Consider the following 228,188-nt stretch of genomic DNA (forward strand, 5'->3'; position numbering starts at 1 on the left):
CACTGGGGTTTTGCGGTAACCGCCTGTGAGCGCCGTCAGATCGGGCTTGGGCATGACCATCGGGATGAACACGCTCTTCCAGGCCAGTTGCTTGTGACCCAGAATCAGCCGGATTTTTTCGGCAAAGGGCGAAACCGGGTAGTGGTGCAGGATCAGGTCGGACATGGCTGGGGCCTCAGATCAGTTTGACCAGCTGCTTGCCGAAGTTCTTGCCTTTGAGCAGACCGAGGAAAGCCTCGGGTGCAGCCGCCAGGCCTTGGGCCACCGATTCGCGGGGGCGCAGTTTGCCCGTGCCGACCAGGGCGCCGAGTTCCTGCAGGGCTTCGGGCCAGACTTCCATGTGCTCGCTGACGATGAAGCCTTCGATCTTCATGCGGTTGACCAAAATCAGCGCGGGGTTGGCCATGGGCAGGGGCGCACCGTCGTAGCCGGCGATCATGCCGCACACCGCGATGCGGGCAAACGCGTTGGTGCGCAGCATCACGGCGTCGAGCACCATGCCGCCCACGTTTTCAAAGTGGCCGTCGATGCCGTTGGGGCAGGCTTCGCGCAGGGCTTTGGACAAGCTCAGGTAGTCCTTGTGTTCCTTGTAGTCGATGCAGGCGTCAAAGCCCAGTTCCTTGACCACGTAGTCGCACTTGTCTTTGCCGCCTGCGATGCCCACCACGCGGCAGCCCCGGGCCTTGGCCAAAGCGCCGTAGGCGCTGCCCACCGCGCCGCTGGCCGCGCTCACCGTGACGGTCTCGCCAGCTTTGGGGGCGATGATTTTCACCAGGCCATACCAGGCGGTCACGCCAGGCATGCCCACCGCGCCCAGGTAATGCGACAGCGGCACATGGGTGGTGTCGACCTTGCGCAGTGCGCCGACCACGTTGGCGTCGACCACGCTGTATTCCTGCCAGCCGCCCATGCCGACCACCTGGTCACCGGCTTTGAATTTGGGGTGGCGGCTGTCCACCACCTCACCCACCGTGCCTCCGATCATGACTTCACCCAGCGGCTGCGGTTGGGCGTAGCTTTTGCTCTCGTTCATGCGGCCACGCATGTAGGGGTCCAGGCTCAGGTAATGGTGGCAAACCAGCACCTGGCCGTCTTGCAGTTCGGGCAAAGGCAGCTCGATCATTTTGAAATTGTTGACAGTGGCCTCGCCTTGCGGGCGGTTGTCCAGAACGATGCGGTGGTTGATGGGCATGAAGGTCTCCAGTGCGTTGGAATGGGTGAATGAATCGGAATCAGTCGGTCGAGGGTGATGGGGAATCGCGACGACTCACATATTTGAAAGTGCCCGTCGCGTGGGCGCACAACTGGCCTTGGGCATCGAACACGCTGCCCTCGGTGAACGCCATGCTGCGTGTGCGGTGCTGCAGGTGCCCCTTGCCGACCAGCGCTTGACCCGCAGGCACTTTGGCGGGGCGCATGAAGGTGGTTTTCATCTCGATGGTGACCACGCCCATCTCGGGGTCCACGCTGCGCGCGGCCGTGGCCATGATCACATCCAGAAAGGTCATGACCGCGCCGCCGTGCGTGACGTCGAAGGAGTTGAAGTGTTCGGGTCGTGGGGCAAACAACAGCTCGGACTGGCCGCCTTCGAACTTCTCCAGCGTGAAGCCCAAATGGTCAACGAACGGAATCCGGGCACCAAATGGAATGCTCATATCTTCAGGTCCGCCAAAGTTTCAACCACCGATGATGGCGCTCACGCCACCGTCGACGGCCATCCACTGGCCGGTGATGTGCTTGCCCGCGTCGGATGCATAGAGCACGACCAAGCCCTTCAGGTCTTCGTCATCACCCAAGCGGCGCAGGGGTGCGCCTTGGGCCATCTTGTCGGCGCCGAGCTTTTCCAGCAGACCATGGGTCATCTTGCTGGGGAAAAACCCCGGGCAAATCGCGTTGACGGTGATGCCGTGCTCGCCCCACTCTCCCGCCAGGGCGCGGGTGAAGTTGATGACCGCGCCCTTGGAGGTGTTGTAGGCAATCGTCTTCATCTCCGAAGGGTTGCCCGCCAAACCGGCAATCGAGGCCACGTTCAGGATGCGGCCTTTGCCGCGCGGGATGAAGCTTTGCTTGGCCACCTCTTGAGACAGGATGAAATAACCGCGCACGTTCAGGTTCATGACCTTGTCCCAGGCTTCGACCGGATGGTCTTCTGCGGGCGCTCCCCAGGTCGCGCCCGCGTTGTTGACCAGGATGTCGATCGGGCCCATGCGCTCCATGGTCTCGGCCGCCAGGCGGCGGATGTCTTCTTCCTTGCCGCAGTCGGCCGCGATCCAGCGGGCATCGATGCCTGCGGCCTGCAGCTCGGCAGCGGCTTCTTCCAGGTCGGCCGCCTTGCGCGAGCTGAGCATGATCTTGGCCCCGGCCTCGCCCAGGGCGTGGGCCATTTGCAGGCCCAGGCCGCGCGAGCCTCCGGTGACGAGGGCGACTTGCCCCGTCAGGTCAAAAAGTTGTTGAATGGTGCGTGCCATCTTGTACTCCTGTTATTCAACGATGTAATCCATGCAGCGGCGCTCTTTCACAACCGCCTTCATGAAGGGCTTGATGGCCACATGATCGGGGTGATTCTGGTAAGCCGCTAGCACCTGCGCGTCATCGAGCAACATGTGCAACACCAGGTCGTTGGTGCAGTCCATGCCGGGGGTGGCGGTGGCCACTTCAAAGGTGCGGATGCCGGGCACCACCTGGGCGCAAGACAGCAGCAGGGCTTTGGCCTTGGCCAGGTTGGTGGCCTTGTCGGCACCTTCGGCCTGCTCGTGCAGGTTCCACATCACGATGTGACGGATCATCAGAACGCCTCCTCGGGCAGGTCGGCACAGGTCGGGTCACGGCTTTTGACCACGTTCAGCCAGGCGCCGATCTTGGGCAGTTCGTAGCGGAAGAAATAGCGGCAAGCGGCGCGACGACCCTGCGCGGCTGGGCTGTGGTCACTGACTGCACTGCAGGCCACGTCGAGCCAGATCCAGGCGATCACGGTGTGGCCAAAAGCCTGCAGATACGGCACGGCATTGGCCAGGGCCTGCGCGGGTTCGGCACCCGCCCAGGCTTGTTGCGTGGCCTCGCCCACTTGCTTCAAGGCATCGCGCAAGGCGGCCGCTTCAGGGCCCCAAGCAGTTTCGGCTTTGGCGGCGGTGGCCAGCATGCGTTCGGCCAGCAATTGCAGGCCCCGGCCTTTTTCCATCAGCACCTTTCGGCCGAGCAAGTCCATGGCCTGGATGCCGTGCGTGCCCTCGTGGATCATGTTCAGGCGGTTGTCTCGCCAGTACTGCTCCACCGGAAAATCGCGCGTGTAACCATAGCCGCCGTGGATCTGGATGGCCAGGCTGTTGGCTTCCAGACACCATTCGCTGGGGAAACTCTTGACGATGGGGGTGAGCACTTCGAGCAGCAGCCGCGCCACATCGGCGTCTTGGGCGGTGCCGGTGTGTTGCTCGTCCACCAGTCGGGCGCAGTACAAGGCGAGCGCCAGCGCCCCTTCGCTGTAGGCTTTTTGCGCCAGCAGCATGCGTTTGATGTCGGCGTGCTCGATGATGCGCACCTGGGGTTGGCTCGCATCCTTGCCCCCTGCCCCGGTGGGCCTGCCTTGTGGGCGGTTTTTGGCGTAGTCGAGGCTGGCGTAATAACCGGCCATGCCCAGCATGGTGGCGGCCATGCCCACACCGATGCGGGCCTCGTTCATCATGTGGAACATGCAGCGCAGGCCTTCGCCGGGCTTGCCGACCAAATACCCAATGGCACCGGTATCACCTCTGACGGGGTACTTGCCCTCGCCAAAGTTCAGCAGCGTGTTGGTCGTGCCGCGCCAGCCACATTTGTGGTTCAGGCCCGCCAGCGCCACATCGTTGCGCTCGCCCGTCAATTGCCCGTTTGTGTCCACCAGCTTCTTGGGCACGATGAACAGCGAGATGCCTTTGACGCCGGGCACCAGTTGCCCGTTCGCATCGGGAATCTTGGCCAGCACCAGGTGAATGATGTTCTCGGAGAGTTCGTGTTCACCCGAGGAGATCCACATCTTGTTGCCTTTGAGGCGGTAGCGTGGGCCCAAGGCATCGGCCTCAAAACCCTCGCCATCGGGCGTGGCGCGGGTCATCACGTCGCTCAGCGACGAGCCCGCTTGCGGCTCACTCAGGCACATGGTGCCGGAAAAGCGCCCTGAAAATTCGTTGGCGGCAAACACCTTTTTTTGCACATCGGTGCCGTGCACCATGAGCAAATTGGCGTTGCCACTGGTCAGCATGCCCGAGCCAATGCTGACCGAGGCCATGGCAAAAAAGGCGTTGGCTGCCGCTTCCACCGTGTAGGGCAGCTGCATGCCGCCGATCTCGTAGTCTTGCGCGGCGCTCAGCATGCCCGACTCGGCATAGGCCTTGTACGCGTCGTGTGTGGCCTGCGGCAGGATGACTTTTTCGCCGTCAAAGTGCGGCTCTTGCGTGTCCACCAGGCGGTTGAACGGGGCGTATTTTTCACGCGCAATGCGCTCGCAGGTGTCGAGCACCGCGTCAAAGGTTTCCCGGCTGTGGTCGGCGAAGCGTTCGCGGGACTGCAGGCTTTCGACGTTCAGCCAGTCGTGCAGCAAAAAATCAACAGTGGGGCGCAGGCTCATCGGATCGTTCTTTCATGGCAATGCCCTGTGGGAGCGAGTCCCTGCTCGCGAAGCATTCGGCCGCAGGGGCAGCCTCCCACAGAAAAAAGGGGCAGAGAGCATGATGCCCTCTGCCCCCGTGTGGATCAGCCATCCACGCGACAGTTCATCAGAGCACTTCGAAGATGCCGCAAGCGCCCATGCCGCCGCCAATGCACATGGTCACCGCCACGCGCTTGGCGCCACGGCGCTTGCCTTCGATCAGGGCGTGGCCAGTCAGGCGCTGGCCCGATACACCGTAGGGGTGACCCACGGCGATCGCACCGCCATTGACGTTCAGGCGGTCGGCTGGAATGCCCAGCTTGTCGCGGCAATACAGCACCTGCACGGCAAAGGCTTCGTTCAGTTCCCACAGGTCGATGTCGTTGACCGTCAGGCCCAGACGTGCCAAGGCTTTGGGCACGGCATACACCGGGCCAATGCCCATTTCGTCGGGCTCGCAACCGGCCACCGCAAAACCAAGGAATCGGCCCAGCGGCTTCATGCCGCGTTGCTCGGCCAGTTTTTCGTCCATCAGCACGCAAGCGCCTGCACCGTCCGAGAACTGGCTGGCATTGCCCGCCGACACCAGGCCGCCAGGCAAAGCCGAGCGCAGGCCGCTGATGGCTTCCACCGTGGTGCCTTCGCGCAGACCTTCGTCCTTGCTCACCGTGACTTGCTTGGTGGTCATGCCCATGACCTTGTCGATCACGCCCTGTGTGACGGTGATGGGGGCGATTTCGGCGTCGAACAGGCCAGCGGCTTGTGCGGCGCAAGCTTTTTGCTGGCTGGCAGCGCCGTATTCGTCCATGCGGTCACGGCCGATCTTGTAGCGCTTGGCCACTTGCTCGGCGGTTTGCAGCATGTTCCAGTAGATCTCGGGCTTTTGTTTGGCCAGCGACAGGTCTTGCAGCATGTGGGTGTTCATCTCTTGCTGCACGCAGGAGATGCTCTCTACGCCACCGGCCACATACACCTGGCCTTCACCCGCGATGATGCGTTGTGCGGCCAGGGCGATGGTTTGCAGGCCCGAGGAGCAAAAACGGTTGACGGTCATGCCCGAGACCGAAATGGGCAAACCGGCCTTGAGCGCGATCTGGCGGGCGATGTTGGCGCCCGTGGCCCCTTCGGGCGTGGCGCAGCCCATGATCACGTCTTCGACCTCGGCGGCGTCAATGCCAGCGCGGGCCACGGCGTGCTGAACCGCATGGCCACCCAAGGTGGCGCCGTGGGTCATGTTGAAAGCGCCCTTCCAGCTCTTGGCCAGAGGGGTGCGGGCGGTGGATACGATGACAGCATTCGTCATGATGGTCCTTTCATGTGGGGGACAGAGCTAAAGATCTGTCCCGCCAAAAATTTAAAAAATCAGTTGAATGTCTTGCCTTCGGCCACCAAACGGGCCAACAGGGGCGCGGGTTGCCAGAACTGGGCGTCGTCGTGCGGGTTCTTGGCGAAGCGTTTCATGGCTTCGGCCACGTTGAACAAGCCGATGGTGTCGGCGTAGATCATGGGGCCGCCGCGCCACAGCGGGAAGCCGTAGCCGGTCAGGTACACCATGTCGATGTCGCTGGCCTTGCTGGCGATGCCTTCTTCCAGAATGTGGGCAGCTTCGTTGACCAGCGAGAACACCAGGCGCTGCACAATTTCTTCGTCGGAAATCTTGCGTGGCGTGATGCCCAAAGCGGCGCGGTGCTTTTCGATCATCTCGACCACCACAGGGCTGGGAATCGCATCGCGCTTGCCGGCCTGGTAGTCGTACCAGCCTGCGCCGGTCTTTTGGCCATAGCGGCCCATCTCGCACAGCAGGTCAGCGGTTTTGCTGTACTTGAGGTGCGGCTTTTCCACATAACGGCGCTTGCGGATCGCCCAGCCGATGTCGTTGCCCGCCAAGTCACCCATGCGGAACGGACCCATGGCAAAGCCGAATTTCTCGATGGCCTTGTCGACTTGCGCCGGGGTGCAGCCTTCTTCGATCAGGAAACCCGCCTGACGGCTGTACTGCTCGATCATGCGGTTGCCGATGAAACCATCACACACGCCCGAGACCACCGAGGTTTTCTTGATCTTCTTGCCAATCGCCATCACGGTGGCCAGCACGTCCTTGCCGGTTTTTTCGCCACGCACCACTTCGAGCAGTTTCATGACGTTGGCGGGGCTGAAGAAGTGCATGCCGACCACGTCTTGCGGACGCTTGGTGAAGCTGGCGATCTTGTTCACATCGAGTGTGGAGGTGTTGGACGCCAGGATCGCGCCGGGCTTCATCACTTCGTCGAGTTTCTTGAAGACGGCTTCTTTCACGCCCATTTCTTCGAACACGGCCTCGATCACCAAGTCAGCCTGACCGATGTCGTCGTAGCTCAACGTGGTGCTCAAAAGCGCCATGCGCTCATCGTATTTTTCTTGCTTGAGCTTGCCTTTTTTAACCTGGGCTTCGTAGTTCTTGCGGATGGTGGCAATGCCGCGGTCCAGCGCGTCCTGCTTCATCTCCAGGATCTTGACCGGGATGCCCGCGTTCAGGAAGTTCATCGAGATGCCGCCGCCCATGGTGCCAGCACCAATGACGGCCACGCTCTTGATCTCGCGCTTGGGCGTGTCTTCGGGCACGTCGGGGATCTTGCTGGCGGCGCGGTCTGCCATGAAGATGTGGCGCAGTGCGCGGCACTCGGGCGTCATCATCAGGTTCATGAAGATTTCGCGCTCAAAGACCATGCCGTCTTCAAACTTCTTCTTGGTGGCCGCTTCGACCGCGTCCACGCACTTGGCGGGTGCAGGCAGGTTTTTGGCCATGCCCTTGACCATGTTGCGGGCAAACTGGAAGTAAGCATCGCCTTGCGGGTGCTTGCAAGGCAGGTTTTTCACCAGTGGCAGCGGCGAGCCGTCGGCATGCGCTGCGGCCACTTTGCGGGCCAGCGCCAGAGCCTCTTCGGGCAGGCTTTCGGCCGACTTCGCCATGGCATCGAACAGCTTTTGGCCAGGCAGCATGGCCAGCATCTCGCTCTTGATGGCTTCGCCGCTGACGATCATGTTGAGCGCAGGCTCCACACCGATCACGCGGGGCAGGCGCTGCGTGCCACCGGCACCGGGGATCAGGCCCAGCTTGACTTCGGGCAGCGCAATGCTGGCGCCGGGCGCGGCAATGCGGTAGTGGCAGCCGAGTGCCAGTTCCAGACCGCCGCCCATGGCGACCGAGTGGATGGCCGCCACCACGGGCTTGGCCGAATTTTCGCAAGCGCGGATGACGCTCAGCAAATTGGGTTCCTGGATCGCCTTGGGCGAGCCAAATTCACGGATGTCTGCACCGCCCGAAAAGGCTTTGCCCGCGCCTGTGATGACGATGGCCTTGACCGATGCGTCGTTGTTGGCTTTTTCCAGACCATCGGTGATGCCGATGCGGGTGGACAGGCCCAAACCGTTGACGGGCGGGTTCATCAACGTGATGACCGCGACATCACCGTGGACTTTGTATTCAGCTGTCATGCTGGACTTCCTTTGCGTGAAAAGTTAAAAAAGAACGACCGTTCGTTTTTTGCATTGTAGACATAAAAAACGGCCCGATTACAAAAATTTTGTCGCCACAGAGACGTGGGCCAAACCCATCAAACCTCCAGCCACTCCTTGCGAATGTAGCTGTTGGCGCGCAGCTCATCGGGTGTGCCCTGGAACACGATGGCACCGTGGCCCATGACCAAGGCCCGGTCCGAAATGCTCATGGCAATGGTCAGCTTTTGTTCGATCAGCAAGACCGAGACACCCCTTGATTTCAGGCTTTGCAGGTATTGCCCCACCAATTCCACGATTTTGGGGGCCAGGCCCTCGGTCGGCTCGTCGATGATGATGAGGTCCGGATCGCCCATCAAGGTACGGCACAGCGTGAGCATTTGCTGTTCGCCACCGGACAGGACCCCGGCCTCGGTGTGCTCGCGCTCTTTGAGGCGCGGGAACATGGCGTACATGTCGTCAAACGACCAGCGACCGTTGTGGCCGCTGCGCTTTTGGCCCAGTTGCAGGTTCTGGTGCACCGTCAACTTGGGGAAGATGTCGCGGTTTTCAGGCACATAACCGATCCCCAGGTGAGCGATCTCATAGGCTTTTTTGCCCTGGATCGACTGGCCTTTCCAGTCAATGCGGCCCTGGCACTCGACCAAGCCCATGATGGCCTTGGCCGTGGTGGAGCGGCCCGAGCCGTTGCGCCCGAGCAGCGCCACAATTTCGCCCTGCCCGACCTCGAAGCCCACACCATGCAGCACATGGCTCTTGCCGTAATAGGCGTGAAGGTTGTCTATCTGCAGCATCAATGGCCTCCTGCCTGACTGTCCGCCACCGGAGAGCCCAAATAGGCTTCCTGCACCTTGGCATTGGCCCGCACCGCGTCGGGGGTGTCGAAGGCGATGACTTCGCCGTACACCACCACCGCGATTTTGTCGGCCAGCCCGAACACCACGCCCATGTCGTGCTCCACCGTGAGCAGGGTTTTGCCCACCGTGACCTCCTTGATGAGCTGGATGAAACGCGAGGTTTCGCTTTTGCTCATGCCGGCTGTGGGTTCGTCCAGCAAAATGACATCGGAGCCGCCCGCAATGGTCACGCCAATTTCCAGCGCGCGCTGCTCGGCATAGGTCAGGTTGACGGCCAGCACATCGCGCTTTTTGTCCAGGTGGATCATCTCGAGCAATTCGTTCGTGCGGTCGTTCGCATCTTTCAGCCCCGAAAGGAACTTGAAGAAGGTGTACTTGTAGCCCAGGCTCCAGAGCACGGCGCAGCGCAAATTTTCAAACACGCTCAGCTTGGGGAAGATGTTGGTGATCTGGAAGCTGCGCGACAGCCCCATCCGGTTGATCTCGTAAGGCGTTTTGTGCTGAATGGCTTGGCCGTTCAGCAAAATATCGCCGCTGGTCGGGCCAAAGCGGCCGCTGATCAGGTTGAACAGCGTGGACTTGCCCGCGCCGTTGGGGCCGATCACCGCCACCCGTTCACCGGCCTGCACCGCCAGGTTCACACCCCGGATGATTTCGGTCTTGCCGAAGTTCTTTCGGACGTCTTTGAGTTCAAGAGCGTAGGCACTCATACTGCGGTCTCCCGGCGCTTGATTTCTTTTTCAATGTCGGTCTGGATCTCGCCCCAGTCGCGGGCAAACTGCCGACGCGCGAGCTCGAACAAACCCAGGCCCGTGAGCATGACAAAAGCCGAGCCGAACCAGCTGTCCAGGCTCTTGGCGTTCAGCGTGGCCCCCATGAACTTGACGGTGTCACCCAAAGCCGAATTGAGCTGCAGGTGGTAGACCATCTCGATCATCGCCCCGGCCCCCGCGAGCATGACGATGGCGGTGAGGCCCAGGCCCAGGTAGCTGGTCCAGATCTGGCGCAGCTTGCCGAATTTGGCCACCCGCAGGTTCATCATGATCAGGCTGGCGATGCCACCCGGGGCATACATGACCATGAACAGGAAAACCAGTCCCAGGTACAGCAACCAGGCCTTGGTCAGCTCCGACAGCAGCACAAAGGCGATGATCATCAAAATCGCGCCAATGATGGGGCCAAAAAAGAAGGTGGCACCCCCCAAGAAGGTGAACAGCAAATAAGCGCCCGAGCGCCCTGCCCCCACCACTTCGGCCGTGACGATCTCGAAGTTGAGGGCGCCCAAACCGCCCGCGATGCCTGCAAAAAAGCCCGCGATGATGAAAGCGATGTAGCGCACGCGCTGGGTGTTGTAGCCGATGAACTCGACCCGTTCGGGGTTGTCACGCACCGCATTCAGGATGCGGCCCAGCGGCGTTTGCGTGAAGGCGTACATGAGCGCCACACACACAAAGGTGTAGACCGCGATCAGGTAATACACCTGAATTTGCGGACCGTAGGTGATGCCAAAGAAGGCTTCACCCGCCACACGGTTGCCCGACACGCCCGCCTCGCCCCCGAAAAACTCCGAGAACATGAGCGACATGGCAAACACCAGCTCGGCCACGCCCAGGGTGATCATGGCAAATGGCGTGCCCGACTTGCGGGTGGTGACCCAGCCGAGCAAAATGGCAAAGCCCATGCCCGCCACACCGCCCACAATGGGCAGCAGGCTGACGGGGATGTTGAGCTTGCCGCCACTGACCGCGTTCAGCGCGTGAATGGCCATGTAGGAGCCCAGCCCGGTGTAGACCGCATGGCCAAAACTCAGCATGCCGCCCTGCCCCAACAGGATGTTGTAGGACAGGCAGGCAATGATGGCGATGCCCATTTGCGCCAACATGGTCACCGACAGGTTGCTGGTGAACACCAAGGGGGCCAGGACCAGCACCAAGGCAAACAGGCTCCAGATGACCCAGCGGCCGACGTTGTAGGGTTTGAATTTGTAAACAGCAGCCATGTCTTAACCCTCGCGTGTGCCCAAAAGACCCTTGGGCCGGAAGATCAGGATCAGCACCAAAAACAGGTAAGGCAAGATGGGCGCGACCTGTGACAGCGTGAGCTTGGCAAAAGAGTTGTCCTGCGTGGCGGCCGACAAGGCCCAGCCCATGTCTTTGGCCAAGGTCAGGAAGGAGTAATCAATGGCCACGGCAAAGGTCTGGATCACGCCAATCAGCAAGGAAGCCAGGAAGGCCCCCGACAGCGAGCCCATGCCACCCACCACCACGACCACGAAGATGACCGAGCCCACGGTCGCTGCCATGGCGGGCTCCGTCACGAAAGTGCTGCCGCCGATCACGCCTGCCAAACCGGCCAGACCTGTGCCCGCACCAAACACCAGCATGAACACACGCGGCACGTTGTGGCCCAAAGACTCCACCATTTCGGGGTGGGTCAAGGCCGCCTGAATCACCAGACCAATGCGGGTGCGGGTGAGCAACAACCACAAGGACACCAGCATCAGCAAGGCCACCAGCATCATGAAACCCCGGGTTGCAGGAAATGGCGAGCAAACCACACGCACTGCGGCGTCTGCGGCGCTGCACATCTCGGCAGGCGCGGCCCCCCAGACCAGGCTCAGGCCATTGACCGAATGGTTGATCAGGGTGAAGGCCGAGCTGCGCAAGATTTCGGGCGGCGGAAACTCCACCGCCGTGCGGCCCCAGACCAGCTGCACCAGCTCCAGCACCACATAAGACAGGCCAAACGTGACCAGCAATTCGGGCACATGGCCAAAGGGGTGAACCTTGCGCAAGGTGACGCGCTCAAACACCGCACCGCAGGCACCCACCAACAGTGGGGCCACGATCAGGGCGGGCCAGAAACCGATCCAGCCCGACAGGGTGTAACCGAAATAGGCCCCGATCATGTAAAAGCTGGCGTGCGCGAAATTGAGCACGCCCATCATGCTGAAAATCAGCGTCAGCCCAGAGCTGAGCATGAAGAGCAACAGCCCGTAACTGAGGCCATTGAGCATGGAGATGATGAAAAACTCCATAAGAAACTTTCCAGGCCTTTTTTGGCCTAACTGCGTTACCGAAAGTGGTTTTAAAAACTCAAAACCGAGCCACCAAGGGCCTGAAGCCCATAAAAAAGCCCGACAAACCTGACGTTGATCGGGCCTGAACCCTATCGGCTCGCGCAGTTCAGGCCCAAAGGCCTGCGCTGCGCAAGACTGACCGACAAACGGCGCCCATTAACCGGGGCGCTTCATCTGGCAACTGGTGGGTGTGCTAGACACGTACGAAGGGAACTCCTTGACGGGGGCCAGCGTCATGCCCGTGTTCTCGGGGCTGTAGGGGTACTTTTTGTCGGCTTTTTGCCAGACGGTCATCCACAGCGGCTGCTGCAGTTGGTGGTCGGCCTTGCGGATTTCAACATCGCCGTGGTAGCTCTTGAACTTCAGGCCCGACAGGGCCGCTGCCACTTTGACCGGATCGGTCGACTTGGCTTTAGCCATGGCTTCTCCCAAGGCGCTGTAGATCGAAACCACCGAGCCCGTGTAGAAGTCGTCGTTGAATTTGGTCTTGAACTCCGCCATCCACTTGCCCATGTCGCCACCCATGTTGTAGTGGTTGTAGGCGATTTGGTAGACGCGGCCAGCACCGGTTTGGCCCAAGGCCGTGGGCGTGCCCGTGACGCCGGTGTAGTAGGTGTAGAACTTGCCATTGAAGCCGCCCTCGTTGGCCGCCTTGATCAGCAAGGCGAGGTCAGAGCCCCAGTTGCCGGTGATGACGGTGTCGGCACCCGAGGCCTTGATCTTGGCGATGTAAGGCGCAAAATCGCGCACCTGCGCCAAGGGGTGCAAGTCTTCACCCACGATCTTCACGCCCGGCATCTTGCGTGCGATGTTTTCCTTGGCAAAACGCACCACCTGGTGGCCATGCGAATAGTTCTGGTTGAGCAGATAGACGTTCTTGATGTCTTTCTGGTCCTTCATGAACGTGGTCATGGCCTCGATCTTCATCGAGGTGTCGGCGTCAAAGCGGAAGTGCCAGTAGCTGCACTTGCTGTTGGTGAAGTCGGGGTCCACGGCCGAGTGGTTCAGGAAGATGATTTCCTTGCCGGGGTTGCGCTCGTTGTGCTTGTTCACGGCTTCGATCAGGGCACCCGCCACCGACGAACCGTTGCCTTGGGTGATGTAGCGCACGCCCTGGTCCATCGCGGCTTTGAGCGCGTTCAGGCTTTCGGCGGGGCTCAACTTGTTGTCAATGCCAATCACCTCGAACTTGACACCCGCCGGGTTGGTCTTGCTGAACTTTTCAGCAAAGAACTGGAAGCTCTTGAGCTGGTTGCTGCCCACAGGGGCCATCAAACCGGACAAGGGATCGATCCAGGCAATTTTGACGGTTTCGCCCTTTTGCGCATAAGCGCCAAGGGAGCAAGCGGCCAAAGCGGCAGCGGCGATCAAACGGGTGGTGGTTTTCATTCAAGGTCTCCTGCGTTGTGAATCAGAACAAGTTCAGCGTAACCGCTGTGTGGCTGAAAAGGCTCGGGGTTTGCCCCTAAGGCATATCACCCGCGCGACTTGAACGCGCGCGGGCTTGATGCGCATCAAAGGCCAGGCAGCTTGTAGTCGGCCAGTTGCTCGCGCAAACGGGTCTTGAGCATCTTGCCAGTGCCGCCCAAAGGAATGGCATCGACAAAGACCACATCGTCCGGGATCTGCCACTTGGCGGTCTTGCCTTCATAGAAAGCAATCAACTCTTCGCGGCTGACTTCGGCGCCGGGCTTTTTGACCACGCACACAATCGGGCGCTCGTCCCACTTGGGGTGGCGCATGCCGATGCAAGCGGCCATGGCCACGGCCGGGTGCGCCATGGCGATGTTTTCCACATCGATCGAGCTGATCCATTCGCCACCAGACTTGATCACGTCCTTGCTGCGGTCGGTGATCTGCATGAAGCCGTCGGCATCAATGGTGGCCACATCGCCCGTGGGGAACCAGCCGTCCACCAGCGGGTTGCCGCCTTCCTGCTTGAAGTACGAAGCGATCACCCAAGGGCCTTTGACCAGCAGGTCACCTGCGGCCTTGCCGTCGTGCGGCAAAGCACGGCCTTCGGCGTCCACGATCTTCATGTCGATGCCGAAGATGCAGCGGCCTTGCTTCATGCGCAGCTTCATCTGCTGCTCGGCAGACAGGCGCAGGTGCTTGTTTTTCAGAGTGCACACGGTGCCCAGCGGGCTGAGCTCGGTCATGCCCCAGGCGTGCAGCACGTCCACGTTGTAGTCTTGGCGGAAGGCATCGATCATGGCGGGCGGGCAGGCCGAGCCGCCGATCACGGTGCGGTTCAAGGTGCTGAATTTCAGGCCTGCAGGCTTCATGTGGCCCAGCAGCATTTGCCACACGGTGGGCACGCCCGCGGCAAAGGTCACGCCTTCGGCTTCGATCAGCTCGTACACCGATTTGCCGTCCAAGGCCGGGCCGGGGAACACCAGTTTGGCACCCGCCATGGCCGCGCTGTAGGGGATGCCCCAGGCGTTGACGTGGAACATGGGCACCACGGGCAGGATCGCGTCACGCGCCGAGATGCACATCGAGTCGGGCAAGGCGGCGGCGTAGGCGTGCAGCACGGTGGAGCGGTGGCTGTACAGAGCACCCTTGGGGTTGCCGGTGGTGCCGCTGGTGTAGCAGAGGCTGCAGGCGGTGTTTTCATCGAGCTGGGGCCAGCTGTAGGTGCTGGGCTGCTGGCCCATCCAGGCCTCGTAGCTCACCAAATTGGGGATACCGGTGCCCTCGGGCAGTTTGTCGGCGTCGCACAGCGCCACGTACTGGGTCATGGTCTTGCAGTGCGCGTGCAGGGCCTGCACCAAAGGCAAAAACGTCATGTCAAAGCACAGGACCTGGTCTTCGGCATGGTTGGCGATCCAGGCCATCTGTTCGGGGTGCAGGCGCGGGTTGATGGTGTGCAGCACACGGCCCGAGCCGCTCACGCCGAAGTACAGCTCCAGGTGGCGGTAACCGTTCCAGGCCAGCGTGGCGATGCGGGCGCCTTGTGGCACTTTTTGTGCGTCCAGCGCGTTGGCCACCTGGCGCGAGCGGCGGGCCACGTCGGCCCAGGCGTAGCGGTGGATGTCGCCCTCCACGCGACGCGAGACGATCTCGCTGTCGCCATGGTGTTTCTCGGCAAAGTCGATCAGTGAAGAAATCAGCAATGATTGCTGTTGCATCAGTCCCAGCATGGGGTCTCCTGTCAGAGGGGTTGTTCTTGAACGAATCATTGTGCACCCGAGTGGGACACCGTCCGGCCATAAAACCCGCCATAAAACCCGCAATTACCCGGGTGCTTGTCAAGGGCGTGACAATCTGTTCATGTCATCTGCCCCTTTGGAAACCCATGCCTGCCCTCACCACGCCAATCCACCCCACGATTTGCCCGTGCTGGACTGGACCCACCGCCTGACCCAACTGGGGCCCCGTTTTTTCACACCGCTGCAGCCCACGCCCGTGGCCGCGCCGCGCTGGGCCGCCCGCAACGAGGCCTTGCGCACCGAACTGGGCTGGCCCGCCGAGCTGTTTGACGACGACCACCTGCAAGCCTTTGCGGGCAACGCACTCATGGTCGGCTCCCAGCCGCTGGCCACGGTCTACAGCGGGCACCAATTCGGGCAATGGGCCGGGCAGCTGGGCGACGGGCGGGCCATCTGGCTGGGCGAAGCCGCGTCTCAACTGGGTCCGCAGGAAATCCAGCTCAAAGGTGCAGGCCGCACGCCCTACTCGCGCGGCGGCGATGGCCGGGCCGTGCTGCGATCGAGCATCCGCGAGTATTTGTGCAGCGAGGCCATGCACGGCCTGGGCATACCCACCACCCGGGCGCTGTGCCTGGTGGCATCGCCCGAGCAGGTGCGGCGCGAAACCTTAGAGAGCGCCGCCGTTGTGGCGCGGGTGGCCCCGAGCTTTTTACGCTTTGGGCACTTCGAACATTTTTCGGCTCAGGGCGACACCGACAGCCTGCGCACCCTGGCCGACCATGCCATCGCCCACCACATGCCCGAGTGCAAGGAGCGGGCCGAGCGGTGGCAGGGCAATGTTTACGCGGCTTTGCTCGACGAAGTGCAGGAGCGCACCGCCAAATTGTTGGCGCATTGGCAGGCTGTGGGCTTTTGTCACGGCGTGATGAACACCGACAACATGAGCCTCTTGGGACTGACCATCGACTACGGCCCCTTCCAGTTCATGGACGGCTTTGACCCCGGCCACATCTGCAACCACTCGGACCCCCAGGGGCGTTATGCCTATGGACGCCAGCCGAACGTGGCGTACTGGAATTTGTACTGCCTGGCGCAGGCGCTGGCCCCTTTGATCGATGACCACGAGATGACGCTGCAGGTGCTCGAGGGCTACAAGACTTTGTTCCCCCGCTACCTGGGCGACGCCATGCGGGCCAAACTGGGCCTGACGGGGACACTGGCGCCCGAATCCGAGCGCGAAGCCGACTGGACGCTGGTCGAAGACGTGATGCAGCTCATGGCGGCCGAAAAAGTGGACTTCACCCTGTTTTGGCGGCAACTGAGCCAGGCGTTGGTGCAGCAGTCGCAAGCCCCCACGCTGACCGATGCGGGCTGGAGCGCGGTGACCGACCTGGTGCTGGATCGCCCTCGCCTGCTGGACTGGCTCGAACGCTACACCGCCCGCGCTGGCCACGCCCACTTTGCGGCCATGGGCCAGAACATGCTGCGCACCAACCCCAAGTTTGTGCTGCGCAACCACCTGGCCGAGATCGCCATTCGTCAAGCGCAAGCAGGTGACTTCTCGGAAATCAACACCCTGCACACCTTGTTAAAGTCGCCTTTCGACGAGCACCCGGGCTTTGAGGCCTATGCCGACTTGCCGCCCGACTGGGCGGGTCAACTGGAAATCAGCTGTTCATCATGAGCCAAATCACCAAAACCGAACAAGAGTGGCGCGAGCTGCTGGCCGCCAAAGGCGCCGAGCCTGTGGCCTATGCCGTCACCCGCCAAGCGGCCACCGAGCGGCCCTTCACCGGCAAATACGAGGGCCACTGGTCCAGCGGCATTTACCGCTGCATCTGCTGCGACGCCGAGCTGTTCAAGTCGGACACCAAGTTTGACGCAGGCTGCGGCTGGCCGAGCTTTTACCAGGCAGCTTCCGAAGGGGCCATCGAAGAGCGCGTGGACTTGAGCCACGGCATGCGCCGGGTGGAGACGGTGTGCGCCCAGTGCGGCGCGCACCTGGGCCATGTGTTCGAAGACGGCCCGGCCCCCACGGGCCTGCGCTACTGCATGAACTCGGCTTCGTTAGACTTCGAGCCTTCCTGACCGACCCCAGCGGCGTACGCTGTGCGCCGCCAACGCCCCCATTTCATGAAATTCATCCTTGACTTTTTCCCCATCCTGCTGTTTTTTGGCGCGTACAAGATGGCCGACATCTACACCGCCACAGCGGTGCTGATGGGCGCGACCGTGCTGCAAACCGCCATCATTTACAAGATGGACGGCAAGCTGCAGACCATGCACAAGATCACGCTGGTCCTGGTGTTGGGCTTTGGTGCCCTCACCTTGAGCCTGCACGACGAGCGCTTCATCAAGTGGAAACCCACCTTGCTGTACTCGGGCCTGGCGATGGCCCTGGCCGTGGCGCACTGGTTTTTGAAAAAGAACTTTCTGCACATGCTGCTGGGCACGCAACTGCAGCTGCCGCACGCCGTGTGGAACCGGCTGAACCTGTCGTGGATGCTGTATTGCCTGTTCATGGCGGGCATCAATGCCTACGTGGCGCATTACTTCAGCACCGAAGACTGGGTGAACTTCAAGCTCTGGGGCTATGTGTTCCCGGTGGTGTTCATTCTGGGCCAGGGCCTGTACATCTCGCGCTATTTGCCCAAGGACGAAGGAGGCCAGAAATGAGCACCGCCACCCTGCCCCTGAGCGCGCAAATCCATGCCCGGCTGACCGAACGCCTGCAACCCACCGAGTTGCGCGTCATCGACGAGAGCGCAGCGCACGCGGGGCATGTGGGTGCCAACGACAGCGGCGAAGGCACGCACATGCGGGTGTGCATTGCTTCACCTTTGTTTACAGGCATCAGCCGCGTTCAGCGCCATCGCCTTGTGTATGATGCGCTGCAAGATTTCATTGACCAAGGCTTGCATGCCTTGGCCATCGAGCTGATCTGAACCGGGCCGTCACCCATTGGTGGCAGCCCCTTTTTTTGAACCCTTCTATTCATATTTGACACCGAGTCATTGAGGAAAACACGATGAAAAAGCAAATGCTCAGCGCCGCCCTGGTGGCCCTGCTAGCGGTTCCCGCCCTGGCGCAAAACCTGGCCGTGGTCAACGGCAAACCCGTGCCGTCTTCCCGCGTCAAAGCCTTGCAGCAACAAATCGAAGCCTCGGGTCGCCCTGTGACACCCGAAGTGCTGGCCCAGATCAAGGAAGAGCTGATCGCCCGCGAAATCTTCATGCAAGAGGCCAAAAAGCGCGGCCTGGACGCCACCGACGAGTACAAAAACCAGATCGAACTGGCACGCCAGACCATCCTGATCCGTCAGCTGTTTGCCGATCACCAGAAGAAGAACCCCGTGACCGACGCCGAGATCCAGGCCGAGTACGACAAATTCGTGGCGGCCAACGGTGGCAAGGAATACCGCGCGCGCCACATCCTGGTGGAAAAGGAAGACGAGGCCAAGGCCTTGATCGCCGACATCAAGAAAGGCGCCAAGTTTGAAGACCTGGCCAAGAAGGCATCCAAAGACCCAGGCTCCGGTGCCAACGGTGGCGACCTGGACTGGGCCGCCGCAGGCAGCTATGTGCCCGAGTTTTCCGGTGCCATGGTCAAACTGGACAAAGGCCAGATGACCGATACCCCTGTCAAGAGCCAGTTCGGCTACCACATCATCCGCGTGGACGATGTGCGTGAAGCCCAGCTGCCCAAGCTGGAAGAAGTCAAACCTCAGATCTCGCAGCAACTGCAACAGCAAAAACTCAGCACCTACCAGGAAGGTCTGCGCAGCAAAGCCAAGATCCAGTGATCTGCGCTTTACACCTTTGAAAAACGCGACTTCGGTCGCGTTTTTTAATGGCTCGCCTGTGCATACAACGCTCTGGGGCTGCGGGCACTGGCCGGGGCTCAGAAGCGCTTCGCTTTGCCACATCGCCCCAACCAGCACCCACAGCCCCAGAGCTGGCGGCCTGCCGAGTTGCTTGCTTCGCAAGCTGGGATAATCCCAGCCCATGCAGCCCCACCAACTCGAACTCCTGGCCCCCGCCCGCAACCTGGACATTGGCATTGAAGCCGTGAACCACGGCGCGGACGCGGTCTACATTGGCGGCCCCTCCTTTGGGGCACGGTCGACGGCCGACAACTCGGTGCAAGACATCGCCAAGCTGGTGCAGCATGCGCACCGCTTTCACAGCCGCATCTTTGTCACGCTCAACACCATCTTGCGCGATGACGAGCTCGAAGGTGCCCGAAAACTGGCCTGGCAGCTGTATGACGCAGGCGTCGACGCACTGATCATCCAGGACATGGGCCTGCTCGAAATCGACATGCCGCCCATTCAGCTGCATGCCAGCACCCAGACTGACATCCGCACGCCCGAAAAAGCCCGATTTTTGCAAGATGCCGGATTGAGCCAAATCGTGCTGGCCCGCGAGTTGACGCTGCCGCAAATCGCCGCCATCCGCGACGCGGTGGACACCGATCGCACCGTGATCGAGTTTTTTGTGCATGGCGCTCTGTGCGTGGCCTACAGCGGCCAATGCTTCATCAGCCACGCCCACACCGGGCGCAGCGCCAATCGAGGCGACTGCTCGCAAGCCTGCCGTCTGCCCTATGAGGTCAAAGACGCGCAAGGCCGCATCGTGGCACACGACAAGCATGTGCTGAGCATGAAGGACAACAACCAGAGCGAGAACCTGCGCGCACTGGTGGACGCGGGCGTGCGCAGCTTCAAGATCGAAGGCCGCTACAAGGACATGGCCTATGTGAAGAACATCACAGCGCATTACCGCAAGCTGTTCGACGAGGTGCTGAGCGAGCGCCCCGAACTGGCGGCCGCTTCGCATGGCCGCACCACCTTCAGCTTCGAGCCCGACCCGAACCAGAACTTCAACCGCGAGTTCACCGACTACTTTGTGCAGGGCCGCAAAGAAGACATCGGCGCGTTTGACACGCCCAAAAATCCCGGTCAGCCGATTGGCTGGGTCAGCAAGGTCACGGCCGAACACATCGAGATCACCACCGACGACCCGGCCACCGAGCTGCACAACGGCGATGGCCTGTGCTACTACGACCTGCAAAAAGAACTGGTCGGCCTGCAGATCAACCGCGCCGAAGCCGCCAAAGCCAAAGGCGTTTGGAGGCTATATCCCAAAGATCCGATGGACGGCTTCAAGGACCTGCGCCAAGGCGTGCAGGTCAACCGCAACCGCGACATGAGCTGGGTGCGCACGCTGGACAAAAAATCGGCCGAGCGCCGCATGGGCGTGTGGATGCAACTGGCCGAAACCCCAAATGGCCAGGGTGATGGCCTGCAACTGACGCTGACCGACGAAGCGGGCCACAGCGGCTCGGCGGTCTTGGCCATCGGCTGGCAAGCGCCCAAAGACCCAACCCAGGCAGAGGACAAACTCAAAGCCGCCTTGGGCAAGCTGGGCGACACCGTGTTCGAGCCGCTGGACGTGCAACTCGCCCTGCCCCGGCCCTGGTTTGTGCCACCTTCACAGCTGAACCAACTCCGCCGCGACGCAGTCGCTGCGCTGGAGACCGCTCGTGCACAGGGCCTGCACCGACTGCCGCGTGCCGTGCCCGTGGAGCCGCCTGCGCCCTACCCCGAAGACACCCTAACCTACCTGGCCAATGTGTTCAACCAGAAAGCCCGCGACTTCTATGCCAAACACGGCGTGAAGGTGATCGCCGCCGCTTATGAGGCGCAAGAAGAGCTGGGCGAAGTCAGCCTGATGATCACCAAACACTGCGTGCGTTTCAGCCTCAGTCTGTGCCCCAAACAGGCCAAAGGCGTGACCGGCGTACAAGGCACGGTGAAAGCCGAGCCGATGCAACTGATCAACGGCAAGGAAAAACTCACCCTGCGCTTCGACTGCAAACCCTGCGAAATGCATGTGGTCGGCAAGATCAAGAAATCGGTGCTGAATGCGGTGCCGGAAAGCCCAGTGCAGTTCTACAAGACACGGCCTGTGGTGGGCTTGCACTGAAACAATGTCAGTGACGCATTTTGCGCACCCACTGCAGCACGCCCACCATCACCGCCCCCGCCACAAAGCCAGCCACGCCACCGCCCAAGTTGCCCACCAGCGCACCGCCAAATGCCAAGTTGTCAGCCCAGTGCGAGACCGCATGGCCGATGGCCGGCACGCCATGCAGCAAGATGCCCCCGCCCACCAAAAACATGGCGGCGGTGCCCAGCACCGAAAGCGCTTTCATGAGCCAGGGTGCAAATGCCAATAGAGCACGGCCCAAGGCTTGCATCGCGGCTTGCGGTTTTTGGATCAGGTAAATCCCCGCATCGTCCAGCTTGACAATGCCGCCCACCAAGCCATAGACCCCCACCGTCATGACCACGGAGATGCCCACCAGCACCGCCACTTGCTGCGCAAAGCTGGCGGTGGCCACCGTGCCCAGGGTGATGACGATGATTTCAGCCGACAAGATGAAGTCGGTGCGCACCGCGCCTTTGATCTTTTCTTTCTCAAAAGCCAGCAAGTCCACCTGTGGATCGGCCACGGCTCGCACCAATTCGGCACGGTGGGTCTCGGCTTCTTCACGGCTGTGCAACCAGGCATGCAACAGTTTTTCGGCCCCTTCAAAGCACAAAAACAAACCACCCAGCATCAGCAAGGGGGTGATCAGCCAAGGCGCCATGGCGCTGATCGCCAAGGCGGTGGGCACCAAGATGGCTTTGTTGACCAGCGAGCCTTTGGCCACAGCCCAGACCACGGGCAACTCGCGGTCGGCATTCACCCCGGTCACTTGTTGCGCGTTGAGGGCCAAGTCGTCACCCAGCACGCCAGCGGTCTTTTTCGCTGCCATGTGCGTCATGGCGGCCACGTCGTCAGCCGCTGCCGCGCTTTGGCGGGCGGCCACTTTGGTCATGGTGGCGACATCGTCGAGCAAGGTGGCGATGTCGTCGATCAGGGTCAGCAAACTGGAGGCGGCCATAGGCGTGTCTTTCCCGAGTGTGCAGGCGCGCTTCAGCGCAAAAGGTTGTGCAAGGGGTGACCCTTGGCGTCGCGGTAAATGTCAAAGTCCTGGTCAATGGACACCACATGCCGAATGGCCAGACGTTCGGCAGCCTCGGCGATGGAGGCATCGGCCAAGTCCAGCGGCAAACTGGCAAAGCGCTGACAAATGGCCAGCACGCTGGTGAGGCTCCAGTCAGCTGGGCTGTCCAGCTGCACTGCGCCGCGCTGAACCCACTGCAAAAAGTCGAGTGCGGCCTCGTTGTGGATGCGCCGCGCCAGCAAGGCGCAGACCTCGGTCAGCACCGGCCACGTGCTGTGCAAACGCACCTGTGGATTCGCTTGCAGCCACGTGCGTGTGGGCATGTGCCATTTGTCGCTGCGGTTGAACAGCGCGAGGAGCGGGCCGCTGTCGATGAGCGCGTCTTGCACAGGCAACTGCCGCAGAAACTGAGCGTGCGGTTCTTGGGCCGAAACTGATTGAGGCTGCCCAACGCCCGTATTCACCGCCGCTGTTACCCAGTGGTTTTGAGCGCTCATGCGCGGTGCTCGTGCTTGTCTTGCCAAACATCGGACAGCTGGCTTTTGCGGTTTTCGGCCATATCCACCGGACCACTGAATCGGCCAAACACCCCCTCGCCCAATGCAAAGGGCGAAGCAGTGATTGCGGGCTGCGCCAGGTAGGCGGTGAGTGCATCGCGCATGACTTCGCTGATGCTGCGGCCCTCTTGGGCGCAGCGCTGGCGCAAGGATTTCTCCAGCGGATCGGGCAGTTTCACGGTGGTGGTCATGGTTTGGCCCTCTGGTAATACGTTCATTATTACACCGGGAGTCAAGCTTGTCAATCTCAGCCCAGGGGCTTGAACAACTCGTTCAGATCGGACTCGCCAAACAAGGGCTCTTGGCGCTTCACCGCCCCCGCATACATGTCTTGCGCGAGCTGGGCTTTGCGCTCTTGCAGGGCCAGCATGCGCTCTTCGATGGTGCCTTGCGCCACGAGTTTGAGCACCCAGACACTTTGCGTCTGGCCAATGCGATGCGCGCGGTCGGTGGCCTGGTTTTCCACAGCGGGGTTCCACCAAGGGTCGTAATGGATCACCGTGTCGGCCTGCGGCAGGTTCAGGCCCACGCCCCCGGCTTTGAGGCTGATGAGGAACAAAGGCACCTGCCCACTGGTGAACCGATCGATGATCGTGTCGCGGTTCTTGCTTTGGCCCGTGAGCTTGACCCAAGGAATGCCCAAACGCGGCAGCTCTTGCTCGATCAGGCTGAGCATTTGGGTGAATTGCGAGAACAACAAAATTTTGCGCCCTTCGGCCACCATCTCGGGCAGCATGTCGAGCAGCTGCTCCAGCTTGGCCGATTGCTGCACCTGGCTGGCCGAGCCGAGTTTGAGCAAACGCGGGTCGCAGCACACCTGGCGCAGCTTGAGCAACGCATCCAAAATGGTGATCTGCGATTTGGCCAAACCCTGGGCGTTCAGCGCGTCACGCACGGTTTTTTCCATGCCCAAACGGATGGTTTCGTACAGGTCCGCCTGCTTGCCCTGCAGGGGCACGGGCATGAGGGTTTCGACTTTGGGTGGCAACTCGCTGGCGACCACGTCCTTGGTGCGGCGCAGCATGAAGGGCGTGATGCGCTTGCGCAGCTGGTCCATTTTGTCGCTGTTGCCCTGGCGCTCAATGGGGTGGCGAAACAACTCACTGAAGCGCTTTTGGCTGCCCAGAAAACCGGGCATCAAGAAGTGAAACAGGCTCCACAGCTCGCCCAGGTGGTTTTCCATGGGCGTGCCCGACAAGCACAGGCGGTGTGCGACCGGGATGTTGCCCACAGTTTGCGCGGCATGCGTGTTGGCGTTCTTGATGTTCTGTGCTTCGTCCAACACCAGCAGATGCCAGTCGGTACCCAGCCACAGCTCGCGGTCACGGTGCAGCAAAGAGTACGGCGTGAGGACAATGTCAAAACCGCTCAGGTCTTGGGCGGATTCATGGCGTGACAGGCCATGGTGGATGTGCGTGCGCAGGCTCGGGCAAAAACGGGTGGCTTCGCGCTGCCAGTTGCCCAGCAAGCTCACCGGGGCCACGATCAAGGCCGGGTGGTTCAGGCGACCCGCTTCCTTTTCGGTCAGGATGTGCGCCAGGGTCTGCAGGGTTTTGCCCAGGCCCATGTCGTCGGCCAGGATGCCCGCCAGCTGGTGCGTGCGCAAAAACTGCAACCAATTCAAGCCTTGTTGCTGGTAGGGCCGTAACGTGGCTTGCAAGCTCGCGGGTGCGCTCACCGCGGGCAGGCTGGCGAAGCCTCGCATTTGCTGGACCAGCTTCATCAGGCTTTGGGCACCTGCCCAAGTCACCCCCTCCCCCAAAGAGGCAGCGGTGCGCAGGGCTTCCAGTCGCGACAAGCGCAGTTCGTCCCCACCCCAGTCGCGACCGCGCTCGGAGACCAGCTCCATCAAGGTGTTCAACCAAGGTTCGATCTTGGCAGTGGGCAGCTTCACAAAGCCTTCGCCTTGCAGATCAGGCAGGTACAAAAACGACGGCAGGCTGGCGGTCTCGCCTTCGGCTGTGTTGACATGGAGACGGGCCAAAGCGGTGAGGATGGTGGGCACCCAGGGCAGGATGTTCACGCGTTGACCGTCGATGTCCATGCCCAAGGACAAATCAAACCAAGGCGAGGTTTCGGGCGCATCGGCATCACCCGACAGGTCGATGTGCACGTCATCGGCCTCGCGCAACCATCGGGTCTGACCCGCGTCAAAACGGACCTCGAAACCAGCCTCGCGCAAACTCGCAAAATCGGTTTCCAGCCACTCCAGCCAGCGCTGTTGGGGCTGAGGCGGCGCCAAGCCCAGCAAGTTCGGGGCACGGACCGACAAGCCCAGAGCGTCCAACGTTTGCCAAACCTTCAACTCGCCGGGCAAGTCACGCACCAGCAAGCGGGCTTGCGGTCCGTGGCCCACCATCACACGAACTTGGGGGCCAGCCCAAAAGCCGCGCTGACCCGCGTAATCAAAACTCAACTCGGCCTGAAACAAGCCCTGTGCATCGCGGTCCTTGGGGTGCACGGGTCGGATGTCGAGCACGGGCCGCGGCTGAACGTCCCGGATTTCCGGCATGTGTGCGATCACAGGAGGCAGGGGCACAGGCCCCAGACGTGCCAACAACTGGTTCTGAAACTTGAACACCACGCTTTCGGGCAACACGGGCGCGTTCGACATCAGCTGCAACTCGTTGGCGCTCAGGCCCTGTGTGTCCAGCGGGCCGCAATGGCCTTGCAGGGTGTCCATGTAAAAAGGCGGTTCGTTCAAGCCGTAAAACACGCCTGCACGCTGGGGTTGCAGGCTCAGTTGCCAACCGCCGGGCAGTTTGTCTTGCGCCGCGACTTCGTGCCAGGTGCCAATCAGTTTTTCAGGCGCATCCACCCAACGCAAGGGCACCAGGCCCTCTTCTGCCACCAGACGCCCTGTCTGGCTGCACAGCTGCAACAACAAATGCCCGGGCATGCCGTGCAGCTTGACCGTGCCTTGAAATCCGTAAGAGCTGAAACTGCTGGCTGCCGGGCAAGCTTTCATGAGGTCGAAGATGTCGCGGTCCAGCGGGGTGCTGGCTTGCCAGATCGGGTCATATGGCGAGGGCTCGCTGCTCAGCTTTTTGGGCTTGCCCCATTCGCCATCGCGCTTTTGCGCTGCGCGTTTGACACTGAGGTGAAACACCGATTTGTGGCCAGCTTGCACCAAGGCCAGTGTGTACACCAACCGATCTTGCGTGCCACCGGGCAAGGTGTAGGCCGCAGGGCCGTTGGCGTTTTCCAGCCGAGACAGCCATTCGCGGGCCTGGTATTCGGCGTGGCTCAGGGCCCGCTCTTTTTCCATCTGGCCACGGCGCGCCAGCACCTCAGGCGAAGGCCCATCAGCGCCCCACTCATCGAGCAAGGCCAGGCCTTGCATGGACGCCAAAATGCCCAAGGCCGCGCCGTGTTTGCAATACCGACCCACAGGGCAGGTGCAGCCGCTGCGCCACTCGCTCAGATTGCCACCCGGGCTGACACGCAGCTCGGCATTGACCGAGTAAGGGCGGGCCTCGCTGCCTTGCACCTGGCCTTGCAGACGCCAGCCGTCGCCGTCGGGGGTGAGCTGCGACGAGACCACCTTGTTTTGCAGGTAGAGCGTGGTCCCCCGAGACCACGCCCCCTGGTCAAAGTAAAAAGCCAGTTGCGAGGGGGGAAACCACTGCTGTGGCGCGTTGGACTTCATGCCCTGGGCGCGTCAACCGACCCACTTGCGGGCGTTTTGCCACACGCGCAGCCAAGGGCTGGTGGAGGAGATGTCGCCGCTGGTCCAGCTCATCTGCACATTGCGGAACACGCGCTCGGGGTGCGGCATCATGGCCGTGAAGCGGCCATCCAACGTGGTCACGGCTGTGAGCCCCCCCGCGCTGCCGTTGGGGTTGAAGGGGTACTGCTCGGTCGCCTGGCCATGGTTGTCCACAAAGCGCATCGCGGCAATGGCCTGTGCGGCGTTGCCCCGGTGCTTGAAGTTGGCAAAGCCTTCCCCGTGCGCCACGGCAATCGGCAGGCGGCTGCCTGCCATGCCTTGCAGGAACAGGCTGGGCGATTCCAGCACCTCGACCATGGACAGGCGGGCTTCAAAACGCTCGCTCTGGTTGGTGGTGAAGCGCGGCCAAGCCTCAGCGCCCGGAATGATGTCGGCGAGTTCCGCAAACATCTGACAGCCATTGCACACGCCCAGACCGAAGGTGTCGGCGCGGCCAAAAAAGCCCTTGAACTGCTCAGCCAAGGTCGGGTTGAAAGTGATGCTGCGGGCCCAGCCAATGCCAGCGCCCAGCGTGTCGCCGTAGCTGAAACCGCCGCAAGCGACCAAGCCCTGGAAGTCGGCCAAGTTGGCGCGGCCCGATTGCAAATCGGTCATGTGCACGTCGTGCGACTCGAAGCCCGCTTTGTGAAAGGCGTAGGCCATTTCCACATGCGAGTTGACGCCCTGCTCGCGCAAGATCGCCACTTTGGGGCGCGACAGGTTCAAAAACGGCGCGGCCACATTCTCAGCCGGGTCAAAGCTCAGCGCCACATGCATGCCGGGGTCGTCAGCGCGGCCAGCAGCGGCATGTTCGGCATCGGCGCAGGCGGGGTTGTCGCGCTGCTGGCAAATCTTCCAGCTCACGCTGTCCCAGACCTGGTGCAGGTCTTCCAGCTTGGCGGCAAACACCTCTTTGGTGTCGCGCCAGATGCTCAGTTCGCCCACGCCTTTCTGGATGGTCGATTGCACCGGACGGGTCTTGCCAATGACGTGCGTGTGCTTGGACAGGCCGTGCTCGCGCAGGGTTTGCAGCACCGCATTGCGCTCGGCCGTGCGGACCTGCAGCACCACGCCCAGCTCTTCGTTGAAGAGGGCCTTGAGGGTGAGTTCTTCGCGGCGGGCGCTGACCTGGCCTGCCCAGTTTTTGGCGTCGCCATGGTCGGCACGGCTGTCGGTGATGCCGTCACCCTCGGTGACCAGCATGTCCACGTTCAGGGCCACGCCCACATGACCGGCAAAGGCCATTTCGGCCACAGCGGCGAGCAAGCCGCCATCGCTGCGGTCGTGGTAGGCCAGGATCTGGCCTTGGGCGCGCAAGGTGTTGATGGCCTTGACCAGATTGACCAGCGCCTGCGGGTCTTCCAGATCGGGTACGCTGTCGCCAAACTGGCCCAGCACCTGGCCCAGCACGCTGCCGCCCATGCGGTTGCGGCCTTGGCCCAGGTCGATCAACAGCAAGCTGGTGTCAGTTTCTTGGGCGTCCAGCTGCGGCGTGAGCGTGCCGCGCACGTCAGGCAGGCTGGCAAAGGCGGTGATGATCAGGCTCACGGGCGAAGTTACCTTGCGGGTCTCACCCTTGTCGTTCCATTGCGTGCGCATTGACAGGCTGTCTTTGCCAACGGGGATCGAGATGTCCAGCGCAGGGCACAGCTCCATGCCCACGGCCTTGACGGTTTCGTACAAAGCGGCGTCTTCGCCCGGCTCGCCGCAAGCGGCCATCCAGTTGGCGGACATCTTGACGCGGGGCAGCTCGATGGGCGCGGCCAGCAAATTGGTGATGGCTTCGGCCACCGCCATGCGGCCGGACGCCGCGGCATTGAGCGAAGCCAGCGGGGTGCGCTCGCCCATGCTCATGGCTTCACCTGCAAAGCCTTGGTAGTCGGCCAGTGTCACGGCCACGTCGGCCACGGGCACTTGCCACGGGCCGACCATCTGGTCACGGTGCGTGAGGCCCCCAACGGCGCGGTCGCCGATGGTGATGAGAAAGCGCTTGGACGCCACGGTGGGGTGGCTCAGCACATCGATCACGGCTTGTTGCAGACTGACGCCAGTGAGGTCCATCGCAGGCGACTGACGCACCACCGTCTTCACATCGCGGTGCATCTTGGGCGGCTTGCCCAGAAGCACGTCCATGGGCATGTCCACGGGCGATTCCTGGCCTTTGTCTTCCAGCACCAGCTGGCGTTCTTCGGTCGCCACGCCCACCACCGCAAACGGGCAGCGCTCGCGCTCGCAAAAGGCTTTGAACTGTTCCAAAGACTCGGGTGCGATGGCCATCACATAGCGTTCCTGGCTTTCGTTGGACCAGATTTCCTTGGGGGCCAAACCCGACTCTTCGAGCGGCACGGCGCGCAAATCAAAGCGCGCACCACGACCCGCATCGTTGGTCAGCTCGGGGAAGGCGTTGGACAAACCGCCCGCGCCCACGTCGTGGATGGCCAGGATCGGGTTATTGGCGCCCTGCGCCCAGCAGTGGTTAATCACCTCTTGCGCGCGGCGCTCGATCTCGGGGTTACCGCGCTGCACCGAGTCGAAGTCGAGCTCGGCCGCGTTGGTGCCCGTGGCCATGGAGCTGGCTGCACCGCCGCCCATGCCGATGCGCATGCCCGGTCCGCCCAGCTGGATCAGCAGCGTGCCCGCCGGGAATTCGATCTTTTTCGTCTGAATCGCGTCGATCTGGCCCAGACCGCCCGCGATCATGATGGGCTTGTGGTAGCCGCGCACCACGCCGTCCACGGTTTGTTCGTACTCGCGGAAATACCCTGTCAGGCTGGGGCGGCCAAACTCGTTATTGAAGGCTGCGCCCCCCAAAGGGCCTTCGGTCATGATCTGCAAGGGGCTGGCAATGTGCTCGGGCTTGCCGCCCGGCTGGTCGCTCAGGCCGCCCCAGAGTTTGGACACGGTGAAACCACTCAAGCCCGCCTTGGGCTTGGAGCCGCGACCCGTGGCGCCTTCGTCGCGGATTTCGCCGCCCGCACCGGTGGATGCGCCGGGAAACGGCGAAATCGCGGTCGGGTGGTTGTGGGTCTCGACCTTCATCAGCACATGGTGCAAAGCCTGTTCGGCTTCGTAAGCCGCGCCCTGCCCCGAAGTTCTGGCCACAAAGCGTTCAATCTGGTGGCCTTCCATCACCGAGGCGTTGTCGGAATACGCCACCACGGTGTGCTGGGGGCTCAGCTGGTGCGTGTTGCGGATCATGCCGAACAGGCTCTTGGGCTGGGCCACGCCGTCGATGGTGAACTCGGCGTTGAAAATCTTGTGGCGGCAGTGCTCGCTGTTGGCCTGCGCGAACATCATCAACTCCACGTCGGTGGGGTTGCGCTTGAGCCCGTTGAAGGCGTTGACCAAATACTCGATCTCGTCTTCGGCCAGGGCTAGGCCCCAGGCCTTGTTGGCCGCTTCCAGCGCAGCGCGACCGCCACCCAGCACGTCCACATGTTCCATGGGCGCAGGGTCCAGCGCGGTGAACAAGGCCGCTGCCTCGTCCCGGCTGGGCATGGCCGACTCTGTCATGCGGTCGTGCAGCAGGGCAGCGACCTGACCCAACTGATCGGCCGTCAACTTGGCGGTGCCGAGCAGGCCGGATTTCAGGGTCAAGCGGTATTCGGTCAGGCGCTCGATGCGGCGCACGTCAAAACCGCAGTTGTGGGCAATGTCGGTGGCCTTGGACGCCCAAGGCGAGACGGTGCCGATGCGCGGGCTGACCACGATCACCGGGCCATCGGTGGGTCCGGCATAGGGCTCGCCGTAGGTCAGCAGGGCTGAAAGCGTTTTTTTCTGGGCATCCTGCAAGGGCGTCGTGGTGGCCACCAGGTGGACAAAACGGGCAGAAATGCCTTGAATTTGAGGTGAAACGGTGGCCAGGCGGGACAAAAGCTGGGCCATGCGGAAGTCGCTGAGGGCGCTGGCGCCTTCGAAAGTCGTGATGTGCAGGGACACGGGGTGGCCTTGTAAAGAGACGGAAAACCGTAGCGCCGAGGCCGCTGACTGGGGCTGGTCGGCAAAGGCAGTATTTTAGCCGGGGAAACCCTGATTGGACGGGCAGATAGACAGATCAGAGATCAGTCTTTTTCAGCAGAGAAAAAAGCGTCGGTTTGGTGCTGCGCAGTGGCCTGTCGACCTCCCAAAACAGCGATGCCGCGCCACCCAAGCAGCACGGCATACCAAATAAAACGGGTGGGAGTACTCAACCCAGCACCGAAGTCGCCTCCATCTCGCGCCGGATTTGGTAGGCGTGGGTGCTGGTGTCCATGGCCACGTCGTCCCAAGTCAGGCTTTGCCCTTTGGCCACCGGGCGAATGACTTTGACGCCGTGTGCCAGGCCCAGCGGCACGCCACCCATGCGCTTGGAGGTGGCGGCGGGCAGCAACTTGCCCCAGACGGTGTAGCCACCCTCCCCGTCCAGCATGTCGCCGGGTTTCAGGTCGCGTTTGGCGGTGGCCACCACGTCGGCGTTCCAGCCGATGGCCACGCCCGTGGGTTCGTTGCGCAGGGCGACGCTGGCCACACTCACGCCCACTTCCAGACCGATCAGGTGCCAGCGCTTGTAGAGCGTGAAGTAACGGCCAGACGGATCGGTGTGGGCGTTGTACTCTTCAAAACAGTTCTTGATGTAGTCGGTCTCGGCCTCGACCGTGACCCACACGCCCATGCGGATGTCGTAAGGGATCTGGCGGCCGTCTTTTTCCAGGCTGGAGATCACCTCCACCATGCCCTTGCGCTCCAACACACCGCCTTCCGAGATCGGGCGGGTGACGTAGGGGATGTCTTCGACGCTGGCGGGCGGGTAGAGCAAGCCGTTGCTGGGCACGCCCAGGCCCGTAGCGTTGGACACCGCGGTGCTCTCGATCGAGGGCTTGGAGCCGTCGAGGAAACTGTTGAACATTTTGGGGTTGAGGCCGCCGCGCTCGGCCTGCTCGGGCGTGAGGCCGTAATAGCCCCAGACGGTTTCGGGTGTCGATTCAGAAAAATGCGGCAACCACTTGTGGCCACGGCCTGCCGCCACCACCGGAAAACCGCAGGTGCGGGCCCAGTCCACCAGATCGCAAATGAGCGCAGGCTGGTCACCAAAGGCCAGCGAATACACCACGCCCGCCGTCTGCGCGCGGGTGGCAAGCAAGGGGCCGCAAAAGGCGTCGGCCTCTACCGTCACGTTGACCACATGCTTTCGGTTCGCAAAGGCTTCCAGAATGTGGTCCACCGCATGCAGGGGTGAGCCGGTGCATTCCACGACCACGTCCACCGCCGGGTGGCGCACCAGGGTTTGCCAATCGTCGCCCACATGGGTGGTGCCGTGTTTGACGGCATCGTCCAGACTTTTGGCGGTCAGGCGCTCGGGGTCCCAGCCCACGCGGGCCAGATTGACGCGGGCGTTGGCGGGCGACAAATCGGCAATGCCCACCAGGTGAACGCCGGGGGTGCGCGGAATTTGCGCCAGGTACATGGAGCCGAATTTGCCCGCGCCGATCAGACCGATGCGAATGGGGCGGTTTTCAGCTGCGCGTTGCAGGAGTTTGGCGTGCAGGTTCATGCGGAGGCTTTCGGTTCATCCAATCACAGTGCAGCTCAGCAAGCGATCTCGGCTTGCCAAATATTTGATCCACTTTACCCTTTCTCTGCGTGCCATGGTCGACGCTCGGCCCTCAAAAAAGTCTCGCGCGCGACCCGCCGACCCAAACGATTGATGGCCTCCATCCAAGCACTCCGAATCACTCAATGGGATAATTCGACCCCATGACGATCACCATCAAAACCGCCGAAGACATCGAAGGCATGCGCGTGGCTTGCCGCTTGGCCTCGGAAGTCCTCGACTACATCGAGCCATTCATCAAACCGGGCATCACCACCAACGAGATTGACAAGCTCTGCCATGACTACATGGTCAATGTGCAAGGCTGCATTCCGGCCCCGCTGAATTACGCACCCGGCGGCTACAAGCCCTACCCCAAATCGATCTGCACCTCGATCAACCATCAGGTGTGCCACGGCATCCCGAACGACAAGCCGCTCAAAAAAGGCGATTCGCTCAACATCGACATCACCACCATCAAGGATGGCTGGCACGGTGACACCAGCCGCATGTTCCATGTGGGCGAAGCTTCGATTGCGGCCAAACGACTCGCCAGCCTGACGTATGAAGCCATGTGGAAAGGCATTGAGCAGGTTAAACCCGGCGCCCACCTGGGCGACATTGGCCACGCTATTCAGAAATTTGCCGAAGGTCACGGCTTTTCGGTGGTGCGCGAGTTTTGCGGCCACGGCATTGGGCGCGGATTCCACGAAGAGCCGCAGGTGTTGCACTACGGCAAACCTGGCACCCTGACCGAATTGGTCCCTGGCATGGTCTTCACCATCGAGCCGATGATCAATGCGGGCAAACGTGACATCAAGGAAATGGGCGATGGCTGGACCATCGTCACCAAAGATCACTCCTTGTCCGCCCAATGGGAGCACACGGTGGCGGTCACCGAAACCGGCTACGAGGTGTTGACCTTGTCGGCGGGTAGCCCGCCCATCCCGGCTTTCATCACCCAAAAAGCCATCGCCTGACATGGACGGCCCGGTCCCCACGGCCGATCTGGCTGCTCTGCGCGACAGCTACAAGCAAGACAAAGCGACTGTTTTGCACACACTGGCCCACAGCGGTGCGGTCACGCGGGGCCTGAAACAAACCTTGCGTCAACTGTCCATCCTGGCCGATGGTTTGCTGATTGAGCTGTGGCACAACGCTGGCTTTTCGCCCGAGCTGTGTCTGGTGGCCGTGGGCGGCTTCGGCCGGGCCGAGCTGTTTCCTTATTCCGATGTGGATGTGCTGGTGCTTTTGCCGGACGGCCAATCACCAGAAAACAACCCCGAGTTGCAAGGCCAGCTCGAGCGCTTCATCGGCAGCTGCTGGGACACGGGCCTCGAAATTGGCGCGAGCGTGCGCACCTTGAGCGAGTGCCTGGCCGAGTCGGCCAAAGACATCACGGTGCAAACCTCGCTGCTGGAGTCCCGCCGTGTGACCGGCAACACCCGTTTGTTTGCCGAGTTTCAAAAAAAGTTCCTCGCGGCCATGGACCCGCAGGCCTTCCTGGTGGCCAAAACCCTGGAAATGCGGCAGCGTCATACCAAATTCGAAGACACGCCTTATGCCCTGGAGCCCAACTGCAAAGAGTCTCCCGGTGGCTTGCGCGATCTGCAGGTGATTTTGTGGGTGGCCCGTGCCGCAGGCCTGGGCCAAAGCTGGGACGAGCTGGCCCGCAAAGGCCTGGCCACAGCGCTGGAAGCGCGGCAAATCAAACGCAACGAAGCCTTGCTGGGTCTGATCCGTGCCCGCTTGCATTTGCAAGCGAAGCGGCGCGAAGACCGTTTGGTGTTTGATCTGCAAACCAATGTGGCCGAGTCGTTTGGCTATGCGTCCGACGTGACGCCGGAAGGCCGACTGGCTTTGCGTGCCAGCGAAAAGCTGATGCGCCAATACTACTGGGCCGCCAAGGCAGTTACGCAGCTCAACCAGATCCTGTTGCTCAACATCGAAGACCGGCTCAAAGCCGATCGGGGTGAATCCGTCAACGATTTCCGGCCCCTGAACGAGCGCTTCTTTGAAAAAGCGGGCCTGATCGAGGTGGCCAGCGACGACCTCTACCAAAAGCACCCCCACGCGATCCTCGAGACCTTTTTGCTGTACCAGGCCACGCCGGGTGTGAAAGGCTTTTCGGCCCGAACCCTGCGTGCGCTATACAACGTACGGGCCATCATGAATGGGCGTTTCCGCGCCGACCCGGTCAACCGCCAGACGTTTTTGCAGATCCTTCAACAGCCCCAGGGCATCACGCACGCTATGCGCCTGATGAACGAGACCTCGGTGCTGGGGCGTTATCTGTGGGTCTTCCGGCGCATCGTGGGCCAGATGCAGCACGACCTGTTTCACGCCTACACGGTGGACCAGCACATCCTGATGGTGCTGCGCAATGTGCGGCGCTTTTTCATGCCCGAGCATGCGCACGAGTACCCCTTTTGCTCGCAGCTGGCGGGGGGCTGGGACAAGCCCTGGATTTTGTACACGGCCGCGCTGTTTCACGACATCGCCAAAGGCCGCGGCGGTGACCACTCCAAACTGGGGTGCACCGAAGTGCGCACCTTTTGCCGTCAACACCAAATCGACAAGGCGGATGCGCAACTGATCGAATTTCTGGTGGGTGAACACCTGACGATGAGCCATGTGGCCCAGAAAGAAGACCTGAGCGACCCGGAAGTCATCGGCCGCTTTGCCCAGCGCGTCGGCAATGAGCGTCGGCTCACGGCCCTGTATTTGCTCACGGTGGCCGACATCCGGGGCACCAGCCCCAAAGTGTGGAACGCCTGGAAAGGCAAGCTACTGGAAGACCTCTACAAATCCACCCTGCGTGTGCTCGGTGGCCGCGCCCCCGACGCCAATGCCGAGGTGGAAGCCCGCAAGCGGGAGGCGCTCATCGAACTGGCCCGACAGGCCCAACCGCATGAAGGCCACAAGGCCCTGTGGGACACCCTGGACGTGAGCTACTTCATGCGCCACGATGCGTCCGACATCGCCTGGCATGCACGGCAGCTCTCACGGCACGTGGCCAGGCCTGCGCCGGAACAATCGCGGACCATTGTGCGGGCCCGCCCCTCCCCCGTCGGAGAAGGTTTGCAAGTGCTGGTGTTCACACCTGACCAAGCAGACCTGTTTGCCCGCATCTGCGGGCATTTTGACCAATCAGGCTTCAGCGTGCTGGACGCCAAGATCCACACCACCCGCAGCGGTTGGGCGCTGGACACTTTCCAGATCGTCACCACCATGCTGCCTGAGCATTACCGGGAGCTGATGACCATGGTCGAATCGGGCCTGACACAGACGCTGGAGCACCAAGGCCCCCTGCCCACGCCCACCAAAGGCCGGGTGTCACGCCGGGTGAAAAGCTTCCCGATCACCCCACGGGTCACCCTCAAACCCGACGAAAAAGCGCAAAACTGGCTGCTCAGCATCTCGGCCAGCGACCGCAATGGCCTGCTCTACAGCATCGCCCGCGTTCTGGCCAAGCACGGCATTGACCTGCAACTTGCCAAGATCAGCACTTTGGGCGAACGCGTCGAAGACACCTTCCTGATCAGCGGCGCTGAGTTGCAGCAAAACAAGGCGCAGATCGAGATCGAGACGGAGCTGCTGGCAGCGCTGCAGGCTGGGTGAGGCCAGTCAACTGGCCTCTTGGTCATGCTTTTCGGCGTGGTGGCAGACCGGTGTGCTGCGTGAGCATCTGGCCTTTTTTCGGCTGACCCGACCGCTTGGCCGCGGTCGACAAAGCCACCGATGACTTCCCCCCAGCGCCCGTGCTGTTCTTGCGTCGGGCGCTCTTGTAGCCCTCTTCGGCCAGCGGCTGCCAGTTCGGGATCAAATGGTGTTTCCCGTTACCAATCAGGTCTGAGCGACCCATGGCTTTCAAGGCTTCGCGCAGCAGCGGCCAGTTGTTGGCATCGTGGTAGCGCAAAAACGCTTTGTGCAGGCGGCGGCGTTTATCGCCTTTGACGATGTCCACCTTTTCGCTGTCGCGGGTAATTTTGCGCAGCGGGTTGCGGGTGGAGTGGTACATGGCCGTGGCCGTGGCCATGGGGCTGGGGTAGAAGGTTTGCACCTGGTCGGCGCGAAAACCGTTCTTTTTGAGCCAGATGGCCAGGTTCATCATGTCTTCGTCGCTGGTGCCCGGGTGGGCGGCGATGAAGTACGGGATGAGGAACTGTTTCTTACCGGCCTCTTCGCTGTACTTGTCGAACATCGACTTGAAGCGGTCGTAGGTGCCGATGCCCGGCTTCATCATCTTGGACAGCGGGCCGCCCTCGGTGTGCTCGGGCGCAATCTTCAGGTAACCGCCCACATGGTGCTGCACCAGTTCTTTCACGTACTCGGGCGACTGCACGGCCAGGTCGTAACGCAGGCCCGAGCCGATCAAGATTTTCTTGATGCCCTTCAGGTTGCGGGCCCGGCGGTACATGTTGATCAGCGGGCCGTGGTCGGTGGTCAGGTTCTGGCAGATGCCGGGGAACACGCAGCTGGGTTTGCGGCAGGCCGATTCGATCTCGGGGCTGCGGCAGCCCAGGCGGTACATGTTGGCCGTGGGGCCGCCCAGGTCAGAGATGACGCCGGTGAAGCCTTTGACTTTGTCGCGGATGTCTTCGACCTCGCGGATGACCGATTCTTCGGAGCGGCTCTGGATGATGCGGCCTTCGTGCTCGGTGATGGAGCAAAAGGTGCAGCCGCCAAAACAGCCGCGCATGATGTTGACCGAAAAACGGATCATCTCCCACGCCGGGATCTTGGTCGCGTGGTCGTGGCTGCCGTTTTCGTCGGCATAGCGCGGGTGCGGGCTGCGGGCATACGGCAGATCGAACACATGGTCCATCTCGGCGGTGGTCAGCGGGATGGGCGGCGGTGTGATCCACACGTCACGGGCGGTGGAGCCCTCCCCGTGCGCTTGCACCAGGCAGCGGGCGTTGCCGGGGTTGGTTTCCAGGTGCAGCACGCGGTTGGCGTGGGCATAGAGCACCGGGTCGGATTTGACCTGCTCGTAGCTGGGCAGGCGGATCACGCTTTTGTCGCGGGGCGGGACTTTGTGGGTGCCTTTGCCACGCAAAGCGGGGTTGGGCACAAAAGTGAGCGGCTGTATGGCTGCATGCACGGTGCGGGCCTGGGCCACGGCGGTGGACAAATCGGCTTCGATGTTTTGCGCGTTGTGGGCATCGGCCACTTCCTTGGCTTCTTCCTCACGGGCGCAGGTGGCGCCCTGCTCCCGCGCCTGGTCCGAGATCATCAAATACGGGTTGATGTGGGCCTCCACATGCCCGGGTGTGTCCACACTGGTGGAATCGATCTCAAACCAGCCCTCGGGCGTTTCGCGGCGCACAAAGGCGGTGCCGCGCACGTCGGTGATCTGCTGCACCGGCTCGCGGGCAGCCAGGCGGTGGGCGATCTCGACAATCGCCCGCTCGGCGTTGCCGTACAGCAGCAGGTCGCACTTGCTGTCCACCACGATGGAGCGGCGCACTTTGTCCGACCAGTAGTCGTAATGCGCGATACGGCGCAGGCTGCCTTCGATGCCGCCGAGCACGATGGGCACTTCCGGGAAAGCCTCGCGGCAGCGCTGGCTGTAGACGATGGCGGCGCGGTCGGGCCGCTTGCCGCCCACATCGCCCGGGGTGTAGGCGTCGTCGCTGCGGATTTTGCGGTCCGCCGTGTAGCGGTTGATCATGGAATCCATGTTGCCGCTGGTCACCCCCCAAAACAGGTTGGGTTTGCCCAGGGCCTTGAAGGGCTCGGCACTGGTCCAGTCGGGCTGGGCGATGATGCCGACCCGAAAACCCTGATTTTCCAGCATGCGGCCAATGACAGACATGCCAAAGCTGGGGTGGTCGACATAGGCGTCACCGGTGACAATGATGATGTCGCAGCTGTCCCAGCCCAGTTGGGTCATTTCCTCGCGGCTCATCGGCAAAAATGGGGCCGTGCCAAAGCGCTGTGCCCAGTACTTGCGGTAACTGGTCAGCGGCTTGGCGTCGCGCGGGAAGAAAGAGACGTCGGTGAAGGCGTTCATGGGCTCGGTATCGGGATAACCCGCTAGTGTAGGGGTTCGGGGGTGGGCTTGAGAAAGCAGCGGGTATTCAGCCAAAAAGAGGCAAATCCGCATGACCGGGTGGTTTGAATCCGGCCATCGCCGCATCCAGGACAATCGAGCCATGCCGTTCTCGCTCGCCCGTCCCGCTCACCACGAGTTGATCATCAAAAAAAGCCGTTTCATCGCCTGCGTCGAAACGGTCTCTGGGCGTGACGAAGCGCTCAACCGTGTGGCGCAACTCAAGGCCCGGCACCCGGACGCCGCCCATGTCTGCTGGGCTCTGCTCGCGGGTGGGCAGTCGGCCGCCAACGACGACGGTGAACCGGGCGGCACCGCCGGTCGCCCCATGCTGGAGGTACTACGGCACCAGGACCTTGACGGCGTGATGGCCTCGGTGGTGCGTTATTTTGGCGGCGTGAAGCTGGGTGCAGGCGGTCTGGTGCGGGCTTACACCGACGCGGTGGCGCAAGCCTTATTGACAGCAGACAAGGTGGCACGGATCAAGACACAGCATCTGGCCTGCAGCGTGCCCTATGCACTGGAAGGCCTCGTTCGCAGGGAGCTGGAGGGAGTACAAGCCGTGTTGAACAGCGTCACACACGCCAGCATGGTGAGCCTGCAATTTGAATTGCCAGAAACCCAAGCCGTGGCCTTGGTGATGCGCCTGAACGAGAGTGGGCGCGGCCAGTTGATTTGGCTGGACACCGAACAAGGGGCTTGAAGTCCCCCGGATAATGGCGGCATGTCAGAACTTGTCCTCTTGAACAGCCCGCGCTCCAAAACCGATCTTTTTGTGTCTTTCACCCTGCTGGCACTGCAGGGTTTTGGTGGCGTTTTGGCTGTGGTTCAGCGCGAACTGGTCGAGAAAAAGCGCTGGATGACCCGCGAGCAATTTGTCGAAGACTGGGCCGTCGCCCAGGTCATGCCCGGCCCCAATGTGGTCAATCTCTCACTGATGATCGGCGGTCGTTACTTTGGCCTGCCGGGTGCTTTGGCAGGCGTGGCGGGCATGCTGGCCGCCCCCTTGGTGGTGGTTTTGCTGTTGGCTGTGGCTTTTGGCGGCGTGTCGCAAGAGCCGTGGGCACAAGGCGCCTTGCGTGGCATGGGCGCGGTCTCGGCGGGTCTGATTGCGGCGGTGGGCCTCAAACTGATCACGGCCCTGCGCCACAACCCGATGGGCAAACCGGTCTGCATCGCTTTGGCTGTAGCCACTTTCGCTGGGGTTGGGGTATTGCGATGGCCCTTGTTTGTGGTGCTGCTGGGCACGGGCTTGATGGCCTGTGCTTGGGCCTATCTGCAACTGGCACGACAAGCCAGCCAGACCCGGGGTTGGCCATGAACCCGGTGCTTCAACTGTCGGTCCAGGATTGGCTGAGCCTGTTCAGCCACTTTGCCTCTTTGTCGCTGCTGGCCGTAGGTGGCGCGATCACCACCTCGCCGGACATGCACCGCTACCTGGTGGATGAAACACATTGGCTGAGCGAGTCGCAATTCACCTCGTCGATTGCGTTGGCGCAGTCTGCACCAGGGCCCAATATTTTGTTTGTGGCGCTGATGGGCTTCAACGTGGGCTTGAACGCCGCTGCTGGTCTGGGCGGCGGCTGGTTCAGTGCTGCCCTGGCCAGTTTGGGTGTGTTGCTGGCCATGTTGGGCATCATGCTGCCCTCTTCCATCCTGACCTACACGGCCACGCGCTGGGCGCACCAACACCGCGACAAGCTGGGCATCCGAGCCTTCAAATCGGGCATGGCTCCCATCGTGATTGCGCTTTTGCTGAGCACGGCCTGGCTGCTCACCATCAGCCACAACCAGCCTGCACGCGACTGGCCTTTGTACGTGTTGACCGCCGTCACCACCCTGGTGGTCTGGCGCACCCGGGTCCACATGCTGTGGTTGATCGGCCTGGGTGCCCTGCTCGGTGGGCTGGGCTGGGTTTGAGCCCGATCAACGCGGGTTCTCGAAGAACACCGTGTTCGAGTAATCACTGACCTCGAAATACACCTTCTTTTCATCGGGATCGGCCACCATGTTCAGGTTCTCATCGAGCACGCCATAGCCGTAGCGGTAGGCGCGTGGCGCTTTGTCATCGGTACCCAAGGCGGTGCTGATCTTGTCCACCTTCAAAAAACGGCGCACCAGTTTGTCTCCGGCATACACCTCCAACACGCCATTGGTGCCCGTCCAGTTCTGGATGTCTCGGCTGATCTTGTTTTGCTGCTCTTGGGTGCAAGCGGCCAGCAGGCTGGCGGTGACGAGCAAGGCGGTCAGTGCGATGCGCTGTGTTTTCTTGGACATTCAAAACCCCTTTTCAGCTCAACTGCGTTGACGCAGCGCCTCGTACAGGCACACACCACTGGCCACCGAGACGTTCAGGCTCTCGACCGCGCCGCGCATGGGAATGCTCACCAGCTTGTCACAATTCTTGCGGGTCAACTGGCGCATGCCGGTGCCCTCGGCGCCCAGCACCAGGGCGGTGGGTACCTTCAGGTCGGTTTGGTAAATCGTGCGGGGCGCATCGTCGCTCGTGCCGATCACCCAGATGCTGCGCTCCTTGAGCTCGCCCAAGGTCCGCGCCAGATTGGTCACCATGAAGTACGGCATGGTTTCGGCCGCACCGCTGGCGACTTTGGCCACGGTGGCGTTGATGCCGGCGGCGTGGTCTTTGGGGGCGATGACCGCGTGCGCACCCGCACCGTCGGCCACGCGCAGGCAAGCGCCCAGATTGTGCGGGTCGGTCACGCCGTCCAGCACCAAGAGCAAAGGTGGACCTTCGACGGTGTCAAGCAGATCGTCAAGGGAATGGTTTTGTGGGATGGGCGTGACCAGGGCGACCACGCCCTGGTGGCCATGGCCCCCGGCCAGCTTGGCCAGGCGTTCGTTGTCCGACTCGATCAGGCGCATGCCCGAATCACGGGCCTTGTCGATGAACTGCCGCATGCGGGCGTCGCGGCGCGTGACCTCGTAATGGATTTCAACAACGGATTGGGGGGCGATCTTGAGGCGAACGCCCACGGCATGGAAGCCGAACAGCACTTTGTGGGATGACATCCGGTGATTATCGTTGCTCCGCCGAAGCGCCAGACGCCTCAGACAAGCGCCCCGCCTGAATCACCAGGCTGCGTTCGCAACGCGCGGCCAATTGCCGGTCGTGCGTGACCAAGACCAAGGTGGTGCCTTGTTCGCGGTTGAGCGCAAACATCAAGTCCATGATGGCCTCGCCCGTGGCGTGGTCCAGGCTGCCCGTAGGCTCATCGGCCAGCAGCAAATCGGGCTGCACCACAAAAGCGCGGGCCAGGGCCACGCGCTGCTGCTCGCCGCCGCTGAGCACTTTGGGCAGGTGCTTGAGGCGCTCACCCAAACCCACCCGCTGCAGCATGGCGGTGGCGGTGCTGCGGGCATCCGGCCGATCGGCCAGCTCCAGCGGCAGCATCACGTTCTCGAGGGCCGTGAGGTTGGGCATGAGCTGAAAGCTCTGGAACACAAAACCCACATGCTGGGCGCGCACAGCGGCGCGTTCGTCTTCGGACAAATCAAACAGCGATTGCCCGGCCAACAGCACCTGCCCGGCACTGGGTGTATCGAGGCCCGCCAGGATGGCCAACAGCGTGCTTTTGCCCGAACCGGAAGCACCGACAATCGCAGCGGTTTCCCCGGCGTTCAATGAGAAATCGATATCGCGCAAAATGTCCAGCTGCCCGCTGGCATCTTGCACACTTTTCGAGACGCCACGCACGGCAATGATAGATTCAGGCATGCACACACCTTTGTTGAGACGACGCCACTTTAACTGGACCCTGCTGGCCCTTGCCGGCTGGGGCTTTGCCCTGCCTGTGCCAGCGGCTGCTGCGCAGCGCATTTTGGTGCTGGGCGACTCGCTGAGTGCCGAATATGGCCTTGCCCGCGGCACAGGTTGGGTGGCTTTGCTGCAAAAACAATTGGACAAAGAAAAGCCCGGTGTGCAAGTCATCAACGCCAGCATCAGCGGCGACACCACTTCGGGCGGGCGCTCTCGCCTGCCCGCCTTGCTCAAACGACACCAGCCCAGCCATGTGGTCATCGAGCTGGGCGGCAACGACGCGCTGCGTGGGCTGCCCATGGCGATGACGCAGAGCAACCTGCTGGACATGACCCAACAAGCCCAAGCCGCCGGGGCGCAGGTGCTGCTGCTGGGCATGCAAATGCCGCCCAATTACGGCCCCGACATGGCCCGCCAGTTTGAAGCGGCTTACACCCAAGTGGCCAAAAGCCAAAAGGCGGCGCTGGTGCCCTTCTTTTTGAAAGGCATTGGCGACGACCCCGAACCGCTCAAATGGTTCCAGGCCGACCGCATCCACCCCAACGAAGCCGCGCAGCCGCGCATGCTGGCCAACGTCTGGCCCACTTTGAAGAAACAACTGAAATGAGCGTTCACCTGATCTCGGCCTCGGATGCCATGGCCCAACTGGACCAGTTTGATGCCATCCTGGACGCCCGCTCCGAAGGCGAACACGCCGAAGACCACCTGCCCGGCGCCCTGAGCTGGCCGTCGCTCAACAACGAAGAGCGCATCAAGGTGGGCACGCTGTACAAGCAGGTCAACCCTTTTGAGGCGCAAAAAGTGGGCGCCGCGCTGGTGGCCAAAAACATCGCCCGCCACATCGAAACCCATGTCATGGACAAGCCCAAGAACTGGCAGCCGCTGGTGTATTGCTGGCGCGGGGGCAAGCGCAGCAACTCGCTGGCGCTGATTCTGGGGCAGATCGGCTTCAAGGTGCACCTGATCGAGGGCGGCTACAAGGCCTTTCGCAAAGCCGTGATGGAGGACACGCCCCGCCAGGCGCAGCGCCTGCAGTTTCAGGTCTTGTGCGGACCCACCGGCTCGGGCAAGACCCGCTTGCTGCAAGCCTTGGCGCAAGAAGGTGCCCAGGTGCTGGACCTGGAAGCCATTGCCTGCCACCGCAGCTCGGTGCTGGGCCTGATTCCCGGCACGCCGCAGCCCACCCAAAAGGCATTTGACACGCAGGTGTGGGACGCCTTGCGCGGCTTCAGTGCAGACCGCCCGGTGTTTGTGGAAGCTGAAAGCAAAAAAGTGGGCAATCTGGCGGTACCCGATGCGCTGATGGTCGCCATGCGGGCCAGCCCCTGCCTGCGGGTGGACCTGTCGCTGGAAAACCGGGTGAATTTGCTGCTGGAAGACTATGCGTTTTTCACGCAAGACCGCGCCCTGTTTGCCGACCGCCTGGAGCGACTGACGGCCCTGCGCGGCAAGGCCGTGGTGCAAGGCTGGCAAGAGCGCATCGAGCGGGGGGAAATGCACGAGGTGGTGACCGAATTGCTCTCAGGGCACTACGACCCGGGCTACGAAACCTCCACGGGCCACAACTTTGTGCATTACGCCCAAGCCCCGCTGGTCACCCCAGCGAGCCACAGCATGGCGGACATGCTGGTTTTGGCGCGTGAGCTGGTTCAAGCCCCTTAATCGATCAAACAGGTGCGTCAGGCCGCTGGCGCAGATGAATCGGCCGCACCGGGCGCTGCCGTGTCGGCATCGCCCTCTTGGCCCTCGATTTCAGAGCCGTCTTCTGCCAACAGGCCCGACTTGCGTTCGGACTTGGCCTTGAGCTTGTCTTCTTTTTTGCGTTTCTTGGCCAATTCTTTCTGGCGTTTTTCGAATCCGTAGTTGGGTGTGGCCAAGATGGCTCCTTTAATTTGAGCTGCCCAATGTAACAGCTTCTTGGGGCCCTTCTTCCCATTCAACGCTGCCCCGGTAAGCGTGCCAGCTGGCATGACCCAGCCATGGCCCGACCAAGATGATGCCCAAGGCCCAAGGCCACAGGGCCGCCAACACCAAGACACTGAGCAGCAAGCCCCACAGCAGCATCACCCCGGGGTGCGAAAAAACCACCCGCATGCTCGTCAACACCGCAGAAATGGCGTCGGTGTCGCGGTCCAGAATCATGGGAATCGACACCACCGACAGGCCATAGACCAGGGCAGCAAACACGCCTCCCACGGCCAGATAAACCAGGATGAATTCGAGGTTTTGTGGGTTGAACACGGCCTCGATCACCCCCGTGGTCGAGGGCATGCCCGTGTTGAAGAAAACCGCAAACACCACCAGCGATGCCCTGCCCCACAGCAGCTCCAGCACCATCAGGACCAACACCAACATGGCCATGCTGCGGATGTGCTGGTCCCAACACATGAGCGAGGTGGCCATGTCGGGCAACTCGCCCCGCTCGCGCTTGCGGCTGACCTCGTACAGGCCCATGGCCAAAAAAGGCCCGACCAGCAAGCAGCCCGAAACCAGCGACAAGGTGTACTCGGGCTTGTGTTTGAACACCAAGGCCAGCACCTGTGCCATGCCCCAAAAACACAAGCCATAAAACAGCGCGATGCCCGGGTGCTGTCGCAGGTCCAGAAGGCCCCTTGCCAACCAGCGAAAAGGGTCTGCCCAGCCCAGAGGCCGCATGTGCGAGCGTGGCCCTTCGGGCGGTGGTGGCACATAGGGCGCCGCCATCGTGGGCAGCTCTGCATCAGGGTCGTGGGACTGTTTGGCAGCGGTCATGGCAAAGAAACGGATTCAAGCATGGAAAGCCCTCAGGTTACTGCCACTGCCAAGCTTTGAACAGTCAGGAAAGCCCCCAACGAAGTGGGTGCGCGGCGCAAAAATGCGCCTCCGTGTCACCTGCGCGATCAGGCCGTGGGCAAATGCGTCTGTACAGCTTGATGCAAGTCAAGGATCAGGTCCTGCGCGGACTCCAGACCCGTGGAAAAACGCACCAGTGTTCCGGCCTGCAGGTGTGCGGGCCAAGCCTGGCGCATGGCTGCGATGTCGTAGGGCACGACCAGGCTCACGGGGCCGCCCCAGCTGTAACCGATCTTGAAAAGTTTCAGGCCATCGCAAAACGCGTCGACCTGGGCTTGGCTGTAACGGGCGTCGATCATCACGCTGAACAAGCCCGCTGCCAGTCCCGTGCCAGGCACACGGTCACACAGGGCTTGCCAATGCGCATGGCCAGGCGCCCCTTCAAAAGCCGGGTGCAACAGTTGCGCACATTGTGGCTGGCTTTGCCACCAAGCGGCCAGCGCTCGGGCAGTCTGGTCGTGGGCTCTGTACCGCAGGTCAATGCTGGGCAATGAGCGCAGCACGGTCTCGGCATCGTTGGCGGCCACACCCAGACCCAGGCGCATGTGACAAAGCTTGATTTTCAGGTGCAAGGCCGCATCGCGGGTGATCACGCTACCCATGAGCACATCGCCGCCACCGCTGGGGTATTTGGTGAGCGCATGGGCGCTGATGTCCACCAACAGACTGCCCTGCGCGCCTGCACCGTCGCCCAGCAAATCAAAGGGCTTGAAGGCCAGGCCCGCACCCCAGGTGTTGTCGAGGGCACACAACACGCCGCGTGCGCGGCACTGGCGCACCATCTCGGGCAAATCGGGAAACTCCATGCTCACCGAACCCGGGGCTTCAAGCCAAACCAGCCGGGTGCGGTCCGTGATCTGCCTGGCGAGATCCTGCGGGTCCATCGGGTCGTAAAAGCGGTGTGTGATGCCGAAATGGCGCAACTCGCCATCGGCCAGCGCCTTGTTGGGGCCATAAGCGTTGTCCGGGATCAACACTTCGTCGCCGGTTTTCAGCACCGCCAGGGCCACCAGGGCCAGAGCCGCCAGGCCGCTGGGCACCAACACGCACTGCTGTCCCCCTTCCAAACTGCACAGACGTTCTTCAAGCAAGTAGGTGGTGGGCGTGCCGTGCAGCCCGTAGGTGTAGGCGGACTTGTCTTTCCACTCACGCTGGCGCATGTCGGCCACGGTCGGGAAGTACACCGTTGAAGCCTTGAAGACGCCCGGCTGGGGGGCCTCAAAACCGGGGGGCGGCGTGTAGGGGTGGTGGATCAGGCCAGTGGCCATGTGGGCGAAAGAGGCGTTTGGGGATTCTGCTTGCATTCGCGCATCCTAATGCAAACAGCCTCCCGAAGGAGGCTGTTGAAAGACGATACAGGGTATGTCCGAGTGTGCTCAGACGCTCCACTTTTCCAGGAGTTTTTCCGGGCGCATGTTGTCATACGGCTCGAAGGGCTGGTGAATCCAGGGGTTGGTGGGCAAATCTTCGACCGAGTAATCGGGCTTGAAGGTGGACACGCCTTTGGTCCAGATCACGGCGGTGCGCAATTCGGTGACCGGCTTGTAGTTGTTTTTCAACTGGTCCACCACGGCACGCAAGGTGTGGCCCGTATCGGCCAGGTCGTCGACCAGCAGCACTTTGCCAGCGATCTCGCCCTTGGGGGTGGTGATGTAGCGGGCGATGTCCAAGTGGCCCTGGACCGCGCCGGCTTCAGCGCGGTAAGAGCTGGTGGACATGATGGCCAAGGGTTTGTCAAACACGCGCGACAAGATGTCGCCAGGGCGCATGCCGCCACGGGCCAAGCACAGGATGTTGTCAAATTGCCAGCCAGATTGGTGGATCTTGATGGCGAGTTTTTCGATGAGGTTGTGGTACTCGTCGTAACTCACGTACAGGTGCTTGCCGTCTTCGGTCAACATGGGGTGAACTCCAGTGAAAAATCAGTGTGGGTGAAAAAGTCGTCGAAGGAAATCAGGCTGCAAACGGGTTGTGCAGCAAGATCGTGTGGTCACGGTCCGGGCTGGTGGACACCACGTGCACGGGCACACCCGTGACTTGGGCGATGCGGTCCAGGTAATGACGGGCGGTGGCGGGCAACTTGTCCATCTCGGTCACGCCCACGGTGGTTTCGGTCCAGCCGGGAATCACTTCATAAATCGGTTTGCAGCGGGCGATCTCATCCGCGCCCATGGGCAGGATGTCGATGACTTCGCCATCCAGCTCGTAGCCGGTGCACAGCAGCAGCTCTTTCAAGCCGTCCAGCACGTCGAGCTTGGTGATGCACAGGCCACTCAAACCGTTGACCTGGGCGCTGCGCTTGAGCAAGGCCGCATCGAACCAGCCGCAGCGGCGCGAACGACCGGTGGTCACGCCTTTTTCAGCCCCCACGGTGGACATGTGGTAACCGGGTGTGCCGGGGGTTTCCCAGTCGAGCTCGGTGGGGAATGGGCCACCGCCCACGCGGGTGCAGTACGCCTTGGTGATGCCCAGGATGTAATGCAGCATGCCCGGGCCGACGCCCGAACCGGCTGCAGCATTGCCCGCCACGCAGTTGCTCGAGGTCACAAACGGGTAAGTGCCGTGGTCCACGTCGAGCAAGGTGCCTTGTGCACCTTCGAACAGCAAATTGGCACCCGCCTTGTGGGCGTCGTTCAGTTCGCGCGACACGTCGGCCACCATGGGCAACAGCGCTTTGGCATATGCCATGGCTTCGTTGTACGTGGCGTCAAAATCAACAGGCGCCGCACCCAGCACATTGACCAACACTTCATTGTGCAAAGCCAGGTTTTCGCGCAGCTTGGTGGCAAAACGCTCGGGGTATTTCAGGTCTTGCACCCTCAGGGCACGGCGCGCCACCTTGTCTTCGTAAGCGGGGCCAATGCCACGGCCTGTGGTGCCGATCTTGGCGGTTCCGGCTTTTTCCTTGGCGGCTTCACGACCCACATCCAGTGCCACGTGGTAAGGCAAGATGAGCGGGCAGGCCTCGCTCACGCGCAGGCGTGAACGCACCTCGACCCCGGCTTTTTCAAGGCCTGCAATTTCTTCGAGCAGTTTGGGCACCGACAGCACCACACCGTTGCCGATGTAGCACTTGACGCCAGCGCGCATGATGCCGCTGGGGATCAGGTGCAAGGCGGTTTTCACGCCATTGATCACCAAGGTATGGCCTGCGTTGTGGCCGCCTTGAAAACGGACCACGCCCTGGGCGCTTTCGGTCAGCCAGTCGACCAGTTTGCCTTTGCCCTCGTCGCCCCATTGGGTGCCCACGACGACCACATTACGGCCTTGCAACTTGTTCATGCTTGAAATGTTCTTTCTCAAAGAGCCTGTACCACCCACTGCCCGGCCGCTTCTGTCAGCTCTCGGTCGCAATGGAATTCGTCAACTTCGCTTTCGTGCCCGGGCAGGACGCACACCACGGTTTCACCCTGGCTGCGCAAAGCGGCAATGGCCGTGCGCAAACTGGCCGAATGGCCCCACGGCGCACGGATGGCTGCCCGCAAAGCCAAGGGCTGGACAGCGGCCACCAATTCTTTCAAATCCAGGCTAAAGCCCACGGCGGGCCGGTCACGGTCAATGCGGTGACCGAATACAGCGCCCACGCCGTCGTAACGACCGCCGCGGGCCAGCGCATCCGATGCGCCCTTGGCATAAATGGCAAAACGCATGCCGCTGTAGTAGGCGTAACCCCGCGAGTCACCCAGATCGAAACTGACGGCCACGCCCGGAATTTGCTCGGCCAGCCAGCGCAGCTGGCTCAAGGCCTGGGTGATGGCCGGGGTTGCGGGCAGGCGGCGGGCAGCCTCGTCCAGCACACGGACGTCGCCATACAAATCCACCAGCGCCAACAAACCGTTGCGCGAGGTTTCAGACAAGCCGCTGGTCAGACGGGCAATGGCGCTGGCGTCCTTGATCGCCAAGGCCGCATGGATGTCGTGCCGCAGCGCGTCCGACAGGGTCTCGGACTGCAACAGGCTGTTGACAATGCGGGCGTCGGCCAGGTCCACCTGCAAATCACCCAAACGGGCGGCACGCAGGCAGTCCAGCGCCAATTGCAGAATTTCCAGATCGGCCTCGGGCCCGCCGTGGCCATAGATTTCGGCCCCCAGCTGCAGAGGTTCGCGGGTGGCATGGGGGCGTGCGGGACGGGTGTGCAAAACGGGGCCGCAGTAGCAAAGACGGGTCAAGCCGGCACGGCCGAGCAAATGCGCATCAATGCGGGCCACCTGGGGGGTGGTATCGGCACGCAAACCCAGCGTCCTGCCCGACAGCTGGTCGACCAGCTTGAAGGTCTGCAAATCCAGCGCCTCACCCGTGCCGGTGAGCAGGGACTCCAAATGCTCCAGCAGCGGCGGCATGACCAACTCGTAGCCATAGCCACGGGCGGTATCGAGCAGTTCGCGGCGGAGTTCTTCGATGTGGCGAGCCTCGGAGGGCAAGACATCGGCAATGTGATCCGGGAGGACCCAAGCAGACATGGGAATGGAGGGGGACGATTAAAAACGAGATTTTACCGGCTTGAAAGCCCGTTTCCGGGTTTGCGTTCAGGAAACAAACCAGAACAGCAACAAGCCAGCGATGACCATGGCCATCCCAAAGAAGCGGATTTGCCCGTCTTCGAGCTGCAGCAGCTGCTCAAACAGGCGTCGCCACTTCCATGGCGACACCATGGGCATCAAGCCCTCCAGGATGAGCATCAGGCCCAATGCCAGCAGGAAGGCGTCAAGCAAGATTTACTTCCGGGCAGGCGTGTTGCCCGGTGTGCCGCGCATGCCTTTGAAGAACTCGGAGCTGCCCGGGTCGAGCACCATCACGTCGCTCTTGCTGGCGAAGCTGGATTTGTAAGCCTCCAGACTGCGGTAAAACTGCGCAAACTGGGGGTCACGGCCAAAGGATTCGGCGTACAGCCGCGCTGCCTGCGCATCGCCCTGCCCTTTGATCTTCTGCGCATCGCGGTAAGCGTTGGCAATGGTCACTTCGCGTTGGCGGTCGGCATCGGCGCGGATTTTTTCACCCTCGGCCGCACCCGTCGAGCGCAGTTCGTTGGCCACGCGCTTGCGCTCGGCCTCCATGCGTCGGTAGACCGACTCGGTGATGGTGTCCACATAGTCTGCGCGGGTGATCCGCACATCCACCACATCGACGCCCCAGGGCTTGGCGCCCTTGACCACCAGCAGCACGGCAGCTTTCACATCGTCCATCAGCTCTTCCCGCTTGAGGGACAGCAACTCCTTGACCGTGCGCTTGTTGATTTCTTCCTGGAAAGCGTTGCGCACCACGCGGTTGAGCTGATTGGTGCCGGCCTTCTCGTCCAGGCCCACGTTGCGAATGTAGGCCTGCGGGTCGGTGATGCGCCAACGCACATACCAATCGATCACCACACGCTGCTTTTCAGCCGTGAGCATGGGCTCGTTGTCGGGGCTGTCCAGCGTGAGCAAGCGTTTGTCGATGTAATTGACGTTTTGCAGCGGCGGCGGCAACTTGAAGTGCAAGCCGGGCTCGGTGATGACTTCCTTGATCTGACCCAAGGCATACACCACGCCGAACTGGCGCTGATCGACCACAAACACGGTAGAGCTGAACAGCACAAAGGCCACCAGCAGCGTCGAAATCCACAATCCAATGCGATTCATTTTCTTTGTCCTTATCGTGGATCGCGGTCACGCGAACGCTGCAGATCACGTGAACGTGTGTCCACAGTCCCGTTGTTGGCCGCATTGCCATTGCCATTCACTGGCCCAGCGGCGGGAGCGTCCACAGCGGGAGGCGCCGTTGCGGCCACTTGCTGCATGATTTTGTCGAGCGGCAGGTACAAGAGGTTCGAGCCCTGTTTGCTGTCCACCAGCACCTTGGTCACGTTGCTGTAGATCTGTTGCATGGCGTCGGTGTACATGCGGTCACGCATGACTTGGGGCGCTTTCTGGTATTCGGGCAAGATGGTCTTGAAGCGCTGGGCATCACCTTCGGCTTGCGCCACGATGCGTTCACGGTAAGCGTCAGCCTCTTCCTTCAGGCGCGAAGCGGCACCCACAGCCCGGGGCACCACATCGTTGGCATAGGCCTGGGCTTCGTTCTTGGCGCGTTCGCGTTCCTGACCTGCTTTGAGCACATCGTCAAATGCCGCCTGAACCTGCTCGGGAGGACGCACCCCGCCTTGCTGCAAGTTGATGCCCACCACCTCGATGCCCACCTTGTAGCGGTCCAAAATGGTCTGCATTTTTTCACGGACGCGGGGGGCGATCTGGTCGCGCTCTTCGGCCAGTGCCGAGTCCATTTTCATTTTGCCCACCACCTCGCGCACCGCCGTTTCGGCAGACTGCACCACGGCCTCGGTCGGGTTGCGGCTCTCAAACAGGTAAGCACGGGCGTCGTTCAAACGGTACTGAACGGCAAACTTGATCTCGACGATGTTCTCGTCCTCGGTCAGCATGGCCGACTCGCGCAGACCCGTGGCCTTGATGATGCTGTCGCGGCCGATGTCCACAGAGCGGATTTGGGTCACGAACACCAGCTCATGACGCTGGATGGGGTAAGGCATGCGCCAGTTGAAACCGGCACCCACCGTCGAGTGGTACTTGCCAAATTGGGTGATCACGGCTTGCTGGCCTTCTTGCACAATGAAGAAGCCTGTACCCAGCCAGACCAGCAATGCGGCCCCCAGAATTACACCCAAGCCCAGGTTTTTGAAGAAAACCGGGATACCGGGGCCGCCAGAGCCACCGCCCGAGCCGCCGGGGCCTTGCGGTCTTTGCGGGCCGCCCTTGCCACCAAACAACTGACCGAGCTTGCGGTTGAAATCACGCCACAGCTCGTCCAGATCGGGTGGACCATTGGGTTGTTGCTGCGGGCCACGACCGGGTGGCTGCTGCCAGGCGTCGGGTTTGGGGCCGGTTGGCGGCACATCGCCCGCAGGCTTGTTACCGGCATCGGGGCTGGATTTGTCGTCGTCCCGACCCCAGCGTGGGTCATTCAGGTTGAACATGCCTCGGATCTTTGCCGGGAGCAAGGACCATCGCAGGGCTGGCAGGTGAAAATTCATGGTGAAGTGTCTTTGTCAGAATGACGAATCCGCATTGTGCCGAATTCGGAGGGGCTTCAAGGCAGATCACCCGGATATTCCCGGGACAAGTCACGGGGATCTGCGGGCTCAGGAACGGATGCGGGCAAGGCAGCCTTGACGATCTCCGACAGGGCCGACCGGAGCACATCCAACCCCTGACCCGATCGGGCGCTCAGGAAAACACGGGGCACAGAGACGCCGTCCAGCTCGTACTGGTCCTGCATCTGCAAAGGGTAACGCTCAGGGGTCAATGCATCGAGCTTGTTGAACACCAGCAATTGCGGCACGTTGTCAGCGCCGATTTCGGCCAGCACTTTTTGAACCTCGGCCATCTGCTCCGGGAAATCCGGGTTGGCCGCGTCCACCACATGCAACAGCAAATCGGCCTCGGTCGCCTCTTGCAGTGTGGCCTGGAAAGCCTCGACCAGACCGTGCGGCAAATCACGGATGAACCCTACTGTGTCAGACAAGGACACCGAGCGCCCCGCTTCGCCCAGATACAGCTGGCGCGTGGTGGTGTCCAGGGTGGCAAACAACTGGTCGGCCGCGTAAGCACGGGCCTTGACCAGGGCATTGAACAGCGTCGACTTGCCCGCGTTGGTGTAGCCCACCAGCGAGATGTTGAAGGTGTCCCGCCGCTCGCGCTGCCTGCGCTGGGTATTGCGCTGCTTTTTGACCTTGACCAGACGCTCTTTGATGCGCTTGATCGAGTCGTTGATCATGCGGCGATCCAGCTCGATCTGGGTCTCGCCCGGGCCGCCGCGCATACCGATGCCGCCGCTTTGGCGCTCCAGGTGTGACCAGCGGCGCACCAGGCGGGTGCTCAGGTACTGCTGGCGGGCCAGCTCGACTTGCAGCTTGCCTTCGTGGCTGCGGGCACGTTGGCCAAAGATTTCAAGGATCAGCAAGGTGCGGTCGTTCACGGGCAAGCCGATGTGACGCTCCAGATTGCGCTGCTGCGCTGGGCTCAGGGCCTGGTCGAACAAGACCTCAAGCGCCCCGTGCATCAGGGCCAGTTCCTTGATCTCGTCTGCTTTGCCACTACCCACAAACAGCGCCGGGTCCGGTGCCTTGCGCTTGCAGGTCAAGCGGGCAACGGGTTTGAGCCCGCCGGATTCGGCCAGAAGGCCCAACTCTTGCAGCTCGCCATCGAAATGCGGCAGCCCAAAGTCAACGCCGACCAATAAGGTCGGCGCGGGCTGGCGGGAAGATGTTTCAGACAATGTCAGCAACCTGCAGCGGTGGCTTCAAACCGCTGCCGCACAAAAAAGCATCAAGCGGTGATTTCACCCGTTTCGGGTGTGCTGAAAGTCACAGAACGACCGGGAACGATGGTCGAGATGGCATGTTTGTAGACCATCTGGGTCACGGTGTTGCGCAAGAGCACCACATACTGATCGAAAGATTCGATCTGGCCTTGCAGCTTGATGCCGTTGACGAGGTAAATCGAGACCGGCACATGCTCGCGGCGCAGGGCATTGAGGAAGGGGTCTTGCAGAAGTTGACCTTTGTTGCTCACGATATTCTCCGTGTTCAGAAGTTTTGAAGCTGCCACCTTACCACAGGGCAAAGGGCCGACATTCAGGAAAAATGGATTTCCTCAAATATCAACTGGATTCTTTGTCCGCATAGGGATTGGTGGATGTTTTCATTTCAATCCGCAGCGGTGTTCCCGACAAATTGAAGGCTTTGCGAAAACGCCCTTCCAAAAAGCGCTTGTAGGTGTCGGTGACGTGCTCCAGCGAATTACCGTGGATCACGATCACGGGCGGGTTCATGCCGCCTTGGTGGGCATAACGCATTTTGGGGCGGAACATGCCGCCACGCTGCGGGCTTTGGAATTGCACCGCCTCCAGCAGCAAGCGCGTGAGGATCGGGGTGCTCATCTTGCACATGGCCGATTTGTGGGCTTGCACAATCGAGTTCCAGACCGGCCCCAAGCCCTGGCGCTTCTTGGCCGAGATGAAGTGCATGTTGGCAAAGCTCAAAAAAGGCAAACGGTTTTCAATCGAGCGCTGCACCAACTGGCGCTGGTAGTCGTCGACCGCGTCCCATTTGTTCACCGCCAGCACCATGGCGCGGCCGCTTTCCAGCGCATAACCGGCGATGTGGGCGTCCTGGTCGGTCACGCCCTGCTCCGCGTCAAGCAAAAGCAGGACCACGTTGGCCGACTCGATCGCTTGCAGGGTTTTGACCACCGAAAACTTCTCGATGGCTTCAAACACCTTGCCCTTGCGGCGCAAACCAGCGGTGTCGATCAGCTCGAATTTCTGGCCCTGGCGCTCAAACGGCACACTGATCGCGTCGCGCGTGGTGCCCGGCATGTCAAAAGCCACCAGGCGTTCCTCACCCAGCCAGGTGTTGATCAGGGTGGACTTGCCCACATTGGGGCGACCGGCCACGGCCAGTTTGATGACCGAGGGGTCTTCTTCGGTCTCTTCGGGCTCGTCGGGTAAATGCAGTAAATCGAAGGCCAACTCCACCAGGCCACGTGTGCCCTGCCCGTGCGCGGCCGAAATGGGGATTACTTCGCCCAAACCCAGTTCGTAGAACTCGGTCAGCTGGATGCCTTCAAGCATGCCTTCGGCCTTGTTGGCCACCAGCAGGCAAGGTTTGCCAATCTTGCGCAGGTATTTGGCAATGTCGTGGTCTTGCGCCGACAGGCCGCCCCGGGCGTCGACCACAAAAATGACCACATCCGCTTCGGCCACCGCCTGTTGGGTCTGCTTGGCCATCTCTTTGTAGATGCCGCTGCTCGCATCGGGCTCGAAACCGCCCGTGTCGATGACGATGAACTCCTGACGGCCTTGTTTGCCATTGCCGTAATGGCGGTCGCGGGTCAGGCCCGCAAAATCGGCCACGATGGCATCCCGGCTCTTGGTGAGGCGGTTGAACAGCGTGGATTTGCCCACATTGGGGCGGCCAACGAGGGCCAGTACAGGTTTCACTTAAAAATTTTCCGATCCATCATTCAGGGCGAAATCCGAAGACGCCCCCGGCGCGTGTCACCACCACCAAAGTTTGGCCAGCAGCGACGGGCTTGCCGGTGATGGCGCTGCCATCCGTGCTCAAACGCTGCAAAGCCTGTCCGTCCTGGCGCGACAGGAAGTGCACTAAGCCGTTGTCATCACCCATCACCACCGAGCGCCCCAGCACCAAGGGCGCACTCAGACCACGAAAACGCAAGGCATCCTGCGTCCAGGCGGGCTGTCCGCCTTGACGCTGCCAGGCCAGCACCTTGCTGTCCGACTCGACACCAAACACCAGCTTGTCGTCCCCGTCCAGGCCTTCATGGCCCTGTGCCGGGCGCGTCCACAACGTGGCGCCCCGGCTGCCATCGACGCAGGCTACCGACGACTGGAATGCCCGCACGCACACGGTTTGACCCTGCCGACTGGCCCCAGCGACCAGGTCCACCAGGCGTTCCACCTCGTTGGTGCCACGCGACGAGCCCACCAGCGTTTCCCACAGGACACCGCCGGTATTGGGATTCAGGGCGGCCAAACGTCCGCCCCAACCGGCCAGCAAGGTGTCGCCCAAAGGCATCAACAAGCCGGCTTGTTGCAAGACCAAGGGGTCGCCTGTGCGCTGCTGGCTCCAGAGTTTCTGGCCCGAGGCGCCGTCGAGCGCAGTGACCGCACGGTCCGCGGTCAAGACAAACACGCGAGCGCCTGCCACGACGGGCGCGGTGTAAGACAAAGCGGGCAAGCGGTAACGCCAAACGACCTTACCCGCCTCCATGGCGACCACCTCGTTGTTTCGGGTGATCACGGCAAAACGCTGACCGTCACCGCTGACGCCCGCCTGGATGGGGCTGTCGAGCTGGAGCCGCCAAACGTCCTTGCCACTGGCGGCATCGATCAAGGCCACCTGCCCTTGGGTGGAAGCCACCGCCACCTGATCGCCATGCACAGAGGCGAACAAGGGCGTCGTCACAGGCCCCACGGTGTTGGACCAGGCTTTTTGCACGGCCAGTTGGCCGCTGACGGTGGGCAGCGCAGCGGGCTTGGGTTTGTCGGGCGCGCTGGAGCAAGCAGCGATCGAGAGGGCCAAGGCCCCCAGCAGGGTCCAACGGGTGCAGGTGTGGGAGAAAACAGTCATCACTTGGAGGTCTCCGAAACAGCGGCCGCATCGGGATCGATGCCCAGGGCATTGAGTTTGGCCTGGACCAAACGGCGGTAATCAGGGGTGTCGGCCAATTTTTGCCAGGCTTGCTGGTAAGCCGCAATGGCTTCGGCATTCTGACCTTTGGCTTGCAGCACATCGCCGCGCAAGTCGGCCGCCAAGCCGGACATCTCGGGCGTGAACTCCAAAGTCAGCTGCTTCAAGGCCTCGTCGTAGGCCTTGGCATCGAGCTGCAGCGCCGCCAGACGCAAACGGGCAATGTCGCGGTAGGCTTTGTCAGAGGCCCCGTTGGCCACCCAACTCAAAGCATCTCGCGCGGCTTCCGTCTTGCCTTGGGCATACAAGGCTTTGGCTGCGAGCAAAGCCGATTGCTGGGCAAACTGGGTGCTGCCGAACTTGTCTTTCATGTCCGCCAAGCTGCGCTCGACCCGGCCGATGTCCGCTGCAGCCACAGCGCGCTCCACCTCGTCATACAACGCAGCCGCCTTGGTGGCCTGAGTCCGCTGCCAGTACTGGTAACCGTTCCAGGCGGCGTAACTGCCCAAAACCGCGATCAGCACCCAGGAAATCAGATTGCCCCAGGTGCGCCAGAAATGCTTGATCTGGTCAAGTTGTTCTTGTTCTTCAAGGTCGAGTGCTTTGGCCATGGTGTGTTTACTGCTGTTTGCGCATCAAAGCGAAGATTGTAGGGTGTGGGCCCAGTGGGCCACGTCGCTCAGAGGCTCGGTGCGCTGGGCACCCGCACCGTCGCGCAGCGATTTGACCGCCACCAGCCCTTGAGCCAGCTCTTCGGCCCCAAAAACCAAGGCAAAACGCGCACCCGAGGCGTCGGCTTTTTTGAACTGGGACTTCATGCTGCCCATGCCTTCGCCACTGCCCGCATGCATTTGCGCCGACACGCCGCAGGCGCGCAGCGTCTGCAGCACCTGCATGGCCACGGGCAAGGCGGCGGTTTCGGGGATGATGGCGTAGACATCGGGGGCCAGATCGGGCAAGGCCTCGCCCTGCTCTTTGATCAGTTCAAGCACCCGCTCGACGCCCAAAGCCCAGCCGACCGCAGGCGCAGGCTTGCCGCCGACCTGCTCGATCAGGTAGTCGTATCGGCCACCACCGCAGATGGTGCCTTGCGAGCCCAGGCTGGTGGTGATGAACTCGAACACGGTGAGGTTGTAGTAGTCCATGCCGCGCACCAGGCGCGGGTTGATGCTGTAGGCGATGCCGTTGGCGTCCAAAATCGCTCTGACCGCGTTGAAATGCGCCAAAGAGGCCTCACCCAAAAAGTCGAGCAAACGGGGCGCCGCCTCGACCACGCTTTGCATGGCCGGGTTTTTGGTGTCCAGAATGCGCAGCGGGTTGCTGTGCAGGCGGCGCTTGGCTTCTTCGTCCAGCACATCGCTGTGCTTTTCGAGGTGGGCGATCAGCGCGGCGCGGTGGGCCTGGCGCTCGGCGGGTTGGCCCAGGCTGTTGAGTTCCAGACGCACGTCTTTCAGACCCAGCACCTTCCACAGGTCATGGGCCAGCAAGATCAGCTCGGCATCGACCTCAGGACCGCCAAAACCCAGCACCTCGGCACCGATCTGGTGGAACTGGCGGTAACGGCCGCGCTGTGGGCGCTCGTGGCGGAACATGGGGCCCATGTAATACAGGCGCTTGCCGCCTTCGTACAGCAAGTTGTGCTCGACCACCGAGCGCACCAGACCGGCCGTGCCCTCGGGACGCAGGGTCAGCTGCTCACCATTCAGGCGGTCTTCAAAGGAGTACATCTCCTTTTCAACAATGTCGGTCACCTCGCCCAGGCCGCGCACAAACAGCGCAGTGGGTTCGACGATGGGCAAGCGCACATTGCGGTAGGCGTAACGCGCCATCAAAGCGCGCACCTGGCCCTCCAGCCACTCCCAGCGGGCCGAGTCGGGCGGCAGGATGTCGTTCATGCCTTTGACGCCCACCAGCTTCTGGGCTTTGGCCGTTTTTTCGACTTTGGGGGTGTTTTCTTTCAGCGCTTCGCTCATTTTTATTCTGCAGATCCGGAACCAAAACGGTTCTCAATGTAGTTTTCAACCAGCACCTGGAACTCTTGCGCGATGCCTTCGCCGCGCAAGGTCAGGCGCTTTTCGCCGTCGATGAAGACGGGGGCCGCAGGCGCTTCGCCCGTGCCCGGCAAGCTGATGCCGATGTCGGCGTGCTTGCTCTCGCCGGGGCCGTTCACGATGCAGCCCATCACCGCCACCTTGAGGTTTTCCACCCCGGGGTAGCGCACGCGCCATACGGGCATTTGGGCGCGCAAGAAGTCGTCAATCTGTTTGGCCAGTTCCTGGAAGGTGCTGCTGGTGGTGCGGCCACAGCCGGGGCAGGCCGTGACGCTGGGCACAAAAATGCGCAAGCCCAGCGACTGCAAAATCTCGGAGGCGATCACCACCTCTTGCGTGCGGGCTTCGCCCGGCTGCGGCGTGAGCGAGACACGGATGGTGTCGCCAATGCCTTCTTGCAGCAGCACCGACAAAGCCGCGGCTGAGGCCACGGTGCCCTTGGTGCCCATGCCCGCTTCGGTCAGGCCCAGGTGAAGCGCATAGTCGGTGCGGCGACCGAGCTCGCGGTAGACCGAGATCAAATCCTGCACGCCCGAGACCTTGCACGACAAGGCGATTTGGTCCCCATTGAGGCCCATGGCTTCGGCACGCTGGGCTGACGAGATGGCCGACGAAATCAGCGCCTCGTACATGACCTGTCGCGCTTCCCACGGCTCGGCGCGCTGGCTGTTGGCATCCATCAATTCGGCCAACAACTCCTGATCCAGGCTGCCCCAGTTCACACCAATCCGGATGGCTTTGTTCCAGCGCATGGCCGCTTCGATCATCTGGCCGAACTGCACATCGCGCTTGTCGCCCTTGCCCACGTTGCCGGGGTTGATGCGGTATTTAGACAACGCCTCGGCACACGCCGGATGATCGGTCAGCAAGCGGTGACCGTTGTAATGGAAGTCGCCAATCAGCGGCACATCGATGCCCATCTTGTCGAGCTGGTCGCGGATGTGCGGCACGGCCTCGGCGGCTTCGGGCGTGTTGACGGTGATGCGCACCATCTCGGAGCCTGCCAAAGCCAGTTCCTTGACCTGGATGGCGGTGCCGATCACGTCCACCGTGTCGGTGTTGGTCATGGACTGCACACGCACCGGGGCGCCACCGCCCACGGTGACGACGCGCGAACCCCAGACCACTTTGGACTGGCGACTTTTGCGCTGGGCGGGCACAGCGATGGCGATGGGAGATGGAGCGCTCATGGTTTCACCTCAAAACGGGCGACATTGACTTTGGTGTGGGGCTTCATGTCCACCGCTTGGCCCTTGAAGCTGACCTGGATGGCATCGGCCCGGCCGACCACCACCGAGACCGCCTGGGGCGTTTGCAGGCGTTTGGCCTCGCCCGCGTTCAGCACGCCGTTCCACAGCAGCTGGTTCTGGCTGTCGCGCGCTTCGATCCAGCTGGTGTTGAGGGCGGTGAAGACCAATTCAGGCGCTGGCATCGCAGCCGCTGGCGTGACCGCCTTGGCAGGTTCGGGGGCAACAGCCGGGCCAACGGACACTGCGGCTACTACGGGCATGCCAGGCGTTGCGGGCGTCACGCTTGGCAAAGGAGATGGGCTGCCCTGCCCCGCCGCTTGCGACGGATCGGTCACGGTCTGCGCGTTGGGCGTCATGACCTCGGTGACCGTGGTCGGGGCAGGTGCCTGCGTCTCGGGCGCAGGCTCGGGCGAAGCCACTGCAGCACTCACTGCCGCAAGCCAGGCCCATTGCGAAGGGTGCGGGACCCAAATCAGGGCGGCGATCAGCACCAACATGCCAGCCGCGGCCCACCAGGCCTTGGCGGGCACATCCGCCGAAGATCGGCGCACCCGGCCCAAATCAGCAGGCGCAGAGTACGCATGGCGCACGGCACCATGCGGCTCCAGATAATTGGCAGCCATGGGCATCAACGCCAAAATCGGAGCAGGGTCGATGCGCAACTGGCGGCACACGCTGGCGGCCAGCGCTCGGGCAAACACAGGGCTTTGGTCCGCCGGGTGCTGGTCGGCCTCCAAAGCCTCCAGCTGACGCACCGGCACTTTCAGGTTCACCGACAAAACCGCCAGATGCACCCCGGCCTGCTGGCGTGCGGCTTTCAACAAGCCACCCGCCGTCGAGGGGGCGCTGGCCGGGGTCTCAGGGGTCGACAAACTGCCGTCCGAATTCGTGTGGTCAGGCATCACCAGGCTCCTGGGCTTGAACAGTGGAAGCGGGCACCAGCCGAATGGTGCGCTGCTGTGCCATGCGATTTTGCACCTGGGTGCGGTCTTTCACGTCCCCGGCCAACTGACCGCAGGCCGCGTCGATGTCGTCCCCCCGGGTTTTGCGCACGGTGGTGACCAAACCCGCGTCTTGCAGCTGCTTGGCAAAGGCTTGCACCCGCGCCTGGGGCGAGCGCAGCAGGCCCGAAGCCGGGAAAGGGTTGAAGGGAATCAGGTTGAACTTGCAACGCAGGCCCTGGCGGGCGTGTTTTTGCACCAGGTCAATCAGGCCGCTGGCGTGCTCGGGCTGGTCATTGACACCATCGAGCATGCAGTATTCAAAGGTGATGAAGTCACGCGGCGCATGGGCCAAATAGCCGATGCAGGCCTGCATGAGTTCGTCGAGCGGGTATTTGCGGTTGAGCGGCACCAGGTTGTCGCGCAGCGCATCAAAAGGTGCGTGCAGCGACACGGCCAATGCCACCGGGCAGTCCCCCGACAAGCGCTCGATCATGGGCACCACACCCGAGGTGGACACCGTGACACGGCGGCGCGAGAGGCCATAACCGTGGTCGTCGAGCATGGCGCGCAGCGCGGGCACGAGCGCCGAATAGTTCTGCAGCGGCTCGCCCATGCCCATCATCACCACGTTGGAGATAACGCGCTCGTCGGTCTTCAAGTGTTTGCGCAAAAAGTGCTCGGCGAACCACAGCTGGGCCAGGATCTCACCCGTGGTGAGGTTGCGGCTGAAGCCTTGGTGGCCGGTGGAGCAAAAACGGCAGCCCACGGCACAACCGGCCTGGGATGAAACGCACAAGGTGCCCCGGTCGTCTTCGGGAATGAACACCGATTCGATGGCGTTGCCATCGCCCACATCGAACAGCCACTTGATGGTGCCGTCGGCAGAAATGTGCTGGCTGATCACGGGCAATGACGTGACGTGCGCGCGAGATTGGAGCTTTTGGCGCAAGGACTTGGCCAGATCGCTCATCTGATCAAAATCCGCAGCGCCCCGCTGGTGGATCCAGCGGAACAACTGGGTGGCCCGAAAACGCTTTTCGCCCAGACCCTCGCAAAAAACGGCCAGACCTTCCAGGTCGAATTCGAGAAGGTTGGCCGTCATGGGGGCAAGGTCGCGCTGGAGCCGCGACGCGATCAGCGTGTGTAAACGTTCATGCCGGGGAAGAAGAAAGCAACTTCGGCGGCAGCAGTTTCAGGGGCGTCAGAACCGTGCACGGCGTTGGCATCGATGCTGTCTGCGAAGTCAGCGCGGATGGTGCCGGGAGCGGCTTTCTTGGGGTCGGTGGCGCCCATCAGGTCGCGGTTCTTGGCGATGGCGTTTTCGCCTTCCAGGGCCTGGATCATCACAGGGCCGGAGACCATGAAGTCCACCAGGTCCTTGAAGAAAGGACGTGCCTTGTGCACAGCGTAGAAAGCTTCGGCTTCACCGCGCGACAGGTGGGCCATCTTGGCGGCGACCACTTTCAGGCCGGCAGCTTCGAATCGGGCGTAGATTTGACCGATGACGTTCTTGGCGACTGCGTCGGGCTTGATGATGGAGAGGGTGCGTTCGATGGCCATGGTGTTTCCTGTAACGAAAAGGTTTTGAAAAGCATTTTTGCCCTGCGGCAAAGCCCGCTATTCTAACCTGAGCAAACCCGCCAAACGGCGCGTTTGGGGCACATGGCCCCACGGCAAAAGCCGGAATCAGCGGCTTCGGCCACCGCCGCCTCGCCCTCCACGGCCTGGGCCACCCGGGGTTTTTTTCAAACGGTTGAAGCTCTCGGCACCAATGTATTTGGCTTCGCTTTTCGGGCCATCCGACTTGGCATGCAAGCCCGATCCACCGGGTGCCTGATTGGGTTTGGCTGCGGGTTTGGCCCGCGGCACGGCGGTGCCCGCCCTGCCCTGTCCGCCTGTGCGAGGACGACGATCGTTGCGGTCGGTGCGTGAGACCGGGCGTGGCGCTGGGGTCCGAGCCCGGTCGAGCGTGCCCGCAGCACGCATGAGCGCACGGATATCGGACTCGTCCAGTTCCAGCCAGGCACCCCGGCGCAAGCCATGGGGAAGCACCATGGCCCCGTAACGGATGCGGATCAGCCGGCTGACCGCGTGGCCCACGGCTTCCATCATGCGGCGGACCTCACGGTTGCGGCCCTCGGAAATGGTGACGCGGTACCAGCAGTTGGAGCCTTCGCCACCGCCATCTTCAATGGAGCCAAATTGCGCAGGGCCGTCGTCGAGCATCACGCCGTCGAGCAGTTTTTGCTTTTCTTCCTTGCTCAAAGCACCCAGGACACGCACGGCGTATTCGCGCTCCAGACCAAAACGGGGGTGCATGAGCTGGTTGGCCAACTCGCCCGAGCTGGTGAACAACAAGAGGCCTTCGGTGTTCAGGTCCAGGCGACCCACCGACTGCCATTTGCCGTTTTGCAGGCGCGGCAGCTTGCGAAACACCGAGGGGCGATTTTGCGGATCGTCATGGCTGACGATCTCGCCCGCGGGCTTGTGGTAAGCGATGACGCGGGCGGGCGGCGGGTCGATCCGGATGTGGATGGGCTTGCCATTGACCTTGATCTGGTCCCCGTATTGCACGCGCTGGCCTACGTGGGCAGGCTCGTTGTTGACCATGATGCGGCCTTCAGCGATGAGCTTTTCCATCTCGAGGCGTGAACCCATGCCCGCTTGCGCGAGCACTTTGTGCAGTTTGGGCGAATCGGTCTGGGGCGCCAGGACCCGCTTGCCCAGGTCGATGGCGACGGCTTCGGCCGCTTCTTCGTCGTCAAACTGGCCCGAAACCACATCGGCCAGCGCGATCGGCTTGTAAACCGACTCGGCAGGCGCAGCCGTCTTGGGTCGGCGGGCCGGGGCGTCAGCGGGTGACGAGCGCTTGTCGTCTTGAGAGTCTGGGTTCATGTGTTGGAGGACGCTTCGCCATGCAGCGGATGGTCAGGGTGGTTATCTGATTGCGCAGACAGGCTAGGATCATCGCTGTGATCGGAAGTGACGCTTGGGGCGTCCAGAGGTTCATTCAGCTTGGCCGTTTCGGCAGGACTTGGGGCAGCGTCCGAATCCGCGACGATGGGCATCTCGAAAGGCAAGGCATTGATCGCGTCTTCGAGCGACAAGGAGGGCTGGACCGGCAACTCGTCCACCAGACCCGACAAAGCCGAGGTCTGACCGTCGACTTGCGACAGCATGGGCAACTGGTCGAGAGCCGCCAAACCCAAATCGTCCAGAAACTGGCGCGTCGTGGCATACAAACCTGGACGGCCAACGGTTTCGCGGTGCCCGATGACTTCGACCCAGCCCCGGTCTTCAAGCTGTTTGAGAATTTGCGAGTTGATGGTGACACCCCGGATGTCTTCCATGTCACCCCGCGTGACCGGCTGGCGGTAGGCGATGATGGCCAGGGTTTCCAGCACAGCGCGGGTGTACTTGGGCGGCTTTTCGGGGTGCAGGCGATCGAGGTATGTGCGCAACTCGGGCCGGCTCTGAAAGCGCCAGCCACTGGCCACGCGGACCAGCTCCAGACCTTTTTGGGCCCATTCGTTTTGCAGGTCTTGCAGCATTTGCCGCAGGGTGTCGGCCCCGAGCGCATCGTCAAACAGCACGCGCATGTCGCGCAATGACAAAGGCTGACCTGCGGTGAGCAAGGCCGTTTCCAGGACACGCTTGGCTTGCGCCGTATTCATGTGTCGATCTTTCGGGAAAAAAACGCCTCACGGCGTCAAAGGTGCAGAGGTCATGGCCGCTTCTGCAAAGAAACAACCCCGTTCTGGAGGACCTTGGCCGCTGGCCAGGCCCTGGATGCGCTCAAACCAGGTAATCCGGCTCAAGCTCCCTGATTGGCTGCATTGTAGCTGAGGCCCCAATCTGACAGGGCCCGCGCCATGTCCTCGGGCAAAGGCGAACGGATGTCAATGGACTGACCGGTGATGGGATGCACAAAGGCCAAATGCCAGGCATGCAAGGCCTGGCGCGCCATGCCCGCGGCTTGGGCCCCGCCATAAACCGCATCGGCCAACAAGGGGTGGCCGATGTGCGCCATGTGCACCCGGATCTGGTGGGTTCGTCCGGTGTGCAGGGTGCACTCGACCAGACAACCGAGCGCCTGGCTGTCCAGCACTTCGATGGTGGTGGCCGCCGTTTTGCCCGACTGGTGCGTCAGATCGACCACCGCCATGCGTAAGCGGTTCGCGGGGTCACGGCCAATCGCCGCTTCCACGGTGGTGGGTGAAGGCCCTGTCCAGGGCTTGTGTCCGATGGCCAGATACTGGCGACGCACATCCCGCGCGGCAATTTGCTGGACCAACGCGTCCATGGCCTGGCGGGTGCGGGCCACCACCATCAGACCACTGGTGTCTTTGTCAAGGCGATGCACAATGCCCGCCCGGGGCACCTCGCTGGCCTGCGGGTCCAGCGCCAACAGGCCATTGAGCAGTGTGCCGCGCCAGTTGCCGGGTGCCGGGTGAACCACCAGCCCCGCAGGCTTGTTGATCACACGCAGGTGGGCGTCTTCGTACACCACGTCAATGGGCATGGCTTCCGGCACAAAAGCCTGCGACTGCGGCGTGGCCCGCAAGGTGACCACGAGCTGGTGCCCCAACCGGACTTTGGTCGACACCTTGGTCACCACACGCCCGTCGATCAGGGCATCACCCTGCTCGATCAGTTGCTGCAAATAACTGCGTGAAAACTCGGGCACCATTTGGGCCAAGGCACGGTCCAGACGTTGGCCGTGCAGCGCCACAGGCACCTGGCTGCTGCGCACTTCCTCGTCCGATGCCTCCAGCACGCGCTCGCCATCATCCAGCAAGGCGGAAGGCTCATCCATTTCGGGGTCGGTCGATATAATCAAGGCGTTCAACAGTACAAGGGTGTCACAGATGCGAAGCTTCAGATTATCGATGGTTCCAGCTGGCCTGGTTTTGGCAGCGGGACTGTTCCTGTCGGGCTGCGCCAACACCACCAAGGACGTCACCGCTGGCTGGACCCCCGAAAAAATCTATGCCGAAGCACGCGATGAGGCCAACGCCGGGGCTTGGGACAAGGCCATCGGCTATTACGAAAAACTCGAAGGCCGCGCGGCCGGGACCGTGCTGGCACAACAAGCCCAGATCGACAAGGCCTACGCCCAATACAAAACGGGCGACAAGATCCAGGCCATCGCCACCTTGGACCGCTTCATCCGCCTGCACCCGGCCAGCCCTGCACTGGACTACGCCATCTACCTCAAGGGTCTGGTGAACTTCAATGACAACCTGGGTCTGTTCTCGTTCATCACCAAGCAAGACCTGTCTGAACGCGATCAGAAAGCCGCCAAGGATTCCTACGAGTCCTTCAAGGAACTGACCACGCGCCTTCCGGAATCCAAATACAGCCCCGAAGCACGTCAGCGCATGCTGCACATCGTGAACTCGTTGGCCGCTTACGAAGTGCATGTGGCCCGCTACTACGCCAGCCGAGGCGCCCATGTGGCCGCGGTCAACCGTGCTCAACAGGCGATTGCCGACTACCAAGGCGTGCCGGCGGTCGAAGAAGCACTGGCCATTCTGGTCAGCTCCTACGACGCCATGGGCATGAACGCCCTGCGCGACGATGCCAAGCGCGTGCTGGAAAAGAACTTCCCCCAGTCCGACTACCTGAAGGCCGGTGGGGTCAAGAAGTCGTCGAGTTGGTGGCGTCTGTGGTGAACTGACGCAAGGTCGCCAAAAACTCGGCATGCCCGCTCAGGCGGCGCATCTGCGGCAGTCCCCGAACCAGCCTGCGGCCATACGACATGGTGGCCAGGCGCGTATCGCACACCACCAAAACCCCCCGGTCCGTTTCACTGCGGATCAGGCGCCCAGCCCCCTGCTTGAGGGCCACAGCGGCTTCGGGCAGTGCATGGTCGGCAAAAGCGCTGCGCCCTTCACGGGTGATGCGCTGACTCCTCGCCTCGAACAAGGGGTCCCCGGGCGGCGGAAACGGCAGCTTGTCGATCACCACCAACTGCAAGGCCTCACCGGGCACATCGAAGCCCTCCCAAAATGAGGCCGAGGCTACCAGCACACAACCCGCACGCCCATCGCCCCCACCTTCGCGAAAGCGTTCCATCAAGCGTCGCTTGGGGCTTTGTCCCTGCACCAGCACTTCCACGTTCGCGGCCGGGTCCAGACGGGTCTGTAAATACTCTCCAATCGAACGCATGGCGTTCAAGGTGGTGGTCAGCACCAGCGTCCGGCCGCCCAGCAATTGCACCGCCTCGACCACCAGCTGCGCCACATGACCGGCGTGACCGGGGTCAGCGGGCTTGGGCAAATGCTCGGGCACATACAAAGCGGCTTGCTGTGCATAGTCGAAAGGGCTGCTGACCTGCATGACCTGTGCCGAAGTCAAACCACAAGGCTCGGTGAACCAGCGCAGGCTCGGCTCGTCCCCCAGCGTGGCCGAGGTGAAAACCCAGGCCCGCTGCCCCACCCCCACAGGAGTCGCTGCTGGCTCGCCTGAGGCGTGACGCGGATCACCCGCCATCAAGGCTTCCAGTGAATCGGGGTCGGCGGCGGCCTCGGCTCCCCCAGACGGTGCGGCCTGCACGGGGCGGGTCAAGGCAGAAAAAGCCTGCGCGATGTCCAAGGGCGACTCGATCAGGCGCAGCTGCGCACTGACTTCAGCCCAACGCACGCCCTCCGGGTCTGGCGGATCGGAGAACAAGGCCGCTTTTTGCGCCAACTCACGGCTGCGCTCAAGCAGGCGCTGAAAATCCGGTGCCAGCTCGGCCACCATCTCCAGCCCCGCCTGCATCAGCGCCAGGGCTTCTTGCAGTTTGTGCAACGCCTGGACCCAGTCTGCCGCCTCCACGCCTTCGGGGCAGCGCTCAGTCCAGCGCAAACGCACCGACCCACGGTGCAGGCCTGCAGCCAGCCGCAAATCGCGGGCCGATTTTTCAAGGCCCTCGGTCAGGCCATGCCAGTCCACCAGGCCCCGGGCCAACTGCAGACCTGTGGCCAGCGCATCGCGTGACAACTCCAGCAGCTGCACCGTGGACAGTTGCTTGCCCAAAAAATTGACGCCGATCTCGTTGAGCTGGTGGGCCTCGTCAAACACCGTGACACGCACGGTGGGCAGCAACTCGGCCACACCCGACTCGCGCACCGCCATGTCGGCAAAAAACAAATGGTGGTTGATGACCACCACATCCGAGGCCATCGCCTCCTTGCGGGCCAAGTTCACATGGCAGGCGCGGTAACTGGGGCAACTCGACCCCAGACAGTTGTCCCGCGTGGACGTGACCAGCGGCCACAAGGCAGAGCGCTCGTCCAGGCCCGTCAGCTCGGCCATGTCTCCCGTGCGTGTGGTTTGCGCCCAGGTTTCGATCTTGGCCAGGGCCCGCTGCGCACCCGGCTGGGCCGACTCGGCGCTGTGCCGGGCTTGCGCCATGCGGTGCAAGCACAGGTAGTTGGCACGGCCTTTGAGCAAGGCCACGCGGATGGGCAAGCCCAGCACCTCGACCAGACGCGGGATGTCGCGCGAAAACAATTGGTCTTGCAGGGCCTTGGTCGCCGTGGACACCAAGGCCCGTTGACCGCTGAGCAAGACCGGCACCAGATAGGCATAGGTTTTGCCTACGCCTGTGCCCGCCTCCACCACCAGCTGGCCGCCCTGCTCCAGGGTTTGCGTGACGGCCATTGCCATGTCGGTTTGCCCTTCACGTGGCTGAAAACCCGGCACTGAACAGGCCAAGGCCCCGTGGCTGGACAGGGTTTCAGAGACCCTTTGCTGCAACAAACTCAAGCAGGCTCCTTGGGGTCCAGCATCCACTGCAGCCTGGCCATTTGGTCACGCAAAGCCAAACGCCGTTTTTTCAGCCGTCGCAGCAACAACTCGTCCAGGGGCTGCGGGGCCAGCGCCGCCTGGTCAATCAAGGCGTCCAGATCGGCATGCGCCATCTGGCACTCGATCAACTGCCGCTGGGGCGAGCGCAGGTCTTCGGCAGAGGTGTCCATCATGGCGGATTGGGCTGACCGGTTTGCTTGCCCTGCAAGCGCAGATCTCGCTGCTCGGTTCGCCACTGGCGCTCCTGGGCATTCAGCAGCAAGTCTTGTTGACGCAAGGGCTCCAGCGCGGCACGGCGGATTTTGCGGGCGTCGCTCAGGCAGGCGTTGACCGCAAATTTTTGCCAGCAGGCTTTGGCTTCCTCCTGGTAAACCGCCATGACCTCGGCACGTTGGCTGGCCACAGCTTCGCGTTGCACCCGGATGAATTCCGGCTCGCCCACCAACGATTGTGCGCACAGCCAGGTCGACGACAGCGCGGTCAAAGCCGCCAATGCACAGCGTTTCATGTGAGGTGTGTGTCCACGGTACGGTGCTCCAGTGCCAGGAACTCGCTCGACTGCATCTCATGCAGACGCGAGACGGTGCGCGGAAACTCATGCGACATGGGGCCCGAGGTGTACAGCCCTTCGGGGGGCACAGCGGCCGACATGATGAGTTTGACCCGGCGGTCGTACAGCACGTCGATCAGCCAGGTGAAGCGCCGCGCCTCGGAAGCCATGCTGACGGGCATGTGCGGCACGTTGCTCAGCAGCACGGTGTGGTACTGCGTGGCGATTTCGAGGTAGTCGTTTTGCGAACGCGGGCCGCCGCAAATGGCTTTGAAGTCAAACCAGACCACATCGCCCGCGCGGCGTTTGGCGGTGATTTCGCGCGCTTCGATGTGCAGCACCGGGTCTTCGTCCGGCCCGGTGGCCAAGCGGCTGAAGGCGTCGTTCATCTCGGCATCGGCCTGTTCGCCCAGAGGTGAGTGGTAGAGCTTGACCATCTCCAGCGTGCGGCGGCGGTAATCGGTGCCGTTGTCCACATTGAGCACCTGCATGCGCGCATTCAGCAAAGCAATCGCGGGCAGGATGCGGTCGCGGTGCAGGCCGTCGGGGTACAGGCCATCGGGCTCGAAGTTGGAGGTGGTGACAAAACCCACGCCGTTGTCGAACAGCGCCACCAGCAGGCGGTGCAGGATCATGGCGTCGGTGATGTCGGCCACGTGGAACTCGTCAAAACAGATCAGCTGGTAACGCTTGGCCATGCGTTTGCCCAGCTCGTCGAGCGGGTTCACCGTCCCCTGGATGGCAGCCAGTTCACGGTGCACCTCTCGCATGAATTCGTGGAAATGCAGGCGGGTTTTGCGCTCAACCGGCACCGCCGCAAAAAAGCAGTCCATCAGGAAGCTCTTGCCACGCCCCACCCCGCCAAACATGTAGACCCCCTTGGGGATCTCGGGGCGGCTGAGGAATTTGCCCAGCAAGCTTGAACGCTTGTTTTGGTAAGCCGCCCACTCCTTGGCGCAGCGCTCCAGCGCCTCGATGGCTCGCAGCTGGGCAGGGTCGCTTTGGTAGCCCCGTTTTTGGAGTTCTACTTCGTAAACGGCACGAACGGACATGGGTGGCTTGCTCTTCGATTCAAAACAAAACCCGGGACCAAGCCCGGGTTTTCAGGGATGCAGAACTTTAACCCAACTCACCCGGCGCTGCAGTGCCGGATGCATCAAGGGCTCAGAAGTTCAGCGTGCGTTTGTCCACCGCCAAAGCGGCTTCCTTGGTGGCTTCGCTCAAGGACGGGTGCGCGTGGCAGATGCGGGCAATGTCTTCCGCGCTGGCACGGAATTCCATGGCCACCACCGCCTCGGCGATCAGCTCGGACACCTGGGGGCCCACCATGTGCACGCCCAGAATTTCGTCGGTTGTGGCATCGGCCAGGAACTTCACCATGCCGGTGGTGTCACCCAAAGCGCGGGCACGGCCGTTGGCCAGGAACGGGAAGGTGCCGGCCTTGTACGCCACGCCGTCGGCTTTGAGCTGCTGCTCGGTGCGGCCAACCCAGGCGATTTCAGGGCTGGTGTAGATGACCCAAGGAATGGTGTTGAAGTTGACATGGCCGTGCTGACCGGCAATGCGCTCGGCCACGGCAACGCCCTCTTCTTCGGCTTTGTGCGCCAACATCGGGCCACGCACCACGTCGCCCACCGCCCAGACGCCGGGCAAGTTGGTTTTGCAATCGGCGTCCACCACCACTGCACCGCGCTCGTCGAGCTGCAGGCCCACCGCTTCGGTGTTCAAGCCGATGGTGTTGGGCACACGGCCGATCGAGATGATCAGTTTGTCGGCGTCCAGCACCACAGCCTCGCCCTTGGCGTTGGTGTAGTTGACGGTCACGCCCTTCTTGCCGTTGACGATCTCGCCAACTTTCACGCCCAGCTCGATCTTCAAACCTTGTTTGTCAAACGCCTTCTTGGCTTCTTTGGCGATTTGCTCGTCCACCGCGCCCAAGAATGTGGGCAGGCCTTCGAGGATGGTGACTTCTGCCCCCAGACGACGCCAGACCGAGCCCATTTCCAGACCGATGACGCCGGAGCCAATCAAGGCCAGCTTCTTGGGCACAGCGCCCACGCGCAAAGCGCCGTCGTTGGACAACACATTGACTTCGTCAAACGGTGTGCCGGGCAAGGCACGGGCGTTCGAGCCTGTGGCGATGATGACTTGCTTGGCCGTGATGTCCTCTTCGGTCTTGCCCGCCACGTGGATGGTGTAACCGCCTTCAGCCTTACCGACAAAGCTGCCGCGACCGTGGAAAAACGTGACCTTGTTTTTCTTGAACAGGTACAAGATGCCATCGTTGTTTTGCTTGACCACGCTGTCCTTGCGGGCAATCATCTTGGCCACATCCATCTTCACGTCCTTGGCGGTGATGCCATGGTCTGCGAAGTGGTGGTTGGCGTGCTCAAAGTGCTCGCTGGACTGCAGCAGCGCCTTGGAGGGGATGCAACCCACGTTGGTGCAGGTGCCGCCAGGCGCTGGGCCACCGGCTGCATTTTTCCACTCGTCGATACAGGCGACCTGGAAACCGAGTTGTGCAGCGCGGATGGCTGCAATGTAGCCACCGGGGCCACCGCCGATGACAACGACGTCGAATTGTTTGCTCATGGTATTTGTCTTCTCAATGGACAACGCCCCCGTGAGGGGGGCATTGCAGATTCAGGGATATCAGATGTCGAACAGCAAGCGGGCTGGGTCTTCCAGCGCTTCCTTCATGGCGACCAAGCCCAAGACAGCTTCGCGGCCGTCGATGATGCGGTGGTCGTACGACATGGCAAAGTAGTTCATGGGGCGAACCACCACCTGGCCGTTTTCCACCATGGCGCGGTCTTTGGTCGCGTGCACACCCAAAATGGCCGACTGGGGTGGGTTGATGATGGGGGTGGACATCATCGAGCCGAAGGTGCCACCGTTGGAGATGGAGAACGTACCGCCGGTCATCTCTTCGATGCCCAGCTTGCCGTCACGGGCCTTCACGCCAAACTCGGCGATCTTTTTCTCGATGTCGGCAAAGCTCATCTGGTCGGCGTTGCGCAGGATGGGCACCACCAAACCGCGAGGTGAGCCCACCGCGATACCGATGTCGAAGTAGCCGTGGTACACGATGTCGTTGCCGTCCACCGAGGCGTTGAGCACCGGGAATTTCTTCAGGGCGTGCACCGCGGCCTTGACGAAGAAGCTCATGAAGCCAAGCTTGACGCCGTGTTCCTTCTCGAAGCGTTCTTGCATGCGCTTGCGCATCTCCATGACCGGGGCCATGTTGATTTCGTTGAAGGTGGTCAGGATGGCGTTGGTCGACTGCGATTGCAGCAAACGCTCGGCCACGCGGGCGCGCAGACGCGTCATGGGCACGCGCTGCTCTGGGCGGTCGCCCAGGTTGACGGCAGGCGCCGACACCTGAGGCAGCGCCTTGGTGGGCACGCCTGTGGGGATCACGGCGGCCGTGGACTTGACACCACCGGCCACAGCGGAGAGCACATCGCCCTTGGTCACGCGGCCATCTTTGCCGGAACCGGCCACCGAGCCAGCGGCCAGGCTGTTGTCGGCCATCAGCTTGGCAGCGGCAGGCATGGCCACGCCAGCCATGCTGCCACCGGTCGCTGCAGCAGCTGCGGCCACGGGGGCAGCGGCAGGCGCTGCAACAGCCGCAGCGGCTGGGGCCGCCGCAGCAGCACCGGCCTTGCCTTCGGTGTCGATGCGGGCAATCAGCTGCTCGGCAGTGACGGTGCCACCATCGGCCACGAGGATTTCCGAAATCACGCCAGCGGAAGGCGCTGGTACTTCCAGCACGACCTTGTCGGTCTCGATTTCGATCAGGATTTCATCGGCCGCAACGGCTTCGCCGACTTTCTTTTTCCACTGCAGCATGGTGGCTTCGGCCACGGACTCGGAGAGTTGGGGAACTTTGACTTCTACGATCGCCATGTTGAATTCTCTTTAAAGGTTAAACGCCGGTTTGTTTGGATCACTTGGTCAGCACGAAGCCCTTGAGCTTCGCGAAAGCCGCCTCGATGAGGGCTTTTTGCTGGTCCTGGTGCAGGTGTGAATAACCCACCGCAGGCGAAGCCGACGCAGCGCGACCGGCATAACCGAGCTTCTGACCATCTTGCATGTTCTCGTGGATGTTGTGCTGGATGAAGAACCAGGCACCCTGGTTCTGTGGCTCGTCCTGGCACCACACGATGTCGGTGGCGTTGGGGTACTTTTTGATCTCTGCAGCGAAAGCCTTGTGCGGGAAGGGGTAGAGCTGCTCGAGACGGATGATGGCCACGTCGTCGATGCCCTTGGCCTCGCGGTGCTTGACCAGGTCGTAATAGACCTTGCCCGAGCAAGCGATCACGCGCTTGACCTTGTCGGCCTTGATGTCCCGGGTTTCGCCGATGACGGTCTGGAAACTGCCTTTGGTGAATTCGGACACCGGGCTGGTGGCGTCCTTGTTGCGCAGCAGCGATTTTGGCGTGAAGATGACCAAAGGCTTGCGCAAGTCACGCACCATCTGGCGACGCAGCACATGGAAGATCTGGCTGGCCGTGGTGGGCTGGACCAGTTGCATATTGGTGTCAGCCGCGAGCTGCATGAAGCGCTCAACACGGGCCGAGCTGTGCTCGGGGCCCTGGCCTTCATAGCCGTGCGGCAGCATCAGGGTGATGCCGTTGACACGGCCCCACTTGACTTCGCCCGAAGCAATGAACTGGTCAATCACCACCTGCGCACCGTTGGCGAAGTCGCCGAACTGGGCTTCCCAGATCACCAGGGTGTTGGGGTCGTTGGAGGCATAGCCGTATTCATAGGCCAGCACGGCCTCTTCCGACAGGATCGAGTCAATGACGACGAACGGGGCCTGCTTGTCCGAGACGTTTTGCAGGGCGACATACGTGCCGGTGTCCCACTTCTCACGCTTTTGATCGTGAATGACCGCGTGGCGGTGTGTGAACGTGCCGCGGCCGCAGTCTTCGCCAGACAGACGCACGGGGTAGCCACTGGCAACCAGGGAGGCAAACGCCATGTGCTCGCCCATGCCCCAGTCCACGGGAATCTCGCCACGGCCCATGGCTGCGCGGTCGTCATAGACCTTCTTGACCAGCTGGTGCGGTGTGACCGATTCGGGGATGGTCGAAATTTTCTCGGCCAGACGCTTCCAGTCGGCCAAAGGAATGGAAGTGTCGCCTGCGTCGGTCCACTTCTTGCCCATGAAGGGCGCCCAGTTCACGGTGAATTGGGTCTTGATGTTGGTCAACACCGGCTCGGTCGTGTTCTTGCCAGCGTCCAGTGCAGCGCGGTAGGCCTTGGCCATGTCGTCGCCCAGGGTCTCACCCAGGCCTTGTGTGGCCAGCTTGTCGGCAAACAGCTTGCGCGTGCCGGGGTGAGTCGCGATCTTTTTGTACATCAGCGGCTGGGTCAGCGCAGGGGTGTCCTGCTCGTTGTGGCCCAGTTTGCGGAAGCACACCACGTCCAGCACCACGTCCTTGCGGAACGTCATGCGGTACTCCAGGGCCAGCTGGGTCGCCAGCACCACGGTTTCCGGATCGTCACCGTTGACGTGCAGCACAGGCGCTTCGACCATCTTGACGATGTCGGTGCAAAACACGCTCGAGCGCATGTCGCGGGGGTCGGAGGTGGTGAAACCGATCTGGTTGTTGATGATGATGTGCACCGTGCCGCCTGTGGAGTAACCACGGGTTTGCGCGAGCGCAAAAGTTTCCTGGTTCACGCCCTGGCCACCGAAAGCAGCGTCGCCGTGCACCAGCACGGGCAGCACTTGCTTGCCCAGCGGGTCGTTGCGGCGGTCCATGCGGGCACGCACCGAGCCTTCGACCACGGGGTTCACGATTTCCAGGTGCGAGGGGTTGAACGCCAGCGACAGGTGGACCGGGCCACCGGGGGTGTTCACGTCCGAGCTGAAACCCTGGTGGTATTTCACGTCACCGGCAGGCAGGTCTTCGGGGGCGGTGTGGTCGAATTCGGCAAACAGGTCCGCAGGCAACTTGCCCATGGTGTTGACCAGCACGTTCAAGCGGCCGCGGTGGGCCATGCCGATCACGACTTCCTGCACGCCTTGCGCGCCGGCTTGCTGGATCAGTTCGTCCATCGCCGCGATGAAGCTTTCGCCGCCTTCGAGCGAGAAACGCTTTTGGCCCACGTATTTGGTGTGCAGGTAGCGCTCCAGACCTTCGGCAGCCGTCAGGCGGTCGAGGATCTGCTTTTTCTTTTCAGCGCCGAAATTCGGTTTGCTGCGGATGCTTTCGAGCTTTTGCTGCCACCAGCGCTTTTCAGCCTGCTCGGTGGTGTACATGTACTCGGCCCCCAGGGTGCCGCAATAGGTCTCGCGCAGCGCATTGAGCAGCTCGCGCAGGGGCATGTTGTTCTTGCCAAAGAAGGTGTTGCTGGTGTCGAACACGGTTTCCTGGTCGGCATCGGTGAAGCCGTAGAAAGCGGGGTCGAGGTCAGGGATGTTGGGGCGTTCGGTGCGCTTCAGAGGGTCCAGGTCGGCCCAGCGTTGGCCGACGTTGCGGTAGGCGGCGATCAGCTGCTGAACGGCGGTGCGCTTGCGACCCATTTCAACGTTTTCGCTGGCCATGACCACTTTGGTGCCACCGGCTTTGGCGCGTTCGGCAAAAGCGTTGATGACAGGCAGGTGGGGCACGTCTTTGGCGTTGGAGCCGTCGACTGCGGGAACGTGCTGGAGGGCGTCGAAGTATTCGCGCCAGGAGTCGGGCACGCTGCCGGGGTTGGCCAGGTAGTTCTCGTACATCTCTTCGACGTACGGGCCGTTACCTCCGAAAAGGTGGGTGTTGCCTGAATAGGCAGCGTAGACGGAATTAGTCTCGCTCATGTTTCGCTGACCTCCGTTCCCCTCTGGGAAACATTAGTTGGTTGAGAATTACCTTCCGCGACACGGCTGAACCGGTTGGCGGATGCGACTGTGGCAGGGGAAGGGCCTGAGTACAGCGCGCATTGTGCCACGGCTTGTCCGATACCAAACTTACAGCGGCACGGAACCCGACGGGTGGAAGGCGATTGGGATAAAAAAGACCCCGCCAAAGCGGGGTCAGGGTACATCAGCCTTTGACCAGATCCACGATCTGCTGCAATGCGGCCGGATCGTCCATGGTGGTCAGGTCGCCCGGGTCGCGCCCTTCGGCCACGGCCTGAATGGCCCGGCGCAGCAACTTGCCGCTGCGGGTCTTGGGCAAAGCCGAGACGAAGAACACGCGCGAGGGTCGGGCCACCGCACCCAGCTGCGAATCCACCACCTTCATGACTTCGCCTTCGAGCTTCAGGCGCGCTGCCGCGTCCGTCAGGCCCGAGGTGTCCTTGGCAATCGCAAAGGCCATGGCCACCTGCCCCTTGAGCTGGTCGGCCACACCCACCACCGCCACCTCGGCCACGTTGGGGTGGCTGGAGATGCTTTCCTCGATCTCGCGGGTGCCCAGGCGGTGACCGGCCACGTTGATCACATCGTCCGTGCGGCCCAAGATGAAGTAATAACCGTCTTCGTCACGCACCGCCCAGTCGAAGGTGCTGTAGACCAACTTGTTGGGCACGGTTTTCCAGTAGGTTTTGACAAAGCGCTCGTCGTCGCCCCAGATGGTCTGCAGGTTGCCGGGGGGCAAGGGGCCCTCAATGGTCAGCACGCCCTTTTGGTTGGCACCCGTGAGTTCTTCACCGGTCTGGTCATCGACCAGTTTGACGTTGTAGCCGTAAATCGCCTTCCCGGGGGAGCCAAACTTGCTGGGCGCTTTTTCGACGCCGTTGCAGATGCTCAGGATCGGCCAGCCGGTTTCGGTCTGCCAGTAGTTGTCGATGATGGGCTTGCCGTTCAGACCTTCGGAAATCCACTTGGCGGTGGGTTCGTCCAGCGGCTCACCCGCCAGGAACAGCGCCTGCAGGCTGGACAGGTCGTACTTGGTGAGCAAGGCCGGGTCCTGCTTTTTGAGCACCCGGATGGCCGTGGGAGCGCTGAACATGACCTGGACTTTGTACTTTTCGACCAGGCTCCACCAGATGCCGCCATCCGGACGGATGGGCAGGCCTTCATAAAGGATGGTGGCCATGCCACCGATCAGCGGGCCATAGATGATGTAACTGTGCCCAACCACCCAGCCGATGTCGCTGGTGCAGAAGAAGGTGCCGCCCGGCTTGCCCTCAAAGATGTTGGGGATGCTGGCGGCCAGGGCCACGGTGTAGCCCCCGGTGTCGCGCTGCACGCCCTTGGGTTTGCCGGTGGTGCCCGAGGTGTAGAGCGTGTAGCTGGGGTGCGTGGAGTCGACCCACACGCACGGCACCACCGCATCCATGTGCTTGGCGCGCTCGCTGGCGTAGTCCACATCGCGGCCGGGCACGGGGGTGAACGGTGCCAGATGGCGGTCCACCATGACCACCTTGGTCGGCTTGTGGGTGGACAGCTTGATCGCTTCGTCGAGCAGCGGCTTGTAGGGCACGCCCTTGCCGCCGCGCGAACCCGCATCGGCGCTGATGATCACCTTGGGCGAAGCGTCTTCGATGCGGGTGGCCAGCGAGTGCGAGGCAAAACCGCCAAACACCACCGAATGGATGGCCCCCAGGCGCACGCAAGCGAGCATGGCAAAGGCGGCCTCGGCGATCATGGGCATGTAAATCAGCACGCGGTCGCCCTTGACCACGCCCAGGTCTTGCAAGATGGCGGCCATGCGCTGCACTTCGGCGTGCAGTTCGCGGAAGGTGTAGGTTTTTTCCTGATCGGTTTCGGTCGAAACAAAAATCAGCGCAGGCTGGTCAGCCCGCTCGGCCAGGTGGCGGTCCACCGCGTTGTGGCACAAATTGGTCTGGCCGCCCACGAACCACTTGGCAAATGGCGGGTTGCTGTAATCACAGATTTGCTGCGGTGGAACTTTCCAGTCCACCAGTTTGGCCTGCTCGGCCCAAAAAGCGTCGCGGTCGTTGATCGAGCGTGCGTGAAAGTCAGCAAAGCTGCCCATGAAAGTCTCCTGAATGCCGGCCAAATGAATTCCTGGAGGGTGCGCCAGCCCCGTGACGGACACCCTTCTGAATTCATAATTATGGGCAAGGGACTTGCAACAAGCTGACTTCAAGCCCCGCAAGGTTCAGCGCACAGCAGGCGCCTGACGGGGTGCCCACCCATGCGCCTGAAGGTTCACTTGAACAGCGTTTGCAGCAGCTTGAAATCCGGGTGTTCGGCGGTGCGAACCCACTCGAACGCCACCATCTCGGCGGTCACCAACTCGGCCCCTGCCCCGGCCAAACGGTCATACGCGGCGTCGCGGTTTCGCTCGGTGCGCGAGCTGCAGGCATCGGTCACCACCCACACCTCGAACTCGTCTTCCAGCAGATCGAGCGCGGTCTGCAGCAGGCAAATGTGCGCCTCGCACCCGGCCAGCACGATGGTCTTGCGCGGCTCGGCCCCCGGCTGGGGTTTTTGCAGGTGGCGCGGCAAGCTGCGGGCGTTGCCGCGCGGGGCCTGCACCGGCTCGGGCTGCAGCCATTCGCCCAAGCCTTCCTCCACCGCGCTGAACTGCATCTTGGCCAGCACCTGGCGGCAGTGGCTGCGAATTTCAGGGGGCATCTCGCCCAAACGCGAGGGGTTTTGCTCGGTACCCCAGGTGGGCACATCCAGCGCCTGCGCCAAGGTGGCCAAGCGTGCCGCGTTGGCCCAGACGGCATCGGCGTCCAGCATCGCGGGCTTCAGGCGGGCCTGAAAATCCACCAACACCAATTGGCTTTCATCTGCATCGATCAACATAAAGACTCCCAAAACGTCAGCCGCGATTGTCGCAGGCGCGGGCAGGCATCCGTTATGCTCAGCGGCAAGCTCTGTTCTTGAAAAAATGAAAACACAAATTGACCACCTGGTGGTGATGGCCTCGACTTTGGACGCAGGCGTGCAATGGTGCGAGGAGACTCTGGGCATCACCCCCGGCCCAGGCGGCGAACACGAAAAATACGGCACGCACAACCGGCTGTTCAAGATTGCATCGCCCAAATTTCCTCTGGCTTACTTTGAAATCATCGCGATCAACCCCGGTGCAGTCATCCCCAAACGCTCACAGGTGCCCCGCTGGTTCGACATGGACGACAAGGCCTTGCAAAAAGCCGTGGCCGAGCAACCCCGGCTGATCCACTTCGTGACCAGCACCGATGACATCAAAGCCGCCCGGCATGTGCTGCGCACCCAAGGCATTGAACGCGGCCAAGTGGTGCACGCCAGCCGCAAGTCGGGCAAAGGCACCCTGAACTGGCAAATCACCGTGCGCGAAGACGGCGAGCGCCTGTTCAACGGCACCTTGCCCACCTTGATCCAATGGGGCAAGCCCGATGCCACCGACCCGCTGCGTCTGCACCCGCGCAACAGCCTGCCCCGCTCGGGCGTCTCGTTGCAGAGCCTGTCGGTCAGCCACCCCAGCGGGGCCAAGCTGCAGACCGCCTACGAAGCCATCGGTCTGCAAGGCGTGCAGATTGAAACCGGCCCGGCCAACCTCGTTGCCACCTTGCAAACCCCCAAAGGTCTGGTGCAGTTGCAAAGCCTGGGGGTCTGATCAGCCCTCGTCGGGCAAGCTGGCGAGCAAGGCCATGCCAGCCAGCATGACCGCCGCCGTCAACCACAGCGCACCCTTGAAACTGCCCGTGGCCTGCGCCATGGCTCCGGCCACCACGGGGGCCAGCATTTGCGCAGCGCCATAACTCAAGGTCAAGCGGGCCATGGCTTTGCCCGGATTGTGTGGGGCACGTCGCCCCACCAAGGCCAAGGTCAGGCTGACGATGCCGATGAAGGTGGCGCCATAACCCACCGCCCCGGCCAGTGCCGCGGCCAATGAACCCGAGAGGGCTGGCAAGACGATGGACACCGTCTGCAAGCCGAAGGCCAACAACAAAGCACGGATATCGCCCAGGCGTCGGGCCACGCGGTCCCACATGAACACGGCAGGCATGGCCGCCAGGCCCACCAAAGCCCAGGCCAAAGCGCCCTGCCCGGCCAAGGCCGGTTCACGCTCGACAATGGTCACGGTGAACGTGGCACTGATGACAAAGCCCCACCCCGCCGCAAAATAGCTCAGCGCCATGGTCCACATCCAGCGGCGTGACACCTGCGGCAAGGCCTGAACACCGGCGCCGGGTACCAGCGCAGGCGGCACGGGCGGCCGCCAGCGCCAGGCGGGCACCCCAAAAACCAAACCCAGCGCAGCCAATGCCAGCCACTGGTCTGACCAACGCGTCCAGATGCCGGACAGCCCCCAGGCGCCCAGAGCCGACACCACAATGCCCAGGCCCAAGCCCATGAAAAACACCCCCAACTCGGGCCTGCGGCCTTGCCGCATCAGCCAGCCCAGCACCAGTCCCGAGCCGAGCAACATGCCTGTGGCGCCGCACAACCCCCCGATGAAGCGCCACAAGACCCAGGCCGGCATCCAGCTCGACAGCGCCATCGCGGCCGTGGTCAGCAAGGCCATCCACAAACCCATGCTGTAAAAACGGTGACGCCAGCGCACATCGTCCATCCAGGCCGTGACCAGCGCACCGGTGATGTAGCCGGCATAGTTCACGGCCGCCAAAGCACCGGCGGCGGCATCGCTCAGGCCGGTTTGGGCCTGCAGACCCGGCAGCAGCGGCGTGTAGGCAAAACGCGCCAGACCAATCGTCAGCACCAAGCCGCAAATGCCCCCGGCCATGACTTGCCAGGGCTTGAGAACTTGAACAGGGGGTGACGCGGTGTTTTGCATGGCCGTGTGCAAGTATCGCTGCAATGTGCCGCTGGACGAGTGCCTTGCGGTGGGCTCATTGACACCTTGGCTACAGCAGGTGCTGCGTCGCGGACACGACAGGCCAGCCCGCTCAACAAAGGGTTTTCACCATCCCGGCAAACCGGGCTGGCCCCTAAAGTGAAACGACAAGGAGACCCCCATGACCCCACGTTTCACCCCTTCTTCTCCCCTTCTTCTCCCCTTCGCCGCAGCCTGAGCCTCGCGCTGTTGGCCATGGGCGCTTTGGGCGCCACATCGGCATCGGCCCAGACATTTCCCAGCAAACCCTTGCGCCTGGTGGTGACCTTCCCCTCCGGTGGGGCACCCGACATCCTGGCGCGGCTGTTCAGCGAAAAAGCGCAACTCGGCTTTCCCGTGGTGGTGGACAACCGGCCTGGTGCGGGCGGCAACATCGGCGCCGACAACGTGGCCAAATCACCGGGCGACGGCCACACCCTGGTGATGGGCACCGTGGGCACGCACTCCATCAACGGGGCGCTCTACGAAAAAATGCCCTATGACATGGTCAAAGATTTCACGCCGGTGTCGCTGGTCGCATCTGCCCCCAACCTGCTGGTGGTCAACAACGCGCTGCCGGTCAAAAACGTGCCCGAGTTGATCGCCTACATGAAGGCGAACCCCAACAAGCTGTCGTTCGGCTCGCCCGGCATCGGCACCTCGGTGCACGTCTCGGGCGAACTCTTCAAATCGCTCACCGGCACCAACATGACCCATGTGCCCTACAAAGGGCGGCAATACGCGATTCCGGACCTGATCGGCGGCAGCATCCAGCTCATGTTCGACAACATGCCCTCGGCTTTGCCCATGGCCAAGGAAGGCAAGATCCGGGCTTTGGCGCAAACCACCGCGACCCGCTCACCAGCCGCGCCCGATGTGCCTACTGTGGCTGAATCGGTGCCCGGCTTTGAAGCCACCACCTGGTTTGCCATGTTTGCCCCGGCCAATGTGCCGCGGCCCGTGATCGACCGACTCAACGCCGAGGTGGTGCGCGTGTTCAAGCTGCCCGAGGTGCAAGAGCGCCTGAAAACCCTGGGCCTGGACCCGGTGCTGTCCAGCCCGGACGAGCTGGCCCGCTACCAGGCCAGCGAAATCACCAAATGGGCCAAAGTGGTCAAGGAGTCGGGCGCCAAAGCGCAGTGATGCGCCCTTCTGTCACCCGCTGACAGCGCTCAGACCAACTCGGAGATCTCGATCAGGTTCAGGTCGGGGTCTCTGAGGTAGATGGAGCGGATTTTCTGGGTCGCCCCCGTGCGCATGACCGGGCCTTCCACGATGGGCCAATCGGCTTTGGTCACTCGGGCCATGACCTCGTCCAGCGGCACGCTGGCGATGAAGCACAGGTCCAGCGCACCGGGCACAGGCAAATGGGCCTTGGGCTCGAATTCACGGCCGCGCACATGCAGGTTGATTTTCTGCTGGCCGAACTTGAAGGCCCGGCGCTGCACCGGCGGGGTGCCACCCACAAAGCTTTCAAGCTGCATGCCCAGCACGCGGGTGTAAAAGTCGATGCAAGCGGCCTCGTCGCAGGTGGTCAGCACCAGGTGGTCCAAATGGTCAATCATGTGAAAAATCCAAGTTGAAGTCGGCCAAGTGTGAGCTCAGGCCACAATGCCCTGCTCTCGCAAAGCCTGAATTTGCGCCGCGGAGAGGCCCATGCCCGACAACACGGCATCGCTGTCCTGACCAATGCCGGGTGCATTGCGCCGGTGCCCGCCAGGGGTGCGCGAGAGTTTGGGCACGATGCCGGGCACCATCAAATCGCTCCCATCGTCCATGCGCACGGTTTGCAGCATGTCGCGGGCCCGGTAGTGCGGGTCGTGCGCAATGTCGGCCACGGTGTAGATGCGCCCGGCCGGCACACTGGCGCGGTCGAGCGCGGCCAGCACCTCGTCCACCGTGTGCTGCGCGGTCCACTGGCCGATCACCCCGTCGATTTCGGCCACGCGGGCCACGCGTCCCGTGTTGTCTTTCAGGCCGGGGTCCCGGGCAAGGTCCTCGCGCCCGATCTCGGCCATCAAGCGCTTGAAGATGCTGTCGCCGTTGCCCGCAATCAGGGCATAGCCGCCGTCCTTGCACAGGTAGGCGTTGCTCGGCGCAATGCCCGGCAAGGCGCTGCCCGCCGGTCCACGCACCGCACCAAAGGCGCTGTACTCGGGCAGCAGGCTTTCCATGCAGTTGAACATGGCCTCGTACAAAGCCACGTCAATCACCTGCCCCCGGCCCGAAGTTTGCCGCTCGTGCAAGGCCAGCAAGATGCCGATCACGCCGTGTAAGGCCGCCAGCGTGTCGCCCAGGCTGATGCCCACACGCACCGGCACCCGGCCCGGCTCGGCCGTGAGGTGCCGAATGCCGCCCATGGCCTCGCCCACCACGCCAAAACCCGGGCGATCGCGGTAAGGGCCGGTTTGGCCGTAGCCGCTCACGCGCAGCATGATCAGGCGGGGATTGAGGGCCAGCAAATCGTCAGGCCCCAGGCCCCAGCCCTCCATCGCGCCGGGGCGGAAGTTTTCAATCAGCACATCGCTCTCGGCGGCCAGCTGGCGCACGATGTCCTGCGCGGCAGGCTGCTTGAGGTCCAGCGCCAAAGACTGTTTGTTGCGCGACTGCACCTGCCACCAGACCGAGGTGCCATCTTTCATCAAGCGCCACTGGCGCAGCGGGTCACCCGCGCCGGGCGGCTCGATCTTGACCACATCGGCCCCAAAATCGGCAAGCGTTTTGGCTGCAAAAGGGCCGGCAATCAACTGGCCCAGTTCCAGGACCTTGAGTCCGGCCAGGGGGCCGGTGGAGGGTGAAAAAGCTTTGTCTGCGTTCATGGCCTCAAGTGTAGGCAATCAGGCACCCGGCATGTCGGGTGTCGTTGTGCAGGCTCAATCCCGGTAAATCGCGATCTGCGGCGGGCCATCGCCTTGCACCACGCCCCGGTACATGCCTTCGGTGTTGAAGGCCAACTGGTAGTGGCCGTGTCGGTCGAGCGCGATCACGCCACCGCGCCCGCCTGTGGCGTCGAGCTTGTCACGCATCGTCGCTTGGGTGGCTTGTGCCAACGTCAAACCGCCATAGGCCATGCGGGCGGCGATGTCGTGTGCCACCACCCCGCGCATGAAAAATTCGCCTGCGCCCGTGGCCGACACCGCCGCCGTGGCGTCGCAAGCGTAGGTGCCCGCGCCAATCAGGGGCGAATCGCCCACGCGGCCGAACATCTTGTTGGTCATGCCGCCCGTCGAGGTGGCAGCGGCCAGGTGGCCGTGTGCATCCAGCGCCACCGCCCCCACGGTGCCGAACTTGCGGTCGATGGGTTCGGGCTGAGCCTGCGCATGCTGTCCATCGTGGTCCAGCATCACCTGGTTTTGGGCCAAGGCGGCTTGCAGCTGTTGCCAGCGGTGCGCGGTGTGAAAATACTCGGGCCGCTCCAGGGCCAGGCCCTGAGCACGGGCAAAGGCCTCGGCGCCCTGCCCCATCAAAAACACATGCCCGCTGCGCTGCATGACCGCCTGCGCCGCCAAAACCGGGTTGCGCACCGACACCAGCCCGGCCACCGCGCCGGCTTGGCCTGTGGCACCGTCCATCACGGCCGCGTCCATTTCGTTGCGGCCCTCGTGGGTGAACACCGAGCCCTTGCCCGCATTGAACAAGGGGCAGTCCTCCATCACGCAAACCGCCGCCACCACCGCCTCCAGGGCCGAGCCGCCTTGCAGCAGCAAAGTCTGCCCGGCCAGCAAGGCCTGTTGCAGGGCCTCGCGGTAGTCGCGCTCTTGGTCTGCGCTGAGGTCTGCACGCGTCAAGGTGCCCGCACCGCCATGCACCAACAAAGTGACCGGGGCCTGCATCTGCATGGTCTCAGTCGTTCAGGTGGCACGCGGCCTGGTGCTGCAGCCCCACGGCCTTGAGTACGGGCTCTTCCACCTTGCAGCGCTCGGTGGCCTTGGGACAACGCGGGTGAAAGTGGCAGCCCGTGGGCCGATTGACGGGGTTGGGCACATCGCCCGTCAACACAATGCGCTGCTTCTTGGCCTTGGGGTCGGGAATGGGCACGGCCGAGAGCAAGGCCTCGGTGTAGGGGTGTTTGGGGCGGGTGTACAAATCGCGCGAAGGCGCGATCTCGACCACGCGGCCCAGGTACATCACCGCTACCCGGTTGCTGATGTGCTCAACCACCGACAAATCGTGCGCAATGAAGAGATACGTCAGGCCCATCTTGGCCTGCAGGTCTTCCAGCAGGTTGATGACCTGCGCCTGGATGGACACATCGAGCGCTGACACCGGCTCGTCACACACGATCAGTTTGGGCGAGACCGCCAAGGCGCGCGCAATGCCGATGCGCTGGCGCTGGCCACCCGAAAACTCGTGCGGAAAGCGCCGCATGTGGTCGGCGTTCAGGCCCACGGTTTCCAGCAGTTCGACCACCCGTGCCTGGTATTCAGAGGGCAACTTGGTCAGCTTGTGGATGGTCAGGGCTTCGCCAATGATGGCTTCGACCGTCATGCGCGGGTTGAGCGAGGCAAACGGGTCCTGAAAAATGATCTGCATGTCGCGGCGCACCTCGCGCAGCGCCTGGGCATCCATGGCGGTGACATCCTGGCCATTGAAGCGGACCTCGCCGCTGCTGGGCTCGATCAGGCGCAGGATGCAGCGCCCGGTGGTGGACTTGCCGCAACCGGACTCGCCCACCATGCCCAGGGTTTCACCGGCGGCGATGCTGAGCGTGACGCCGTCCACTGCGTGCACACGGCCCACCTCGGTGCTGAAGATGCCGCCCTTGATCGGGAAGTATTTGGTCAGGCCCTTGACCTGCAAGAGGTCGGGCGCAGGCTTGACCGCGTCGGACGCGACCGTGGCATGGGGCTTGGTGACAGTGTCTGTGGTCATATCGCAAAGTGGCAAGCCACCCGGTGACCCGATGCCAGCTCACGCAACTCGGGCATCTCGGACGTGCAACGGGCGTTGGCGTGCGGACACCGGGGCGCAAAGCGGCAACCGGGAGGTGGAAGGATCAACTTGGGCACCGAGCCGGGAATGGCATGCAGGCGCTGTTTGTGCGCACTGTCCAGGTCCAGGCGCGGAATGGAACGGATCAGGCCTTGCGTGTAAGGGTGTGCGGGCGAGCCGAACAGGTCCTCGACCGTGGCCTCTTCGACCACGCGGCCCGCATACATCACCACCACCCGCTGGCAGGTTTCGGCCACCACGCCCATGGCGTGGGTGATCAGCAGGATGGACATGCCCATCTGCGCCTTGAGCCGGTCCAGCAGGTCCAGAATCTGCGCCTGAATGGTCACATCCAGCGCGGTGGTGGGCTCGTCGGCAATCAGCAGTTTGGGGTTGCAAGACAGCGCCATCGCGATCATCACGCGCTGGCGCATACCGCCTGAAAACTGGTGTGGGTAGTCGTCCACCCGGCTTTCGGGTTTGGGGATGTTCACCAGGCCCAGCATCTCGATGGCACGGGCCCTGGCCTGCTTGACACTCAAGCCCTCGTGCAGGCGCAAAGACTCGCCGATTTGCTCGCCCACGCTCAGCACCGGGTTGAGCGAGGTCATGGGTTCCTGGAACACCATGGCAATCTCGCGGGCACGAATTTTTTGCATGGCTTTGGCATCGGCCTGCACCAGGTCCTGGCCTTCGAACCAGATCTGGCCATGCGCGATGCGCCCGGGGGGCATGGCCAGCAGTTTCATGATGGTCATGGCCGTGACGCTTTTGCCGCAGCCGGACTCGCCCACCACACCCAGCGTCTCGCTGCGGTCGATGTGGAAACTCACCCCGTCCACCGCATGCAACACACCGTCGTCGGTGTCAAAGTGCACCTGCAGGTCCTGGACTTTCAACAACGCTTGGGACATCCGTCAACCTCTTTAAAGCACACGGCGCGGATCGTAGGCATCGCGCAGACCGTCACCGATGTAGTTGATGGTCAACACGGTGATGAAAATCAACAAGCCAGGGAACAAGGCCCAGTGCGGCGCAATGTCCATGTGGTCCTTGGCATCGAACAAAATGCGGCCCCAGGTGGGGATGTCAGGCGGGAAACCCAAGCCGAGAAAAGACAGGGTCGACTCGGCGATGATGGCCGCCGCCACATCGATGGTGGCCGCCACGATCACCGGCCCCATGGCATTGGGCAGGATGTGCACCGTGACTTGGCGCCATTTGCTGGCCCCCAAGGCGCGGGCCGCTTCCACAAATTCCTTCTCGCGCAGCGACAGGAATTGCGCGCGCACGAGCCGGGCCACCGGCATCCAGCGCAAGCCGCCGATGACCGCGACCACCAAAATGAACACGCCCATCTCGGTGCCCACCCATTTCTTCAGGCTGTCGTTGAACAGGTAAAAAATGAGCAGCAGCAAGGGCAACTGAGGCAGCGACAAAAACAAATCGGTCAGCCACATCAGGAACACATCGACCGGGCCTTTGGACATGCCTGCCACCGCACCGATCACCACCCCCACGCTGATGGCAATCAGCATGGCGGCCAGACCGACGGCCAAGGAAATGCGCCCGCCGTACAACATGCGGGCCAGCAGGTCTTGCCCCAGGTCATCGGTGCCCAGCGGGTGTGCCCAGGTGGGCGGCTGCATGCGGGCAGAAAAATCGATGTCGCTGATGGGCACACGCCACAGCCATGGGCCCAGCAACACCGCCAGCACGATGAACGCCAGGATGACGGTACAGATCACGGCCAGACGGTGGCGTTTGAAACGCCGCCAGGCCTCGCGGCCCGGCGAGACCGGGGCTCGGGGTTTGGGCGCCGTCTCAGGCAAAGGAGATGCGGGGGTCAAGCCAGCCATACACGATATCTGCCAATAGGTTGCACGCAATCACCAGCGCGGAAAAAACGAAAGTCACCGCCATGATCACCGGGGTGTCATTGGCCAGCATGGAGCTGATGATCAGCGAGCCGATGCCCGGCACCCTGAAAATCTGCTCCGTCACGATGGCGCCGCCAAAAATGGCCGGCATCTGCAGGGCCACCAGGGTCACCACCGGAATCAGCGCATTGCGCAGCACATGTTTGGTGATGACCACCTTTTCGGCCAGGCCCTTGGAGCGGGCCGTGGTCACGTAGTCCAGGCGAATCACATCGAGCACGGCCGAGCGCACATAGCGCGTCCATGAGCCGGCCTGGAACAGGCCCAGCACCGTGACCGGCATGATCATCTGCTTGAGGTGCTCCCAGTAAAAACGCCAGCCGGTCTCAGCGATGTCGGCGCGGTACACAAACGGCAGCCAGTCCAGGTGGATGCTGAAAAACAGGATCAGCAAGATGCCCGTGAAAAACGTGGGCAAGGAAAAGCCGATGAAGGCAAGCGTGCTGGCCACCTGGTCAAACAGCGAATAAGGCCTGGACGCGGCGTACACCCCGACCGGAATGGCAATGCACAACGCCAAAATCTGCGAAGAGCCAATCACCAGCAAGGTGATCGGCAACCTCTGCATGATCAGCGTTTCCACATCGACACGGCTGATGAAGGAAAAGCCCCAGTCGCCCTGCACCATGGCCGACAGCCAGTTCCAGTAGCGCACCATGAGTGGATCGTCCAGACCGAACTTGGCACGCAAGGAAGCCGCCACCTCGGCCGGGATGTTGGGGTTGTTGACCAACTCGCCAAAAGGATCACCGGGGGCCAGAGCCAGCACCGAGAACAACACAAAACTGATGCCCAGCAAGCTGGGTACGGCGATCAGGATTCGCCGCAGGATGTAACTGAACATGGCGCGCGATCAGGTGTTGCGGTACCAGTCCTTGAGCAACCACAGGTCGTTGTCCCAGCCGCTGAGCGGTGCCACCAGACTGTTCACCGCGCCCGATGTGCGTGGACGGTACACCACCGGGATGATGCAGACGCCCGCAATGGCCAGCTCGTTCATCTTGATGAACATGGCCGCGCGTTTGATCGGGTCCATCTCGCTTTGTGCGGCAGTGTAGGTGGCGTCGTACTCGGGGCTGGACCAGCGCGTGCTGTTGCGGCCCTGCCACTTGTTGGCCTTGGTGGCGAACTCCCACGAGCAGTACTGGTCCATGAATTTTTCAGGGTCCGGCTGCGGCATGGTGGTGGTGTACATCTGCACATCGCAGAAGAACTTGGTGTAGGTGTCGGGGTTGGCCGGGTCGGACGAAAAATACACCGAACCGGTCACGGATTTGAGCTCCATGTCGATACCGGCTTTTTGCGCAGCCTGCTTGATGATCTGCTGCGTCTTCTGGCGCGGTCCGTTGATCGAGGTCTGGAAAACCAGCTTCAAACGCTTGCCGTCTTTGACGCGGATGCCGTCCGAGCCTTTTTTCCAGCCCGCACCTTCGAGCAAGGCACTGGCCTTGTCAACGTTGAATTCGTAGCGCGTGTTTTTGGAGACAAAGCGCTGCGGGTTGTTCAGGAAGTTGGCGGTGGCAATGCCGGTGCGGCCATAAATGAACTTTTGCACGCCATCGCGGTCCACCAGCATGTTCAGCGCCTGGCGCACAGTGATGTCGCTCAGGATCGGGTGCTTGGTCTTGCTGTTGGCACGCTCGCCGTCCACTTCGGTCCAGGGGTCGGTCATGTTGAGCTGGATGAACTCGATGTTGCCGCCGGGTGTGATGGCAGTGCGGCCCTTGCCGCCTTGCTCCAGCCGCAGCAGCAACTCGTCTTCCACCTGCAGGTTCCAGGCGTAGTCGAACTCACCGGTTTGCAGCACAGCACGCGCGGCCGACACCGCATCGCCGCCGCCTTTCATCTCAATGCTGTCAAAGAAAGGGCGGTTGGCTTCGTGGTAATCGGTGTTGATGACGCCGCGCACCATGTCACCCGGCTTGAAATCGACAAACTTGTACGGGCCGGTGCCCACGGGCTTGAGGTTGTTGGGCGCTTCACGCGACTTGGCACCCTTGTAGGCTTCAAACAAATGCTTGGGCAAAATCATGCCCAGATTGCCCACCAGAGGATCGGCCCAATACGGCGTGGGTTTGGCAAATTCCACCTTGACGGTGTAGTTGTCGATCTTGGTGACCTTGATGTCCTTGTAGGAGCCGATCGTCACGGCCGAGGTGGCGGGGTCGGCGGCATAAGCGGCCGTGAACACCACGTCGTCGGCGGTGAATGGCTTGCCGTCGTGCCACAGCACGTTGCGCTTGAGTTTCCAGGTCACCGATTTGCCATCGCGCGACAAACCGCCGTTGCTGGTGCTGGGGATTTCAGCCGCGAGGAAGGGCACCAGGTTGCCCTCGTGGTCCCAACCGGCCAGGGGTTCGTAAAAAATGCGTGAGCCTTCCTGGTCCTTGGTGCCCACAGCAAAGTGCGGGTTGAGCAAGGTGGGGCCTTGCCACCACAGCATCTTCAGAGGGCCTCCACCGCCGCGCTTGGTCGGCTTGTAGCTGGATGCGGTTTGCGCCTGGGCAATGCCCGAGGACATCAGCAACTGCGAGGCCATGGGCACGGTCAAGCCGTAGCCGATCATTTTTCGAATGAAGTCCTTGCGACTGATGTCCTTGACCCGAACCTGTTCGATCAATCCGCGCAATCCGTTTTCATCCATGGTCGTCTCCTGATTGGAATGTTGAAGCAAGCTTTTCAGCCTGAACCACACGTTACCCCTAAATCGCCTCAGCAACATTAGGGTTATGCTTTAGAAACAGGCTCAACAATCAAACAGGAGACAGCATGGCCATCAAAAAAAGTTCCATCACACTGCCCAGCATGACGCCCGGCAGCCAGCGCAGCATTTCGGTTTTGCGCTTTGGAAAAGTCGGCGCACGGCCCAAGGTCTACATGCAGGCGGCCATCCACGCCAACGAAATGCCCGGCACCATGGCCATGCACCACCTCATGCCCATGCTGGCCGAAGCCGACAAAAAAGGGCTGATTCAGGGCGAGATCATTTTGGTGCCCACGGTCAATCCGATTGGTCAGGCGCAGCTGGTGGGCAATTCGCACGCAGGCCGCTACAACCTGCTGAGCTACGAAAACTTCAACCGCAACTGGATCGACCTGAGCGACGCCGTGGCCGAGCGCGTGGGCAGCAAGCTGGGAACGGACGCCGACGCCAATGTGCGCACCATCCGCAAGGCGGCAGTTGAATGCCTGAACGAGCTGCGTCCGCTCAACGAGTTGGGCACGTTGCGCGTGGAAGTTCAAAAGCTCAGTTGCGACGCGGACTTTGTGCTCGATCTGCATTGCGACATTTATGCCGCGCTGCATTTGTTTGGTGCCAAAAACGATGTGGCCACCGGCACCCTGACATCGTTGGCCGCTGACCTGGGCGTTGAAGCCACGATGTACAACGACCCCTACCCCAAGGCCCTGACGTTTTCAGGTGTGAACAGCGTGCTGTGGGCGCGGCTGGCCGAACAATTCCCCCAAGCCAACATCCCGCAAGCCTGCATGGCCGTGACGGTGGAGATGCGCAGCCAGCACGATGTGAGCGACGCCTTGGGTAAATCGGATGCACAAAACCTGTACCGCTGGCTGGTGCGCCAGGGCGTGGTCGGCGGCAAGGCCGCGCCGCTGAAAAAGGTGAAAACCGCGCCCGCGCCCATGAGCGGCATGGACGTCGGCTACAGCACCTGCACCGGCTTTTTGGTGTTCCACGTCAAGCCCGGTGCCAAGGTCAAAAAAGGGCAGCCGATTTGCGATGTGATCGACCCGGCCAACCCCCAAGGCCCCAAAGGCCGAACCACCTTCAAGAGCCAAACCAACGGCGTGCTGTTTTCAAGGCGTCTGGATGGCTACCTGTCCTGGCCCGGCCAGGTGATGTACCGCATCAGCGGCCCCAAGCCCCTGCCCCACCGCATCGGTGCCACCGGTCTGGACGACTGAGGGCGAAACTCCACCGCTCGGCAGACCGTCGCATCGCCAGCAGGTCTGGCTCCCACAAAAAACGGGTATCGCATCGGTTGTTTGCCAACGAAAAAAACTGGTTATGGCATCGGTTGTTTGTTCCCTTGTGGGAGCTTGCCCTGCAAGCGATGAAGGTTCGCAGACCACCAGCGTGCTCATCGCCAGCAGGGCTGGCTCCTACAAAGTACAAGGGGTCGACCTGCGGGGCCATGCTTGTTTTGATGGCCCGGCCACCCGACACCTCAAGCTGGCTCGTTCAAAAAACGCTCCACCAGCCGCGTCCAGTACGCTGCGCCCACCGACAAATTCGCATCGTTGAAGTCATAACGGGCGTTGTGCAGCATCACGCTGTCCAGGCCATTGCCCAGGCGCAAAAAGCTGCCGGGCTTGTGCTGCAGGTAATACGCAAAATCTTCGCTGCCCGTGACTGGGCCGAAGGGATACACCACCTGCTCGGGCCCGACCAGTTCTTCGGCCACCTGGCGTGCGAAATCGGTTTCGGCATCGCTGTTGATGACCACCGGGTAACCGCGCTCGTACTCGATCTCGACCTCACCGCCGTACGAGCTCACCTGATCGCGCACCAGCTGGGTGATGCGCTCTTGCAGGCGGTTGCGCACCTCGGGGCTGAAGGAGCGGATGCTCAGACCCAAAGTGGCGAATTCGGGGATCACGTTCGAAGCCTGCCCCGCGTGCACCGAACCGATGGTGACCACCGCCGTTTGCGTGGGGTCGATGTTGCGCGAGACCACGGTCTGCAAGGCCATGATCAAACTGCCCGCGATCACCACCGGGTCCACCGCCTGGTGGGGACGTGCGGCATGGCCACCACGGCCAATCACCTTGATGCGGCAGGTGTCCGAGGCCGACATGAAAGCGCCCTTGCCAAACATGAAGGTGCCTTGCGCCGCGCCCGGGTGGTTGTGCATGCCAAAAATCGCGTCACAGGGAAAGCGCTCGAACAGGCCATCGGCAATCATCTGCTGCGCACCGCTGTTTTTGCCCGCCTCTTCGGCCGGCTGAAACACCAGGTGCACCGTGCCCTGGAATTGCCGCGTTTTGGCCAGTTGCTGGGCGGCCCCCATCAACATGGCCGTGTGTCCATCGTGACCACAGGCGTGCATGGTGCCCGCATGGGCGCTGGCATAGGGCTTGCCGGTTTCTTCGTGGATCGGCAAGGCGTCCATGTCGGCACGCAAGGCAATGCCCCGGCCCTCTCCGTTGCTCAGCGTGGCCACCAGGCCATGCCCGCCCACGTTGCGGGTGACGCGGTAACCCCAGCCTTCGAGCCGGTCCCCCACCCACTGCGCGGTGGACTTTTCCTGGAACGACAATTCAGGAAATTTGTGCAAGTGTTGCCGAGCTTCGCGCAGCGAGGGCTCGGCCTCCAGCAGGTCCGAGATTTGGCAAAAACAGGTGTAGCGTGCGTTCATTTCAGACTTTCAACGTGACAGCGCAGGCACAGCGCCCGAGCCCAGATCCCAATACAAACCGGTCATGACGCTCAGCGCCTCGCGCAGCAGCTCGGCAGGCAAATGCTCATTGGGTGCGTGCTGCGAGCAACCCGGGTAGGAGTGCGGCACCCAAATGGTTTTCAGGCCCAGCACATCGGTGAAGATGTCGTTGGGCAAAGAGCCGCCCAGGTTGGGCAGCACCGCCGGTTTTTTGCCCGTGCTGCGGCTCAGCGAATCCACCGCCCAGCGCACCCAATCGTCGTCGGGGTCGATGCGGGTGGCCTTGAACAACTCGTCCCGTGCGGCCTTGACCTTCACCATCCCGAAGCCATGCCGGTCCAGGTGCCTGCGCAAGGCGGGCAGGATGTCGTCCGGGTCAATGCCCACCACAAACCGCAGCTGGCCGCAGGCCCAGGCACGGGCCGGAATGGCGTTGACGGGCGTGTCGGGGTTGCCAGTCTTGAAAGCCAGCACTTCAAAGGACGACCAGCCAAACACACGCTCGGCAGGGCTCAGGCCGGGCTGGCCCCAGCCAGGCTCGATCTCGGGTCCGTCGGCGCCGCCATCGACTTCGCAATCGGCCAACACGCGGCGCACCGATGCGGGCAAGGCCGCAGGCTTCCACTCGGGCACCAGAATTTCGCCATTGGCCGACACCAGGCTGGCCAGCGCATGCGCCATCTGAATGCCGGGGTTGGAGATCAGACCACCCCAGTTGCCCGAGTGGTGCGCACCCGCACGGGCCTCGATGCTCAGTTCAAAATTGATACAACCGCGCGAGCCCAGAAAAATCGTGGGCCGGTCTGCCCGCAGGCGGGGGCCGTCCGAGGCGATCAGCAAATCGGCTTGCATCAAATCGCGGTGATCGGCGCACACATCGCGCAAACCGGGCGAGCCGGTTTCCTCGCCCATCTCGATCAGGTATTTGGCGTTGAAGCCCAGTCGTCCGCGCTCGGCCAGCACACAGGCCATGGCCTGCAGGTTGACGCTGTGCTGGCCCTTGTTGTCGGCAATGCCCCGGCCATACCAGCGCCCGGCTTGCTCGGTCAGCGACCAGGGCGACAAGCCCTCGCGCCACTCTTTGTCCAGACCCCGGATCACATCGCCGTGGCCGTAACCCAAGGCCGTGGGCAAGGCCGGGTCTTCGATGCGCTCGGCCCACAAAAAAGGCGCTTTGGCCTTGGGGTGTTGCAGCAGGCGACAGGCAAAGCCCATGGCTTCAAAGGCCGGCTGCATCTCTTGTGTGAGGTAAGCCTGCAGCTGCTCGGCACGCTCGGGATTTTGGCTTTCAGTCGGCGCGGCCACACGGCGAGCCAGGGTTTTCTGAAAATGGCCCTCGTCAAAATGGCGCTGGGCCCGGTCGATCGCTGCTTGTCGGCTCATGAGGTCTTTCCAAAGCCATGACGTGTCATGGCGTGTTCACGGGAGTAAAACCGTCAAGTTGCCAGCACTGCGCAAACAAGTCAAGCACCCATGTACAGCCATCGCTTGCAGGCAAGCGCCCACAAAGCCCCAGGCTGCACCCTTGTGGCAGCCAGCCTGCTGGCGATGCAGCCGTTTTAAAGCACAGGACAACGCTTGCAGACGAGTTCATAAGAAACCGACCACTGTTCAGCGCCGCCCACTGCCCGGCTTGGCAAAGTCGGCGTCCACCCAGGCCTGGGCTGTTTGCCGGTTCAGTTTGAAATCAGCATCCACCTTGACTTCGGCCAGCGCATCGCCGCCCTCGTCCTGCGCACTCAGCACCGCGTAGGGGTTGTCCTCGTCGGGCACGATGCGCAGCAGCACCGTGACGCGGCTGTCTTGGCCATTGACGGTCACACTTTGGTTGAGCTGCGCGTGCAGCTGTTGCTCGCTGCGGCGGACAAACTCGCTGGCGGTTTTGACCAAGGTGATGAAGGCCGCGCCGTCCAGCGGCTTGGGGTTCTTTTTGTCGCGGCCCATGGTCCAGGGGCCGACCAGCGCAGGTTCAGACCCGCCCACTTTGTACATCGCCACCGCCCAACCATCGTCGTCCTCGTTTTTGATGACCTGGGCCGTCCAGTGTTCGTCTTGCCAAAGGCGGGGTTCTTGAACCAGGGGCGTGTCGTGTGTGTCGTCGGTCATGGTGAAATTGCCAAAAATTGGTGCCGATCATGCACCAAGGCATTTGGCAGGTCGCAGCTTCAGCTCCAACAGGTGTGAGCTTGGCGCACACCGCATGTCGGGGCTAAAGCCCGCGACCTGCAAGACCTGCTCAGTTTCAAGGCCGCAGGTGCAAGGCCAGCAAGAGCACCTGGCTCGCCCCGTGCTCACGCAACAGCGCCGCCGCCACCGTGGCCGTCCAACGGGTGCGCACATCGGTGGCCACCAGCAGCACCGGCCCGGCGGGCAGTGCGGCATCGGGTGCCAGGCGAATGGCCGACTCCAGGTGCGCGACCACCGGGGTGGACGCCGCGTCATCCGGCGCGGGGCCGCCGCGCCAGCTGAACACGTCGTTCAAGGGCAAGCGGCCTTTTTGAGCGATGTGCGCCGCCAATTGCCGGTTGGCGGCCATGTTCGGCGCGGGCAGCGGCACCACACACACGGGCCGCGCAGGCCAGGTTTTGGCCCAGCGGCCCAGTGTGGCCACGGCCCCGGCCAGCAGCTCAGGCGGCACCTCGCCCGAGCCTGCGCCCTGCCCGCCTGTGGCCAAGCGCAGCGCCTGCAGCTCGGCCACCCAGCCCGGATCATCGGCAAAGGCCACCGCACGCCCCACGTCAAAGCCGCGAATACTCCCTTTGCGCCCCACCCCACCCGGCCAGCGTTTGCGCGGCTCGATGTCCACGTCCATGCCGCGCAAAAAGTTGCGGGCGGCGATCAGCTTGTCTTGTGAGGGCGACAGGCCTGGAAAGGGCAAATGCCCGGTGCACACCGAGCAGCGCCCGCAGGGCGCGGGCGAAGGGTCGTCCAGCGCGGTCTGCAAATACGCCATCAGGCAGCCCGCACCGTGTGCGTACTGGCGCATGATGCCCGCCTCTTGCTGGCGCACCTGGGCCAGCGCGGTCCATTTGGCACTGTCGTGTTCATAGGGCACGCCCGTGGCGCGCCAAGTGGGGCCGTCCTTGTCCACCACACCTTCAACGGCCAATATTTTGAGCAGCGCTTCCAGCCGCCCCCGGCGCACGCCCGTGTCGGCTTCGATCTCCAGCAAGCTGCGCCCGTCGTTGCCCAAACTCCTCAACACCTTGGCGGCCGTGGCCGCGTCCGGAATCGACGCGGTGGCGAAGTAATCCCAAATGCGTTCGTCGGCATCGGACGGCAGCAACACCCCTTCGGCATGCGCCACTGCCCTGCCCGCCCGCCCCACCTGCTGGTAATAGGCCACCGGGGTCGAGGGTGAGCCCACATGCACACAAAAGCCCAGGTCCGGCTTGTCGTAACCCATGCCCAGCGCCGAGGTGGCCACCACCGCCTTGACCTGGTTGTGGCGCAAACGCTCTTCCACCTTCAGGCGCGTGTCGGCATCGGTCTGACCGCTGTAGGCTTCGACCGCATGGCCGCAACTGCACAAAAACGCCGTGAGCCGCTCGGCCTCGGCCACCGTCAGCACATACACAATGCCCGAGCCGGGCAATTGCTCCAGCGCATCAGCGATCCAGGCGTAGCGCTGCAAGGGCGACAAACCGGGCACCACCGACAGCGTGAGCGATGTGCGGGCCAGCGTGCCGCGAAAAGTCACCGTGCCCGCGCCCAACTGCTTGCCAATGTCCAGCGTGACCCGCTCGTTGGCCGTGGCCGTGGTGGCGAGCACGCTGGCGGTGGGCGTCGAGAGCAGCGCCCGCGCCAGCCGCTGGTAGTCGGGCCGAAAGTCAAAACCCCAGTCGCTGATGCAATGCGCCTCGTCGATCACGATCAGACCCACCCGGGCCAGCAAAGCGCCCAGCCGCGCCGCAAAACGCGGGTTGCCCAGCCGCTCGGGCGAAACCAGCAACACGTCGATGGCGTCGGCGTCCAGCCGCTGGAACACCTCGTCCCAGTCATCGAAGTTGGTGGAGTTCACGGTGGCCGCTTTCAGGCCCGCCCGCTCGGCGGCGCTGACCTGGTCGCGCATCAGCGCCAGCAAGGGCGACACCACCAGCGTGGGGCCCGCGCCCGTGCTGCGCATCGCGTGCGTGGCCGCCCAATACACCGCCGACTTGCCCCAGCCCGTGGCCTGCACCACCAGCACGCGCGAGGCCGGTTGCAGCACGGCGTGCACCGCGTCTACCTGGTCGGCCCGGGGCACCGCGCCCGGCCCAGCCAGACGGGCCAGGATGGTGTGCATGTGCTGCTCGGCGAAGTCGCGGGTGAGCGACGTTTGCACTGGCGATTGGCTGGGTGTGTTCATGGGCTCCCCTGTCCGCCTGGTCCGGCGTTCTTTTGATGATGGGGCATTGTGCAACGCCGATGGACGGGGTGAACACCCGGTGCATCGTTGTAGGTCGGACCTTCCCGCCCGACATGCATCACCGCGCAGCGACACACTCAAACAGCGTGGTTCTGCCAAGTCCGTCGGACCTGAAGGTCCGACCTACGAAGACTACGCAGAACGATTGCCCTTGACCAAATGTGCCTCCAGCCCCCGGCGCGGCGCAGGCCCGATGGCCGGGGCGTGGCCCAGGCGCGTCCACATTTGCACCGTGTGCCCCCGCTCGGCAGCGCCCAGCAACTGGTGCACCGCCTGGTAGTGCGGCTTTTGCTCGGGGTATTCCTGCAAGGCCTGCGACAAGGGGTGCATGGACAGGCCCTGCGCCGTGGCGGCCAATTGCGCCCGCACATAGGCGCGGCCGGTCAGCAGTTGGGTGATGCGGTCGTTGCGCTCGGTGCTCAGCCAAAAATAAGCCGGGGTGCTGGCAATGGCGGCATTGAAGCGCTCCAGCTGGCCCTTGATTTCCGAGCTGTCTGGGGCCGAGGCCTTGGTGCGGTCAAACAAACCCAGGGCGTTGAGCGCCCGCACCATGGGTGAGTTCAGCGAGATACCGTCGCGGTGCTGGGCAATTTCCTTCGGGCCGATGCGCAGCACATGGTAGGACTCCAGCAGCGTGCGCGGGGTAACCAGCTCGGTGCGCCAGGCGTCCATGGCGATTTGCGCGTGGCGGGCCATGGCGGCCTCTTCGCCCCGGGTCACCAGGCCCAATGTCACGGGCAAACCTTTCACACTGTCACGCACGGCCTGCAAGGCAACGGCGTCGGGCGTGCGGGTCTCGTAAACACCCTTGTGCGTGTGACGAAGGAACACCTGCGCAAACAAGGGGTCGGGCTGCACCTGCGCGTCGCGCACCAGCCGGATGCGGGCCGTGGGCCGCGTGTCGGGGGCTTGGGCGCTGTACTCGCCTTCAGGGAACATCGCCACCTCGGTGCGGTAGCCGCGCTGGCGGGCTGCCAAGTCCAGCACTTCGATGAAGGTGCCCTGGCTGATCACCAGCTGGCGCGAGAGCGGATCGGTCTCGGGCAGCAGGCGCGTCATGTCCATGCGCAGCACGATGGTGTCGGGGGTGTCCAAGTCCACCAGCCACGACTGCAGGTTGTGCGCGTGGGGTGCCAGCAAGGCGTGCGACAGCACCCAACGGCGGATCTCCAGGCTGTCGGCCGGGAGGTTCCACGCAGCAATCGCTTCGGGCGGCAGACTGCTGTCGCAGCCGGTCAAGCTGGTCACGGTGGCGGCGGCGATGAATCCGCCGCCTGCGATGCGCAACATTTGTCTTCTGTTCATGGTGGGGCTCCTGGTTAAAAAGTGTTCAAAAGGGTATGAGGTGGATTGTCTGGACCCTGGAGCCATTGCACAATTGCATAAAACCAACCACCAGCCATTCATTCATGAATACCTCGAACTTCAACTGGGCGCTCATCCCCTCTTTTTTGGCGGCCCTGGAACACGGCAGCCTGATGGGCGCAGCCCGCGCCACCGGGGTGAGCCAGCCCACGCTGGGGCGGCACATCGCCGAGCTGGAAGAGCAACTCAAACTCGTCCTGTTCGAGCGCACCGGGCGCGGCCTGCAGGCCACCGCACAAGCGCTGGAACTGGCCGAGGCGGCCCACGCCATGCAAGACGGTGCGGCGCGGTTTTCTCGGATGGCTTCGGGCTCAGGGCAAACGGTGCAAGGCCGGGTGCGGCTGTCGGCCAGCCAGCCCGTGGCCTGCTTTTTGTTGCCGCCCATCCTGGCCCGCATGCGCCAGGCCCTGCCCGATGTGGTGATGGATTTGCTGGTCAGCAACTCGGTGAGCAACCTGCTCATGCGCGAGGCCGACATGGCGCTGCGCATGGTGCGGCCCGAGCAAAGCAGCCTGGTGGCCAAACAGATTGGCCAGTTGGCTCTACGTGCGTGCGCCAACCAAAGCTATTTGCAGCGCAGAGGCACGCCGCAGCAACCGGGGGACCTGCTGGCGCACGATCTGATCACGGGCGACCGCCACACCGAGATCGAAGACGGCTTTGTGGCGCTGGGTTTTCCGGCCAGCAGGCTGCGCCACGGTCTGCGCACCGACGACCTGAACGCCCAATGGGCTGCGGTGCAAGCCGGGCTGGGCGTGGGCTTCATGAGCGAGCACCTGATCGGCTCAGACCCCACGGTCACCGCCATCCTGCCCATGATCGAGCTGCCCGTGTTGCCCATCTGGCTCACGGTGCACCGCGAGCTGCGCACCAGTGCCCTGATGCGGGCGGTGTTTGATTTTTTGGCCGATGAGGTGCCGCTGGCACTGGCCGGGCCTGCAAAGCCTTGACCCTCCTTCGTGCAGGGGAAGCCCTTACCCAAGCGCGCAACACGGTTGCGTTCGTAAAATTGAAACCAAATCCTTGGAGAGCCGTGGCAGCTCTCCCGCAGGCCCTGTCACATCCTTGCTTCACCTGCACAACCGTTCCCTGATCTATGAAAAATTTCCTGACACGCCCTGTGCTGGCCTGGCTGTTGTGCGCTTTGCCAGCCCTGGCCTGGGCCCACGGCATTTCCGACGAAGACCGCCAGCGCATGCTCGACGGCGGCTACCTCCAATACGTGGGCCTGGGTGCGAGCCACATGCTCACGGGTTATGACCACCTGCTCTTTCTATTGGGCGTGGTCTTCTTTTTGACCACTTTCAAGGACATCGCCAAATTTGTCACCGTCTTCACGCTGGGCCATTGCATCACGCTGATCTTCGCGACCTATTTCAAGATCACCTGGAACTTCTATCTGGTCGACGCCATCATCGCCCTGAGCGTGATCTACAAGGGCTTTGACAACAACGGGGGCTTTCAAAAACACCTGAACATACCCTCGCCCAACCTGCTCAAGGCGGTGTTTGTTTTTGGCCTGCTGCACGGCTTTGGCCTGTCCACCCGCTTGCAGCAGCTGCCCTTGGGCGACGACCCGGTGGCCATGCTCTGGCGCATCCTGAGCTTCAATGTGGGTGTGGAATTCGGCCAGATCGCCGCCTTGAGCGTGATGGTGGCGGTGCTGGCCCTGTGGCGACAGCGCCCCTCGTTCCAGCGATTCAGCCACCTGGCCAACCTGGGCCTGATTTACGCCGGCATTTACCTCTTGTTCACGCAGTTGCACGGCTACCAGCACGACATCCACCCCGACAGCTTCCGCTTCCCCGCAGCCGAACACCAGCATGCGCACGAGGACATGGATATTCAGAACACCACCGACGACAGCCGCAACACCTTGAAATGATCGCCTGATTCCAACACCGACTGGACACCCCATGACCAAAATCACCCTCGCCGCCTTGACCCTGTGCACCGCCTTTTGGGCCCCCGGCGCTTTGGCCGATCCGGGCAACAGCTGCCACTTTCACGGCAAAAAACCTGCGGCTGAAGCCACCGTGAGCGGCTGTGCGCTGCAACGCAAAGACGCGCTGATCAAAAGCGGCAAACTCGACGCCAGCTGGCGCACGGTCAAGCCCGCCAGCATCGAGGCTGTCGATGGCCCAAAGGGCCAGGAATGGAAAGTGACGTTCAAGGACGCGACGGCCAAGGACAAATCCAAGGAGACCCTCTACATGTTCTTCACCCTGCCCGGCAACTTCATCGCGGCCAATTTCACCGGTCAATAAAGGGTGAGCCTCGCATCCCCCCATCCCGCCCTTCGCGGTGGCCTGCTGGCTTTGCTCTCGGCCGCGCTGTTCGGGCTGAGCACGCCCCTGGTGCAAAACATGGGCCAAGGGCTGGGGCCGTTCACGACGGCGGGCTTGCTTTATGCCGGTGCCGCTGGGGTGGCTTGGGTTTCAAGGCGACCGGCCACCCAAGAGGCGCGCCTGAAAAAAAGCGACGCGCCCAGACTGCTGGCCATGGGGGTCACAGGTGCCGTGATCGCCCCGGTGGCTTTGGCTTGGGGTTTGCAGCACACCAGCGGTGCCAGCGCCTCGCTGATGCTCACGCTGGAGGCCGTGTTCACGGCGCTCCTGGCCTGGCGTTGGTACGGCGAAACCTTGGACAAAAGGGTATTCCTGGCGGTGGCCTTGCTGCTGGCGGGCGGCATGGTCCTGGTCATGGAACAAGGCAGCTTGGGGCAAGTTCAGCTGTGGGGTTTGCTGGCCGTGATGCTGGCCACCTTGGCCTGGGGGGTGGACAACACCCTGTCGCGCGGTGTCGCCGATCGCGATCCGGGCCAGGTGGTTCTGGTCAAAGCCTCGCTGGGCGCGGTGTGCACAGGCGTTTTGGCCGGGCTGCTGGCCGAGCCCATGCCGCAGGCTCTGAGAGCTTTGGGGCTGGTGGCGGTAGGCGCCACAGGCTACGGCTTGAGCTTGCGGTTTTATTTGCTCGCGCAGCGCAGTTTTGGTGCAGCCCGCACCGGCTCGGTTTTCGCCTTTGCGCCGTTCATCGGCGCTTTGGGCGCCTGGGCCTTGGGCGACCGCTCCGGCACGGGGCCGATGGTCGTGGCCGGGCTGTTGATGCTGGCGGGTGTGCTGCTGCACCTGATGGAATCCCACGCCCACTTGCACACCCACGAAGTGCTTGAGCACGAACACGCGCACCGCCATGACGACGGACACCACAACCATTTACACGACCCGATGCCCAGCGGCGTACACAGCCATCGGCATCGGCATGAAGCCATCACCCACGCCCACGCCCATGTGCCCGATGCCCACCATCAGCACCCTCACTGACGGGCAGTGACCCGGTCAGACCTGGGCGTCTTCCGGCAAGGTGGCCAGCAAGGCCATGCCCAGCAGCATGACCCCGGCGGTCAGCCAGAGTGCCCCCTTGAAGGTGCCTGTGGCCTGCGCCATGGCCCCAGCCACCACCGGGGCGACCATTTGCGCGGCTCCATAACTCAAGGTCAAACGGGCCATGGCTTTGCCGGGGTTTTGCGGGGCCCTGCGCCCCACCAGGGCCAAAGTCAAGCTGACGATGCCAATGAAAGTCGCGCCATAACCGATGGCCCCTAGCAGTGCGGCAGCCAATGAGCCCGACACGGCAGGCAACACCACCGCCACGGTCTGCAAGGCAAAAGCCAGCAGCAAAGCCCGGGTATCACCCAAGCGGCGGGCCACTTTGTCCCACACGAACACCGCGGGCATGGCCGCCAAACCGACCAGCGCCCAAGCCATTGCGCCCTGTCCTGCCAAGGCCGGTTCGCGCTCGACAATGGCCACGGTGAAGGTGGCACTGATGACAAAACCCCAACCTGCCGCAAAGTAACTGCCCGCCATGGTCAGCATCCAGCGGCGCGACACGGACGGCCCCGAGCCGCTGGCCGCCGACGGGGCCACAACAGGCGGCACAGGCGGCCGCCACAGCCAGGCGGGCACAAAAAACACCAAACCGATCGCTGCAAATGCCAACCACTGCGATGACCAATCGGGCCATAAAAACGACAAGCCCCAGGCCCCCAAAGCCGACACCACCACGCCCAATCCGATGCCGATGAAGTACAGCCCCAACTCCGGGCGACGGCCCTGCCGCATCAGCCAACCCAGCACCAAACCCGAGCCCAAGAGCATGCCGCCGGCACCACACAGCCCTCCCAGATAACGCGACAGACCCCAAGCGGGCATCCAGGTGGTGAGCGCCATGGCCGCCGTGGTCAGCAAGGCCATCCACAAGCCCCAGCCGTACAAACGGTGACGCCAGCGCACGTCATCGATCCAGGCCACAGCCAAGGCACCCGAGATGTAGCCTGCGTAATTGACGGCGGCCAAGCCCCCGGCTGCGGCATCGCTCAAACCGGTCTGCAATTGCATCAGGGGCAGCAAGGGGGTGAAGGCAAAACGGGCCAAACCGATGGTCAAGACCAGGCCGCAAATGCCGCCTGTGATGACTTGCCAAGGCTGCAAGTTGGATGTGGGGTGTGAAGACATGTCACCCGCATGTTAACGGCGGGCACCCCGACAAAACGGCCAACCATGAGCGCTCACACCTGAATGCACTCTTGAGCTTCGTCAATTTTGTTAATTATTTGCATATTTTCAATAAATTCACTCAAAACCTCCCCAATTGGGGATGTTCCTGGGAATTGTTTTTCTTGAAAATTCAAACCGCCGTGATGAATGATTTTGATGCTTAAAAACCATCTTCGCCATGACCCAACGTCAAGCAACTCAAAAAATCAAAAAAACACCAAGGCGTGCCGCCAGCCTGCCACATACGAGAGAGCCTTCACACATGTTGATCGATACCGAAACACGAGAACCCGAAAACGCCGAGTTTCTGACCAGCTCGCAAGCTGCCAAGCGTTTGGGCTTGTCCATGGCCACGATTCAAAAGCTGGTCGACAACAACATCCTGCAGGCCTGGAAAACCTTTGGCGGGCACCGCCGCATTTCTCTGGCCTCGGTGTTGAACTACCAAAGCGCCAACAATTTTGCCGAGCCGCCTCGTGTGCCCAGCGACCGCCGTGCCAAAGTCATGATGGTGATCGAGTCCCCTGAATTGACCCTGCGCCTGAAAAAAGAGGTCACCCAGTGGAACATGCCGCTCCAGGTCTCGTTTCTGGAGTCTTTGACCGAGGCCTTGCTGGAGCTGCTGAACGAAAAGCACGATCTGCTGGTCATTCAGATGACCGAGCCACGCAAGCAGCAAGAAAAGGCCTTGGAGATTCTGCAGAAATTCGTTGGCTCACGGCATACCGTGGCCCACACGCTGATCCTGAGCCCGGAAGAGGATTTGTTGCCTGCGGCCAAAACGGGTAGCCCGACGGTCAGCATTCAAGTGCTCAACAAGGACCTGTCCCCTGTTTGGCTGTCGGCTTATCTCTCCGGCTTTGTCGCACAGCGACGCGCCTGAACTCGACACGGCCCACGCCAGGGCCGTTCAGGGCCTCAGCGTCATGTGGTGCAACACGGCGGTGGGCTGTTGTTGCAAAGCCCTGTAGCCCCCTTGCGCCCACTGCCGCGCCATGTCGCGGCTGCGCGGATCAAAGGCATGGCCAGACTGACCCGTCTGGTAGATGAAAACCGACTGACCCGTTTCACTCAGGTCGTACACCGCCCGCATGGAGGCCGCATGCCGGTTGGCAAAGGGGGCTTGCTTGTCATTGGCCCAGTACTGGCCCACATTCACCGTGAACAAATCTCCGGCACTTTCCACCCGCACATCAAACAAGGCATTCAGATAAGGCACCTTGCCAAAGGGTTTGTGGCTGCTGATGGCCGGGTGCCAGGCCCCCCAACGCCAGGCCGCCACATCCCGCCCCTGACTGGCCGCGATGCGGTCGAGCGCTCGATCCAGCGCCGAACTCACTTGCGTGGGGCAACCGGCCGGGCCACACCAAAACGCGTCGGCGCGGTCCAGCATGCCCTCCACCGCAGCCCGGAAGTGGCGCTTGCCATACAGCGCCTGAAAGCGCTCCGCCCCCAGATGCGGCACCAACAAGCCCCGCGTCAACTCATCGGCCCAGACGTTCAGCACCAAAGCCGCAGCACTCTCGGTACGCATCTGGCCGTCAAACCCGGCCAACAGCTTCAAAGCTGCCGGGGCCAAGGGATGCTGTGAACTGACTTGACCCAGCTTGGCCTGCAAGGTTTTGGCCCCCAGGGACAGCACATCGTTCTGGATCGCCTGCATGCTTTGCAGGCTGTGGCGAGGCGTGGCCGCCAGCAACTGCTCGATCCGATCAAAGCGCTCGGGCGTGGTCCAGTCACCGCCCACAAAATGGGCATAACCGGGCGGCAGGATGTTCTGGTTCGCGGTGGCGTGCCAGCCCTTCTTTTCGATCTGGGCGGCATCCACCGCCGGGTTTTGCGCATAGGGCAACCAGCCCGTCCAGTCGTATTGGGCCAGCCAGCCCGGGGATGGCGCCACACCACGGATGTCGTTGGAGGCCGAACGCGTGGGCACTTTGCCCACGGCTTTGTAGGCCACGTGGCCCAAGGTGTCGGCCATCACCACGCTTTGCATGGGCGCATGGTGCTCGGCAAAAGCGTCTTGCAGTTGGGGCACGGTTTGCGCCCAGTTGGCTTGCATCCCGGCTTCGATGGTTTTGTTGTCGGGCGTGAGCGCCGACCAGCGCAGGCTGACGGCATAGCGGCTCGCATCGATCAGGCCTTGGTATTGCGGCTGCACATCGCTGATGACCGGACCATGGCGGGTGCTGCGCACCTTGAGCGCGACATCGGCCTGTCCTTTGACGCGGATGGTTTCGCTGCGTTCGGCGAAAGCGGCCCAGCCTTCAGGCGTTCGGTATTGGCCGGGTTTGGCCGCGTCAAGTTGCTCCAGGTACAAGTCCTGCACATCGGGGCCAGTGTTGGTGAAACCCCAGGCCACCCCTTGGGTACGGCCCAGCACCACAAAGGGCAAACCAGGCAAGGTGGCACCGATCACGTCGAGCGCGGGGTGTTTGTGGCCGCCGGGCAATTCACCCGCAGGCGCTTGGAGATGGGCGTAGTACCAGATGGCCGGAGAACTCAGGGCCAGGTGCGGGTCGTTGGCCAGCAGGGGCTTGCCCGACACGGTGCGGCTGCCCGGCACCACCCAGTTGTTGCTGCCTTTGCCCTCCAGGATGCCCATGTCGCGCACCCAGTCGGCCGACCATTGGGCCAAGGGACTGGCGGCAGCAGGCATTTGTGCCGCTTTGGCTGCAGCGGCTGCATAGACACCCAGACGGGCATACAAACCCGGCAAATCCACCGCCGTGGCCGGTTTCTCTCCGGGGTAAGCGGGCAAGAGCTGCCACAGTTGTTCGTTGCTCAGGACCTGGCCCGCCGACAAGCGGGCAAACTCCTGGCCCCAGTTGCCGCCCAAGTCCAGGGCCATCATCAGGGCCCAGCCCACACTGTCTTCGGGCGTCCAGGCTTGGCCATCGGCACCGCTTGCCTGGGTGCCCAGCAATTTGAATTCGGGCGAAGGACGCACTGCGCCACTTTGCCAAGCGGTCTGAATGCCCTCGCTGTAAGCCTGCAAGGCGGCCTGGGTGGCTGGCGACAGGCCTTTCAACTGCTGCTGGGCCATGCCGATGATGCCCAGCGTGCGCATCAGCTTGTCGGTGTCCAGCGTGGCCTTGCCCAAAATTTCAGACAACTCGCCGCGCATGACACGCCGGTTGAACGCCATTTGCCAGCCGCGCTCCTGGGCATGCACAAAGCCGATGGCACGCCAGGCGTCCAAGGCGTTGCTGGCGTTGATGTGGGTCACATCCGAAGCGTCACGGGTGATCTGAACCGGGCCGGACAAGCCCTTGAGCGAAATTTCACCATCGAGTTGGGGCATGCCGCGCAGCAAATGGACACTGAGGGCCCCTCCTGCCGCCAATAGGGCGACCACGGCCACCAACAGGATTCTTGCGATCCATTTCATGCTTGTCTCCATCATTTTGAAAGCGTCGGTGCCGCCACCGACTTCAGCGTCCTCGGGCCAGAAAACAGCTGGACCTGGCAACGCCTTTTAAATATGGCCCCAAACCATCAGCGCGTCACGCCCTTCGGTGACAAGGTCCACCTTGGCGCCTACAGGCAGCAACACCTTGGTCTCGACATGGCCAAAGGGCAGCCCCGTGAGCACAGGTGCCTTGATCTGGCTGCGCAACCAGTCGAACACGGTGGCCAGCTTGAAGCCTTTGTCGTGCGCGGGAACCAGCTTGTAGTTGGTGAATTGGCCGAACAGCACCGCTTTTTGTTGAGCCAGCACGCCCGCCTGCAAGAGCTGCGTGAGCATGCGCTCAACGCGGTAGGGGTGCTCGCCCACGTCTTCGAGAAAGAGCACGCCACCTTTGACCTGCGGGAAATACGGTGTGCCCAGCAGCGAAGTCAGCACCGTCAGGTTGCCACCCCAAAGGGGCGCGTCTTTCACCAGAACACGGCGCTCGGCTTCGGCTTTGGGGAGTTGCCAGCCCGTGCCCTCCCCCTGCTCCAACAGCAGATCGTCAAAGCAGGCCTGCATGATGTCATCGGGTTCTTGTTCAGGGCCAAAGTCCTCGCCCAGCGCCGGGCCTTGCCAGCTGATTCGGCCAGTCTTGGCGTACACCGCTTGGTTGAAGGCCGTGAAATCGCTCAAGCCCACAAACTGCATGCCGCCATCGATCGCTTTGGCGATCTGTTTGTAGGGCAAGGCAGGCAGGATGCGGGTGAGGCCGTAGCCGCCACGCGAAATCATCGCCACGTTGGCACCGCTGGCCGCAGCGCGGCTGATGGCCGCAATGCGCGTGGCATCGTCGCCTGCAAAACGCATGTGGCTGGCCAGCGCGGCCTCGTCCAGCTCCACCTCGTGACCTTGGGCTTGCAAGCGCTTGAGGCCCCGGCGGAAAGCCGCTTTGTCGCGCACCGCGCTGGAGGGGGAAAAAATGTAAATGTGGGCCATGCCGAACTTCCTGTAACAACACGCAAGTGTCGCACGCCAAACGCGCTGTTTTGGCTGCACCAGCCATTCGGCCGCAAGGGCGGCCTCCCACCAACACCCTGCACGACCCGGCAGACAAGTGCACTTATCCCTGTGGGAGCGAGCCCCCGCTCGCGAATGCCTGAATCACCACCTACACCTGTTCATCAGCACCGCCACCAGCGCCCCAACGTGACAACGCCCGTGCCCCCGCTCGGTAGCCCTTGTCTGGATAAGGCGCATCACGCAAGCCCTTTGGCAAAACTGCAGGGTCTTGGGCAGGCAGCAAGGCGTAACGCGAAGGCTGCAAAGCCAGCAACGCCATCAACAAGGGCTGAATGCACTTTGGCCCCACCAGTTGAACTTGCTTCAACCCCAGGCGGTCACACAAGGCATGCAAGGCATGTGCGTGCGTTTGAATCTGGTGAAAACTCTCTTTTTTGGGCTTGTCACTGCGGCCAAACCCGAACAAGTCGGGCACGATGTGCCGCAACTCCTGCTGGCCCAATGTAGCACTCGCCGCACTTGCCGCCAGCACCGCATCCCGCCAGGCCAATGACCAACTGTCCGGGCCGTGCAAGCACAGCACCGCGTCGGTGGCTTCGGGCGGCCCCACATCTGCACAGTGCAGACGCAAACCAGCCACGCCGGGCAAATCGGTCAAACACCAGGTGCGCCCCGGCCATGCGGGCGTGCCCTCGAAAGCCGCATCGGGTGTGCGCAAAGCGTCTTCGCGCACCGGGTCGGCATTCACGCGACGGGGTTTGAAAAAGTCTTTCAGCAACTGGCCACATTCCTGCTCAAGTACGCCACCCGTGACCTGCGTCTGGTGGTTCAGTTGCGGGTGACCAAACAGGTTCAGCACCGAGCCCGCCACGCCCGTGCGCGGGTCGGCTGCGCCAAAAACCACGCGGTCCACTCGGGCGTGCAGCATGGCCCCGCTGCACATGGCGCAGGGCTCCAGCGTCACGTACAGCGTACAGCCGTCGAGCCGGTAATTGCCCAGCACTCGGGCCGCTTCGCGCAGGGCCACCACCTCGGCATGCGCCGTCGGGTCGTGGCTGGCAATCGGGGCGTTGCGGCCTGTGGCGATGACTTGGCCGTCCTTGACGACCACCGCGCCCACGGGCACCTCGCCCGCTGCCGCGGCCAATTGAGCTTGCGCCAGTGCCAGGCGCATGCCTTGCTCGTCGCTCAGAGAAAGATCTTGCTTTCGGTCATCTCCGCCCTGGCTCATGGCACGAGCCCCAGATCTTGCATCCAACGGGCCAGTGCTTGGGTTTGCTCTGTGCCTTGCGCATAAGCGGCGTGCATGGCGGCATGGGCTTCGGGCCGGTGCTGGTTGAGCTTCACCGCGCATTGCAAATCGGTGATCTGCATTTCAAAAGCCACAATGCCGTTCAGCATCGCCCCGGTGTAGGTCTCGGGCAAGTCGCGCCACTGCTGCGCATAAGACGGCTCATGCTCGGCAATCAGGCATTTGAGCAAACGGTCGCGGTCTTCGTGCGGATCGATGATGCGCGTGCGCACCTTGGCCTGCACCGCCAGATAAGTCCAGGTGGGCACGCGTTGCTTTTCAGAATAAACACTGGGCGACATGTAGGCCTGTGGCCCCATGAAACTCACCAAAGCTTGCGGCTGCGAGGCCAGCAACTGCGCCTGTGGGTTGGCGCGGGCGCAATGCCCCAGCAAAACGCCGTGTTCAGACTGCAGGCCATCGGTCCAAAGCGAAGCCGCTTGCCAGTGCACCGGGATGTGGCTGAGCACCGGGAACCCATCGGCCCCCACCGACACGATGGACGCCAAGGGGTGCTCGCGCATGATGCGCTGCGCAATGGCAGGATCGGTGTGGTGGAATTGTTGGGGGAGGTACATGGTGCGCTGAGGTTACCAAATTGCCAGGCACAGGCCAGGCACTCAGGGCTTGACCGGCTCCAGCCGCATCAAGGCCCCGTCGGGGCCGTCGCTCAGCAGATAAACCAGACCATCCGGCCCCATGCGCACATCGCGGATGCGGCCCACGCGGCCTTGCAGCAAACGCTCTTCGCGCAGCACTTTCTCGCCGTCAAGCACCAGTCGCACCAGCATTTGGCCGCGCAAGGCCCCCACCAGCAAATCGCCCTGCCATTGAGGAAACTGCGATCCGCTCACAAAGGCCATGCCCGAAGGCGCAATCGACGGCACCCACACATGCAAAGGCTGCACCATGCCGGGTTTGCTCTGACCCTCGCCAATGCGCGTGCCCAGACCGTAGTTGACCCCATAGGTGATCACGGGCCAGCCGTAATTGAGGCCCGAGCGCATCACGTTGACCTCATCACCGCCTTGCGGCCCGTGCTCGTGTGTCCAGAGCTCACCGGTTTGGGGGTGCAGGGCCGCGCCTTGCATGTTGCGGTTGCCCAAAGTCCATTTTTCGGGCAAGGCCCCGGCCCGTTGGGTGAAGGGGTTGTCGGCAGGCACGCGGCCATCGTCGTGCAATCGGATGACCGAGCCGGCATGGTCATCCAGCTTTTGGGCTCGGTCCTTGTCGCCCCGGTCACCCAAGGTCAGGTAAAGCATCCCGGCTTTGTCGAACACAATGCGCCCACCGAAATGCTGGCTGGAACGGGTTTTGGGCTGCATGCTGAACAGCACCTGAACCTCGGTCATGCGCTGGCCTTGCAATTTGCCCCGGGCCAAGGCCGTGCCCCAACCGCCAGGGCCGGGCGCGTTGTAAGCCCAATAAATCCAGCCGTTTTGCGCATATTGCGGGTGCAGCACCACATCAAACAAACCGCCCTGTCCGCGCTCGAGAATCTCCGGCAGGCCCTCAATGGGTTGAGGGGCCAAACGGAAATCTGACCCTACCAAACGCAAACGTCCCGCCCGCTCGGTGACCAACATGCGGCCATCGGGCAAAAACGCCACCGACCAGGGGTTCTCCAGCCCGGGCAGTAAGGTCACCACGCGGAAAGCGTGTTTTTCGGAAGTGATGACCGAAGACCGGTCTTGCGCCCATGAGGGCGTTAAAGCCGCCAAGCTCCAGAGCAGAATGTTGAGGCCTCGAAAAACTTGAACTTTCATGGTCAACCTCCGGTCAGGGCTTCAGGGGATCATTCCCACTCAATCGTCGCAGGCGGTTTGCTCGACACGTCGTAGGTGACCCGGTTGATGCCGCGCACCTCGTTGATGATGCGACCCGACACTTTCTTGAGCAGGGCATACGGCAACTCGGCCCAGTCGGCGGTCATGAAGTCGCTGGTTTGCACAGCGCGCAAGGCCACCACGTAGTCGTAGGTGCGGCCATCGCCCATCACGCCCACGCTCTTGACTGGCAAGAACACGGTGAAAGCCTGGCTGGTCAGGTCGTACCAAGACTTTCCAGTAGCTTCGTCGGTGAAGTTGCGCAGTTCTTCGATGAAGATCGCGTCGGCGCGGCGCAACAGGTCGGCGTATTCCTTTTTCACTTCGCCCAGAATACGCACGCCCAGACCCGGTCCGGGAAAGGGGTGGCGGTAGACCATTTCACGCGGCAAGCCCAGGGCCACGCCGAGTTCGCGCACTTCGTCCTTGAACAGTTCTCGCAGCGGCTCCAGCAGTTTCAGGCCCAGCTGCTCGGGCAAGCCGCCCACGTTGTGGTGGCTCTTGATGGTCACGGCCTTCTTGCTCTTGGCGCCGCCGGACTCGATCACGTCGGGGTAAATCGTGCCCTGGGCCAGGAAGGTCGCGCCTTTGTGGCCACCATCGCCCGCCTTGAGTTTTGCGGCCTGCTCCTTGAATACATCGACAAACAAACCGCCAATGATCTTGCGTTTGGCTTCGGGCTCGCTCACGCCCGCCAGCTTGCCCAGGAACAGCTCGCTGGCATCCACGCGGATGACGTGGGCGTGCAGCTTGCCAACAAACATGTCCATGACCATGTCGCCTTCATTCAGGCGCAGCAGGCCGTGGTCCACAAATACGCAGGTCAGCTTGTCGCCGATGGCGCGGTGGATCAGCGCAGCGGCCACGGAGGAATCCACACCGCCGGAGAGGCCAAGGATCACTTCTTCGTCACCGACCTGCTCGCGGATTTTGGCCACCGCTTCTTCGATGTAGTCGCCCATGATCCAGTCGGGGCGGGCCTTGCAAATGTCCAGCACAAAGCGGTTGAGCAGCGCTTGGCCCTGCACGGTGTGCGTGACTTCAGGGTGGAACTGCACCGCGTAGAAATGGCGCGACTCATCGGCCATGCCTGCGATGGGGCAAGCCGGGGTCGAGGCCATGACCTTGAAGCCGGGGGGCATGGCCGTGACCTTGTCGCCGTGGCTCATCCAGACCTTGAGCATGCCGTGGCCTTCGGGCGTGGCGAAATCTTCGATGCCCTTGAGGAGTTCTGTGTGACCGTGGGCGCGGACTTCGGCGTAACCAAACTCACGGGTGTGACCGGCTTCGACCTTGCCACCCAACTGCTGCGCCATGGTTTGCATGCCGTAGCAGATGCCCAAGACCGGAACGCCCAGCTCGAACACCGCATCGGGTGCACGGTCATCCACCTCGTAGACGCTGGCGTGCGAGCCCGAGAGGATGATGCCCTTGAGGTTACCGTCCTTGGCGTACTCGCGCACCCATTCACTGCTCACGTCGCAAGGATGCACTTCGCAAAACACATGCGCTTCGCGCACGCGGCGGGCAATCAGCTGGGTGACTTGCGAGCCGAAGTCGAGGATCAGGATTTTGGAGTGCTGCATGGCAAGCGTCGTTCTTTGAGAAATGAAAAGGCGTCTGGGATGCAGACGCCTTGGAGGTCAGAGACGGATTTTAATCAGCCCGGTAGTTCGGGGCTTCCTTGGTGATCTGCACGTCGTGCACATGGCTTTCGCGGATGCCCGCAGCAGTGATCTCGACAAACTCGGCACGCTCGTGCATGTCCTTGATCGTGGCGCAACCGCAGTAGCCCATGGAAGCGCGCAAGCCGCCCGCCATCTGGTAAATGATGGCGACGACCGAGCCTTTGTAAGGCACGCGGCCTTCGATGCCTTCGGGCACCAGTTTGTCGGCGTTGGGGTTGCCGGTGCTCGACTCCTGGAAGTAGCGGTCAGCACTGCCTTGCTGCATGGCGCCGATCGAGCCCATGCCGCGGTAACTCTTGTAGCTGCGGCCCTGGAACAGGATCACTTCACCGGGCGCCTCTTCGGTGCCTGCAAACATGCCGCCCATCATCACGGTGCCTGCGCCTGCGGCAATCGCCTTGGCGATGTCGCCGCTGTAGCGGATGCCGCCGTCAGCGATCAAAGGCACGCCCGTGCCTTTGAGGGCCGTGGCCACGCTGTCAACGGCCATGATTTGCGGCACGCCCACGCCCGCCACGATGCGGGTGGTGCAGATGGAACCGGGGCCGATACCGACCTTGACGCCGTCGGCACCCGCCTCAACCAGGGCCAAAGCCGCAGCGCCTGTGGCGATGTTGCCGCCAATGACCTCGATGTGCGGGTAGTTTTGCTTGACCCAGCGCACGCGGTCGAGCACGCCTTTGCTGTGGCCATGCGCGGTGTCCACCACAATGGCGTCCACGCCTGCGCGTGACAGCGCTTCAACGCGCTCTTCGGTGCCCTCGCCCACACCCACAGCTGCGCCCACGCGCAATTTGCCAGCTGAGTCGCGTGCGGCGTTGGGAAAGTTCAGCTGCTTGGTGATGTCTTTGACGGTGATCAGGCCCTTGAGCTCAAAGGCATCGTTGACCACCAGCAGGCGTTCGAGTTTGTGTTTGTTGAGCAGCGCCTTGGCTTGCTCGGGTGTGGTGCCTTCGGGCACGGTCACCAGGCGCTCACGCGGCGTCATGATCTCGCTGACCTTTTGGTCGTAGCGGGTCTCAAAACGCAAATCCCGGCCCGTCACGATGCCGACCACCTTGCCGCCGTCGCACACCGGAAAGCCCGAGACACCCAGCTCGTCGCTCAAGGCCATGACTTGGCGCACGGTCGTGTCGGGGGTGATGACGACCGGGTCGCGCAGCACACCCGATTCGTAGCGCTTGACCTTGGCCACTTGGGCGGCTTGCTCTTGCGCGGTGAGGTTTTTGTGCACGATGCCAATGCCGCCTTCTTGCGCGATGGCAATCGCCAAACGCGCTTCGGTCACGGTGTCCATGGCAGCGGACACCAGGGGCAGGTTCAGGCGAATATTGCGGGTGAATTGTGTCGCGAGCGACGTGTCCTTGGGCAGGACTTGGGAATAGGCGGGGACGAGGAGAACGTCGTCGAAAGTCAGGGCTTTACCGAGTAGGCGCATAAGCTAAGGCTCCAAAAAATGGATTGTACCCGTGCCCGCCAAGGGATTTCCCTGCCCAAAACGCAAAAAACAGGGCCTACCTGGGCCTTCTGCGCAGTCAGGCGTTTTGGTAATGCAGCACTTTGAGTGACTTTTCCGGGTCGATGTCGGCAAAAGCCGCCGGATTGGCCAGGCGCTCGACAAAACGCAGTCCGGGCGCGGCTTCGGCCACCTGGGCATGCAAAAAAGCCGTGTCCAGCTCGGGCGCGTTCAGGCACAACAGCACATGCCCTCGGGGTTCGAGCAAATCGGGCAGCCGGCGGATCAGCTTGATGTAGTCCTTGGTGGCGATGAAGCTGCCCTTTTGGTAACTGGGCGGATCGATCACGATCACGCCATAAGGCCCCATTTTGTTGATCTTGCCCCAGGTCTTGAAGATGTCGTGGCCCAAGAAACGGGCTTTTGCGGGCAGGTCGTTCAGGCGGTGGTTTTGCTGGCCCACGGCCAGGGCGCCCTGGCTCATGTCGAGGTTGACCACTTGCGCCGCCCCACCCTGCAGCGCCACAACGGAAAACGCGCAGGTGTAGGCGAACAAGTTGAGGATGTTTTCGTGCAAAGCGTGGCTTTTGAGCCATTCACGGCCGTTGGCCATGTCCAGAAACAGGCCATGGTTTTGCCCGCGCATCACATGCACCAAGTACTTGGCGCCCTGCTCGGTCACCACATGCGGCTCAGGCACGCTGCCGGCCATGAGGCGGGTTTGCGCTTCACCTTGCGCACGGCACTGAAACACCCAATTGAGTGGCTCACCGGGCGCAAGGGTCTCCCAGCGCTGCGCCAGGGCAGCGTGACACTGGGCCAGCTCGTCTTCGCTCACGGGTTTGAAGCTGGTCAACACCCACACGGGCGCGAACCAGTCCAGCGTCCAGTGTTCGCAACCGGGGTACAAACCACCACGGCCATGGAACACCCGGCAGGCATCGGCAGTTTTGGCCATCTGGGCGATGGCGTTCAATAGGGCTTGCATGGTGTGTCAATACCCCGCAGCAGAGCCGCTTTTGCGCTTGGCAAACAAGCCTGTGCGGCCTTTGCCCTGGCGCTTGAAGCGCTGGCGGCGTGCGACTTTGGGGTCCACCTTGAGTGGGCGGTACAGCTCGATGCGGTCGTCGGCTTTCACCACCTGCGTCCAAGGCACTTTTTTGCCCCAGATGCCGGGCTGTTGAAACTGGAGCGATGACAAGGAGGCGCTGTCGCTTGAAGGCTTGCCCTGCTGGCACTGCGCCACGCCCTGCTCCAGCACGTCCTGCACGGTGCTGCCTGCTGGCACTTGCAAAGCCATTTCATGCACATGCCGTGGCCCGAGGCTCCAGCACAAGACAACACGCAGCATGGGCTCAGCCATAAACCGCTTCGGCGCGTTTCACAAACGCATCGACCAGGCTGGCCGCGATCTTGTCGAAGACGGGGCCCACGAGCGCGGCCAGGGTCTTGCTGGAAAAGCCGTATTGCAAATCCAGCTCGACTTTGCACGCGCGTTGCGTGCCGTCGCCCACGGGCGTGAAGCGCCACATGCCGCTGAGGTTGGAAAACGGGCCTTTGACCAGGCTCATGCCGACCGATCGGCCTTCTTCGTGGGTGTTGCGGGTGGTGAAGGTTTGCTGCAGGCCGCCCAGGCTGATGCCCACTTCGGCCACCATGCCTTGCGCATCGGTTTCGAGCACGCTGGCGCGGTCACACCAAGGCAAAAACTCGGGGTAACGCGCCACGTCGGTCACGAGGCGAAACATTTCTTCTGGCGAATACCAGATCAGAACGGACTTGTGGATATTCTTCATACAATGCAGCGATTGTAGTTTTTCGACGCGCCTGCAGGCGCATCGCCCGGCTGCACACCCTTGCGAACGGCTGTGCCGTCCTTATCTGTTCCACATGGCCACCACCAAAAAGTCCCCCGCTGCCCCCACCTTTGCCAAGATCGCCGAGAACAAAAAGGCCGCTTTCGATTATTTTTTCGAAGAGCGCTACGAGGCCGGCATGGTACTCGAAGGCTGGGAGGTCAAGGCCATTCGCGAAGGCAAGGTCCAGCTGACCGATGGTTACGTGGTCATTCGCAACGGCGAGCTGTTCATCATCGGCTGCCTGATCAACCCGCTCAAAACCGCCTCCACCCACATCAACCCAGAAGCGGCACGCACGCGCAAGCTGCTGCTGAAGAAGGATGAAATCAAGCGGCTGATTGGCAAGATCGAACAAAAGGGCTACACCCTGGTGCCCATCAACCTGCACTGGAAGTCAGGCAAGGTCAAATGCGACATCGCGCTGGCCAAGGGCAAGGCCGAGCACGACAAACGGGACACGATCAAGGACCGCGAAGGCAAGCGCGAAGTGGAACGCGCCATGAAAAGCCGCCACCGCTGAATTTCTGTAGGAGCAAGCGCTTTGTCTTTGTGGGAGGCAGACCCTGCGGACGAATTTGCTAGCACAGAGGCAAATCAGGCATTCGCGAGCGGGGGCTCGCTCCTACTTTAAATCGCGCAGCGGATGGTGATCTGAAGGCCATGGGCTCACGAAGAAACGAGAGGCCTCCGACAAGTCAACGTCTTCCACTCGCGCAGGCTTCCAATTCGGCGTATGGTCTTTGTCCACTGCCAAGGCTCGAATCCCCTCCACCGTTTCACTGTCGGACACCGAGCGCAGGTGGAAGCAGTGGTGCACCATGTCGCGCTCCATGCGCAGGTCGTCGGCCAGGCTCATTTGGCGGGCGCGGCGGATCTGTTCGAGCACCACATGCAGCATCAAGGGCGAACGGTGACGCAAGGCGTGGGCCGTTTTCTGGCTCCATTCATCGGGCGCTGATTCCAATCGGCTCATCATGTCCGCCACTGAGGGCAAGCCAAACACCTCGTCAATTTGCGGTTGAGGCGTGAGCTTTTCTGGCGTCAATGCACCGGCTTGGGCCAGTACCCAGCGCTCCACCGACTCGGCGTTCTCAAAGGGGCTGCTGATCAAGGTTTGCCAGATCGGCTCGAGCATGCCGCTGGGCAGCGCGATGTCGGCCAATTTGGCGGCCACGGCTTGCGCCCCGCTCAGCATCTGCCCTGTCAGGCCCAGGTACTCGCCCAGACGCCCAGGGCAACGGCTCAGAAAATAACCGCCGCCCACATCCGGAAACAGGCCGATGTTGGTTTCGGGCATGGCCATCTTCGTGCGCTCGGTGACCACACGCACACTGGCGCCCTGGCTGATGCCCATGCCGCCACCCATGACGATGCCGTCCATGAAGGCGATGTAAGGCTTGCTGTAGGTGTGGATCAGGTGGTTCAGGCGGTATTCTTCGGTGAAAAAATCACCCAGCGAAGCATCGCCTGCGTGCGCTGCCTGATGGAAAAAACGGATATCACCGCCTGCGCAAAATGCGCCAAACGGCCCTTCCTTGCCGGTGCCGCGCACGGCCACGGCCAACACTTGGTCGTTGGTTTGCCAATCGCGCAAAGCCCGGGTCAAGGCCCGCACCATGTCGAGCGACAAGGCGTTGAGCGCCTTGGGGCGGTTCAGGGTGATGCAGCCGATACGGCCTTCGATTTGTGCGATGACATCAGACATTGTTTTGTCTCCAGCCTAACCATTCATTGAGAAGCAAGGCCCCCAAAACCAGGGAACCACCCAAAAGCACGCTCAGCTGGGGGGCCTCATTGGCACCCCACCACGCCAGTGCAATGCCAAAAACAATTTCGAGCAAGGCCAGCAAGGCCACCTCAGGCGCCTTGAGCACGCGGGCACACACCACCGACAAAGCGCAGGGAATGGCCAACTGGAACAAGCCCAGGATCGCCAACAAACCCACATCGTGGGCCGAGGCCTGAAACGGCACGGACAAGGGCAAAGTCAACAAGGTGGACAGGATGGCCCCGAGCAAAACCGAGGGCACGAGGTCCAGGTTCTGGCCTTCGCTCTGGCTTTTCTGGACCAGCGTCCATTGCACCGAGCCCGCCAGGGGCACACACAGCGCCACCAAGGAACCGATCAGAAAATTCGGATCGCCCAGGCTCAGCTGCGAACCGTACATCCAGCCAATGCCGATACCCGCCAACACAATGGCCAGCCAAGTGCGGGCAGGCAAGCGATGGCCCAAAAAAATGCGGGTGATCAAGGCGGTGAGCAAAGGGCCCACGGCCATGGTGATGAGCACATTGGCCACTGCCGTCAGGGTGAGCGCCACCATGAAGGCCGTGAACATGACGCTCCAGCACAGGCCGGAGAACCAAAAGTAAGGGCTGCGCCAAGGCAGCCGCGACCAGACGCTTTTGCCCTGCCACAAAGGCAAGATGACCAGCAAGGACAGCACGGTGAAAAAGCTGCGCCAAAAGGTGACTTCGAAGCTGCGGGCTTGCTCCAGGTGCCGCGTCACCACCCCGGCCATGGACCACAGGGCGGTGACGCCCACCATGGTCCAGACGGCCATACTGTGCGTCATGCGCATGATGGGTCAGCCGATCACTTGTTGCGCTTGCGGTCGCTTTCCTTGAGGAAGCGCTTGCGCAGGCGCACGCTCTTGGGCGTGATTTCGACCAGTTCGTCGTCCTCGATGAACTCGACGCCGTACTCCAGGGTCAGGTCGATCGGGGGCGTGATCTTGATCGCATCTTCCTTGCCGGACACGCGGAAGTTGGTCAGCTGCTTGGTGCGTGTGGCGTTGACCACCAAGTCGTTGTCGCGGCTGTGGATACCCACAATCATGCCTTCGTACACCGGATCGTTCGCCTTGACGAACATGCGGCCGCGGTCATCGAGCTTGCCCAGGGCGTAGGTGAAAATTTCACCGTCGTCCATCGAGATCAGCACGCCGTTCTTGCGGCCACCGATTTCACCCTTGTGCGGCTCGTAGCCGTCAAAGATGTTGGAGATCAGGCCGGAACCACGGGTCAGGTTCAGGAATTCGTTGGTGAAACCGATCAGGCCACGGGCCGGGATGCGGTATTCCAGTCGGACACGACCGCGGCCATCGGGCTCCATGTTGACCAGCTCGCCCTTGCGCTCACCCAAAGCCTGCATCACGCCGCCCTGGTGGGTTTCTTCGATGTCGGCGGTGACCAGTTCGATCGGCTCATGGCGCTCGCCATTGATGTCGCGGTACAGCACGCGGGGTTTGGAAACGGCCAGCTCGTAGCCTTCGCGACGCATGTTTTCCAGCAGGATGGTCAGGTGCAATTCACCACGACCGGCCACTTCAAAGATGCCGTCTTCGTCGGTTTCCTTCACGCGCAGGGCCACGTTGTGCTGCAACTCTTTTTGCAGGCGGTCCCAGATCTGGCGGCTGGTGACGTACTTGCCTTCACGACCGGCCAATGGCGAGGTGTTCACGCAGAAGTTCATGGTCAGCGTGGGCTCGTCCACTTTGAGCATGGGCAGCGGTGTGGGCTTGAGGGGATCGGTGACGGTCACGCCGATGTTCAGGTCGGCAATGCCGTTGATCAACACGATGTCGCCAGGGCCGGCTTCGGTCACCTGCACACGGTCCAGACCCTGGAAGGTCAACACCTGGTTGACACGACCCTTGACGGTCGAGCCGTCCGGACCTTCCATGACCAGCACATCCATGCCGGGCTTGACTTTGCCCTGGCTGATGCGACCCACGCCGATGCGGCCCACAAAGGTGGAAAAGTCGAGCGCAGAAATTTGCAGCTGCAAAGGGGCTTCTGGATCACCGCTGTTCGGCGGCACGTGCTTGAGCACGGTGTTGAACAGGGCTGACATGTCAGGACCCCACTGCTCGCCGGGGGCACCTTCTTCGAGCGATGTCCAGCCGTTGATACCGGAGGCATACACCACGGGGAAATCCAGCTGCTCGTCGTTGGCACCGAGCTTGTCGAACAGGTCAAAAGCGGCGTTCACGACTTTGTCGGGGTTGGCGCCGGGCTTGTCGACCTTGTTCACCACCACGATGGGCTTGAGGCCCAAGGCCAAGGCCTTTTTGGTCACAAAGCGGGTCTGGGGCATGGGGCCTTCTTGCGCATCGATCAACAAGACCACGCCATCGACCATGGACAGAGCACGCTCCACTTCACCACCGAAGTCCGCGTGGCCGGGGGTGTCGACGATGTTGATGTGGGTGCCTTCCCAGCTCACGGCACAGTTTTTGGCCAGGATGGTGATGCCGCGCTCGCGTTCGATGGCGTTGTTGTCCATGACGGTGTCGACCACTTTTTCGTGTTCGGCGAAAGTGCCCGACTGACGCAGCAATTGGTCGACCATGGTGGTTTTACCGTGGTCAACGTGCGCGATGATGGCGATGTTGCGAATTTGCTTGCTCATGCTTTCTCTTCCTTTAAACCTGCTCGGCCAGCAAAGGCACGTTGACAGGTGATTTTTCCAAAATCTGTTGAATTTCGATCGGGCTCAACAATCGACCCGGAATCAATTCGCCGCCATGCACATGTGCTGTTCCCAGCAAGGCACGAGGATGCTCTCCATACACCACGACTTGATCACAATCATTCCAAGAGCCGCGTCGGCGCACCCCACTCAAAAATCTTCCGGCGTTCTCGCTGTCCAGACTCACCTCGGTGTAGCCCGGCAGCAGCACATCCACAGGCCGCAAAGCCGCCAGCCGCTGGTTGTCGTCCATGCGCTCGAGCGCCGACAGCGTCACGCACTGGGCTTCCTCAAAAGGCCCGGTGACCACACGGCGCAAAGCGCTCAAATGGCCACCACATCCCAAAGCTTCGGCGATGTCTTCGCCCAGCGTGCGGATGTAGGTGCCTTTGCTGCAATGCACACGCAAACGCAAAAATGGCGCATCGCCCTGCAGCTGCATGTCCAGCAACTCCAGGTCATGGATCACCACGTGGCGCGCTTCGCGCTCCACGGTTTCGCCCTCGCGGGCATATTCGTACAAAGCCTTGCCGTCCTTTTTCAAGGCGCTGTGCATGGGCGGCACCTGGCTGATCGGCCCCATGAAACGGTCCAGCACCTCGACCACTTGGCCCGGGGTACAGCGCACCTCGCGCGTCTCAATCACTTCACCTTCGGCATCGGCCGTGCTGGTTTTGACACCCAGCCGCACCGTGGTCTCGTAGGTCTTGTCGGCATCCAGATGCTGCTGACTGAACTTGGTGGCCGCGCCAAAACACAAAGGCAGAACGCCCGTGGCCAAAGGGTCGAGCGTGCCGGTGTGCCCGGCTTTCTCGGCCCGCAGCAACCACTTGGCTTTTTGCAAAGCCTGGTTGCTGGAAAGACCCAGCGGTTTGTCGAGCAACAGCACCCCGTGCACAGGGCGCCGCTGCACCCGTGTGCGTGGCGCGTTCATGCTCAGTCCTCCTGGGCGCGAGACGACACGGCCTTGGCGATCAGCGCATTCATGTCGGAGGCACGCTCGGTGGTGCGGTCAAACAGGAAGTGCAGAGTCGGCACGGTGTGGATGTGCAAACGCTTGAACAAACCATTGCGCAGGAAGCCCGCTGCCGCATTCAGGCCTTCGGTGGCTTCTTCGGGGTTGCCCGTCAAAACACTGAAGTAAACCTTGGCGTGCGCGTAATCGGGCGTGACCTCGATGGCGTTGAGCGTGACCATGCCCACACGCGGGTCTTTCAACTCGCGTGCAATCAACTCGGCCAGATCACGCTGGATCTGGTCGGCCACGCGGAAACCGCGGTTGGGCACAGAGGACTGCTTTTTACGCGCCATTTACAGCGTTCTCGCGATTTCCTTGACGTCGAAGAATTCGAGCTGATCGCCTTCTTTGATGTCGTTGTAGTTCTTGAGCTTGATACCGCACTCGAAGCCTTCCTTGACTTCGCGCACATCGTCCTTGAGGCGCTTGAGCGAGTCGAGTTCACCGGTATAGATGACCACGTTGTCGCGCAGCAGGCGGAATTTGGCATTGCGGGTGACTTGACCCGACGTGACCATACAACCTGCCACCGTGCCGATCTTGGACGCCACGAACACGGTGCGGATTTCGGCCATGCCCATGATTTCTTCGCGCTGCTCGGGTGCCAACATGCCAGACATCGCAGCCTTGAGTTCGTCCACAGCGTCATAAATGATGTTGTAGTAATGAACGTCAACGCCATTGCCTTCGGCCAGTTTGCGGGCGCCAGCATCGGCGCGCACGTTGAAACCGATCACGATGGCCTTGGAAGCGATGGCCAGGTTGATGTCCGACTCGCTGATGCCACCCACGCCGGCATACACCAGCTGGACTTTGACCTCTTCGGTCGACAGCTTGAGCAAGGAAGCACCCAGGGCTTCTTGCGAACCCTGCACATCGGCCTTGATGATGATCGGCAGCATCTTGACTTCGCCCGCCGACATGTCGGTGAACATGTTTTCGAGCTTGGCAGCTTGTTGCTTGGCCAGCTTGGTGTTGCGGAATTTGCCCGCACGGTACGTGGCAATTTCACGGGCACGGCGCTCGTCGCCCATGACCATGAATTCGTCACCGGCTTGTGGCACTTCGGTCAGACCCTGAATCTCCACGGGGATTGAAGGACCTGCCGATTTGATCGGCTGGCCGTTTTCGTCGAGCATGGCACGCACACGGCCAAAGGTCTGGCCTGCCAGCACCACATCGCCGGTGTTCAAAGTACCCGACTGCACCAGGATGGTGGCCACAGGACCGCGACCCTTGTCCAGACGCGCTTCGATGACCAGACCCTTGGCGGCGGCTTGCACCGGGGCCTTGAGTTCCAGCACTTCGGCCTGCAAGAGCACTTGCTCCAGCAGCTCGTCAATGCCCATGCCGGTCTTGGCCGACACGGAAACGAAGGGTGAATCGCCACCAAACTCTTCGGGCACGACTTCTTCGGCAATCAGTTCGCTGCGCACGCGTTCGATGTTGGCGTCGGGTTTGTCCATCTTGTTGATGGCCACCACGATCGGCACACCCGCGGCCTTGGCGTGCTTGATGGCTTCCTTGGTCTGGGGCATGACGCCATCGTCACCCGCCACCACCAGGATGACGATGTCGGTGGCTTGTGCACCGCGTGCACGCATGGCCGTGAAGGCCTCGTGACCGGGGGTGTCCAGGAAGGAAATCATGCCGCGAGGCGTTTCAACGTGGTAGGCGCCAATGTGCTGCGTGATGCCACCGGCTTCGCCAGAGGCCACTTTGGCCCGGCGGATGTAGTCCAGCAGCGAGGTCTTGCCGTGGTCGACGTGACCCATGACAGTGACCACGGGTGCACGCGGCAGAGATTCAGCGTGTTGGTCGGACACTTCGTCGTCGGTGAAGGCTTCGGGATCATCCAAAGCGGCTACAACCGCCTTGTGCCCCATTTCTTCCACCACGATCATGGCGGTGTCCTGGTCCAAGGGCTGGTTCATCGTGGCCATCTGGCCAAGCTTCATCAGGTGCTTGATGACCTCGGAAGCCTTGATCGCCATCTTGTGGGCCAACTCGGCCACGGTGATGGTCTCGGGCACGTGCACTTCCAGCACGCGCACTTCGGCCGGGGCCTGCTGTGTTTGGGTCTCGTCACGGTCACGGTCGTTGCCACGGCGACCACGTGGCCCAGCACGCCAGTTGTTGCGACCCACGCCACCACTGGTATCACCACGGGTGGGGATGGCTTTTTTCTTGGCTGGATCACCTGCCCAGCTGGAGGACAGCTTGGCCGATTTGACTTCCTTGTTGCCACCGGGACCAGAAGGCGCTGCGGCTTGTCCAGCGGCTGCGCGCGCGCCTGGCGCAGGGGTGCCTGCGGGTTTGTGCAAGGTGCCCTTGACTGGCGCCTTGGCTTCCACCTTGGGCTCTTCTTTCTTGGCGACCAACACCTTTTTAGGGGCGTTCATCATAGAGCGGATGGCCTCGGCTTCGGCCAGCGCCTTGCGGCGACGCGCATCCAGATCCAGGGCACGGGCTGTTTCTTCGTCGGCTTTGGCCTTCGAATCTGCAGCCGCTTTTTGAGCCGCAGCTTCACGGGCGGCCTGTTCGGCCTTGGCTTTGGCAGCAGCCGCCTCAGCCAGCTCGGCAGCCTTGGCTGCAGCCTGGCTTTCGGCAGAAACCACAGGCGCGGATTTGGCCTGCGATGCGGCGTTGATGCTGGCCGCTTCGGCACGAGCGAGTTGCTCGCGGTCTTCGCGGCTCAATGCGGGCTTGGCAGCCTCAGCCTGACCGGCAGCCTGGGCTGCCGCATCGGCCAGCGCCTGGGCATCGGCACGGGCCTTGGCTTCTTGAGCAGCCAACTCCGAACGCTCTTGCGCTTCCTGCGCTTCGCGAACACGGCGCTTCTCGGCGAGTTCCTGCTCCTGGCGGCTGATCAACTCGGCCTGGCGGCGGGCTTCTTCTTCACGACGCGCCAGCTCCGCATGGTCGACGGCGGGCTCTTCAGCTGGCGCAACAGGCTCGTCGTCGCGCTTGATCAGGGTGCGCTTCTTGCGCACTTCCACCTGGATCGTGCGGGCTCTGCCCGAAGCATCGGCTTGCTTGATCTCGCTGGTGGACTTTTTGACCAGCGTGATTTTTTTGCGGTCACCGGTCACGGTGCCGTGACTGGCTTGCAGATAGCTCAGCAGCTTTTGCTTGTCGGTGTCATTCAGCGTGTCGCTGTCGGAGGTTTTGGCAACGCCCGCGGATCGCAATTGATCCAGCAGGACATCGGCAGGTTTTTTGAGCTCATTGGCGAACTCGGCAACAGTGGTACTGGACATAATTTTGTTCAAGCCTCCATCAGACTTCAGGCCTGGCCAGCGAACCAATGTTCGCGGGCTTTCATGATCAGGGCGGTCGCCTCTTCAGCTGTCTGAGCAGTGATGTCAGTCAGTTCGTCGGTGGCCAGGTCAGCCAGATCGTCACGGGTGTGGATGCCCGCTTCAACCAGCTTGGAAATCAGCTCAGGCGTCAAGCCTGGCAGATCGCGCAGGTCTTGGGAGACGTCTTCAACGCTCTCTTCGCGTGCGATTTCGAGGGTCAGCAAAGCGTCTTTGGCGCGTGTGCGCAGCTCGTTGATCGTGTCTTCGTCGAAGCTTTCGATTTCCTGCATTTCCTGGATGGGCACATACGCCACTTCTTCCAGGCTGGTGAAACCCTCGCTGATCAGGATGTCGGCGATCTCCTGGTCGACATCGAGCTTTTCCATGAACAGCTGGCGAATGCCGGTGGTTTCTTCAGCTTGCTTCTGGGCAGATTCGGCCGCGTCCATGATGTTGATCTTCCAGCCAGTGAGGTCAGAAGCCAGGCGCACGTTCTGGCCACCACGGCCAATCGCGATCGCGAGGTTTTCTTCGTCCACCACCACGTCCATGGCGTGTTTTTCTTCGTCCACCACAATGGACTGCACGTTGGCGGGGGCCAGAGCGCCGATCACGAACTGGGCCGGGTCTTCGCTCCACAACACGATGTCGACACGCTCACCCGCCAGCTCGTTGGTCACGGCGTTGACACGGGTGCCACGCACACCGACGCAAGTGCCGATCGGGTCCACGCGCTTGTCGTGTGAGAGCACGGCGATCTTGGCGCGGGAGCCAGGGTCACGGGCGCAGGTTTTGATCTCCAGCAGGCCTTGCTCGATCTCGGGCACTTCCTGACGGAACAGCTCGATCATGAACTCGGGGGCCGAGCGCGACAGCAAGATGGGTGCGCCGCGCAAGGTCAAATCGACTTCCATGATCATGGCGCGCACACGGTCACCGCTGCGCAAATTTTCCTTGGGGATCATTTCGCTGCGGCGCAGGCGGCCTTCGATGCGGCCGGCTTCACAGATGATGTCGCCCTTGTCCATTCGCTTGACGGTGCCCACAAAAATCTTCTCGCCACGCGACATGAAGTCGTTGAGCAGCATTTCGCGCTCGGCGTCACGGATTTTTTGCAAGATGACCTGCTTGGCTGCCATGGCGCCAATGCGGCCAATGGGCAAAGACTCGATCGGCTCTTCGATGTACTCGTCGACCTCGATGTCCGGAATTTGTTCTTTGGCCTCGAACAGCAAAATTTCCTGCTCGGGCAACTGCAAACCGGCTTCATCGGGCACCACATGCCAGCGGCGGAAAGTTTCGTAGTTGCCGCTGTCACGGTCCACCGCCACGCGGATGTCCACCTCGCCGGCATACAGCTTTTTGGTGGCTTGGGCCAAAGCGGCTTCCACGGCACCAAACACCACGTCGCGCTCAACGTTCTTTTCACGTGAGATGGCTTCGACCAACATCAACATTTCGCGATTCATGAATGACTCTCCTGTTCCACTGGGTCTGCGGTTCAGACCCGATAAAAATGCTCAAAACCCGACACCCGGTCAGGCTTCCACCTTTGGCTTGCGCCCTTTGAAATCCACCACGGGGGCCAAACGGGCCTCGCGCAACTCGTCCAATGTGAACCCCAATGCATGCAAGGGTGCAGGGGCTCGTTTCTTACTGACTTTTTGACCCGGCTTGACGGCGGGCGCATCGCTCCAGACGATTTGCCAGCCTTGACCGGTGGCGTCACGCTCGAGCGTGCCGCGAAATTTTTTACGCGTCGGGTTGACCATGCCACCAGCGTTCTCACCCATGGGGGCTTTGAGGGTGATGTCGATCAACTCCCCCACGAAGCGCTCAAAGTCCTGCGCATTGCGCAAGGGACGGTCGATACCGGGGGAAGACACCTCCAGCCGGTTGTAGGCCACGCCGTCGACTTCGAGGGCGAACTGCAACTGCCGATTGACTTTTTCGCAGTCTTCCACGTTGATGAACAGCTCAGAGCCTGGCTGCCAGGGCCAGTCGATGGTGATGCGCAACAAACCGCCCGCTGTGCGGTCAATCTCAACCAGGTCATAGCCCAGGCCGGTCACGGTTTCTTGAACAATTTGCTGCAATGCCACAGAGCTTCAGAATGTCAACGTTAAAAAGAGAGACCCAAAAAAAACGGGCGGTGAAAACCCGCCCGTTTGGTCGTGAAGCCAGTATTCTAGCCGAAAAACGCGCTAAGTGCGTGATTTTTAAGGAAAACGAAGCCCCAACAGCCGCAGGCTGGCTCACGCATCGGGAAAGGCCGCCAGCAAAGTGCGGGTGTAGTCGTGCCCAGGCGAGTGCAGCACTTGCTCGGCAGGCCCTGCCTCCACAATCTGTCCGTCTTGCAACACCATCACCTGGTGGGCCATGGCCCGCAACACGTCAATGTCGTGGGTAATCAATAAATACGCCATATTCCGGTTTTTCTGCAGCGCCTGAAGTAACTTCAGGATTTGCTTTTGCACGGTGACGTCCAGTGCACTGGTCGGTTCGTCCAGAACCAGCAACTGAGGCGCCACCACCAGCGCACGGGCCAGGGCAATGCGCTGCCTCTGTCCGCCTGAAAAGGCATGGGGGTAACGGTTGAGCAAGTCCGGGAACTCGGCCGTGGTCAAACCGACTTCGGCCAAAGTGGCCAGCACCCGCGCTTGCATGTCGGGCCCGGACAACTGCGGCTGGTGCAACCGCAAACCTTCCGAGACGATTTCGCCCACCGTCATGCGGGGCGACAAGCTGCCATAGGGGTCCTGAAAAACGACCTGCACCTTCTGGCGCAAGGCTTTGTCGCGACCGGGAACACCTTGCCAGGTTTGTCCACCGAAGGACAGTTCGCCGCCAAAGGGGATCAAGCCCAACACGGCCTGCGCCAGACTGGATTTGCCAGAACCCGACTCCCCCATCACGCCCAGCGTGGTGCCTGGCGTGATGCTGAAGTCGGCCCCATGCACGGCTGTGAAGTGGTGTTGGCGGAACCAGCCGAGAAAACCGGGCACGTTCATCGGGTAACGCACTTGCAGGCCCTTGGCCTGCACCAAGGGTGCCCCGGCTGGGCAGATTGTCGCCAAGCCATCCCGGGTGGGCCGACTGTCCAGCAGCTTTTGGGTATAGGGATGCTGGGGGCGTGAGAACACATCGGCCAAAGCGCCCTGCTCCACCAGATGGCCTTTTTCCATCACCGCCACCCGGTCGGCAAAGTGACGCACCAAAGCCAAATCGTGGGTGATCAGCAAAACGGCCATGCCGGTTTTTTGCTGCAGATCGGCCAGCAGCTGCAACATCTGCAGGCGCAAGCTGGCGTCCAGCGCAGTGGTCGGCTCGTCGGCCAGCAGCAGCTTGGGCTCGGACGCCAGCGCCATGGCCATCATGGCGCGTTGGCGTTGGCCGCCCGACAACTGGTGCGGATAAGCCGCAAACCGGCGCTCGGGGTCATCGATCCCGGTTTCGGAGAGCAAATGCACGGCCCGTGCATCGGCGTCGCGCCGGGACAACAGCTTTTTGAGTTGCAGCACTTCCGAGATCTGAGCACCCACCGTCATCAGGGGGTTCAGCGCTGTCATCGGCTCCTGAAAGATCATGGCGATCTCGTCGCCACGGATGCGCTGCATCTCAGCTGGCGTTTGCCCCAGCAAGTCCTGGCCTTGCCACAGCACCTGACCCGACAGCTCGGCCGAATCCAGCAAGCGCAGCACCGACAGCGCGGTGACCGATTTGCCCGAACCCGACTCGCCCACCAAGGCCACGCGCTCACCCGCCTGAAGGCTCAGGTTCACGCCGTGTACCACGGCCTGCCCGCCAAAGGCAATGCGCAGGTCTTTGAGTTCCAGCAAAGCTTGCGGCGCGTTCATGCTTGAGCCTTTCGCGGGTCCAGCGCATCACGCAAGGCGTCGCCCATGAAGGTCAGCAGCAACAAGGTCACCACCAAGACCACGAAGGTGGACATCGATATCCACCAAGCGTCGATGTTGTTTTTGCCCTGGGCCAACAACTCGCCCAGGGACGGTGTGCCCGGCGGCACGCCCAGGCCCAGAAAGTCCAGCGAGGTCAGGGCCAAAATGGCCCCACTCATGCGAAACGGCAGGAAAGTCACCACCGGGGTCATGCTGTTGGGCAACACATGCCGCCACATGATTTGCCAATGCCCCAGCCCCAAGGCCCGCGCCGAATTGACGTAGTCCAGCTGGCGGTTGCGCAAAAACTCGGCCCGCACATAGTCGGACAGACCCATCCAGCCAAACAGGCCCAGCAGCAAAAGCAACAAGCCCACGCTCGGCTCGAACACGGCCGAGAAAATGATCAGCAAATAAAGCTCGGGCATGGCGCTCCAGATTTCGATGAAGCGCTGAAACACCAGGTCGGTCTTGCCCACAAAAAAGCCTTGCACGGCGCCGGTCAGCACGCCGAGGAACACGCCAAACAAGGTCAGGGCCAGCGCAAACAGCACCGACACCCGAAAGCCATACAGCAAACGCGCCAGCACATCGCGCCCCCGGTCGTCGGTGCCCAACCAATTGCGGGCGGTCGGCGGTGCCGGGTTCGGCAAGGGGGCAAAGTAGTCGAGCGTGCTGTGGTGGTAAGGGTTAGGGGCCTGCAGCGCCCAGTTGCTGCCCTTGTTTAGTTGTTGCTGAATGAAGGGATCCAAGTAGTCAGCTGGTGTTTCGAAATCACCGCCAAAAACTTTTTCGGGCAAGGTCTGCACCACCGGGAAGTACCACTGCCCCTCAAAGCGCACGACCAGCGGCTTGTCGTTGGACAGCAACTCGGCCCCCAGGCTCATCACGAACAGGGTCACGAAAATGATCAGGCTGCCGAAACCCAAACGGTTGCGCCGGAAACGCTGCCAGGCCCGGGCCGAGGGAGACGTTTGGTGCGGCAAAGCGGTGGTGGTGGCAGCGGTCATTTGTCAAACTTCACGCGAGGGTCCACCCAGAGGTAGCACAGGTCACTGATCAGCTTAGTGACCAGCCCGATCAGGGTGAACAAATACAAGGTGCCCAGCACCACCGGGTAATCGCGCCGGATCACGGCCTCATAGCTCAGCAAGCCCAGGCCATCGAGCGAGAAGAGGGTTTCGATCAGCAGCGAGCCCGTAAAAAATGCCCCGATGAAGGCCGCAGGAAAACCCGTGACCAGCGGGATCAGCGCGTTGCGCATGACATGGCGGTACAGCACCCGGTTTTCGCTCAGGCCTTTGGCACGAGCCGTCAGCACATACTGTTTGCGGATCTCTTCCAGAAACGCGTTCTTGGTCAGCATGGTGATGACGGCAAACGAGCCCAGCACACTGGCCGTGACCGGCAAGGCGATGTGCCACAGATAGTCGACCACCTTGGCCCCCCAGCTCAGCTGCTCCCAGTTGGACGAGGTCAGGCCGCGCAGCGGGAACCACTGCAGCTGCCCGCCAAAGATCACCAGCAAAGCCACGCCCAGCACAAAACCCGGAATGGCATAACCCACCAGCACCAGCAAACTGGTGAGCGTGTCAAAACGCGTGCCCGCGCGCACTGCCTTGGCGATCCCCAAAGGCACCGAGACCAAGTAGCTCAGGAAAAAGGTCCACAAGCCCAGGCTGATGGACACGGGCAGTTTTTCCTTGATCAGGCTCCAGACGTCTTTGGGGTAGAAAAAACTCTTGCCCAGATCGAACCGTGCAAACTGCTGGAGCATCATCCAAAAACGCTCGGTGGGTGGCTTGTCAAAACCGTAGAGCGTTTTGATTTCGGCAATGCGGGCGGCATCCACACCCTGTCTGCCCCGGTAACCGCTGCCTGATGCCGCAGCGCCCTCCCCGCCCGTGTCCCGGCCTTGCAACTGGGCCACCATTTGCTCGACCGGACCACCGGGCACAAACTGAATCACCACAAAGGTCATCAACAACACCCCGAACAAGGTCGGGACCATCAAGAGCAAGCGTTTGACAATGTAGGCCAGCATGGCTCAGCGCCCCTTTCCCGGTGCGTTGGACGCTGCAGCGGCTTGGGGTGACCACCACACGGTGGTCACCAGCGCTTCAGGCTGGTAGTAGCGCGGCAACTGGGCGGGACGCTCAAAGGCCGACGCCCGCCAGGACACCCGGTGCACCGCGCCGTACCAATGCGGCACCACGTAATGGCCGTGGCGCAGCACCCGGTCCAGGGCACGCAAGCTGGTCACCAGCTGCGGCCGGGTGGTGGCACTCACCACCTTGTCCAGCAAGGCATCCACCGCCGGGTCTTTCAGACCCAGCACATTGCCCGAGCCCTCCATGTCGGCCGATCGGCTGCCATAGCGCTCCAGCAACTCGGTGCCGGGCGCTTCGCTGCCAACGGTGCGGTTGCTGATGATGTCAAAGTCGAACACGTCCATGCGTTTTTGCAGCAAGGCAAAGTCGATCACCTTGTACCGGACCTGGATGCCCAGTTTTTCCAGGTTTTTGGCAAAGGGCGTGACGACGCGCCCCATCGAGCCCGAGCTGTCGAGAAATTCGATGCTGAAGGCTTGCCCATTGGCATTGCGCAAAGCGCCATCGCGGTAGCTCCATCCGGCGGCTTGCAGCAGATCACGCGCCTGGCGCAAGTGGTCGCGCAGCGTATGGCCCGAGGCGGGATCCAGCGCGGTCTGGGGCGGTTGTGGCACATCCTGCTCGAACACAGCGGCAGGCAGCTGAGACCGCAAAGGCCCGAGCAAAGCCAACTCGTCAGGACCAGGTCGGCCCTTGGCCTCGAAATCGCTGGCCACAAAATAACCGCGCACCCGGCTGTAGGCGTTGTAGAAGAGTTGCCGGTTTAGCCACTCAAAATCCATGGCCAGCGCAATGGCCTGGCGCACCCGCACATCCTTGAACTGGTCGCGCCGGAGGTTGAACAAAAAGCCCTGAAAGTCGCCCGCGTTGCCGTGCGGCAACTCGGCCTTGATCAGCTCGCCACGCTCGAAGGCCCGGCCCGTGAAGGCCCTGGCCCACTCGCGGGCGATGAAAGACTGCATGTAATCGAACTCACCCGCCTTGAAGGCTTCGAGCTGAGCGGTGCTGTCCTTGTAGATCTTGTAGGTGATGCGGTCAAAATTGAACAAGCCTTTGCGCACGTTCAGGTCTTTGGCCCAATAAGCCGGGTCGCGCTCGTAGGTGATGTCCTTGCCAAACTGCACTCGGCCCATGCGGTAAGGCCCCGAGGCGATGGGCATGTCCATGACCATCTGATCGAATGGCTTGTAGTTTTTACCCTCCAGCCCCCATTTGTGGCTGAACACCGGCAAGCTGCCCACAATCAAAGGCAGCTCGCTGTTGGGCCGCACAAAATCAAAACGGATGCTGCGCTCACCCAAGACCGTGGCGCCTTTGACCTCGCCAAAAAAAGTGCGGTACTGGGGCGCGGCCTGTTTGCTGGTCAGACGTTCAAACGAATGGCGCACATCGGCGGCCAGTACCGGGTCACCATTGTGGAAGCGGGCTTGCGGGTGGATCTGGAAGACCACCGACATCCGGTCACTGGACACCGCCACGTCTGACGCCAGCAGGCCGTAAGCCGTGGTCGGCTCGTCCATGTTGCCCACCAGCAAAGTGTCGAACATCATGGCCAGCATGGCCGGGGGCGCACTGCCCTTGAGCGTGAACGGGTTGTATTTGTCAAAGTTGGACTGGCGGGTGGGCGGCACCAGCACAATCTCGCCGCCTTTGGGCGCGGCCGGGTTCACATAAGAGAAATGGGCAAAGCCAGCCGGATAGCGGATGTCGCCAAACTGTGCGTAAGCGTGGGCAGCCCAGGCGGAGCCCGACATGCAGAGCCAGAGCGCCAAGCAGCAGTGTGTCCAGAAAAAGGCCATGGGTCTTCGCATGCGACAATTCTGCACACATTTTTCAGGAGTTGAAGACATGACTACAAAAACAGGATTTCTGTCGGGCAAAAAGCTGCTGATCACAGGCGTGCTGTCCAACCGCTCGATCGCTTATGGCATCGCCAAGGCCTGCCACGCGCAAGGCGCCGAGCTGGCTTTCAGCTACGTGGGTGAGCGCTTCAAGGACCGCATCACCGAATTCGCCGCCGATTTTGACTCCAAGCTGATTTTTGATTGCGACGTGGGCAGCGACGAGCAGATTGAAAAGCTGTTCACAGATCTGTCGGCCACCTGGCCCAAGTTTGACGGTTTTGTACACGCGATCGGCTACGCGCCACGCGAAGCGATTGCCGGCGATTTTCTGGACGGTTTGTCGCGCGAGGGCTTCAAGATCGCTCACGACATCAGCGCCTACAGCTTCCCGGCCATGGCCAAAGCGGCCTTGCCTTACCTGAACGACAAGGCGTCGGTGCTGACCCTGACGTATCTGGGCGCGATCCGCACAGTGCCCAACTACAACACCATGGGCCTGGCCAAGGCGAGTCTGGAGGCTTCGGTACGTTACTTGGCCGAGTCGCTGGGCAGCCAGAACCGGGGTCTGCGGGCCAACGGCATTTCGGCCGGCCCCATCAAGACGCTGGCGGCCAGCGGCATCAAGGGTTTTGGCAAGATTTTGTCGGTGGTGGCCGAAGCCTCACCGATTCGCCGCAATGTGACCATTGAGGACGTGGGCAATGTGGCCGCGTTCATGCTGAGCGACTTGGCCGCGGGCGTCACAGCCGAGATCACGTATGTGGATGGTGGTTTCAGCCAGGTGGTGGGAGGCATTGCGGAGCCAGCGGCTGCGGCTTGATGCATTCTCCATGCCTCTGAAGCCTGCGAAGACGGGCTTCAGCTTTTGCAAAGACCGCCTGAGGCGAGGCGGGCGCTGCCCGGGCTCATAACTCGCTTCGCTCGCCAAATCGCCCGGTTCAGCGCCCGCCTCACCTCAGGCTGAGTGGGGACTGTTCTGGGTCTAGGAATATCCCCTGTCATACCCGCGCACGCGGGTATCCAACACAGCCGAAGGCATAGGTCCTCGATCGCAGACATCGGTGGACACAACAAATGTCAACGACATGGGCATCCAATATGTCTCAAAAACCAACCGTACCCTGAGATTGAAAAAGCGGCGAAAGCCGCTTTTTCGATTTTCCCCGCAGGTGAGTTGGGGCCCTGTGCGGGGGCGATGTGGCAAAGCGAAGCGCCTCTAAGCCCCCGCACAGGGCCCCAACTCACCTGCCCTCCCCTTGAAACCGAAATCCCAAGGGCTATAACTTCGAAAAATTTCAGGCCTTCACGCAATCCGCAAAGTAGCGCTTCTTGCCATCGTCGTCCTTGATCTCCACCAGACCATGGATGTCGGTTTCGAAACCAGGGCACTTCTCGTTGAACTCACGGGCGAACTTGAGGTAATCCACGATCTTCTTGTTGAAAACTTCGCCAGGAATCAAGAGCGGGATGCCCGGTGGGTAAGGCGTGACCAGGCCCACGGTGATGCGGCCTTCCAGGTGGTCAATCTCCACCCGCTCGGTCTTGCGCTGGGCAATGTGAGCGTAGGCGTCTGATGGGCGCATGGCCGGGGCCAGGTCGGACAAATACATGTCGGTGGTCAGGCGGGCGATGTCGTACTTGGCATACATCTCGTGCACATGCTGGCACAGGTCACGCAGGCCCATGCGCTCGTAGCGCGGGTGCTTCTGGCAGAACTCCGGCATGATTTTCCACATGGGCTGGTTCTTGGCGTACTCATCCTTGAACTGCTGCAAGGCCGTGAGCAAGGTGTTCCAGCGGCCCTTGGTGATGCCGATGGTGAACATGATGAAGAAGCTATAGAGGCCTGTTTTCTCCACCACCACGCCGTGCTCGGTCAGGAACTTGCTGACGATGGACGCCGGAATACCGGTCTTGTCGAACTTGCCATCCAGATTCAGGCCCGGTGTCACGATGGTCGACTTGATGGGGTCGAGCATGTTGAAGCCGTCGGCCAGCTGCTGACCGAAACCGTGCCATTTGCTGGCTTTTTTGCGCGGGTCGTTGCGCAAGATCCAGTCATCGGCGCGGCCAATGCCCTCGTCGGCAAACTTTTCCGGGCCCCAGACCTTGAACCACCAGTCCTGGCCATAGTCTTCGTCCACCTTGCGCATGGCGCGGCGGAAATCCAGGGCCTCGGCAATGCTCTCTTCCACCAAGGCGGTGCCGCCCGGCGGCTCCATCATGGCCGCAGCCACATCGCAGCTGGCGATGATGCTGTACTGCGGGCTGGTCGAGGTGTGCATCAGGTACGCCTCGTTGAACAAGGGACGGTCCAGCTTGGTGTTTTGCGCGTCCTGCACCAGCACATGGCTGGCCTGGCTGATACCGGCGAGCAGCTTGTGGATGGACTGCGTGGCGTAAACCATGGACTCTTTGGGGCGAGCGCGCTTTTTGCCCATCGCGTGATAAGGGCCATAAAACGGGTGGAAAGCCGCGTGCGGCAGCCAGGCCTCGTCAAAGTGCAGGTTGTCCACGTAACCGTCTAGCATGGTCTTGATGGTTTCGGTGTTGTACAACACGCCGTCGTAGGTGGACTGGGTCAGCGTCATCACCCGAGGCTTGACCTTTTTCGGGTCGACGCCTTTGAGCAAGGGGTTGGCCTTGATCTTGGTCATGATGGCCGCAGGCTCGAACTCGCTTTTGGGGATGGGGCCGATGATGCCGAAGTGGTTGCGCGTGGGCTTCATGAACACGGGCACCGCGCCGGTCATGATGATCGCGTGCAAGATGGACTTGTGGCAGTTGCGGTCCACCACCACCACGTCGCCCGGGGCCACGGTGTGGTGCCAGACGATCTTGTTGGAGGTGCTGGTGCCGTTGGTCACGAAGAAGCAATGGTCGGCATTGAAGATGCGCGCGGCATTGCGCTCGCTCTCGCCAATGGCGCCGTTGTGGTCCAGCAGCTGACCCAACTCTTCCACCGCGTTGCACACGTCAGCGCGCAGCATGTTCTCACCATAAAACTGGTGGTACATCTGACCCACAGGGCTCTTCAAGAAGGCCACGCCACCCGAGTGACCCGGGCAGTGCCACGAATACGAGCCGTCTTCGGCGTAATCGAGCAGCGCCTTGAAAAACGGCGGCTGCACGCCCTCCAGGTAGCTCTTGGCCTCGCGGATGATGTGGCGCGCCACAAACTCGGGCGTGTCCTCGAACATGTGGATGAAGCCGTGCAACTCGCGCAGGATGTCGTTGGGCAAATGGCGCGAGGTCTTGGTCTCGCCATAGATGTAAATCGGTACATCGGCGTTCTTGCGGCGCACCTCGTCAATGAAGGCCCGCAAGTTGATGACGGCCGGGTCCAGATCGGGCCCGGGTGAAAACTCTTCGTCGTCGATCGACAAAATGAAGGCGCTGGCGCGGCTTTGTTGCTGCGCAAATTGCGACAAATCGCCGTAACTGGTCACACCCAACACTTCAAAGCCCTCTGCAACGATGGCGTCAGCCAAAGCGCGGATACCCAGGCCCGATGTGTTTTCGGAACGGTAGTCTTCGTCGATGATGACGATGGGGAAACGAAATTTCATGGGCTGGTCGGGCTGTGCGCCGAGGAAAGGTCAAAGGAATTTGAAACAGTGGCGAAGTTTAAGGACAAAAAGGCCCTGCAGAACGACGCAGATCACAAATTGGCAAAAAACCAGCCGCACAGCGATCTGCCAAGTCCACACAAGAATTGCCGCAGGCATCCAAAAACCCGTTTTTCCACTGCTACAATCTCAGGCTTCGGAGCGGTGGATGAGTGGTTTAAGTCGCACGCCTGGAAAGCGTGTGTGGGTTAATAGCCCACCGCGGGTTCGAATCCCGCCTGCTCCGCCAAAACAAAAAAGCCTGCACAGTGTGCAGGCTTTTTTTCATATATGGGTTTCAAGTGCAGCGCTCTGCCGTCCTTGAAACCTGGCCCTCCGGTCAGGAGGGCCAACAGATCAGCGAACCACAGCGATTTGCGAACGCTCGCCACCTTTGTAGGTGTACAAGGTCAAGGCACCATTCTTGATGTCGCCTTTTTCGTCAAACGCGATGTTGCCCGTCACGCCTTTGTAGTTGATGGCTTTCAGCGCTGGCAAGTACTTGGCTGGATCGGCAGAACCGGCCGTCACCATGGCTGTGGCCATGACTTTCACAGCGTCATACACGTAGGGTGCGTAGACCTGCACATCGGCGTTGAACTTGGCTTTGAAGTCTGCACGGAACTTGTCCATGCCGGCTTTTTGCTCGCCTTCAACACCGCCAGCTTCGGCGCAGAACACCGACTCGTCCTTCATGGCGTCGCCAGCCAACTTGGCCAGCTCGGAAGTGCAGATGCCGTCACCGCCAAGGAACTTGGCGTTGATGCCCAGAGACTTCATCTGGCGCAGCATGGGGCCGGCCACAGCGTCCATGCCACCGAAGAAGACGACGTCGGGCTTCTTGGCCTTCAATGTGGTCAAGATGGCGTTAAAGTCAGAAGCTTTGTCGGTGGTGAACTCGTGACCCACGATGGTGCCGCCAGCAGCGGCAGCGCCCTTCTTGAATTCTTCAGCCACGCCTTGGCCGTAAGCGGTACGGTCATCGATGACAGCGATGTTTTTGCCTTTGAGGGTTTCCACAGCGTATTTGCCGAGGGTGCCACCCAAATGCACGTCGTCAGCCACCACGCGGAACGCGCCAGCGTAACCTTGACGGGTGTACTTGGGGTTGGTGGCCGAAGGAGAAATCTGGGGAATGCCAGCGCTGTTGTAGATCTGCGAGGCTGGAATGGTTGTGCCGGAGTTCAGGTGACCGATCACACCATTGACTTTGGCGTCCACCAGTTTCTGGGCAGCAGCGGTGCCTTGCTTGGGATCAGCGGCATCGTCTTCGGCCAGCAATTCAAATTTGACGGGCTTGTCACCGATTTTCAGGCCAGCCGCATTCAGCTCTTCAATGGCCATGCGGCCACCGTTTTCGTTGTCTTTACCCAAGTGGGCGATGGCACCGCTGACGGGACCCACGTGACCAATTTTGATCACTTGCACGTCAGAAGCGGCTTCTTTTTTACCGCAAGCTGCCAAAACCACTGCAGCAACAGCCACAGACACCATGGTCAAAGTACGCGTACCAGAAAATTTCATGGAAACTCCGAAGAATAAATTGCTTCAATCAAGCAAGCCGCAAAGATACTGCAAAACAGACCCTTTGGGGCCTAGGGAAAACCAAAATTCTCGCAAACAGTCAGGGGGTATCTACACCGACGACACCCTCGCCAAGGCCTGCACGCGCACGCCAGGCCTGTTGCAGGCTTTTGTGCACCAATTCGGCAGCCAAACGCTCGATTTCAGGGCGCAAAGCATGCAGCAACTCGTCCGACAAGTCCATGAATGCCGCTTTTTCTTGGGCACGGGCGTCCAGCGCAGCCCGCAAAGCCTCGGGAATGTCGGATTCAGGCATCGCCGCGCTCAAAACAGGCAAGACCGTATCCGGCACGCCGGATGTGGACCCTGAGCGGGGAAAACTCATGATGCAGACGCCTTGGATAAATCGTGCTGCACCAGGGCATAGCCTTGCGCGGTGTAGTGCCGCCAGCGCTGCCTGGCCGTCATGCGGCCGTGGTCGTCGGTGGCCACGATCTCGATCAGACGTTTGAACGACTCAAACCCGACGGGGACCTCATCGCCCAGGTTCACCAGCACATCCAGCCCGGAAAGCTGCAAGGGATCAGGGTTCAGCCGGATCGGGGATGCGGCCTGAATCTGCGGGGCATCGGCCGCGGTGCTGTGCGGCAGAAAGTCAACCTCCGAAAAGGCCCACAAGGCGGCATCCAGCTGGCGCAAGCTGGCCTCGGAGCCAACCACACCCACCCGCAAAGAACGGCCATGGGCCTTGCGCAGCAGCCGACAAGCGTATTGCAGCCGCTCCGTGGTGTTGAAATGGAACTCGATTTGGGTCATCGCCCACCCGTCAGCGACGGCGGCTGGACGCGGCCTTGGCTGCGGCTGGACCCGCCTGGGCCAACAAATAGGCCAGCAGCAAGCCCACAGGCCTGCCTGTCGCGCCCTTGGCGGCACCACTGCGCCAGGCCGTACCGGCGATGTCCAGGTGCGCCCACGGGTAACGCGACGCGAACCGCTGCAAGAACTTGGCCGCTGTGACCGAGCCCGCCTGACGCCCAGCCACGTTGGCCACATCGGCGTAGCGTGACTTCAGGCCTTCGGCATAGTCTTCGTCCAATGGCATCCGCCAGCAGGCGTCGCCGGAAGCATCTCCCGCCAACTGCAGGGCTTGCGCCAAAGCATCGTCGCTGGAGAACAGCCCGGACCGAACCCCGCCCAGTGCAATGACGCAAGCGCCCGTCAACGTGGCAATGTCAATCACCGCCCGGGGCTTGAAGCGCTCGGCATACGTCAAGGCATCGCACAGCACCAGCCGCCCCTCGGCATCGGTATTCAGAATCTCAATGGTCTGCCCGCTCATGCTAGTGACCACATCGCCCGGCTTGACCGCCTGGCCGTCAGGCATGTTCTCGGTGGCCGGAATCAAACCGACCACGTTGATGGCCGGCTTGAGCTCACCCAAAGCCTTGAAAACGCCCAGGACACTGGCCGCACCGCTCATGTCGTACTTCATTTCGTCCATTTCGGCGGCGGGCTTGATGGAAATGCCCCCAGTGTCAAACGTGATGCCCTTGCCCACCAGCACCACCGGGGCCTGAGCAGCAGGCGCGCCGCTGTAGCGCATGACGATGAAGCGCAAGGGTTCTGCGGCCCCTCGCGCCACGGCTAAAAAGGCCCCCATGCCCAGTTTGGACACTTCTTTGGGGCCCATCACCTCGCATTTGAAGGCGGGCCCTTTGGCGATCGCCTTGGCCGCATTGGCCAGCAAGCTTGGCGTGGCATGGTTGGCCGGCCGATTGGCCCATTCTTTGGCCACCTCGATGCCGGCCACCAAGGCCTGCGTGTGGGCCAAGGCATCACGCAGCTCGGCATTCACCGTCTCGGCACTGAAAACCACCTGTTTGAGCGTTCTGGGTTTGGGTTTGCTCAGGGTGCTGGTGTAGCTGTAACTGGCATCGGCCAGCGCGCAGGCCGCCACCTGCAGGGTTTTGCCAGAAATCTCGGTCGTAGCGTGCAGCCCCAGGCGTTTGATTTTGGCGGACTTGAGTGCACCCCAGGCTGCATTCACGGCGCTGCGAACCTGGGCAGCACTGCCTTCGCCGATGCACACAACCACCACATGACGGGCTTGGATGCCCGGATGCGCGTAGAAAGTCAGCATTGCACCAGGCTTGTGCTCGAAGTCGCCATGCGCAGCGGCAGCTCGCACCACCACCGAAATCGGGCCTTTGTCGGAGCCCTCGACACCGCCCTGTGAAGGCCACAAGACCACCAGGGCATCCAGATCATCACGAATCACGCTGGACAGGGCACGTTTTTGGATTTCGAAGTTCATAATTCAGTTTTTCCTTCGCACCGATGTTATTCCATTCCTCTTTACGCAAAGACCTGGCCCGCAATTTCGGGGCCACGTTGGTGGTTTTGGTCACCATTGTGATCACCATCATCCTGATCCGGACGCTGGGCCAAGCCAGCCGAGGCAGCGTCAACCCGTCCGAGGTCCTGCTGGTCATGGGTTTCAGCGTGCTGAGCCAACTCACCACCATCATCACCCTGAGCCTGTTCATCGCGGTGGTGGCCACCCTCTCGCGCATGTACGGCGACAGCGAAATGGTGATCTGGTTTTCAAGCGGACAGGGGTTGGGGCAGTTTGTGCACCCGCTGTTCCGGTTTGCCTGGCCCGTTTTGCTCATCGTGACTTTGCTGGCCCTGTTCGCCTGGCCCTGGAGCAACCAGCAAATCCAGGACCTCAAGCAGCGTTTTGAAAAACGCAACGACATCGAGCGCGTGGCGCCCGGCCAGTTCCAGGAATCGTCGGGTGGGCAGCGGGTCTTCTTCATTGACAAAGACACGCCCGACAACCGTTTTGGCCGCCATGTCTTCATCTCCAGCGTAGAAGGTCCCAAAGAAAGCGTGACCACGGCACAACAGGGCCGCATCGAATTGACGGGTCATGAGCGCTTTTTGATTCTGGACAATGGCCAACAATGGCTGACCAACCGGGAGACGGGTGAAACCCGGCTGACCCAGTTTGAGCACTACGAACTGCTGATCGACGACGACGTGAATCTCCCCTCTTCCGCCATGAACAGCCGCTACACCAGCACATGGGATTTGCTGAAACAACCCAGCCGTGAAAACTGGGGCGAGCTCTCATGGCGTCTGGGCCTGGGTCTGGCGGGCATCAATTTACTGTTGATCGCCTTGGCCGTCTCCGCCGTCAACCCCAGGGCGGGCCGCAGTTACCACCTGGGTCTGGCCTTGTTCGTCTTCATCGCTTACTACAACATGCTCAACGTGGGTCAAAGCTGGATCAGCACAGGGCGCTTTGACTTTCTGCCCTTCATGGTGGTCTTGCATGGCGGTGTCTTTTTGATGGCCATGCTGTGGCTCTCGGTTCGGCATTACAACTGGTCCTGGCGCTTTCTTTGGCCCACACGGGCCCCTCAAAACAAAGGCGCGGCATGAAAACCGTTCGCAGCTTGCTGCATGGCGAAATCATCCGGGCTGTCAGCTTTGTGCTGGTGGGTTTTTTGGCGCTGTTCCTGTTCTTTGATCTGGTCGACGAGCTGCAGAACCTGAGCCGTCTGGCCAGCCAGGGCTACCAACTGCACCACGCCTTGTTGTATGTGGCCCTGAAAACGCCTTCTCATATTTATGAACTGCTGCCCATCTCGGTGCTGATCGGCTGTATTTTTGTGATGGCGCGGCTGGCTCAAAGCTCGGAGTTCACCATTTTGCGCACGGGCGGTCTGGCCCCTTTGAAAGCCCTCTCCACCTTGCTGCAGCTGGGCCTGGTTTTTGTGACCATGACCTTCTTGATGGGCGATTACGCTGCGCCTTGGGCCGATCGTCAGGGCGTGCTGATCAAGGCCCGGTTTCAGGGCAACCTCACGGTGGGACAGACCGGCGCCTGGCTCAAGGAGCGACAAGGGCAACGGCACTTTGCGGTCAATGTGCGCAGTTTCGACGGCATCCGCCAGATGCAAAACATCCGCATTCACGAGTTCAACGAAGCGGGCCAGCTGCTCGCGATCACCAGCGCGCCACAAGCCGAGATCGGTGAAGGCGTTTGGCTGCTGCAGCAGGCCGAAGAAAAGTCCATCCAGACCCCGGGTGCCGGCCAAACCCTGCAATACCGGTCGGTCCAGCACCTCAGTCTGCCCTGGCCTACCGGCATCAGCGCGGACATGGTGGCCGCAGCCGTGCTCAGCCCGGACCGCATGCGGACCTGGGAGCTGTTCAATTACATGCGCCACCTGGCCAGCAACAACCAGAATGCGCAGCGCTACGAAATCGAGTTCTGGCGCAAGGTGTTCTACCCCTTGAGCTGCCTGGTCATGTTGGTCATGGCTTTGCCCTTCGCCTACCTGCACTTTCGTTCAGGCCAGATTGCCGGCTATGTGTTTGGTGGCGTGCTAGCGGGCATCAGTTTTTCATTGCTCAACAACCTGTTCAGCTTTGCGGGCAACTTGCAAAACTGGCAACCCTGGCTGACGGCGGCGGCCCCGGCCCTGATCTACAGCGCAATTTCCCTGCTCGGCTTTTGGTGGATGGTGTTACGGCGATGACAAATGACTTGACATCTCAAACGGGCGTGATTTTGTTTGCCCATGGTTCGCGCGACCCGCTTTGGCGCTTGCCCATCGATGCCGTGGCTGAGGACATGACCCGTCGCTGGCCGCACATGTCGGTGGCCTGCGCTTTTCTGGAGCTGACCACACCCGATTTGGCCACCACCGTCGAGGCCTTGATGATGCAAGGCAAAACCCATTTGCGCATCGTGCCCATGTTTCTCGGGGTGGGTCGACATGCCCGGGAAGACTTGCCGCAGCTGGTGTCCGAGCTGACCGAGGCCTACCCCCAGGTGCAGTTTGAATTGCTGCCTTCCATCGGAGAACACCCCGCGATGACCCGGCTCATGGCCGACATTGCCGCCAACGCAGCCAGCACGCCATAGACCCTTAAAGCATAATGATGCAAGTCAATATGATATTTACCGTATGAACCTGCACCAATTTCGCTTTGTCCAAGAAGCGGCACGCCGCAACCTCAACCTGACGGAAACGGCCAAAGCCCTGCACACCTCCCAACCCGGTGTGTCCAAAGCCATCATCGAGCTGGAAGAAGAGCTGGGCATCGAAATCTTTGCCCGCCATGGCAAGCGGCTCAAGCGGATCACCGAGCCCGGCCAGCACGTGTTGCAAAGCATTGAGGTCATCCTGCGTGAAGTCGGCAACCTGCGCAAAATCGGTGACCAATACAGCGCCCAGGACAATGGCACGCTCTCCATTGCCACCACGCACACCCAGGCCCGTTATGTGCTGCCGCTGCCTGTGGCCAAGCTGCGCGAAAAATACCCCAAGGTCAACATCAGCCTGCACCAAGGCGCTCCGGACCAAGTGGCCCAGATGCTGCTGCAGGATGTGGCCGAAATCGGCATCGCCACCGAGTCCCTGTCCGCTTACGAAGAGCTGGTGACCCTGCCCTGCTATGAGTGGCAGCACGTCCTGGTCTTGCCGCTCGACCACCCCTTGGCCAGCAAAGCGCATTTGTCCCTGGAGGACCTTGCCAACGAGCCCATCATCACCTACCACCCCTCATTCACCGGGCGCGGCCGCATCGATCAAGCCTTTGCTGCCAGAAAGTTGCACCCCCGCATCGCACTCGAAGCCATTGACTCGGACGTCATCAAGACCTACGTGCGTCTGGGCTTGGGCATTGGCATCGTGGCCGAAATGGCCGTCAAGGACGACCCTGTGAAAGACCTGGCGGTTCGTCCGCTGGGTCAGTTGCTGGGCATGAATGTGGCCCGTGTGGCCTTCAAGCGGGGTGCTTACCTGCGCCACTTTGTCTACCACTTCGCCGAATTGCTGAGCGATCGCCTGACGGCACCCCTCATCACCAAGGCCATGAACGGCCACGTCAACGATTACGAACTTTGAGCCCTGTACTTTGAACGCCATGAACGCACGCACCCCCAACCTCACCTCCAAAGCGCCCCACATGGGCACCACCATTTTCACGGTCATGTCGGCACTGGCCACAGAAAAAAATGCGGTCAACCTGGGCCAAGGCTTTCCGGATTTCCCGTGTGATCCGCGACTGCTCGATCTGGTGAACGACGCCATGCGCGAAGGCCTGAACCAGTATCCCCCCATGACCGGCGTTGCACCGCTGCGTGAGGTGGTGTCGCGCAAAATTGAAGCCCTGTATGGCCGCCATTACGACCCGATCAGCGAAATCACCGTCACGGCCGGGGCCACCCAGGCCATCCTCACCATTGTGCTCGCCATCGTTCACCCCGGCGACGAGGTCATCGTGCTGGAGCCCTGCTACGACAGCTATGTCCCCAACATCGAACTGGCGGGCGGCGTGGTGGTGCGTGTGCCCCTCACCCCTGGCACCTTCCGCCCTGACTTTGACAAAATCCGCGCCGCCATCAGCCCCAAGACCCGCGCCATCCTGATCAACTCACCGCACAACCCCAGCGGCATGATCTGGTCACGGCAAGACATGTTGACGCTGCAAGAGATCCTGGCCCCGACCAACATCGTGCTCATCAGCGACGAGGTCTATGAGCACATGGTCTACGCGCCCAACCAGCACTGGAGCGCTGCGCATTTTGATGGCCTGGCGGCACGCGCCTTCATCGTGTCCAGCTTTGGCAAGACCTTCCACGTCACCGGCTGGAAAATCGGCACCGTGGCGGCGCCTGCGGCCTACACCGCCGAATTCCGCAAGGTGCACCAGTTCAACGTGTTCACCGTGAACACGCCGATGCAGCATGCCCTCGCCCGTTTCATGGCCGATCCTGCCCCCTATCTGGAACTGCCCGCGTTTTACCAACGCAAGCGCGACATGTTCCGCCAAGGCCTGGCACAAACCCATTTCAAACTGTTGCCCGGCGAAGGCACTTATTTCCAGTGCGTGGACATTTCCGGCTTGAAAGTGCCCGAGAAAAACCTGAGCGAAGCCGACTTTTGCAAATGGCTGACCACCGACATCGGCGTGGCCGCCATCCCGCTCTCCGCCTTTTATGGCAACAGCTTTGACCAGAAAGTCATCCGGTTTTGCTTTGCCAAGAAGGATGAGACGCTGCTGCAGGCGCTGGAAAAACTCAAGGGGCTTTGACGCCCTCACGCCAGTCGCGATCCCCGGCCGCGAACGATCTGACCTGCCCGCAGCGCAAAAGCTCAGTCGTTTTCAGCGGCACTGATCTCGGGGAACAGCACCTCGGTAAACCCAAAACGGGTGAAGTCGCGCACCCGCATGGGGTACAGCGTGCCGATCAGGTGGTCGCATTCGTGTTGGACCACGCGGGCATGAAAACCGTCCACCGTGCGGTCGATCGGCTGGCCTTTTTCATCGAACCCGGTGTAACGGATGCGTGACCAGCGTGGCACCACGCCGCGCAAACCAGGCACCGACAAACAGCCCTCCCAATCCTCCTCCTCATTCGCCCCCAAGGGCGTGATGACGGGGTTGATGAGCACGGTTTTGGGCACCACAGGCCGGTTGGGGTAGCGAGGATTGACCGCATCGCTGCCAAAAATGACCAATTGCAGGTTCACCCCAATCTGGGGCGCAGCCAAACCAGCGCCGTTGACCGCAGCCATGGTCTCGCGCATGTCGGCAATCAAGGCATGCAACTGTGGGGTGTCAAACGCCTGCACAGGCTCTGCCACACGCAAAAGGCGGGCATCGCCCATTTTGAGGATGTCACGCACGGTCATGGTTTTTCTCCGGCAAGCAGCAGCGCCAGCCCCGCATCGTCCAGCACGGGCACACCCAAGGCCTGCGCCTTGTCGAGCTTGCTGCCCGCCTCGGCACCCGCCACCACGTAGTGGGTTTTCTTGCTGACCGAGCCGGCCACTTTGGCCCCCAGCGCTTCGAGTTTTTCCTTGGCTTCGTCACGGCCCATGCTTTGCAAGGTACCGGTGAGTACCACGGTGATGCCCGCCAAGGGCATTTCGGTCGGGGCCAGAGCATCGCCTTCGGCCCAGGTGATCCCCGCATCCCGCAAAGCCTGCACGACTTCGCGGTTGTGCGGCTGGGCAAAAAAGGTGTGGATGCTGTGCGCCACCACCGGGCCGACATCGGCCACTTGCAGCAGCGCGTCTTCGCTGGCGGCCATGATGGCGTCCAGCTGGCCAAAGTGCCGGGCCAGTTCCTTGGCCGTGGCCTCGCCCACATGGCGAATGCCCAGGCTGAACAAAAAGCGGCCCAGGGTGGTGTTTTTGGACTTTTCCAGCGCTTCCAGCAGGTTCACAGCCGATTTTTCGGCCATGCGGTCCATGTTGGCGAGCGTGTCCAGTTTCAAGTGGTACAGGTCGGCCAGGGTATTGACGTGCCCGGCATCGACCAGCTGGTCCACCAGTTTGTCGCCGAGGCCATCCACGTCCATGGCGCGGCGGTGGGCAAAGTGCCAAATGGCTTGCTTGCGCTGGGCGCTGCAAAACAGCCCGCCCGTGCAGCGGTGGTCGGCCTCGCCCTCTTCCCGCTCGGCCAAGCTCCCACATACGGGGCAGTGCGTCACCATGGTGAACTGCGGGGCACCCTGCGGGCGGCGGTCCAGCACCACCGACACCACCTCGGGGATCACGTCGCCCGCACGGCGCACGATCACCGTGTCACCCACCCGCACGTCCTTGCGGCGGGCTTCCAGTTCGTTGTGCAGCGTGGCGTTGGTGACCGTGACACCGCCCACAAACACCGGGGCCAGCTTGGCCACGGGCGTGAGTTTGCCCGTGCGGCCCACCTGCACGTCGATGGCCAGCACGGTGGTCATTTCTTCTTGCGCCGGGTATTTGTGCGCCACGGCCCAGCGCGGCTCTCGGGTCACAAAACCCAGACGGGCCTGCAAGGCCAGGTCGTTGACCTTGTAGACGACGCCATCGATGTCGTAGGGCAAGGCGTCACGCTCGGCCGCGATGCGCTGGTGAAAGGCCACGAGGCCTGCCGCGCCTTGCACGCAAGCGGTTTGCTCGGCCACCGGAAAGCCCCAGGCCTTGAGCTGCATCAGCATCTCGTAATGGCTGGCCCACTGCGGGCCACCTTCGGCGGCTGGGGTGATGTCGCCCAGGCCATAGGCAAAAAAGCTCAAGGGGCGCTCGGCGGCAATGCCCGAATCGAGTTGGCGGACCGCGCCAGCGGCGGCATTGCGGGGATTGACAAAGGTCTTCTCGCCCTTGGCGCCTGCAGCGATGCGCTGGCGTTGGCGCTCATTCAGCGCCTCAAAGTCATCCCGGCGCATGTAGACCTCGCCCCGCACTTCCAACACAGCGGGCGCATCGGGCGGCAAACGCAACGGAATCTGACCGATGGTGCGGATGTTGGCGGTGACCTCTTCGCCCGTTTCGCCGTCACCCCGGGTGGCGGCCTGCACCAGCACACCGCCCTCGTAGCGCAAGCTCATGGCCAGGCCGTCAAATTTCAGTTCGCCCACATAGGCCACGGCCGGGTCGGCTTCGCTCAAGCCCAGCTCTTTGCGGATGCGGGTGTCAAAAGCCTCGGCCCCGCTGGCTTCGGTGTCGGTTTCGGTGCGGATGCTGAGCATGGGCACGCGGTGCGTGACCTGCGCAAAAGCGTCCAGCACCGCCCCGCCCACCCGCTGGGTGGGCGAGTCGGGCGTCAGCAGTTCGGGGTGGGCCGACTCCAGAGCCTGCAGCTCGCGAAACAGGCGGTCGTATTCGGCATCGGGGACTTCGGGCGCGTCGAGCGTGTAGTAGGCGTGCGCGTGGTGGTGCAAAAGCGCTCGCAACTTTTCGGCTTTGTCGGCGGGCGAGGTCGCTGGGGTGCTGCCAGAGACCGCGCTGACCTCCGCGGGTGGCAGGTCGCCAAACAGGTCCGGATGGGACATGGTTTACAGCAACCGGTTCAGGAGAACAGACGACGGGCCTGAGGCGTGCCCGCCGACAACTCTCGCGCAGCCAAGGCGTCGTAGAGCTGTTGCAAATCTGTCGCTATTTGATCGAGCACGTCTTCGCCCAGAATTTGGCCGTTGCCATCGGTCACCACGCCGTCCATGTGCTCGGCCAGTAAGCGGGCCGCCTCGCGCAGGCGCTCAAAGGGCTGGTCTTCACGGGCAATTTGCGGCACATCCAGACTCAGCGAAAACTCGCGGATGGCCGACATGGCCGGGTCTTCGGCCATGGCAGCCTGGGTATCGAAAGTCAGCGACAGGATGGGCGGCAAGCCCGCCACGGCAGCCGGCAGCACCATGCGCCCCGGAATCACCCCTGCCACAAAGCCCATTCGCGCAGCATGCTGCTGGATGTAGCCCGGACTCCAGGCCGCTGCCCGTGCGCAGACCGTGAAGCTGAGCTGGGCATCGTGTGCACTGGCAAATTGATCGAGTTCACGCGCACGCGCCACTTCTTCGAGCATGTCGCTGAAACTGGCGCTGCCGCCCACGGCATCGGCAAAAGCCTGGGTTTTGACCACAAACTCCGAAAACTCGATGTTGTTGAGCGCCCCCACCCGATTGGCCAGCTGAACACCCGCCTGAAAGGCCGAATAACGCCGCCCAGCCGCCAAAACTTCCCATTCGCCACTGAGTTCGCTGCAACCCTCCACATGAAAGGGCTTGGTGCCGACGCGGCGGGTCACAGGCAAAGCCGCCAATGCGGCGTCCCCGGAGACCGGGTGGTCCACTTCGATGGTGGCGATCGCATCGATCAAGGCGTCCAGCAGGGGCTTGCGCTCGGGCTGGGGCAGCGTGGCGAAGTCGTCGGTCAGAACCGGTTCACGGGGCTCGAACAAGGCAGGCTCGGTGTCTGGCGCGGCCAACTCGGGTTCTGTCTGGGGCTCGGCCTGGCGGGGTGCGCTCTTGCGCGAGGTCCAGTAGTTGTAGACCACCACGGCCCCCACGGTGAGCGCCCCGATGGCGGCCAGACTCAACTGCAATGAGCTCATCGATTCCAACATAACTTCCTCAGGCCACGTCGGCCATTGACACTGCGGACTCCATGTCCACAGCCACGATGCGTGACACGCCCTGCTCCTGCATGGTCACGCCGATCAGCTGCTCGGCCATTTCCATGGCGATCTTGTTGTGGCTGATGAACAGGAACTGGGTCTCTTTGCCCATGCCCGCCACCAGCTTGGCGTAGCGCTCGGTGTTGGCGTCGTCCAGCGGCGCATCCACCTCGTCGAGCAAGCAAAACGGGGCCGGGTTGAGCTGAAAAATCGCAAACACCAGCGCGATCGCCGTGAGGGCCTTTTCGCCGCCCGAGAGCAGATGGATCGTCTGGTTTTTCTTACCCGGAGGCTGCGCCAGCACCTGCACCCCGGCGTCCAGAATTTCGTCACCGGTCATGACCAGGCGCGCATTGCCGCCGCCAAACAACTCGGGGAACATGCGGCTGAAGTGCTCGTTCACGATCTTGAAGGTACCGCCCAGCAGGTCGCGGGTTTCGGCATCGATCTTCTTGATCGCGTCTTCGAGCGTGTTCATGGCATCGGTCAGGTCGGCGCACTGCGAGTCCAGGAACACCTTGCGCTCGCGCGAGGTGGTCAGCTCTTCCAGCGCCGCCAGGTTGACCGGGCCCAGCGCCGTGATTTCGCGGTGGATGCGGTCGATCTCGCCCTGCAGACCCGTCACGCGCACCTGGCCTGCCTCAATCGAAGCGGCCACGGCTTCCAGATCGGCTTGGGCATCGGCCAGCAGCTGGGTGTATTGCTCCAGGCCCAGGCGGGCGGCTTGCTCCTTGAGCTGCAAATCGGTGATGCGCTGGCGCAAGGGGTCGAGTTCGCGCTCAAAACTCACGCGGCGTTCGTCGCTGGCGCGCAGTTTGGCCGTCAGGTCGTCGTAGGCACTGCGGCAAGCGCCCAGGGCTTGCTCGCGCTCGAGCTTGACGGCCAGCACATTTTGCAAACCCGCTTGGGCGGCGGCATCGGTCAGGCGGCTGAGTTCGTCGCGGGCGCGCTGCATTTCGGCGTCGATGCTGCTCACCTGCTGCTGCGCGGTCTCGATGGTGCGCTGCAGCTCGGCGCGGCGGGCGTCCAGGCTGCGCTGTGAAAACTGGGCTTCTTGCGCCCGGCGCTCCAGGCTGCGCTGTTGTTCGCGGCATTCGGCCAGCTTGCGCTCGGCTTCGATCACGCGCTCGTCCAGCTGGGCGTGGCGCTCTTGGGTGTCGGCCAGCTGCATGTCCAGTTCTTCAAAGCGGGCCTCGGCGGTGACGCGGCGCTCTTGCAGCTCGTCCAGCAAGGCCTCGACTTCGGCCAGGTCGTTGTTGATCTGCTCGCTGCGGGCGCGGGTTTGCGCCACCAGCTGCGACAGGCGCAGGGTCTCGACCTGCAGCTCGTGCGTGCGCGACTGGCTTTCGCTGGCTTCGCGGCGCACGGTGATCAGGCGCTGCGAGGCGTCGGCATAGGCCGCTTCGGCCCGCACCAGGGCGCTGCGGCTTTCTTCGGCGATCAGGGTCTGGGCGCGTAGCTGCTTTTCCAGGTTCTCGATCTCCTGGGCACGGCCCAGCAAACCGGCTTGCTCGGAGTCTTGGGCGTAAAACACCACGCTGTTCAGATCCACCGCATGGCCGGCCTGCACAAACAGGGTTTCGCCCGCTTGCAGCTGGCTGCGCCAGGCCAGCGCGTCTTCGATGTTGGGGGCGGTGTAGCAGCCTTGCAGCCAGTCGGCCAACAGGGCCGACAAACCGGCATCGTGCACGCGCAGCAACTCGGCCAGAGGCTTGCAGCCCGCGGGCAGGCCGCTGCGCGGCGCGGCTTTGGCGGCCAAAGGCGGGCTGAAAAAGCTGAGTTTGGCGGGCGGCGCGTCGTTGGCGAACGAGCGCACCATATCGAGGCGCGAAACTTCCAGGGCCGACAGGCGCTCGCGCAGCGCGGATTCGAGGGCGTTTTCCCAACCCGGCTCGATGTGAATGCGGCTCCAGAGGCCTTCCAGACCTTCCATGCCGTGCTTGGCCAGCCAGGGTTTGAGCTTGCCGTCGGTGCGCACTTTCTCTTGCAGAGCCTTGAGCGCCTCGATGCGGGCGCTCAGGTCGGCCAGCTTGGCCGATTCCTGGTTCACGGCGCTTTGGCGCGTGCGGCGGTCTTCGTCAAGTGCGGGCACCTGCTCTTGCAGATCCTGCAGCCGGGCTTCGGCCTCGGCCGACAGGGCCTCGGCCTCGGCCAGTTGTTCTTGCAAGTGGCTCAGCCGGGCCTCGTCGGGCGCAGCCAGGGCATTGCGGTCGGTCAGCAAGCGTTCGCGGCGCTGTTCCAGCTGGCGCGATTGTTCTTCCACGTTGCGCTGCTCAGCCGCCAGCACGCCAATTTGCTGCTGCACCTGAACCACAGTAGCGCGTTGGGCGGTGGCGTCGTTTTGGGCTTTGCGCAGGGCTTCTTCCAGATCGGGCAGCGCCATGGCCTGGTCTTCCACCTGCGCGGCCAGCGTCATGCTCTGGTCTTCGGCCATGGCGGCTTGCTCGGCCAGGGTGTCCAGCTCGGCCTGGGCGTCCTGGCTGCGGGTGCCCCATTGCGCGGTTTGTTCCACCAGCTGCTGCAGGCGCTGCTCGGCGCGTTGGCGGCCTTCCACCACAAAGCGGATTTCGGCCTCCAGTCGACCCACTTCGGCGCTGGCTTCGTACAAAGCGCCTTGCGCCTGGTTGACCTGGTCACCCGCGGCGTAATGCGCCTGGCGAATGGTTTCCAGATCGGCCTCGACGTGGCGCAGATCGGCCATGCGCGATTCGAGCGCGTTCACGGCCTGGTCCACATCCGACTTCATGCGGCCTTGGTCGGCCTCGGCATCGCGGCGCTTCAAAAACCACAGCTGGTGCTGCTTGAGCGTGCCGTCGGCCTGCAGCTGGTTGTAGCGGGTGGCGACTTCGGCCTGCTTTTCCAGCTTTTCCAGGTTGGCATTCAGCTCGCGCAGGATGTCGTCGACCCGAGTCAGGTTTTCGCGGGTGTCCGACAGGCGGTTTTCGGTCTCGCGGCGGCGCTCTTTGTATTTGGAGACCCCTGCGGCCTCTTCGAGGAACAGGCGCAGCTCTTCAGGACGCGACTCGATGATGCGGCTGATCGTCCCTTGGCCGATGATGGCGTAGGCACGGGGCCCCAGGCCCGTGCCCAGAAACACGTCCTGCACGTCGCGGCGACGCACGGGCTGGTTGTTGATGTAGTAACTGCTGTTGCCGTCGCGGGTGAGCACGCGCTTGACGGCGATTTCGGCAAATTGGCCCCACTGGCCGCCTGCGCGGTGGTCGGCGTTGTCAAACACCAGCTCCACACTGGCGCGGCTGGCAGGTTTGCGGGTGGTGGTGCCATTGAAAATGACGTCCTGCATGGACTCGCCACGCAATTCGGACGCTTTGGACTCGCCCAGCACCCAGCGCACCGCGTCCATGATGTTGGATTTGCCGCAACCGTTGGGCCCGACCACGCCCACCAGCTGCCCGGGCAGCAGGAAGTTGGTCGGCTCGGCAAACGATTTGAAGCCTGAAAGCTTGATGGAATTGAGGCGCACGGCGGTATCAGATCGGGTAAAAGGGCCAGCCCAAACGGCCAACACGGTGCAAAACGGCAATGTTACCCGACAGGCATGGTGAAAAACGCGCTGACAAGCCCAAGGACCAACAGGTAGCCTCCATCCCGGATAATCGCGGAATGAATCCCCTCCTCGCCAAGCTGCAACCCTACCCTTTTGAACGGCTCAAGCAGCTGTTCGCCAGCGTCACGCCAAACCCAGCCCTGCGCCACATCAGTTTAGGCATTGGCGAGCCCAAGCACGCCACGCCAGCCTTCATTCAGGAAGCGCTCAAGGCGGCTGTGGCCAACGGCTTGTCGGCTTACCCGGCGACAGCAGGTGAGCCCAGCCTGCGCAAAGCCTGCGCCGCCTGGCTGCACAACCGCTACCGCCTGACACTGGACCCGCTCACGCAGATCCTGCCCGTCAACGGCTCGCGCGAAGCCCTGTTTGCCCTGACGCAAACCGTGATCGACCCAACCCAACCCGGTGCCACGGTGGTCAGCCCCAACCCGTTCTACCAAATTTACGAAGGCGCGGCCTTGCTGTCGGGGGCAGAGCCCTATTACGTGCCCAGCGACCCGACGCGCAACTTTGCCAACGACTGGGACAGCGTGCCCGCCGAAGTCTGGGCCCGCACCCAGCTTTTGTTCGTTTGCTCGCCCGGCAACCCCACGGGCGCGGTCATGCCGCTGTCCGAGTGGGAAAAACTCTTCGCCTTGTCCGACCAGCACGGTTTCGTGATCGCTTCCGACGAGTGCTACAGCGAGATTTATTTCCGTGAAGAAGCGCCTTTGGGCGGCCTGGAAGCCGCCCACCAACTGGGCCGCACCGATTTCAAGCGCTTGATCGCCTTCACCAGCCTCAGCAAACGCAGCAATGTGCCCGGCCTGCGCAGTGGCTTTGTGGCGGGTGACGCGGCCATCATCCAGCAGTTCCTGCTCTACCGCACTTACCACGGCAGCGCCATGAGCCCCGTGGTGCAAGCGGCCAGCGTGGCCGCTTGGGGCGACGAAGCCCATGTGGTGGACAACCGCAACCAGTACCGCACCAAGTTCGCCCAGGTCACCCCCGTGCTGGCGCAAGTGCTGGACGTGAAACTGCCCGATGCGAGCTTTTACCTCTGGGCGGGTGTGCCCCCTGGCTGGCAAGGGGATGATGCGGCTTTTGCGCAAGCGCTTTACCAAGCAGAACACGTGACCGTGCTGCCCGGCAGCTACCTGGGGCGTGACTTCAACGGCGGCAACCCCGGCCAAGGCCGCATCCGCATGGCACTGGTGGCCGAAACCGCCGAGTGCCTGGAAGCGGCCGAGCGCATCGCCCGCTTTGTGCGTTCGCACCCTCACAAGGCCTGAACCATGAACACCACCACCCGTCCCTCCGTTTGCCACGACACCCTGCGCCTGGCCGAACAACTGATCGCCCGTCCCTCCGTCACGCCTGAAGATGCGGGTTGCCTCGACCTGATCGCCGACGCTTTGAAGCCCCTGGGCTTCGTCTGCGAATTCATGGACTCCGGCCCCGAGACTTTCCGCGTGCGCAACCTCTGGGCCAAACGCGCAGGCACTTCGGGCCAGACCCTGGCTTTTGCAGGACACACCGACGTGGTGCCCACCGGGCCGCTCGCGCAATGGGACAGCGACCCCTTCACCCCCACCCACAAGGACGGCAAGCTGTTCGGGCGCGGTGCCAGCGACATGAAAACCTCGCTGGCGGCCATGGTTGTCGCGGTCCAGGAATTTCTGGCGGCCAACCCCAATCCCGCTTTGGGCATCGCCTTTTTGCTGACCAGCGACGAAGAAGGCCCGGCGCTGGATGGCACCGTGGTCGTGTGCGAACAACTCCAGGCCCGTGGCGACGCGCCGCAGTTTTGCATCGTGGGCGAGCCCACTTCGGTGCAGCAAACCGGTGACATGATCAAGAACGGCCGACGCGGCACCCTGAGCGGCAAGCTGACCGTCAAAGGTGTGCAGGGCCACATCGCTTACCCGCACCTGGCCGACAACCCGATCCACCGCCTGGCCCCGGCGCTGGCCGAACTGGTCAGCATCCGCTGGGACGAAGGCAATGCCTTTTTTCCGCCCACCAGCTGGCAGGTCAGCAACATCCATGCGGGCACGGGCGCGAGCAACGTGATCCCGGGCGACTGCGTGGTGGATTTCAACTTCCGCTTTTGCACCGAATCCACGCCTGAGAGCCTGCAGCAGCGGCTGCAAGCCGTTTTGGACCAGCACGGTCTGAAGTACGAGCTGACATGGACCCTGGGTGGTCGGCCATTTCTGACCACGCCCGGGACTTTGGTGGCCGCCATACAACAAGCCATCACCGACGAAACAGGCCTGACCACTGAGCTGTCCACCACGGGCGGCACCAGCGACGGCCGCTTCATCGCGCAAATTTGCCCACAGGTGATCGAGTTCGGCCCGCCCAACGCGACCATCCACAAGGTCAACGAACACGTGGCATTGGCCGACATCGCACCCCTGAAAAACATCTACCGCCGCACGCTGGAAAACCTCAACACAGGTTTGTCGGCATGAGTGCCATGACCCTGCCCAAGCTGATCGCGCAATCTGCCCAGCGGCTGGACGCTGCGGGCGTGGCCTTTGGCCACGGCACCCAAAGCGCATTTGACGAAGCCGTCTGGCTGGTCCTGTGGCGACTGGGCTTGCCCCTCGACACCGATCTGGACGAGGTGAGCCGCCAAGAGGTGACGCCTGAGCAGCAAGCGCAGGTGCAAGCCTTGATCGACGAGCGCATCGCCACCCGCAAGCCCGCAGCCTACCTGACCCGCGAAGCCTGGCTGCAAGGCGTGTCGTTTTACATCGACGAGCGCGCCATCGTGCCGCGCAGCCTGATCGCCGAGGTGCTGGCCGACGGGACGATTGACGCCTGGCTCAGCGATCAGACCCGGCAAGTGCTGGACCTGTGCACCGGTAACGGCAGCCTGGCGGTGCTGGCCGCGCTGGCCTGGCCCGAGGTGCAGGTGACCGGGGCCGATATTTCCGACGATGCGCTGGCCGTGGCCGCCATCAACGTGGCGCGCCACGAACTGCAAGACCGCGTGCAACTGGTGCACAGCGACGGCTTGAGCGAATTGCCCGGCCCATTTGACTTGATTCTCTGCAACCCGCCTTATGTCTGCCAGGCCAGCATGGACGCCCTGCCCGCCGAATACCGCGCCGAGCCCGAACTGGCTTTGGCGGGCGGCACCGACGGCATGGATTTTGTGCGCCAGCTGTTCCAGGATGCGCCAGCGCGGATGAGCGAGCACGCGGTGCTGGTGCTGGAAATTGGCAACGAGGTAGAGCACTTCATGGCGGCCTTTCCCGGGCTCGAAGCGGCCTGGCTGGACACCAGCGCGGGCGACGACCAGGTGCTGCTGGTCACCCGCGAAGCCCTGCTGCGGCACTGACCGCCATGCGCCACCGCTGTCAAAACATGCGCCATCGCCGAAAATCCATGCCCCAACACTGAGAATCGCCGCTGCCCCCTGAATGTCATCCCTGCGCAGGCGGGGATCCATGCCCGCCCTTCCCGAACACCCTGGATTCCCGCCTTCGCGGGAATGACAAACCATTTACCACCGGAGCTCTTCCGGACACTGCTTTTTCATGATCAACCTCAAAAATGTCACCCTCCGCCGAGGCACCAAGGTGCTGCTGGACCAAGCTTCGGTCACCCTCAACCCCGGAGAAAAGGTCGGTCTGGTCGGGCGCAACGGCGCGGGCAAATCCACCCTGTTCGCCTTGCTCAACGGCACGCTGCACGAAGACGGTGGCGACTTTGACATGCCCAAAGCCTGGCGCATGGCCCAGGTGGCGCAAAACATGCCGGAGACCGACCAGCCCGCCAGCGAATTTGTGCTCGAAGGCGACACCCGCCTGGCCGAACTGCGCCAGCGCCTGGCTGCGGCTGAAGAAAGTGGCGACGGCATGGAGATGGCGCATGTGTACACCGACCTGGCCGACGCTGGCGACCACGACGCCCTGCCCCGCGCCGAAGCCCTGATTCTGGGTCTGGGCTTTCGGGTCGACGAACTCAACAACCCGGTGAACAGTTTTTCGGGCGGTTGGCGCATGCGCTTGCAGCTGGCCCGGGCGCTGATGTGCCCGTCCGACATCCTGCTGCTGGACGAGCCCACCAACCACCTGGACCTGGACGCTTTGGTCTGGCTGGAAGCCTGGCTGCAGCGCTATGCGGGCACCATGATCGTGATCAGCCACGACCGCGAATTTCTGGATGCAGTGACCAACGTCACGCTGCACATCGAGCACGCCAAGCTGACCCGCTACGGCAGCAACTACAGCGGCTTTGAAATCCTGCGCGCCCAGCAGATGGAGCTGCAGCAAGCCTCGTTTGCCAAGCAGCAGGACAAGATCGCCCACCTGCAAAAATTCATCAACCGCTTCAAAGCCCAGGCCAGCAAGGCCAAGCAGGCGCAAAGCCGGGTCAAGGCCCTGGAGCGCATGGAAAAAGTGGCACCGTTGCTGGCCGAGGCCGAGTTCACCTTCGGCTTCAAGGAGCCCAACAACCTGCCCAACCCGATGCTGGCCATCAGCGAGGCAAGCTTTGGCTACATGGTCGACGGCGAGCCCAAGTCCATCTTGCAAGGCGTGAGCAAATCGGTGCTGGCCGGTCAGCGCATCGGCATTCTGGGGGCCAACGGCCAGGGCAAATCGACCCTGGTCAAGACGATTGCGCGCACCATGCCCCTGCTGGCGGGCACGCTCACCGAAGGCAAGGGCCTGAACATCGGCTACTTCGCCCAGCAAGAACTCGATGTGCTCCACCCGCAAGACAACCCGCTGGAGCACATGATCCGCCTGGCCCGCGAACTGGGCCCGCAAAGCAGCGAACCCAGCCGCGAGCAGGATTTACGCAACTACCTGGGCACCTTCAACTTCTCTGGCGACATGGTCAAACAAGCCGTAGGCACCATGAGCGGCGGCGAAAAAGCCCGCCTGGTGCTGGCCATGATCGTGTGGCAGCGCCCCAACCTCTTGCTGCTGGACGAGCCCACCAACCACCTGGACCTGGCCACCCGCGAAGCGCTGTCCATGGCGCTCAACGAGTTCGAAGGCACCGTCATGCTGGTCAGCCACGACCGGGCCTTGCTGCGTGCGGTGTGCGACGAGTTCTGGATGGTGGGCCGGGGCAAGGTCGAGCCCTTTGACGGCGACCTGGACGACTACCAGAAGTATTTGCTCGATGAATCCAAGCGTTTGCGCGAAGTGGCCAAAAATGCTGCGCGTGACGCGGTGGGCACGCAGACGGCGTCCACACATGACGCTGCGGCATCGGCCAGCGCTGCACCCACAGCCCCTGTGGTGGCCCCCGCTGCTGCCTCCAGCCTGAGCAGTGCCGAACAGCGCAAACTCGACGCCCAAAAACGCCAGCAACTGGCGGCACAAACCCGCCCCCTCAAGCGCGAACTGGAACAAAACGAACAGCGCATGGCCAGCATCGAAGCTGAAAAGCACCAACTGGAGCAGCTTCTGACGACGCCCATATCGCCCGCTGAAATGGCCGATGCCGGACGCCGCCTCAAAGCCCTGGCCGAGGAAGTCGCCACCTTGGAGGAGCGTTGGCTGGAATTGACGCAGCTGCTGGAAGTTTCGGCCTGAGTCTATTGGGGGCGCCCAAGGCTCAGACTGGATGACCGCAAGGCATCGGTCGCCCGATCGCTTCAGCCGCCGATCACCGCCCACCCGGCCTGCTGGTCGGCTTTGTTGTTCTCGTATTCCCAAGCTGTGCCGCAACGGTCGCAGCGATAGCGGGTGATGGTGACCGGACCCGACTCGCGCTGCTCCTTGCGGTTGGTGCCTTGCACCAACTCGGCATGACCGGGCGCACGCCGCCAATGGCGCTGAATGCCCGAGCAGGGCTCACACAGCACCATCTTGTTCAAGTCATCTTGGCGATTCGATTCGATGGTCATCTGCAAGCTCTTTCGGTGGGGTCGGGGCGCGCAGCGCACGCCCATGAAAAAAGCACTTTGTACCGAGATACAAAGTGCTTTTTTGCTTTTTCTGGTGGGACCAGCGGGGGTCGAACCCACGACAAACGGATTAAAAGTCCGCTGCTCTACCAACTGAGCTATGGTCCCTTTGCTAGAGTGTTTGTGCACTGTAGCAAGACTCAAATTATAGCGTTATTTTTTGGCCTTCTGAAAACCGACGGCCAAAAAGTTCAAAATTTCTGAGGCGGCGCACATGCCAAAGGTGGCCGTCACGCTGACCACCGAACCATAACCGTGGCAGTTGAGCGAGCCATCGCCTTCGATCGCGCACGAGGCATCGGGCGGTGCCACGGCTTCGCGGCTGAAAACACCCTGAATGCCGATCCGCTTGTCGCCCTTGGCCGCACCGTGGTGTTTGCGCAAGCGGTAGCGCACCTGGGCCAGCAAAGGATCGTGGGTGATTTTCGACAGGTCGTCCACGTCCACCTTGTGTGCCAAACGCTTGCCGCCCGCGGCCCCCACGGTGATGAAGCCCACTTGGCTTGCCAAGGCCCATTGGGCCATGGCCACCTTGGCTTTGACCTGGTCACACGCGTCGACCACGGCGTCGGGCTGTGCGGGCAAAACAGCAGGCCAGTTTTCCGGACTGACAAATTCATCGATCGCATCGACCTGGCAAGCCGGATGGATCAAGGCGATGCGCTCGCGCATGGCCTGGACCTTGGCCTGCCCCGTGGTGCTGGTCAAGGCATGGATCTGGCGGTTGATGTTGGATTCGGCAATATGGTCCATGTCGATCAGGCTGAGACGGGCCACGCCGCTGCGTGCCAAAGCTTCGGCGACCCAGGAGCCGACGCCGCCAATGCCCACGACGACCACATGCGCTCGGCGGATATGTTCTGCGCCCTGCACACCGTACAGCCGCTGCAAGCCTCCGAAGCGACGAGCCTCTTCGTCGGGTGCGAGCTGAACAGGGTTCATGCTGCGGCCTCGGCGCGGCGCAACTGCCACTGCAAGGTGAGCACCGCACCCAACACGATCCCCAGGACCACGATGAAACTGCCCAAACTCAAGGTGGACAAACCCGACAGCCCCTGACCGATGGTGCAGCCCATGGCCATGACACCGCCCAAACCCATCAGGGCCCCACCGCACAAATGCCACGCCAGATCAGCGGTCTGCGTGAAGCCTTCCCACCGAAAAGTACCCTGCAGGCGAGCGCTGACAAAAGCGCCGACCAGCAAACCCAAAGCCGTGGCCATGCCCAAGGTCACGCGCTTGGTGCCGTCGCTGAAATACATGAAGGCGTCCCCCCAATAAGCCACAGGGGCGGTCAAACTCATGGACTCCATGCGTCCGCTGGCCGTGGTCAAAAACGTGGCGTCCAGCGTTTCGGGGTGCTCGGGCACAAAACCCATCACCCCACTGATCCACCACAGCGCCACCACCGCCGCACCCACGCCCACACCGGACAGAAGCGTCGACGTCGGCAACGCAGGGCCGGTTTTGAAAATCCATAGCAGCAGCAAACCGCACACCACGCAGGCCGCGACCAGTCCGGCCTGCGGCAGAGTCCACCCCGTGCCACTGGCCAGCCACTGCCCGACAAAAGGTCCGGGGCCTGTGGGCAGCTGCACCAGGTCCAAGGTGTTGGTTCGCCACACCGCTGTCAGGCCACGCATGGCGGCCAAGGCCGATATGCCCATGGCCATCAAAACGACCAACGACTTCAAATTGCCCGCCCCCAAGCGGATCAGTGACTTGCTGGCGCAACCCGAGCCCATCACCATGCCAGAGCCAAACAACAAGCCTCCGAACAGCAGAGACAACCAGGGCAGCTGTGCGCTGGCATAAATGGTGTTGAGCGGGCTGATCCAGCCCATCCAAGACATCAGCCCAAAACCCAGGATGGCCACCGCAATGGCCAGCGTCCACTGTTTGGCGCGGGTACGGTCCCCCATGATGACCCAATCGCTGATGGCCCCCATGGTGCAGAAATGGCTGCGGTGCAACACCCACCCCGCCCAGCTGGCCACCAGGAGGGTCAGCCCCAGAACCCCATCGCTCTGGTGCTGGAGCTGCTCAAGCGTGATCTCCGCCATGACCGAGCGCTCAGCGCAGACGCGTGAGGCGCTCGCGGGCTGTGGCGGCAGTTTCAGAGGCCGGGTAAGCCTTGATCAACTCGTCCAGCGTTCTGCGGGCCCCCTTCAGATCCTTCAATTCGATCTGGACATTGGAGATGGCCAGCATCGCTTCAGGCGCACGCGGATGGGTGGGCACCGTTTTCAGCATTTGCTGGAAATTCGCCATCGACTCCTTGTAGTCCTTGACCGCGTATTGGGCATTGCCCAGCCAGAACAGGGCCGACGGGGTGTAACCACTCCTGCGGTAGCGCTGCAAGAATTGACCGAGCGCCGACTGGGCCGCCGCAAAGTCGCCCTTGCGGAAAGTCTCCATGGCCGCGTCATAGTCACGTTTTTCGGCCGGCTCGGCCATGAACTCCTGGCCATCGAGCGTGACCTTCAAAGGCTCAAAACGGCGCAAGCGCTCGTCCATGCCCGTGACCACGTCCTTCTGACGCATTTGAAGTTCCGACAATTCGCGGGCCAGTTGCTCCTGGGCACCTCGGCCTTGCGACAGCTCGGCTTTGAGGCCCTCGATTTGCCCCTGCAAGTCCAGCAAGGCACGGCGCAACTGGGCGTTTTCGTCACCCAAGCCCTTGATGGCAGCGTTCGACTGCTCGACGCGCTGGCGCAAATCGAGGATGGCCTTGCGGGCTTCGTCGTCTTCAAAAAGACCCGCGTGCGCCGTGCCCAGCAGACCAGACACCGCACACACCAGAACCCAACGGGACAAGGCAAGACATGACACAGCGCGCGCGCTCATGGTGCTCAGTACCGGATTTCGACGCGGCGGTTTTTGGCCAGATCGGCTTCAGAAGAGCCTTGCGCAGCAGGTTTTTCCTTGCCATAGCTGACCGCTTCGAGCTGGCTCTCGGGCACACCCAAGAGACTTAGGGCCTGGCGCACGGCTTCGGCACGTTTTTGGCCCAATGCCAGGTTGTATTCACGGCCACCGCGCTCATCGGTGTGGCCTTCCAGATTGGCCTTGCGCTGTTTGTTGGCTTGCAGGAAACGGGCATGGCTCTCGATCACGGGGCGGGCCTCAGCACGCACCACAAAGCTGTCGTAATCGAAATAAACCACGTGCGCCACACCCGCAGGCCCCATGCCCGAAGCCGATTTGTCGACCACCACACCCGCCACACCCGTTTGGGCGCTGCTCTGGTTGTTGCCAATGCCCTGTGTGGAAACGCCCGACGATGTGGCCGATTTGTCCTCCACCGGCACATCGTCCAGTTTCACACCGGATGCACAGCCGGCCAGCAGGGCCGCCAACAACAAACTGCTCAAAAATGTCTTCGTCATGATCAACCTCGTCCATTAAAAAAGTGAATGTTCAAAAATCATTTGCGCACCGGGCCCCAATGGGGTTCCCGGATGTCACCGCCCTGGCCCGCCAGGCGGGCCTTGACGCGACCGTCCAGCGAGGTGGTCATCAAGGCTTCGCGGCCTTGAAAGACCGTGGCATAGACCAGCATGCGGCTGTTGGGGGCGAAACTGGGGCGCTCATCGGCCGATGTGTCGGTCAAAGCGGTGACCTGACCCGTGGCCAGCTCCATCAGGTGCAGGCGAAATGCACCCCCCATGCGTGAAACATACGCCAGCCAACGGCCATCGGGGCTGACGGCAGGAGAGATATTGTAGGTGCCCGAAAACGTCACCCGCTCGGCCGGACCACCTTGGGCCGGCATGCGGTAAATTTGGGGGCTGCCGCCGCGGTCACTGACGAAAAACAGCGCACTGCCGTCGGGTAAGAAAGCAGGCTCGGTGTTGATGCTGCCCGACTGGGTCAGACGCCGTGGCTCACCGCCTTGCAGATCGATGCGGAACAACTGGGAGCCGCCATCGCGGCTCAGGGTAGCCACCAGCGCCTTGCCATCCGCACTCCAGGCGGGGGCGCTGTTGGAGCCCTTGAAGTTGGCCACGGGGCGGCGCTGGCCTGTGGCCAGTTCGTGCACATACACCACGGGCTTGCGCTGCTCAAAGGACACATAGGCCAGGTGGGTGCCGCTGGGCGACCAGGAAGGCGAGATGATGGGCTCGGGACTGCTCAGGGCCGAGACCGCGTTTTCGCCATCGGAGTCGGCAATCCACAGGGCATAGCGCCCACCCGACTTGGTGACATAACTGATGCGCGAGGCGAAGGCACCCGGCGTTCCGGTGAGCTGCAGGTAAACCCAATCGGCGATGCGGTGTGCAGACAAGCGCAGCTCTGCGGCGCTGACCGTGTCCTTGAAATCACCTTTGTCCTGGCCTTTGACCACATCCCACAAACGGGCACGCACGTCATAACGGCCGTCGGCCAGGCGGGTGACCGAGCCGGCCAGCAAGGCTTCGGCCGACAACTGACGCCAAGGGCTCCAGTCGGGCCGGCTGTTTTCATCCATCACGGCGCTGCCTGCAGCCAGGCCCTTGAACTGGCCACTGCGCTCCAGATCGGCTTGAACAATCCCCGCCAACTTTTGCGGGGCCGTGGCCTCACCTTTGAAAGGCACCATCACCACGGGCAGTTGGGTCATGCCCACGCCCGTCACCTCAACGCGAAATTGGGCCCATGCAGGCAGGGCCAGGGCACTCAGAACCAACAGCTTCAACAGCCAGGGCAACGGGCCCGTGCGCAAAAAAAGAAGATTCATGTGGACAGGGTGATTGTTCAATTCGGGGAAGCCGTGATCGTACACCGTAGAAACCGCTTTCTGCCTCTTATTGGCGGCTTGTCGGCGGCTGATCCCTGCCGCCCTCCTTACAATCGATGCCATGAGCCAGCCCCCCCACCCTCCCACACCTCCATCCAGCCTCTGGGCCCGGCTACAACGGCTGGTGCCTTATTTCGGAAGCCAGCGGGGCATCTGGGCTGTGGCCATTTTGGGGACCTTGATGGCGGCCTTGACCGAGCCCATGATCCCGGCCTTGTTCCAGCCCCTGCTGGACAAGGGGTTTGCTGAAAACAAACTCCCACTTTGGGCCATTCCAGCGGCGGTGGTGGGCTTGTTCACCGTGCGCGGCATTGCCAACTTCATCTCGCAGTACGCGCTGTCCAGGTTGACCAACGACGGCATGGAAAAACTCCGTTCGCAGTTGTTTGCCCAGCTCATGAAGGCCGATTTGTCCTTGTTTTCCAGACAGTCGGCCAGCGCCCTGTCCAACACCATCGTTTACGAAGTCCAGAACGGCGCCTCGCAATTGGTGTCGGCCGTCATCGCCCTGGCACGTGACGGCTTCACGCTGATCGCCTTGCTCGGCTACCTGATGTGGCTCAACTGGAAACTGACCTTGGTGGTGTTCACCGTGGCCCCGGGTTTGAGCTGGATCATCAAGGCCCTGACCCGACGCCTTTACAAACTGACCAAGGAAAGCCAGACCGCGACCGACAACCTCGCCTATGTGGTCGAGGAAAACGTGCTGGCGCACCGGGTGGTTCGGCTGCAAGGCGGCCAGGCACACCAGATGGCCCGCTTTAGCCAACTGGCCAAGGTGCTGCGCCGACTGGCACTCAAAACCACGGTGGCCTCGGCCGCCATGACACCGCTGACGCAAATCATGGCGGCTTTGTCCTTGTCCATGGTGCTGGTGATTGCGCTGTACCAAAGCCAGAACGGCGCATCGGGTGCCACCGTCGGCGGTTTTGTCGCCTTCATCACCGCCATGCTCATGCTGGTCGCCCCCATCAAGCGCCTGGCCGAAATCTCCAGCCCCATCACCCGAGGCCTGGCTGCGCTCGAAAGGGGTCTGTCCCTGTTGCACGAGGCCAAAGAGGAAACCCAAGGCGTCTACAGCCGTGTCCGTGCGCAGGGGGCCATCGAGTGGCGCGATGTGCATTTGCAGTTCACACCCGACGGGCAACCCGCCCTGTCGGACATCCACCTGACGGTTCAGCCCGGGGAAACCGTGGCCCTGGTGGGCACCTCGGGTGCAGGAAAAACCACCTTGATCCAGTTGTTGCCCCGCTTTGTGCAGCCCAGCGCGGGCGAAGTGCTCATCGATGGCGTGCCCATCCAGGATTGGTCCCTGGACAGTTTGCGCCGTCAGATCGCCATGGTCAGCCAGGACGTGGTCATGCTCAACGACACCGTGGCGGCCAATGTCTGCCTGGGGCACGATGTCGATCCGCAGCGCATTCAGGCCAGTCTGGTGGCGGCCAATCTGTGGGGCCATGTGTCGCAAATGCCGCAAGGGATGGACACGCTGCTGGGCCACAACGCCAACCAGCTGTCCGGTGGCCAGCGCCAGCGCCTGGCCATTGCCCGCGCCCTGTACAAGGACGCGCCGATCTTGATTCTGGACGAAGCCACTTCGGCGCTGGACAACGAGTCCGAGCGCCTGGTGCAGGACGCGCTGCAAAAACTCATGCAGGGCCGCACTACCTTGATCGTGGCGCACCGCCTGTCCACCATCGAGCACGCCGACCGGGTCATCGTGATGGAGCGCGGCCGGATTGTGGAGCAAGGCGCACCCGCCGAATTGCTGGCGCGGGGCGGCGCCTACACCCGACTGCACCACCGCGGTGAATGGGCCAGCGAAGCGCCCGCCCAGGCCTGAGCCCCCACCAGAGGCGCCTCAGAGCAGCACGATGTCGTACTGCTCCGGCCCCATGGAAGCCTCAACCTGCAAGGAAATCGGCTTGGCGATGAAGTCCGACAAGCCCGCCAAATGCTGGCTTTCTTCGTCCAGCAGCAAATCGATGACCGCCGAAGTGGCGACGATGCGGAACTCGCGCGGGTTGAACTGACGCGCTTCGCGCAGGATCTCGCGCAGGATGTCGTACACCACCGAGCGCGGCGTCTTGACGATGCCCTTGCCCTGGCAGCTCGGACAAGGCTCGCACAGCATGTGGGCCAAAGACTCACGGGTGCGTTTGCGCGTCATCTCCAGCAAACCCAACGACGAAAAGCCGCCCGCCATGGTCTTGACGCGGTCGCGCGCGAGCTGTTTGCGAAACTCGGCCAGCACGGCTTCCTGGTGCTCGGGGCGGGCCATGTCGATGAAGTCGGCAATGATGATGCCGCCCAGATTGCGCAGGCGCAGTTGCCGGGCAATGGCCTGCGCCGCCTCCAGGTTGGTCTTGAAGATCGTGTCCTCAAAGTTTCGTGCACCCACGTAACCGCCCGTGTTCACGTCCACCGTGGTCAAGGCCTCGGTCTGGTCGATGATCAAATAGCCGCCCGATTTCAGGTCCACCCGGCGGCCCAGCGCCTTGGCGATTTCCTCATCAATGGCGTACAGGTCAAAAATCGGCCGCTCGCCTTTGTAGTGCTGCAGTCGCTCGGCGGCTTTGGGCATGAACTCCTGGCCAAAGGCCTTGAGCTTGGCAAACTGCTCCTGCGAGTCGATGCGGATGCTTTGCGTGGCCTCGCCCACCAGGTCGCGCAGCACGCGCTGCAAGAGCGTCAGGTCCTGGTGCAGCAAGGACGCAGGTGGCAGGCGCAGCGAGGCCTCCTTGATACGGGCCCAGGTCTTGCGCAGGTAGGCGATGTCATCTTGCAGCTCTTCGTCGCTCGAGTCTTCGGCGTTGGTGCGCAAAATGAAGCCGCCCCCGGCCGGGCCGACCAATGACTGGACCCTTTTGCGCAGCGCATCCCGCTGCTCAGCCGGTATTTTTTGGGACACGCCAATGTGGTCGTCTTGCGGCAAGAACACCAGATGGCGGCCCGCGATGCTGATCTGCGTGGACAGGCGCGCACCCTTGGTGCCCATGGGGTCCTTGATGACCTGCACCATGATGGCGCGGCCCTCGAACACCTGCTTTTCAATCGGCACCAGCGGCTGGCCCGTGCGCGCAGCGGCAGCCTCGCCTTCGGCATGCTTTTGCCAGACATCGGCCACATGCAAAAAGGCCGCTTTGTCCAGGCCAATGTCGATGAAGGCCGACTGCATGCCGGGCAAAACGCGGGCCACCTTGCCCAGGTAGACATTGCCCACCAAACCGCGCTCGAGCGTGCGCTCGACATGCAGCTCCTGCACCGCGCCAAACTCCACCACCGCGACCCGGGTTTCCTGGGGCGACCAATTGACCAAAATATCTTGTTGCATGGTGGGCATCAGAGTGGGAAAAGTGAAAACAACTCGGGAAACGGCACCGCGTCATCGGTGCTCTGGTGGGCATGCACGCTCAACAGCGCACGCCCAGGGACCGAAGCAAGGCGGCGGTCTCGAACAGCGGCAAGCCCATGATGCCTGAATAACTGCCCCGAATCTGCTCAATATGGGCAGCCGCCCTGCCCTGCACCCCGTAAGCCCCGGCTTTGCCCATGGGCTCACCCGTGGCCACGTAGGCCCGGATTTGCGCCGTGGTCATGGGCGCAAAGCGCACCCAGGACTCGGACAGCGCCGAGAGGCGCTTGGCCCCTTTTTGCACCGCCACCGCCGTCAGGACCCGGTGCGACTGGCCTGCCAGCCGCTGGAGCATGCGCACGGCATCGGCGGGGTCAGCTGGTTTGCCAAAAATGTCCCGCCCCAGGCACACGGTGGTGTCCGCGCACAGCACGGGCGCTGCAGGCAAACCCTGGCGCTTCATGCGTTGCACGGCGGCGTCGAGCTTCAGGCCCGTGACACGCGCCACATAACGCGCAGGCGCTTCCGCGCCGCGCACCGCTTCCAAAGACTCGGCATCTTCATCAGGCCCGGCGAGCAACAGTTTGTGGGCTACCCCGATCTGATCGAGCAGCTGGCTGCGCCGGGGGCTTTGGGAGGCGAGGTAAATGAAATCGCTCATTCGCGGTGGTAAGGGTGGTTGGCGTTGATGGACCAGGCGCGGTACAGCTGCTCGATCAACAGCACCCGGGCCATGGCGTGGGGCAAGGTCAGGTCAGACAGGCGAATGCGCTCGTGTGCGGCTTGCCGGAATTCGGGCTCGAGCCCATCGGGGCCACCAATGACCAGGGCCACATCGTCGCCACCGAGCTGCCAACTGGTCAGGCGCGTGGCCAGGGCCTGCGTGGTCAGGTTGCTGCCGCGCTCGTCCAGCACGACGATGCGGGTGCCACGGGGGATGGCCGCTTCGATGCGCTGGCGCTCAGCGGCATACAGGTTGGGCAGGGTTTTGGAGCCCCGGGGCTCGGTTTTCACGGCCTTGAGCTCGACCTTGAGCTCAGGCGGAAAACGTTTGGCGTAGTCGTCCCAAGCCGTCTGAGCCCAGTCGGGCACGCGCAGGCCGACCGCCACGATCAGCAGCTTCATGCAGGATCAATCGGCTTTGCGGCGGGTGGTGGCTTGCACGGCCTTGCGGGCCGGGGCCTTTTTAGCGGCAGATTGAGCGGCGGGTTTGGCCGCTGATTTTGCAGCAGGCTTGGCCGTGGGCTTGCCCACCGTCTTCACCGTGGGCTTGCTGGTCGGGCTGCTGGCTTTGGACGCCGTTTTTGCAGCGGTTTTGGTCGCCGTTTTGGCGGGTGCTTTGGCTGTTTTGGTTGGCGCCTTCAAGGCGGGTTTGGCTTTGGCCGGAGTTTTGGCGGCAGACTTTTTGGCAGCCGGTGTTTTGGCTGACGCTTTGCCTGTGGCTTTTTTGGCCACCGAGTTCTGGATGTGACCCTTGACCTCGGCTGTGGCTGCCGGCTTGGGCGCACCGAACTTCAGGCGCACAGGGGTGCCGCCCCAGATTTCTTCGAGGTTGTAGTAAGTGCGGATGGTCGGCTGCATGATGTGCACCACGGCCGGGCCGCAGTCGACAATGATCCACTCGCCGTTGTCTTCGCCCTCGATGCGGGGCTTGGCAAAACCGGCGTTGCGCACCTTGTCGCGCACGCTGGCGGACAGCGCTTTGGTCTGGCGGTTCGAGGTGCCCGAGGCGATGATGACCCGCTCAAACAGCGAGGACAGGTGTTCGGTGTCAAACACCTGGATTTCTTGGGCCTTGACGTCCTCCAGTGCGTCCACGATGGCCCGCTGGAGTTTCTGGATGTCTTTTTTGGCGGCGTTTTCGGTCATCTATGGGGCCTGTAAAGGTGGTGTTCGTGAATATAGCGCTCAACAGCGGGGGATACCAAGCCCGTCAGGGCCTGCTGTGTGGCCGCCAGCACACGGATGTCCGTGGCACTGTGGGGCATCAGCGGCATCTCGAGGGGGCGAATGCGCGCTTGCAGCGTGTCTGAAATGGGGGGGAGTGAATCAGGCGCATCCGAACGTTCGTTCCAGGCACGCACGGCCATATCACGACCTGCGGCGCAGATTATAGCGATGCGGCCGATTTCACCGATCTGGTGCCAGGCGGGCAAGGCGCGCCGCTGGTCATCGCCCAGCAGCAAATACAGCTGTGCCTGCGGGTATTCGGCCTGCAACTCGCGCAAGGTGTCCACCGTGTAGCTGGGGCCGGTGCGCAGGATTTCACGCTCGTCCACCACCACCTGCGGCACATGTGCAAAGGCCAGACGCGTCATGGCCAGGCGGTGCTTGGCATCGGACAACTGACGCGGCTTGTGCCAAGCTTGGCCCGTGGGCAACACCCGCACCTGATCGAGCTGAAGCTGGGCAATGGCCGCTTCGACCAAGGCCACATGGGCCAGGTGGGGCGGGTCAAAGGCGCCGCCAAAAACGCCCAGGCGCTGCACGCTGGTTTTGGCGTTGTTCGAGACAGGCGGCAGGCTCAAACCCAGTCCTTGGGCACCAGGAAGTGGCTGAGCAAACGTGCCTCGGGCGAGCCCGGCTCGTCCTGGCGCTGATACGACCAGCGCACCTCGGGCGGCATGGACAGCAAGATCGACTCGGTGCGGCCGCCGGACTGCAAGCCAAAATGCGTGCCCCGGTCCCAGACCAGGTTGAACTCCACATAGCGGCCCCGGCGGTAGAGCTGAAAGTCGCGCTCGCGTTCGCCATAGGGCGTGTCCTTGCGGCGCAACACAATCGGCATGTAGGCCGTCAGCAAGGCATCGCCCACACTCTGCAGCATGGCAAAACTCTGGTCCATGCCCAGCTCGGAAAAGTCGTCAAAGAAAATGCCGCCCACACCGCGCTGCTCGTGGCGGTGCTTGTTGCAAAAGTAATCGTCGCACCAGGCCTTGAAGCGCGGGTGCAAAGCCTCGCCAAAAGGCGCCAGCGCGTCTTTGCAGGTCTGGTGAAAATGCACCGCGTCTTCGTCAAAGCCGTAATAAGGCGTGAGGTCCATGCCGCCACCAAACCAGGCCACGGGCGCCCTGCCCTCGGGCTTGGCCGCGATCATGCGCACGTTCATGTGCACCGTGGGCACATAGGGGTTGCGCGGGTGGAACACCAGGGACACGCCCATGGCCTCAAAGGCCGAACCCGCCAGCTCAGGGCGGTGCTGGGTGGCCGAGGGTGGCAACTGCGGCCCTGTCACATGCGAAAACCCGCAGCCAGCGCGTTCAAAAATGGGCCCGCCTTCCAGAATCTGGGTGATGCCATTGCCCTGGAGTTTTTCGCCCGGGTCTTTTTGCCAGGCATCGGTCAGGAAAGGGGTGCCGTCGAGGTCGGTCAAAGCCCCGGTGATGCGGGACTGCAAGCCCACCAGATAGTTTTTGACGGTACCGAGTTCAAAAGGGGTGCTCATGGTGGATTTGGACGTTGAAAGGTTTCAGGAAACGGTCGTGGTGTCTGAAGGGGACGATGGCGTCGCCTGAGTAGGGCTCCACGGAAGGATCGGGCCCATCTGGTGCACATGAAAGCCCTGCACGCCTTCGAACACCTGAGCCAGGTGGGCGTAGTCGCGATCGACCTGGCCCGTCAGATCGTAAAAGTCGACCACACTGAAGCGGCGCTGCCCCCAGTCGAGCTTGACGAGCGCCAGAGGCACTTTCGCGCCCAGGGCCAGCTGGTAAAAACCGCTGCGCCAGCCCGGGGTGTGGCTGCGTGTACCTTCAGGGGCCAGGCCCAACCAGAGCAACTGGTCCTTGTGTTTGTGCTGCTCGAACACATGCACCATCTGGCCGACCACGCCGCGAGAAGAGCTGCGGTCGATCGGGATACCGCCCACCCAGCGCATCCAGGCGCCGACCAGCGGAAACTTGAACAGCGAGTCCTTGCCCCAAAAGTGCGCCGGAATGCCCAGCGCCCATTTGGCCAGCATGCCGATCGGAAAATCCCAGTTGCTGGTGTGCGGGTAGACGATCGCCACACCCTGGCGGGTGGGAAAGCCCTCGAAGTCCAGACGCCAGCCCAGCATTTTCAAAATCCATCGGGCCAGGCGGGAGCCCTTGAAAGTCACAGGATGGCGGGTCAAGGTGCTCATGAAGGGTCCCGATGCTTCAGTTTTTGATGGCGCGGTAACCAATGTCCCGGCGCATTTGCATGCCATCAAAGGCAATCGGGCTGGCGGTTTGGTAAGCCTTTTGCTGCGCCTGCTTGACCGAATCGGCCAGCGCCGTGACGCACAGCACGCGCCCACCCGAGGTGAGGATTTGGCCGTCTTTCTCGGTGGTGCCCGCATGGAACACCATGGCATCGCCCTCGTCTTGGGGCAGTCCGGTGATGGCATCGCCCTTGCGCGGATTGAGTGGGTAACCGTGCGCGGCCATGACCACGCCCAAAGCCACGCGGCGGTCCCATTCCATCTCCAGCTGATCCAGACCTTCCGAAGTGGCTGCCAGCAGCACCTCCAGAAAATCCGATTTCAGGCGCATCAAAATGGGCTGGGTTTCGGGGTCGCCCATGCGGCAGTTGAACTCCAGGGTCTTGATGCGGCCTTGCGGGTCGATCATCAGGCCCGCGTACAAAAAACCGGTGTAGGTGATGCCGTCCTTTTCCATGCCCCGGATGGTGGGCAGGATGACTTCGCGCATGGCACGGGCATGCACCTCGGCCGTGACCACAGGCGCAGGCGAATACGCACCCATGCCCCCCGTGTTGGGTCCTTCGTCCTTGTCCAGCAGGCGTTTGTGGTCCTGGCTGGTGGCCAGGGCCGCCACGTTTTGACCATCGCACAGCACCATGAAGCTGGCTTCTTCACCCTGCAAAAACTCTTCGATCACCACCCGTGCGCCGCCCGCGTTGTGGGCCACACCCAGGGTATTGTCCAAGAGCATGAAATCAATCGCCTCGTGCGCTTCGGCCAGCGTCATGGCCACGACCACGCCTTTGCCCGCCGCCAGGCCGTCGGCCTTGACCACGATGGGCGCACCTTTTCGGTCCACATAGGCGTGGGCCAGGGCCGCGTCGGAGAAGGTTTCAAACTCGGCGGTGGGGATGCCGTGGCGCTGCATGAACGCTTTGGAAAAGGCCTTGGAGCTCTCCAGTTGGGCTGCAGCCTGTGTGGGCCCAAAAATGCGCAAACCGTGCGCGCGAAAATCGTCCACGATGCCTGCGGCCAAGGGGGCCTCGGGGCCCACCAGGGTCAGGCCAATGCCGTTGTCGATAGCCCATTGGCGCAGCACGGCCAGGTCGGTGATCGGTACATTGACCAGGTTTTTGTCTTTGGCTGTGCCACCGTTGCCCGGTGCCACGTAAACCTGCTGGATTTTGGGCGACTGCGCCAGTTTCCACGCCATGGCGTGCTCACGGCCACCACTGCCGACTACCAATACTTTCATCAAACTTCCTTAGTTTTCAATTTCGGCGTTGTGGAAAACGTTTTGCACATCGTCCAGATCTTCCAGCACATCCAGCAATTTCTGCATTTTGACCGCATCATCGCCCGTGAGCGAAACGCTGTTTTCTGCCCGCATGGTCACTTCGGCCACATCGGCCACCAAACCGGCTGCCTCCAGCGCATTTTTCACGGCTTCAAAATCTGCGGGCGAAGTCAAGACCTCGATGGCGCCCTCCTCGTCCGTGATCACGTCCTCGGCACCCGCTTCCAGCGCCACTTCCATGACCTGGTCTTCGCTGGTGCCCGGGGCAAACACCAGCTGGCCGCAGTGCTTGAACTGGAAAGCCACCGAGCCTTCGGTGCCCAGATTGCCGCCGTGTTTGCTCAGGGCATGACGCACCTCGGCCACCGTGCGCACCCTGTTGTCGGTCATGGTGTCCAGAATGATGGCCGCACCGCCGATGCCGTAGCCTTCGTAACGGATTTCCTCGTAGCTCACGCCTTCGAGGTTGCCCGTGGCCTTGTCCACATTGCGCTTGATGGTGTCGGCCGGCATGTTGGCCGCTTTGGCCTTCTCGATGGCCAGGCGCAGGCGGGGGTTGGCGCTGGCATCCCCACCACCGGTGCGGGCTGCCACCATGATTTCACGCACCACGCGGGTCCAGATCCGTTGTCTTTTTTCGTCTTGTCGGCCCTTGCGGTGCTGAATATTTGCCCATTTACTGTGGCCAGCCATCGGGAATTCCTTGAATGTTGATTTAACCTAGAGGCTGAATTTTACTTTTCACTCAAGGCAGGAGATTTTTGATGGCTGAACCCATGCTGATTGCTCAAAACGCCCATACGCAATGCCAGCTTCTGCCAGGCTTGGCCAACCGCCACGGCCTGATCACAGGTGCCACCGGCACCGGTAAAACCGTGACCTTGCAGACCCTGGCCGAAAACTTTTCGCGACTGGGTGTGCCGGTCTTCATGGCCGACGTCAAAGGTGACCTGACCGGCATCAGCCAAAGCGGCAAGATCGGTGAAAAACTGGCCACCGTGCTCCAAGACCGCGGCCTGGCACTGCCCGAGCCCATGGCCTGCCCCACCACCTTGTGGGACGTCTTTGGCGAACAGGGCCATCCAGTGCGGGCCACCATCTCGGACATGGGGCCCTTGTTGCTGACCCGCATGCTGGGCCTGAACGACACCCAGGCCGGGGTGCTGAACCTCGTGTTCAAGATCGCCGATGACCAGGGTTTGCTGTTGCTGGACATGAAAGACCTGCGGGCCATGCTGCAGTATGTGGGAGACAACGCCAAACAGTTCACCACCGAATACGGCAACATCAGCGCCGCCAGCATCGGGGCCATTCAGCGGGGCCTGCTGCAAATCGAAAGCCAGGGCGGCGACCAGTTCTTTGGTGAGCCGATGCTCAACATCGAAGACTTCATGCAGACCGATGCCCAGGGCCTGGGGGTGGTGAACATCCTGGCGGCGGACAAACTGATGAACTCGCCACGTCTGTACGCCACTTTTTTGCTGTGGATGCTGTCCGAGTTGTTCGAGGTGCTGCCCGAAATTGGCGACCCGGAAAAACCCAAACTGGTGTTCTTTTTTGACGAGGCCCACTTGCTGTTCAAGGACGCGCCTGCGGCCCTGGTCGAGCGCATCGAGTTGGTGGTGCGCCTGGTGCGGTCCAAGGGTGTGGGCGTGTATTTCGTGACACAGAACCCGCTGGACATCCCCGACAGCGTTTTGGGCCAGCTGGGCAACCGGGTGCAACACGCCCTGCGCGCCTACACCCCGCGCGACCAGAAAGCGGTGGCCGCGACAGCCCAGACCATGCGCCCCAAAGCGGGCCTGGACATTGAAGCGGCCATCACCGAATTGGCCGTTGGCGAGGCCTTGGTGAGCTTTCTGGATGCCAAGGGACGCCCCTGCGAAACCGAGCGGGTGTTTGTGTTGCCACCCGCCAGCCAATTGGGCCCGATCACGCCTGCGCAGCGGCAAGCTTTGATCCAGAACTCCTTGGTGGCCGGCGTTTACGAAGCCCACCACGACCGGGACTCGGCCTACGAAAAGATCAAGGCAGGCGCGCCGCAGGGCCAGGGCAGCAACGCCTCGGCGCTGCCCGGACAAGCGACAGCCACGGCCGAAAAAGAAGGCGGCCTGATGGGCGGGCTGTCCGACATGCTGTTTGGCAGCACAGGTCCCCGAGGCGGGCAACGCGATGGTGTGGCCCAAATGGTGGTCAAGAGTGCGGTGCGCACGGTGGGATCGGCCATTGGCCGGGAAATCGTGCGCGGCGTGCTGGGCGGTTTGTTGGGTTCGAGCCGTCGCCGCTGATCGTCGCCGCTGTTCTTTGCCGCTGATGGCGGACGAAAAAAAACCGCCGGGTGAGTCACCCGGCGGTTTTTTCGGAAGGTCTGTTGACGATCAGGCTGTTTCGCCCAACACAGTCACCGTCACGTCCACCACCACATCGGTGTGCAAAGCCACGGCCACAGTGGATTCGCTCACGGTTTTGATGGGGCCATGAGGCATGCGGATCTGGGACTTGACCAACTTGTAGCCTTGCTTGTTCAGCTCTTCGCAGATGTCGTGGTTGGTCACGGAACCAAACAAACGGCCATCAACGCCGGCTTTTTGCGACAGCTTCACGACCAAACCAGACAATTTCTCGCCTTGGGCTTGGGCTTCGGCCAGCTTGGCCGCAGCGGCTTTTTCGAGTTCAACGCGGCGAGCTTCGAACTCGGCCTTGTTGGTCTCGGTGGCGCGACGGGCACGGCCTTGAGGGATCAGAAAGTTACGGGCGTAGCCGTCTTTGACCTTGACGATATCGCCCAGGTTACCCAGGTTCACAACCTTTTCGAGCAGGATGATTTGCATGGTTGGACTCCTTAGACTTTGTGCTGGTCGGTGTAGGGCAACATGGCCAAAAAGCGTGCGCGCTTGATGGCGGTGTTGAGCTGACGCTGGAAGATGGCACGGGTGCCAGTCAGGCGCGCAGGGATGATCTTGCCGTTTTCGGCGATGAAGTCACGCAGGGTGTCCACATCTTTGTAGTCGATTTCTTCGACGCCGGTCACGGTGAAGCGGCAGAAACGCTTGCGCTTGAACAGCAGCGACTGGGTGTTGCGCTTGGGGCGCTTGTCTTTGTTGAATTTTTTGAACGTGGCCATGGGGCCTCCTGAAATTAATCTTGCTGAAACTCTTGAATGTGCAACACGACACTTTTGCCTTGTCGAGGGGTGGCCAAAAAGCCTTTGAACGTCCAAACGCTGCCTACCGCTTGCTTGACCAGTCTTTCAGCCAGTGACCCGAAGGCCAAGGCACGAAGTTTCAACTGGACTTGGCGTATTTGCCCGGCCTCTTGAACTTCAGAGGCGTGCTCCAGAATCAAATCGAGAGCAGGCAAACCAGCGGGGGTGTATCGCAAAGCGGCTTGCTCGGCAATACAGGCGGTCAGTTCGGTGCGGTTCACTCCTCAGCAGGCACGTGTCAAGCGGCGAATTCGGCTTGTTGTGACTTGCGGGCTTCTTCGCGCTCGACCGTCTTCATCATGGACGAAGGTGCGGTTTCGGCTTTCTTCTTGAGCACAGTCAGGTGACGCAGCACGGCGTCGTTGAACTTGAAGGCGTGCTCCAGTTCGGCCATGACGGCTTGGTCGGCTTCGATGTTCACGCACAGGTAGTGGGCCTTGCCCAGCTTGTTGATCTGGTAAGCCAGTTGACGGCGACCCCAGTCTTCAACACGGTGGATGTTGCCACCGCCGGCAGTGATCATGCCTTTGTAGCGCTCCAGCATGGCTGGAACTTGTTCGGACTGATCGGGATGGATCAGCAAAATGATTTCGTAATGACGCATTGAGACTCCTTGCGGTTAACCCAAAAGGTTGGAAAAGCCGCCCCCAGCGTCTGTCGGGGTGCGGCAAGGCGAAGCCTGCGATTATAGCTTGAAATCAGAAGCCCCGGTAGCCGCCTTCTGCACCCCCCGCCGGGGCTGGCAAGGGTTGGCGCGGGCTGACCCAACGAGCCGGCAGCAAAAGGGTCAGCAGCAGCATCACGCCAAAGCCCGTGGGCACCCCAAAAACACCCGCCGACAGCGGCTGTATGCCAAACCACAACCCCGCGCTGGGGTCCAGACCCCAGAAGTGGCGAAATCCTGGGGCATTGACCACCATGTAATACAGCGTGACACCCAAGCCCGCCAACATGCCTGCCACCACGGCCGGGCGGTGGACTTTGCCCCAGACCATGCCCAAGACCATGCCCGGGAAGAACGCGGCCGCCGCCAGTGAAAAAGAGGTCGAGACCAAGGCCAGGATTTCAGCCGGCTTGAACGCCGCCACCACGGCGGCCAGCATGGCCACCGCGAGCAGCGCAAATTTGGAGAGGATGACGCGCCCTTCGGCCGATTTGGGCTTGCGCTCCCTGCCGGGGCCAATGTCGTGCACCAAGGCATTGCTGATGGTCAAGAGCAGGCCATCGGCTGTTGACAAGGCCGCGGCCAGGCCACCGGCAGCCACCAGACCCGACACCACAAAAGGCATGCCCCCCATCTCCGGGGTGGCCAGCATGATCATGTCGGCCCCCAGCTTCAACTCACCCAGTTGCAGCACGCGGTCACCATTGACATCGGAAAACTCCAGCAGCGCGGAATCCAGCCTCGCCCATTGCGCCATCCAGCTGGGCAAATCTTCAAAACTGCTGCCCACCAGGTTGTTCATGACCTCGAACTTCACCAGCACCGCCAAGGCCGGCACACTCAGGTACAGCAAACCAATGAAAAATAGCGACCAGGCCACCGAACTGCGCGCCTGGGCCACCGACGGGACGGTGTAAAAACGTGTCAGCAAATGCGGCAAACCCGCCGTCCCCACCATCAGGCAAAACACCAGGGCCAGAAAGTTGAGTCGGGATTCGCCAAACAGTTTGACCTCTTCGGGACTGCCCTGCGGGTTGCCGGCAAAGGCCTGGGCATGCGGGGGCATGCCGCCCAAAGGCTTGGCCCGCTCCCGGTTCTCCAGCATGGCCCGGGTCCACTGCTCGCGGGCCGCAGCGGCGTCGCGGGGCACGGCCAACAACTCACGCCGGGCTTGGGCGATGGCGGCGTAATCGGCCGATTGGGCCTTGAGCACGCGGATCTTTTCTTCCAGCTCCTGGCGAAGCGAGACCATCGCGCCTTCGACATTTGTCAGTCGCGCCTCGTAAACCTGGGCGCGGCGGGCAAACTCCTGGCGGACTTCGATCTCACCGGGGTCGTTGATCAGCTTCTTTTCAATCGCCTCGATTTGCGCCAACTGCTGACCGTAGACCAGGGGCGCCAAAGGGCTGCCAAGTTGCTTGTATGCCAGCCACGACACAGGGATCATGAACGCCAGCAACAGCATGATGTACTGGGCCACCTGCGTCCAGGTGATGGCCCGCATGCCGCCGAGGAAAGAACACAACAAAACCCCGCCCAAACCGAGCAAGATGCCAATCTCGAACTGCACGCCGGTCAGGCGCGAAGCGATCAGGCCAATGCCGTAAATCTGGGCCACCACATAAGTGAACGAACACAAGACCGAAGCCAGCGCTGCAATGATGCGCGGCCAGCGCCCGCCGTAGCGCTGGTCAAAATAGTCGGGCAAGGTGTAGAGCTTCATCGCGCGCAACTGGGGCGCGATCAGCAAGGCGACCAGACAAAAACCGCCTGTCCAGCCCATCACATAAGCCAGGCCCCCGGGCTGCTGGCCGCTGCCAGAAAAGCCCTGCAGGTACAGCGCCCCGGCCAGACTGATGAACGACGCCGCGCTCATCCAGTCGGCGGCTGTGGCCATGCCGTTGTACATGGCCGGGATGCGACGCCCCGCCACGTAGTACTCGTCCTCGTCGGTGGTCCGGCTCGAAATGCCGATCAAGGCATAAATCATCACCGTGCTGAACAGGAAGATGGGACCAATCAGGTTGCGCGACAAACCCCAGCGTTCAGCCCAGGCCATGGCGCCCATCAAACCGATCAGGATGGCGACATAAATCAGCACATTGCGGTGAAGCCGCCATGGGTTGGCCGCGTGGGGACGAACTGCCATGGTTGGGGTCACCGCAAAGTCTGAAATACTGGCATCAACGACCCAGATTGGTCCAGGTTTCGATGACGGTGTCGGGGTTCAGCGAAATCGAGCTGATGCCCTGGTCCATCAGCCAATGCGCAAAGTCGGGATGGTCCGAGGGGCCTTGACCGCAAATGCCGATGTACTTGCCCTGCGCCAGACAGGCTTTGATGGCCTGCGATATCAAGGCCGTCACCGCTGGATCACGTTCATCAAAGTCCACCGCCAGCAACTCCATGCCCGAGTCGCGGTCCAGGCCCAAGGTCAGCTGGGTCAGGTCGTTGGAGCCGATCGAGAAGCCATCAAAGAATTCCAGGAACTGCTCCGCCAGAATGGCGTTGCTGGGCACCTCGCACATCATGATGAGCTTGAGGCCGTCTTCGGCACGGCGCAAACCCTGGCTGGCCAGCAGCTGGGTGACCTTTTCGGCCTGGCCCAGGGTGCGCACAAAAGGCACCATGATCTGCACATTGGTCAGGCCCATCTCGCCACGCACCCGCTTGAGGGCCTCGCATTCCATGGCAAAGGCCTCGCCAAAGTCTTCGCTGATGTAACGGGCAGCGCCCCGGAAACCCAGCATCGGGTTTTCTTCTTCCGGCTCGTAACGGCTGCCGCCAATGAGCTTGCGGTACTCGTTGCTCTTGAAGTCGGACAAACGCACGATGACCGGCTTGGGCCAGAAAGCGGCGGCAATGCTGGCCACACCTTCGGCCACCTTGTCGACGTAAAAAGCGCGGGGGGACGCATGGCCACGGGCCACCGATTCCACGGCTTTTTTCAGGTCGGCATCGATGGCGGGGTAATCCAGGATGGCCTTGGGGTGCACGCCGATGTTGTTGTTGATGATGAACTCCAGACGCGCCAGACCCACGCCAGCATTGGGCAGCTGGGCAAAGTCAAACGCCAGCTGCGGGTTGCCCACGTTCATCATGATTTTGGTCTTGATCTCGGGCAGCACGCCACGCTGGATCTCGCTGACCTCGGTTTCCAGCAGGCCGTCGTAAATGTGGCCGGTATCGCCTTCGGCGCAGCTGACGGTGACCAGCGTGCCTTCGGTCAATTGCTCGGTGGCATTGCCGCAACCCACCACGGCCGGAATGCCCAACTCGCGGGCAATGATGGCGGCGTGGCAGGTGCGCCCGCCCCGGTTGGTGACGATGGCGCTGGCGCGTTTCATCACGGGTTCCCAGTTCGGGTCGGTCATGTCGGTCACCAGCACGTCGCCGGGCTGGACCTTGTCCATCTCGCTGATGTTGTGCACCAAACGCACGGGGCCCGTGCCGATCTTCTGCCCAATCGCGCGGCCTTCAGCCAAGATGGTGCTTTTGCCTTTGAGTTTGTAACGCAGCTCGGGCGCGCCCTTGGCCTGGCTTTTCACGGTTTCGGGACGGGCCTGCAGGATGTAGAGCAAGCCGTCGGTGCCGTCTTTGCCCCATTCGATGTCCATGGGGCGGCCATAGTGCTGCTCGATCACCACCGCATAGCGGGCCAATTGCTCAACCTCGTCATCGGTCAGGCTATAGCGGTTGCGCAGCTCGGTGGGCACATCGGTGGTTTTGACCAGCTTGCCCGACGCGGCTTTTTCTTCCGGTGTGGCAAACACCATCTCGATCAGTTTGGAGCCCAGGTTACGGCGGATGACACTGCGCTTGCCCGCGGCCAGCATGGGCTTGTGCACATAAAACTCGTCCGGGTTCACAGCGCCTTGCACCACCGTTTCGCCCAAGCCGTAGCTGGAGGTGATGAACACCACGTCTTCAAAGCCCGACTCGGTGTCGATGGTGAACATGACGCCTGCCGCACCCAGATCGGAGCGCACCATGCGCTGCACACCCGCCGACAAGGCCACATCGGCGTGGGCAAAGCCCTTGTGCACGCGGTAGCTGATGGCGCGGTCGTTGTAGAGCGAGGCGAAGACCTCTTTCATCTTGTGCAGCACGTCGTCGATGCCAACCACGTTCAAAAAGGTTTCCTGCTGGCCTGCAAAGGACGCGTCCGGCAGGTCTTCGGCCGTGGCCGAAGAGCGCACCGCAAACGAAGCCTCAGGGTTGCCGCCCTGCAGGCGAACAAATTCTTCACGAATGGCTTTTTCCAGATCGGCCGGGAAAGGCTGGGCTTCGACCATGGCGCGGATCTCCGCACCTGCCGCGGCCAAGGCGCGCACGTCCTCGGTGTCCAGCGCGTCCAGACGGGCGTTGATGCGATCGCTCAGGCCATCAAAAGCCAGGAACTGGCGAAACGCGTGGGCGGTGGTGGCAAAGCCCGTGGGCACCCGCACACCGGAAGGCAGCTGGGAAATCATCTCCCCCAGGCTGGCGTTTTTGCCACCGACCGACTCGACGTCGGTCATGCGCAATTGTTCAAAGGGGACGACCAGGGCGGTCTCACTGAAAAGATCAGACATGCAAAGCTCCAAAGTTAAAACCGGGTGCCATGGAGCCGGGAAGGGCTGTGTTGTTCTTGTGGTTCGCGCGCCGACCGGGGGGCCATGGATAATCGAATCATTTTAGGGGGCTTGGTGCCCCTGCCCTTTGAAATTTTTGCACGCATGTCCAAACGCACTGTTTTTTTCGTGTCTGACGGCACCGGCATCACGGCCGAGACTTTTGGCAACGCCATCCTGGCGCAGTTCGACATGAAAACGCGGCATGTGCGGCTGCCCTTCACCGACACCATCGACAAGGCGCACCAGGCTGTGCGCCAAATCAACCACACGGCCGACACCGAAGGCAGCAAACCCATCGTCTTCACCACCCTGGTGAACATGGATGTCCTCAAAGTTCTGCAAGAGCACTGCCAGGGCATGCTGCTGGACATGTTCGGCACCTTCGTGAACCCGCTGGAAAACGAGCTGGGCATCAAGTCGCACCACCGGGTGGGCCGTTTTTCCGACGTGAGCAAAAGCAAGGAATACCACGACCGGATCGAAGCCATCAATTTTTCCCTGGCCCACGACGATGGCCAGTCGAACCGGGATCTGGAATCGGCCGATGTGATTTTGGTGGGTGTGAGCCGCAGCGGCAAAACCCCGACCAGCCTGTACCTGGCCATGCAGCATGGCCTCAAAGCGGCCAACTACCCCTTGATTCCGGAAGACTTTGAACGCAAGCAGCTGCCCCCTGCCCTGGTGCCGCACCGCAAAAAAATCTTCGGCCTGAGCATCCACCCCGACCGCCTGGCCGAAATTCGGGCAGAGCGCAGACCCAATTCGCGTTATGCCAGCATTGAAAACTGCCGCATGGAAGTGTCTGAAGCCGAGGCGATGATGCGCCGCTCAGGCATCCGCTGGCTGTCCACCACGACCAAATCGATCGAAGAAATCGCCACCACCATCCTGCAGGAAATCAAACCGGAGCGGCTGATTTATTGAACACTGGCTTCAGGCCAGGGTGGCGGCGATGCGCTCAGCGCATTGGCGGGCCTGATCGGCATCACGGGCTTCGACCATGACGCGCACCAAAGGCTCTGTGCCGCTGGCGCGGATCAGGACCCGCCCCGAATCGCCCAGCTGCGCCTCGGCAGCGCGGGTGGCGTCCCACAAAGGCCGATGGCCTTCCCAGTCAAAACCCGGCTTCAGGCGCACATTGATCAGCGTCTGTGGGAACAGTGTGATGCCCTCCAGCAACTGCGCCATGGTCTGCCCACTGCCCACACATGCTTGCAACACCTGCAAGGCGCTGACCAACCCGTCACCCGTGGTGTGCTTGTCCAGGGCCAGCAAATGGCCTGAACCTTCACCGCCGAGCAACCAGCCCTTGTCGTGCAAGACCTCCAGCACATAACGGTCGCCCACTTTGGCCCGCACAAATTGCACGCCTCGCTGCTTGAGGGCCACTTCCACCGCCAGATTGGTCATCAAGGTGCCCACCGCGCCGGGCACGGCTTCATCCCGGGCCAAGCGGTCTGCGACCATCAAATACAACAACTCATCGCCATTGAACAGGCGACCACTGGCGTCCACGACTTGCAGGCGATCGGCATCGCCATCGAGCGCAATGCCGTAATCGGCCCGGTGGTCCTTGACCGCCTGCACCAGCGCATGGGGGTGGGTCGCGCCCACGCCTTTGTTGATGTTCAGGCCGTCGGGCGAGCAGCCGATGGCCACCACTTCGGCACCCAACTCATGGAACACCTTGGGCGCGATCTGGTAGGCGGCCCCGTGGGCGGCGTCCACCACCATCTTCAGGCCCTTGAGGGTCAGGTCGTTGGAGAAGGTGCTCTTGCAAAATTCGATGTAGCGACCTGCCGCATCGTCCAGACGCCGGGTTTTGCCCAGCGCGGCCGAATCCACCCAGACCGGGTCCTCAAGCAAGGTCGCTTCCACGGTCTCCTCCCAGGCGTCAGACAATTTCTTGCCTTGGGCGCTGAAGAACTTGATGCCGTTGTCCGCAAAGGGGTTGTGGCTCGCACTGATCACCACCCCCAAAGAAGCGCGTTGCGCGCGGGTCAGATAAGCGACGGCCGGAGTGGGCACCGGGCCCAGCAAGACGACGTCGACCCCGGCCGAGTTGAAGCCCGACTCCAGGGCGCTTTCCAGCATGTACCCCGAAATGCGGGTGTCTTTGCCGATCAACACCGTTGGGTGCGTCTCCTGCGACTTCAAAACACGGCCCACGGCATGCGCCAGGCGCAAGATGAAATCGGGCGTGATCGGGCTTTGGCCCACCGTGCCGCGAATGCCGTCTGTGCCGAAATATTGACGTGCCATCTGAACAATCCTGATTTTTGTAATGACTGAGAGAATTTTAGTCGTCCAGACACACCGGAAAACTGACGGATACAAACGCTGAGCGCGTCAATGCGGCCTGGCGTTCTGGTTCATGGCCTGCCAGATCTTGAGCGCGTCCACCGTGTCCTTGACATCGTGCACCCGGACCACCGAAGCCCCCCGCTGCACCGCCAGCAAAGCCGCGGCCACACTGGCCGCTTGTCTTTGGGCAGGTTCCGGCACTTGCCCATCGTGGGCCAGTGCAGCGCCCAAAGCTGATTTCCGGGACCAGCCCGCCAAGACAGGCCGTCCCAGGTGCAACAAGTCAGCCTGCTGCGCCAACAGCTGAAAATTCTGCGCCACCGTCTTGCCAAAGCCGATACCCGGGTCCAGCACCAGCCGGGCAGCGCCCACCCCAGCATCCAGCAAAGCGTGCATGCGGGCATGCAAAAAGCTTTCCACCTCGCGCAGCACATCGCCCGCCATGGTCTCGATTTGCATGGTTTGCGGGTCACGGTGCATGTGCATCAGACACACACCGCAGCTTGGATGGGCAGCCACCACCTGCTCGGCCCCCGGCTGACGCAGCGCCCAGATGTCGTTGATGATGTCCACCCCCGCATCGAGCACCGCCTGCATCACCTCGGGCTTGTAAGTGTCCACCGATATGGGCACTTGCCAGCGAACCGCTTCGCGCAAAAAAGGAGCCAGCCGCGCCAACTCCTGCGCCATGGGCACCACCACAGCGCCTGGGCGGGTGGATTCCGCGCCGATGTCCAGAATGTCGGCCCCATCGCGCAACAGTTGCTCGGCGTGGCGCAAGGCTTGGGCGGTTTCGGCATGTTGTCCGCCGTCCGAAAAAGAATCGGGCGTGAGATTGACAATGCCCATGACTTTGGGCTGCGACAGGTCCAGCTCAAATCGGGTGGTTTGCCAGTGCAAGGCGCTGTTCGGTCGGGTCAGGGGGGTGTCCATCGAGGTGACTCCATGAAAAACGGGGCCCGAAGGCCCCGCTGTGGTCAGGCGCTGCCTGAGCCATCAAGCCGCAGTGGTAGCCGGCTCGGTTTGAACCGCAGGGGTTCCACCGCCATTGCCGCCACCCGAAGGGGGCGTGCGAGGTGTCCAGTCCTTGGGTGGCAAAGGATCGCGCCCGGCCATGATGTCGTCGATCTGGTCCTTGTCGATGGTTTCCCACTCCAGCAAGGCTTTGGCCATGGCGTGCATCTGGGCGCTGTGCTCCTCGATCAGGCGACGGGCCAGTTTGTACTGCTCGTCGATGATGCGGCGCACTTCCATGTCCACCTTTTGCATGGTGGACTCGCTCATGTTGGTGGTCTTGGTGACCGAACGACCCAAAAACACTTCGCCTTCGTTCTCGGCATAGACCATCGGGCCCAGCGCGTCGGTCATGCCATAACGCATCACCATGTCGCGGGCAATCGATGTGGCACGCTCGAAATCGTTGCTGGCGCCCGTGGTCATCTGGTTCATGAACACTTCTTCCGCAATGCGGCCACCGAACAGCATGCTGATCTGGTTCAGCATGAACTCCTTGTCGTAGCTGTAGCGGTCTTGCTCGGGCAGGCTCATCGTCACACCCAAGGCGCGGCCACGGGGAATGATGGTGACCTTGTGCACCGGATCGCACTTGGGCAGCAGCTTGCCAATCAAGGCGTGGCCCGCTTCGTGGTAGGCCGTGTTGCGACGCTCGTGCTCGGGCATGACCATGCTCTTGCGCTCGGGGCCCATGAGGATTTTGTCCTTGGCTTTTTCGAAGTCCTGCATCTCGACCACACGGGCGTTGCGGCGTGCGGCCATCAGGGCGGCTTCGTTGCACAGGTTGGCCAGATCGGCACCGCTCATGCCGGGTGTGCCACGGGCGATCACGCCCGCATTGACATCCTGGCCGATGGGCACTTTGCGCATGTGCACGTTGAGGATCTGCTCACGGCCGCGAATATCGGGCAAGGTCACATACACCTGACGGTCAAAGCGACCCGGGCGCAGCAAAGCGGCGTCCAAAATGTCGGGACGGTTGGTGGCGGCCACCACGATCACGCCCAGGTTGGTCTCGAAACCGTCCATCTCGACCAGCATCTGGTTGAGGGTCTGCTCGCGCTCGTCGTTGCCGCCGCCCAGACCTGCTCCCCGCTGCCGGCCCACCGCATCGATTTCGTCGATGAAGATGATGCAAGGCGCGTTCTTTTTGGCGTTTTCGAACATGTCACGGACACGAGCCGCACCCACGCCGACAAACATTTCCACAAAGTCGGAGCCCGAAATGCTGAAAAACGGCACCTTGGCTTCTCCGGCGATGCCCTTGGCCAGCAAGGTCTTACCGGTTCCCGGTGGGCCCACAAGCAACAAGCCACGGGGAATGCGACCGCCCAATTTCTGGAATTTCTGCGGGTCCTTCAGGAAGTCCACCACTTCCTTGACTTCTTCTTTGGCTTCGTCACAACCGGCCACGTCCGCGAAGGTGACCTGATTGTTGTTTTCATCGAGCATGCGGGCCTTGGACTTGCCAAAGCTGAACGCACCGCCCTTGCCACCACCCTGCATCTGGCGCATGAAGTACACCCAGACGCCGATCAGCAGCAGCATGGGTCCCCAACTGACCAGCAGGGTCATGAGCAGCGAGCCTTCCTCGCGGGGCTTGACGTCAAACTTCACGCCGCTGTTGATCAGGTCACCCACCAGACCGCGGTCCAGGTAGGTGGCAGTGGTCTTGATGCGGCGGTCATCGTTGGTGATGGCCAGAATTTCGGTGCCGCCAGGGCTCTCGGAAATGGTGGCGCTCTTGATCCGGTTACCGCGAACCTCTTCCAGAAAATCTGAATAGCCAATGGCACTCGCACCAGCGACACCACGGTTGTCAAATTGCTTGAACAAGGTGAACAGCACCATGGCAATCACCATCCAGACGGCAATTTTGGAAAACCAGGGGTTATTCAAGAGGGGCTCCAATCGAAAAAAATGACTGTTCTCATTCTAGGCCTGTAGAAGGCGGCCATGGCACCCGAATCGGGTTTTGGCCCTCTAAAAGGCAGGAATTACGACATCAAACACCGTGAATCAGGCCCATGCCCACCAAAAAAGTCTCCGCGGACTTGTCCCGGGAGGATTTGGGCTTGATCGGCTTGACCACCTTGAAGGTCTCCTTGAACATCTTGACGATCTGGCTGTAGCCACTGCCGTGGAACACCTTGACCACCAAAGCACCCTGCGGTTTCATGTGGTTTTGGGCGAATTCCACCGCCAACTCGATCAAATGCTGGACCCGCGCCGCGTCCGAAGACGCGATGCCCGACAGATTGGGGGCCATGTCGGAGACCACCACATCGGCCTGGCGGCCTTCCAGCGCGGCTTCGAGCAAGGCGGCGACCTCGTTTTCACGGAAATCTCCCTGAATGAAGTGCACACCTTCCACCGGGGCCATGGGCAAAATGTCCAGCGCGATGATGCGGCCGTTGAGTTCGCCCACCGCCGCGCCGTCCGGCGACAAACGGCGGCGCAGGTACTGGCTCCAGGCGCCCGGGGCCGAGCCCAGGTCCACCACCAGATCGCCCGGCCGGATCAAGCCCAGGGTTTCGTCGATTTCCTTGAGTTTGTAAGCCGCCCGCGCCCGGTAACCCTCTTTCAAGGCCAGTTTCACATAGGTGTCGTTGACGTGGTCGTTCAACCACGCTTTGTTCACCTTTTTACTTTTGGTTTTGACTTTCATTCTTTTGCGTCCTTGCGGGGATAATACGGGGATGCCCCAAATACAACTCACACCTGCCGAGCGCAAAGTTTTTCGCGCCGATGCCCACCACCTCGATCCCGTCGTCATGATCGGCGGCGATGGGCTGACCCCTGCCGTCATCAAGGAAACCGAAGCGGCCCTGAATGCCCACGGCCTGATCAAAATCCGTGTGCTGGGCGATGACCGTGCCGCACGCGAAGCCATGTTCGCCCAACTGGCCGACCAGCTCAGCGCCGCGCCCATCCAGCACATCGGCAAACTGCTGATCCTGTGGCGGCCTCAGCCCGAAAAAATCAAGGAGCACGACGAAGACCGCAAAGCCGGTCCACGCGACTTCAAAATCCTCAAATACAGCTCACGCGGCGGCCAGCGCCCCGAAGTCAAAACTGTTCGCGTCCTGGGCAACCAGCGGCTGGCCGCTGGCGGCCAGATCAAGCGGGCCAAGCCCAAGCAGAAGTCGGTCAAAAAAGGCCGCCACGACTGAAGGCTCCGGCTTCAATGACTGCGCCCCCACCAGGGGGTGACACCACCCACCAAGGCCGCCAAACAGCGGCCTTTGTTTTGCCTTAAACGTAAGACACGCCCACGATCTCGTAACGGCGCACACCGCCCGGAGCCTGAACTTCGGCCACATCGCCCTCTTCCTTGCCAATCAAGGCCCGCGCAATCGGGCTGCTGATGTTGATCAGCCCCAGCTTCAAATCGGCTTCGTCCTCGCCCACGATCTGGTAGGTCACAGCCTCGCCCGTGCTCTCGTCTTCCAGCTCGACCGTGGTGCCAAACACCACGCGCCCGCCTGCATCCACCGATGCCGGGTCGATGATTTGCGCAGCCGACAGCTTGCCTTCGATTTCCTGAATCCGGCCTTCGATGAAACCCTGACGGTCTTTGGCCGCATCGTATTCGGCGTTCTCGCTCAGGTCACCCTGGGCACGCGCTTCGGCAATGGCCTGGATCACGGCGGGACGGTCCACAGTTTTGAGGCGGTGCAACTCGTCCTTGAGTTTTTCGGCACCGCGTTTGGTGATCGGGATGGTTGACATGTTCTCGTTACTCCAAAAGGAAACCGCCGAGCGATGAGACTCGGCGGTCATTGGCAACATTATGCCCCGCACCCGGGTCGGGGTGCAGGACGAGGGGCCAAAGGTCAGGCGGCCAGTTGCGCGTGCATTTCCTGGATGGAAATCACGCCCAGTTGGTCCATGTACTTCATGCCCTCCACAGCCGCTTCCGCGCCGGCAATGGTGGTGAAGGTGGTGACGCGGTTGAGCAAGGCCGAGGTGCGGATATGCCGCGAGTCGGCGATGGCGTTGCGGCGCTCTTCGACCGTGTTGATCACCAGCACGATTTCGTTGTTCTTGATCATGTCCACGATGTGCGGGCGGCCTTCGGTCACCTTGTTCACCGTGGCACACGCCACGCCTGCAGCCTGAATGGCCGCAGCCGTGCCCTTGGTGGCCACCAACTCAAAGCCCTGGGCCACCAACTGGCGGGCCACTTCGATGGCGCGAGCCTTGTCATTGTTTTTCACCGAGATGAACACCTTGCCCGAGGGCGTGCCGTCGGCCTTGGTCGGACGCGGCAGCTTGGTGCCAGCGCCCAATTGGCTCTTCACAAAGGCTTCGCCAAAGGTCTTGCCCACGCCCATCACTTCGCCCGTGGATTTCATCTCGGGGCCAAGGATGGTGTCCACACCCGGGAACTTCACGAAGGGGAACACGGCTTCTTTCACGCTGAAATAAGGCGGTGTGACTTCTTTGGTGATGCCTTGTGACGCCAGAGACTGGCCCGCCATGCAGCGCGCGGCCACCTTGGCCAACTGGATACCCGTGGCTTTGGACACATAAGGCACGGTGCGAGAGGCACGGGGGTTGACTTCCAGCACGTAAATGACATCTTTGCCGTCCACATGCTGGATGGCAAACTGCACGTTCATCAGGCCCACCACGTTCAGCGCACCAGCCATGGCGGCCGATTGGCGCTTGAGTTCGGTCACGGTGGCTTCTGACAAGGAATAAGGCGGCAAGGAACACGCCGAGTCACCGCTGTGCACGCCCGCCTGCTCGATGTGCTCCATCACGCCACCGATGAAGGTCTTGCCTTCAGGGTCGCGCAGGCAGTCCACATCACATTCGATCGCGTCGTTCAGGAAACGGTCGAGCAACACAGGCGAATCGTGCGACACCTTGACCGCTTCGCGCATGTAACGCTCCAGATCGCGTTGCTCGTGCACGATTTCCATGGCGCGGCCACCCAGCACGTAGCTGGGGCGAACGACCAAGGGGTAACCCAAGGCGGCCGCTTTTTCCAAGGCTTCGGCCTCGGTGCGTGCTGTGGCGTTGGGCGGCTGGCGCAGACCGAGGTCTTGCAGCAGTTTCTGGAAACGCTCACGGTCTTCGGCCGCGTCGATCATGTCGGGGCTGGTACCGATGATGGGCACGCCAGCGGCTTCCAAATCGAGCGCCAACTTCAAAGGCGTTTGGCCACCGTATTGCACGATGACGCCTGTGGGCTTTTCCTTGTCGACGATTTCGAGCACGTCTTCCAAGGTCACGGGCTCGAAGTACAAACGGTCCGAGGTGTCGTAGTCGGTCGACACGGTCTCAGGGTTGCAGTTGACCATGATGGTTTCGTAACCATCTTCGCGCATGGCCAAGGCGGCATGCACGCAGCAGTAATCAAACTCGATGCCCTGGCCAATCCGGTTAGGACCGCCACCCAACACCATGATTTTTTTGTTGGTCGTCGGCTCGGCTTCGCATTCGCCATCTCCGTTGCCTTCATAGCAGGAGTACATGTAGGCGGTGTCGGTCGAGAACTCGGCCGCGCAGGTGTCCACGCGTTTGTAAACGGGGCGAACGTTCAGGGCATGTCGGCGTGCACGCACCACATGCTCGGTGGTTTTGAGCAGCTTGGCCAAGCGGCGGTCCGAAAAGCCTTTCTTCTTGAGCGCACGCAACTCGTCGGCCGTGATGGCTTCGAGCGTGGTGGTTTCCAGTTCCAGCTCGATCTTCACGATCTCTTCGATCTGCACCAGGAACCAGGGGTCGATTTTGGTCAAGGCAAACACCTCGTCCACGCTCAGGCCCATGGCAAAAGCATCGCCCACGTACCAGATGCGCTCGGGGCCGGGCTCACCCAGCTCCTTTTCGAGCACTTCGCGGTCCTGGGTTTTCTCGTTCATGCCGTCCACGCCGACTTCCAAACCGCGCAGGGCTTTCTGGAAGGACTCCTGGAAGGTCCGGCCCATGGCCATGACCTCGCCCACCGATTTCATCTGGGTGGTCAGTCGGCTGTCGGCGGTCGGGAACTTCTCAAAGGCGAAACGCGGGATCTTGGTGACCACGTAATCGATCGAGGGCTCGAACGAGGCGGGCGTGGCACCGCCTGTGATTTCATTGCGCAACTCGTCGAGCGTGTAGCCCACGGCCAGCTTGGCCGCCACTTTGGCGATGGGGAAACCCGTGGCTTTGGAGGCCAGTGCCGATGAACGCGACACCCGGGGGTTCATCTCGATGACGACCATGCGGCCGTCTTTGGGGTTGATCGAGAACTGCACGTTGGAGCCGCCCGTGTCCACACCGATCTCGCGCAAAACGGCCAAAGAGGCGTTGCGCAGGATCTGGTATTCCTTGTCGGTCAGCGTCTGGGCTGGTGCCACGGTGATCGAGTCGCCCGTGTGCACGCCCATAGGGTCCAGGTTTTCGATCGAGCAGATGATGATGCAGTTGTCCGCCTTGTCGCGCACCACTTCCATCTCGTACTCTTTCCAGCCCAACAGCGACTCTTCGATCAGCAGCTCATTGGTGGGAGAGGCTTCCAGACCGCGTTTGCAGATCGTCTCGAACTCTTCGGGGTTGTAGGCGATACCGCCGCCCGTGCCACCGAGCGTGAAGCTGGGGCGAATCACAGTGGGGAAGCCGACGCGCTTTTGCACGTCCCAGGCTTCTTCCATGCTGTGGGCGATGCCAGAGCGTGCGGAGCCCAGACCGATTTTGGTCATGGCGTCCTTGAACTTCAGGCGGTCTTCGGCTTTGTCGATGGCCTCGGGCGTCGCGCCGATCAGCTCAACTTTGTACTTCTCGAGCACGCCGTGACGCCACAAATCCAAAGCGCAGTTGAGCGCGGTCTGGCCACCCATGGTGGGCAGGATGGCGTCCGGGCGTTCCTTGGCGATGATCTTTTCGACCGTTTGCCAGGTGATGGGCTCGATGTAGGTCACATCGGCCGTGGCCGGGTCGGTCATGATCGTGGCAGGATTGCTGTTGATCAGGATGACTTTGTAACCTTCTTCGCGCAGGGCCTTGCAGGCCTGCACGCCGGAATAGTCGAATTCGCAGGCCTGGCCGATGATGATCGGGCCCGCGCCAATGATGAGGATGCTTTTGAGGTCGGTGCGCTTAGGCATTATTTGTTCTCCTGGGCCGAGGCCATCAATGCCGTGAAGCGGTCAAACAGGTAAGCAATGTCGTGCGGGCCGGGCGAAGCTTCGGGGTGCCCCTGGAAGCAGAACGCGGGCTTGTCGGTACGGGCCAGGCCTTGCAAAGTGCCGTCAAACAAGGACACATGGGTGGCGCGCAAGTTGGCGGGCAAGGACTTTTCGTCCACCGCAAAACCGTGGTTCTGGCTGGTGATGGACACGCGGCCGGAATCGAGGTCTTTCACAGGGTGGTTGGCACCGTGGTGGCCAAACTTCATCTTGAAAGTCTTGGCACCGCTGGCCAAAGCCATGATCTGGTGACCCAGGCAAATGCCGAAGGTAGGGATGCCGGTTTCGATCAACTCGGAAACGGCGGCAATCGCGTAATCGCAAGGCTGTGGGTCGCCAGGGCCGTTGGACAAAAAGATGCCATCGGGCTTGTGTTGGAGCACTTCGGCGGCGGGTGTCTTGGCCGGCACCACGGTGACTTTGCAGCCGCGCTCGGCCAGCATGCGCAAGATGTTTTTCTTGACGCCGAAGTCATAAGCCACCACATGGAACTTGGGGGCGGTCTGCGTGCCATAACCAGCGCCCAGCTGCCATTCGGTTTGGGTCCACTCGTAAGGCTGAGCGACAGTGACTTGTTGCGCCAGGTCCAGGCCGGCCATGCTCGGGGCCGCCTTCGCGGCAGCAATCGCCTGGTCAATGACCGCTTGGGTGACTTCCTGGCCTTTGGCCAAGCCCACGATCGCGCCGTTCTGGGCACCCTGGGTGCGCAAGATGCGGGTCAGCTGGCGGGTGTCGATGTTGGCAATGGCCACAGTGCCAGCGTCAACCAGGTAGGACGACAAGGTTTGGCTGGAGCGGAAGTTGCTCGCCACCAAAGGCAGGTCTTTGATGATGAGGCCTGCGGCATGGACTTGGTCAGCTTCGATGTCTTCCACGTTGACGCCGTAATTGCCGATGTGCGGGTACGTCAGGGTGACGATCTGCTGGCAATAGCTGGGGTCGGTGAGGATTTCCTGGTAGCCGGTGAGCGAGGTGTTGAACACCACTTCGCCGACAGTGGAGCCGGTGGCTCCGATCGAATTGCCGATAAAGACCGTGCCGTCTGCAAGCGCCAGGATGGCGGGCGGGAAGGTTCCCTGAAGAGACAAAAGCACTGGGTTCTCCGGAATAGTTCGGGTACGCCTCAGCACTCACCAGAGATAGATCTCTTTTTGGCTGCTTGTTCGAGGAATGGGCCTGGGATGGACTGTGGCGTACAGGTTGATGCGGGAAAGCCTCTCATTATAGCCGAGGACCGCTAGTAAACCCTGACAAACCGCCCACCATGACGGCCCGGCAAAGCCGCCAAAATGTTCAAAGACCTGCGGTGGCGCTGGCGTGCAGGCAAATGGCCGCTGCAGTGGCCACGTTGAGGGATTCTTCCCCGCCAGGCTGTGCAATGCGCACCTGGTGCTGCGCCATGGCCATCAGGCTGGCGCTGACGCCCTGCCCTTCGTGACCGAAGACCCAGGCACACTTTCGAGGCAAATTTCCCGCTTGCAGCAAGGCGTGCAAAAACGGCCCCTCGTGTGAGCTGGTGGTGAGCAAGGGCACCTGCAAGGCTGCCACATCAGCCTCGCTGAGTGCTTCGACCAGATGCAGGCCAAAGTGCGCCCCCATGCCGGCCCGCAGCACCTTGGGCGACCACAGGGCCGCCGTGCCTTTGATCGCCAGCACCTGACGGTAACCAAATGCCGACGCACAGCGCAAGATGGCACCGACATTGCCGGCATCCTGCAAACGGTCCAGCACAACGGTGGGCGCGTCCGGCAAGACCTCATGACCGGCACGCCAGTCGACCACAAAGCCCATGCGGGCCGGAGATTCCAAGCCGCTCAAGCTGGCAAACAGGGCATCGGGCAGCACAAACACCTGATCGGTCAATCCTAGCCATTGGTCGCCCTGCTCGGCCTGAAACGACTCGGTCAACACCAGCTGCAGCGGCCGCACACCGCGCTCCAGTGCTGCACGGCACAAGTGGTCCCCCTCCAGCCAGAACTGCCCTGCTTTGCGGTAAGCCGTGGTGTCCTGGGCCAAACGTCGCCAGGTTTTGAGCTGCGGGTTGTCCCGGGAGCTGATCGATTTCATCGCACACTCCTGGCCACGGGGGCAAATGTCATGCGGTGGCAGTCTGCCGGACCATGCGCTTGCAAAGCAGCCAGGTGCTGCGCTGTGCCATAGCCTTTGTGCTGGTCAAAGCCGTAGGCCGGATAGCGCTGGTGCATCGCTTCACACAAACGATCGCGGTGCACCTTGGCCAAAATCGAAGCGGCCGAGATGGCAGGCACCAGCGCATCACCTTTGACAATGGCTTCGGCCCGTATGGCCAAGGTGGGCAAACGGTTCCCGTCCACCAGCACCAACTTGGGCGGCAAGCGCAAGGCCTCGACGGCACGCTTCATGGCCAGCATTGTGGCTTGCAGGATATTGAGCTGGTCAATCTCCTGCACCGACGCTTCGGCAATGGCGCAGCACAAAGCCCGAGCACGGATTTCGTCAAACAGGGCTTCTCGGCGCTTGGCTGTGAGTTTTTTGGAGTCGTTCAGTCCGCGGATGGGGTTCAGGTCGTCCAGGATCACCGCTGCTGCGACCACAGGCCCCGCCAAAGGACCGCGCCCGGCCTCGTCCACCCCGGCCACCAGACCATGGGTCTCCCAGTTCAAGGTTTTTTGCTCAAGCAGCAAGGACTTTTTGGATCGCATGGCTGGCCAGCGTCGGCATGTCACGACGCAATTGAAGGTGCAGGTCGGCAAAACGCTGCTGGATCTTGGCCACCGCCGCAGGATCGTCCAGCCAGCGCAAAACGGCCTGGGCCAAGGCCCGGGGCTGCACCTGCTCTTGCAAGAATTCGGGCACCAAGCCTTCGTTGCACAGGATGTTGGGCAAGCCAATCCAGGGCAACAAGCGCTTGCGGTTGGCAATTTGCCAGGACAGCCATTGCATTTTGTAGGCGATGACCATGGGGCGTTTGTGCAAGGCGGTCTCGAGGGTGGCCGTGCCGCTGGCCACCAAAGCCACATCACAAGCGGCCTGCACTTCGTGAGAACGGCCCATCACCACATGAACATGCGCCTGCATGCCGGCTTCGGCGATGGCCGCCTCCACCATGGGCTTCAAGAGGTCATGCGTGGGCAAAACGAACTTCAGCTCAGGCCTTTGCTGAAGCATGAGCCGCGCCGCTTGCAAAAACGGCAAAGCCAAGCCTTTGACCTCGGACGGCCTGCTGCCCGGCAACAAGGCCACGATGGTGGCCTCTGCAGCCAAGCCCAAGGCTTGTCGCGCGTGCAAGCGGTCTGGCTCCTGTGCGATCACATCGGCCACCGGGTGCCCGACGAAGGTGCCCTCGATCCCGTGCTGAGCCAACAAATCTGGTTCAAAAGGGTAAATGCACAGCACATGGTCCACGCTGTCACGGATTTTTTGCACCCGTTCTGGCCGCCAGGCCCAAATGGACGGGCACACCAACTGAACCGTGGGCACGCCCTTTTGCCGCAGCAAACGTTCCACGGGCAAATTGAAGTCGGAAGCATCCACACCCACATACAGGTCCGGAGGCGAAGCCAGCAAGGCCTGAATCAAGGCCTGCCGGATGCCATGGATGTGGCGGTAACGCCAAAGCGCCTCCACCAAACCGCGCACCGACAACTCGTCACAGGACCAGCGTGACATGAAACCGGTCGCATCCATCTGCGGCCCGCCAATGCCCGAAGCTTGCAAGCGCGGCCAGGTTTTTTGCATGCCTTGCAACAACAAGGCCGCGAGCATGTCACCCGAACGCTCGGCCGCGACCATGCTCACGCACAGGTCTGGCGCGGCCACGTCAGTTGGTGCGCCTGCCATCACGCTTTCAAAGCCTGGCGAATCACGCCGCACACCTCATCAATGGCTTCATTGCTCAGCTCAGGATAGATGGGCAGGGACAGGCAACGCTCGGCCACCGATTCGGTCACCGGGAAACTGGCGCCAGCCGCGATCGAGGCAAACACTTTTTGCTGGTGCAAAGGCACGGGGTAATAAACAGCGCTGGCGATTTGTTGCGCAGTCAATGCCTGCTGGATGGCCGCCCGCTCATCGGTGAGCAAGGTGTACTGGTGGTACACGTGCAGGCCCACACCGTCTTCATAAGGTGTTTGCACATTCAGCCCGGCCAAACCCGCGTTGTAGCGGTGGGCCACACGGCGGCGTTCCTGGTTGTAACGATCGATCAAGGGCATCTTGGCCCGCAACACCACCGCCTGCAGCTCGTCCAGGCGGCTGTTGTAGCCAATGATGTCGTGGTAGTAACGCACTTTGCTGCCATGGTTGCGCAGCATGCGCAGCTTTTCGGCCATGGCGTCGGACTGCGTGGTCACCATGCCACCGTCGCCGTAGCAGCCGAGGTTTTTACTCGGAAAGAAGCTGAAAGCCGCCACATCGCCCATGGCGCCCGTTTTGCGGCCGCCAATGTCGGCACCGAAGGACTGCGCACAATCCTCCACCAGCTGCAACTGGTGCTCTTGGGCCAACGCCATCAGCGGGGCCAGGTCAGCAGGCTGCCCGAACAAATGCACAGGCAGCAAGGCCTTGGTTTTCGGTGTGATCGCACGGCGGGCCTGCGCCACGTCGATGTTGAAGGTGCGTGGATCGATGTCCACAAACACGGCTTTGGCCCCGACGTAGGCGATCGCCTCGGCGGTGGCAATGAAAGTGAAAGGCGTGGTGATGACCTCGTCGCCCGGGCCGATGTCGGCCGCCAACAAGGCCAGATGCAAGGCATCGGTACCGTTGGCGCAGGTGATGGCGTGGGCCACGCCCAGGTAGTCTGCGGCCTCTTTTTCAAAGGCTTGGACATTGGGGCCCAAGATGAATTGGGCAGCATGGAGGGCGCTCAAAAAAGCGGGTTCCAGCTGGGGCTGGAGATCGCGGTATTGCGCGACCAGATCGACCATTGGGATGCGCATGGCGTACCTTTCAAACAGGCTAAAAATCAGGAAATCAATCGGGTGGCTTCGGTGATGCGCTGAACAGCTTCCAGCGCCCGGCGTCCGGACTCGCCACTCACCTTGGGGGGGCGTTCCTCTCGGATGCTCTCGACAAAGTCGAGAATTTCGGAAAACAGGGGGTCGGCTTCGCCAAATGACTGCTCGTGTCGCTCAATGGCCTGCTCGGGATCGGCCATGGGCGTGGTGGCGCCGCGGTAAGTCGTCAAGGTGCGGGCCTGGAAGTCCAGCGAATGGCAGGCCTGGCTTTGAAACACGCGCATCTTGCGCTCGCTCTTGGCACTCACGCGGCTGGCGGTCACGTTGGCCACGCAACCGTTGGCAAAGCGAATACGGGCATTGGCAATGTCGATGTCGGCAGTCAACACGCGCGCACCGGAGCACTCCACACTTTCCAGCTCGCTGTCGACCAGCGACAAAATCAAATCCACATCGTGGATCATCAAATCCAGTAGCACACTCACGTCGGTCGCGCGTGGCTTGAACGGCGCCAGACGCGAGCTGTCAATGAACCGGGGGTTGGACAACAAGGGCTCCAGCGCCAAAGCAGCCGGGTTGAAGCGCTCCAGATGGCCCACCGCCAACACGCATTGGTTCTCCTTGGCCAGGCGGATCAGCGCATCGGCTTGCTCCAGCGTGGTGGTCATGGGCTTTTCGACCAAGACATGCACCCCGGCCCGCAAAAACTCGGCGCAGACTTCGTAATGACCTTGGGTGGGCACCACGATGGAGACCGCATCGACCTGACCGATCAATGCCCGGTAATCCGTCAGTGCGGCGCAGCCCAAAGGCCCGGCGACCGCCTCGGCCTGCTCCTGCCGACTGTCCACCACCGCGACGAGCTGACACTCGGGAATCTTGGCGTACTTTTGAGCATGAAATTTGCCCAGATAACCAACGCCAATGACGGCGCAACGCAACAGGGCCACAGGGCCCTCCTTTCATGCTCGGGCCAGGACAGGCCTGACCCTTGGGTTGTTCAATCGACCGAGCGGCGACGCGAACGCACAATGCCCACTTTGGGCGAAACGCCCGACAAAAAGTCCAGCATCATGTCCACATCGGCCTGCACTTCGGGTTTGTCCTTGGCGATTTGCAAGATGCGTTCTTTGGACGCTTCCAGCGTGAGGTTTTCCCGGTAAAGCGCTTTGTGCATGGCCCGCACCGCCGCGATTCGGGTGGGCGAATAACCGCGACGACGCAAACCTTCGGCGTTCACGGTACGGGCAGCAGCGGGCTGGCCCTGGCACGTCACATACGGCGGCAGGTCGGCAAACAGCAAGGTGCACATGGCTGTGAAGCTGTGCGCCCCCAGACGCAAGAACTGCCGCACCACCGTGAAACCACCCAAGATGACCCAGTCGCCGACCACCACGTGGCCCGCCAATTGGGAGTTGTTGGCAAAAATCGTGTGGCTGCCAATCTGGCAATCGTGCGCCAAATGCACATAAGCCATGAACAGGTTGTCATCACCCACCTGGGTCACACCGCCACCATTGACGGTGCCAGCATTGAAGGTGCAAAACTCGCGGATGGTGTTGCCGTTGCCGATCACCAAACGGGTCGGCTCACCCGCGTATTTTTTGTCCTGCGGCGCAGCGCCCAAGGAGCTGTAGCTGTGGATGTGGTTGTTCTGACCGATCGTGGTGTGGCCCTCGATCGTGCAATGCGAGCCCACCGTCGAGCCTGCACCGATGACCACATTCGGGCCAATGAGGGTGTAGGGACCAACGGTCACGGAGGCGTCCAGCTGAGCGGCCGGATCGACCAAAGCGGTGGAGTGGATAGTCGCCATAGGTCCTCAGGCAATTTTGCGCATGGTGCACATCAAATCGGCCTCGCAGGCCAGCTCGTCACCGACCTTGGCCTGGGCCTTGAACTTGAAAATGCCAGCTTTCATGCGGTCCAGCTGCACATCCAGCGTCAACTGATCGCCCGGCTCCACCGGACGCTTGAACCGCGCACCGTCAATGCCCGCGAAGTAATAAACCGTGTTGTCATCGGGCGCGGCGTCCAGGGTGTCAAAAGACAGCAAGGCGGCCGCCTGGGCCAGCGCCTCCAGCATCAGCACACCCGGCATGACCGGACGGTGAGGGAAATGGCCTGTGAAAAACGGCTCGTTGATCGTGACGTTCTTCAAAGCTTTGATGCGCACGCCTTTTTCGAGTTCCAGCACACGGTCCACCAGCAAGAAGGGATAGCGGTGCGGCAGCTGCTTGAGAATTTTGTGAATGTCCATCATGGTCAGTTTTCCTTGTTGTTTTGAATGCCCGCTTCGAGGGCTTTGATGCGGTCGCGCAAACGGGACAGTTGTTTGAGGCTGGCGGCGTTTTTTTCCCAGTTGGCATTGCTGTCCAGCGGAAACATCCCGGTGTAGTTGCCAGGCTGCGAGATGGAACGCGTAACCACCGAGGCCGCAGAAATGTGCACATGGTCAGCCAGGCTCAGGTGCCCCAGCACCACGGCGCCACCGCCCACGGTGCAATGGGCGCCGATCTTGGCACTCCCCGCCACGCCAACGCAGCCAGCCATGGCCGTGTGCTGGCCAACCTGCACGTTGTGGCCAATCTGAATCAGGTTGTCGAGTTTGACCCCGTCTTCGATGACCGTGTCCTCCAGGGCCCCACGGTCAATGCAGGTGTTGGCGCCGATTTCCACATCGTTGCCGATGCGCACCGCGCCCAGTTGTTCAATTTTTTCCCACTGGCCTTGGTGCGGGGCGAAGCCGAACCCGTCTGCACCAATGACCACACCCGAGTGCACCAGGCAACGCGCACCGATTTTGCAGTTTTCACCCACGGTCACGCGGGACTTCAACCACGTGCCCGGGCCGATCTCGGCCCCCCGCTCCACCACGCACAAAGGGCCAATCACGGCATCTTCAGCAATCAGCGCTTCGGGGTCGATCACCGCACTCGGATGAATCCTGGGCCTGGCGGGCTGTGGCAGAGCCCGCTTCCACAAGCGGGTCAAGCGGGCGAAGTACAAATAGGGATCGTCGGTGATGATGGCCGCTGCGCGCTGGGCCACCTCGGCCTCAAAGACCGGGCTCACAATCACGCAGCCAGCCAGGCTGTTGGCCAGCTGGCTTTGGTAACGGGCTTGGCTGAGGAAACTGATCTGGTCCGGTTGGGCGGTCTGCAAAGGGGCCAGGCCCGACACCTGCATGTCAGAGGGCCCCAACAGACGCCCCCCCAGCGTCTCAACGATAGCGCCCAGCGTCAGCGACACGGTTTCAAACAGGCTGAACGCCTGTTATTTGCCCACCGAGGCGTTGAGGGCCTTGATGACTTTTTCTGTGATGTCGTGCTTGGGGTTGAAGTAGGCAGCGTCCTGCAAGATCAGGTCGTACTTCTCGGACTCGGCCACTTGCTTGACCGCACGTCCGGCTTTCTCGAACAGCATCTGGTTTTCTTCGTTCTTGCGGGCACCCAGGTCCTCCTGGAACTCACGCTGGCGGCGCTTCAGGTCACGGTCCTGATCGATCAGCTGCTTTTGCTTGGCCACGCGCTGCGCTTCAGACAGCGTGGGCGCGTCGCGCTCGAACTTTTCGGCCGCTGCCTTGAAGGTGTTGATGGCATCGTTCAGGTCTTTTTCGCGCTTCAAAAACTCCGACTCCAGCTTGGCCTGAGCCGCCTTGGCCACGTTGGAGTCCCGCAAAATGCGGTCCGTGTTGACGATGCCGATTTTGAAATCCTGCGCCTGCACCAGGCCCGTGAAAGCGGATGCACCAGCCAGCAGCGCGACGAGAAGGTTCTTGCGAATCGTTTTCATTAGAAAGAGGTTCCGATCTGGAATTGGAGTTTCTGGATTTTATCGTTTGTCTCTTTGCGAATGGGCGTCGCATAAGAGAAGCGCAGGGGCCCCATGGGGGAGATCCAGCTCAGGCCAATACCCGCGGAAGCCCGCAGGTCACCAAAAGAGACTTTTTCGTTTTCCCCAAAGGCTCGGCCAATGTCCGTGAAGCCAAACAAACGCAGGGTCTTGTCATTGCCAGCGCCTGGGAAGGGCACCATGAATTCGGCGTTCAATACGATTTTCTTGGGGCCACCGAGATAAACGTATGTTGAGGACGGGACCGTTTTATCCGTTAAAGCTTTTGGCCCCAGTGTCGATTGCTCGAAGCCACGAACACTGCCCAAACCACCCACGTAGAAATTCTTGAAGATAGGGAATTCCTGTCCATTCAGGCCTTGACCCCATCCCAGATCCGCGTTCACAGCCAAGGTGTACTTCTTGCTCAGCGGGAAATACTGCTGGTACTGATAGTTGCTGCGGAAATAACGCACATCGCCCGCAACGCTCAAATCCGCATTCAAGCGCTGATAAGTGCCCTTGTTCGGCACCAAAGCGCTGTCACGCCCATCCCTGGCCCATCCCAAAGTCAAAGGGATGGCGGTGCTGGTGGCGCCAAATTTATCCGCATAGTCCTTGTACGGATCGGGTAAACCCGTTCCTGCCTTGATTTGGGTCTGCTCCGCATTGGCTCCCACAAAAACCGTGTCCGTTTCGGTCACAGGCACGCCAAAACGCAGGCCAACACCCGAGTTGATCAAGCTGTAGGAATTGATGTCGCCCAAGTAAGGACGTGTGGTGCGCTGAAAGACATCGATCGTGCGGGAAATGCCGTTTTGCGTGAAATAGGGGTCCGTCGTGCTCAAGACCAGGTTGCGGTTGTACTTGCTGGTGTTGACTTCAACAGCCAAATAGTTGCCCGAACCGAAGGCGTTCTCCTGGCGGATGCCAAAACTCAAGGTCACCTTTTCAGCCGAAGAAAAACCCGCACCCAAAGAAATGCTGCCCGTTGGCTTTTCGGCCACGGTGAACATCAAATCGACCTGATCGGGGGTACCGGGGATTTCGATGGTTTCCACGTTCACGTCGGTGAAAAAACCCAAACGGTCAACGCGGTCACGCGACAGGCGGATCTTGTCACCGTCGTACCAAGCCGCTTCGTATTGGCGAAACTCGCGGCGGATCACTTCGTCGCGGGTGCGGTTGTTGCCCGAGACCAGGATGCGCCTGACGTAAGCACGGCGCGAAGGTTCAGCCTGCAGCACAAACTGCACGCGGTTGTTCTGACGGTCAATTTCTGGCTTGGCCTCCACCTTGGCAAAAGCAAAACCGAATTTGCCGAAGTAATCGGTGAAGGCCTTGGTGGTCTCGGCCACGGTTTCGGCGTTGTAGGGCTTGCCCACAGCGATCTTGACCAGCGCCTTGAATTCATCGTCCTTGTCGAGGTAGTTGCCTTCGAGCTTCACGCCCGAAACGACAAAACGCTCACCCTCGGTCACGTTGATCGTGATGGCCATTTCCTGTTTGTCGGGCGACATGGCCACCTGGGTGGAATCAATCCGGAACTCCAGAAAACCACGGGCCAAATAATAGGAGCGCAAGGCTTCGAGGTCGGCATTGAGCTTGGTGCGGGCATAGCGGTCGGACTTGGTGTACCAGCTCATCCAGCCACCTGTGTCCAGGTTGAACTGGTCGCGCAAATCGGACTCCGAAAACGCCTTGTTGCCCACAATCTGGATCTGTTTGATTCGGGCTGGGCCGCCTTCGGTGATGGTGAAGCTCAGATTCACGCGGTTGCGGTCCACGGGGGTGGCCGTGCTCACCACTTCGGCACCGTACAAACTGCGGTTGATGTACTGCCGCTTGAGTTCTTGCTCGGCTTTGTCGGCCAAGGCCTTGTCGTAAGGGCGCCCTTCGGCCAGACCCACTTCCCGCAGGGCTTTGAGCAAGACGTCCTTGTCAAACTCCTTGAGTCCAATGAACTCGACAGCAGCCACCGAAGGCCGCTCTTCCACCACCACCACCAGCACATCGCCTTCGGTTTCCAGGCGAACGTCTTTGAACAAACCCAAGGCGAACAGCGCGCGGATCGCAGCAGCGCCTTTTTCGTCCGAATATTGGTCACCCACGCGCAGTGGCAAAGAAGCGAAGACCGTACCGGATTCGATCCGCTGCAAACCCTCGACACGGATGTCTCGCACGGTGAAAGGGTCAACAGCCCAGGCGGGCATGCACGCCATCAAGCTGGCTGCCACCGTCCATGCGGCAGGTTGAAGGCGTGAACGAATGTCAAAAAAATTCATGGAACAACCATATAAAGGTCAACCGCTCGGGTTGCGTTGAACACCCGACCTTCAACCCATTAGAAAAAACCCCATCTGCACACCGCCAAAGGGCGACCAACGCAGCATTTTCGCCTGAAAAACAGGGTCACAGCGCTCGGCACCGCGAAGCCGAGATAATACACCCCGCAAACACTGCACGAGCGGTGTGCGTCAGGGGGATCGTGGCCCTCACCCAAGTCGGCCCAGCACCTGCCGCGCAGCCTCGCGACTTTGGCGGTCAATGGCCAGCAAGTCCGCCAGATTTTCCGGTCGCACGGGGTCCACGGCCTCCAGGGTCGCTTCGTTCACATGGTGAATCTGGTCAAACCGGATACGGCGGTTCAAAAACGCATCCACCGCGATTTCATTGGCCGCATTGAGCACCGCGCAACTGCCAGGGGCCCCCTGCAAAGTGGCCCAGGCGAGCTTCAAACCCGGAAAACGCTCCGGATGGCCATGCCCGTCCATGGCCTCAAAAGTCATGGCGGCCAAGGCATGGAAATCGAGCGCAGAAGCCCCCGAAACCATGCGCTCCGGCCAGCTCAAGCCGTAGGCAATCGGCACCCGCATGTCGGGCGTGCCCAACTGGGCCACCACGGAGTTGTCCATGTACTGGACCATGGAGTGGATCACGCTTTGGGGGTGAATCACCACCTCCAGCTGCTCGGGGGCCAGGCCAAACAAATAACGCGCCTCGATGACTTCCAGGGCCTTGTTCATCATGGTGGCGGAATCCACCGAAATTTTACGACCCATCACCCAATTGGGGTGGGCGCACGCCTGCTCGGGCGTGACGTCCTTGAGGCTGCTGGGCTCTCGCCCGCGAAATGGGCCACCCGAAGCCGTCAGGATGATTTTATGAACACGCCGCTGCCAGGTGGCCGGGTCTTCAGGCAGGGACTGGAAAATCGCCGAGTGTTCGCTGTCAATCGGCAACAGCACCGCCCCACCCTCGCGCACGGCCGACAAGAACACCTCGCCGCCCACCACCAAGGCCTCCTTGTTGGCCAAAAGCAGCTTCTTGCCCGCACGCGCGGCAGCCAAACAAGGCGACAACCCTGCGGCGCCGACAATGGCCGCCATGACCGCATCCACGGGCTCGGCAGAGGCCACCTCGTCCAGCGCCGCAGCGCCCCAACGCACTTCGGTGCGCAAGCCCTCGGCTTTGAGCTTGTCCGCCAGCAAACGGGCTGCGTCCTCCTGGACCATGACCGCCACTTCGGGCTTGAATTGCGCGCATTGCGCCAGCATCAGGTCCACCTGGGTCGATGCGGTCAAGGCGTACACCGCAAACTGCTGCGGATGCCGCGCCAAAACGTCCAGAGTGCTCGTGCCAATGGAGCCTGTAGAGCCCAGGATGGTGATGCGTTGGAGGGTGTGCATAGGGTCCGCTCTCGTTTCAAATCCAGGAAATCAACATCATCGCCAAAGGCAATGTCGGCAGCAAGGCGTCCACGCGGTCCAGAACACCGCCATGACCCGGCAGCAGGCCTGAGCTGTCTTTCATGCCCGCGCTGCGTTTGACCAGCGACTCCACCAGATCGCCCACCACACTCATGGCAGACATGAACAGCAAAGCGGGCAGGGTCACCCACCAGCCTTTGGCCCACAGCATGGAATAAAAGCTCAGATCCTGCAGGGCCCAACTTCGGTCGACCTCGACCCAAACCCAAGCCACACACAAGACCCCGAACATGCCGCCCAAAGCCCCTTCCCAGCTCTTGCCGGGGCTGATGCTGGCTGCCAGCTTGGTCTTGATCCAACGACCGCCGAGCGCCTTGCCGAAAAAATAAGCAAAAACATCGGCCGCCCACACCAGCACCAACACCGACAACAGAAAGTTCACGCCCCTTTGGTGGGCTTGTGCCATCGCCACCCAAGCCAGCGCCAACAGCGCGATACCCCCCAACCAGCGCACAGAGCGCGGCCACATGGCCCAACCAGCCACCCCGCGTTGAACCATCCAGCTGCCCAGCAAGACCCACCAGGCACCTGCCATCAGCCACACCCATGGCGGCGTGCGCTGAACCCAGCCCATTTGCACGGCCGCCGCGCAAGCCAGCAAGCAAAGCAAGGCGCCAGACCATGCCCCTGCAGTGGGCAAGCCGTTGAGTCGCCCCCACTCCCAAGCCCCCGCGGTGATCAGCACCAAGGTCAGCGCCATGAAGGGCCAGGGGTGGGCCGCAAACAAAGCGGGCAACAGCAAGGCCAGCAAGACCAGGGCGGTGATGACGCGTTGTTTGAGCACGGGTTCTCCAGAAAAAAGGCCGCCGAATAAAAAAGGCCGCCAATTGGGCGGCCCGTCAGGCCGTGTGAAGCCACGGCACCCCATTCACAATCAAACCGCCATGATCTCTTGTTCTTTGGCAGCCACCAACTGGTCGATCTCGGTCATGCGCTTGTCGGTCAGTTTCTGGATGTCGGCTTCGGCACGCTTTTGATCGTCCTCGGACGCTTCCTTGTCCTTGACCAGTTTCTTCACCGATTCGTTGGCATCGCGGCGCAGATTGCGGATCGCGATCTTGCCGTTCTCGCCTTCGGTGCGGGCCAGCTTGGTCATTTCCTTGCGACGCTCTTCGCTCATGGGCGGCATCGGCACGCGAATCAAATCACCCATGGAAGCGGGGTTCAGGCCCAGATCGCTTTCGCGGATGGCTTTCTCGATCTTGGCACCCATGCCCTTTTCCCAAGGCTGCACGCTGATGGTGCGCGCGTCCATCAAGGACACGTTGGCCACTTGCGACAGAGGCACCATGGAGCCGTAGTAATCGACATGGATGGTGTCCAGCAACGCCGGATTGGCACGGCCAGTGCGAATCTTGGTCAGGTTGTTTTTGAAAGCCGCTATGGATTGCTCCATTTTGGTTTCGGTTGTTTTTTTGATGTCTGCAATCGTCATGGGGTTCTCCTCGTCAGAACGGTCTCAAGCATAAACCAGGGTGCCTTCGTCCTCACCCAGCACCACGCGCTTCAAAGCGCCGTTCTTGATGATCGAAAACACCTTGATCGGCAGTTTCTGGTCGCGGCACAAGGCAAAAGCCGTGGCGTCCATGATGCCCAGATTGCGCGAAATGGCCTCATCGAAGCTGATCTCGCTATAACGCGTGGCCGAGGGGTCTTTTTTCGGATCGGCGGTGTAAACACCATCGACCTTGGTGGCCTTGAGCACCATCTCGGCTCCGATCTCGGCACCGCGCAAAGCAGCGGCCGTGTCGGTCGTGAAAAACGGATTGCCCGTACCCGCCGCAAACACCACCACCTTGCCCTCTTCGAGGTACTGCAAGGCCTTGGGGCGCACATAAGGCTCGACCACCTGGTCAATGCCGATGGCCGACATCACACGGGCCGTCAGACCGGCCTTGTCCATGGCATCGGCCAGGGCCAGGGAGTTCATCACGGTGGCCAACATGCCCATGTAGTCGGCGGTGGCGCGGTCCATGCCGACCGAGCCGCCCGCCACACCCCTGAAGATGTTGCCGCCACCGATCACCACCGCCACCTGCACACCCAAGCGGGTGACTTCGGCGATTTCTTCGGCCATGCGCACGATGGTGGCGCGGTTGATGCCGAAGGCGTCGTCCCCCATCAGGGCTTCGCCCGACAGCTTGAGCAAAATGCGCTTATAGGCTGGCTTGGCTGAAGACATGACGGGCTCCTTGGGGTTCAATGTGGACGATGGGTGGGCAGATCAGCAGGTGTGTGAACTCAGGCTGCGCCTTGGGCAGCAGCCACTTGCGCGGCCACTTCGGCAGCGAAGTCGTCGACTTTCTTTTCAATGCCTTCACCGACCACGTACAAGGTGAATGCCTTGACGGTGGTGCCAGCGGCCTTGAGCATCTGCTCGACGGTCTGCTTGTCGTTTTTGACGAAGGACTGGTTGAACAAAGACACTTCTTTAAGGTACTTCTGCACCGAGCCTTCGACCATCTTGGTGGCGATGTCGGCAGGCTTGCCGGACTCGGCCGCCTTGGCCGCAGCGACCGAGCGCTCTTTTTCGATCAACTCGGCAGGCACTTCGGCGCTGGTCAAGGACACGGGCTTCATGGCAGCCACGTGCATGGCCACGTCTTTGGCGGCGGTCTCGTCACCTTCGTACTCGACCAACACACCGATGCGGGTGCCGTGCAGGTAGTTGGCGATCTTGGCACCGCCCGCAGCACGCTTGAAGCGGCGGAAGCTCATGTTTTCGCCGATCTTGCCGATCAGGCCTTTGCGAACTTCTTCCAAGGTGGGGCCAAAGCCGTCCTGGCTGTAAGGCAGAGCGCCCAAGGCAGCGATGTCGGCAGGGTTGTGCTCGGCCACCAGCTTGGCCGCGGCGTTGGCCAAAGCCAGGAAGCTGTCGTTCTTGGTCACGAAGTCGGTTTCGCAGTTGACTTCGATCATGGCGCCTGTGGTGCCGCTCACGAAACTGGTCACCACGCCTTCGGCGGTCACACGCGAAGCGGCCTTGCCAGCCTTGGTGCCCAGCTTGACGCGCAGCAACTCTTCGGCTTTGGCCATGTCGCCTTCGGCTTCGGTCAGGGCTTTTTTGCACTCCATCATGGGGGCGTCGGTTTTTGCGCGCAGTTCAGCGACCATGCTTGCGGTAATTGCAGCCATTTGATTTCTCCGTATTCAGTCTAAAAGTCAGATTAAAAAAAAGGGGCCACAAAGCCCCTTTCATCGAGTGTTGGGAACTCAGGCAGAAGCGTTGGCTTCTTCGACGAATTCGTCAGCGCCTTCGGTCACGGCCTTGACCACGTCGTTGACCGCATTGGCACGGCCTTCGATGATCGCGTCAGCGATGCCACGGGCGTACAAAGCCACGGCCTTGGCCGAGTCGTCGTTACCGGGGATGATGTAGTCGATGCCTTCGGGCGAGTGGTTGGAGTCCACCACACCGATCAATGGGATGCCCAGTTTCTTGGCTTCCGAGATGGCGATCTTGTGGTAGCCGACGTCGATCACGAAAATCGCATCAGGCAAAGCCGCCATGTCCTGGATGCCACCGATGTCTTTTTCGAGCTTTTCCATCTCGCGCTTGAACATCAGCTGTTCTTTTTTGCTCAGGCTGTCGAGGCCGACTTCCTGCTGAGCCTTCATGTCCTTCAGACGCTTGATCGAGGTCTTGACGGTTTTGAAGTTGGTCAGCATGCCGCCCAACCAGCGCTGATCGACGAAAGGCACGCCAGCGCGCTGGGCTTCAGCAGCCACCAGCTCACGGGCCTGGCGCTTGGTGCCCACCATCAGGATGGTGCCGCGGTTGGCAGACAGCTGCTTGGCGAACTTGATCGCGTCCTGGAACATCGGCAGCGATTTTTCCAGGTTGATGATGTGGATTTTGTTGCGGTGGCCGAAGATGAACGGGGCCATCTTGGGGTTCCAGAAGCGGGTTTGGTGACCGAAGTGGACACCGGCTTCCAGCATTTCGCGCATGGTAACGGACATGAAAATACTCCAAAGGTTAGGTCTAAAACCCGGTCCACTGATCGCGCACAGCCTGTAAAACAGGGGGCGCAACACCTTGACGGGACGGGTTCGCGGATGAACTTTGCCGAATTTCGGTCACTGTTTGGGCGTCATGTTCGACATGACACTCACAAGACAGCGCCCGAGCTCTGCAAAGCCTTAGGATTATAGCATCCTGACCCACCCGAAAGCGCCCTCTCCCATGAAAGCTGACCTGATCGCCACCCGGCAAGCCATCCGGGCTGGCTCCACCCACCCCCAGGCCGTTGCAGAAGCTTGTTTGGCTGCGGCTCAAAGCACCGCCTGCCAGCATGCCTTCATGCAACTGACCCCCGAGGCACTGCAACAAACAGCCCAGCAGCCCCAAGTGGCCCATAGCCCGCTCGCGGGCCTGGCGGTATCCATCAAAGACCTGTTTGACGTTCAAGGGCAGATCACCCAGGCAGGCTCGGTCGTTCTGAAAAATCAGCCCCCTGCGGCCGCAGATTGTGCAGCCGTGGCACGTTTGCGGGCTGCAGGCGCGGGCCTGATCGGGCGCACGAACATGGTTGAGTTTGCCTTTTCGGGCGTGGGCACCAACCCGCACCACGGCACGCCTGCCGCCTGGGACGGGCTTCATGACCAGCCAGTCGGTGCCCCCGGGCAGCCCCATGTGCCGGGTGGATCCAGCTCGGGCGCGGCCGTGTCGGTGGCCACGGGTGCCGCCTTCATCGGTCTGGGCTCGGACACGGGCGGCTCCATCCGGGTGCCCGCCGCCTTGAACGGCATCGTGGGCTTCAAAAACACCGCCCGCCTGGTGCCCACCACAGGCGCCCTGCCCCTGTCCACCACGCTCGACACCGTGTGCGCCATGACACGCACGGTGCGCGACGCGATTTTGGCCCACGAAGTGCTCTCGGCCAGGCGTGTGCCGCAAGGGCGGCGTCCTCTCTGCGGCTACCGCCTGGCGGTCGTCAAGAGCCTGATGCAAGACAGCATGGATGCCACGGTGACGCGGGCCTTTGAGCGCAGCCTCAACGCACTGAGAGCTGCCGGGGCGCGCATCGACGAGATCGCGCTGACCGAATTGAACGAGCTGGCCCCCATGATGAGCACGGGCGGCTTCAGCCCGGCCGAGGGTTATGCCTGGCACCGTCCGCTGATCGAGCGCGAAGCCGAACGCTACGACCCGCGCGTCCTGCAACGCTTGATGCGCGGCGCGGGCATGAAAGCCCACGAGTACATCGATTTGGTGCAGGCCCGTCGGCAATGGATAGGCCGCGTGGAAATGGCACTGGTGGGTTACGACGCCGTGCTCTCGCCCACCACACCCATCACAGGCCCACAAATCAGCGCCGTGGCCCCGGGTGCCGAGCGCGATGCCGAGTTTTTCCGGGTCAACGGCCTGCTGCTGCGCAACACCAGCGCCGTGAACACGCTCGACGGCTGCGGCATCTCCCTGCCCTGCCATGCGCCGGACGAGCTGCCCGTGGGCTTGATGGTCTGGCACGCGGCCATGCACGACGACACCATTTTGCAGCTGGCCTTGCTGCTCGAGTCCTTGCTGCAACAGCACTGACGCCATGCACATCCTGAGCCGCTCACACGCCTGGCCCATCCTGGGGCCCGCACAGGTGCGGCAGCTCGAACCTGCGCTGCAAGCCCTCAGCCCCACGCCTTTGATGCAAAGCGCGGGCCTGGCCTGCGCCCGACTGGCCCTGGCCGTGGCGCCCCATGCCCGGCGCGTTTGGGTCGCGGCTGGCCCGGGCAACAATGGGGGCGACGGTCTGGAAGCCGCTTTGCACCTGCACCGATGGGGCAAAGAAGTGGTGGTCAGCCTGGTGGCCTCAACCGGACCCGGCCCAACCGATGCACAAGCGGCCTTGCAACGGGCGCAACAAGCGGGCGTGCGCATTCAGCCTGACGTACCCAAGGAATGGTTGCAGAAAATGGCTGCAGAAGATTTGTGCATCGACGCCCTGCTGGGCATCGGTGCCTCACGCCCCTTGAGTGCTGACTTGAAGGCTTGGGTGCTAGCCATGCAGCAGGGCGCAGCTCCGGTGCTGGCCATCGACGTGCCCACTGGGCTGAACCCGCAATCGGGCCAGTGGCTGGATGGTGAAACCGGCCACACCTTGGCCGTGCGGGCAGACCACACCTTGAGCCTCATCGCGGTGCAGCCCGGTCTGCTCATGGGGCATGGGCGCGATGCCAGTGGCCAAATCTGGCTCGAAAACCTGGGCTACCAAGCCAGCCAGCACCGATTGCCGCCACTGGCCTGGCTCAATGCCCCCTGCGCAGCAACACCCAAGCCCCACGCCAGCCACAAAGGCAGCCACGGCGATGTGGCCGTGATCGGTGGCGAAGGCATGGCCCCACACGGCATGGACATGCGCGGCGCAGCCGTTTTGGCGGCCACTGCCGCCTTGCACGCAGGTGCGGGGCGCGTCATCTTGAGCCTGTTGTCCGGCCACGCCAGCGACAGCGCACCGCCCGATGTGATGCAACGCGAATTCAAGCGGCTGGCGCTGGAAAAACTGCATGTGGTGTGCGGCTGCGGCGGCGGCACCGCTGTGGAGGCGGTCTTGCCCGAGGTGCTGCAGCGCAGCGCCTGCCTGGTGCTGGACGCCGATGGGCTCAATGCCGTGGCGCAAGACAGCGCACTGCAAAACGCGCTGCGCCAACGGGGCTCCAAACAACCCACCGTGATCACACCCCACCCGCTGGAGGCTGCCCGGCTGCTGAGCTGCAGCACGGCCCAGGTGCAAAACAACCGCTTGAAAGCAGCGCAAGAATTGGCCGAGCGCTTCCAATGCAGCGTGGTCCTGAAGGGTTCGGGCTCCGTGATCGCCGCGCCTGGACTCACGCCGCGCATCAACATCACGGGCAACGGGCGCCTGGCCATCGGCGGCACGGGCGATGTGCTGGCTGGACTCGTGGGGGCCCGCATGGCGCAAGGCCAAAACGCCTTTGATGCCGCCTGCGCAGCGGTGGCCCAACACGGCCAAGTGGCCGATGACTGGCCACCCGGCGAAGCACTTACCGCCAGCCGACTGGCTCAGCGACTGGTCTGAAGGGCCTCAACACAGAGCCTGGCCTGAACCGCCTCAGCGCCGGGGCTTCGTGGTTCTGGCACCCTTTTTCTTGGCGGCCGCTTTTTTCACCGAAGCCTTGAGCGCCTGGATGGGCGAGCGGTTGCGCTCGGCATCGGCCAAGCGGCGGTCCTGGACGCCTCGCTTTTTGTCTCGCCCGCCTTCATTCGGTGCCGACAAGCCCTTGTCGCGCATGGCCCTCGGCACCAAATCGTCGCCCGCTGTCACCAGCCGGAAGTCGATCTTGCGGCCGTCCAGGTCCACCCGGCTGACCTGCACCTGCACCCGGCTGCCAATGGCGTAACGGATGCCGGTGCGCTCGCCGCGCAATTCCTGGCGCAACTCGTCGAAGCGGAAATACTCCCCCCCCAGCTCGGTGATGTGCACCAGCCCTTCCACATACAAAGTGTCCAGTGTCACGAAGATGCCGAAGCTGGTGGCCGCAGACACCACGCCGCTGTATTCCTCACCCAAATGCTCACGCATGTATTTGCACTTGAGCCAGGCTTCCACATCGCGGCTGGCCTCGTCGGCGCGGCGTTCGTTGGCGCTGCAGTGCAGGCCCGCAGCCTCCCAGGCGCGCTGGTCGGCGGCCGACATGCGCACGCGCGGTGCAGACGACTCGGGCGCATCGCCCTTGGCCGCGCGGCTTTTCTCCAGCCGTTTGCTCAGCTTGGCATGCGCCTCGCCCGGCACGGGCAAGCTGGGTAGTGTGTATTTGCGGTCCAGCAAAATCGCCTTGATGACCCGGTGCACCAGCAAATCCGGGTAGCGCCGGATCGGGCTGGTGAAGTGGGTGTAGGCCTCATAGGCCAGCCCAAAGTGCCCGCTGTTGACCGGGGTGTAGATGGCCTGCTGCATCGAGCGAAGCAGCATGGTGTGGATCTGCTGCGCGTCCGGACGGTCCTTGGTCGCGAGCGCGATTTTCTGGAACTCGCTGGTGTGCGGATCGTCGCTGATGCTCATGCCCAGACCCAGGGCCTTGAGGTAATTGCGCAGGATGTCTTTTTTCTCGGCCGTGGGGCCTTCATGCACCCGGAACAAGCCGGGGTGCTTGCCCTGCTGGATGAAGTCGGCGCTGCAGACGTTGGCCGCCAGCATGGCTTCCTCAATCAAACGGTGCGCTTCGTTGCGCACGCGCGGCACGATCTTCTCGATGCGGCCACTTTCGTCGCATACGATTTGCGTTTCGGTGGTTTCAAAGTCCACCGCGCCGCGCACCGCACGTGATGCGAGCAAGGCGCGGTAAACGTCCTGCAGGTTCATCAGGTCGGTCACACGCTCTTTGCGTTTGGCCGCTTCCGGTCCGCGGGTGTTGGCCAAAATGGCCGCGACTTCGGTGTAGGTGAAGCGCGCATGGCTGTGCATCACCGCCGGGTAAAACTGGTAGGCGTGCACATCGCCCTTGGCATTGACCAGCATGTCGCACACCATGCACAAACGGTCCACATCCGGGTTGAGCGAACACAGGCCGTTGGACAATTTCTCGGGCAGCATGGGGATCACGCGGCGCGGGAAATACACGCTGGTGGCGCGGTCATAGGCATCGATGTCGATCGCGCTGCCGGTTTGCACATAGTGACTCACGTCGGCAATGGCGACCAGCAAACGCCAGCCCTTGCCACGCCCCACCTTGGCGGGTTCGCAATACACCGCGTCGTCAAAGTCGCGAGCGTCTTCGCCGTCGATTGTGACCAAGGGCACGTCGCGCAAATCGACCCGGTCCTTGCGATCCTTGGCCAGCACCTTGTCGGGCAGGCCTTTGGCCTGCTCCAGACAGGCCGCAGAAAATTCATGCGGCACGCTGTATTTGCGCACGGCAATCTCGATCTCCATGCCCGGGTCGTCGATCTCGCCCAGCACTTCTTTCACGCGGCCCACCGGTTGCCCGAACAAGGCAGGCGGCTCGGTCAACTCGACCACCACCACCTGGCCCGGCTTGGCCGTGCCCGTGGCCCCTTTGGGGATCATCACGTCCTGGCCATAGCGCTTGTCCTCAGGCGCCACCAGCCACAAGCCGCCTTCGTGCAACAAGCGGCCGATGATGGGCTGCTCTGGGCGCTCGACAATCTCGACGATGCGGCCCTCGGGGCGACCCTTGCGGTCCTGGCGCACGATGCGCACCTTGACGCGGTCCTTGTGCAACACGGCACGCATCTCGTTGGGTGACAAATAAATGTCCGACTCGCCGTTGTCACGGATCAAAAATCCGTGGCCATCGCGGTGTCCTTGAACACTTCCTTCAATTTCTTCCAGCAAGCCGCTGGGTGGCGCTACTTTTTTGATATACAATCCTTTTATTCCTGAGGCGCCCAGATGGCGGAATTGGTAGACGCACTAGTTTCAGGTACTAGCGAGTAACATCGTGGAGGTTCGAGTCCTCTTCTGGGCACCAATCTTATCGAATCAGATAAGTTCAAAACACAACAAGCCGTTGATTTCTGATCAACGGCTTTTTTGTTGCCTGAAACACTTGTCTCGGCACTCGAACCGTGCAACGCATGGCGCACGCGGACCGCCCGAAGGCTGGCCAGCGATGCACCGCAGCGCATCAAACCGGCACCCCCACCAGGTCGTGGCCTTCCACGCTGACGATGCGGGCGCGGGTGAATTCGCCCACCTTGAGGGTTTTGCTCATTTTCTCGGGTGGCAACAAACGCACCACACCATCGATTTCGGGCGCATCGCCAAAGCTGCGCCCCACCCCGCCACGACGGCCCATGGCCGGGGCGCTGTCCACCAACACCTGCATGGTGGCGCCCACGCGCTGGTGCAAGCGGGCAATCGACACCTCTTCGGCCACCGCCATGAATCGGGCACGGCGCTCTTCGCGCAGCGCATCGGGCAGCATGCCGGGCAAATCGTTGGCTGTGGCACCCTTGACCGGGCTGTAGGCAAAACACCCCGCGCGGTCAATTTGCGCTTCGCGCAAAAAGCCCAGCAGGTGCTCGAATTCTTCTTCGGTCTCACCCGGGAAACCCGCAATGAAAGTGCTGCGGATGACCAGCTCAGGGCACAGTTCGCGCCAACGCTGAATGCGCTCCAGATTTTTTTCGCCGCTGGCCGGGCGCTTCATGCGGCGCAGCACATCGGGGTGGCTGTGCTGAAACGGCACATCCAGATAAGGCAACACCAAGCCCTCGGCCATCAAGGGAATGATGTCGTCCACGCTCGGGTAGGGGTAAACATAGTGCAAGCGCACCCAAGCCCCGTGCTCGCGGGCCATCTCGCCCAAGGTCTGCACCAGCTCCAGCATGCGAGTCTTGACCGGCTTGCCGTCCCAAAAACCGGTGCGGTATTTCACATCCACACCATAAGCCGAGGTGTCCTGGCTGATGACCAACAGCTCTTTCACGCCGCCCTCAAACAGCGCTTTGGCTTCTTTGAGCACATCGCCAATCGGGCGCGAGACCAGGTCGCCCCGCATGGACGGGATGATGCAAAAGGTGCAGCGGTGGTTGCAGCCTTCGCTGATCTTCAAATAGGCATAGTGGCGCGGCGTGAGCTTGAGGCCCGCTTCGCCAAAGCCACCGGGCACCAAATCCAGAAACGGGTCGTGCGGCTTGGGCAGGTGCGTGTGCACCGCGTCCATCACCTCTTGCGTGGCGTGCGGCCCAGTCACGGCCAACACGCTGGGGTGCATTTCGCGCACCATGTTGCCGCCGCCCTCGCCTGTTTTGGCACCCAGGCATCCGGTCACGATCACTTTGCCGTTCTCGTTCAAGGCCTCGGCAATCGTGTCCAGACTCTCCTGAATCGCTTCGTCGATGAAGCCGCAGGTGTTGACGATGACCAGGTCAGCGCCCTCAAACGTCTTGGACGTCTGGTAGCCCTCGGCACTCAGTTGGGTCAGGATCAGTTCGGAATCGGTCAGCGCTTTGGGGCAGCCCAGGCTGACAAAGCCCACTTTGGGGGCGAGAACAGGGGGGGTGGCGGTCATTTCACTCATGCCCGCATTGTCCCCGCAAAAACGACCGGCCTGTGACAAAAGGGCATGCAGCGCCCATCAAGTCCTCAAACCCATCACGCCCAGGAGCTGTTCGGTGTTCTTCTGGATCTGCTTTTGCATCTGCTCCTGCATCTGCGCCATGACGTTTTGTGAGGGATTGGCCAGGCCGGAAAACATGTTCTGCATCAAAGGCGTTTGCCATTGCATGAACTGCGCCCACACCTCCGGGCTGAGCGCCGGGCTGGACTCGCCCAGCTTGCTTTGCCAGTCCATGAAGGACTGGACGTGGCTTTCCAGATAAGAGCCCATGTGGCCCTGCATGGCATGGCCATAAAAGCGGATGATGTTGGACAAGACCGCCTCACTGAACATGGGCACGCCTGCGGATTCCTCTTCCAGAATGATCTGCAGCAGGATGGAACGCGTCAGATCTTCACCGGTTTTGGCGTCCACCACCACCATGGGGTCTGCCGCCATGACCAGCTTCTTGATCTCGGCCAAAGTCACATAAGTGGAGGTTTGCGTGTCGTACAAGCGCCTGTTGGGGTACTTCTTGATGGTGCGCACAGCGTTGGGCACCGAGGCGTTGGCGCTGGGGGCTGACGGGGTCGACTTGGCTTGGGGCTTGACCGGCAATGAAAACTCCTGCGGGGACACTGCAATTGAAAAATCTGCTGCAATGCAACATTCTAGGCACAGCCTTGTGGCCTTCGTGCCTTGGTTTACCCTGATCACCAGCCTGGCGGCCGGCAGCCGAGCGCCTGTGGGCTTTTTTGTTGCCAACCGTCCCGATTCACCCTCTTTACCTGCGAAAATACACGGCTATGTTCACCGGAATCATCACCGGCGTGGGGCGAATCGTCGCCATCCACGACCTGGGTCGCTCTTTACACCACGGCAAGCGCCTCACCATCGAGGCCCCCGCCGGGTACCTTGACGATGTGGGCCTGGGCGACAGCATCGCCCTCAATGGCGCTTGCATGACCGTCACTACCTTCAACCCCGAGAGCCGTCAGTTCACCATCGACATCTCGGCCGAATCGCTGGACAAAACCAGCGGCCTGGACCAAGAAGGCACCGTCAACCTCGAAAAAGCGCTGCGCGCCCACGACCGCCTGGGCGGGCACATCGTGTCCGGCCATGTCGACGGTGTGGGCCAAATCAGCCATTTCGAGCAGATCGGTGAAAGCTGGGAGCTGCGCATCCTGGCGCCGCATTCGCTGGCCAAATACCTCGCCTACAAAGGCTCGATCACCGTCAATGGCGTCAGCCTCACTGTCAACCGCGTGGCCGATCTGGCTGAGGGCTGCGAGATCAGCATCAACCTGATCCCCCACACCGTGGACAACACCGCCCTCGGCAGCCTCCAAGCGGGCAGCCGGGTCAACCTCGAAATCGACACCGTGGCCCGCTATGTGGAGCGCATGCTCAGCGCAGGCCTGGTCCAGAAAGACACCGCATGAACGCGCCCGCACAACTGACCCCCGTGGCGATTTCGCCCGTCGAAGAGATCGTGGCCGAGATGAAAGCCGGTCGCATCGTGATCCTGGTCGACGAAGAAGACCGCGAAAACGAAGGCGATCTGGTCCTGGCCTCGGACCACGTCACGCCCGAAGCCATCAACTTCATGGCCCGATTTGGCCGGGGTCTGATTTGCCTCACGCTCACCCGCGAGCGCTGCGAATTCTTGAAGCTGCCGCCCATGGCCGCGCGCAACGGCACCGTGTACAGCACGGCGTTCACCGTGTCGATTGAAGCCGCCGAAGGCGTGACCACCGGCATCTCGGCCGCTGACCGTGCCCGCACGGTGCAAGTGGCCGTGGCCAAGACCAGCCAGCCCAACGACCTGGTGCAGCCCGGCCACATCTTCCCGCTGCAAGCGGTGGACGGCGGCGTGCTCATGCGCGCCGGTCACACCGAAGCCGGTTGTGACCTGGCTGCGATGGCTGGCTGCTCTCCCTCGTCCGTGATCTGCGAGATCATGAAAGACGACGGCACCATGGCTCGCCTGCCCGATCTGCAAATCTTCGCGGCCGAACACGGCCTGAAAATCGGCACCATCGCCGACCTGATCGAGTACCGCAGCCGCAACGAGTCTTTGGTGGAGCGCATCGGCAGCCGCACGCTGCAAACCGCGCATGGCGAATTCACCGCCCACGCCTTTCGCGACCAACCCAGCCAGACCGTGCACCTGGCCCTCGTCAAAGGCCAATGGTCGGCCGACGCGGAAGTGGCCGTGCGCGTGCACGAGCCGCTGTCGGTGCTCGACGCCCTCGAAGTCAACCGCGCCATGCACTCCTGGAGCCTGGACGCGAGCCTCAGCTACATCAACGCCCAAGGCTGCGGCGTGGCGGTGCTGCTCAACTGCGGCGAATCGGCAGACCAATTGCTCGCGCAGTTTGAAGGCCGCGCCCGCTCGGCCCAAGCGCCCGAGCGCGGCAAGATGGACCTGCGCACCTATGGCGTGGGCGCGCAAATTTTGCGCGAATGCGGCGTGCACAAAATGCGCCTCATGGGCCAGCCCCGCCGCATGCCCAGCATGACCGGCTATGGCCTCGAAATCACCGCTTACATCCCTAAGGAATAACCATGCTCGAAGCCAACAAAGGCCAAGCCGAAGAACTCGACGGCCAATTTCTGCACATCGGCATCGTGCAGGCCCGCTTCAACGAAGACATCACCAACGCCCTGGCCAAAGCCTGCATCGAAGAACTCGAAGCCCTGGGCGTGACCAGCATCGACCACGTCATGGTGCCCGGCGCTTTGGAAGTGCCCGTGGCCCTGCAGGCCATGGCCGAGCGGGCCGAATACGACGCCTTGATCGCGCTGGGCTGCATCATCCGTGGCGAGACTTACCACTTCGAGCTGGTGGCCAACGAATCCGGTGCGGGCGTGAGCCGCGTGGCACTCGATTACAACCTGCCAATCGCCAACGCCATCCTGACCACCGAAAACCTGGAACAAGCCATCGTGCGCCAAACCGAAAAAGGCCGCGACGCGGCCCGCGTGGCGGTCGAGATGGCCTGCATCATGGATGACCTGTCGGCCGACATGGCCGAGTTGGCCGACGAGTTGGACGACGAAGAGAACACCCGATGACCGAAGCCACCCCCACCCCGGGCAACACGGACGCAGGCCAAAAGCCTGCTGCTGGTACGCGCAAATCCTCCGCCAAGCCCGCCCGCAGCCGTTCGCGCGAATTTGCCCTGCAAGCGCTTTATCAGCACCTGGTGGGCCGCAACGAAGCGGCTGACATTGATGTCTTCACACGCGACTTGTCGGGTTTTCACAAAGCCGATTCGGCCCATTACGACGCCCTGCTGTACGGCTGTGTCGAACAGGCCCAGGCACTGGACGCCTTGATCGCGCCCAAGCTGGATCGCAGCTTCGCCGAAATCTCCCCCGTCGAGCGGGCCATCATGTGGATCGGCGTCTACGAAATGCAGCACTGCCTCGACGTGCCTTGGCGCGTGGTGCTCAACGAATGCATCGAACTGGCCAAGGACTTTGGCGGCACCGACGGCCACAAATATGTGAACGCCGTGCTGAACGGTCTGGCGCCCGAGCTGCGCAGCGCCGAGGTGCAGGCCGACCGCCAATCCGGCCGCGCCAAATAAACCCCATATCCCAGAAGCAAACCCCAAGACCCCAGACCCCATGCGCATCTCTGAGCGAGCCGAGCGGATCGAGCCCTTTTGGGTGATGGAGGTGGCCAAAGCCGCTTCGCAAAAAGCCCGCGAGGTCGCACACACCGACCGGCCTGTGGTGTTTTTGAACATCGGCGAGCCCGATTTCACCGCCCCGCCCCGGGTGCAACAAGCCGCACAGGCGGTTATCCAATCCGGCCACACCCAATACACCCCCGCACTGGGCCTGGACGCCCTGCGCCAGGCCATCAGCGGCTGGTACGCGCAGCGCTTTGGCGTGCAGGTGCCCGCCAGCCGCATCGTGGTCACCGCAGGCGCATCGGCGGCTTTGCAACTGGCCTGCCTGGCACTGATCGACCGGGGCGATGAAATCCTCATGCCCGACCCGAGCTACCCCTGCAACCGCCACTTCGTGAGCGCGGCCGAGGGCACGGCGGTTTTGCTGCCCACCACCGCCGAAGAACGGTTTCAATTGAGCGCCGCCAAGGTGGCCGCTGCTTGGGGCCCCAAAACCCGTGGTGTTTTGCTGGCGTCGCCCTCCAATCCCACGGGGACGTCCATTGACCCGGCCGAACTGGCCCGCATCCTGGAAGTTGTTCGCACCAAAGGCGGCATCACCCTGATCGACGAGATTTATCTGGGCCTGAGCCACGACGACGCCTTTGGCCAAAGCGCCCTCGCTTTGGGCGACGACGTCATCAGCATCAACAGCTTCAGCAAATACTTCAACATGACCGGCTGGCGCCTGGGTTGGCTGGTGGTGCCCGAGCAGCTCACGCCCGTGCTGGAGCGCCTGGCGCAGAACCTGTTCATCTGTGCCAGCACCGTGGCGCAGCAAGCAGCCTTGGCCTGCTTTGAGCCCGAAAGCCTGGCCGAATACGAACGCCGCCGCGCCGAGTTCAAGGCGCGTCGCGACTACTTCATCCCGGCCCTGAACGCGCTGGGCCTGAACGTGCCCGTGGCCCCGGATGGCGCGTTTTACGCCTGGGCCGACTGCAGCGCCGCCTGCCAAAAGCTGGGCCTCAAAGACAGCTGGGACTTTGCCTTTGCCGCGCTGGAACACGCCCATGTGGCCATCACACCCGGGCGCGACTTTGGCACCGACCAGACTGGCCGCTTTGTGCGCTTTTCCACCGCCAACTCGATGGCCGAACTGCAAACCGCCATCGCCCGCCTCAAAGCCTGGTTGCAGCCATGAACAGCAGCAACGTGAGCCCCAGCGTTTTTGAACACCCCATCCGCATCTATTGGGAAGACACCGACGCGGGCGGCATCGTGTTTTATGCCAACTACCTCAAGTTTTTTGAGCGCGCCCGCACCGAATGGCTGCGCGCCCTGGGCTTCGGCCAACAGGTGTTGCGCGACGAATCGGGTGGCATGTTTGTGGTGAGTGAAACCGCCGTCAAATACCACTCGCCTGCCCGCCTGGACGACACCCTGGTGGTGACCGCCGAGCTGCAAAGCGGCGGCAAAGCCAGCCTGACCATTGCCCAGCGTGCCTACCTGCGCACAGCGGGCCAAGCCGATCGACTCCTGGCCGAAGGCACGATTCGCCTGGGCTGGGTCGACAGCACCACCTTGAAACCTGGCCGCATCCCGGCCCCCGTTCTGGAAGCCCTGAAATGAACCAAGACATGTCCATCGTCTCGCTGCTGCTGCACGCCAGTTTTGTCGTGCAACTGGTGGTGCTCATTCTGATCAGCATTTCGGTGGCCAGCTGGGCCGCCATCGTGCGCAAGCTCACCGCCATCAAACGCATCAAAAACCTCAACGAAGAGTTTGAGCGCGTGTTTTGGTCGGGCACCAGCCTCAACGAGCTGTTCAACGCGGCCAGCCAAAACGCCAAGCTGTCTGGCCCCATGGAGCGCATCTTTGCCAGCGGCATGCGCGAATACCAAAAACTGCGCGAACGCCACATCAGCGATGCAGGCACCTTGCTCGACGGTGCACGCCGCGCCATGCGGGCCAGCTTCCAGCGCGAGATGGACGTGGCCGAATCGCAACTGGCCTTTCTCGCCTCGGTCGGCTCCATCTCGCCTTATGTCGGCTTGTTTGGCACCGTGTGGGGCATCATGCACGCCTTCACCGGCCTGGCCAGCTTGCAACAAGTGACCCTGGCCACCGTGGCGCCCGGCATTGCCGAAGCGCTGGTGGCCACTGCCATTGGCCTGTTTGCGGCCATCCCGGCCGTGCTCGCCTACAACCGCTTCTCGCACGACGTGGACCGCATCGCCATCAAGCTGGAAACCTTCATCGAAGAGTTCTCCAACATCCTGCAGCGCAGTCTGGGCGGGGCCAACAGCTCGGCCTCGGGCCACTGAAAGGAACGTCATGCCCGCTGTGTCATCCCGGGGCCGTGGTCGCCGCACCATTGCCGAAATCAACATGGTGCCCTTCATCGACGTGATGTTGGTGCTGCTCATCATCTTCATGGTGACCGCCCCCATGATCACGCCCAGCATGGTCGACCTGCCCAGCGTGGGCAAAGCCGCCAAACAGCCCGACAAAGTCATCCAGATCGTGATCCAGAAAGACGAGCGGCTGGAGCTGGTGAGCGATGGCAAAACCGACAGCGCCACCCTGACCAGTGTGGCGGCCAGCGTGAAACGCTTGGTCGGCGACGAGCAAAACACCGCCGTGGTCATCAGCGCTGACCGCACCGTCAAATACGAGACCGTGGTGCAAGTCATGGACAGCCTGCAACGCGCGGGCATTGCTCGCGTGGGCCTGTCGGTTCAACTGGCACCTTGACGGAGACACGGGTTTGAACGCCAAGGCGACGCCACACCTCGAATTTGCGCCACCGGCCCAACCCGGCGCGGGTCGCGCCTGGGTCGTGGCCGGGGTGGCGCACGCCTTGTTGTTTCTGGCCCTGGGCTTGGCCACCGCTTGGAAAACCCAGCCGCAAACCGTGCAAGCCGAAGCTGAACTGTGGTCCGCCACACCGCAAGCGGCGGCCCCCAAACTGCAAGAACCCCCGCCAGAGCCAGAACCCGAACCCCAGCCTGCGCCCAAGCCCGAGCCCGTCAAACCCACACCGCCGCCGCCGGACCCTGCACTGGAGCGACGCGACGCACAAATTGCAATCGAAAAGCAAAAACAACTGGACAAGAAAAAAGAAGCCGAGAAAGCTGAAAAGCTGAAAGCCGAGAGAGAAAAAGCAGCCAAAGAAAAAGCCAAGGCTGAGAAAGAAAAAGCCGAAACCCGGCGCAAAGAGCTTGAAAAAGAAAAGCTCGCTAAAGAGAAAAAAGCGCAAGAAGAGAAAGAGCGCGACAAGAAGAAAGCCGCAGAAAAAGCCAAGGCCGACAAAGCCGATGCAGCCCGTGCAGACGCCTTGCGCCAGGAAAACCTCAAGCGCATGCAAGGCATGGCGGGCGCTTCGGGCGGCGAAAACGCCACCGGCACCGCACTCAAATCATCGGGCCCATCGGCCAGCTATGCGGGCCGCCTCGTGGGCCGCATCAAGCCCAACATCACCTACCCCGGCGATGTGGTCGGCAACCCGCGTGCAGAGGTGGAAGTCAAAGTCAGCCCTGACGGCACCATCCAGAGCCGCCGCATTGTGCAAACCAGTGGCAACAAAGCTTGGGATGACGCCGTGCTGCGGGCCATCGACAAAACCGAAGTCTTCCCCAAAGACAGCGATGGCCGGGTGCCACCTGTGATCGTGCTGGGGTTCAGGCCGCTGGATTGAATGCGCCGGATGCGGCCCTCACTGCCGTCGACTCCAGGCCATTGCGTGGACCTCAAAGATCAGTCGAGCGAGATGAGTCAAAAGACAAGCATGGGTTTCGGAGATACAGAAACAAGCCGCTGATCGATTGATAAGCTGAAAAGACTGTACCGCGTCCGCTCACAGGTTGAATCTGCGTGAACAATCAAATCAATTGGGATCTGACCCCAATTTTGGATCTTGGTAGTTCTGAATTTGCTGGGTGGTGAGTGCTTGGGGTTGTGTCATGTGGATGCTCCTTGAAATGGAGTTTGGGTTTTGTTGATAGGGTTAGCGCTGCGGCTGGGCCGCAGGGGCAGAGGCTGTGACCGTGGGGTCTTTGAAGTCCAAAATGAATTGACTGACCTTGGCCTGGATGTCTTGCCACTGTGGTAACAGGCCGTGGCGATATCTCACTTCGACCACCATGCTCAATCCATTGCTTTCCATGCTCCATTCTTGGGTGCATGAAGTCGGCGTGCGGTTTCGCCGATAGCTGCATCGGATATAGGTGATCACCTTGCCTTGACGATCTCGATGAACATAGCGATCGGTCCAGATGCTTTCATATCGCCACGGGATTCCCGTGCGTGGATCAATGCCACTAGCTACAAAGAGATCAAGCCCTTTGATAGGTGTTGGCTCTGGAACAAACTTTTCATCGACAGCTTGCTGGGTGGGGTCTAAAAGGGCTGCATAGAGCCGATCCAAAAACCCATGCCCCGGGTAACTGGAGCCCGATTGAATACCACCATCGAGCCACGGCTCTTTGTCTCGCAACCCATACTCCATGGGTTTCATGATTGGGTGGTAGCGCTCATAGTCTTCGCGCATCTCGGGCTCGTTGAGTGAGCGCATGTCGGGGTAGCGCACGTAGAAGCCAAAGCTTTTGAGGCGCGAAGCGTGGGTGCGCTCGGGCGGGGGGCCTTTTCTTTTTTCTCCCCAACCGGGGTCGCCGTCGTATTCCACCAAACGCACAATGTGCCGGTCGATGCGCACGGGCATGCCGCCCAAGTCGCCCACCAAGTCCTGGGCGGTGTTGTAGGCCGCAGCCATCTGCGGTGGCATGAAGCCTTGCGCCCTCACGCCCGAGACGTAGGCCATGAGCACCAGAAAGCCGCCGAACACGAGCAGCATGGCACTGAGTAGCCACAATACCCATCGTCCGCGACGTCTGCTTTTTTTGTTCTGTTGATCTATTTTTTGCATACAGGGTCAGTCAGCGCATATCGTTAGCACGACAATGTTGATGCGAGAAAGTGAGCAATGTTTTAAACGTCAGCACTATGCCCAAATCGCAAACTTATAACTTCGTTAAAACTGCCTGAAATTAAGCTGCGATTGCAGTCAAGCGAAAATTTTGGTCATTGGCTGCGCCACCCCACAGGCTATCGTTGCCCACGCCGCCGTCCCGACTGTCGTTGCGCACCGAGCCGCCCATCTCGTCGTTGCCACCACCATCCAGTAAGTTCACCAGTAAGCTGTTGTTGAAGTAGCCCGTCTGCGCATAGGTCCCGCTGTCAAAGCTGTCTGCCCCATCCGTGCCCACCATGTAGCTGCGGTTGCCGTTGTTGATCTTGACCATCGAGGCAGTGAACACGATGTAGCCCCCACCTGGGGGGTAATAAATGTTGTCCGTGTCGCGCAAGCTGCGGTAGTTGCTCGCTGGCACGCCGCCATAGGTCGGAGCATTGGGCAGGCCTGCCGCCGTGAAGCTGCTGGCCACAGGCAGTGCAGACGCTGGCCTGTTGCCTGCTGCGCTCACGCTGATCACACCGGGGGCTGCTGTGACCGATGCACCCGATGCAGCTGCCAGGCCATTGCCCTGGGTGTAGAAGCCGTAGTCGGCGCTTTGGATGGCGCTGCCCACGCTCTGCAGCTCGTTGGTGTCGAGGGCGCCGTTTTCATTGAGGTCGGCCCACAGGCGCATGCTGCTGGCTTCGGCTGTGCTGATTTGGCCGTCGTTGTTGGCGTCCAGTGCGGCCATTTGTTGAGCCGACAGTGCTTGTCCGCTGGCGTTCATCGCCCGGGTGGTCTTGTTGGCAATGCTGGCTGCGTTGTCAAAGGCCGCGCTTTGGCTGTCGTAGAAGGCGCCGATGGGGAAGAAGTCAAAGTTGGACGGTGGACTGAACTGCCCCCAGTTGCTGCTGCCCGAGCCACCCAGCGAGTAGTCCACCACAAAGTTGCTGCTTTGCTGCGTGAAGCTGTTGTAGGCGTTGTTGCTCAGGCCATTGTTCTGGTTGAGGCTCCACATCTTGTAAGAGGCGTCGTTGTTCTGCGCGGCGTCATACAGGTTGTAACTGACGGGGCCGAAGTCCAGGCTGCTGAAAGTAGGTGCCGTGTTGGGCTCTGGTGGGCCAACAAAAGTGTCGGTCTTAAAGACGTTGTCGGTGAGCCTGTTGCGGGTGGTGGTTTGGTCGAATGTGCCGTTGATGTTTGTATCAACCTGCCGTGTCAATGTGCCGCCAGTTTCATTGATGACGCAGCTGTAAGGCTCTTTGCCAACTTGGCTCACCACGCATTGCGGTGGCTGACCGGGTGTCTGAGAGGGCGTCAGTGTGACGCTCGTTTGCTGATCAGCTGTGGACAGCTTCCAGCTGTTACCCGTGCTTTGGACATAGGCTGTCACATGCCCGCTGGCATTTTTGAATGCAATGACTTGGGGCTCTGCTCCGTCACCACTCCAGTACTGCCCCGTGGCACTGGACAGCGGCACTTGCACCATGCTCTGACGGCCCTCGTTCATCGCATTTTGCAGACCCGCAGTAACATGCATCGCCCGCTCTATGCCATCCATGCCATGCTTGTCAGCAACGTTGGTGCCCGTGAGCCCCAAAGCCCCTAACAAAATGCCACCTGCACCGCCTGTAGCCAAACCGGCAATGCCAATAACCACGCCAGCAAAACCCATGGCACTGCCATTGCTCAGGTTCACCAAATTCTCTACACCACCCAAATGGGTGCCGACAGAGGAGATCGCGCTGCCAGCGGCTCGGTAAGTGGTGTAGCTGCCAATCTGGCCCGTCGTATCGGCTGCGTGCAGCGATTTGACGACTGCAAACTGCGGATCCTGCACAACACCGGCAGCACCAGGCCCTTCAAAACCCGTGCCATCTAGGCTGAACATCTTGCCCATGATCTGGGCAATGCCGTCACCCAGGCTGTGGCCGGTGGTGAGCATCTTGGCGCCGCCATAGTCGCGGTTAGCAATCACTTTCACATCCGCTGTGAACTTCGCCGCATCGGTGAATTGTTGGTTCCAGCCACCATTGGCAAAGGTAGTGTCGGCCTTGAGGTCACTCATCCCATCGGTACCCCGATAGGCCACAGCGATTTCGTTGGTCTGCGGGTTGCGGTACGCCACGCCGTAGAAGCCGGAGGTGGTTGGTGTGGACGAAGAGTCTAGGACGCGTTCCCAACTCACACCACCAATCGCGATGGTTTGCGGTGGCTTGTCGAGGTAAGCAGCGTTGGCAATGGTGCTGAGTTGGGCGTCGCGGTTGATGTTGGTGGTCATGGTGTGTCCCTGAATTTATTGAACTGATTTGAATAATTGGAGGTTGGATTTACTGCTGTGCTTTTTTGTCTTGGAGGGCTTTGATGGCCTTCTCGCCTTCGCGTTTGAAGAAGGCGTCTTGTCGCTCTTGGTGTTCTTTGGCCGCTTGTGTGATGCGGTCTCGCCAGCTTCGGGGCACTGTGATGGTGTACGCAATCGCAGCTCGCTCTTCTTCGCCAAGCGGCAGACTGACCCCCCTATTAGCGAGCACGTAGGTCGCACGAAAGCTCCCGCCCCGACAACCTATGTCCAAAAGCGTTATCAATGCCATCCCCGGAAAAACCTCTCTGTCATACCCCGTCAAAGGCACGTATCCACTGAAATCCTGAATCGACAAGCCCTTGCCCGATTGCGGATCAATGAAGGGGGAGCTATCAGCTGGGGCACGATCGCCTGGCCGCACAGGAGCAAACAGTTGACGTCTAGCTACTGGATAGTTGAGATGACTGAGCGCTTCTCTGCGCGGGAAATTGGCTAAAAACCAGACCGATGAATTGAAGTGATCGGTGTACCGCTCCGCCCGAGTAGGGTCCCACGGCAGGGGGTTGCGGCGGTGGTCAAAGTACAGGTCAATCTTGCACTCCATCACCTGCCTGCAGGCCTTGGGGTCGCCACCCCAGCCGCACTCTTGGTAGCTGGGCATCATGCGCCAGGCCACTGCGTCTGCGCCTTTGAGGTCCGGTGTGATCCACTGATCGGGCATCTGAAACCGCTGGGCAAACTCGGCTGTGTACGCATACACATTCGGGTCCATGTAAATCGGACCCGATGGGCTGAGCCTGGGGTTTTGCCGGTCGGCGTAACTGCGTCCTAGGTCTTGCACTTGCGCGCAAACGGTCTGAGTGAGTACCGCGCTCAAAAGCAGTCCGGTCAACGCTGCTGCAATTCGGCCACCGGGCTTAAATGTAATTTTTGGCATTTGGATTGGGATTGGATTGCGCCCAACCGTTGGGGCTTAGTCGCTCTTTGAACACTTTGACAGGCGCTGAGAGTCTGTCACATTTGAGAACTTACATATTCTTAAAAATTCTCAAATCTCGCAGCTCAAGAGCTGTCACTGAATAGGCATTGCGACCCTGCTGAGGCCATACACCGAGTCGTTGTCCGCCACAAAGTTCACCAGCAAACCGCTGTTGATCCATTGCGAGTAGCTGGCGTAGTAGCTGCTGTCGAAGTTGTCTGCACCGTCCGTGCCAATGCGCGTGTTGCAATTGCATGCGAGCACACCGCCATAAGCTGGAAGGCTGGGCGGGCTCACGCACGTCTACCGCACAGCGGCTTTAGCCTGCGCAAAGGAGCAAATGAATCGGGATCTGCCCCCAATGTTCCTCAGACCCGATCTGGGTTCGATGCCTTCGTCAGGTGTGGATACCCGCCTTCGCGGGCATGACACAAGTTTTTATCCAGGACACACCAAAAATCCTGACTCACAAATCCACAACCACATTGCCCACCGTCTGCCCCGCTTCCACGGTGCGGTGTGCTTCGGCAATTTGGCCCAGTGCGAAACGCGCCCCGATGCTGTGCTGCAGCTGGTTGTGCGCCAGCATGCCGGACAGTCGTTCAACCGCATGCTTTCGGTCAGCGGGCGTCAGCTCATAGACCAGGAAGAACTTCACGCCCATGGACTGGAACAACCAGGGGCGAAACGGCAAGCTGACTTCCAGCGCGTTGGAGCCGTAGCACACCACTTGGCCGTGCGGGGCCAAAGCGCCTTCGGCGGCCCAGCGGGCGGTGGTCGAGAAATCCATGTCGATGATGACGTCGGCACCCCGCCCTTGCGTGAGCGCTTTGACGCGATCAGGGACCGACTCGGTCTTGTAAAAAATCGCATCTTGCATGCCTGCTGCCCGGGCGTGTGCCGCTTTGGCTTCAGAGCCCACGGTACCGATCACGCGGCCACCGGTCATGCACACCATCTGGGTGATGTAATGGCCCACAGCCGATGAGGCCCCGGTGACCAAAACTGTTTGCCCACGCAAATCACCCGCCAAGCGCTCCGCCAGAATGACCGACTGCACCGCCGTCAAACCGGGAATGCCCATGCAAGCCCCAGCCGCAAAGTCGACGCCATCGGGCAAGGCCACGGCTTGCGCATCCGGCATGGCGATGAATTGGGCGCAGGTGCCCATGGGGCGCTGCCATTGGCCATTCCACACCCAAACGCGCTGCCCCACGCGCTCGGGCGACACGCCCTCGCCCACGGCTTCAATCACACCCGCGCCGTCGCTGTGCGGCACGACCAGCGGGTCGGTCAGCGGCCTGGCCCGGCGCGATTTGACGTCGGACGGGTTAACGCCCGAGCAGGCCAAGCGGACCAGCACCTCGCCCGCTTGCGGGGTGGGTGTGGGCAATTCACCCACCTGCATCACATCTTGGGCTTCGCCGTTTTGGGTGTACCAGGCTGCTTTCATGAGGAGGTCCTTGAAGTATGGGAGGATCAGTCGTACACGATCCGCGCCTGCCCCTGATCGGCTTGGGCCATCCAGCTGGCCAGGGCCGCGTCGGTGGGGAAAAATTTGGCGGCTTCGCCCAGCGCCAGCTCGGCGCGGGCAGCCAGTTGGTCGTTGCTGCGCTCCAGCACCAGGCGCACGGACAGGCCGCGCACCAAGTCGCCCTGCTCGGTTTGCTCACGCTGCGCGGGGAACTCTTTGACGATGCGGGCAATGTCGGGCGCACGGCCGTTCACCGCCACGCGCAGGTATTTGCCGTAACGGCAACGGGCAGCGCCCAGGTCCATGATCTGCTCGATCTTGAGGCGGAAACCGCCTGAGAAGCGGTCGGCCTGCATTTTGGCCGTGACGATGATCAGCTCGTCGTCTTTGAGCAAATGCTTGGCCGAGTTGATCAAGGCTTCGTCGGCCGTGGCTTCCATCACGCCCGATTTGTCGTCGAGCTTGAAGATGGCCACCTTGCCACGCTGGCCGTTGATGATGCGCAAATCGCTCACGATGCCCGCCAAGAGCTGAGGCTCGCGGCTGTCGATCAGGTCGTCGATTTTGCGGCGGGCAAACTGGCGCACTTCCCGCTCCACCGCGTCGAACAAATGGCCGGACAAGAAAAAGCCGACGGCGGTTTTTTCGAGCAGCAAGCGCTCCTTGATGCCCCAGGGCATGACCTCGACCAGCTCGGGCTCTTGTGTGCTGGAGCCGTGCGAGTCGTCGCCCAACATGTCAAACAGACCGCCTTGGTTGGCGTTGGCCACGGTGGCCGCAGCAAACTCGAAGGCTTTGTCGATGCTGGCCGACAAGGCGGCGCGGTTCATGTGGAGCGAGTCAAAAGCCCCTGCCTTGATGAGCGCGTCCACCGTGCGTTTATTAATGCGGGTGCGGTCCACCCGCACCGCGAAGTCAAACAGGCTGGTGAACGGGCCGCCTTGTTCGCGGGCCGCCACAATCGCCTCGATCGCCTGCTGGCCCGTGCCTTTGATGGCACCCAGGCCGTAGCGGATCACTTTATCGGTGACGGGCTCAAAGCGGTGCGTGCCGCGGTTCACGTCCGGCGGGTCAAAGCGGATGCCGAACTTGAGCGCGTCCTC

At 61.8% G+C, this 228,188-nt stretch carries 202 protein-coding genes and 3 tRNA genes (2 of these 205 running past the window's edge); 50 read left to right on the top strand and 155 right to left on the bottom strand.

The features are described from left to right. From ACZ5RT_RS10395 to ACZ5RT_RS10460, 14 genes are all read right to left on the bottom strand, one after another. Positions 1-165, bottom strand: the 5' portion of a protein-coding gene (locus ACZ5RT_RS10395; RefSeq protein ID WP_464452396.1) for a glutathione S-transferase family protein. It extends 771 nt beyond the left edge of the window; the window shows 165 of its 936 coding nt (coding positions 1-165); the start codon lies at positions 163-165; the stop codon falls past the left edge of the window. Between the two features lie 10 nt (positions 166-175). Next, positions 176-1,192 (bottom strand): NADP-dependent oxidoreductase, encoded by a 1,017-nt coding sequence (locus ACZ5RT_RS10400; RefSeq protein ID WP_291923633.1) that lies wholly within the window; start codon positions 1,190-1,192, stop codon positions 176-178. Positions 1,193-1,232: 40 nt separating this feature from the next. Further along, complete coding sequence (locus tag ACZ5RT_RS10405; protein ID WP_108426338.1) at positions 1,233-1,655, bottom strand: PaaI family thioesterase; 423 nt, start codon at positions 1,653-1,655, stop codon at positions 1,233-1,235. A gap of 21 nt (positions 1,656-1,676) precedes the next feature. Further along, positions 1,677-2,468: an SDR family oxidoreductase gene (locus ACZ5RT_RS10410; RefSeq protein ID WP_108426340.1), complete on the bottom strand. Its 792-nt coding sequence runs from the start codon at positions 2,466-2,468 to the stop codon at positions 1,677-1,679. 12 nt (positions 2,469-2,480) lie between these two features. Next, on the bottom strand, positions 2,481-2,786 hold the full coding sequence (locus tag ACZ5RT_RS10415) for a Dabb family protein (RefSeq protein WP_416561150.1): 306 nt from the start codon (positions 2,784-2,786) through the stop codon (positions 2,481-2,483). Beyond that, entirely contained in the window at positions 2,786-4,600 is a 1,815-nt protein-coding gene (locus ACZ5RT_RS10420) for an acyl-CoA dehydrogenase (protein WP_464452397.1), read from the bottom strand. The genes ACZ5RT_RS10415 and ACZ5RT_RS10420 overlap by 1 nt, the downstream gene beginning before the upstream one ends. 148 nt (positions 4,601-4,748) lie before the next feature. Next, positions 4,749-5,924 carry an acetyl-CoA C-acyltransferase gene (locus tag ACZ5RT_RS10425; protein WP_416561152.1) on the bottom strand — a complete coding sequence of 392 codons (1,176 nt, stop codon included), beginning with the start codon at positions 5,922-5,924 and terminating at the stop codon, positions 4,749-4,751. 59 nt (positions 5,925-5,983) lie between these two features. Next, a complete protein-coding gene (locus tag ACZ5RT_RS10430; RefSeq protein ID WP_108426348.1) occupies positions 5,984-8,095 on the bottom strand; it encodes a 3-hydroxyacyl-CoA dehydrogenase NAD-binding domain-containing protein in 2,112 nt (703 codons plus the stop codon). A gap of 119 nt (positions 8,096-8,214) precedes the next feature. After that, complete coding sequence (locus tag ACZ5RT_RS10435; protein WP_108426852.1) at positions 8,215-8,910, bottom strand: ABC transporter ATP-binding protein; 696 nt, start codon at positions 8,908-8,910, stop codon at positions 8,215-8,217. Further along, on the bottom strand, positions 8,910-9,683 hold the full coding sequence (locus ACZ5RT_RS10440) for an ABC transporter ATP-binding protein (RefSeq protein WP_108426350.1): 774 nt from the start codon (positions 9,681-9,683) through the stop codon (positions 8,910-8,912). The genes ACZ5RT_RS10435 and ACZ5RT_RS10440 overlap by 1 nt, the downstream gene beginning before the upstream one ends. Beyond that, positions 9,680-10,972: a branched-chain amino acid ABC transporter permease gene (locus ACZ5RT_RS10445; protein WP_291923617.1), complete on the bottom strand. Its 1,293-nt coding sequence runs from the start codon at positions 10,970-10,972 to the stop codon at positions 9,680-9,682. Before ACZ5RT_RS10445 ends, ACZ5RT_RS10440 begins: the two co-directional genes overlap by 4 nt. A gap of 3 nt (positions 10,973-10,975) precedes the next feature. Beyond that, positions 10,976-12,010, bottom strand: a complete 1,035-nt coding sequence (locus tag ACZ5RT_RS10450) for a branched-chain amino acid ABC transporter permease (protein ID WP_422171758.1) — start codon at positions 12,008-12,010, stop codon at positions 10,976-10,978. Between the two features lie 198 nt (positions 12,011-12,208). Then, on the bottom strand, positions 12,209-13,441 hold the full coding sequence (locus ACZ5RT_RS10455) for a branched-chain amino acid ABC transporter substrate-binding protein (RefSeq protein ID WP_464452398.1): 1,233 nt from the start codon (positions 13,439-13,441) through the stop codon (positions 12,209-12,211). Between the two features lie 125 nt (positions 13,442-13,566). Then, positions 13,567-15,195, bottom strand: a complete 1,629-nt coding sequence (locus ACZ5RT_RS10460) for a 3-(methylthio)propionyl-CoA ligase (protein ID WP_464452399.1) — start codon at positions 15,193-15,195, stop codon at positions 13,567-13,569. A gap of 130 nt (positions 15,196-15,325) precedes the next feature. On the opposite strand from ACZ5RT_RS10460, the gene ACZ5RT_RS10465 reads away from it, so the two are divergent. From ACZ5RT_RS10465 to ACZ5RT_RS10490, 6 genes are all read left to right on the top strand, one after another. After that, complete coding sequence (locus ACZ5RT_RS10465; RefSeq protein WP_464452400.1) at positions 15,326-16,888, top strand: protein adenylyltransferase SelO; 1,563 nt, start codon at positions 15,326-15,328, stop codon at positions 16,886-16,888. Further along, positions 16,885-17,292, top strand: a complete 408-nt coding sequence (gene msrB, locus ACZ5RT_RS10470; protein WP_416561160.1) for a peptide-methionine (R)-S-oxide reductase MsrB — start codon at positions 16,885-16,887, stop codon at positions 17,290-17,292. Before ACZ5RT_RS10465 ends, msrB begins: the two co-directional genes overlap by 4 nt. 45 nt (positions 17,293-17,337) lie before the next feature. Then, on the top strand, positions 17,338-17,880 hold the full coding sequence (locus tag ACZ5RT_RS10475) for a septation protein A (protein WP_108426361.1): 543 nt from the start codon (positions 17,338-17,340) through the stop codon (positions 17,878-17,880). Further along, on the top strand, positions 17,877-18,149 hold the full coding sequence (locus ACZ5RT_RS10480; protein WP_108426362.1) for a BolA family protein: 273 nt from the start codon (positions 17,877-17,879) through the stop codon (positions 18,147-18,149). Before ACZ5RT_RS10475 ends, ACZ5RT_RS10480 begins: the two co-directional genes overlap by 4 nt. An 83-nt stretch (positions 18,150-18,232) precedes the next feature. Next, on the top strand, positions 18,233-19,006 hold the full coding sequence (locus tag ACZ5RT_RS10485; RefSeq protein WP_108426363.1) for a peptidylprolyl isomerase: 774 nt from the start codon (positions 18,233-18,235) through the stop codon (positions 19,004-19,006). A 202-nt stretch (positions 19,007-19,208) separates the two neighbouring features. Continuing rightward, entirely contained in the window at positions 19,209-21,191 is a 1,983-nt protein-coding gene (locus ACZ5RT_RS10490) for a peptidase U32 family protein (RefSeq protein ID WP_464452401.1), read from the top strand. A 7-nt stretch (positions 21,192-21,198) separates the two neighbouring features. Here the strand turns inward: ACZ5RT_RS10490 and ACZ5RT_RS10495 are convergent, their stop codons facing one another. From ACZ5RT_RS10495 to ACZ5RT_RS10520, 6 genes are all read right to left on the bottom strand, one after another. Then, positions 21,199-22,155 (bottom strand): DUF808 domain-containing protein, encoded by a 957-nt coding sequence (locus tag ACZ5RT_RS10495; protein ID WP_464452402.1) that lies wholly within the window; start codon positions 22,153-22,155, stop codon positions 21,199-21,201. A gap of 32 nt (positions 22,156-22,187) precedes the next feature. Next, a complete protein-coding gene (locus tag ACZ5RT_RS10500) occupies positions 22,188-22,715 on the bottom strand; it encodes a type II toxin-antitoxin system VapC family toxin (RefSeq protein WP_291923593.1) in 528 nt (175 codons plus the stop codon). Further along, positions 22,712-22,966, bottom strand: coding sequence for a ribbon-helix-helix domain-containing protein (locus tag ACZ5RT_RS10505; protein WP_291923591.1), 255 nt, complete (start codon positions 22,964-22,966; stop codon positions 22,712-22,714). Before ACZ5RT_RS10505 ends, ACZ5RT_RS10500 begins: the two co-directional genes overlap by 4 nt. Positions 22,967-23,022: 56 nt before the next feature. Beyond that, a complete protein-coding gene (locus tag ACZ5RT_RS10510) occupies positions 23,023-26,424 on the bottom strand; it encodes a DEAD/DEAH box helicase (protein WP_464452403.1) in 3,402 nt (1,133 codons plus the stop codon). Between the two features lie 12 nt (positions 26,425-26,436). Continuing rightward, positions 26,437-30,423 carry a phosphoribosylformylglycinamidine synthase gene (purL, locus tag ACZ5RT_RS10515; protein WP_464452404.1) on the bottom strand — a complete coding sequence of 1,329 codons (3,987 nt, stop codon included), beginning with the start codon at positions 30,421-30,423 and terminating at the stop codon, positions 26,437-26,439. A gap of 247 nt (positions 30,424-30,670) precedes the next feature. After that, positions 30,671-32,014, bottom strand: a complete 1,344-nt coding sequence (locus ACZ5RT_RS10520; protein WP_464452405.1) for an NAD(P)H-dependent oxidoreductase — start codon at positions 32,012-32,014, stop codon at positions 30,671-30,673. Positions 32,015-32,217: 203 nt separating this feature from the next. Here ACZ5RT_RS10520 and map point away from each other — a divergent pair, with 203 nt between their 5' ends. Together map and ACZ5RT_RS10530 are read left to right on the top strand one after the other, a co-directional pair. Beyond that, positions 32,218-33,033 carry a type I methionyl aminopeptidase gene (gene map / locus ACZ5RT_RS10525; protein WP_108426368.1) on the top strand — a complete coding sequence of 272 codons (816 nt, stop codon included), beginning with the start codon at positions 32,218-32,220 and terminating at the stop codon, positions 33,031-33,033. A 1-nt stretch (position 33,034) separates the two neighbouring features. Then, positions 33,035-35,674: a [protein-PII] uridylyltransferase gene (locus tag ACZ5RT_RS10530; RefSeq protein WP_464452406.1), complete on the top strand. Its 2,640-nt coding sequence runs from the start codon at positions 33,035-33,037 to the stop codon at positions 35,672-35,674. Positions 35,675-35,696: 22 nt separating this feature from the next. On the opposite strand, the gene ACZ5RT_RS10535 is transcribed toward ACZ5RT_RS10530, so the two are convergent. After that, entirely contained in the window at positions 35,697-38,069 is a 2,373-nt protein-coding gene (locus ACZ5RT_RS10535) for a YgiQ family radical SAM protein (RefSeq protein WP_464452407.1), read from the bottom strand. Positions 38,070-38,211: 142 nt separating this feature from the next. On the opposite strand from ACZ5RT_RS10535, the gene ACZ5RT_RS10540 reads away from it, so the two are divergent. Genes ACZ5RT_RS10540 through ACZ5RT_RS10550 form a run of 3 tightly spaced genes read left to right on the top strand, consistent with a single transcriptional unit; the run spans position 38,212 to position 40,028 of the window. After that, positions 38,212-38,811 (top strand): IMPACT family protein, encoded by a 600-nt coding sequence (locus tag ACZ5RT_RS10540; RefSeq protein WP_464452408.1) that lies wholly within the window; start codon positions 38,212-38,214, stop codon positions 38,809-38,811. 21 nt (positions 38,812-38,832) lie between these two features. Next, positions 38,833-39,429: a chromate transporter gene (locus ACZ5RT_RS10545; protein ID WP_291923565.1), complete on the top strand. Its 597-nt coding sequence runs from the start codon at positions 38,833-38,835 to the stop codon at positions 39,427-39,429. Then, the gene (locus ACZ5RT_RS10550) at positions 39,426-40,028 is read left to right on the top strand and encodes a chromate transporter (RefSeq protein ID WP_464452409.1); all 603 of its coding nucleotides are present in this window, start codon (positions 39,426-39,428) and stop codon (positions 40,026-40,028) included. The genes ACZ5RT_RS10545 and ACZ5RT_RS10550 overlap by 4 nt, the downstream gene beginning before the upstream one ends. 6 nt (positions 40,029-40,034) lie before the next feature. Here ACZ5RT_RS10550 and ACZ5RT_RS10555 read toward each other — a convergent pair whose 3' ends face one another. Genes ACZ5RT_RS10555 through ACZ5RT_RS10565 form a run of 3 tightly spaced genes read right to left on the bottom strand, consistent with a single transcriptional unit; the run spans position 40,035 to position 41,844 of the window. Beyond that, a complete protein-coding gene (locus tag ACZ5RT_RS10555; protein WP_291923559.1) occupies positions 40,035-40,385 on the bottom strand; it encodes a hypothetical protein in 351 nt (116 codons plus the stop codon). A gap of 18 nt (positions 40,386-40,403) precedes the next feature. Further along, entirely contained in the window at positions 40,404-41,138 is a 735-nt protein-coding gene (gene rlmB / locus ACZ5RT_RS10560) for a 23S rRNA (guanosine(2251)-2'-O)-methyltransferase RlmB (protein ID WP_464452410.1), read from the bottom strand. A 7-nt stretch (positions 41,139-41,145) separates the two neighbouring features. Beyond that, complete coding sequence (locus ACZ5RT_RS10565; RefSeq protein WP_464452411.1) at positions 41,146-41,844, bottom strand: ABC transporter ATP-binding protein; 699 nt, start codon at positions 41,842-41,844, stop codon at positions 41,146-41,148. Here ACZ5RT_RS10565 and ACZ5RT_RS10570 point away from each other — a divergent pair. After that, positions 41,843-42,493, top strand: a complete 651-nt coding sequence (locus ACZ5RT_RS10570) for an arylesterase (protein WP_464452412.1) — start codon at positions 41,843-41,845, stop codon at positions 42,491-42,493. The two genes, ACZ5RT_RS10565 and ACZ5RT_RS10570, sit on opposite strands and share 2 nt — an antisense overlap. Beyond that, on the top strand, positions 42,490-43,548 hold the full coding sequence (mnmH, locus tag ACZ5RT_RS10575; protein WP_291923546.1) for a tRNA 2-selenouridine(34) synthase MnmH: 1,059 nt from the start codon (positions 42,490-42,492) through the stop codon (positions 43,546-43,548). Before ACZ5RT_RS10570 ends, mnmH begins: the two co-directional genes overlap by 4 nt. A 17-nt stretch (positions 43,549-43,565) precedes the next feature. Here the strand turns inward: mnmH and ACZ5RT_RS10580 are convergent, their stop codons facing one another. The 22 genes from ACZ5RT_RS10580 to ACZ5RT_RS10685 all read right to left on the bottom strand — a co-directional run bounded on the left by ACZ5RT_RS10580 (position 43,566) and on the right by ACZ5RT_RS10685 (position 64,982). Beyond that, entirely contained in the window at positions 43,566-43,763 is a 198-nt protein-coding gene (locus ACZ5RT_RS10580; RefSeq protein WP_291923543.1) for a hypothetical protein, read from the bottom strand. Positions 43,764-43,773: 10 nt separating this feature from the next. Continuing rightward, the gene (locus ACZ5RT_RS10585; protein ID WP_291923539.1) at positions 43,774-44,637 is read right to left on the bottom strand and encodes a DUF2189 domain-containing protein; all 864 of its coding nucleotides are present in this window, start codon (positions 44,635-44,637) and stop codon (positions 43,774-43,776) included. Between the two features lie 128 nt (positions 44,638-44,765). Further along, the gene (locus ACZ5RT_RS10590; RefSeq protein WP_464452413.1) at positions 44,766-46,022 is read right to left on the bottom strand and encodes a PLP-dependent transferase; all 1,257 of its coding nucleotides are present in this window, start codon (positions 46,020-46,022) and stop codon (positions 44,766-44,768) included. A 72-nt stretch (positions 46,023-46,094) separates the two neighbouring features. After that, the gene (locus tag ACZ5RT_RS10595; protein WP_464452414.1) at positions 46,095-46,619 is read right to left on the bottom strand and encodes a phosphoribosyltransferase; all 525 of its coding nucleotides are present in this window, start codon (positions 46,617-46,619) and stop codon (positions 46,095-46,097) included. A gap of 52 nt (positions 46,620-46,671) precedes the next feature. Continuing rightward, entirely contained in the window at positions 46,672-48,000 is a 1,329-nt protein-coding gene (locus ACZ5RT_RS10600) for an adenylosuccinate synthase (protein WP_291923530.1), read from the bottom strand. Positions 48,001-48,017: 17 nt separating this feature from the next. Next, positions 48,018-49,178: an ATP phosphoribosyltransferase regulatory subunit gene (locus ACZ5RT_RS10605; RefSeq protein ID WP_464452415.1), complete on the bottom strand. Its 1,161-nt coding sequence runs from the start codon at positions 49,176-49,178 to the stop codon at positions 48,018-48,020. A gap of 66 nt (positions 49,179-49,244) precedes the next feature. Continuing rightward, the gene (locus ACZ5RT_RS10610) at positions 49,245-49,430 is read right to left on the bottom strand and encodes a DUF2065 domain-containing protein (RefSeq protein ID WP_108426384.1); all 186 of its coding nucleotides are present in this window, start codon (positions 49,428-49,430) and stop codon (positions 49,245-49,247) included. A gap of 3 nt (positions 49,431-49,433) precedes the next feature. After that, on the bottom strand, positions 49,434-50,333 hold the full coding sequence (hflC, locus tag ACZ5RT_RS10615; RefSeq protein WP_291923522.1) for a protease modulator HflC: 900 nt from the start codon (positions 50,331-50,333) through the stop codon (positions 49,434-49,436). 11 nt (positions 50,334-50,344) lie between these two features. Further along, positions 50,345-51,739 (bottom strand): FtsH protease activity modulator HflK, encoded by a 1,395-nt coding sequence (hflK, locus tag ACZ5RT_RS10620; RefSeq protein WP_464452416.1) that lies wholly within the window; start codon positions 51,737-51,739, stop codon positions 50,345-50,347. A 56-nt stretch (positions 51,740-51,795) separates the two neighbouring features. Then, positions 51,796-52,983 (bottom strand): GTPase HflX, encoded by a 1,188-nt coding sequence (hflX, locus tag ACZ5RT_RS10625; protein WP_464452417.1) that lies wholly within the window; start codon positions 52,981-52,983, stop codon positions 51,796-51,798. A gap of 50 nt (positions 52,984-53,033) precedes the next feature. After that, on the bottom strand, positions 53,034-53,279 hold the full coding sequence (gene hfq / locus ACZ5RT_RS10630) for an RNA chaperone Hfq (RefSeq protein ID WP_062404412.1): 246 nt from the start codon (positions 53,277-53,279) through the stop codon (positions 53,034-53,036). An 88-nt stretch (positions 53,280-53,367) separates the two neighbouring features. Next, positions 53,368-54,708, bottom strand: coding sequence for a ribosome biogenesis GTPase Der (gene der, locus ACZ5RT_RS10635; RefSeq protein WP_464452418.1), 1,341 nt, complete (start codon positions 54,706-54,708; stop codon positions 53,368-53,370). A gap of 19 nt (positions 54,709-54,727) precedes the next feature. Continuing rightward, positions 54,728-55,861 (bottom strand): outer membrane protein assembly factor BamB, encoded by a 1,134-nt coding sequence (bamB, locus tag ACZ5RT_RS10640; RefSeq protein ID WP_464452419.1) that lies wholly within the window; start codon positions 55,859-55,861, stop codon positions 54,728-54,730. Continuing rightward, positions 55,861-56,532 carry a YfgM family protein gene (locus tag ACZ5RT_RS10645; protein ID WP_422169275.1) on the bottom strand — a complete coding sequence of 224 codons (672 nt, stop codon included), beginning with the start codon at positions 56,530-56,532 and terminating at the stop codon, positions 55,861-55,863. Before ACZ5RT_RS10645 ends, bamB begins: the two co-directional genes overlap by 1 nt. 24 nt (positions 56,533-56,556) lie before the next feature. Further along, the gene (hisS, locus tag ACZ5RT_RS10650; protein ID WP_464452420.1) at positions 56,557-57,894 is read right to left on the bottom strand and encodes a histidine--tRNA ligase; all 1,338 of its coding nucleotides are present in this window, start codon (positions 57,892-57,894) and stop codon (positions 56,557-56,559) included. A gap of 2 nt (positions 57,895-57,896) precedes the next feature. Beyond that, entirely contained in the window at positions 57,897-59,162 is a 1,266-nt protein-coding gene (ispG, locus tag ACZ5RT_RS10655; protein WP_464452421.1) for a flavodoxin-dependent (E)-4-hydroxy-3-methylbut-2-enyl-diphosphate synthase, read from the bottom strand. Further along, positions 59,159-60,124: a helix-turn-helix domain-containing protein gene (locus tag ACZ5RT_RS10660; RefSeq protein WP_464452422.1), complete on the bottom strand. Its 966-nt coding sequence runs from the start codon at positions 60,122-60,124 to the stop codon at positions 59,159-59,161. Before ACZ5RT_RS10660 ends, ispG begins: the two co-directional genes overlap by 4 nt. After that, positions 60,117-61,268, bottom strand: a complete 1,152-nt coding sequence (rlmN, locus tag ACZ5RT_RS10665; protein WP_464452423.1) for a dual-specificity RNA methyltransferase RlmN — start codon at positions 61,266-61,268, stop codon at positions 60,117-60,119. The genes ACZ5RT_RS10660 and rlmN overlap by 8 nt, the downstream gene beginning before the upstream one ends. Positions 61,269-61,300: 32 nt before the next feature. Beyond that, entirely contained in the window at positions 61,301-61,726 is a 426-nt protein-coding gene (ndk, locus tag ACZ5RT_RS10670; protein WP_108426394.1) for a nucleoside-diphosphate kinase, read from the bottom strand. Between the two features lie 126 nt (positions 61,727-61,852). After that, positions 61,853-63,061 (bottom strand): pseudouridine synthase, encoded by a 1,209-nt coding sequence (locus ACZ5RT_RS10675; RefSeq protein ID WP_422169280.1) that lies wholly within the window; start codon positions 63,059-63,061, stop codon positions 61,853-61,855. Further along, entirely contained in the window at positions 63,058-63,840 is a 783-nt protein-coding gene (scpB, locus tag ACZ5RT_RS10680; RefSeq protein WP_108426396.1) for an SMC-Scp complex subunit ScpB, read from the bottom strand. Before scpB ends, ACZ5RT_RS10675 begins: the two co-directional genes overlap by 4 nt. A gap of 140 nt (positions 63,841-63,980) precedes the next feature. Further along, on the bottom strand, positions 63,981-64,982 hold the full coding sequence (locus ACZ5RT_RS10685; protein ID WP_422169281.1) for an RluA family pseudouridine synthase: 1,002 nt from the start codon (positions 64,980-64,982) through the stop codon (positions 63,981-63,983). A gap of 73 nt (positions 64,983-65,055) precedes the next feature. Here ACZ5RT_RS10685 and ACZ5RT_RS10690 point away from each other — a divergent pair, with 73 nt between their 5' ends. Further along, positions 65,056-65,841 (top strand): outer membrane protein assembly factor BamD, encoded by a 786-nt coding sequence (locus ACZ5RT_RS10690; RefSeq protein WP_464452424.1) that lies wholly within the window; start codon positions 65,056-65,058, stop codon positions 65,839-65,841. Here the strand turns inward: ACZ5RT_RS10690 and ACZ5RT_RS10695 are convergent. From ACZ5RT_RS10695 to ACZ5RT_RS10735, 9 genes are all read right to left on the bottom strand, one after another. Next, on the bottom strand, positions 65,807-67,822 hold the full coding sequence (locus ACZ5RT_RS10695) for an ATP-dependent DNA helicase (protein ID WP_464452425.1): 2,016 nt from the start codon (positions 67,820-67,822) through the stop codon (positions 65,807-65,809). The two genes, ACZ5RT_RS10690 and ACZ5RT_RS10695, sit on opposite strands and share 35 nt — an antisense overlap. A 95-nt stretch (positions 67,823-67,917) precedes the next feature. Then, a complete protein-coding gene (locus ACZ5RT_RS10700; RefSeq protein WP_108426855.1) occupies positions 67,918-68,133 on the bottom strand; it encodes a DUF465 domain-containing protein in 216 nt (71 codons plus the stop codon). Further along, positions 68,133-68,471, bottom strand: coding sequence for a hypothetical protein (locus tag ACZ5RT_RS10705; RefSeq protein WP_464452426.1), 339 nt, complete (start codon positions 68,469-68,471; stop codon positions 68,133-68,135). Before ACZ5RT_RS10705 ends, ACZ5RT_RS10700 begins: the two co-directional genes overlap by 1 nt. After that, positions 68,468-69,565: a cell division protein ZapE gene (gene zapE / locus ACZ5RT_RS10710; RefSeq protein WP_464452427.1), complete on the bottom strand. Its 1,098-nt coding sequence runs from the start codon at positions 69,563-69,565 to the stop codon at positions 68,468-68,470. The genes ACZ5RT_RS10705 and zapE overlap by 4 nt, the downstream gene beginning before the upstream one ends. 112 nt (positions 69,566-69,677) lie before the next feature. Continuing rightward, positions 69,678-71,105, bottom strand: a complete 1,428-nt coding sequence (gene lpdA / locus ACZ5RT_RS10715) for a dihydrolipoyl dehydrogenase (RefSeq protein ID WP_464452428.1) — start codon at positions 71,103-71,105, stop codon at positions 69,678-69,680. 60 nt (positions 71,106-71,165) lie between these two features. Continuing rightward, the gene (gene odhB, locus ACZ5RT_RS10720) at positions 71,166-72,422 is read right to left on the bottom strand and encodes a 2-oxoglutarate dehydrogenase complex dihydrolipoyllysine-residue succinyltransferase (protein WP_464452429.1); all 1,257 of its coding nucleotides are present in this window, start codon (positions 72,420-72,422) and stop codon (positions 71,166-71,168) included. Between the two features lie 40 nt (positions 72,423-72,462). Continuing rightward, positions 72,463-75,330, bottom strand: a complete 2,868-nt coding sequence (locus ACZ5RT_RS10725; protein ID WP_464452430.1) for a 2-oxoglutarate dehydrogenase E1 component — start codon at positions 75,328-75,330, stop codon at positions 72,463-72,465. A gap of 226 nt (positions 75,331-75,556) precedes the next feature. Then, positions 75,557-77,455 carry a propionate--CoA ligase gene (locus ACZ5RT_RS10730; RefSeq protein WP_464452431.1) on the bottom strand — a complete coding sequence of 633 codons (1,899 nt, stop codon included), beginning with the start codon at positions 77,453-77,455 and terminating at the stop codon, positions 75,557-75,559. Between the two features lie 176 nt (positions 77,456-77,631). Next, entirely contained in the window at positions 77,632-78,237 is a 606-nt protein-coding gene (locus ACZ5RT_RS10735; protein ID WP_291924048.1) for an isochorismatase family protein, read from the bottom strand. 85 nt (positions 78,238-78,322) lie between these two features. Here ACZ5RT_RS10735 and ACZ5RT_RS10740 point away from each other — a divergent pair, with 85 nt between their 5' ends. Beyond that, positions 78,323-79,030, top strand: coding sequence for a VOC family protein (locus ACZ5RT_RS10740; RefSeq protein ID WP_464452432.1), 708 nt, complete (start codon positions 78,323-78,325; stop codon positions 79,028-79,030). Here ACZ5RT_RS10740 and ACZ5RT_RS10745 read toward each other — a convergent pair whose 3' ends face one another. Beyond that, positions 79,031-80,212, bottom strand: coding sequence for a YbfB/YjiJ family MFS transporter (locus ACZ5RT_RS10745; RefSeq protein WP_464452433.1), 1,182 nt, complete (start codon positions 80,210-80,212; stop codon positions 79,031-79,033). It lies immediately after the preceding gene. A 255-nt stretch (positions 80,213-80,467) separates the two neighbouring features. On the opposite strand from ACZ5RT_RS10745, the gene ACZ5RT_RS10750 reads away from it, so the two are divergent. Further along, positions 80,468-81,394, top strand: a complete 927-nt coding sequence (locus ACZ5RT_RS10750; RefSeq protein ID WP_464454215.1) for a Bug family tripartite tricarboxylate transporter substrate binding protein — start codon at positions 80,468-80,470, stop codon at positions 81,392-81,394. Positions 81,395-81,423: 29 nt separating this feature from the next. On the opposite strand, the gene ACZ5RT_RS10755 is transcribed toward ACZ5RT_RS10750, so the two are convergent. Genes ACZ5RT_RS10755 through ACZ5RT_RS10790 form a run of 8 tightly spaced genes read right to left on the bottom strand, consistent with a single transcriptional unit; the run spans position 81,424 to position 89,767 of the window. Then, the gene (locus tag ACZ5RT_RS10755) at positions 81,424-81,816 is read right to left on the bottom strand and encodes a VOC family protein (RefSeq protein WP_464452434.1); all 393 of its coding nucleotides are present in this window, start codon (positions 81,814-81,816) and stop codon (positions 81,424-81,426) included. Positions 81,817-81,852: 36 nt separating this feature from the next. Further along, complete coding sequence (locus ACZ5RT_RS10760; protein WP_464452435.1) at positions 81,853-83,070, bottom strand: CaiB/BaiF CoA transferase family protein; 1,218 nt, start codon at positions 83,068-83,070, stop codon at positions 81,853-81,855. A 54-nt stretch (positions 83,071-83,124) separates the two neighbouring features. Then, entirely contained in the window at positions 83,125-84,090 is a 966-nt protein-coding gene (locus ACZ5RT_RS10765; RefSeq protein ID WP_464452436.1) for an isoaspartyl peptidase/L-asparaginase family protein, read from the bottom strand. Between the two features lie 4 nt (positions 84,091-84,094). Beyond that, a complete protein-coding gene (locus tag ACZ5RT_RS10770; RefSeq protein WP_464452437.1) occupies positions 84,095-85,123 on the bottom strand; it encodes an ABC transporter ATP-binding protein in 1,029 nt (342 codons plus the stop codon). Next, positions 85,120-86,097: an ABC transporter ATP-binding protein gene (locus ACZ5RT_RS10775; protein WP_464452438.1), complete on the bottom strand. Its 978-nt coding sequence runs from the start codon at positions 86,095-86,097 to the stop codon at positions 85,120-85,122. The genes ACZ5RT_RS10770 and ACZ5RT_RS10775 overlap by 4 nt, the downstream gene beginning before the upstream one ends. Positions 86,098-86,109: 12 nt before the next feature. After that, positions 86,110-87,042 (bottom strand): ABC transporter permease, encoded by a 933-nt coding sequence (locus tag ACZ5RT_RS10780; protein WP_464452439.1) that lies wholly within the window; start codon positions 87,040-87,042, stop codon positions 86,110-86,112. Continuing rightward, complete coding sequence (locus ACZ5RT_RS10785; protein WP_464452440.1) at positions 87,008-87,967, bottom strand: ABC transporter permease; 960 nt, start codon at positions 87,965-87,967, stop codon at positions 87,008-87,010. Before ACZ5RT_RS10785 ends, ACZ5RT_RS10780 begins: the two co-directional genes overlap by 35 nt. 9 nt (positions 87,968-87,976) lie before the next feature. Next, positions 87,977-89,767: a peptide ABC transporter substrate-binding protein gene (locus tag ACZ5RT_RS10790; protein ID WP_464452441.1), complete on the bottom strand. Its 1,791-nt coding sequence runs from the start codon at positions 89,765-89,767 to the stop codon at positions 87,977-87,979. A gap of 125 nt (positions 89,768-89,892) precedes the next feature. Between ACZ5RT_RS10790 and ACZ5RT_RS10795 the strand changes: the two genes are divergently transcribed. Further along, complete coding sequence (locus ACZ5RT_RS10795) at positions 89,893-91,047, top strand: succinylglutamate desuccinylase/aspartoacylase family protein (protein ID WP_464452442.1); 1,155 nt, start codon at positions 89,893-89,895, stop codon at positions 91,045-91,047. A 263-nt stretch (positions 91,048-91,310) separates the two neighbouring features. Here the strand turns inward: ACZ5RT_RS10795 and ACZ5RT_RS10800 are convergent, their stop codons facing one another. The 5 genes from ACZ5RT_RS10800 to ACZ5RT_RS10820 form a co-directional block, all read right to left on the bottom strand. Then, entirely contained in the window at positions 91,311-92,501 is a 1,191-nt protein-coding gene (locus ACZ5RT_RS10800; RefSeq protein WP_464452443.1) for a M20 aminoacylase family protein, read from the bottom strand. A gap of 9 nt (positions 92,502-92,510) precedes the next feature. After that, entirely contained in the window at positions 92,511-93,905 is a 1,395-nt protein-coding gene (locus ACZ5RT_RS10805) for a M20 family metallopeptidase (RefSeq protein ID WP_464452444.1), read from the bottom strand. Between the two features lie 228 nt (positions 93,906-94,133). Next, positions 94,134-94,628, bottom strand: a complete 495-nt coding sequence (locus ACZ5RT_RS10810; RefSeq protein ID WP_464452445.1) for a hypothetical protein — start codon at positions 94,626-94,628, stop codon at positions 94,134-94,136. Positions 94,629-94,764: 136 nt separating this feature from the next. Continuing rightward, a complete protein-coding gene (locus ACZ5RT_RS10815; protein ID WP_464452446.1) occupies positions 94,765-96,870 on the bottom strand; it encodes a RecQ family ATP-dependent DNA helicase in 2,106 nt (701 codons plus the stop codon). Positions 96,871-97,062: 192 nt separating this feature from the next. Continuing rightward, positions 97,063-98,235: an Acg family FMN-binding oxidoreductase gene (locus ACZ5RT_RS10820; RefSeq protein WP_464452447.1), complete on the bottom strand. Its 1,173-nt coding sequence runs from the start codon at positions 98,233-98,235 to the stop codon at positions 97,063-97,065. Positions 98,236-98,339: 104 nt separating this feature from the next. Between ACZ5RT_RS10820 and ACZ5RT_RS10825 the strand changes: the two genes are divergently transcribed. The 4 genes from ACZ5RT_RS10825 to ACZ5RT_RS10840 all read left to right on the top strand — a co-directional run bounded on the left by ACZ5RT_RS10825 (position 98,340) and on the right by ACZ5RT_RS10840 (position 101,618). After that, complete coding sequence (locus ACZ5RT_RS10825; RefSeq protein WP_464452448.1) at positions 98,340-99,245, top strand: LysR family transcriptional regulator; 906 nt, start codon at positions 98,340-98,342, stop codon at positions 99,243-99,245. Between the two features lie 146 nt (positions 99,246-99,391). After that, positions 99,392-100,180 (top strand): HupE/UreJ family protein, encoded by a 789-nt coding sequence (locus ACZ5RT_RS10830; protein WP_464452449.1) that lies wholly within the window; start codon positions 99,392-99,394, stop codon positions 100,178-100,180. Positions 100,181-100,211: 31 nt separating this feature from the next. After that, positions 100,212-100,562: a DUF6488 family protein gene (locus ACZ5RT_RS10835; RefSeq protein ID WP_464452450.1), complete on the top strand. Its 351-nt coding sequence runs from the start codon at positions 100,212-100,214 to the stop codon at positions 100,560-100,562. Positions 100,563-100,565: 3 nt separating this feature from the next. Then, entirely contained in the window at positions 100,566-101,618 is a 1,053-nt protein-coding gene (locus tag ACZ5RT_RS10840) for a DMT family transporter (protein ID WP_464452451.1), read from the top strand. 15 nt (positions 101,619-101,633) lie between these two features. On the opposite strand, the gene ACZ5RT_RS10845 is transcribed toward ACZ5RT_RS10840, so the two are convergent. Next, the gene (locus ACZ5RT_RS10845; RefSeq protein ID WP_464452452.1) at positions 101,634-102,812 is read right to left on the bottom strand and encodes a YbfB/YjiJ family MFS transporter; all 1,179 of its coding nucleotides are present in this window, start codon (positions 102,810-102,812) and stop codon (positions 101,634-101,636) included. A 304-nt stretch (positions 102,813-103,116) separates the two neighbouring features. On the opposite strand from ACZ5RT_RS10845, the gene ACZ5RT_RS10850 reads away from it, so the two are divergent. Continuing rightward, positions 103,117-103,737, top strand: a complete 621-nt coding sequence (locus ACZ5RT_RS10850) for an excisionase family DNA-binding protein (protein WP_464452453.1) — start codon at positions 103,117-103,119, stop codon at positions 103,735-103,737. A gap of 27 nt (positions 103,738-103,764) precedes the next feature. On the opposite strand, the gene ACZ5RT_RS10855 is transcribed toward ACZ5RT_RS10850, so the two are convergent. From ACZ5RT_RS10855 to ACZ5RT_RS10900, 10 genes are all read right to left on the bottom strand, one after another. Continuing rightward, positions 103,765-106,245, bottom strand: coding sequence for a penicillin acylase family protein (locus tag ACZ5RT_RS10855; protein WP_464452454.1), 2,481 nt, complete (start codon positions 106,243-106,245; stop codon positions 103,765-103,767). Between the two features lie 87 nt (positions 106,246-106,332). Continuing rightward, positions 106,333-107,244 (bottom strand): LD-carboxypeptidase, encoded by a 912-nt coding sequence (locus tag ACZ5RT_RS10860; RefSeq protein WP_464452455.1) that lies wholly within the window; start codon positions 107,242-107,244, stop codon positions 106,333-106,335. 172 nt (positions 107,245-107,416) lie between these two features. Then, entirely contained in the window at positions 107,417-108,499 is a 1,083-nt protein-coding gene (gene tadA / locus ACZ5RT_RS10865; RefSeq protein ID WP_464452456.1) for a tRNA adenosine(34) deaminase TadA, read from the bottom strand. Next, the gene (locus ACZ5RT_RS10870) at positions 108,496-109,137 is read right to left on the bottom strand and encodes an FMN-binding negative transcriptional regulator (RefSeq protein WP_464452457.1); all 642 of its coding nucleotides are present in this window, start codon (positions 109,135-109,137) and stop codon (positions 108,496-108,498) included. The genes tadA and ACZ5RT_RS10870 overlap by 4 nt, the downstream gene beginning before the upstream one ends. Before the next feature lie 42 nt (positions 109,138-109,179). Beyond that, positions 109,180-110,325, bottom strand: a complete 1,146-nt coding sequence (locus tag ACZ5RT_RS10875; protein WP_464452458.1) for a PQQ-dependent sugar dehydrogenase — start codon at positions 110,323-110,325, stop codon at positions 109,180-109,182. A gap of 29 nt (positions 110,326-110,354) precedes the next feature. Beyond that, complete coding sequence (gene guaA / locus ACZ5RT_RS10880; protein ID WP_464452459.1) at positions 110,355-111,971, bottom strand: glutamine-hydrolyzing GMP synthase; 1,617 nt, start codon at positions 111,969-111,971, stop codon at positions 110,355-110,357. Between the two features lie 70 nt (positions 111,972-112,041). Continuing rightward, positions 112,042-113,511 (bottom strand): IMP dehydrogenase, encoded by a 1,470-nt coding sequence (guaB, locus tag ACZ5RT_RS10885; protein ID WP_464452460.1) that lies wholly within the window; start codon positions 113,509-113,511, stop codon positions 112,042-112,044. A gap of 97 nt (positions 113,512-113,608) precedes the next feature. Next, positions 113,609-114,517 carry a class I SAM-dependent methyltransferase gene (locus ACZ5RT_RS10890; protein ID WP_464452461.1) on the bottom strand — a complete coding sequence of 303 codons (909 nt, stop codon included), beginning with the start codon at positions 114,515-114,517 and terminating at the stop codon, positions 113,609-113,611. 6 nt (positions 114,518-114,523) lie between these two features. Then, positions 114,524-114,892, bottom strand: coding sequence for an RnfH family protein (locus ACZ5RT_RS10895; RefSeq protein WP_464452462.1), 369 nt, complete (start codon positions 114,890-114,892; stop codon positions 114,524-114,526). Further along, entirely contained in the window at positions 114,885-115,325 is a 441-nt protein-coding gene (locus ACZ5RT_RS10900; protein ID WP_108426419.1) for a type II toxin-antitoxin system RatA family toxin, read from the bottom strand. The genes ACZ5RT_RS10895 and ACZ5RT_RS10900 overlap by 8 nt, the downstream gene beginning before the upstream one ends. 94 nt (positions 115,326-115,419) lie before the next feature. Here ACZ5RT_RS10900 and smpB point away from each other — a divergent pair, with 94 nt between their 5' ends. After that, the gene (smpB, locus tag ACZ5RT_RS10905) at positions 115,420-115,908 is read left to right on the top strand and encodes an SsrA-binding protein SmpB (protein WP_422170968.1); all 489 of its coding nucleotides are present in this window, start codon (positions 115,420-115,422) and stop codon (positions 115,906-115,908) included. Positions 115,909-116,010: 102 nt separating this feature from the next. On the opposite strand, the gene ACZ5RT_RS10910 is transcribed toward smpB, so the two are convergent. The 12 genes from ACZ5RT_RS10910 to ACZ5RT_RS10965 all read right to left on the bottom strand — a co-directional run bounded on the left by ACZ5RT_RS10910 (position 116,011) and on the right by ACZ5RT_RS10965 (position 132,003). Further along, complete coding sequence (locus ACZ5RT_RS10910; RefSeq protein ID WP_464452463.1) at positions 116,011-117,093, bottom strand: enoyl-CoA hydratase/isomerase family protein; 1,083 nt, start codon at positions 117,091-117,093, stop codon at positions 116,011-116,013. Continuing rightward, positions 117,086-117,970 carry a DMT family transporter gene (locus ACZ5RT_RS10915; RefSeq protein ID WP_464452464.1) on the bottom strand — a complete coding sequence of 295 codons (885 nt, stop codon included), beginning with the start codon at positions 117,968-117,970 and terminating at the stop codon, positions 117,086-117,088. Before ACZ5RT_RS10915 ends, ACZ5RT_RS10910 begins: the two co-directional genes overlap by 8 nt. Positions 117,971-117,984: 14 nt before the next feature. Further along, entirely contained in the window at positions 117,985-119,802 is a 1,818-nt protein-coding gene (gene typA, locus ACZ5RT_RS10920; RefSeq protein ID WP_291928014.1) for a translational GTPase TypA, read from the bottom strand. Between the two features lie 13 nt (positions 119,803-119,815). After that, complete coding sequence (truB, locus tag ACZ5RT_RS10925) at positions 119,816-120,796, bottom strand: tRNA pseudouridine(55) synthase TruB (protein ID WP_464452465.1); 981 nt, start codon at positions 120,794-120,796, stop codon at positions 119,816-119,818. 2 nt (positions 120,797-120,798) lie between these two features. Further along, on the bottom strand, positions 120,799-121,173 hold the full coding sequence (rbfA, locus tag ACZ5RT_RS10930) for a 30S ribosome-binding factor RbfA (protein WP_108426425.1): 375 nt from the start codon (positions 121,171-121,173) through the stop codon (positions 120,799-120,801). Further along, complete coding sequence (infB, locus tag ACZ5RT_RS10935; RefSeq protein ID WP_464452466.1) at positions 121,174-124,140, bottom strand: translation initiation factor IF-2; 2,967 nt, start codon at positions 124,138-124,140, stop codon at positions 121,174-121,176. It abuts the gene before it with no gap. Between the two features lie 26 nt (positions 124,141-124,166). Further along, positions 124,167-125,651, bottom strand: a complete 1,485-nt coding sequence (gene nusA, locus ACZ5RT_RS10940) for a transcription termination factor NusA (protein ID WP_108426427.1) — start codon at positions 125,649-125,651, stop codon at positions 124,167-124,169. A gap of 69 nt (positions 125,652-125,720) precedes the next feature. Beyond that, positions 125,721-126,284, bottom strand: coding sequence for a ribosome maturation factor RimP (rimP, locus tag ACZ5RT_RS10945; RefSeq protein WP_291928002.1), 564 nt, complete (start codon positions 126,282-126,284; stop codon positions 125,721-125,723). 153 nt (positions 126,285-126,437) lie between these two features. Continuing rightward, on the bottom strand, positions 126,438-128,039 hold the full coding sequence (locus tag ACZ5RT_RS10950; protein WP_464452467.1) for an ABC transporter ATP-binding protein: 1,602 nt from the start codon (positions 128,037-128,039) through the stop codon (positions 126,438-126,440). Continuing rightward, a complete protein-coding gene (locus tag ACZ5RT_RS10955; RefSeq protein ID WP_464452468.1) occupies positions 128,036-129,091 on the bottom strand; it encodes an ABC transporter permease in 1,056 nt (351 codons plus the stop codon). The genes ACZ5RT_RS10950 and ACZ5RT_RS10955 overlap by 4 nt, the downstream gene beginning before the upstream one ends. Further along, complete coding sequence (locus ACZ5RT_RS10960; protein WP_424375130.1) at positions 129,088-130,125, bottom strand: microcin C ABC transporter permease YejB; 1,038 nt, start codon at positions 130,123-130,125, stop codon at positions 129,088-129,090. The genes ACZ5RT_RS10955 and ACZ5RT_RS10960 overlap by 4 nt, the downstream gene beginning before the upstream one ends. A 3-nt stretch (positions 130,126-130,128) precedes the next feature. After that, positions 130,129-132,003, bottom strand: a complete 1,875-nt coding sequence (locus ACZ5RT_RS10965; protein WP_464452469.1) for an extracellular solute-binding protein — start codon at positions 132,001-132,003, stop codon at positions 130,129-130,131. Positions 132,004-132,040: 37 nt separating this feature from the next. Here ACZ5RT_RS10965 and fabI point away from each other — a divergent pair, with 37 nt between their 5' ends. Then, positions 132,041-132,856 (top strand): enoyl-ACP reductase FabI, encoded by an 816-nt coding sequence (gene fabI, locus ACZ5RT_RS10970; protein ID WP_108426433.1) that lies wholly within the window; start codon positions 132,041-132,043, stop codon positions 132,854-132,856. Between the two features lie 475 nt (positions 132,857-133,331). On the opposite strand, the gene ACZ5RT_RS10975 is transcribed toward fabI, so the two are convergent. Further along, entirely contained in the window at positions 133,332-135,605 is a 2,274-nt protein-coding gene (locus ACZ5RT_RS10975) for an Orn/Lys/Arg family decarboxylase (protein WP_464452470.1), read from the bottom strand. Between the two features lie 198 nt (positions 135,606-135,803). On the opposite strand from ACZ5RT_RS10975, the gene ACZ5RT_RS10980 reads away from it, so the two are divergent. Then, positions 135,804-135,894: transfer RNA gene (locus ACZ5RT_RS10980), tRNA-Ser, on the top strand. A gap of 107 nt (positions 135,895-136,001) precedes the next feature. On the opposite strand, the gene ACZ5RT_RS10985 is transcribed toward ACZ5RT_RS10980, so the two are convergent. From ACZ5RT_RS10985 to ACZ5RT_RS11000, 4 genes are all read right to left on the bottom strand, one after another. Beyond that, complete coding sequence (locus ACZ5RT_RS10985) at positions 136,002-137,168, bottom strand: branched-chain amino acid ABC transporter substrate-binding protein (RefSeq protein ID WP_464452471.1); 1,167 nt, start codon at positions 137,166-137,168, stop codon at positions 136,002-136,004. Between the two features lie 100 nt (positions 137,169-137,268). After that, a complete protein-coding gene (locus tag ACZ5RT_RS10990; protein ID WP_464452472.1) occupies positions 137,269-137,484 on the bottom strand; it encodes a hypothetical protein in 216 nt (71 codons plus the stop codon). Positions 137,485-137,549: 65 nt separating this feature from the next. Then, entirely contained in the window at positions 137,550-137,984 is a 435-nt protein-coding gene (locus tag ACZ5RT_RS10995; protein ID WP_291927862.1) for a DNA polymerase III subunit chi, read from the bottom strand. Between the two features lie 10 nt (positions 137,985-137,994). Continuing rightward, entirely contained in the window at positions 137,995-139,482 is a 1,488-nt protein-coding gene (locus tag ACZ5RT_RS11000; RefSeq protein WP_464452473.1) for a leucyl aminopeptidase, read from the bottom strand. Positions 139,483-139,505: 23 nt separating this feature from the next. Here ACZ5RT_RS11000 and lptF point away from each other — a divergent pair, with 23 nt between their 5' ends. From lptF to ACZ5RT_RS11025, 5 genes are read left to right on the top strand one after another with little or no spacing between them, the layout of a single operon-like run. Next, positions 139,506-140,615, top strand: coding sequence for an LPS export ABC transporter permease LptF (gene lptF, locus ACZ5RT_RS11005; RefSeq protein WP_464452474.1), 1,110 nt, complete (start codon positions 139,506-139,508; stop codon positions 140,613-140,615). Next, positions 140,612-141,718, top strand: coding sequence for an LPS export ABC transporter permease LptG (gene lptG, locus ACZ5RT_RS11010; protein WP_464452475.1), 1,107 nt, complete (start codon positions 140,612-140,614; stop codon positions 141,716-141,718). The genes lptF and lptG overlap by 4 nt, the downstream gene beginning before the upstream one ends. Next, positions 141,715-142,107, top strand: coding sequence for a sirohydrochlorin chelatase (locus ACZ5RT_RS11015; RefSeq protein ID WP_464452476.1), 393 nt, complete (start codon positions 141,715-141,717; stop codon positions 142,105-142,107). Before lptG ends, ACZ5RT_RS11015 begins: the two co-directional genes overlap by 4 nt. Positions 142,108-142,150: 43 nt before the next feature. Continuing rightward, positions 142,151-143,092 carry a CysB family HTH-type transcriptional regulator gene (locus tag ACZ5RT_RS11020; RefSeq protein ID WP_291927847.1) on the top strand — a complete coding sequence of 314 codons (942 nt, stop codon included), beginning with the start codon at positions 142,151-142,153 and terminating at the stop codon, positions 143,090-143,092. Between the two features lie 19 nt (positions 143,093-143,111). Then, entirely contained in the window at positions 143,112-144,281 is a 1,170-nt protein-coding gene (locus tag ACZ5RT_RS11025) for a pyridoxal phosphate-dependent aminotransferase (RefSeq protein WP_464452477.1), read from the top strand. Between the two features lie 62 nt (positions 144,282-144,343). Here the strand turns inward: ACZ5RT_RS11025 and def are convergent, their stop codons facing one another. From def to smc, 4 genes are read right to left on the bottom strand one after another with little or no spacing between them, the layout of a single operon-like run. Next, positions 144,344-144,883: a peptide deformylase gene (gene def / locus ACZ5RT_RS11030; RefSeq protein ID WP_464452478.1), complete on the bottom strand. Its 540-nt coding sequence runs from the start codon at positions 144,881-144,883 to the stop codon at positions 144,344-144,346. Continuing rightward, entirely contained in the window at positions 144,880-147,009 is a 2,130-nt protein-coding gene (ligA, locus tag ACZ5RT_RS11035) for an NAD-dependent DNA ligase LigA (RefSeq protein ID WP_464452479.1), read from the bottom strand. Before ligA ends, def begins: the two co-directional genes overlap by 4 nt. A 17-nt stretch (positions 147,010-147,026) precedes the next feature. Then, positions 147,027-148,064: a cell division protein FtsZ gene (locus ACZ5RT_RS11040; RefSeq protein ID WP_464452480.1), complete on the bottom strand. Its 1,038-nt coding sequence runs from the start codon at positions 148,062-148,064 to the stop codon at positions 147,027-147,029. Between the two features lie 19 nt (positions 148,065-148,083). Then, positions 148,084-151,611, bottom strand: coding sequence for a chromosome segregation protein SMC (smc, locus tag ACZ5RT_RS11045; RefSeq protein WP_464452481.1), 3,528 nt, complete (start codon positions 151,609-151,611; stop codon positions 148,084-148,086). 140 nt (positions 151,612-151,751) lie between these two features. Between smc and dapC the strand changes: the two genes are divergently transcribed. The 4 genes from dapC (at position 151,752) to ACZ5RT_RS11065 (ending at position 157,238) form a co-directional block, all read left to right on the top strand. Beyond that, positions 151,752-152,966: a succinyldiaminopimelate transaminase gene (dapC, locus tag ACZ5RT_RS11050; RefSeq protein ID WP_464452482.1), complete on the top strand. Its 1,215-nt coding sequence runs from the start codon at positions 151,752-151,754 to the stop codon at positions 152,964-152,966. Positions 152,967-152,969: 3 nt separating this feature from the next. Then, positions 152,970-154,151, top strand: a complete 1,182-nt coding sequence (gene dapE, locus ACZ5RT_RS11055) for a succinyl-diaminopimelate desuccinylase (RefSeq protein WP_464452483.1) — start codon at positions 152,970-152,972, stop codon at positions 154,149-154,151. Continuing rightward, positions 154,148-155,026: a 50S ribosomal protein L3 N(5)-glutamine methyltransferase gene (gene prmB / locus ACZ5RT_RS11060; protein WP_464452484.1), complete on the top strand. Its 879-nt coding sequence runs from the start codon at positions 154,148-154,150 to the stop codon at positions 155,024-155,026. The genes dapE and prmB overlap by 4 nt, the downstream gene beginning before the upstream one ends. A 199-nt stretch (positions 155,027-155,225) precedes the next feature. Beyond that, positions 155,226-157,238, top strand: a complete 2,013-nt coding sequence (locus tag ACZ5RT_RS11065) for an ABC-F family ATP-binding cassette domain-containing protein (RefSeq protein ID WP_464452485.1) — start codon at positions 155,226-155,228, stop codon at positions 157,236-157,238. A 62-nt stretch (positions 157,239-157,300) separates the two neighbouring features. Here the strand turns inward: ACZ5RT_RS11065 and ACZ5RT_RS11070 are convergent, their stop codons facing one another. From ACZ5RT_RS11070 to tolB, 7 genes are all read right to left on the bottom strand, one after another. After that, positions 157,301-157,552 (bottom strand): hypothetical protein, encoded by a 252-nt coding sequence (locus tag ACZ5RT_RS11070; protein ID WP_291927816.1) that lies wholly within the window; start codon positions 157,550-157,552, stop codon positions 157,301-157,303. Between the two features lie 92 nt (positions 157,553-157,644). Beyond that, positions 157,645-157,720, bottom strand: a tRNA-Lys gene (locus ACZ5RT_RS11075). Between the two features lie 45 nt (positions 157,721-157,765). After that, on the bottom strand, positions 157,766-158,554 hold the full coding sequence (locus ACZ5RT_RS11080; RefSeq protein WP_291927813.1) for a tRNA threonylcarbamoyladenosine dehydratase: 789 nt from the start codon (positions 158,552-158,554) through the stop codon (positions 157,766-157,768). Continuing rightward, positions 158,551-159,675, bottom strand: coding sequence for a YeeE/YedE family protein (locus ACZ5RT_RS11085; protein ID WP_464452486.1), 1,125 nt, complete (start codon positions 159,673-159,675; stop codon positions 158,551-158,553). The genes ACZ5RT_RS11080 and ACZ5RT_RS11085 overlap by 4 nt, the downstream gene beginning before the upstream one ends. Positions 159,676-159,685: 10 nt before the next feature. After that, positions 159,686-160,459 carry a tol-pal system protein YbgF gene (gene ybgF, locus ACZ5RT_RS11090; RefSeq protein WP_464452487.1) on the bottom strand — a complete coding sequence of 258 codons (774 nt, stop codon included), beginning with the start codon at positions 160,457-160,459 and terminating at the stop codon, positions 159,686-159,688. Positions 160,460-160,464: 5 nt separating this feature from the next. Continuing rightward, entirely contained in the window at positions 160,465-161,001 is a 537-nt protein-coding gene (gene pal, locus ACZ5RT_RS11095) for a peptidoglycan-associated lipoprotein Pal (protein WP_291927805.1), read from the bottom strand. A 38-nt stretch (positions 161,002-161,039) separates the two neighbouring features. Next, positions 161,040-162,332, bottom strand: a complete 1,293-nt coding sequence (gene tolB / locus ACZ5RT_RS11100; protein ID WP_464452488.1) for a Tol-Pal system beta propeller repeat protein TolB — start codon at positions 162,330-162,332, stop codon at positions 161,040-161,042. A gap of 121 nt (positions 162,333-162,453) precedes the next feature. On the opposite strand from tolB, the gene msbA reads away from it, so the two are divergent. Further along, on the top strand, positions 162,454-164,235 hold the full coding sequence (gene msbA / locus ACZ5RT_RS11105) for a lipid A export permease/ATP-binding protein MsbA (RefSeq protein WP_464452489.1): 1,782 nt from the start codon (positions 162,454-162,456) through the stop codon (positions 164,233-164,235). 18 nt (positions 164,236-164,253) lie between these two features. Here the strand turns inward: msbA and rng are convergent, their stop codons facing one another. From rng to ACZ5RT_RS11150, 9 genes are all read right to left on the bottom strand, one after another. Further along, complete coding sequence (rng, locus tag ACZ5RT_RS11110; RefSeq protein ID WP_291926636.1) at positions 164,254-165,726, bottom strand: ribonuclease G; 1,473 nt, start codon at positions 165,724-165,726, stop codon at positions 164,254-164,256. Positions 165,727-165,805: 79 nt separating this feature from the next. Then, positions 165,806-166,408, bottom strand: coding sequence for a Maf family protein (locus ACZ5RT_RS11115; RefSeq protein ID WP_464452490.1), 603 nt, complete (start codon positions 166,406-166,408; stop codon positions 165,806-165,808). After that, on the bottom strand, positions 166,405-166,872 hold the full coding sequence (rlmH, locus tag ACZ5RT_RS11120) for a 23S rRNA (pseudouridine(1915)-N(3))-methyltransferase RlmH (RefSeq protein ID WP_291926640.1): 468 nt from the start codon (positions 166,870-166,872) through the stop codon (positions 166,405-166,407). The genes ACZ5RT_RS11115 and rlmH overlap by 4 nt, the downstream gene beginning before the upstream one ends. Positions 166,873-166,878: 6 nt before the next feature. Beyond that, positions 166,879-167,616 (bottom strand): ribosome silencing factor, encoded by a 738-nt coding sequence (gene rsfS / locus ACZ5RT_RS11125; protein ID WP_464452491.1) that lies wholly within the window; start codon positions 167,614-167,616, stop codon positions 166,879-166,881. Next, positions 167,613-168,275, bottom strand: coding sequence for a nicotinate (nicotinamide) nucleotide adenylyltransferase (nadD, locus tag ACZ5RT_RS11130; RefSeq protein WP_464452492.1), 663 nt, complete (start codon positions 168,273-168,275; stop codon positions 167,613-167,615). Before nadD ends, rsfS begins: the two co-directional genes overlap by 4 nt. Then, on the bottom strand, positions 168,272-169,192 hold the full coding sequence (hemF, locus tag ACZ5RT_RS11135; RefSeq protein WP_464452493.1) for an oxygen-dependent coproporphyrinogen oxidase: 921 nt from the start codon (positions 169,190-169,192) through the stop codon (positions 168,272-168,274). The genes nadD and hemF overlap by 4 nt, the downstream gene beginning before the upstream one ends. 24 nt (positions 169,193-169,216) lie before the next feature. After that, on the bottom strand, positions 169,217-169,870 hold the full coding sequence (locus ACZ5RT_RS11140) for a 1-acyl-sn-glycerol-3-phosphate acyltransferase (protein ID WP_291926648.1): 654 nt from the start codon (positions 169,868-169,870) through the stop codon (positions 169,217-169,219). Between the two features lie 16 nt (positions 169,871-169,886). Further along, positions 169,887-171,167 carry a phosphoribosylamine--glycine ligase gene (gene purD, locus ACZ5RT_RS11145; protein ID WP_464452494.1) on the bottom strand — a complete coding sequence of 427 codons (1,281 nt, stop codon included), beginning with the start codon at positions 171,165-171,167 and terminating at the stop codon, positions 169,887-169,889. Positions 171,168-171,176: 9 nt separating this feature from the next. Continuing rightward, positions 171,177-171,902, bottom strand: coding sequence for a YebC/PmpR family DNA-binding transcriptional regulator (locus tag ACZ5RT_RS11150; RefSeq protein WP_464452495.1), 726 nt, complete (start codon positions 171,900-171,902; stop codon positions 171,177-171,179). 71 nt (positions 171,903-171,973) lie between these two features. On the opposite strand from ACZ5RT_RS11150, the gene ACZ5RT_RS11155 reads away from it, so the two are divergent. Then, entirely contained in the window at positions 171,974-173,497 is a 1,524-nt protein-coding gene (locus ACZ5RT_RS11155) for a helicase HerA-like C-terminal domain-containing protein (RefSeq protein ID WP_464452496.1), read from the top strand. A 90-nt stretch (positions 173,498-173,587) separates the two neighbouring features. On the opposite strand, the gene rplI is transcribed toward ACZ5RT_RS11155, so the two are convergent. The 6 genes from rplI to ppsA all read right to left on the bottom strand — a co-directional run bounded on the left by rplI (position 173,588) and on the right by ppsA (position 179,652). After that, positions 173,588-174,040 carry a 50S ribosomal protein L9 gene (rplI, locus tag ACZ5RT_RS11160; protein WP_108426480.1) on the bottom strand — a complete coding sequence of 151 codons (453 nt, stop codon included), beginning with the start codon at positions 174,038-174,040 and terminating at the stop codon, positions 173,588-173,590. 11 nt (positions 174,041-174,051) lie between these two features. After that, complete coding sequence (gene rpsR / locus ACZ5RT_RS11165) at positions 174,052-174,333, bottom strand: 30S ribosomal protein S18 (protein ID WP_019427495.1); 282 nt, start codon at positions 174,331-174,333, stop codon at positions 174,052-174,054. Positions 174,334-174,347: 14 nt separating this feature from the next. After that, on the bottom strand, positions 174,348-174,635 hold the full coding sequence (priB, locus tag ACZ5RT_RS11170; protein WP_108426481.1) for a primosomal replication protein N: 288 nt from the start codon (positions 174,633-174,635) through the stop codon (positions 174,348-174,350). Positions 174,636-174,652: 17 nt separating this feature from the next. After that, the gene (rpsF, locus tag ACZ5RT_RS11175) at positions 174,653-175,018 is read right to left on the bottom strand and encodes a 30S ribosomal protein S6 (RefSeq protein ID WP_108426482.1); all 366 of its coding nucleotides are present in this window, start codon (positions 175,016-175,018) and stop codon (positions 174,653-174,655) included. Between the two features lie 94 nt (positions 175,019-175,112). After that, positions 175,113-177,227: a VC_2705 family sodium/solute symporter gene (locus tag ACZ5RT_RS11180; RefSeq protein WP_464452497.1), complete on the bottom strand. Its 2,115-nt coding sequence runs from the start codon at positions 177,225-177,227 to the stop codon at positions 175,113-175,115. Between the two features lie 34 nt (positions 177,228-177,261). Next, on the bottom strand, positions 177,262-179,652 hold the full coding sequence (gene ppsA, locus ACZ5RT_RS11185; RefSeq protein WP_464452498.1) for a phosphoenolpyruvate synthase: 2,391 nt from the start codon (positions 179,650-179,652) through the stop codon (positions 177,262-177,264). Positions 179,653-179,796: 144 nt separating this feature from the next. Between ppsA and ppsR the strand changes: the two genes are divergently transcribed. Next, positions 179,797-180,618, top strand: a complete 822-nt coding sequence (gene ppsR, locus ACZ5RT_RS11190; protein WP_108426865.1) for a posphoenolpyruvate synthetase regulatory kinase/phosphorylase PpsR — start codon at positions 179,797-179,799, stop codon at positions 180,616-180,618. Positions 180,619-180,627: 9 nt separating this feature from the next. Here ppsR and glmM read toward each other — a convergent pair whose 3' ends face one another. From glmM to ACZ5RT_RS11210, 4 genes are all read right to left on the bottom strand, one after another. Then, on the bottom strand, positions 180,628-181,956 hold the full coding sequence (gene glmM, locus ACZ5RT_RS11195; RefSeq protein WP_291929586.1) for a phosphoglucosamine mutase: 1,329 nt from the start codon (positions 181,954-181,956) through the stop codon (positions 180,628-180,630). 87 nt (positions 181,957-182,043) lie between these two features. Further along, a complete protein-coding gene (folP, locus tag ACZ5RT_RS11200) occupies positions 182,044-182,931 on the bottom strand; it encodes a dihydropteroate synthase (protein WP_464452499.1) in 888 nt (295 codons plus the stop codon). 63 nt (positions 182,932-182,994) lie between these two features. After that, positions 182,995-184,911 carry an ATP-dependent zinc metalloprotease FtsH gene (gene ftsH, locus ACZ5RT_RS11205; protein ID WP_291929588.1) on the bottom strand — a complete coding sequence of 639 codons (1,917 nt, stop codon included), beginning with the start codon at positions 184,909-184,911 and terminating at the stop codon, positions 182,995-182,997. A 106-nt stretch (positions 184,912-185,017) separates the two neighbouring features. Beyond that, the gene (locus tag ACZ5RT_RS11210) at positions 185,018-185,680 is read right to left on the bottom strand and encodes an RlmE family RNA methyltransferase (RefSeq protein ID WP_464452500.1); all 663 of its coding nucleotides are present in this window, start codon (positions 185,678-185,680) and stop codon (positions 185,018-185,020) included. Between the two features lie 31 nt (positions 185,681-185,711). On the opposite strand from ACZ5RT_RS11210, the gene ACZ5RT_RS11215 reads away from it, so the two are divergent. Next, a complete protein-coding gene (locus ACZ5RT_RS11215) occupies positions 185,712-186,185 on the top strand; it encodes a YhbY family RNA-binding protein (protein ID WP_291929589.1) in 474 nt (157 codons plus the stop codon). Between the two features lie 82 nt (positions 186,186-186,267). Here the strand turns inward: ACZ5RT_RS11215 and greA are convergent, their stop codons facing one another. The 19 genes from greA to rpsB all read right to left on the bottom strand — a co-directional run bounded on the left by greA (position 186,268) and on the right by rpsB (position 206,694). Beyond that, the gene (greA, locus tag ACZ5RT_RS11220) at positions 186,268-186,744 is read right to left on the bottom strand and encodes a transcription elongation factor GreA (RefSeq protein WP_291929590.1); all 477 of its coding nucleotides are present in this window, start codon (positions 186,742-186,744) and stop codon (positions 186,268-186,270) included. A 104-nt stretch (positions 186,745-186,848) separates the two neighbouring features. Next, positions 186,849-190,109 (bottom strand): carbamoyl-phosphate synthase large subunit, encoded by a 3,261-nt coding sequence (gene carB, locus ACZ5RT_RS11225; RefSeq protein WP_464452501.1) that lies wholly within the window; start codon positions 190,107-190,109, stop codon positions 186,849-186,851. Then, entirely contained in the window at positions 190,109-191,284 is a 1,176-nt protein-coding gene (gene carA / locus ACZ5RT_RS11230) for a glutamine-hydrolyzing carbamoyl-phosphate synthase small subunit (protein WP_464452502.1), read from the bottom strand. Before carA ends, carB begins: the two co-directional genes overlap by 1 nt. A 199-nt stretch (positions 191,285-191,483) precedes the next feature. Continuing rightward, positions 191,484-192,257, bottom strand: a complete 774-nt coding sequence (locus tag ACZ5RT_RS11235) for a TrmH family RNA methyltransferase (RefSeq protein ID WP_464452503.1) — start codon at positions 192,255-192,257, stop codon at positions 191,484-191,486. Beyond that, positions 192,254-192,871 (bottom strand): ribonuclease HII, encoded by a 618-nt coding sequence (rnhB, locus tag ACZ5RT_RS11240; RefSeq protein WP_464452504.1) that lies wholly within the window; start codon positions 192,869-192,871, stop codon positions 192,254-192,256. Before rnhB ends, ACZ5RT_RS11235 begins: the two co-directional genes overlap by 4 nt. Next, positions 192,843-194,009, bottom strand: a complete 1,167-nt coding sequence (lpxB, locus tag ACZ5RT_RS11245; protein ID WP_291929595.1) for a lipid-A-disaccharide synthase — start codon at positions 194,007-194,009, stop codon at positions 192,843-192,845. Before lpxB ends, rnhB begins: the two co-directional genes overlap by 29 nt. Next, positions 194,009-195,109, bottom strand: coding sequence for a DegT/DnrJ/EryC1/StrS family aminotransferase (locus tag ACZ5RT_RS11250; RefSeq protein WP_464452505.1), 1,101 nt, complete (start codon positions 195,107-195,109; stop codon positions 194,009-194,011). The genes lpxB and ACZ5RT_RS11250 overlap by 1 nt, the downstream gene beginning before the upstream one ends. 26 nt (positions 195,110-195,135) lie before the next feature. Further along, complete coding sequence (locus ACZ5RT_RS11255) at positions 195,136-196,077, bottom strand: Gfo/Idh/MocA family oxidoreductase (RefSeq protein ID WP_464452506.1); 942 nt, start codon at positions 196,075-196,077, stop codon at positions 195,136-195,138. 50 nt (positions 196,078-196,127) lie between these two features. Continuing rightward, a complete protein-coding gene (gene lpxA, locus ACZ5RT_RS11260; protein ID WP_464452507.1) occupies positions 196,128-196,943 on the bottom strand; it encodes an acyl-ACP--UDP-N-acetylglucosamine O-acyltransferase in 816 nt (271 codons plus the stop codon). Positions 196,944-196,949: 6 nt separating this feature from the next. After that, complete coding sequence (gene fabZ, locus ACZ5RT_RS11265; protein ID WP_108426497.1) at positions 196,950-197,390, bottom strand: 3-hydroxyacyl-ACP dehydratase FabZ; 441 nt, start codon at positions 197,388-197,390, stop codon at positions 196,950-196,952. 2 nt (positions 197,391-197,392) lie between these two features. Continuing rightward, entirely contained in the window at positions 197,393-198,379 is a 987-nt protein-coding gene (lpxD, locus tag ACZ5RT_RS11270; RefSeq protein ID WP_464452508.1) for a UDP-3-O-(3-hydroxymyristoyl)glucosamine N-acyltransferase, read from the bottom strand. Positions 198,380-198,403: 24 nt separating this feature from the next. After that, complete coding sequence (locus tag ACZ5RT_RS11275) at positions 198,404-198,922, bottom strand: OmpH/Skp family outer membrane protein (protein ID WP_108426499.1); 519 nt, start codon at positions 198,920-198,922, stop codon at positions 198,404-198,406. Next, positions 198,922-201,246 (bottom strand): outer membrane protein assembly factor BamA, encoded by a 2,325-nt coding sequence (bamA, locus tag ACZ5RT_RS11280; RefSeq protein ID WP_464452509.1) that lies wholly within the window; start codon positions 201,244-201,246, stop codon positions 198,922-198,924. Before bamA ends, ACZ5RT_RS11275 begins: the two co-directional genes overlap by 1 nt. 210 nt (positions 201,247-201,456) lie before the next feature. After that, positions 201,457-202,650 carry a 1-deoxy-D-xylulose-5-phosphate reductoisomerase gene (gene ispC / locus ACZ5RT_RS11285; protein ID WP_464452510.1) on the bottom strand — a complete coding sequence of 398 codons (1,194 nt, stop codon included), beginning with the start codon at positions 202,648-202,650 and terminating at the stop codon, positions 201,457-201,459. Between the two features lie 16 nt (positions 202,651-202,666). Next, positions 202,667-203,515, bottom strand: a complete 849-nt coding sequence (locus tag ACZ5RT_RS11290; RefSeq protein ID WP_464452511.1) for a phosphatidate cytidylyltransferase — start codon at positions 203,513-203,515, stop codon at positions 202,667-202,669. A gap of 90 nt (positions 203,516-203,605) precedes the next feature. After that, entirely contained in the window at positions 203,606-204,166 is a 561-nt protein-coding gene (frr, locus tag ACZ5RT_RS11295; protein ID WP_108426503.1) for a ribosome recycling factor, read from the bottom strand. Between the two features lie 24 nt (positions 204,167-204,190). Further along, a complete protein-coding gene (gene pyrH, locus ACZ5RT_RS11300) occupies positions 204,191-204,913 on the bottom strand; it encodes a UMP kinase (protein ID WP_108426504.1) in 723 nt (240 codons plus the stop codon). A gap of 59 nt (positions 204,914-204,972) precedes the next feature. Further along, positions 204,973-205,866, bottom strand: a complete 894-nt coding sequence (gene tsf, locus ACZ5RT_RS11305; RefSeq protein ID WP_108426505.1) for a translation elongation factor Ts — start codon at positions 205,864-205,866, stop codon at positions 204,973-204,975. Between the two features lie 78 nt (positions 205,867-205,944). Next, positions 205,945-206,694 (bottom strand): 30S ribosomal protein S2, encoded by a 750-nt coding sequence (gene rpsB, locus ACZ5RT_RS11310; RefSeq protein WP_108362815.1) that lies wholly within the window; start codon positions 206,692-206,694, stop codon positions 205,945-205,947. A 223-nt stretch (positions 206,695-206,917) separates the two neighbouring features. Between rpsB and ACZ5RT_RS11315 the strand changes: the two genes are divergently transcribed. Beyond that, positions 206,918-208,273 carry an amidase gene (locus ACZ5RT_RS11315; protein WP_464452512.1) on the top strand — a complete coding sequence of 452 codons (1,356 nt, stop codon included), beginning with the start codon at positions 206,918-206,920 and terminating at the stop codon, positions 208,271-208,273. A gap of 4 nt (positions 208,274-208,277) precedes the next feature. Continuing rightward, on the top strand, positions 208,278-209,768 hold the full coding sequence (locus tag ACZ5RT_RS11320) for an NAD(P)H-hydrate dehydratase (RefSeq protein ID WP_464452513.1): 1,491 nt from the start codon (positions 208,278-208,280) through the stop codon (positions 209,766-209,768). Between the two features lie 33 nt (positions 209,769-209,801). On the opposite strand, the gene rnr is transcribed toward ACZ5RT_RS11320, so the two are convergent. Then, entirely contained in the window at positions 209,802-212,078 is a 2,277-nt protein-coding gene (gene rnr, locus ACZ5RT_RS11325) for a ribonuclease R (RefSeq protein ID WP_464452514.1), read from the bottom strand. Positions 212,079-212,096: 18 nt separating this feature from the next. On the opposite strand from rnr, the gene ACZ5RT_RS11330 reads away from it, so the two are divergent. After that, a tRNA-Leu gene (locus ACZ5RT_RS11330) sits at positions 212,097-212,181 on the top strand. Between the two features lie 156 nt (positions 212,182-212,337). On the opposite strand, the gene rimO is transcribed toward ACZ5RT_RS11330, so the two are convergent. Together rimO and phaR are read right to left on the bottom strand one after the other, a co-directional pair. Next, positions 212,338-213,735 carry a 30S ribosomal protein S12 methylthiotransferase RimO gene (gene rimO / locus ACZ5RT_RS11335; protein WP_464452515.1) on the bottom strand — a complete coding sequence of 466 codons (1,398 nt, stop codon included), beginning with the start codon at positions 213,733-213,735 and terminating at the stop codon, positions 212,338-212,340. 57 nt (positions 213,736-213,792) lie between these two features. After that, positions 213,793-214,371 carry a polyhydroxyalkanoate synthesis repressor PhaR gene (gene phaR / locus ACZ5RT_RS11340; protein ID WP_464452516.1) on the bottom strand — a complete coding sequence of 193 codons (579 nt, stop codon included), beginning with the start codon at positions 214,369-214,371 and terminating at the stop codon, positions 213,793-213,795. 188 nt (positions 214,372-214,559) lie between these two features. Between phaR and ACZ5RT_RS11345 the strand changes: the two genes are divergently transcribed. Genes ACZ5RT_RS11345 through tolA form a run of 9 tightly spaced genes read left to right on the top strand, consistent with a single transcriptional unit; the run spans position 214,560 to position 221,076 of the window. Further along, the gene (locus ACZ5RT_RS11345; protein ID WP_464452517.1) at positions 214,560-215,198 is read left to right on the top strand and encodes a riboflavin synthase; all 639 of its coding nucleotides are present in this window, start codon (positions 214,560-214,562) and stop codon (positions 215,196-215,198) included. Continuing rightward, positions 215,195-216,322 carry a bifunctional 3,4-dihydroxy-2-butanone-4-phosphate synthase/GTP cyclohydrolase II gene (gene ribBA / locus ACZ5RT_RS11350; RefSeq protein ID WP_416558672.1) on the top strand — a complete coding sequence of 376 codons (1,128 nt, stop codon included), beginning with the start codon at positions 215,195-215,197 and terminating at the stop codon, positions 216,320-216,322. Before ACZ5RT_RS11345 ends, ribBA begins: the two co-directional genes overlap by 4 nt. A gap of 2 nt (positions 216,323-216,324) precedes the next feature. Then, positions 216,325-216,834: a 6,7-dimethyl-8-ribityllumazine synthase gene (gene ribH, locus ACZ5RT_RS11355; RefSeq protein WP_291929609.1), complete on the top strand. Its 510-nt coding sequence runs from the start codon at positions 216,325-216,327 to the stop codon at positions 216,832-216,834. Further along, on the top strand, positions 216,831-217,352 hold the full coding sequence (nusB, locus tag ACZ5RT_RS11360) for a transcription antitermination factor NusB (protein WP_300713235.1): 522 nt from the start codon (positions 216,831-216,833) through the stop codon (positions 217,350-217,352). The genes ribH and nusB overlap by 4 nt, the downstream gene beginning before the upstream one ends. Positions 217,353-217,392: 40 nt before the next feature. Beyond that, positions 217,393-218,580: a pyridoxal phosphate-dependent aminotransferase gene (locus tag ACZ5RT_RS11365; protein ID WP_464452518.1), complete on the top strand. Its 1,188-nt coding sequence runs from the start codon at positions 217,393-217,395 to the stop codon at positions 218,578-218,580. Further along, positions 218,577-219,008 (top strand): YbgC/FadM family acyl-CoA thioesterase, encoded by a 432-nt coding sequence (locus tag ACZ5RT_RS11370; protein ID WP_422169453.1) that lies wholly within the window; start codon positions 218,577-218,579, stop codon positions 219,006-219,008. The genes ACZ5RT_RS11365 and ACZ5RT_RS11370 overlap by 4 nt, the downstream gene beginning before the upstream one ends. Further along, complete coding sequence (gene tolQ / locus ACZ5RT_RS11375; protein WP_291929613.1) at positions 219,005-219,703, top strand: protein TolQ; 699 nt, start codon at positions 219,005-219,007, stop codon at positions 219,701-219,703. The genes ACZ5RT_RS11370 and tolQ overlap by 4 nt, the downstream gene beginning before the upstream one ends. 10 nt (positions 219,704-219,713) lie before the next feature. Next, complete coding sequence (locus ACZ5RT_RS11380) at positions 219,714-220,133, top strand: biopolymer transporter ExbD (protein WP_464452519.1); 420 nt, start codon at positions 219,714-219,716, stop codon at positions 220,131-220,133. A gap of 13 nt (positions 220,134-220,146) precedes the next feature. After that, complete coding sequence (gene tolA / locus ACZ5RT_RS11385) at positions 220,147-221,076, top strand: cell envelope integrity protein TolA (protein WP_464452520.1); 930 nt, start codon at positions 220,147-220,149, stop codon at positions 221,074-221,076. A gap of 309 nt (positions 221,077-221,385) precedes the next feature. On the opposite strand, the gene ACZ5RT_RS11390 is transcribed toward tolA, so the two are convergent. The 6 genes from ACZ5RT_RS11390 to dnaE form a co-directional block, all read right to left on the bottom strand. Continuing rightward, positions 221,386-222,303, bottom strand: coding sequence for a hypothetical protein (locus tag ACZ5RT_RS11390; protein WP_464452521.1), 918 nt, complete (start codon positions 222,301-222,303; stop codon positions 221,386-221,388). Between the two features lie 121 nt (positions 222,304-222,424). After that, positions 222,425-224,611, bottom strand: coding sequence for an alpha/beta hydrolase family protein (locus ACZ5RT_RS11395; protein ID WP_464452522.1), 2,187 nt, complete (start codon positions 224,609-224,611; stop codon positions 222,425-222,427). 49 nt (positions 224,612-224,660) lie between these two features. Further along, on the bottom strand, positions 224,661-225,569 hold the full coding sequence (locus ACZ5RT_RS11400; RefSeq protein ID WP_464452523.1) for a hypothetical protein: 909 nt from the start codon (positions 225,567-225,569) through the stop codon (positions 224,661-224,663). Positions 225,570-225,704: 135 nt separating this feature from the next. After that, positions 225,705-225,908 carry a hypothetical protein gene (locus ACZ5RT_RS11405; protein ID WP_464452524.1) on the bottom strand — a complete coding sequence of 68 codons (204 nt, stop codon included), beginning with the start codon at positions 225,906-225,908 and terminating at the stop codon, positions 225,705-225,707. Positions 225,909-226,077: 169 nt separating this feature from the next. Continuing rightward, the gene (locus tag ACZ5RT_RS11410; protein ID WP_464452525.1) at positions 226,078-227,064 is read right to left on the bottom strand and encodes an NADPH:quinone reductase; all 987 of its coding nucleotides are present in this window, start codon (positions 227,062-227,064) and stop codon (positions 226,078-226,080) included. A 26-nt stretch (positions 227,065-227,090) separates the two neighbouring features. Continuing rightward, positions 227,091-228,188, bottom strand: the 3' end of a protein-coding gene (gene dnaE / locus ACZ5RT_RS11415; protein WP_464452526.1) for a DNA polymerase III subunit alpha. 2,430 nt of this gene lie beyond the right edge of the window; only the last 1,098 of its 3,528 coding nucleotides appear in the window; its start codon lies beyond the right edge, outside the window — the gene reads right to left on this strand; it ends in the stop codon at positions 227,091-227,093.

The organism is Limnohabitans sp. TEGF003 (assembly GCF_055395455.1).

What these genes read in the sequence shown, in the direction of transcription:
- ACZ5RT_RS10400 (WP_291923633.1), bottom strand. Translation starts at nt 1,192, where the DNA reads ATGCCCATCAACCACCGCATCGTTCTGGACAACCGCCCGCAAGGCGAG.
- ACZ5RT_RS10405 (WP_108426338.1), bottom strand. Translation starts at nt 1,655, where the DNA reads ATGAGCATTCCATTTGGTGCCCGGATTCCGTTCGTTGACCATTTGGGC.
- ACZ5RT_RS10410 (WP_108426340.1), bottom strand. Translation starts at nt 2,468, where the DNA reads ATGGCACGCACCATTCAACAACTTTTTGACCTGACGGGGCAAGTCGCC.
- ACZ5RT_RS10415 (WP_416561150.1), bottom strand. Translation starts at nt 2,786, where the DNA reads ATGATCCGTCACATCGTGATGTGGAACCTGCACGAGCAGGCCGAAGGT.
- ACZ5RT_RS10420 (WP_464452397.1), bottom strand. Translation starts at nt 4,600, where the DNA reads ATGAGCCTGCGCCCCACTGTTGATTTTTTGCTGCACGACTGGCTGAAC.
- ACZ5RT_RS10425 (WP_416561152.1), bottom strand. Translation starts at nt 5,924, where the DNA reads ATGACGAATGCTGTCATCGTATCCACCGCCCGCACCCCTCTGGCCAAG.
- ACZ5RT_RS10430 (WP_108426348.1), bottom strand. Translation starts at nt 8,095, where the DNA reads ATGACAGCTGAATACAAAGTCCACGGTGATGTCGCGGTCATCACGTTG.
- ACZ5RT_RS10435 (WP_108426852.1), bottom strand. Translation starts at nt 8,910, where the DNA reads ATGCTGCAGATAGACAACCTTCACGCCTATTACGGCAAGAGCCATGTG.
- ACZ5RT_RS10440 (WP_108426350.1), bottom strand. Translation starts at nt 9,683, where the DNA reads ATGAGTGCCTACGCTCTTGAACTCAAAGACGTCCGAAAGAACTTCGGC.
- ACZ5RT_RS10445 (WP_291923617.1), bottom strand. Translation starts at nt 10,972, where the DNA reads ATGGCTGCTGTTTACAAATTCAAACCCTACAACGTCGGCCGCTGGGTC.
- ACZ5RT_RS10450 (WP_422171758.1), bottom strand. Translation starts at nt 12,010, where the DNA reads ATGGAGTTTTTCATCATCTCCATGCTCAATGGCCTCAGTTACGGGCTG.
- ACZ5RT_RS10455 (WP_464452398.1), bottom strand. Translation starts at nt 13,441, where the DNA reads ATGAAAACCACCACCCGTTTGATCGCCGCTGCCGCTTTGGCCGCTTGC.
- ACZ5RT_RS10460 (WP_464452399.1), bottom strand. Translation starts at nt 15,195, where the DNA reads ATGCTGGGACTGATGCAACAGCAATCATTGCTGATTTCTTCACTGATC.
- ACZ5RT_RS10465 (WP_464452400.1), top strand. Translation starts at nt 15,326, where the DNA reads ATGTCATCTGCCCCTTTGGAAACCCATGCCTGCCCTCACCACGCCAAT.
- msrB (WP_416561160.1), top strand. Translation starts at nt 16,885, where the DNA reads ATGAGCCAAATCACCAAAACCGAACAAGAGTGGCGCGAGCTGCTGGCC.
- ACZ5RT_RS10475 (WP_108426361.1), top strand. Translation starts at nt 17,338, where the DNA reads ATGAAATTCATCCTTGACTTTTTCCCCATCCTGCTGTTTTTTGGCGCG.
- ACZ5RT_RS10480 (WP_108426362.1), top strand. Translation starts at nt 17,877, where the DNA reads ATGAGCACCGCCACCCTGCCCCTGAGCGCGCAAATCCATGCCCGGCTG.
- ACZ5RT_RS10485 (WP_108426363.1), top strand. Translation starts at nt 18,233, where the DNA reads ATGAAAAAGCAAATGCTCAGCGCCGCCCTGGTGGCCCTGCTAGCGGTT.
- ACZ5RT_RS10490 (WP_464452401.1), top strand. Translation starts at nt 19,209, where the DNA reads ATGCAGCCCCACCAACTCGAACTCCTGGCCCCCGCCCGCAACCTGGAC.
- ACZ5RT_RS10495 (WP_464452402.1), bottom strand. Translation starts at nt 22,155, where the DNA reads ATGGCCGCCTCCAGTTTGCTGACCCTGATCGACGACATCGCCACCTTG.
- ACZ5RT_RS10500 (WP_291923593.1), bottom strand. Translation starts at nt 22,715, where the DNA reads ATGAGCGCTCAAAACCACTGGGTAACAGCGGCGGTGAATACGGGCGTT.
- ACZ5RT_RS10505 (WP_291923591.1), bottom strand. Translation starts at nt 22,966, where the DNA reads ATGACCACCACCGTGAAACTGCCCGATCCGCTGGAGAAATCCTTGCGC.
- ACZ5RT_RS10510 (WP_464452403.1), bottom strand. Translation starts at nt 26,424, where the DNA reads ATGAAGTCCAACGCGCCACAGCAGTGGTTTCCCCCCTCGCAACTGGCT.
- ACZ5RT_RS10520 (WP_464452405.1), bottom strand. Translation starts at nt 32,014, where the DNA reads ATGAACCTGCACGCCAAACTCCTGCAACGCGCAGCTGAAAACCGCCCC.
- map (WP_108426368.1), top strand. Translation starts at nt 32,218, where the DNA reads ATGACGATCACCATCAAAACCGCCGAAGACATCGAAGGCATGCGCGTG.
- ACZ5RT_RS10530 (WP_464452406.1), top strand. Translation starts at nt 33,035, where the DNA reads ATGGACGGCCCGGTCCCCACGGCCGATCTGGCTGCTCTGCGCGACAGC.
- ACZ5RT_RS10535 (WP_464452407.1), bottom strand. Translation starts at nt 38,069, where the DNA reads ATGAACGCCTTCACCGACGTCTCTTTCTTCCCGCGCGACGCCAAGCCG.
- ACZ5RT_RS10540 (WP_464452408.1), top strand. Translation starts at nt 38,212, where the DNA reads ATGCCGTTCTCGCTCGCCCGTCCCGCTCACCACGAGTTGATCATCAAA.
- ACZ5RT_RS10545 (WP_291923565.1), top strand. Translation starts at nt 38,833, where the DNA reads ATGTCAGAACTTGTCCTCTTGAACAGCCCGCGCTCCAAAACCGATCTT.
- ACZ5RT_RS10550 (WP_464452409.1), top strand. Translation starts at nt 39,426, where the DNA reads ATGAACCCGGTGCTTCAACTGTCGGTCCAGGATTGGCTGAGCCTGTTC.
- ACZ5RT_RS10555 (WP_291923559.1), bottom strand. Translation starts at nt 40,385, where the DNA reads ATGTCCAAGAAAACACAGCGCATCGCACTGACCGCCTTGCTCGTCACC.
- rlmB (WP_464452410.1), bottom strand. Translation starts at nt 41,138, where the DNA reads ATGTCATCCCACAAAGTGCTGTTCGGCTTCCATGCCGTGGGCGTTCGC.
- ACZ5RT_RS10570 (WP_464452412.1), top strand. Translation starts at nt 41,843, where the DNA reads ATGCACACACCTTTGTTGAGACGACGCCACTTTAACTGGACCCTGCTG.
- ACZ5RT_RS10565 (WP_464452411.1), bottom strand. Translation starts at nt 41,844, where the DNA reads ATGCCTGAATCTATCATTGCCGTGCGTGGCGTCTCGAAAAGTGTGCAA.
- mnmH (WP_291923546.1), top strand. Translation starts at nt 42,490, where the DNA reads ATGAGCGTTCACCTGATCTCGGCCTCGGATGCCATGGCCCAACTGGAC.
- ACZ5RT_RS10585 (WP_291923539.1), bottom strand. Translation starts at nt 44,637, where the DNA reads ATGACCGCTGCCAAACAGTCCCACGACCCTGATGCAGAGCTGCCCACG.
- ACZ5RT_RS10590 (WP_464452413.1), bottom strand. Translation starts at nt 46,022, where the DNA reads ATGCAAGCAGAATCCCCAAACGCCTCTTTCGCCCACATGGCCACTGGC.
- ACZ5RT_RS10595 (WP_464452414.1), bottom strand. Translation starts at nt 46,619, where the DNA reads ATGTTGACCGAAGACGGCAAGCACCTGTACGTGAGTTACGACGAGTAC.
- ACZ5RT_RS10600 (WP_291923530.1), bottom strand. Translation starts at nt 48,000, where the DNA reads ATGAACAAGTTGCAAGGCCGTAATGTGGTCGTCGTGGGCACCCAATGG.
- ACZ5RT_RS10605 (WP_464452415.1), bottom strand. Translation starts at nt 49,178, where the DNA reads ATGTCTGCTTGGGTCCTCCCGGATCACATTGCCGATGTCTTGCCCTCC.
- hflC (WP_291923522.1), bottom strand. Translation starts at nt 50,333, where the DNA reads ATGAATCGCATTGGATTGTGGATTTCGACGCTGCTGGTGGCCTTTGTG.
- hflK (WP_464452416.1), bottom strand. Translation starts at nt 51,739, where the DNA reads ATGAATTTTCACCTGCCAGCCCTGCGATGGTCCTTGCTCCCGGCAAAG.
- bamB (WP_464452419.1), bottom strand. Translation starts at nt 55,861, where the DNA reads ATGACTGTTTTCTCCCACACCTGCACCCGTTGGACCCTGCTGGGGGCC.
- ACZ5RT_RS10645 (WP_422169275.1), bottom strand. Translation starts at nt 56,532, where the DNA reads ATGGCCAAAGCACTCGACCTTGAAGAACAAGAACAACTTGACCAGATC.
- hisS (WP_464452420.1), bottom strand. Translation starts at nt 57,894, where the DNA reads ATGAGCGAAGCGCTGAAAGAAAACACCCCCAAAGTCGAAAAAACGGCC.
- ispG (WP_464452421.1), bottom strand. Translation starts at nt 59,162, where the DNA reads ATGAGCGCTCCATCTCCCATCGCCATCGCTGTGCCCGCCCAGCGCAAA.
- ACZ5RT_RS10660 (WP_464452422.1), bottom strand. Translation starts at nt 60,124, where the DNA reads ATGCCTGACCACACGAATTCGGACGGCAGTTTGTCGACCCCTGAGACC.
- rlmN (WP_464452423.1), bottom strand. Translation starts at nt 61,268, where the DNA reads ATGACGGCCAACCTTCTCGAATTCGACCTGGAAGGTCTGGCCGTTTTT.
- ndk (WP_108426394.1), bottom strand. Translation starts at nt 61,726, where the DNA reads ATGGCCATCGAACGCACCCTCTCCATCATCAAGCCCGACGCAGTCGCC.
- ACZ5RT_RS10675 (WP_422169280.1), bottom strand. Translation starts at nt 63,061, where the DNA reads ATGAACCCAGACTCTCAAGACGACAAGCGCTCGTCACCCGCTGACGCC.
- scpB (WP_108426396.1), bottom strand. Translation starts at nt 63,840, where the DNA reads ATGAATACGGCGCAAGCCAAGCGTGTCCTGGAAACGGCCTTGCTCACC.
- ACZ5RT_RS10685 (WP_422169281.1), bottom strand. Translation starts at nt 64,982, where the DNA reads ATGGATGAGCCTTCCGCCTTGCTGGATGATGGCGAGCGCGTGCTGGAG.
- ACZ5RT_RS10690 (WP_464452424.1), top strand. Translation starts at nt 65,056, where the DNA reads ATGGTTCCAGCTGGCCTGGTTTTGGCAGCGGGACTGTTCCTGTCGGGC.
- ACZ5RT_RS10695 (WP_464452425.1), bottom strand. Translation starts at nt 67,822, where the DNA reads ATGGCAATGGCCGTCACGCAAACCCTGGAGCAGGGCGGCCAGCTGGTG.
- ACZ5RT_RS10700 (WP_108426855.1), bottom strand. Translation starts at nt 68,133, where the DNA reads ATGGACACCTCTGCCGAAGACCTGCGCTCGCCCCAGCGGCAGTTGATC.
- ACZ5RT_RS10705 (WP_464452426.1), bottom strand. Translation starts at nt 68,471, where the DNA reads ATGAAACGCTGTGCATTGGCGGCTTTGACCGCGCTGTCGTCGACCTGG.
- zapE (WP_464452427.1), bottom strand. Translation starts at nt 69,565, where the DNA reads ATGTCCGTTCGTGCCGTTTACGAAGTAGAACTCCAAAAACGGGGCTAC.
- lpdA (WP_464452428.1), bottom strand. Translation starts at nt 71,105, where the DNA reads ATGAGCAAACAATTCGACGTCGTTGTCATCGGCGGTGGCCCCGGTGGC.
- odhB (WP_464452429.1), bottom strand. Translation starts at nt 72,422, where the DNA reads ATGGCGATCGTAGAAGTCAAAGTTCCCCAACTCTCCGAGTCCGTGGCC.
- ACZ5RT_RS10725 (WP_464452430.1), bottom strand. Translation starts at nt 75,330, where the DNA reads ATGAGCGAGACTAATTCCGTCTACGCTGCCTATTCAGGCAACACCCAC.
- ACZ5RT_RS10730 (WP_464452431.1), bottom strand. Translation starts at nt 77,455, where the DNA reads ATGGGCAGCTTTGCTGACTTTCACGCACGCTCGATCAACGACCGCGAC.
- ACZ5RT_RS10735 (WP_291924048.1), bottom strand. Translation starts at nt 78,237, where the DNA reads ATGTTGATCGATGCAGATGAAAGCCAATTGGTGTTGGTGGATTTTCAG.
- ACZ5RT_RS10740 (WP_464452432.1), top strand. Translation starts at nt 78,323, where the DNA reads ATGAAAACACAAATTGACCACCTGGTGGTGATGGCCTCGACTTTGGAC.
- ACZ5RT_RS10745 (WP_464452433.1), bottom strand. Translation starts at nt 80,212, where the DNA reads ATGCAAAACACCGCGTCACCCCCTGTTCAAGTTCTCAAGCCCTGGCAA.
- ACZ5RT_RS10750 (WP_464454215.1), top strand. Translation starts at nt 80,468, where the DNA reads ATGGGCGCTTTGGGCGCCACATCGGCATCGGCCCAGACATTTCCCAGC.
- ACZ5RT_RS10755 (WP_464452434.1), bottom strand. Translation starts at nt 81,816, where the DNA reads ATGATTGACCATTTGGACCACCTGGTGCTGACCACCTGCGACGAGGCC.
- ACZ5RT_RS10760 (WP_464452435.1), bottom strand. Translation starts at nt 83,070, where the DNA reads ATGAACGCAGACAAAGCTTTTTCACCCTCCACCGGCCCCCTGGCCGGA.
- ACZ5RT_RS10765 (WP_464452436.1), bottom strand. Translation starts at nt 84,090, where the DNA reads ATGCAGATGCAGGCCCCGGTCACTTTGTTGGTGCATGGCGGTGCGGGC.
- ACZ5RT_RS10770 (WP_464452437.1), bottom strand. Translation starts at nt 85,123, where the DNA reads ATGACCACAGACACTGTCACCAAGCCCCATGCCACGGTCGCGTCCGAC.
- ACZ5RT_RS10775 (WP_464452438.1), bottom strand. Translation starts at nt 86,097, where the DNA reads ATGTCCCAAGCGTTGTTGAAAGTCCAGGACCTGCAGGTGCACTTTGAC.
- ACZ5RT_RS10780 (WP_464452439.1), bottom strand. Translation starts at nt 87,042, where the DNA reads ATGGCTGGCTTGACCCCCGCATCTCCTTTGCCTGAGACGGCGCCCAAA.
- ACZ5RT_RS10785 (WP_464452440.1), bottom strand. Translation starts at nt 87,967, where the DNA reads ATGTTCAGTTACATCCTGCGGCGAATCCTGATCGCCGTACCCAGCTTG.
- ACZ5RT_RS10790 (WP_464452441.1), bottom strand. Translation starts at nt 89,767, where the DNA reads ATGGATGAAAACGGATTGCGCGGATTGATCGAACAGGTTCGGGTCAAG.
- ACZ5RT_RS10795 (WP_464452442.1), top strand. Translation starts at nt 89,893, where the DNA reads ATGGCCATCAAAAAAAGTTCCATCACACTGCCCAGCATGACGCCCGGC.
- ACZ5RT_RS10800 (WP_464452443.1), bottom strand. Translation starts at nt 92,501, where the DNA reads ATGAACGCACGCTACACCTGTTTTTGCCAAATCTCGGACCTGCTGGAG.
- ACZ5RT_RS10805 (WP_464452444.1), bottom strand. Translation starts at nt 93,905, where the DNA reads ATGAGCCGACAAGCAGCGATCGACCGGGCCCAGCGCCATTTTGACGAG.
- ACZ5RT_RS10810 (WP_464452445.1), bottom strand. Translation starts at nt 94,628, where the DNA reads ATGACCGACGACACACACGACACGCCCCTGGTTCAAGAACCCCGCCTT.
- ACZ5RT_RS10815 (WP_464452446.1), bottom strand. Translation starts at nt 96,870, where the DNA reads ATGAACACACCCAGCCAATCGCCAGTGCAAACGTCGCTCACCCGCGAC.
- ACZ5RT_RS10820 (WP_464452447.1), bottom strand. Translation starts at nt 98,235, where the DNA reads ATGAACAGAAGACAAATGTTGCGCATCGCAGGCGGCGGATTCATCGCC.
- ACZ5RT_RS10825 (WP_464452448.1), top strand. Translation starts at nt 98,340, where the DNA reads ATGAATACCTCGAACTTCAACTGGGCGCTCATCCCCTCTTTTTTGGCG.
- ACZ5RT_RS10830 (WP_464452449.1), top strand. Translation starts at nt 99,392, where the DNA reads ATGAAAAATTTCCTGACACGCCCTGTGCTGGCCTGGCTGTTGTGCGCT.
- ACZ5RT_RS10835 (WP_464452450.1), top strand. Translation starts at nt 100,212, where the DNA reads ATGACCAAAATCACCCTCGCCGCCTTGACCCTGTGCACCGCCTTTTGG.
- ACZ5RT_RS10845 (WP_464452452.1), bottom strand. Translation starts at nt 102,812, where the DNA reads ATGTCTTCACACCCCACATCCAACTTGCAGCCTTGGCAAGTCATCACA.
- ACZ5RT_RS10850 (WP_464452453.1), top strand. Translation starts at nt 103,117, where the DNA reads ATGTTGATCGATACCGAAACACGAGAACCCGAAAACGCCGAGTTTCTG.
- ACZ5RT_RS10855 (WP_464452454.1), bottom strand. Translation starts at nt 106,245, where the DNA reads ATGAAATGGATCGCAAGAATCCTGTTGGTGGCCGTGGTCGCCCTATTG.
- ACZ5RT_RS10860 (WP_464452455.1), bottom strand. Translation starts at nt 107,244, where the DNA reads ATGGCCCACATTTACATTTTTTCCCCCTCCAGCGCGGTGCGCGACAAA.
- tadA (WP_464452456.1), bottom strand. Translation starts at nt 108,499, where the DNA reads ATGAGCCAGGGCGGAGATGACCGAAAGCAAGATCTTTCTCTGAGCGAC.
- ACZ5RT_RS10870 (WP_464452457.1), bottom strand. Translation starts at nt 109,137, where the DNA reads ATGTACCTCCCCCAACAATTCCACCACACCGATCCTGCCATTGCGCAG.
- ACZ5RT_RS10875 (WP_464452458.1), bottom strand. Translation starts at nt 110,325, where the DNA reads ATGAAAGTTCAAGTTTTTCGAGGCCTCAACATTCTGCTCTGGAGCTTG.
- guaA (WP_464452459.1), bottom strand. Translation starts at nt 111,971, where the DNA reads ATGCAGCACTCCAAAATCCTGATCCTCGACTTCGGCTCGCAAGTCACC.
- guaB (WP_464452460.1), bottom strand. Translation starts at nt 113,511, where the DNA reads ATGCGCCTACTCGGTAAAGCCCTGACTTTCGACGACGTTCTCCTCGTC.
- ACZ5RT_RS10890 (WP_464452461.1), bottom strand. Translation starts at nt 114,517, where the DNA reads ATGCAAGCCCTATTGAACGCCATCGCCCAGATGGCCAAAACTGCCGAT.
- ACZ5RT_RS10895 (WP_464452462.1), bottom strand. Translation starts at nt 114,892, where the DNA reads ATGGCTGAGCCCATGCTGCGTGTTGTCTTGTGCTGGAGCCTCGGGCCA.
- ACZ5RT_RS10900 (WP_108426419.1), bottom strand. Translation starts at nt 115,325, where the DNA reads ATGAAGAATATCCACAAGTCCGTTCTGATCTGGTATTCGCCAGAAGAA.
- smpB (WP_422170968.1), top strand. Translation starts at nt 115,420, where the DNA reads ATGGCCACCACCAAAAAGTCCCCCGCTGCCCCCACCTTTGCCAAGATC.
- ACZ5RT_RS10910 (WP_464452463.1), bottom strand. Translation starts at nt 117,093, where the DNA reads ATGTCTGATGTCATCGCACAAATCGAAGGCCGTATCGGCTGCATCACC.
- ACZ5RT_RS10915 (WP_464452464.1), bottom strand. Translation starts at nt 117,970, where the DNA reads ATGCGCATGACGCACAGTATGGCCGTCTGGACCATGGTGGGCGTCACC.
- typA (WP_291928014.1), bottom strand. Translation starts at nt 119,802, where the DNA reads ATGAGCAAGCAAATTCGCAACATCGCCATCATCGCGCACGTTGACCAC.
- truB (WP_464452465.1), bottom strand. Translation starts at nt 120,796, where the DNA reads ATGAACGCGCCACGCACACGGGTGCAGCGGCGCCCTGTGCACGGGGTG.
- rbfA (WP_108426425.1), bottom strand. Translation starts at nt 121,173, where the DNA reads ATGGCGCGTAAAAAGCAGTCCTCTGTGCCCAACCGCGGTTTCCGCGTG.
- infB (WP_464452466.1), bottom strand. Translation starts at nt 124,140, where the DNA reads ATGTCCAGTACCACTGTTGCCGAGTTCGCCAATGAGCTCAAAAAACCT.
- nusA (WP_108426427.1), bottom strand. Translation starts at nt 125,651, where the DNA reads ATGAATCGCGAAATGTTGATGTTGGTCGAAGCCATCTCACGTGAAAAG.
- ACZ5RT_RS10950 (WP_464452467.1), bottom strand. Translation starts at nt 128,039, where the DNA reads ATGAACGCGCCGCAAGCTTTGCTGGAACTCAAAGACCTGCGCATTGCC.
- ACZ5RT_RS10955 (WP_464452468.1), bottom strand. Translation starts at nt 129,091, where the DNA reads ATGACCGCTGCCACCACCACCGCTTTGCCGCACCAAACGTCTCCCTCG.
- ACZ5RT_RS10960 (WP_424375130.1), bottom strand. Translation starts at nt 130,125, where the DNA reads ATGCTGGCCTACATTGTCAAACGCTTGCTCTTGATGGTCCCGACCTTG.
- ACZ5RT_RS10965 (WP_464452469.1), bottom strand. Translation starts at nt 132,003, where the DNA reads ATGCGAAGACCCATGGCCTTTTTCTGGACACACTGCTGCTTGGCGCTC.
- fabI (WP_108426433.1), top strand. Translation starts at nt 132,041, where the DNA reads ATGACTACAAAAACAGGATTTCTGTCGGGCAAAAAGCTGCTGATCACA.
- ACZ5RT_RS10975 (WP_464452470.1), bottom strand. Translation starts at nt 135,605, where the DNA reads ATGAAATTTCGTTTCCCCATCGTCATCATCGACGAAGACTACCGTTCC.
- ACZ5RT_RS10985 (WP_464452471.1), bottom strand. Translation starts at nt 137,168, where the DNA reads ATGAAATTTTCTGGTACGCGTACTTTGACCATGGTGTCTGTGGCTGTT.
- ACZ5RT_RS10990 (WP_464452472.1), bottom strand. Translation starts at nt 137,484, where the DNA reads ATGCCTGAATCCGACATTCCCGAGGCTTTGCGGGCTGCGCTGGACGCC.
- ACZ5RT_RS10995 (WP_291927862.1), bottom strand. Translation starts at nt 137,984, where the DNA reads ATGACCCAAATCGAGTTCCATTTCAACACCACGGAGCGGCTGCAATAC.
- ACZ5RT_RS11000 (WP_464452473.1), bottom strand. Translation starts at nt 139,482, where the DNA reads ATGAACTTCGAAATCCAAAAACGTGCCCTGTCCAGCGTGATTCGTGAT.
- lptF (WP_464452474.1), top strand. Translation starts at nt 139,506, where the DNA reads ATGTTATTCCATTCCTCTTTACGCAAAGACCTGGCCCGCAATTTCGGG.
- lptG (WP_464452475.1), top strand. Translation starts at nt 140,612, where the DNA reads ATGAAAACCGTTCGCAGCTTGCTGCATGGCGAAATCATCCGGGCTGTC.
- ACZ5RT_RS11015 (WP_464452476.1), top strand. Translation starts at nt 141,715, where the DNA reads ATGACAAATGACTTGACATCTCAAACGGGCGTGATTTTGTTTGCCCAT.
- ACZ5RT_RS11020 (WP_291927847.1), top strand. Translation starts at nt 142,151, where the DNA reads ATGAACCTGCACCAATTTCGCTTTGTCCAAGAAGCGGCACGCCGCAAC.
- ACZ5RT_RS11025 (WP_464452477.1), top strand. Translation starts at nt 143,112, where the DNA reads ATGAACGCACGCACCCCCAACCTCACCTCCAAAGCGCCCCACATGGGC.
- def (WP_464452478.1), bottom strand. Translation starts at nt 144,883, where the DNA reads ATGACCGTGCGTGACATCCTCAAAATGGGCGATGCCCGCCTTTTGCGT.
- ligA (WP_464452479.1), bottom strand. Translation starts at nt 147,009, where the DNA reads ATGTCCCATCCGGACCTGTTTGGCGACCTGCCACCCGCGGAGGTCAGC.
- ACZ5RT_RS11040 (WP_464452480.1), bottom strand. Translation starts at nt 148,064, where the DNA reads ATGAGCTCATTGCAGTTGAGTCTGGCCGCCATCGGGGCGCTCACCGTG.
- dapC (WP_464452482.1), top strand. Translation starts at nt 151,752, where the DNA reads ATGAATCCCCTCCTCGCCAAGCTGCAACCCTACCCTTTTGAACGGCTC.
- dapE (WP_464452483.1), top strand. Translation starts at nt 152,970, where the DNA reads ATGAACACCACCACCCGTCCCTCCGTTTGCCACGACACCCTGCGCCTG.
- prmB (WP_464452484.1), top strand. Translation starts at nt 154,148, where the DNA reads ATGAGTGCCATGACCCTGCCCAAGCTGATCGCGCAATCTGCCCAGCGG.
- ACZ5RT_RS11065 (WP_464452485.1), top strand. Translation starts at nt 155,226, where the DNA reads ATGATCAACCTCAAAAATGTCACCCTCCGCCGAGGCACCAAGGTGCTG.
- ACZ5RT_RS11070 (WP_291927816.1), bottom strand. Translation starts at nt 157,552, where the DNA reads ATGACCATCGAATCGAATCGCCAAGATGACTTGAACAAGATGGTGCTG.
- ACZ5RT_RS11080 (WP_291927813.1), bottom strand. Translation starts at nt 158,554, where the DNA reads ATGAACCCTGTTCAGCTCGCACCCGACGAAGAGGCTCGTCGCTTCGGA.
- ACZ5RT_RS11085 (WP_464452486.1), bottom strand. Translation starts at nt 159,675, where the DNA reads ATGGCGGAGATCACGCTTGAGCAGCTCCAGCACCAGAGCGATGGGGTT.
- ybgF (WP_464452487.1), bottom strand. Translation starts at nt 160,459, where the DNA reads ATGAGCGCGCGCGCTGTGTCATGTCTTGCCTTGTCCCGTTGGGTTCTG.
- pal (WP_291927805.1), bottom strand. Translation starts at nt 161,001, where the DNA reads ATGACGAAGACATTTTTGAGCAGTTTGTTGTTGGCGGCCCTGCTGGCC.
- tolB (WP_464452488.1), bottom strand. Translation starts at nt 162,332, where the DNA reads ATGAATCTTCTTTTTTTGCGCACGGGCCCGTTGCCCTGGCTGTTGAAG.
- msbA (WP_464452489.1), top strand. Translation starts at nt 162,454, where the DNA reads ATGAGCCAGCCCCCCCACCCTCCCACACCTCCATCCAGCCTCTGGGCC.
- rng (WP_291926636.1), bottom strand. Translation starts at nt 165,726, where the DNA reads ATGCAACAAGATATTTTGGTCAATTGGTCGCCCCAGGAAACCCGGGTC.
- ACZ5RT_RS11115 (WP_464452490.1), bottom strand. Translation starts at nt 166,408, where the DNA reads ATGAGCGATTTCATTTACCTCGCCTCCCAAAGCCCCCGGCGCAGCCAG.
- rlmH (WP_291926640.1), bottom strand. Translation starts at nt 166,872, where the DNA reads ATGAAGCTGCTGATCGTGGCGGTCGGCCTGCGCGTGCCCGACTGGGCT.
- rsfS (WP_464452491.1), bottom strand. Translation starts at nt 167,616, where the DNA reads ATGACCGAAAACGCCGCCAAAAAAGACATCCAGAAACTCCAGCGGGCC.
- hemF (WP_464452493.1), bottom strand. Translation starts at nt 169,192, where the DNA reads ATGAGCACCCCTTTTGAACTCGGTACCGTCAAAAACTATCTGGTGGGC.
- ACZ5RT_RS11140 (WP_291926648.1), bottom strand. Translation starts at nt 169,870, where the DNA reads ATGAGCACCTTGACCCGCCATCCTGTGACTTTCAAGGGCTCCCGCCTG.
- purD (WP_464452494.1), bottom strand. Translation starts at nt 171,167, where the DNA reads ATGAAAGTATTGGTAGTCGGCAGTGGTGGCCGTGAGCACGCCATGGCG.
- ACZ5RT_RS11150 (WP_464452495.1), bottom strand. Translation starts at nt 171,902, where the DNA reads ATGGCTGGCCACAGTAAATGGGCAAATATTCAGCACCGCAAGGGCCGA.
- ACZ5RT_RS11155 (WP_464452496.1), top strand. Translation starts at nt 171,974, where the DNA reads ATGGCTGAACCCATGCTGATTGCTCAAAACGCCCATACGCAATGCCAG.
- rplI (WP_108426480.1), bottom strand. Translation starts at nt 174,040, where the DNA reads ATGCAAATCATCCTGCTCGAAAAGGTTGTGAACCTGGGTAACCTGGGC.
- rpsR (WP_019427495.1), bottom strand. Translation starts at nt 174,333, where the DNA reads ATGGCCACGTTCAAAAAATTCAACAAAGACAAGCGCCCCAAGCGCAAC.
- rpsF (WP_108426482.1), bottom strand. Translation starts at nt 175,018, where the DNA reads ATGCGTCATTACGAAATCATTTTGCTGATCCATCCCGATCAGTCCGAA.
- ACZ5RT_RS11180 (WP_464452497.1), bottom strand. Translation starts at nt 177,227, where the DNA reads ATGGCAGTTCGTCCCCACGCGGCCAACCCATGGCGGCTTCACCGCAAT.
- ppsA (WP_464452498.1), bottom strand. Translation starts at nt 179,652, where the DNA reads ATGTCTGATCTTTTCAGTGAGACCGCCCTGGTCGTCCCCTTTGAACAA.
- ppsR (WP_108426865.1), top strand. Translation starts at nt 179,797, where the DNA reads ATGTCCAAACGCACTGTTTTTTTCGTGTCTGACGGCACCGGCATCACG.
- glmM (WP_291929586.1), bottom strand. Translation starts at nt 181,956, where the DNA reads ATGGCACGTCAATATTTCGGCACAGACGGCATTCGCGGCACGGTGGGC.
- folP (WP_464452499.1), bottom strand. Translation starts at nt 182,931, where the DNA reads ATGGACACCCCCCTGACCCGACCGAACAGCGCCTTGCACTGGCAAACC.
- ACZ5RT_RS11210 (WP_464452500.1), bottom strand. Translation starts at nt 185,680, where the DNA reads ATGAAAGTCAAAACCAAAAGTAAAAAGGTGAACAAAGCGTGGTTGAAC.
- ACZ5RT_RS11215 (WP_291929589.1), top strand. Translation starts at nt 185,712, where the DNA reads ATGCCCCAAATACAACTCACACCTGCCGAGCGCAAAGTTTTTCGCGCC.
- greA (WP_291929590.1), bottom strand. Translation starts at nt 186,744, where the DNA reads ATGTCAACCATCCCGATCACCAAACGCGGTGCCGAAAAACTCAAGGAC.
- carB (WP_464452501.1), bottom strand. Translation starts at nt 190,109, where the DNA reads ATGCCTAAGCGCACCGACCTCAAAAGCATCCTCATCATTGGCGCGGGC.
- ACZ5RT_RS11235 (WP_464452503.1), bottom strand. Translation starts at nt 192,257, where the DNA reads ATGAAATCGATCAGCTCCCGGGACAACCCGCAGCTCAAAACCTGGCGA.
- rnhB (WP_464452504.1), bottom strand. Translation starts at nt 192,871, where the DNA reads ATGCGATCCAAAAAGTCCTTGCTGCTTGAGCAAAAAACCTTGAACTGG.
- lpxB (WP_291929595.1), bottom strand. Translation starts at nt 194,009, where the DNA reads ATGGCAGGCGCACCAACTGACGTGGCCGCGCCAGACCTGTGCGTGAGC.
- ACZ5RT_RS11250 (WP_464452505.1), bottom strand. Translation starts at nt 195,109, where the DNA reads ATGCGCATCCCAATGGTCGATCTGGTCGCGCAATACCGCGATCTCCAG.
- lpxA (WP_464452507.1), bottom strand. Translation starts at nt 196,943, where the DNA reads ATGGCGACTATCCACTCCACCGCTTTGGTCGATCCGGCCGCTCAGCTG.
- fabZ (WP_108426497.1), bottom strand. Translation starts at nt 197,390, where the DNA reads ATGATGGACATTCACAAAATTCTCAAGCAGCTGCCGCACCGCTATCCC.
- ACZ5RT_RS11275 (WP_108426499.1), bottom strand. Translation starts at nt 198,922, where the DNA reads ATGAAAACGATTCGCAAGAACCTTCTCGTCGCGCTGCTGGCTGGTGCA.
- bamA (WP_464452509.1), bottom strand. Translation starts at nt 201,246, where the DNA reads ATGAATTTTTTTGACATTCGTTCACGCCTTCAACCTGCCGCATGGACG.
- ispC (WP_464452510.1), bottom strand. Translation starts at nt 202,650, where the DNA reads ATGCACACCCTCCAACGCATCACCATCCTGGGCTCTACAGGCTCCATT.
- frr (WP_108426503.1), bottom strand. Translation starts at nt 204,166, where the DNA reads ATGACGATTGCAGACATCAAAAAAACAACCGAAACCAAAATGGAGCAA.
- pyrH (WP_108426504.1), bottom strand. Translation starts at nt 204,913, where the DNA reads ATGTCTTCAGCCAAGCCAGCCTATAAGCGCATTTTGCTCAAGCTGTCG.
- tsf (WP_108426505.1), bottom strand. Translation starts at nt 205,866, where the DNA reads ATGGCTGCAATTACCGCAAGCATGGTCGCTGAACTGCGCGCAAAAACC.
- rpsB (WP_108362815.1), bottom strand. Translation starts at nt 206,694, where the DNA reads ATGTCCGTTACCATGCGCGAAATGCTGGAAGCCGGTGTCCACTTCGGT.
- ACZ5RT_RS11315 (WP_464452512.1), top strand. Translation starts at nt 206,918, where the DNA reads ATGAAAGCTGACCTGATCGCCACCCGGCAAGCCATCCGGGCTGGCTCC.
- ACZ5RT_RS11320 (WP_464452513.1), top strand. Translation starts at nt 208,278, where the DNA reads ATGCACATCCTGAGCCGCTCACACGCCTGGCCCATCCTGGGGCCCGCA.
- rimO (WP_464452515.1), bottom strand. Translation starts at nt 213,735, where the DNA reads ATGAGTGAAATGACCGCCACCCCCCCTGTTCTCGCCCCCAAAGTGGGC.
- ACZ5RT_RS11345 (WP_464452517.1), top strand. Translation starts at nt 214,560, where the DNA reads ATGTTCACCGGAATCATCACCGGCGTGGGGCGAATCGTCGCCATCCAC.
- ribBA (WP_416558672.1), top strand. Translation starts at nt 215,195, where the DNA reads ATGAACGCGCCCGCACAACTGACCCCCGTGGCGATTTCGCCCGTCGAA.
- ribH (WP_291929609.1), top strand. Translation starts at nt 216,325, where the DNA reads ATGCTCGAAGCCAACAAAGGCCAAGCCGAAGAACTCGACGGCCAATTT.
- nusB (WP_300713235.1), top strand. Translation starts at nt 216,831, where the DNA reads ATGACCGAAGCCACCCCCACCCCGGGCAACACGGACGCAGGCCAAAAG.
- ACZ5RT_RS11365 (WP_464452518.1), top strand. Translation starts at nt 217,393, where the DNA reads ATGCGCATCTCTGAGCGAGCCGAGCGGATCGAGCCCTTTTGGGTGATG.
- ACZ5RT_RS11370 (WP_422169453.1), top strand. Translation starts at nt 218,577, where the DNA reads ATGAACAGCAGCAACGTGAGCCCCAGCGTTTTTGAACACCCCATCCGC.
- tolQ (WP_291929613.1), top strand. Translation starts at nt 219,005, where the DNA reads ATGAACCAAGACATGTCCATCGTCTCGCTGCTGCTGCACGCCAGTTTT.
- ACZ5RT_RS11380 (WP_464452519.1), top strand. Translation starts at nt 219,714, where the DNA reads ATGCCCGCTGTGTCATCCCGGGGCCGTGGTCGCCGCACCATTGCCGAA.
- ACZ5RT_RS11390 (WP_464452521.1), bottom strand. Translation starts at nt 222,303, where the DNA reads ATGCAAAAAATAGATCAACAGAACAAAAAAAGCAGACGTCGCGGACGA.
- ACZ5RT_RS11395 (WP_464452522.1), bottom strand. Translation starts at nt 224,611, where the DNA reads ATGACCACCAACATCAACCGCGACGCCCAACTCAGCACCATTGCCAAC.
- ACZ5RT_RS11400 (WP_464452523.1), bottom strand. Translation starts at nt 225,569, where the DNA reads ATGCCAAAAATTACATTTAAGCCCGGTGGCCGAATTGCAGCAGCGTTG.
- ACZ5RT_RS11410 (WP_464452525.1), bottom strand. Translation starts at nt 227,064, where the DNA reads ATGAAAGCAGCCTGGTACACCCAAAACGGCGAAGCCCAAGATGTGATG.